The 218,958-nt window shown below is 71.9% G+C and carries 211 protein-coding genes, 1 tRNA gene and 7 pseudogenes; 114 read left to right on the plus strand and 105 right to left on the minus strand.

Going from position 1 to position 218,958, the window contains the following annotated elements:
• Positions 1-736: 736 nt before the first annotated feature.
• From H5397_RS01930 to H5397_RS01970, 9 genes are all read right to left on the minus strand, one after another.
• Positions 737-1,030: a HigA family addiction module antitoxin gene (locus H5397_RS01930; RefSeq protein ID WP_182814637.1), complete on the minus strand. Its 294-nt coding sequence runs from the start codon at positions 1,028-1,030 to the stop codon at positions 737-739.
• Between the two features lie 12 nt (positions 1,031-1,042).
• Positions 1,043-1,324 (minus strand): type II toxin-antitoxin system RelE/ParE family toxin, encoded by a 282-nt coding sequence (locus H5397_RS01935; protein WP_182814823.1) that lies wholly within the window; start codon positions 1,322-1,324, stop codon positions 1,043-1,045.
• 636 nt (positions 1,325-1,960) lie between these two features.
• On the minus strand, positions 1,961-3,541 hold the full coding sequence (locus H5397_RS01940) for an ATP-binding cassette domain-containing protein (RefSeq protein ID WP_182814638.1): 1,581 nt from the start codon (positions 3,539-3,541) through the stop codon (positions 1,961-1,963).
• 119 nt (positions 3,542-3,660) lie between these two features.
• The gene (gene rocD / locus H5397_RS01945) at positions 3,661-4,902 is read right to left on the minus strand and encodes an ornithine--oxo-acid transaminase (RefSeq protein WP_182814639.1); all 1,242 of its coding nucleotides are present in this window, start codon (positions 4,900-4,902) and stop codon (positions 3,661-3,663) included.
• Positions 4,903-4,966: 64 nt separating this feature from the next.
• The gene (locus tag H5397_RS01950) at positions 4,967-6,241 is read right to left on the minus strand and encodes an ABC transporter permease (protein WP_182814640.1); all 1,275 of its coding nucleotides are present in this window, start codon (positions 6,239-6,241) and stop codon (positions 4,967-4,969) included.
• Complete coding sequence (locus H5397_RS01955; protein ID WP_220491918.1) at positions 6,238-7,161, minus strand: ABC transporter ATP-binding protein; 924 nt, start codon at positions 7,159-7,161, stop codon at positions 6,238-6,240. The genes H5397_RS01950 and H5397_RS01955 overlap by 4 nt, the downstream gene beginning before the upstream one ends.
• 16 nt (positions 7,162-7,177) lie before the next feature.
• Complete coding sequence (locus tag H5397_RS01960) at positions 7,178-8,005, minus strand: carbohydrate ABC transporter permease (RefSeq protein ID WP_182814642.1); 828 nt, start codon at positions 8,003-8,005, stop codon at positions 7,178-7,180.
• Complete coding sequence (locus H5397_RS01965; protein ID WP_182814643.1) at positions 8,002-8,922, minus strand: carbohydrate ABC transporter permease; 921 nt, start codon at positions 8,920-8,922, stop codon at positions 8,002-8,004. The genes H5397_RS01960 and H5397_RS01965 overlap by 4 nt, the downstream gene beginning before the upstream one ends.
• A gap of 4 nt (positions 8,923-8,926) precedes the next feature.
• Complete coding sequence (locus tag H5397_RS01970; RefSeq protein ID WP_182814644.1) at positions 8,927-10,243, minus strand: ABC transporter substrate-binding protein; 1,317 nt, start codon at positions 10,241-10,243, stop codon at positions 8,927-8,929.
• Between the two features lie 100 nt (positions 10,244-10,343).
• On the opposite strand from H5397_RS01970, the gene H5397_RS01975 reads away from it, so the two are divergent.
• From H5397_RS01975 to H5397_RS01995, 5 genes are all read left to right on the plus strand, one after another.
• Positions 10,344-10,700: a GNAT family N-acetyltransferase gene (locus tag H5397_RS01975; RefSeq protein WP_182814645.1), complete on the plus strand. Its 357-nt coding sequence runs from the start codon at positions 10,344-10,346 to the stop codon at positions 10,698-10,700.
• Positions 10,701-10,773: 73 nt separating this feature from the next.
• On the plus strand, positions 10,774-11,250 hold the full coding sequence (locus H5397_RS01980) for a cupin domain-containing protein (protein WP_182814646.1): 477 nt from the start codon (positions 10,774-10,776) through the stop codon (positions 11,248-11,250).
• Between the two features lie 19 nt (positions 11,251-11,269).
• Positions 11,270-11,749, plus strand: coding sequence for a GNAT family N-acetyltransferase (locus tag H5397_RS01985; RefSeq protein ID WP_182814647.1), 480 nt, complete (start codon positions 11,270-11,272; stop codon positions 11,747-11,749).
• Between the two features lie 190 nt (positions 11,750-11,939).
• On the plus strand, positions 11,940-13,136 hold the full coding sequence (locus H5397_RS01990) for an amino acid aminotransferase (protein WP_182814648.1): 1,197 nt from the start codon (positions 11,940-11,942) through the stop codon (positions 13,134-13,136).
• Between the two features lie 5 nt (positions 13,137-13,141).
• Positions 13,142-13,555, plus strand: a complete 414-nt coding sequence (locus H5397_RS01995; RefSeq protein WP_182814649.1) for a rhodanese-like domain-containing protein — start codon at positions 13,142-13,144, stop codon at positions 13,553-13,555.
• A 71-nt stretch (positions 13,556-13,626) separates the two neighbouring features.
• On the opposite strand, the gene H5397_RS02000 is transcribed toward H5397_RS01995, so the two are convergent.
• The 3 genes from H5397_RS02000 to H5397_RS02010 form a co-directional block, all read right to left on the minus strand.
• The gene (locus H5397_RS02000) at positions 13,627-14,352 is read right to left on the minus strand and encodes a dienelactone hydrolase family protein (RefSeq protein ID WP_220491920.1); all 726 of its coding nucleotides are present in this window, start codon (positions 14,350-14,352) and stop codon (positions 13,627-13,629) included.
• Positions 14,353-14,468: 116 nt separating this feature from the next.
• Complete coding sequence (locus tag H5397_RS02005) at positions 14,469-16,139, minus strand: FAD-binding dehydrogenase (protein ID WP_182814650.1); 1,671 nt, start codon at positions 16,137-16,139, stop codon at positions 14,469-14,471.
• 16 nt (positions 16,140-16,155) lie between these two features.
• Positions 16,156-16,974, minus strand: a complete 819-nt coding sequence (locus H5397_RS02010) for a M15 family metallopeptidase (protein WP_182814651.1) — start codon at positions 16,972-16,974, stop codon at positions 16,156-16,158.
• Positions 16,975-17,096: 122 nt separating this feature from the next.
• Between H5397_RS02010 and H5397_RS02015 the strand changes: the two genes are divergently transcribed.
• Positions 17,097-18,332, plus strand: coding sequence for a TIGR04053 family radical SAM/SPASM domain-containing protein (locus tag H5397_RS02015; RefSeq protein WP_182814652.1), 1,236 nt, complete (start codon positions 17,097-17,099; stop codon positions 18,330-18,332).
• 51 nt (positions 18,333-18,383) lie between these two features.
• Here the strand turns inward: H5397_RS02015 and H5397_RS02020 are convergent, their stop codons facing one another.
• The 3 genes from H5397_RS02020 to H5397_RS02030 are packed head-to-tail and all read right to left on the minus strand — an operon-like array spanning position 18,384 to position 20,419.
• A complete protein-coding gene (locus H5397_RS02020) occupies positions 18,384-19,280 on the minus strand; it encodes a hypothetical protein (protein ID WP_182814653.1) in 897 nt (298 codons plus the stop codon).
• 1 nt (position 19,281) lies between these two features.
• The gene (locus tag H5397_RS02025; RefSeq protein WP_182814654.1) at positions 19,282-19,788 is read right to left on the minus strand and encodes a SigE family RNA polymerase sigma factor; all 507 of its coding nucleotides are present in this window, start codon (positions 19,786-19,788) and stop codon (positions 19,282-19,284) included.
• 52 nt (positions 19,789-19,840) lie between these two features.
• Positions 19,841-20,419 carry a hypothetical protein gene (locus H5397_RS02030; RefSeq protein WP_182814655.1) on the minus strand — a complete coding sequence of 193 codons (579 nt, stop codon included), beginning with the start codon at positions 20,417-20,419 and terminating at the stop codon, positions 19,841-19,843.
• Positions 20,420-20,497: 78 nt separating this feature from the next.
• Here H5397_RS02030 and H5397_RS02035 point away from each other — a divergent pair, with 78 nt between their 5' ends.
• Together H5397_RS02035 and H5397_RS02040 are read left to right on the plus strand one after the other, a co-directional pair.
• A complete protein-coding gene (locus H5397_RS02035; protein WP_182814656.1) occupies positions 20,498-23,881 on the plus strand; it encodes a pyruvate carboxylase in 3,384 nt (1,127 codons plus the stop codon).
• Positions 23,882-23,888: 7 nt separating this feature from the next.
• The gene (locus tag H5397_RS02040) at positions 23,889-24,026 is read left to right on the plus strand and encodes a hypothetical protein (RefSeq protein WP_182814657.1); all 138 of its coding nucleotides are present in this window, start codon (positions 23,889-23,891) and stop codon (positions 24,024-24,026) included.
• 27 nt (positions 24,027-24,053) lie between these two features.
• Here H5397_RS02040 and H5397_RS02045 read toward each other — a convergent pair whose 3' ends face one another.
• Entirely contained in the window at positions 24,054-24,311 is a 258-nt protein-coding gene (locus H5397_RS02045) for a hypothetical protein (protein WP_182814658.1), read from the minus strand.
• 271 nt (positions 24,312-24,582) lie between these two features.
• Between H5397_RS02045 and H5397_RS02050 the strand changes: the two genes are divergently transcribed.
• The 3 genes from H5397_RS02050 to H5397_RS02060 are packed head-to-tail and all read left to right on the plus strand — an operon-like array spanning position 24,583 to position 26,949.
• Positions 24,583-25,047: an SRPBCC domain-containing protein gene (locus tag H5397_RS02050; RefSeq protein WP_077348528.1), complete on the plus strand. Its 465-nt coding sequence runs from the start codon at positions 24,583-24,585 to the stop codon at positions 25,045-25,047.
• The gene (locus H5397_RS02055) at positions 25,044-26,441 is read left to right on the plus strand and encodes an MFS transporter (protein ID WP_182814659.1); all 1,398 of its coding nucleotides are present in this window, start codon (positions 25,044-25,046) and stop codon (positions 26,439-26,441) included. The genes H5397_RS02050 and H5397_RS02055 overlap by 4 nt, the downstream gene beginning before the upstream one ends.
• Positions 26,442-26,451: 10 nt before the next feature.
• Positions 26,452-26,949: a universal stress protein gene (locus H5397_RS02060; protein ID WP_182814660.1), complete on the plus strand. Its 498-nt coding sequence runs from the start codon at positions 26,452-26,454 to the stop codon at positions 26,947-26,949.
• Positions 26,950-26,999: 50 nt separating this feature from the next.
• Here the strand turns inward: H5397_RS02060 and H5397_RS02065 are convergent, their stop codons facing one another.
• Positions 27,000-29,579, minus strand: coding sequence for a sucrose phosphorylase (locus H5397_RS02065; RefSeq protein ID WP_309224253.1), 2,580 nt, complete (start codon positions 29,577-29,579; stop codon positions 27,000-27,002).
• A 130-nt stretch (positions 29,580-29,709) separates the two neighbouring features.
• Between H5397_RS02065 and H5397_RS19015 the strand changes: the two are divergent.
• From H5397_RS19015 to H5397_RS19025, 3 genes and pseudogenes are all read left to right on the plus strand, one after another.
• A pseudogene (locus H5397_RS19015) lies at positions 29,710-30,024 on the plus strand (hypothetical protein); the annotation flags it as partial.
• A pseudogene (locus H5397_RS19020) lies at positions 29,913-30,155 on the plus strand (hypothetical protein); the annotation flags it as partial. The pseudogenes H5397_RS19015 and H5397_RS19020, both read left to right, overlap by 112 nt.
• Positions 30,055-30,585 (plus strand): biotin/lipoyl-containing protein, encoded by a 531-nt coding sequence (locus H5397_RS19025; protein WP_375539401.1) that lies wholly within the window; start codon positions 30,055-30,057, stop codon positions 30,583-30,585. The pseudogene H5397_RS19020 and the gene H5397_RS19025, both read left to right, overlap by 101 nt.
• Before the next feature lie 303 nt (positions 30,586-30,888).
• Here the strand turns inward: H5397_RS19025 and H5397_RS17865 are convergent.
• Positions 30,889-31,929, minus strand: a pseudogene (locus tag H5397_RS17865) (polysaccharide lyase family 1 protein); the annotation flags it as partial.
• A gap of 12 nt (positions 31,930-31,941) precedes the next feature.
• Here H5397_RS17865 and H5397_RS02075 point away from each other — a divergent pair.
• Together H5397_RS02075 and H5397_RS02080 are read left to right on the plus strand one after the other, a co-directional pair.
• The gene (locus H5397_RS02075) at positions 31,942-33,210 is read left to right on the plus strand and encodes an MFS transporter (protein ID WP_182814662.1); all 1,269 of its coding nucleotides are present in this window, start codon (positions 31,942-31,944) and stop codon (positions 33,208-33,210) included.
• A 144-nt stretch (positions 33,211-33,354) separates the two neighbouring features.
• A complete protein-coding gene (locus H5397_RS02080; protein ID WP_182814663.1) occupies positions 33,355-34,431 on the plus strand; it encodes an NADH:flavin oxidoreductase in 1,077 nt (358 codons plus the stop codon).
• Between the two features lie 39 nt (positions 34,432-34,470).
• On the opposite strand, the gene H5397_RS02085 is transcribed toward H5397_RS02080, so the two are convergent.
• Positions 34,471-37,044 (minus strand): PEP/pyruvate-binding domain-containing protein, encoded by a 2,574-nt coding sequence (locus tag H5397_RS02085; protein ID WP_182814664.1) that lies wholly within the window; start codon positions 37,042-37,044, stop codon positions 34,471-34,473.
• Positions 37,045-37,195: 151 nt separating this feature from the next.
• On the opposite strand from H5397_RS02085, the gene pdxH reads away from it, so the two are divergent.
• From pdxH to H5397_RS02100, 3 genes are read left to right on the plus strand one after another with little or no spacing between them, the layout of a single operon-like run.
• Positions 37,196-37,828, plus strand: a complete 633-nt coding sequence (gene pdxH / locus H5397_RS02090) for a pyridoxamine 5'-phosphate oxidase (protein WP_182814665.1) — start codon at positions 37,196-37,198, stop codon at positions 37,826-37,828.
• Between the two features lie 40 nt (positions 37,829-37,868).
• Positions 37,869-39,212: a potassium transporter TrkG gene (locus H5397_RS02095; RefSeq protein WP_309224254.1), complete on the plus strand. Its 1,344-nt coding sequence runs from the start codon at positions 37,869-37,871 to the stop codon at positions 39,210-39,212.
• Entirely contained in the window at positions 39,205-39,879 is a 675-nt protein-coding gene (locus H5397_RS02100; protein WP_255438556.1) for a TrkA family potassium uptake protein, read from the plus strand. The genes H5397_RS02095 and H5397_RS02100 overlap by 8 nt, the downstream gene beginning before the upstream one ends.
• A gap of 64 nt (positions 39,880-39,943) precedes the next feature.
• On the opposite strand, the gene H5397_RS02105 is transcribed toward H5397_RS02100, so the two are convergent.
• Complete coding sequence (locus H5397_RS02105; protein ID WP_182814666.1) at positions 39,944-41,347, minus strand: DUF2252 domain-containing protein; 1,404 nt, start codon at positions 41,345-41,347, stop codon at positions 39,944-39,946.
• Positions 41,348-41,542: 195 nt separating this feature from the next.
• Here H5397_RS02105 and H5397_RS02110 point away from each other — a divergent pair, with 195 nt between their 5' ends.
• The 4 genes from H5397_RS02110 (at position 41,543) to H5397_RS02125 (ending at position 44,095) form a co-directional block, all read left to right on the plus strand.
• Positions 41,543-41,932 (plus strand): hypothetical protein, encoded by a 390-nt coding sequence (locus H5397_RS02110; RefSeq protein WP_182814667.1) that lies wholly within the window; start codon positions 41,543-41,545, stop codon positions 41,930-41,932.
• Positions 41,933-42,004: 72 nt separating this feature from the next.
• On the plus strand, positions 42,005-42,727 hold the full coding sequence (locus H5397_RS02115) for a hydroxyethylthiazole kinase (RefSeq protein ID WP_182814668.1): 723 nt from the start codon (positions 42,005-42,007) through the stop codon (positions 42,725-42,727).
• Positions 42,728-42,775: 48 nt separating this feature from the next.
• Entirely contained in the window at positions 42,776-43,210 is a 435-nt protein-coding gene (locus H5397_RS02120; protein WP_182814669.1) for a hypothetical protein, read from the plus strand.
• Between the two features lie 18 nt (positions 43,211-43,228).
• Positions 43,229-44,095, plus strand: coding sequence for a rhomboid family intramembrane serine protease (locus tag H5397_RS02125; protein ID WP_182814670.1), 867 nt, complete (start codon positions 43,229-43,231; stop codon positions 44,093-44,095).
• Between the two features lie 27 nt (positions 44,096-44,122).
• Here H5397_RS02125 and H5397_RS02130 read toward each other — a convergent pair whose 3' ends face one another.
• Both H5397_RS02130 and ilvD read right to left on the minus strand, forming a co-directional pair.
• Positions 44,123-44,893, minus strand: a complete 771-nt coding sequence (locus H5397_RS02130) for a hypothetical protein (RefSeq protein WP_182814671.1) — start codon at positions 44,891-44,893, stop codon at positions 44,123-44,125.
• 79 nt (positions 44,894-44,972) lie between these two features.
• The gene (gene ilvD / locus H5397_RS02135) at positions 44,973-46,829 is read right to left on the minus strand and encodes a dihydroxy-acid dehydratase (RefSeq protein ID WP_182814672.1); all 1,857 of its coding nucleotides are present in this window, start codon (positions 46,827-46,829) and stop codon (positions 44,973-44,975) included.
• A gap of 171 nt (positions 46,830-47,000) precedes the next feature.
• Between ilvD and H5397_RS02140 the strand changes: the two genes are divergently transcribed.
• The 3 genes from H5397_RS02140 (at position 47,001) to H5397_RS02150 (ending at position 50,934) form a co-directional block, all read left to right on the plus strand.
• Positions 47,001-47,963, plus strand: a complete 963-nt coding sequence (locus H5397_RS02140) for a DUF2207 family protein (RefSeq protein ID WP_182814673.1) — start codon at positions 47,001-47,003, stop codon at positions 47,961-47,963.
• Positions 47,960-49,096, plus strand: coding sequence for a DUF2207 family protein (locus tag H5397_RS02145; RefSeq protein WP_182814674.1), 1,137 nt, complete (start codon positions 47,960-47,962; stop codon positions 49,094-49,096). Before H5397_RS02140 ends, H5397_RS02145 begins: the two co-directional genes overlap by 4 nt.
• A 137-nt stretch (positions 49,097-49,233) precedes the next feature.
• Entirely contained in the window at positions 49,234-50,934 is a 1,701-nt protein-coding gene (locus H5397_RS02150) for a glycoside hydrolase family 3 N-terminal domain-containing protein (protein WP_309224255.1), read from the plus strand.
• Between the two features lie 82 nt (positions 50,935-51,016).
• Here the strand turns inward: H5397_RS02150 and H5397_RS02155 are convergent, their stop codons facing one another.
• The gene (locus H5397_RS02155; protein WP_182814675.1) at positions 51,017-51,760 is read right to left on the minus strand and encodes a hypothetical protein; all 744 of its coding nucleotides are present in this window, start codon (positions 51,758-51,760) and stop codon (positions 51,017-51,019) included.
• A 152-nt stretch (positions 51,761-51,912) separates the two neighbouring features.
• Between H5397_RS02155 and serB the strand changes: the two genes are divergently transcribed.
• Positions 51,913-53,106, plus strand: a complete 1,194-nt coding sequence (serB, locus tag H5397_RS02160; RefSeq protein ID WP_182814676.1) for a phosphoserine phosphatase SerB — start codon at positions 51,913-51,915, stop codon at positions 53,104-53,106.
• A gap of 7 nt (positions 53,107-53,113) precedes the next feature.
• Here serB and H5397_RS02165 read toward each other — a convergent pair whose 3' ends face one another.
• From H5397_RS02165 to H5397_RS02185, 5 genes are all read right to left on the minus strand, one after another.
• Positions 53,114-53,845: a hypothetical protein gene (locus H5397_RS02165; RefSeq protein WP_182814677.1), complete on the minus strand. Its 732-nt coding sequence runs from the start codon at positions 53,843-53,845 to the stop codon at positions 53,114-53,116.
• 2 nt (positions 53,846-53,847) lie between these two features.
• Positions 53,848-54,714, minus strand: coding sequence for an ATP-binding cassette domain-containing protein (locus tag H5397_RS02170; protein ID WP_182814678.1), 867 nt, complete (start codon positions 54,712-54,714; stop codon positions 53,848-53,850).
• Positions 54,707-55,102 (minus strand): GntR family transcriptional regulator, encoded by a 396-nt coding sequence (locus tag H5397_RS02175; protein WP_182814679.1) that lies wholly within the window; start codon positions 55,100-55,102, stop codon positions 54,707-54,709. The genes H5397_RS02170 and H5397_RS02175 overlap by 8 nt, the downstream gene beginning before the upstream one ends.
• Positions 55,103-55,207: 105 nt before the next feature.
• Entirely contained in the window at positions 55,208-56,392 is a 1,185-nt protein-coding gene (locus tag H5397_RS02180) for an MFS transporter (RefSeq protein WP_182814680.1), read from the minus strand.
• Entirely contained in the window at positions 56,389-56,565 is a 177-nt protein-coding gene (locus H5397_RS02185; protein WP_182814681.1) for a hypothetical protein, read from the minus strand. The genes H5397_RS02180 and H5397_RS02185 overlap by 4 nt, the downstream gene beginning before the upstream one ends.
• Positions 56,566-56,598: 33 nt before the next feature.
• Between H5397_RS02185 and H5397_RS02190 the strand changes: the two genes are divergently transcribed.
• Entirely contained in the window at positions 56,599-57,123 is a 525-nt protein-coding gene (locus H5397_RS02190; RefSeq protein ID WP_182814682.1) for a glycine cleavage system protein R, read from the plus strand.
• A 4-nt stretch (positions 57,124-57,127) separates the two neighbouring features.
• On the plus strand, positions 57,128-57,940 hold the full coding sequence (locus tag H5397_RS02195) for a CPBP family intramembrane glutamic endopeptidase (protein WP_182814683.1): 813 nt from the start codon (positions 57,128-57,130) through the stop codon (positions 57,938-57,940).
• 10 nt (positions 57,941-57,950) lie between these two features.
• Here the strand turns inward: H5397_RS02195 and H5397_RS02200 are convergent, their stop codons facing one another.
• Together H5397_RS02200 and H5397_RS02205 are read right to left on the minus strand one after the other, a co-directional pair.
• Positions 57,951-58,691 (minus strand): phosphotransferase enzyme family protein, encoded by a 741-nt coding sequence (locus H5397_RS02200; protein WP_182814684.1) that lies wholly within the window; start codon positions 58,689-58,691, stop codon positions 57,951-57,953.
• Positions 58,692-58,707: 16 nt separating this feature from the next.
• A complete protein-coding gene (locus H5397_RS02205) occupies positions 58,708-59,334 on the minus strand; it encodes a hypothetical protein (RefSeq protein WP_182814685.1) in 627 nt (208 codons plus the stop codon).
• Positions 59,335-59,420: 86 nt separating this feature from the next.
• On the opposite strand from H5397_RS02205, the gene H5397_RS02210 reads away from it, so the two are divergent.
• Together H5397_RS02210 and H5397_RS17870 are read left to right on the plus strand one after the other, a co-directional pair.
• Positions 59,421-60,983, plus strand: coding sequence for a serine/threonine-protein kinase (locus H5397_RS02210; RefSeq protein WP_182814686.1), 1,563 nt, complete (start codon positions 59,421-59,423; stop codon positions 60,981-60,983).
• Between the two features lie 246 nt (positions 60,984-61,229).
• Positions 61,230-62,999: pseudogene (locus H5397_RS17870) on the plus strand (M3 family metallopeptidase).
• On the opposite strand, the gene H5397_RS02220 reads toward H5397_RS17870, so the two are convergent.
• Together H5397_RS02220 and H5397_RS02225 are read right to left on the minus strand one after the other, a co-directional pair.
• A complete protein-coding gene (locus H5397_RS02220; RefSeq protein ID WP_182814687.1) occupies positions 62,996-63,910 on the minus strand; it encodes a hypothetical protein in 915 nt (304 codons plus the stop codon). The pseudogene H5397_RS17870 and the gene H5397_RS02220 sit on opposite strands and share 4 nt — an antisense overlap.
• A 105-nt stretch (positions 63,911-64,015) precedes the next feature.
• Positions 64,016-65,389 (minus strand): L-serine ammonia-lyase, encoded by a 1,374-nt coding sequence (locus H5397_RS02225; RefSeq protein WP_182814688.1) that lies wholly within the window; start codon positions 65,387-65,389, stop codon positions 64,016-64,018.
• Positions 65,390-65,483: 94 nt separating this feature from the next.
• Between H5397_RS02225 and H5397_RS17875 the strand changes: the two genes are divergently transcribed.
• Complete coding sequence (locus tag H5397_RS17875) at positions 65,484-65,606, plus strand: hypothetical protein (RefSeq protein WP_255438557.1); 123 nt, start codon at positions 65,484-65,486, stop codon at positions 65,604-65,606.
• 1 nt (position 65,607) lies between these two features.
• Here the strand turns inward: H5397_RS17875 and H5397_RS02235 are convergent, their stop codons facing one another.
• On the minus strand, positions 65,608-66,357 hold the full coding sequence (locus H5397_RS02235) for a GNAT family N-acetyltransferase (RefSeq protein WP_182814690.1): 750 nt from the start codon (positions 66,355-66,357) through the stop codon (positions 65,608-65,610).
• 146 nt (positions 66,358-66,503) lie between these two features.
• Here H5397_RS02235 and H5397_RS02240 point away from each other — a divergent pair, with 146 nt between their 5' ends.
• A complete protein-coding gene (locus H5397_RS02240; protein WP_182814691.1) occupies positions 66,504-67,826 on the plus strand; it encodes a cyclic 2,3-diphosphoglycerate synthase in 1,323 nt (440 codons plus the stop codon).
• A gap of 3 nt (positions 67,827-67,829) precedes the next feature.
• Here H5397_RS02240 and H5397_RS02245 read toward each other — a convergent pair whose 3' ends face one another.
• The 4 genes from H5397_RS02245 to H5397_RS02260 all read right to left on the minus strand — a co-directional run bounded on the left by H5397_RS02245 (position 67,830) and on the right by H5397_RS02260 (position 74,502).
• The gene (locus tag H5397_RS02245) at positions 67,830-72,503 is read right to left on the minus strand and encodes an ATP-dependent helicase (RefSeq protein ID WP_182814692.1); all 4,674 of its coding nucleotides are present in this window, start codon (positions 72,501-72,503) and stop codon (positions 67,830-67,832) included.
• 114 nt (positions 72,504-72,617) lie between these two features.
• Entirely contained in the window at positions 72,618-73,442 is an 825-nt protein-coding gene (locus tag H5397_RS02250) for an aldo/keto reductase (RefSeq protein WP_182814693.1), read from the minus strand.
• Positions 73,439-73,717: a hypothetical protein gene (locus H5397_RS02255; RefSeq protein WP_182814694.1), complete on the minus strand. Its 279-nt coding sequence runs from the start codon at positions 73,715-73,717 to the stop codon at positions 73,439-73,441. Before H5397_RS02255 ends, H5397_RS02250 begins: the two co-directional genes overlap by 4 nt.
• Positions 73,714-74,502 (minus strand): phosphotransferase family protein, encoded by a 789-nt coding sequence (locus tag H5397_RS02260; protein WP_182814695.1) that lies wholly within the window; start codon positions 74,500-74,502, stop codon positions 73,714-73,716. Before H5397_RS02260 ends, H5397_RS02255 begins: the two co-directional genes overlap by 4 nt.
• Before the next feature lie 170 nt (positions 74,503-74,672).
• Between H5397_RS02260 and H5397_RS02265 the strand changes: the two genes are divergently transcribed.
• The 13 genes from H5397_RS02265 to H5397_RS02325 all read left to right on the plus strand — a co-directional run bounded on the left by H5397_RS02265 (position 74,673) and on the right by H5397_RS02325 (position 87,601).
• Positions 74,673-75,959, plus strand: coding sequence for an NAD(P)/FAD-dependent oxidoreductase (locus H5397_RS02265; RefSeq protein WP_182814696.1), 1,287 nt, complete (start codon positions 74,673-74,675; stop codon positions 75,957-75,959).
• A 16-nt stretch (positions 75,960-75,975) separates the two neighbouring features.
• A complete protein-coding gene (locus H5397_RS02270) occupies positions 75,976-76,293 on the plus strand; it encodes a TusE/DsrC/DsvC family sulfur relay protein (protein ID WP_182814697.1) in 318 nt (105 codons plus the stop codon).
• A gap of 9 nt (positions 76,294-76,302) precedes the next feature.
• Positions 76,303-76,941: a DsrE/DsrF/DrsH-like family protein gene (locus H5397_RS02275; protein WP_243760824.1), complete on the plus strand. Its 639-nt coding sequence runs from the start codon at positions 76,303-76,305 to the stop codon at positions 76,939-76,941.
• Positions 76,942-76,962: 21 nt separating this feature from the next.
• A complete protein-coding gene (locus H5397_RS02280) occupies positions 76,963-77,580 on the plus strand; it encodes a DUF4203 domain-containing protein (RefSeq protein ID WP_182814698.1) in 618 nt (205 codons plus the stop codon).
• Between the two features lie 25 nt (positions 77,581-77,605).
• Positions 77,606-79,765, plus strand: coding sequence for an alpha/beta fold hydrolase (locus H5397_RS02285; RefSeq protein ID WP_182814699.1), 2,160 nt, complete (start codon positions 77,606-77,608; stop codon positions 79,763-79,765).
• Positions 79,766-79,996: 231 nt separating this feature from the next.
• Positions 79,997-80,887, plus strand: a complete 891-nt coding sequence (locus H5397_RS02290; protein WP_182814700.1) for a hypothetical protein — start codon at positions 79,997-79,999, stop codon at positions 80,885-80,887.
• A gap of 2 nt (positions 80,888-80,889) precedes the next feature.
• On the plus strand, positions 80,890-81,807 hold the full coding sequence (locus H5397_RS02295) for a YhjD/YihY/BrkB family envelope integrity protein (protein WP_182814701.1): 918 nt from the start codon (positions 80,890-80,892) through the stop codon (positions 81,805-81,807).
• Between the two features lie 57 nt (positions 81,808-81,864).
• Complete coding sequence (locus H5397_RS02300) at positions 81,865-82,425, plus strand: HdeD family acid-resistance protein (RefSeq protein WP_182814702.1); 561 nt, start codon at positions 81,865-81,867, stop codon at positions 82,423-82,425.
• Between the two features lie 19 nt (positions 82,426-82,444).
• Positions 82,445-82,624: a hypothetical protein gene (locus H5397_RS02305; protein WP_182814703.1), complete on the plus strand. Its 180-nt coding sequence runs from the start codon at positions 82,445-82,447 to the stop codon at positions 82,622-82,624.
• 10 nt (positions 82,625-82,634) lie between these two features.
• Positions 82,635-84,074: a cardiolipin synthase gene (gene cls / locus H5397_RS02310; RefSeq protein ID WP_182814704.1), complete on the plus strand. Its 1,440-nt coding sequence runs from the start codon at positions 82,635-82,637 to the stop codon at positions 84,072-84,074.
• 357 nt (positions 84,075-84,431) lie between these two features.
• Positions 84,432-84,641, plus strand: a complete 210-nt coding sequence (locus tag H5397_RS02315) for a hypothetical protein (protein ID WP_208091025.1) — start codon at positions 84,432-84,434, stop codon at positions 84,639-84,641.
• A gap of 33 nt (positions 84,642-84,674) precedes the next feature.
• On the plus strand, positions 84,675-86,039 hold the full coding sequence (locus tag H5397_RS02320) for a M20/M25/M40 family metallo-hydrolase (protein WP_182814705.1): 1,365 nt from the start codon (positions 84,675-84,677) through the stop codon (positions 86,037-86,039).
• Positions 86,036-87,601, plus strand: a complete 1,566-nt coding sequence (locus tag H5397_RS02325) for a YfcC family protein (protein ID WP_182814706.1) — start codon at positions 86,036-86,038, stop codon at positions 87,599-87,601. Before H5397_RS02320 ends, H5397_RS02325 begins: the two co-directional genes overlap by 4 nt.
• 198 nt (positions 87,602-87,799) lie before the next feature.
• Here H5397_RS02325 and H5397_RS02330 read toward each other — a convergent pair.
• Positions 87,800-88,915, minus strand: a pseudogene (locus H5397_RS02330) (IS110 family transposase); the annotation flags it as partial.
• Positions 88,916-89,215: 300 nt separating this feature from the next.
• Here H5397_RS02330 and H5397_RS02335 point away from each other — a divergent pair.
• Entirely contained in the window at positions 89,216-89,659 is a 444-nt protein-coding gene (locus tag H5397_RS02335) for a hypothetical protein (protein ID WP_182814707.1), read from the plus strand.
• Between the two features lie 50 nt (positions 89,660-89,709).
• A complete protein-coding gene (locus tag H5397_RS02340; RefSeq protein WP_182814708.1) occupies positions 89,710-92,439 on the plus strand; it encodes a LuxR C-terminal-related transcriptional regulator in 2,730 nt (909 codons plus the stop codon).
• Between the two features lie 3 nt (positions 92,440-92,442).
• Here the strand turns inward: H5397_RS02340 and H5397_RS02345 are convergent, their stop codons facing one another.
• A complete protein-coding gene (locus tag H5397_RS02345; RefSeq protein ID WP_182814709.1) occupies positions 92,443-94,005 on the minus strand; it encodes an SLC13 family permease in 1,563 nt (520 codons plus the stop codon).
• A gap of 132 nt (positions 94,006-94,137) precedes the next feature.
• Between H5397_RS02345 and H5397_RS02350 the strand changes: the two genes are divergently transcribed.
• Genes H5397_RS02350 through H5397_RS02365 form a run of 4 tightly spaced genes read left to right on the plus strand, consistent with a single transcriptional unit; the run spans position 94,138 to position 99,184 of the window.
• Positions 94,138-95,631: a M17 family metallopeptidase gene (locus H5397_RS02350; RefSeq protein ID WP_182814710.1), complete on the plus strand. Its 1,494-nt coding sequence runs from the start codon at positions 94,138-94,140 to the stop codon at positions 95,629-95,631.
• A complete protein-coding gene (locus tag H5397_RS02355; protein WP_182814711.1) occupies positions 95,628-97,283 on the plus strand; it encodes an AbgT family transporter in 1,656 nt (551 codons plus the stop codon). The genes H5397_RS02350 and H5397_RS02355 overlap by 4 nt, the downstream gene beginning before the upstream one ends.
• Before the next feature lie 3 nt (positions 97,284-97,286).
• Positions 97,287-98,321 carry a S1C family serine protease gene (locus H5397_RS02360; RefSeq protein WP_182814712.1) on the plus strand — a complete coding sequence of 345 codons (1,035 nt, stop codon included), beginning with the start codon at positions 97,287-97,289 and terminating at the stop codon, positions 98,319-98,321.
• 53 nt (positions 98,322-98,374) lie between these two features.
• On the plus strand, positions 98,375-99,184 hold the full coding sequence (locus tag H5397_RS02365; RefSeq protein ID WP_182814713.1) for an META domain-containing protein: 810 nt from the start codon (positions 98,375-98,377) through the stop codon (positions 99,182-99,184).
• Positions 99,185-99,285: 101 nt separating this feature from the next.
• Here the strand turns inward: H5397_RS02365 and H5397_RS02370 are convergent, their stop codons facing one another.
• Genes H5397_RS02370 through H5397_RS02380 form a run of 3 tightly spaced genes read right to left on the minus strand, consistent with a single transcriptional unit; the run spans position 99,286 to position 103,162 of the window.
• A complete protein-coding gene (locus H5397_RS02370; RefSeq protein WP_182814714.1) occupies positions 99,286-101,682 on the minus strand; it encodes a hypothetical protein in 2,397 nt (798 codons plus the stop codon).
• Positions 101,683-101,695: 13 nt separating this feature from the next.
• On the minus strand, positions 101,696-102,640 hold the full coding sequence (glsA, locus tag H5397_RS02375) for a glutaminase A (RefSeq protein WP_182814830.1): 945 nt from the start codon (positions 102,638-102,640) through the stop codon (positions 101,696-101,698).
• A gap of 39 nt (positions 102,641-102,679) precedes the next feature.
• Positions 102,680-103,162: a DUF1269 domain-containing protein gene (locus tag H5397_RS02380; RefSeq protein ID WP_182814715.1), complete on the minus strand. Its 483-nt coding sequence runs from the start codon at positions 103,160-103,162 to the stop codon at positions 102,680-102,682.
• A gap of 168 nt (positions 103,163-103,330) precedes the next feature.
• Here H5397_RS02380 and H5397_RS02385 point away from each other — a divergent pair, with 168 nt between their 5' ends.
• On the plus strand, positions 103,331-103,561 hold the full coding sequence (locus tag H5397_RS02385; protein ID WP_182814716.1) for a hypothetical protein: 231 nt from the start codon (positions 103,331-103,333) through the stop codon (positions 103,559-103,561).
• Between the two features lie 12 nt (positions 103,562-103,573).
• Here the strand turns inward: H5397_RS02385 and H5397_RS02390 are convergent, their stop codons facing one another.
• Genes H5397_RS02390 through H5397_RS02400 form a run of 3 tightly spaced genes read right to left on the minus strand, consistent with a single transcriptional unit; the run spans position 103,574 to position 104,456 of the window.
• Positions 103,574-103,912: an SHOCT domain-containing protein gene (locus tag H5397_RS02390; protein WP_182814717.1), complete on the minus strand. Its 339-nt coding sequence runs from the start codon at positions 103,910-103,912 to the stop codon at positions 103,574-103,576.
• Positions 103,909-104,055: a hypothetical protein gene (locus tag H5397_RS02395; RefSeq protein ID WP_182814718.1), complete on the minus strand. Its 147-nt coding sequence runs from the start codon at positions 104,053-104,055 to the stop codon at positions 103,909-103,911. Before H5397_RS02395 ends, H5397_RS02390 begins: the two co-directional genes overlap by 4 nt.
• 38 nt (positions 104,056-104,093) lie before the next feature.
• Complete coding sequence (locus H5397_RS02400) at positions 104,094-104,456, minus strand: hypothetical protein (protein ID WP_220491924.1); 363 nt, start codon at positions 104,454-104,456, stop codon at positions 104,094-104,096.
• Between H5397_RS02400 and H5397_RS02405 the strand changes: the two genes are divergently transcribed.
• The 7 genes from H5397_RS02405 (at position 104,455) to H5397_RS02435 (ending at position 110,971) form a co-directional block, all read left to right on the plus strand.
• Positions 104,455-105,099: a hypothetical protein gene (locus H5397_RS02405; RefSeq protein WP_182814840.1), complete on the plus strand. Its 645-nt coding sequence runs from the start codon at positions 104,455-104,457 to the stop codon at positions 105,097-105,099. The genes H5397_RS02400 and H5397_RS02405 overlap by 2 nt on opposite strands.
• A gap of 108 nt (positions 105,100-105,207) precedes the next feature.
• Positions 105,208-105,606: a hypothetical protein gene (locus tag H5397_RS02410; RefSeq protein ID WP_182814719.1), complete on the plus strand. Its 399-nt coding sequence runs from the start codon at positions 105,208-105,210 to the stop codon at positions 105,604-105,606.
• A complete protein-coding gene (locus H5397_RS02415; RefSeq protein ID WP_182814720.1) occupies positions 105,603-106,922 on the plus strand; it encodes a glycosyltransferase 87 family protein in 1,320 nt (439 codons plus the stop codon). The genes H5397_RS02410 and H5397_RS02415 overlap by 4 nt, the downstream gene beginning before the upstream one ends.
• Before the next feature lie 79 nt (positions 106,923-107,001).
• On the plus strand, positions 107,002-107,847 hold the full coding sequence (locus H5397_RS02420) for a sugar phosphate isomerase/epimerase (RefSeq protein ID WP_182814721.1): 846 nt from the start codon (positions 107,002-107,004) through the stop codon (positions 107,845-107,847).
• A complete protein-coding gene (locus H5397_RS02425; RefSeq protein ID WP_182814722.1) occupies positions 107,838-108,851 on the plus strand; it encodes a Gfo/Idh/MocA family protein in 1,014 nt (337 codons plus the stop codon). Before H5397_RS02420 ends, H5397_RS02425 begins: the two co-directional genes overlap by 10 nt.
• A gap of 101 nt (positions 108,852-108,952) precedes the next feature.
• A complete protein-coding gene (locus H5397_RS02430; protein ID WP_182814723.1) occupies positions 108,953-110,119 on the plus strand; it encodes a Gfo/Idh/MocA family protein in 1,167 nt (388 codons plus the stop codon).
• A gap of 3 nt (positions 110,120-110,122) precedes the next feature.
• The gene (locus H5397_RS02435; protein ID WP_182814724.1) at positions 110,123-110,971 is read left to right on the plus strand and encodes a sugar phosphate isomerase/epimerase; all 849 of its coding nucleotides are present in this window, start codon (positions 110,123-110,125) and stop codon (positions 110,969-110,971) included.
• A gap of 70 nt (positions 110,972-111,041) precedes the next feature.
• Here the strand turns inward: H5397_RS02435 and H5397_RS02440 are convergent, their stop codons facing one another.
• From H5397_RS02440 to H5397_RS17880, 5 genes are read right to left on the minus strand one after another with little or no spacing between them, the layout of a single operon-like run.
• The gene (locus tag H5397_RS02440) at positions 111,042-111,866 is read right to left on the minus strand and encodes a hypothetical protein (RefSeq protein WP_182814725.1); all 825 of its coding nucleotides are present in this window, start codon (positions 111,864-111,866) and stop codon (positions 111,042-111,044) included.
• Positions 111,867-111,922: 56 nt separating this feature from the next.
• Positions 111,923-112,921 (minus strand): hypothetical protein, encoded by a 999-nt coding sequence (locus H5397_RS02445; RefSeq protein WP_182814726.1) that lies wholly within the window; start codon positions 112,919-112,921, stop codon positions 111,923-111,925.
• Positions 112,918-113,436, minus strand: a complete 519-nt coding sequence (locus tag H5397_RS02450) for a SigE family RNA polymerase sigma factor (RefSeq protein WP_182814727.1) — start codon at positions 113,434-113,436, stop codon at positions 112,918-112,920. Before H5397_RS02450 ends, H5397_RS02445 begins: the two co-directional genes overlap by 4 nt.
• A 42-nt stretch (positions 113,437-113,478) precedes the next feature.
• Positions 113,479-114,489, minus strand: a complete 1,011-nt coding sequence (locus H5397_RS02455; protein ID WP_182814728.1) for an aldo/keto reductase family protein — start codon at positions 114,487-114,489, stop codon at positions 113,479-113,481.
• A gap of 53 nt (positions 114,490-114,542) precedes the next feature.
• The gene (locus H5397_RS17880) at positions 114,543-114,989 is read right to left on the minus strand and encodes a GNAT family N-acetyltransferase (protein ID WP_182814729.1); all 447 of its coding nucleotides are present in this window, start codon (positions 114,987-114,989) and stop codon (positions 114,543-114,545) included.
• A 96-nt stretch (positions 114,990-115,085) separates the two neighbouring features.
• Here H5397_RS17880 and folP point away from each other — a divergent pair, with 96 nt between their 5' ends.
• The 3 genes from folP to H5397_RS02475 all read left to right on the plus strand — a co-directional run bounded on the left by folP (position 115,086) and on the right by H5397_RS02475 (position 117,139).
• Entirely contained in the window at positions 115,086-116,009 is a 924-nt protein-coding gene (gene folP, locus H5397_RS02465) for a dihydropteroate synthase (protein WP_243760823.1), read from the plus strand.
• On the plus strand, positions 116,009-116,380 hold the full coding sequence (locus H5397_RS02470; protein ID WP_182814730.1) for a DUF1992 domain-containing protein: 372 nt from the start codon (positions 116,009-116,011) through the stop codon (positions 116,378-116,380). Before folP ends, H5397_RS02470 begins: the two co-directional genes overlap by 1 nt.
• 96 nt (positions 116,381-116,476) lie before the next feature.
• On the plus strand, positions 116,477-117,139 hold the full coding sequence (locus H5397_RS02475) for a hypothetical protein (protein ID WP_182814731.1): 663 nt from the start codon (positions 116,477-116,479) through the stop codon (positions 117,137-117,139).
• A gap of 1 nt (position 117,140) precedes the next feature.
• Here H5397_RS02475 and H5397_RS02480 read toward each other — a convergent pair whose 3' ends face one another.
• A complete protein-coding gene (locus tag H5397_RS02480; protein WP_182814732.1) occupies positions 117,141-117,542 on the minus strand; it encodes a globin in 402 nt (133 codons plus the stop codon).
• 395 nt (positions 117,543-117,937) lie between these two features.
• On the opposite strand from H5397_RS02480, the gene H5397_RS02485 reads away from it, so the two are divergent.
• From H5397_RS02485 to H5397_RS02495, 3 genes are read left to right on the plus strand one after another with little or no spacing between them, the layout of a single operon-like run.
• The gene (locus H5397_RS02485) at positions 117,938-119,146 is read left to right on the plus strand and encodes an RtcB family protein (RefSeq protein WP_182814733.1); all 1,209 of its coding nucleotides are present in this window, start codon (positions 117,938-117,940) and stop codon (positions 119,144-119,146) included.
• Between the two features lie 53 nt (positions 119,147-119,199).
• On the plus strand, positions 119,200-119,751 hold the full coding sequence (locus tag H5397_RS02490; RefSeq protein ID WP_182814734.1) for a hypothetical protein: 552 nt from the start codon (positions 119,200-119,202) through the stop codon (positions 119,749-119,751).
• Positions 119,720-120,112, plus strand: a complete 393-nt coding sequence (locus H5397_RS02495) for an S-layer homology domain-containing protein (protein ID WP_220491925.1) — start codon at positions 119,720-119,722, stop codon at positions 120,110-120,112. The genes H5397_RS02490 and H5397_RS02495 overlap by 32 nt, the downstream gene beginning before the upstream one ends.
• A gap of 72 nt (positions 120,113-120,184) precedes the next feature.
• On the opposite strand, the gene H5397_RS02500 is transcribed toward H5397_RS02495, so the two are convergent.
• Positions 120,185-121,282, minus strand: a complete 1,098-nt coding sequence (locus tag H5397_RS02500; protein WP_182814736.1) for a GNAT family N-acetyltransferase — start codon at positions 121,280-121,282, stop codon at positions 120,185-120,187.
• A complete protein-coding gene (locus tag H5397_RS02505) occupies positions 121,279-122,100 on the minus strand; it encodes an NAD-dependent protein deacetylase (protein WP_182814737.1) in 822 nt (273 codons plus the stop codon). The genes H5397_RS02500 and H5397_RS02505 overlap by 4 nt, the downstream gene beginning before the upstream one ends.
• 50 nt (positions 122,101-122,150) lie before the next feature.
• Here H5397_RS02505 and H5397_RS02510 point away from each other — a divergent pair, with 50 nt between their 5' ends.
• Positions 122,151-123,095 (plus strand): hypothetical protein, encoded by a 945-nt coding sequence (locus H5397_RS02510; protein WP_182814738.1) that lies wholly within the window; start codon positions 122,151-122,153, stop codon positions 123,093-123,095.
• Between the two features lie 10 nt (positions 123,096-123,105).
• On the opposite strand, the gene H5397_RS02515 is transcribed toward H5397_RS02510, so the two are convergent.
• Complete coding sequence (locus H5397_RS02515) at positions 123,106-124,431, minus strand: HNH endonuclease signature motif containing protein (protein WP_182814739.1); 1,326 nt, start codon at positions 124,429-124,431, stop codon at positions 123,106-123,108.
• A 273-nt stretch (positions 124,432-124,704) separates the two neighbouring features.
• Between H5397_RS02515 and tdh the strand changes: the two genes are divergently transcribed.
• Together tdh and H5397_RS02525 are read left to right on the plus strand one after the other, a co-directional pair.
• The gene (tdh, locus tag H5397_RS02520) at positions 124,705-125,742 is read left to right on the plus strand and encodes an L-threonine 3-dehydrogenase (RefSeq protein ID WP_182814740.1); all 1,038 of its coding nucleotides are present in this window, start codon (positions 124,705-124,707) and stop codon (positions 125,740-125,742) included.
• 10 nt (positions 125,743-125,752) lie between these two features.
• Positions 125,753-126,994: a glycine C-acetyltransferase gene (locus H5397_RS02525; protein ID WP_182814741.1), complete on the plus strand. Its 1,242-nt coding sequence runs from the start codon at positions 125,753-125,755 to the stop codon at positions 126,992-126,994.
• On the opposite strand, the gene H5397_RS02530 is transcribed toward H5397_RS02525, so the two are convergent.
• Together H5397_RS02530 and H5397_RS02535 are read right to left on the minus strand one after the other, a co-directional pair.
• Positions 126,986-128,866 carry a cell wall-binding repeat-containing protein gene (locus H5397_RS02530; protein ID WP_182814742.1) on the minus strand — a complete coding sequence of 627 codons (1,881 nt, stop codon included), beginning with the start codon at positions 128,864-128,866 and terminating at the stop codon, positions 126,986-126,988. The genes H5397_RS02525 and H5397_RS02530 overlap by 9 nt on opposite strands.
• A gap of 32 nt (positions 128,867-128,898) precedes the next feature.
• Positions 128,899-131,016 (minus strand): cell wall-binding repeat-containing protein, encoded by a 2,118-nt coding sequence (locus H5397_RS02535; RefSeq protein WP_182814743.1) that lies wholly within the window; start codon positions 131,014-131,016, stop codon positions 128,899-128,901.
• Positions 131,017-131,192: 176 nt separating this feature from the next.
• Between H5397_RS02535 and H5397_RS02540 the strand changes: the two genes are divergently transcribed.
• Complete coding sequence (locus H5397_RS02540) at positions 131,193-132,164, plus strand: ABC transporter ATP-binding protein (RefSeq protein ID WP_182814744.1); 972 nt, start codon at positions 131,193-131,195, stop codon at positions 132,162-132,164.
• Positions 132,161-133,141 carry an ABC transporter permease subunit gene (locus H5397_RS02545; protein WP_182814745.1) on the plus strand — a complete coding sequence of 327 codons (981 nt, stop codon included), beginning with the start codon at positions 132,161-132,163 and terminating at the stop codon, positions 133,139-133,141. Before H5397_RS02540 ends, H5397_RS02545 begins: the two co-directional genes overlap by 4 nt.
• A gap of 3 nt (positions 133,142-133,144) precedes the next feature.
• Here the strand turns inward: H5397_RS02545 and H5397_RS02550 are convergent, their stop codons facing one another.
• Genes H5397_RS02550 through H5397_RS18710 form a run of 4 tightly spaced genes read right to left on the minus strand, consistent with a single transcriptional unit; the run spans position 133,145 to position 137,358 of the window.
• Entirely contained in the window at positions 133,145-133,558 is a 414-nt protein-coding gene (locus H5397_RS02550; protein WP_182814746.1) for an SRPBCC domain-containing protein, read from the minus strand.
• On the minus strand, positions 133,555-136,068 hold the full coding sequence (locus H5397_RS02555; protein ID WP_182814747.1) for an alpha-amylase family glycosyl hydrolase: 2,514 nt from the start codon (positions 136,066-136,068) through the stop codon (positions 133,555-133,557). Before H5397_RS02555 ends, H5397_RS02550 begins: the two co-directional genes overlap by 4 nt.
• A 58-nt stretch (positions 136,069-136,126) precedes the next feature.
• Positions 136,127-137,002: a DUF4031 domain-containing protein gene (locus H5397_RS02560; protein WP_182814748.1), complete on the minus strand. Its 876-nt coding sequence runs from the start codon at positions 137,000-137,002 to the stop codon at positions 136,127-136,129.
• A gap of 2 nt (positions 137,003-137,004) precedes the next feature.
• Positions 137,005-137,358 carry a LysM peptidoglycan-binding domain-containing protein gene (locus H5397_RS18710; protein WP_208091018.1) on the minus strand — a complete coding sequence of 118 codons (354 nt, stop codon included), beginning with the start codon at positions 137,356-137,358 and terminating at the stop codon, positions 137,005-137,007.
• Between the two features lie 218 nt (positions 137,359-137,576).
• On the opposite strand from H5397_RS18710, the gene H5397_RS02570 reads away from it, so the two are divergent.
• Positions 137,577-138,110: a helix-turn-helix domain-containing protein gene (locus H5397_RS02570; protein ID WP_182814749.1), complete on the plus strand. Its 534-nt coding sequence runs from the start codon at positions 137,577-137,579 to the stop codon at positions 138,108-138,110.
• Positions 138,111-138,137: 27 nt separating this feature from the next.
• On the opposite strand, the gene H5397_RS02575 is transcribed toward H5397_RS02570, so the two are convergent.
• Both H5397_RS02575 and H5397_RS02580 read right to left on the minus strand, forming a co-directional pair.
• The gene (locus tag H5397_RS02575; protein WP_243760822.1) at positions 138,138-139,076 is read right to left on the minus strand and encodes a rhomboid family intramembrane serine protease; all 939 of its coding nucleotides are present in this window, start codon (positions 139,074-139,076) and stop codon (positions 138,138-138,140) included.
• 28 nt (positions 139,077-139,104) lie between these two features.
• Positions 139,105-139,815: a hypothetical protein gene (locus tag H5397_RS02580; RefSeq protein WP_220491926.1), complete on the minus strand. Its 711-nt coding sequence runs from the start codon at positions 139,813-139,815 to the stop codon at positions 139,105-139,107.
• Between the two features lie 96 nt (positions 139,816-139,911).
• On the opposite strand from H5397_RS02580, the gene H5397_RS02585 reads away from it, so the two are divergent.
• Positions 139,912-140,856: an asparaginase gene (locus H5397_RS02585; RefSeq protein WP_182814751.1), complete on the plus strand. Its 945-nt coding sequence runs from the start codon at positions 139,912-139,914 to the stop codon at positions 140,854-140,856.
• A gap of 74 nt (positions 140,857-140,930) precedes the next feature.
• A complete protein-coding gene (locus tag H5397_RS02590) occupies positions 140,931-142,172 on the plus strand; it encodes an LCP family protein (protein ID WP_309224256.1) in 1,242 nt (413 codons plus the stop codon).
• Between the two features lie 3 nt (positions 142,173-142,175).
• On the opposite strand, the gene H5397_RS02595 is transcribed toward H5397_RS02590, so the two are convergent.
• Both H5397_RS02595 and H5397_RS02600 read right to left on the minus strand, forming a co-directional pair.
• Positions 142,176-143,234: an ATP-dependent DNA ligase gene (locus tag H5397_RS02595; RefSeq protein WP_182814752.1), complete on the minus strand. Its 1,059-nt coding sequence runs from the start codon at positions 143,232-143,234 to the stop codon at positions 142,176-142,178.
• Between the two features lie 174 nt (positions 143,235-143,408).
• The gene (locus H5397_RS02600; protein WP_182814753.1) at positions 143,409-143,846 is read right to left on the minus strand and encodes a YdeI/OmpD-associated family protein; all 438 of its coding nucleotides are present in this window, start codon (positions 143,844-143,846) and stop codon (positions 143,409-143,411) included.
• 84 nt (positions 143,847-143,930) lie between these two features.
• Between H5397_RS02600 and H5397_RS02605 the strand changes: the two genes are divergently transcribed.
• A complete protein-coding gene (locus H5397_RS02605) occupies positions 143,931-144,479 on the plus strand; it encodes a type 1 glutamine amidotransferase domain-containing protein (RefSeq protein WP_182814754.1) in 549 nt (182 codons plus the stop codon).
• A 29-nt stretch (positions 144,480-144,508) separates the two neighbouring features.
• Entirely contained in the window at positions 144,509-145,462 is a 954-nt protein-coding gene (locus H5397_RS02610) for a phosphotransferase (RefSeq protein ID WP_182814755.1), read from the plus strand.
• Positions 145,463-145,468: 6 nt separating this feature from the next.
• Here H5397_RS02610 and H5397_RS02615 read toward each other — a convergent pair whose 3' ends face one another.
• Both H5397_RS02615 and cysE read right to left on the minus strand, forming a co-directional pair.
• Entirely contained in the window at positions 145,469-146,026 is a 558-nt protein-coding gene (locus tag H5397_RS02615; RefSeq protein WP_220491927.1) for a DinB family protein, read from the minus strand.
• Positions 146,023-146,826, minus strand: a complete 804-nt coding sequence (gene cysE / locus H5397_RS02620) for a serine O-acetyltransferase (protein ID WP_182814756.1) — start codon at positions 146,824-146,826, stop codon at positions 146,023-146,025. The genes H5397_RS02615 and cysE overlap by 4 nt, the downstream gene beginning before the upstream one ends.
• Before the next feature lie 49 nt (positions 146,827-146,875).
• Here cysE and H5397_RS02625 point away from each other — a divergent pair, with 49 nt between their 5' ends.
• Together H5397_RS02625 and H5397_RS02630 are read left to right on the plus strand one after the other, a co-directional pair.
• Positions 146,876-147,784 carry a DUF2332 domain-containing protein gene (locus tag H5397_RS02625; RefSeq protein WP_220491928.1) on the plus strand — a complete coding sequence of 303 codons (909 nt, stop codon included), beginning with the start codon at positions 146,876-146,878 and terminating at the stop codon, positions 147,782-147,784.
• Between the two features lie 5 nt (positions 147,785-147,789).
• Positions 147,790-148,440 (plus strand): HAD family hydrolase, encoded by a 651-nt coding sequence (locus H5397_RS02630; protein WP_182814757.1) that lies wholly within the window; start codon positions 147,790-147,792, stop codon positions 148,438-148,440.
• Position 148,441: 1 nt separating this feature from the next.
• On the opposite strand, the gene H5397_RS02635 is transcribed toward H5397_RS02630, so the two are convergent.
• The 6 genes from H5397_RS02635 to H5397_RS02660 are packed head-to-tail and all read right to left on the minus strand — an operon-like array spanning position 148,442 to position 154,042.
• Positions 148,442-150,013 carry a gamma-glutamyltransferase family protein gene (locus tag H5397_RS02635; RefSeq protein WP_182814758.1) on the minus strand — a complete coding sequence of 524 codons (1,572 nt, stop codon included), beginning with the start codon at positions 150,011-150,013 and terminating at the stop codon, positions 148,442-148,444.
• Positions 150,014-150,023: 10 nt separating this feature from the next.
• Complete coding sequence (locus tag H5397_RS02640) at positions 150,024-150,875, minus strand: hypothetical protein (protein WP_182814759.1); 852 nt, start codon at positions 150,873-150,875, stop codon at positions 150,024-150,026.
• Entirely contained in the window at positions 150,824-151,714 is an 891-nt protein-coding gene (locus tag H5397_RS02645; protein ID WP_182814760.1) for a hypothetical protein, read from the minus strand. Before H5397_RS02645 ends, H5397_RS02640 begins: the two co-directional genes overlap by 52 nt.
• Positions 151,711-152,193, minus strand: a complete 483-nt coding sequence (locus H5397_RS02650) for an FABP family protein (RefSeq protein ID WP_182814761.1) — start codon at positions 152,191-152,193, stop codon at positions 151,711-151,713. Before H5397_RS02650 ends, H5397_RS02645 begins: the two co-directional genes overlap by 4 nt.
• 20 nt (positions 152,194-152,213) lie before the next feature.
• Entirely contained in the window at positions 152,214-152,867 is a 654-nt protein-coding gene (locus H5397_RS02655; protein WP_182814762.1) for a response regulator transcription factor, read from the minus strand.
• 8 nt (positions 152,868-152,875) lie between these two features.
• Entirely contained in the window at positions 152,876-154,042 is a 1,167-nt protein-coding gene (locus H5397_RS02660; protein WP_182814763.1) for a sensor histidine kinase, read from the minus strand.
• 149 nt (positions 154,043-154,191) lie between these two features.
• Between H5397_RS02660 and H5397_RS02665 the strand changes: the two genes are divergently transcribed.
• Positions 154,192-154,398 carry a hypothetical protein gene (locus H5397_RS02665; RefSeq protein WP_182814764.1) on the plus strand — a complete coding sequence of 69 codons (207 nt, stop codon included), beginning with the start codon at positions 154,192-154,194 and terminating at the stop codon, positions 154,396-154,398.
• A gap of 168 nt (positions 154,399-154,566) precedes the next feature.
• Here the strand turns inward: H5397_RS02665 and H5397_RS17890 are convergent, their stop codons facing one another.
• The 12 genes from H5397_RS17890 to arfB form a co-directional block, all read right to left on the minus strand.
• On the minus strand, positions 154,567-154,698 hold the full coding sequence (locus tag H5397_RS17890) for a hypothetical protein (RefSeq protein WP_255438561.1): 132 nt from the start codon (positions 154,696-154,698) through the stop codon (positions 154,567-154,569).
• 122 nt (positions 154,699-154,820) lie between these two features.
• Complete coding sequence (locus H5397_RS02670) at positions 154,821-155,333, minus strand: FBP domain-containing protein (protein ID WP_182814765.1); 513 nt, start codon at positions 155,331-155,333, stop codon at positions 154,821-154,823.
• Between the two features lie 25 nt (positions 155,334-155,358).
• Positions 155,359-155,979 (minus strand): response regulator transcription factor, encoded by a 621-nt coding sequence (locus H5397_RS02675; RefSeq protein WP_182814766.1) that lies wholly within the window; start codon positions 155,977-155,979, stop codon positions 155,359-155,361.
• Positions 155,976-157,106, minus strand: a complete 1,131-nt coding sequence (locus H5397_RS18715; protein ID WP_182814767.1) for a sensor histidine kinase — start codon at positions 157,104-157,106, stop codon at positions 155,976-155,978. Before H5397_RS18715 ends, H5397_RS02675 begins: the two co-directional genes overlap by 4 nt.
• Before the next feature lie 15 nt (positions 157,107-157,121).
• A complete protein-coding gene (locus tag H5397_RS02685; RefSeq protein ID WP_182814768.1) occupies positions 157,122-157,937 on the minus strand; it encodes an ABC transporter permease in 816 nt (271 codons plus the stop codon).
• A gap of 35 nt (positions 157,938-157,972) precedes the next feature.
• The gene (locus tag H5397_RS02690) at positions 157,973-158,848 is read right to left on the minus strand and encodes an ABC transporter ATP-binding protein (RefSeq protein ID WP_182814769.1); all 876 of its coding nucleotides are present in this window, start codon (positions 158,846-158,848) and stop codon (positions 157,973-157,975) included.
• 83 nt (positions 158,849-158,931) lie between these two features.
• Positions 158,932-159,585 (minus strand): hypothetical protein, encoded by a 654-nt coding sequence (locus H5397_RS02695; RefSeq protein WP_182814770.1) that lies wholly within the window; start codon positions 159,583-159,585, stop codon positions 158,932-158,934.
• 94 nt (positions 159,586-159,679) lie between these two features.
• Positions 159,680-161,131 carry an ammonia-forming cytochrome c nitrite reductase subunit c552 gene (locus H5397_RS02700; protein ID WP_208091015.1) on the minus strand — a complete coding sequence of 484 codons (1,452 nt, stop codon included), beginning with the start codon at positions 161,129-161,131 and terminating at the stop codon, positions 159,680-159,682.
• Between the two features lie 5 nt (positions 161,132-161,136).
• Entirely contained in the window at positions 161,137-161,652 is a 516-nt protein-coding gene (gene nrfH / locus H5397_RS02705; RefSeq protein WP_182814772.1) for a cytochrome c nitrite reductase small subunit, read from the minus strand.
• 174 nt (positions 161,653-161,826) lie between these two features.
• Positions 161,827-162,495, minus strand: coding sequence for a response regulator transcription factor (locus H5397_RS02710; RefSeq protein WP_182814773.1), 669 nt, complete (start codon positions 162,493-162,495; stop codon positions 161,827-161,829).
• A complete protein-coding gene (locus tag H5397_RS02715) occupies positions 162,492-163,412 on the minus strand; it encodes a sensor histidine kinase (protein WP_182814774.1) in 921 nt (306 codons plus the stop codon). Before H5397_RS02715 ends, H5397_RS02710 begins: the two co-directional genes overlap by 4 nt.
• A gap of 54 nt (positions 163,413-163,466) precedes the next feature.
• Positions 163,467-163,907 carry an alternative ribosome rescue aminoacyl-tRNA hydrolase ArfB gene (arfB, locus tag H5397_RS02720; RefSeq protein WP_182814775.1) on the minus strand — a complete coding sequence of 147 codons (441 nt, stop codon included), beginning with the start codon at positions 163,905-163,907 and terminating at the stop codon, positions 163,467-163,469.
• Positions 163,908-163,984: 77 nt separating this feature from the next.
• On the opposite strand from arfB, the gene H5397_RS02725 reads away from it, so the two are divergent.
• The 4 genes and pseudogenes from H5397_RS02725 to H5397_RS02740 all read left to right on the plus strand — a co-directional run bounded on the left by H5397_RS02725 (position 163,985) and on the right by H5397_RS02740 (position 167,241).
• Positions 163,985-165,910, plus strand: coding sequence for a cation-translocating P-type ATPase (locus tag H5397_RS02725; RefSeq protein ID WP_182814776.1), 1,926 nt, complete (start codon positions 163,985-163,987; stop codon positions 165,908-165,910).
• A 68-nt stretch (positions 165,911-165,978) separates the two neighbouring features.
• Positions 165,979-166,218 carry a heavy-metal-associated domain-containing protein gene (locus H5397_RS02730; protein ID WP_182814777.1) on the plus strand — a complete coding sequence of 80 codons (240 nt, stop codon included), beginning with the start codon at positions 165,979-165,981 and terminating at the stop codon, positions 166,216-166,218.
• Between the two features lie 260 nt (positions 166,219-166,478).
• Positions 166,479-166,721, plus strand: a pseudogene (locus H5397_RS19030) (YibE/F family protein); the annotation flags it as partial.
• A gap of 70 nt (positions 166,722-166,791) precedes the next feature.
• Positions 166,792-167,241 carry a YibE/F family protein gene (locus H5397_RS02740; RefSeq protein ID WP_182814778.1) on the plus strand — a complete coding sequence of 150 codons (450 nt, stop codon included), beginning with the start codon at positions 166,792-166,794 and terminating at the stop codon, positions 167,239-167,241.
• Between the two features lie 19 nt (positions 167,242-167,260).
• On the opposite strand, the gene H5397_RS02745 is transcribed toward H5397_RS02740, so the two are convergent.
• Both H5397_RS02745 and H5397_RS02750 read right to left on the minus strand, forming a co-directional pair.
• A complete protein-coding gene (locus H5397_RS02745; protein WP_182814779.1) occupies positions 167,261-167,806 on the minus strand; it encodes a pyridoxamine 5'-phosphate oxidase family protein in 546 nt (181 codons plus the stop codon).
• Complete coding sequence (locus H5397_RS02750) at positions 167,806-167,997, minus strand: hypothetical protein (protein ID WP_182814780.1); 192 nt, start codon at positions 167,995-167,997, stop codon at positions 167,806-167,808. Before H5397_RS02750 ends, H5397_RS02745 begins: the two co-directional genes overlap by 1 nt.
• A gap of 195 nt (positions 167,998-168,192) precedes the next feature.
• Between H5397_RS02750 and H5397_RS18720 the strand changes: the two genes are divergently transcribed.
• Complete coding sequence (locus H5397_RS18720; RefSeq protein WP_182814781.1) at positions 168,193-173,733, plus strand: carboxyl transferase domain-containing protein; 5,541 nt, start codon at positions 168,193-168,195, stop codon at positions 173,731-173,733.
• A 27-nt stretch (positions 173,734-173,760) separates the two neighbouring features.
• Here H5397_RS18720 and H5397_RS02760 read toward each other — a convergent pair whose 3' ends face one another.
• Together H5397_RS02760 and H5397_RS02765 are read right to left on the minus strand one after the other, a co-directional pair.
• Complete coding sequence (locus H5397_RS02760) at positions 173,761-174,267, minus strand: hypothetical protein (protein ID WP_182814782.1); 507 nt, start codon at positions 174,265-174,267, stop codon at positions 173,761-173,763.
• Between the two features lie 74 nt (positions 174,268-174,341).
• The gene (locus H5397_RS02765) at positions 174,342-174,941 is read right to left on the minus strand and encodes a CueP family metal-binding protein (protein ID WP_182814783.1); all 600 of its coding nucleotides are present in this window, start codon (positions 174,939-174,941) and stop codon (positions 174,342-174,344) included.
• 130 nt (positions 174,942-175,071) lie between these two features.
• Between H5397_RS02765 and H5397_RS02770 the strand changes: the two genes are divergently transcribed.
• Positions 175,072-176,640 carry an aspartate:alanine exchanger family transporter gene (locus tag H5397_RS02770; protein WP_182814784.1) on the plus strand — a complete coding sequence of 523 codons (1,569 nt, stop codon included), beginning with the start codon at positions 175,072-175,074 and terminating at the stop codon, positions 176,638-176,640.
• A 5-nt stretch (positions 176,641-176,645) separates the two neighbouring features.
• On the opposite strand, the gene H5397_RS02775 is transcribed toward H5397_RS02770, so the two are convergent.
• Positions 176,646-177,539, minus strand: coding sequence for a LysR substrate-binding domain-containing protein (locus tag H5397_RS02775; protein ID WP_182814785.1), 894 nt, complete (start codon positions 177,537-177,539; stop codon positions 176,646-176,648).
• A 151-nt stretch (positions 177,540-177,690) separates the two neighbouring features.
• Between H5397_RS02775 and H5397_RS02780 the strand changes: the two genes are divergently transcribed.
• From H5397_RS02780 to H5397_RS02805, 6 genes are all read left to right on the plus strand, one after another.
• Positions 177,691-178,863 carry a nucleotide sugar dehydrogenase gene (locus H5397_RS02780; protein ID WP_182814786.1) on the plus strand — a complete coding sequence of 391 codons (1,173 nt, stop codon included), beginning with the start codon at positions 177,691-177,693 and terminating at the stop codon, positions 178,861-178,863.
• A gap of 109 nt (positions 178,864-178,972) precedes the next feature.
• Positions 178,973-179,836: a hypothetical protein gene (locus tag H5397_RS02785; protein ID WP_182814787.1), complete on the plus strand. Its 864-nt coding sequence runs from the start codon at positions 178,973-178,975 to the stop codon at positions 179,834-179,836.
• Positions 179,823-180,188, plus strand: coding sequence for a GntR family transcriptional regulator (locus H5397_RS02790; RefSeq protein WP_182814788.1), 366 nt, complete (start codon positions 179,823-179,825; stop codon positions 180,186-180,188). Before H5397_RS02785 ends, H5397_RS02790 begins: the two co-directional genes overlap by 14 nt.
• A 16-nt stretch (positions 180,189-180,204) precedes the next feature.
• On the plus strand, positions 180,205-181,536 hold the full coding sequence (locus H5397_RS02795) for a cytochrome P450 (protein WP_182814789.1): 1,332 nt from the start codon (positions 180,205-180,207) through the stop codon (positions 181,534-181,536).
• A 10-nt stretch (positions 181,537-181,546) separates the two neighbouring features.
• Positions 181,547-182,281 carry a PIG-L family deacetylase gene (locus H5397_RS02800; protein ID WP_182814790.1) on the plus strand — a complete coding sequence of 245 codons (735 nt, stop codon included), beginning with the start codon at positions 181,547-181,549 and terminating at the stop codon, positions 182,279-182,281.
• A complete protein-coding gene (locus H5397_RS02805) occupies positions 182,278-182,457 on the plus strand; it encodes a hypothetical protein (protein WP_182814791.1) in 180 nt (59 codons plus the stop codon). Before H5397_RS02800 ends, H5397_RS02805 begins: the two co-directional genes overlap by 4 nt.
• A 401-nt stretch (positions 182,458-182,858) precedes the next feature.
• Here H5397_RS02805 and H5397_RS02810 read toward each other — a convergent pair whose 3' ends face one another.
• Positions 182,859-184,541 (minus strand): DUF885 domain-containing protein, encoded by a 1,683-nt coding sequence (locus tag H5397_RS02810; RefSeq protein WP_309224257.1) that lies wholly within the window; start codon positions 184,539-184,541, stop codon positions 182,859-182,861.
• Positions 184,542-184,684: 143 nt separating this feature from the next.
• Here H5397_RS02810 and H5397_RS02815 point away from each other — a divergent pair, with 143 nt between their 5' ends.
• Both H5397_RS02815 and H5397_RS02820 read left to right on the plus strand, forming a co-directional pair.
• Positions 184,685-185,401: a glycerophosphodiester phosphodiesterase gene (locus H5397_RS02815; protein ID WP_182814792.1), complete on the plus strand. Its 717-nt coding sequence runs from the start codon at positions 184,685-184,687 to the stop codon at positions 185,399-185,401.
• Between the two features lie 39 nt (positions 185,402-185,440).
• Positions 185,441-186,718, plus strand: a complete 1,278-nt coding sequence (locus H5397_RS02820; RefSeq protein ID WP_309224258.1) for an MFS transporter — start codon at positions 185,441-185,443, stop codon at positions 186,716-186,718.
• Between the two features lie 37 nt (positions 186,719-186,755).
• Here the strand turns inward: H5397_RS02820 and H5397_RS02825 are convergent, their stop codons facing one another.
• Positions 186,756-187,406, minus strand: coding sequence for a GNAT family N-acetyltransferase (locus H5397_RS02825; RefSeq protein ID WP_182814793.1), 651 nt, complete (start codon positions 187,404-187,406; stop codon positions 186,756-186,758).
• A gap of 57 nt (positions 187,407-187,463) precedes the next feature.
• Positions 187,464-187,715, minus strand: coding sequence for a hypothetical protein (locus H5397_RS02830; RefSeq protein WP_182814794.1), 252 nt, complete (start codon positions 187,713-187,715; stop codon positions 187,464-187,466).
• Between the two features lie 117 nt (positions 187,716-187,832).
• Between H5397_RS02830 and H5397_RS02835 the strand changes: the two genes are divergently transcribed.
• Positions 187,833-188,165 carry a PadR family transcriptional regulator gene (locus H5397_RS02835; protein ID WP_182814795.1) on the plus strand — a complete coding sequence of 111 codons (333 nt, stop codon included), beginning with the start codon at positions 187,833-187,835 and terminating at the stop codon, positions 188,163-188,165.
• A 492-nt stretch (positions 188,166-188,657) separates the two neighbouring features.
• Positions 188,658-189,053: a DUF1648 domain-containing protein gene (locus tag H5397_RS02840; protein ID WP_182814796.1), complete on the plus strand. Its 396-nt coding sequence runs from the start codon at positions 188,658-188,660 to the stop codon at positions 189,051-189,053.
• 73 nt (positions 189,054-189,126) lie between these two features.
• Here H5397_RS02840 and upp read toward each other — a convergent pair whose 3' ends face one another.
• Positions 189,127-189,768: a uracil phosphoribosyltransferase gene (gene upp, locus H5397_RS02845; RefSeq protein ID WP_182814797.1), complete on the minus strand. Its 642-nt coding sequence runs from the start codon at positions 189,766-189,768 to the stop codon at positions 189,127-189,129.
• A gap of 194 nt (positions 189,769-189,962) precedes the next feature.
• Between upp and H5397_RS02850 the strand changes: the two genes are divergently transcribed.
• The 3 genes from H5397_RS02850 to H5397_RS02860 all read left to right on the plus strand — a co-directional run bounded on the left by H5397_RS02850 (position 189,963) and on the right by H5397_RS02860 (position 191,225).
• Positions 189,963-190,625, plus strand: coding sequence for a tRNA adenosine deaminase-associated protein (locus H5397_RS02850; protein WP_220491944.1), 663 nt, complete (start codon positions 189,963-189,965; stop codon positions 190,623-190,625).
• Positions 190,626-190,662: 37 nt separating this feature from the next.
• Positions 190,663-191,094, plus strand: coding sequence for a tRNA adenosine(34) deaminase TadA (gene tadA, locus H5397_RS02855; protein ID WP_182814799.1), 432 nt, complete (start codon positions 190,663-190,665; stop codon positions 191,092-191,094).
• A 42-nt stretch (positions 191,095-191,136) separates the two neighbouring features.
• Positions 191,137-191,225, plus strand: a tRNA-Ser gene (locus H5397_RS02860).
• A 57-nt stretch (positions 191,226-191,282) separates the two neighbouring features.
• Here the strand turns inward: H5397_RS02860 and H5397_RS02865 are convergent.
• The 4 genes from H5397_RS02865 to H5397_RS02880 are packed head-to-tail and all read right to left on the minus strand — an operon-like array spanning position 191,283 to position 194,204.
• Complete coding sequence (locus H5397_RS02865; protein WP_182814800.1) at positions 191,283-191,558, minus strand: DUF2853 family protein; 276 nt, start codon at positions 191,556-191,558, stop codon at positions 191,283-191,285.
• Positions 191,559-191,591: 33 nt separating this feature from the next.
• On the minus strand, positions 191,592-193,319 hold the full coding sequence (locus H5397_RS02870; protein ID WP_182814801.1) for a glycerol-3-phosphate dehydrogenase/oxidase: 1,728 nt from the start codon (positions 193,317-193,319) through the stop codon (positions 191,592-191,594).
• A gap of 35 nt (positions 193,320-193,354) precedes the next feature.
• Complete coding sequence (locus tag H5397_RS02875; RefSeq protein ID WP_182814802.1) at positions 193,355-193,879, minus strand: LytR C-terminal domain-containing protein; 525 nt, start codon at positions 193,877-193,879, stop codon at positions 193,355-193,357.
• A gap of 31 nt (positions 193,880-193,910) precedes the next feature.
• Positions 193,911-194,204: a type II toxin-antitoxin system VapB family antitoxin gene (locus tag H5397_RS02880; RefSeq protein ID WP_182814803.1), complete on the minus strand. Its 294-nt coding sequence runs from the start codon at positions 194,202-194,204 to the stop codon at positions 193,911-193,913.
• A gap of 54 nt (positions 194,205-194,258) precedes the next feature.
• Between H5397_RS02880 and H5397_RS02885 the strand changes: the two genes are divergently transcribed.
• From H5397_RS02885 to H5397_RS02920, 8 genes are all read left to right on the plus strand, one after another.
• A complete protein-coding gene (locus tag H5397_RS02885) occupies positions 194,259-195,830 on the plus strand; it encodes a helicase HerA-like domain-containing protein (RefSeq protein WP_182814804.1) in 1,572 nt (523 codons plus the stop codon).
• 251 nt (positions 195,831-196,081) lie between these two features.
• Entirely contained in the window at positions 196,082-197,998 is a 1,917-nt protein-coding gene (locus H5397_RS02890) for an ABC transporter ATP-binding protein (RefSeq protein WP_182814805.1), read from the plus strand.
• Complete coding sequence (locus H5397_RS02895) at positions 197,991-199,928, plus strand: ABC transporter ATP-binding protein (RefSeq protein WP_182814806.1); 1,938 nt, start codon at positions 197,991-197,993, stop codon at positions 199,926-199,928. Before H5397_RS02890 ends, H5397_RS02895 begins: the two co-directional genes overlap by 8 nt.
• Before the next feature lie 103 nt (positions 199,929-200,031).
• Positions 200,032-200,439, plus strand: coding sequence for a molybdopterin-binding protein (locus H5397_RS02900; RefSeq protein ID WP_182814807.1), 408 nt, complete (start codon positions 200,032-200,034; stop codon positions 200,437-200,439).
• Position 200,440: 1 nt separating this feature from the next.
• Complete coding sequence (gene modA, locus H5397_RS02905; protein ID WP_255438565.1) at positions 200,441-201,301, plus strand: molybdate ABC transporter substrate-binding protein; 861 nt, start codon at positions 200,441-200,443, stop codon at positions 201,299-201,301.
• Positions 201,298-202,116 (plus strand): ABC transporter permease, encoded by an 819-nt coding sequence (locus H5397_RS02910; protein WP_182814808.1) that lies wholly within the window; start codon positions 201,298-201,300, stop codon positions 202,114-202,116. Before modA ends, H5397_RS02910 begins: the two co-directional genes overlap by 4 nt.
• The gene (locus H5397_RS02915) at positions 202,113-203,177 is read left to right on the plus strand and encodes an ABC transporter ATP-binding protein (RefSeq protein ID WP_182814809.1); all 1,065 of its coding nucleotides are present in this window, start codon (positions 202,113-202,115) and stop codon (positions 203,175-203,177) included. Before H5397_RS02910 ends, H5397_RS02915 begins: the two co-directional genes overlap by 4 nt.
• A gap of 36 nt (positions 203,178-203,213) precedes the next feature.
• A complete protein-coding gene (locus H5397_RS02920) occupies positions 203,214-204,284 on the plus strand; it encodes a hypothetical protein (RefSeq protein ID WP_182814810.1) in 1,071 nt (356 codons plus the stop codon).
• Here H5397_RS02920 and H5397_RS02925 read toward each other — a convergent pair.
• Entirely contained in the window at positions 204,281-204,829 is a 549-nt protein-coding gene (locus H5397_RS02925) for a DUF1697 domain-containing protein (RefSeq protein ID WP_131169095.1), read from the minus strand. The two genes, H5397_RS02920 and H5397_RS02925, sit on opposite strands and share 4 nt — an antisense overlap.
• A gap of 221 nt (positions 204,830-205,050) precedes the next feature.
• Between H5397_RS02925 and H5397_RS02930 the strand changes: the two genes are divergently transcribed.
• Positions 205,051-206,304 carry an Nramp family divalent metal transporter gene (locus H5397_RS02930; RefSeq protein WP_182814811.1) on the plus strand — a complete coding sequence of 418 codons (1,254 nt, stop codon included), beginning with the start codon at positions 205,051-205,053 and terminating at the stop codon, positions 206,302-206,304.
• A complete protein-coding gene (locus H5397_RS02935) occupies positions 206,304-207,362 on the plus strand; it encodes an iron dependent repressor, metal binding and dimerization domain protein (RefSeq protein WP_182814812.1) in 1,059 nt (352 codons plus the stop codon). The genes H5397_RS02930 and H5397_RS02935 overlap by 1 nt, the downstream gene beginning before the upstream one ends.
• 3 nt (positions 207,363-207,365) lie before the next feature.
• On the opposite strand, the gene H5397_RS02940 is transcribed toward H5397_RS02935, so the two are convergent.
• The gene (locus tag H5397_RS02940; protein WP_182814813.1) at positions 207,366-207,770 is read right to left on the minus strand and encodes a hypothetical protein; all 405 of its coding nucleotides are present in this window, start codon (positions 207,768-207,770) and stop codon (positions 207,366-207,368) included.
• A gap of 131 nt (positions 207,771-207,901) precedes the next feature.
• Between H5397_RS02940 and H5397_RS02945 the strand changes: the two genes are divergently transcribed.
• Positions 207,902-209,083: an aminoglycoside phosphotransferase family protein gene (locus H5397_RS02945; protein WP_182814814.1), complete on the plus strand. Its 1,182-nt coding sequence runs from the start codon at positions 207,902-207,904 to the stop codon at positions 209,081-209,083.
• A 49-nt stretch (positions 209,084-209,132) separates the two neighbouring features.
• On the opposite strand, the gene H5397_RS02950 is transcribed toward H5397_RS02945, so the two are convergent.
• From H5397_RS02950 to H5397_RS02970, 5 genes are all read right to left on the minus strand, one after another.
• A complete protein-coding gene (locus H5397_RS02950; protein WP_182814815.1) occupies positions 209,133-210,320 on the minus strand; it encodes a thiolase family protein in 1,188 nt (395 codons plus the stop codon).
• A gap of 55 nt (positions 210,321-210,375) precedes the next feature.
• Positions 210,376-211,029 (minus strand): SDR family oxidoreductase, encoded by a 654-nt coding sequence (locus H5397_RS02955; protein WP_309224259.1) that lies wholly within the window; start codon positions 211,027-211,029, stop codon positions 210,376-210,378.
• Between the two features lie 104 nt (positions 211,030-211,133).
• The gene (locus H5397_RS02960) at positions 211,134-211,781 is read right to left on the minus strand and encodes a CoA transferase subunit B (RefSeq protein ID WP_182814816.1); all 648 of its coding nucleotides are present in this window, start codon (positions 211,779-211,781) and stop codon (positions 211,134-211,136) included.
• Position 211,782: 1 nt separating this feature from the next.
• On the minus strand, positions 211,783-212,505 hold the full coding sequence (locus H5397_RS02965) for a CoA transferase subunit A (protein WP_182814817.1): 723 nt from the start codon (positions 212,503-212,505) through the stop codon (positions 211,783-211,785).
• Positions 212,506-212,583: 78 nt separating this feature from the next.
• Complete coding sequence (locus H5397_RS02970) at positions 212,584-213,726, minus strand: CdaR family transcriptional regulator (protein WP_182814818.1); 1,143 nt, start codon at positions 213,724-213,726, stop codon at positions 212,584-212,586.
• 42 nt (positions 213,727-213,768) lie between these two features.
• Here H5397_RS02970 and H5397_RS17910 point away from each other — a divergent pair.
• A pseudogene (locus H5397_RS17910) lies at positions 213,769-213,925 on the plus strand (DUF664 domain-containing protein); the annotation flags it as partial.
• Between the two features lie 60 nt (positions 213,926-213,985).
• Positions 213,986-214,156, plus strand: a complete 171-nt coding sequence (locus H5397_RS17915) for a hypothetical protein (protein ID WP_309224260.1) — start codon at positions 213,986-213,988, stop codon at positions 214,154-214,156.
• On the opposite strand, the gene H5397_RS02980 is transcribed toward H5397_RS17915, so the two are convergent.
• Positions 214,143-215,858, minus strand: a complete 1,716-nt coding sequence (locus H5397_RS02980; protein ID WP_182814819.1) for a PQQ-binding-like beta-propeller repeat protein — start codon at positions 215,856-215,858, stop codon at positions 214,143-214,145. The two genes, H5397_RS17915 and H5397_RS02980, sit on opposite strands and share 14 nt — an antisense overlap.
• 476 nt (positions 215,859-216,334) lie before the next feature.
• On the opposite strand from H5397_RS02980, the gene H5397_RS02985 reads away from it, so the two are divergent.
• The 3 genes from H5397_RS02985 to cysK all read left to right on the plus strand — a co-directional run bounded on the left by H5397_RS02985 (position 216,335) and on the right by cysK (position 218,804).
• Positions 216,335-217,396: a YeeE/YedE family protein gene (locus tag H5397_RS02985; protein ID WP_182814820.1), complete on the plus strand. Its 1,062-nt coding sequence runs from the start codon at positions 216,335-216,337 to the stop codon at positions 217,394-217,396.
• 14 nt (positions 217,397-217,410) lie between these two features.
• Positions 217,411-217,740: a sulfurtransferase TusA family protein gene (locus H5397_RS02990; protein WP_182814821.1), complete on the plus strand. Its 330-nt coding sequence runs from the start codon at positions 217,411-217,413 to the stop codon at positions 217,738-217,740.
• Between the two features lie 128 nt (positions 217,741-217,868).
• Positions 217,869-218,804 carry a cysteine synthase A gene (gene cysK, locus H5397_RS02995; protein WP_182814822.1) on the plus strand — a complete coding sequence of 312 codons (936 nt, stop codon included), beginning with the start codon at positions 217,869-217,871 and terminating at the stop codon, positions 218,802-218,804.
• Positions 218,805-218,958 lie beyond the last annotated feature (154 nt).

Genomic DNA, 218,958 nt, shown 5'->3' on the forward strand with positions numbered 1-218,958 from the left:
ACAGGCGCAACCAAGGACCCCGAAGTGGAAGGGCCGGGCAGACCGGCGGACCCGACACGCCCACCCCCGAGTGAAGCGTCAAAACGGAGGAAAGTCACCACCAAGAATCACGGCCGGTGGATCAGGGCTGAGTGTGGCAGACACCACAACGGTGGTTGGCAGTACGATTATCTGGCACTGGTCCCCCTCACGTGGCTTTCAGTTGCCAGCCCCGGTGCCTTGGGCCCGCTCACCTGCTCGAAGCACTCTTCTGCCGCGGACCGCGCGGTCGCGCGTGGCGACCTACTCGCAGTTTGGCGGGCGCTCGGTACTCGCAGAATCGCTGGCGTGAGCGGGAGATGATTCGCACTTTCGGCCCGCCCGGACATCAGCTGTTGTCCGGGCGCGGCGAAACTGCGAAACGTGACGTGATTCTGCGAAACGATGAGAAGCCGAGCCGTCCGGGAGCGGATTCTGCGAAAGGCGTGAGCCGAGAGACGCGCGCTGCCTCATGCTGACAGCCCCCTGAACGCGGTGGATGTCCCTTACCGGATCTGCCGATGAGTGCACCCCTGTTTCGATCCGCTGGCGGGATGGTGCACGTGTCCTGGGCTGCATCGCCCCGGTTGCGATCGGTCGAAGCCATCCGGTGGGGATGGGTTCGGTACGTGATCACCCCGACGAGCGAGTCAAAGCCATCCCACTCGGATGGGTTCGACCGCGGCAGTTCGCCCATCTGCCGCGCGGCGTGCGTTGGTCAGACAGCTTGGAGCGGCTCGATCTGGTCGAGGGTGTTCCCGAGATGGCCCTTCTCGATCTCGAGGTCGAAGCGAGTCTGGAGGTTGAGCCAGAACCGGTCGGTGGTCCCGAAGTAGCGGGCCAACCGGAGTGCCGTGTCGGCGGTGATGCGCCGCTTGCCGTGCACGATCTCGTTGATCCGGCGCGGGGGGACGCCGATCGCCACCGCGAGACGGTTCTGGCTGATCTGCAGGGGCTCCAGGAACTCCTCCATCAGGATCTCGCCCGGGTGGATGGGTGTGATGGTCGTCATGGGGTTCCCTCCTCAGTGGTAGTCGACGATCTCGACATCGGTAGGTCCGGCGTCGGTCCAGGTGAAGCAGATACGCCACTGCTGGTTGATCCGAATGCTGTGTTGTCCAGCTCGGTCGCCGCGGAGTGCCTCAAGGCGGTTACCGGGAGGCACCCGGAGATCCTCCAAGACCTCAGCAGCGTCCAGCATCACCAGCTTCCGCAGGGCGACCCGCTCAATGCGTGGATCAATGCTCTTCACTTGTTGTCGTGACCAGAGCCGTTCGGTTGCTGAGCCCCGGAAGGATCTGATCACCCACCCACTATAACGCATCGCGTCATATCCGCCCATGCCGCACACGGCGCAGAACTTGGTCACTCGCTTTGCTCGAGCAACTGCGCCAATTCGGATGATTCGACTACGACCGCCACGAACCCGACCTCGGTCGTGTGGTGATCTTCTCCCACGTTGAACAAAGCGGATCGGCCCACCGTGAGTTCGGCGACCTGTTCGCAGAGGCGACCTTCGGTGCCGGCCGGTAGCGGTCCTCGGTTTCGGGGGCGCACGATCTTGTATGACCAGTAACCAGCCTGTCCTGTTCCCCGTCCTCATCGATGCAACGACCGGTCCTGTGGTGAGAGCGGTCGCTGCCTATCTGGCTCGCTATCGGGGCCAGACCCGCGTCCACACAGAATCGGATCTGGGGGCCTTCCTCGTCTGAAGCACTTGGCCGACACGGCGCTGGGAGCTGCGGGACAACCTCACCGTCTATGACGCGGCCTATGTCGCTCTGGCTGAAGCACTGGGAGCCACCCTGCGGACCGGCGACGAGCGGTTGTCGAAAGCGTCAGGGCCCCGCTGTGCGATCGAAGTACTCAAGACGCGCTGAATGCGCCGACCTTGCTCGCTGAGCCGGAGCAATCACATCCGCGTCGGCTCGACGCCTCCTGATCAACCGGACGGTCGGGGCTCCTCGACCAGACCTTCGGCGTCCAACCGCAACAGCCGGGTGACGCCGAGCCGGGCGAGCACGTCGTCGTCGTGGCTGACCACCAACACGCCGCCGCGATAGGCGGACAGCGCATCGACGAGTGCGTCGACGGTGGTCAGGTCGAGGTTGTTGGTCGGCTCGTCGAGCACCAGCAACTGGGGCGGTGGGTCGGCCAGCAGCAGCCGGGCCAGCGCCACCCGGAAGCGCTCCCCGCCCGACAGCGTCCCCACCGGCCGGAACACGTCGTCGCCCCGCAGGTTGAACCGCGCCAGGCGCTGGCGCACCTCCGGCACCGGCACGCTCGGCGCCCCGGCCGCCACCCAGTCCAGAGCAGCCACGTGCGGATCCAGGTCCAGGCGTTGGGGCAGGTAGCCGACGCGTTCGGTCTCCAACCGTGCCTCCACCCCGCCCGCCGACCCCCCGGCCAGCAGCGCCCCCAACAGCCGTGTCTTCCCGACACCGTTGCCCCCGACGAGGCCGACCCGCTCGGGTCCGGCGATCACGTGGGTCGCGGCGTCGGTGGTGAAGGACGCCAACCGTCGGCCCGCGCCCACCCCCACATCGGGCAGGTCGATCCGGATCGCCTCGTCATCGCGCACGCGGGCCTCGGCGGCGTCGAGCGCGGTGCGGGCGTCCGACACCCGACCGGACGCCTCGGCCTTCAGCCGACCCGTGTTCTTCTCGGCTCGGTTGCGGTAGAAGTCCTGGGCGCCCTTGCTCATGTTCCCGGTCGCCCGCAACGCCCGGCCGGCACGGGCCCGCCGCGCTGCGCGTGCCTCGGCCTCGAGCGCCTGGCGCTTCTGGATCCGCAGCTCCGAGGCGGCGTCCCGCACGGCCCGACGCGCCGCGTCCTGCTCGGCCTCGACCTGGTCGCGCCACGCGTCGAAGTCACCGCCGTACAGCCGAACCTCGCCGTCGCGGACCTCGGCGATCGCGTCCATGCGCCGCAGGAGGCCGGGGTCGTGGGAGATGACGAGGAGCGTGCCGGGCCAGTGGTCGACCAGCCCGTACAGCCGCTCCCGGGTCGCGCCGTCGAGGTTGTTGGTGGGCTCGTCGAGCACGACGACCGGCGTCCGGGCCAGGCGCAGCCCGACGAGTGCGGCGAGCACGACCTCGCCGCCCGACATGGCCGAGACCGGACGCCCCAGCTCGATGGCCAGCCCGGCTTCCGCCAGCAGCGCGGCCGTCCGTTCGTGGATGTCCCAGGAATCCCCGATGGCGTCGAAGTGGGCCGGGTCGGCGTCGCCCGACTCGACGGCGGCGAGGGCGTCCATGATCGAGCGGACGCCGAGCAGGTCGGCCAGCGTGGCACCCGGCAGCGTCGTGACGGACTGCGGGAGGTGGCCCACCTCGCCGTCCACGCGGACGGTTCCCGAGGTGGGCCGGAGATCACCCAGCACGAGCCGGGCGAGGGTGGACTTGCCGGACCCGTTGTCGCCGACGATCCCGGTGCGTCCGGGGCCGAACGCGACGGTGACGTCGGCGAACTGGGTGCGACCGTCGGGCCAGGACAGGCCGACGTGGGAGAGGACAACAGGCATGACGGTTCCGTTCAGCAGCGGGGGAGCGCTGAACGCCAAGGAGGCGGGATCAGCGCGGGGTCAGCGGCTGATGCGGTCCGTCATTTCATTCCTCACGTCGACGACAGGTCGGTGTGAGTCTAACGGACCTGCGTGGCGGCCTGTTCGAACGCGGTGATGGTGTGGGCGACGACCTGGTCGATCTGGTCCTCGGTGATCACCAGCGGGGGAGCGAAGCGGATCGTGTGGCCGTGGGTGTCCTTGGCGAGCACCTCGCGCTCCATGAGCCGGTAGCAGATCTCCTTCGCCGTGCCGAGGTCGGGGTTGACGTCGACGCCCAGCCACAGGCCGGCCTGGCGGACCTCGGTGGCCCACCCGGCGTCCAGCAGCGGCTGCAGGCCGGCGCGGAACCGCTCGCCCAGCACGCGCGAGCGCTCCTGCAACTCACCGGAGCCCAGCAGCTCGATGACGGCCGAGCCGATCGCGCAGGCGAGCGGGTTGCCGCCGAACGTCGACCCGTGCTGGCCCGGCTGGAACAACCCGAGGACGTCACGATCGGCGACGACCGCCGACAGGGGCATGATGCCGCCGCCCAACGCCTTGCCGAGGATGTAGACGTCGGGCACCACGCCCTCGCGGTCGCAGGCGAACGTCGCGCCCGAGCGGCCCAGCCCGGCCTGGATCTCGTCGGCGATCATCAGCACGCCACGACGTCGGGTGATCTCGCGCACCTTCGTCAGGAAGCCCTCCGGGGGCACGATCACGCCGGCCTCGCCCTGGATCGGCTCGAACAGCACCGCCACCGTGTCGTCGTCGATGGCGTCCTCGATCGCGTCGGCGTCCCCGAACGGCACCTGGACGAAGCCCGGCGTGTACGGCGCATAGGACTTGCGCGCCTCGGGGTCGTTGCTGAACGAGATCACGGTCGTGGTGCGGCCGTGGAAGTTGCCCTCCATCACGATGATCTTCGCCCGGCCCTCGGCCACGCCCTTGGACTCATAGCCCCACTTGCGCGCGGCCTTGATCGCGGTCTCGACGGCCTCGACGCCGGTGTTCATCGGCAGGACCATCTCCTTGCCGCACAGCGCGGCGAGCGCCTTGACGAACGGCCCGAACGGCTCGGAGTAGAACGCCCGCGACGTCAGCGTCACCCGCGCGAGCTGGGCCTCGGCGGCCGCGAGCAGGGCCGGGTGGCCGTGGCCGAAGTTGACCGCCGAGTAGGCCGACAGGCAGTCGATGTAGGTCGTGCCATCGAGGTCGGTGACATGGACGCCCTTGGCCGCGGAGATGACCACCGGCAGCGGGGAGTAGTTGTGCGCGCCGTACGTCTCGACTTCCTCGATCGCGGCCTTCTGCCGCTCGGTGCGGGGCTCCAGGGCCATGTCGCATCCCCTTTCATGGGCGAGGCCTCATCCTAGCGCTTGCGGAGATTTCCGCCGAAGGCGCTCAAATCTTCTGAGATTTACCAGAAGTGCGAAAGGCTTTAGCGATGTTGAGCCGCTTGTCGTAGGAGATCGACCCTTGGCGGAACAGCCGCACGCCCGCCCACAGCAACCCCAGCGCACACGCGAGCAGCAGCGCGATCACCCCGAGGGCCGCCGGGACCGACAGGAGCCCCAGCGCGTTGAGCAGCAGGGCGGTCACGGGTGCGGTCAGCGGGAACCATGTCAGGAACAGGGCGACGGGCCCGCCCGGGTCGTTGATGACCATCGCCGCGGTGTACAGCGGCAGGAACATGCCGATGATGATGACGCCGAAGGCCGACCCCGCATCCTTGGCCGTCGGCATGATCGAGCCGATCGCGACGAGCAGGCCCACGAACAGCAGGAAGCCGCCCACGAACAGGCCGGCGGCGAGCAGGATCCGCACCGGGTCGACGGTGAAGTCACCCAGACCGGCCGCCTGGATCGCCGTCAGGTCGGGGTCCTGGGCCGCGCTCGCGGCGCCGCCGCCGATCAGCCCGGGGAAGGCCAACGCCGCCACCAGGGCCGGCACGAGCAGGACGAGCCCCTGCACGATGCCCACGATGAGCGCGGCGATGACCTTGCCGACGATGAGGACCCGCGGGTCGATCGTGGTCAGGATCATCTCGGTGACGCGATTCTCCTTCTCCTCGACCGTGATGTTGAGCATCTGTTGGCCGAGCATGATCACGCCCATGTAGAGCAGCACCAGGAACAGGCCGGGGAGGATCGCCGCGCCGATGCCGGGGCTGCGCACCCCGTCCTTCCAGAGCTCAGCCGTGGTCGGCACGCTCAGCAACACCGAGGTCACCATCGGGTCGCCCACCTGCTCGGACGCCGAGCGTTGCAGCAGGTCGCGGGCGACGGCGTGCCACTTGCCCGAGCCGATGAGGCCCTGGTCGGCGCCCACGATGTGCACCATCTCGTGGGACGGGTCGGCGGGGATGTCGAGGTGGAGCTGGGCCCGGCCCTCGCGCACCGCCTGGGCCGCGGCCGCGGCGTCCGGGGCCGGTGTGCCACCCATCTCGGTCGCGACCTCGGGGGAGACCAGGCCCGAGGCGTCGGAGTAGGTGAAGGCGACGGGTTCGTCGCGCTGGGCGTCGAGGGACGCCGCGGTGCTTGCGTTGCTGAACCACATGAGCGCGAAGATGACGAGCATCAGCAGCGGCACGCTCAGGGACGTCAGCCAGAATGTCGGCTTGGTCAGCGTGCGGCGCACCTCGAAGCCGATGACGGGCCCGATGTTGTGGAGCCTCATGCCGCCACCGCCTCGCCCGGCGCGTGGCCGTACACCTTGAGGAACACCTGTTCCATCGACAGGCGTGACGCGTCGAAGGAGCGGACCTCGACGTCGGCGTCCACGAGCTGGCGCAGCACGGCCTGCGGGTGGGTGCCCTCGAGGAGTTCGAGCTCGGCGTAGTTGCGTTCGAGGGTGAGCGGACGCCACCCCTGCTCCTGGGGCAGCCTTCCGGAGAAGTGGAGGCGGACGATGCCCGCGCCGTAGGCGTCCTGGACGTCGGCGACGGTGCCGTAGGCCTCCGCGCGCCCGTCCTTGAGCAGCAGGATGCGGTCGCAGAGGCGCTCGACCTCCTCCATCTGGTGGGTGATGATCACCACGGTCGCGCCGGCCGCGCGCTGCGCCTCGACCAGGTCGAGCAGGAGGCGCCGGTTGACCGGATCGAAGCCCTTGGTCGGCTCGTCGAGGATGAGCAGGCTCGGGTTGTCCATGATCGTGACGCCGAGCTGCACCTTCTGCTGCTGGCCGCCCGACAGCGTGGTCAGCTTGGCGTTGGCCTTGTCGCCCAACCCGATCTGCTGCAGGAACTGCTGGCTCCACAGCGCCGCGTGGGAGCGCTCCATGCCCTTGAGCTGGCCGAAGTAGGTCATCACGTCGAGCACCCGCTCCTTGCGGTACAGCCCCCGCTCCTCGGGCAGGTAGCCCAGCGAGTAGTCACCGGCCGGGTCGAAGGGGCGCCCGTGCACCAGCAGTTCGCCGGCGGTGGGGGTGTAGATGCCGAGCAGGGCACGGACGGTGGTCGTCTTGCCGGAGCCGTTCGCGCCCAGGAGGCCGAACGTCTCACCGGGGCGGACCTCGAAGCTCACGTCGTCGACGACGACCTTGTCGCCGAACCTCATCGTGAAGTTGCGGACCTCGATCACGGGGGTGGAGTCGCTCATGCCCCCCATGGTTCCACTACTTCAAACCCGAGCGGGCGACCCCCTGCACGAGCCAGCGCTGGAGGAACAGGAACACCACCAGCGCGGGGGCGACCGCAATGAGGGCGCCGGTGAACATCTCGGGGTAGCGGATGCCCTGCGACGTCATGAACTGGCTCAGCACGACCTGGATGGTGCGCATCTGCGGGTCCTGGGCGATGAGGAGCGGCCACAGGAAGGCGTTCCAGGCGCCGATGAACGTGATCGTGCCCACCGCGGCGACGGTGCCCATGGCGTTGGGCACGACGATGCGCCAGAAGGTGGTCCAGGTGTTGGCGCCGTCGAGGGCGGCCGATTCCTCGAGCTCGCGGGGGAACTCCAGGAACTGCTGCCGGAACAGGAACGTCGCGAACGCCGAGAAGATCACCGGGATGACCAGGCCCCGGTAGGTCGAGATCCAGCCCAGGGTGCTGACCATCACGAAGGTCGGCACGAACGTGACCATCGCCGGCACCATCAGGGTGAACACGGTCATGCCGAGGATGATCCTCGAGGCACGCGTTCGCCACCGCGACAGCCCGTAGCCGGCCATCATCGCGATCACGACGGTCGCCACGGTCTGCGCGACGGCCACCACGACCGAGACCCCCAGCGCGCTCAGGACGCCGTAGTTGGCGTTGCCGAGCACCGCCTGCAGCGTGGTCGTGTCGAGCTGGTTGGGCCACCAGTTCCACCGCGGGGCGATGATGTGCTGCTGGGTCGAGAACGCGTTGCGCCAGATCACGTAGAACGGCAGCAGGAAGAACACCGCCAGCCCGGACGCCGCGACGTACGCCAGCGTCGTGCCCCAGCTCGAGGCCCTCACTTGTCGGCCCCGATCGAGAGCAGCCGGTTCTGCAGGAACGAGAACACCAGGATCACCAGCGTGAGGATCATCGTGCCGGCCGAGCCGATGCCGAGGTCCTGGGCGCCGCCACCGAAGGAGATCAGGTAGAGGTAGACCAGCGGCGGTCGGGCGTACGGCGGGTAGCCCCCGACGGTGTTGAGCGTGTTGTAGAACTCGTCGAACGCCTGGAAGGCGTTGAACAACAGCAGCATCGCGACGGCGACCGAGGTGGGCCGCAGCAGCGGGAACGTCACGTGCCGGAACCGCCGCCACGCGCTCGCCCCGTCGAGGGCGGCCGCCTCGTACAGCTGCGGGTCGATCTGGTTGAGCCCGGCGATGAACAGGATCATGTAGAACCCGACCTGCAGCCACAGGCGCAGGCTGACCAGCACGAGCCAGTACCAGGAGTTCTCACCGCCCAGCCAGTTGATCGTGTCGAGGCCGAGCGAGGACAGCACGGTATTGGTCAGGCCGAAGCGGGCGCCGTGGAAGAACGACATCCGCCAGACCATCGACGCGATCACGTAGCTCACCGCGGTCGGCAGGAAGAACGCCGAGCGGAAGAACGCGCGCAGCACCGTGATGCGTTGCAGCAGCAGCGCCAGGCCCAGCGAGCAGGCGAACGTCAACGGGACGATGAACAGCGCGAACGCGATGAACGTCACCATCGAGTCGACGAACAGCCGGTCCTGCAGCAGGTAGGCGTAGTTGCCGAGGCCGACGAAGCTGGTGGGCGTGACGGTGTTCCGGGCGTCGAAGAACGACAGGTAGAGGCTCCACAGCAGGGGCACGTAGACGAACACCACGAGCCCCGCCAGGAAGGGGGTCACGAACGTCCAGAACCACCGGCGGTTGCTCCGGGCGAGCGTGGTCCCCGAACGGGAACCGTCGGCCACGACGTCAGGCGACGCGCGCCAGCTCGGCGGTGACCTTCTCGGCGGCCGCACCGAACTCGGTCGCGGCGTCCGCACCGTTCTTCACCACGTTCGACAGGGCCGTGGAGTAGGCCTCCCCGGAGGCCGGTGTCCAGAACAGCGCGTTCGAGCGGCCGTGGTCGGTGACGAACTTCGCGGCGTCCGCACCCGGGCCCTCGGCGACCTGCTTGGCCTGGCCGAACAGCTTCGGCTTGGCCGGGATGTGGGTGCCGAACGCGTCGGAGAACTCGACCTGCTTGTCCTCGGCGTCGATCCACAGCCACTTCACGAAGTTCTTCGCCGCGGTGACGTTGGCGGACTTCGCCGACACGCAGGCGCTGAACGCCCCGAACGGCACGACCTGGCGGCCGGAGCCACCGATCGCCGGGAACGGCAGCACGCCGAAGTTCTCGCCGTGCGCGGCGATGACCTTGGGCAGGTCCCACATGCCGCCCCACTGCAGGGCCGCCTCGCCGTTGATGAACGGCGACGCGTCGGACCAGTCGGCGCTGGCCGACTTCACCATGCCGGGGGAGTCGAACAGCTGCTTGAACTGGGCGATGCCCGCGTGGAAGTCGCCGGTGTTGAACGCGGCCTCGGTGCGCGCCTCGTTCATCTCGTCGGCGCCGGCCGCCCACATGAGCAGCAGGCCGAGGACGCCGATGCCGCCGTCGTTGCCCGCGAAGAAGCCGCCGATGTCGCCGCCCTCGGCCAGCGTGGTGGCGACGTGGGTCAGCTGTTCCAGCGTCGTGGGGGCGGTGAGGTTCTTCGCCTCGAGGAGGTCCTTGCGGTAGTAGAGCAGCTGCATGTCGACCGTCTGCGGCACGGCCCAGACCTTGTCCTGGTAGGTCAGGCGGTCGAGCACCGACGGGGTGAAGTCACCGCGCGAACTGCCGATGGTGTCGGTCAGGTCGGCGACCTGGCCGGCTTTGATCATGTCGAGCGTCGGGCCGTTGGCGTACTCGAACACGTCGGGCGCCGTCGGGGTCAGGAGGGCGGCCGCGAGGGTCTTCTCGTAGTCGGCCAGCACCCAGTTCACGTTCACCTCGGCGCCGGGGTACTCGGCGGCCCACTTCTTGACCGCGGCCTCGACGCCGTCCTCGCCGTACTTGTGGTACCACTGCGACAGCGCCGGACGCCCCGCGTCGGGGTCGGGCGTGCCCGAGGGGGTCGCGGCCGGGGTGCCGGCCGGCGAGGCGGAGGGGGCGGCGGTACGGCCGGTGTTCGAGCCGCAGGCGGCCAGGGCGGTCGTGGCCGCGAGGCCACCGCCGAGCGTGAGGAGGGTGCGCCGTGTGAGAGCCATGGGGCGGAGCTTAGTTGAAAGTGACGACAACATGCGGGCTGCCCACGTCACGTTCGGGTACCACTTTCGGCCGCATTGGGGGGCCGACTAGGTTGGCTCCATGGCAGAGGTCACCAAGAACACCGACGAGAACCGCTTCGAGATCCACGTCGACGGCGAACTGGCCGGCTGGCTCGACTACATGGTGGACGAGGGCGTCGTCGCGCTCCCCCACACGACCGTCGAGGACCGGTTCTCCGGGCAGGGCCTCGCGGGCGAGCTCGTCCGGGCCGGGCTGGACGACATCCGCACCGAGGGCTACCGGGTCGACCCGCAGTGCCCCTACGTGCAGGGCTGGATCAAGAAGAACCCCACCTACGCCGACCTGGTGGCCACCGACGACGCCGACGTCGAGGATGTCGCCGACGACATGGAGGACGTGACCGGCGTCGACCCGAGCTCCGACCCGCGCATCTGAGCTCGTTCCGGGAGTGCCGGGGGAAGGGTCGCCTCGCTGGCCGGCCGGCCCCCGGCTGGCTACCGTGGGGTCCATGGACATCATCGACAACGGACCCAACCCCAACGCGTTCGACATCGAGGGCGCGACCGTCGAGAACGAGAACTACCGCACGGTCGCGTGGACCGGGAAGTACCTCCAGGTCACCCTCATGTCCATCCCCGTCGGCAGCTCGATCGGCCTCGAGGTGCACCCCGAGACCGACCAGTTCCTGCGCGTCGACGCGGGCACCGGCCGCTGCGTCATGGGCCCCGCCAAGGACGAGGTGACCTTCGAGCAGGCCGTCGAGGACGGCTGGTCGATCCAGGTGCCCGCCGGCATGTGGCACGACGTCATCAACACCGGCGACGAGCCGCTGCAGCTGTACGCGGTCTACGCCCCCGTGCACCACGCGCAGGGCATCGTGCAGGCGACGGCCGAGGATGCCGAGGCCGACGAGGAGGCGGGCCGCGACGAGCCCCCGAGCTGGACCGTCCAGCCCGGCACCGGTGCCGCTGACGAGACCGCCTGATCCCGGCACACTGGGGCGGGTGATCAGACCCGCCGAGCCCCGCGACGTCGAGGCCATCCACCAGTTCATCGTCGACCTGGCCGTCTACGAACGAGAGCCGGACGCCGTGACCGCCACGGCGTCCGACCTCGATCGCGCCCTCTTCGGGCAGAACCCGGCGTTGTTCGCCGACGTGGCCGAGGTCGACGGACGCGTGGTCGGGATGGCGATCTGGTTCCTGAACTACTCCACGTGGGACGGCCGCCACGGCATCTACCTCGAGGACCTCTATGTCGACCCCGCCCACCGCGGGTCGGGGCTGGGCCGCGACCTGCTGGTCACGCTGGCCCGGCGGTGCGTGGAGCGCGGCTACAGCCGGTTCCAGTGGTGGGTGCTCGACTGGAACGAGCCCTCGATCGACTTCTACAAGGCCATGGGCGCGGTCGCGATGGACGAGTGGACCGTCTACCGCACCTCGGGCGAGGCGCTGGAGGCCATGGCCGCGCTGCCGTTGCGGTAGACCGACACCAACGGCTGGAGCCGCAACTCCGTGGCGCAGCGGGGCGCCCTGTTGCGCGAGCAGGCCGGGCCCGGGCGTCCGGGGGCCGCCACCACCGTCGACGTGGGCCACCAGCCCGCCGTTGCGGACGGCCGGTGTGTCGGGGGGACCCCAGCACTAGGCTGGATCCCGCTCACGAAAGGTGGACCCCATGTCCTTGTTCTCCGATGTCCAGCAGGCACCCCCGGACGCCATCCTCGGCCTCACCGAGCAGTTCAAGGCCGACACCAACCCGCAGAAGGTGAACCTCGGCGTGGGCGTCTACCAGGACGCCTCCGGCAAGCTCCCGCTGCTGCGCTGCGTCGAGGCCGCCGAGAAGAAGCTCGCCGAGGCCGCCGCCGCGAAGGGCTACCTGCCCATCGACGGACTGGCCACCTACGACGCCGACGTGAAGGACCTCGTCTTCGGCGAGGGCTCCGGCGTGCACGACCGCGTCGTCACCGTGCAGGCACTGGGCGGCACCGGTGCCCTGAAGGTGGGTGCCGACTTCCTGCGCCAGGTCAACCCTGAGGCCAAGGTGCTCATCTCGAACCCGAGCTGGGAGAACCACCAGGCGCTGTTCACCCGCGCCGGGTTCACCGTCGAGAAGTACGCCTACTACGACGCCGAGGCCAAGGGCGTCGACTTCGAGGGCATGCTCGCCGACCTGCGCGCCGCGGCCCCCGGCACGGTCGTCGTGCTGCACGCCTGCTGCCACAACCCGACCGGCTACGACCTGACCGCCGACCAGTGGGACCAGGTCATCGAGACCGTCCTCGCCGGCGACCTCGTCGCGTTCCTCGACATGGCCTACCAGGGCTTCAGCGAGGGCCTCGAGGAGGACGGCGCGACCGTCCGCAAGTTCGCCGAGCGCGTCCCGTCGTTCTTCGTGTCGACCTCGTTCTCCAAGAGCCTGTCGCTCTACGGCGAGCGCGTCGGCGCCCTGTCGATCGTGTGCGCCGACGCCGAGGAGGCCAAGCGCGTCCTGTCGCAGGTCAAGATCGTGATCCGCACCAACTACTCCAACCCGCCGACCCACGGCGCCCAGCTCGCCGCGACCGTGCTGTCGGACGCCGACCTGCGCGCCCAGTGGGTGGACGAGCTCGGCGAGATGCGCGACCGCATCAAGGCGATGCGCGGTGCGCTGGTCGAGGGGCTGAAGGCTGCCGGCGTCGAGGGCGACTACAGCTACATCACCGACCAGGTCGGCATGTTCTCCTTCTCGGGCCTGACCAAGGACCAGATGGTGCGCCTGCGCAACGAGTTCGGCGTCTACGGCACCGACACCGGCCGCATCTGCGTGGCCGCCCTGAACGACGACAACGTCGGCTACGTCAGCGAGTCCATCGCTGCGGTCCTGAAGGGATGAGGCCCATGACCCGCGAACCCGGTACCCCGCTGGCCCGCCCGTCGGCGTCCCTCGTCGAGGCCGCGCGCGCCGAGATCCGCAACATCACCGTCGAGGAGGCCGTCGGCCTGCTCGACGACCCGACCTACCAGTTCGTCGACATCCGTGACCCGCGCGAGCTCGTGCGGGAGGGGATGGTGCCCGGGGCGTCCAAGGCGCCGCGCGGCATGCTCGAGTTCTGGGTCGACCCCGAGAGCCCGTACTACAAGGCCTCGCTCGACGACGGGCGGACCCTGGTGCTCTACTGCGGCTCCGGCTGGCGTTCGGCGCTGACCGCCAAGACGCTGCAGGACATGGGCTTCGACACCGTCGCCCACCTCGACGGCGGTTTCACCGCCTGGAAGGCCTCCGGTCAGGAGATCGCCCAGGTCGAGCGCTGACAGACGCGCCCGCTCCCCGTCAGATGCACCGGCTGCAACCGGCGCACCTGACGGGGAGCGGCGTTTCTGCCTCAGGCCGGGTGGTGCTCGGCCAGCCAGTCGAGGGTGACCTCCCACGCCTCGCGGGAGGCGCGCGGGTCGTGCAGGCCCAGCTCGGGGGTCGGGTTGTCGAAGGCGTGGTTGGCGTCGTCCCACAGGTGGAACTCGGCGCCGTCGGCCTCGACGACCTCGCGGATGTGGTCGATCGCCTCGCGCGGGATGAACGCGTCGGCGTCGCCGAAGTGGTGCAGGCTCGCGGCGTGCACGGTGGGTCCGTCGACCAGGTCCGGCAGCGCCGAGCCGTAGTAGCTGACCAGCGCGTCGGCGTGCTCGGGACCGCGCACCCCCTGCAGCGCCGCGTAGGCGAGGCCGCCGCCGAAGCAGAAGCCCACCAGCGCGACCGCGTGCTCGCTCTCGGGGTCGGCGCGCAGCCAGGTGGTCGCGGTGCGGATGTCGGCGACCGCCTGGTCCCAGTCGACCGCCTGCGAGTGGCCGACCGCGACCATGAGCGCGTCGGGGGAGTCCTCGGGGATGTCGTCGATGCCGATCCGCCAGTACACCTGCGGCAGGACCACGGTGTACCCGTTCTCGGCCAGGTCCATCGCACGCTTGCGCATGTAGGCGGTGCGGCCGAAGATCTCCTGCACCAGCACGATGCCCGCGCCCATGGGGGAGTCGGGCCGCACGAGCGTCGCCGGCATGCCGGCCCCGTCGGGCCCGTTCGGTACGGGGATGGTGATCTCGGTGGACTTCGGCATCGTCGCCCCTCTCACGTCGGTCCGGCCATCGTAACCAGATGCATTTCCGGGTGGCAGGACCCCAAGGATCCTTGGGGTTCCTCCACCCGGAAATGCATCAGCGTGCGTGTGGCACTTCACCGGACGCCGCGGGCTGCGGCCCGGCCGGCGGCCCGGCCGGAGAACAGGCAGCCGCCCAGGAAGGTGCCCTCGAGCGCGTTGTAGCCGTGCATCCCGCCGCCGCCGAAGCCGGCGACCTCGCCCGCGGCGTACAGGCCGTCGATGGGCTCGCGCTCGGCGGAGGCGGCCCCGGCGCGGAGCACGCGCCCGTCGAGGTCGGTCTCGATGCCGCCCAGGGTCTTGCGGGTCAGGATCGACAGCCGCACCGCGATGAGCGGGCCGGCCTTCGGGTCGAGGAACCGGTGCGGGGACGCCGCGCGGATCAGCTTGTCGCCGAGGTAGTTCCGGGCGCCGCGCAGGGCGGTGACCTGGGCGTCCTTGCCGAACGGGTTGGCGATCTCGCGGTCGCGGGCCTCGACGATGTGGCGCACGGCGGCGGCGTCGACGAGGTCCTCGCCGACGAGCGCGTTCATGCCTGCGACCAGCTGGTCGACGGAGGTGGCCTGCACGAAGTCGGCGCCGTGGTCGAGGAAGGCCTGGACCGGCCCGGGCGGGCCGGGCTTGACCCGCTGGGCGACCAGCTTCAGGTCGCGCCCGGTCAGGTCGGGGTTCTGCTCGCTGCCCGAGAGCGCGAACTCCTTCTCGATCACCTTTGCCGTCAGGATGAACCACGACCAGTCGCGCCCGGTCGTCCGCAGGTGGCGCAGCGTCCCGAGGGTGTCGAAGCCGGGGTAGCAGGGGGCCGGGAGTCGGCGTCCGAACGCGTCGAGCCACAGCGAGCTGGGCCCGGGCAGGATGCGGATGCCGTGGTTGGCCCACACCGGGTCCCAGTTGTGCAGGCCCTCGGTGTAGTGCCACATGCGGTCGCGGTTGACCAGACTCGCGCCCGCTGCCTCGGTGATGCCGAGCATGCGACCGTCGACGTGCGCGGGGACGCCCGCGACCATCTGCTCGGGCGGGGTGCCGAGGCGTTCGGGCCAGAACCGCCGGACCAGGTCCAGGTCGCCGCCGATCCCGCCGCTGGTCACGATCGTCGCCCCGGCGCGGACCTCGAAGTCGCCGACCACCTCGCGGGTGGACGCCGTGCCGCGGGCGGTGGCGTCGGGCGCCAGCACCGCACCCCGGACGCCGACCGCGCGGCCGTCCTCGACGACGACCTCGTCGACGCGGTGGCGGAAGCCGAAGCTGAGGCGTCCGGACGCCTCGTGCGCGCGGGCGCGGCGGAGGAACGGCTCGAGGACCCCGGGGCCGGTGCCCCACGTCAGGTGGAAGCGCGGGACGGAGTTGCCGTGGCCGTCGGCGCGCCCGTCGCCGCGCTCGGCCCAGCCGACCACGGGGAAGAGCTTGAGGCCCTGCGCCGCGAGCCACGCGCGCTTCTCGCCGGCGGCGAAGTGCACGTACGCCTCGGCCCAGCGCTGTGGCCACAGGTCGTCGTCGCGGTCGAACTGCGCCGAGCCCAGCCAGTCGGACCACGCGAGGTCGAACGAGTCGCGCACGCGGAGCCGGCGTTGCTCGGGGGAGTCGACGAGGAACAGCCCGCCGAGGCTCCAGTGGGCCTGCCCGCCCAGGGACTGCTCGGGTTCCTGGTCGAGCACGAGGACGCGCGCGCCGGCGTCCGCGGCTTCACAGGCGGCGACGAGCCCGGCGAGCCCGGCGCCCACGACGACGATGTCGGTGGTGGTGGCCATGCGGCAGTCTGGCACGTCAGGCCAGCCCGAGGTACTCCTCGAGAGTCAGGCCCGAGCCGGGGGTGAAGTGCTGGGACACCTCGGTGCCGACCCAGCGCAGGTGCCAGGACTCCCACCCGTAACCGGTGATGTGCGTCTTGTCCTGCGGGTAGCGCACGATGAAGCCGAACTCGTGGGCGTGCTCGGCGAGCCACTTGGCGTGGGGGGTGCGGGTGAAGGCGGTGCCGCGGTTCTTGCCGTCCCAGGCGTCGAGCGCGAGGCCGAGTTGGTGCTCGGACGCCCCGGCCTCGGCGAAGTAGAGCCGCGCGGTCTTCTCGTTGTACTGCTTGCGCGCGTTGGCGAAGCTCGCCTTCTGGGTGGCGTGGCTCCGGTAGCCGGACCGGATGGTGAGGCGCAGCCCGTCCGCCTTCGCGGCGGCCTGGAGCGCCTTGAAGCCGGCCGTCGCGTCAGGGTGCAGGCCGTTCGGCTCGCCCGCCCACGGCGGCACGTAGGACGCCGAGAGGCGGTGGTCCTTGCTCACGACCGGGATCCCGTCGACCTCGAACGGGGTGTCGGTGATCGGGCCGGTGGCCTTCCCGGCCTTGGGGGAGTCCGTCGGGTGCGTGGACGGGGTGGGTGCCGGCGTTCGGGTGGGGGAAGGGCTGGGGCTCGGGGTCGCCACCGGGCTGGGGGATGCGGACACCTCCGGGCGGGGGGTCTCGGCCGCGCGACCCACGGGTGCAGCCACCGGGGAGGGGGTGCTGGACGCCGGCGTCCCGGCACCGGGCGCGCTGCAGCCCGTGACCACCACGGCGGCGGCCACGACGCCCACCAGGCCGCGGATCACGTGCTTCATCACGCACCAGCGTAAGCCGAGCGGCCCGAATCGCCCTGATCGGGGGCACCGGTTGCCGGTCCCGGGAGGGGTCGGCCGACCCGATGGCATCTCCTACGTCACGTCGTAGTAATCTCTCGCCCATGACTGACCTCGCAGCAACGCCGCGTCACCCGGGCGGTCACCCCGGACACCCGGGAGGGCATCCCGGCGGGCATCCGGGGGGCCACCCCGGCGGGCACCCGCACAGCGCACCGTCGCGCCGGAACCTCGACTTCGACTCGGCGCCGTTCATCGCGATCTGGGAGACCACCCAGGCCTGCGACCTCGCCTGCCAGCACTGCCGCGCGATGGCGCAGCCCCTGCGCGACAAGGGTGAACTCACCACCGACGAGGCGAAGGCGATGATGCGCCGCCTGCGCGAGTTCGGCCCGATCGTGTTCGTGTTCTCGGGCGGCGACTGCTTCAAGCGCCCCGACATCGTCGAGCTCGTCGAGTACGGCGCCAACCTCGGCATGCGCATGGGCATCACGCCGGCGACGACGTCGCTCGCCACGAAGGACCTCCTGCAGCAGCTCAAGGACGTCGGCCTCACCCGCTTGGCGATCTCGCTCGACGGATCGAACGCCGAGATCCACGACGAGTTCCGCCGGGTGAAGGGCAGCTTCGACCACGGCCTGCGCATCCTGCGCGAGGCGCAGGAGGTCGGGCTGTCGACGCAGGTCAACACGGTGATCCGCAAGGCCAACATCGACGACATGGACGCCATGACCGAGCTCATGACGACCCTCGGCGTCGTGTTCTGGGAGGTCTTCTTCCTGGTGCCCATGGGCCGGGCGAAGGCCGACGACGTGGCGTCCGCGGAGGAGTTCGAGTCGGTCTTCCACCAGCTCTACGACCTGAGCAAGACGGCCCCGTTCGACATCAAGGCGACCGCCGCCCCGCAGTACTCGCGCGTCGTCATGCAGCGCAAGCGCGCCGAGGTGCGCGCGGGCGCCGACGAGGACGTCCACGAGGTGATGACCCGCGGCATGCACTACTCGCAGAGCGACGGCATCGGGCGCGCCCGCAACGTCAACGACGGCGACGGGTTCATCTTCATCAGCCACACCGGCGACGTCATGCCGTCGGGGTTCCTGCCGATCAAGGCGGGCAACATCCGCGACGACGACATCATCGAGATCTACCGCAACGCGCCCGTGTTCAAGGAGCTGCGCGACCGCACCCTGCTCAAGGGCAAGTGCGGCGTCTGCGGCTACCGCGACGCGTGCGGCGGGTCCCGGGCCCGTGCCTACGCGATGACCGGCGACCACCTCGCGGAGGAGCCGTTCTGCGCGCACGAGCCGCCGCAGCTGCGCGCGCACCCGGTGCACGCCTGACCGACACGACGAAGGCCCCCGCAACCGCGGGGGCCTTCGCCGTCCGGGAGGTCAGCGGCGGCATTCGTAGCCGGCGCCCATGGACTTCACGTTCTTGTCGGCGTCCAGGGCGAAGCTCGCGCCCATGGTGTCGCCCACGAAGATGTCGAAGGTGTCGCCGGTCATGCCGACGTAGTCCCACTCGTCGGTGGTGAAGCGCTGCTCCAGCGTGGCGAGCGTGTCGCCGATCTGGGTGCCCTCGGGCCCGGTCATCGGGAACGACAGGCCGGGCTCGCCGTCGAGCGTCGGGTCGATGAGCCAGCCCGCGACCTCGTTCTCGGGGAACGAGAAGCCGTACTCGTACTCCTTGTCGATCTCGTTGAGCACCAGCACCTGCAGGTCGCCCCAGCGGTAGGTCGTGTTCTTCAGGGGGCGGTTCCCGCAGGTGGGCCACTCGGTGGTCTCGTCGGGGGTGCCCATCAGCGCCAGGAAGTCGGCGGTGGGCAGGGCGTTGCCGTCGGCGATGCGGCCGACCTGGCCACCGTCCACGAGCATCACGCCTCCCGGCAGGCCCTGGATGGTCGGCCGGTCCTGCGGCGCGGCCGGGGTGTCGGACGCCGCGGGCGTGGGTGAATCGCTGGGCGTCGGCGACCCGGACGGCGACGGCGTCGGGCTCGGCGTGGAACTCGGCGTCTCGCTGGGGTCGGGGGTGGGCGATGCGCTGGGCGTCGGCTCCGTGGACGGGGTCTGCAGCGGGGCCGGCACGGCGTCGCGGGTCGGACCGTCCCAGAACTGGGCGACGCCGATCCCGATCGCGGCGACCGCGATCACGGTCGCGGCGGTGCCCGCGAGGGCGGCGTTGCGGTTGCGGCGGCGTCCGGTCGCGATGATCGACGCGACGTCGGGGTGGTTCCCGGGTGCGACGCCCTGCAGGCGGGCGCGGGCCTCGTTCTCGTCAAGAGGGGTCATGTCAGGCTCCCGTCGTGGTGGGCTCGGCGGCGGAGCGCAGCCGCTGGAGGGCCCGGTGGCAGGTGGACTTCACGGTGCCCAGGGGCAGGCCGAGCTCGGCGGCCACGTCGGCCTCGGACAGGTCGGAGTAGAACCGCATCACCACGATCGCCCGCTCCCGGGGGTTCAGCAGGGCGAGCTGGCGGGCGATGTCGTCGCGGTCCTCGACGCCGGCGTAGTCGGCGGCCGACCGGCTGGCGGTGTGGGCGTCCGGGTCGGTGAGGTTGGGGGCCTCGAACCGCTTGCGCCGCCACCGGTCGGTGGTCAGGTTGAGCATGGTCCGGCGGCAGTAGGCGCGCGCCATGCCGGGCTGGACCCTGCGCCAGTTCCGGTAGGTGCGGACCAGTGCCTCCTGCAGCAGGTCCTCGGCGACCGACCGGTCGCCGACCATGAGGTACGCCGCCCGCGACAGGTAGGAGTGATCGGCGTCGACGAATTCGGTGAACTCGGCGTCGGTCGTGGTGCTCATACCCCCATCAACGAACGAGGGAGCCGTCAGGTTCCAGCCGCCACGCCGATTCTCAGGGGATGGTGACCCGGTCGGTGGGCGCGGAGAACGGGAAGGGAGCCGTCTTGGGGAAGCGGGCGCGGGCGTCCTGCAGGTAACCGACGAGGTTCGGGTGGGCGGCCAGGGCGTCGGAGAGGACCTTCCACTTGCGGTCCTGGACGCCGAGCGTCGGGATGCCCATGAGCGCGAGCGCGACCCCCACGCCGAGCAGGCCCCAGGCGAAGGCCGAGACCGTGCCGTCGCCGAACCCGGTGACCGCGGCCAGCACGCCGCCGAACAACGCCAGGGCCAGGGCGAGGCCGAAGACGGTGCCGGGCGTGACGAGGCCGCGGTCGGGGGCCGGCTCGAAGGCGAGGTCGAGCGGGTTCTGGCGAGCCTCGCGCGTGACGACCACCACGTCGCGGGCCAGCACCAGCGACCCCACCAGCAGCACCGCGCCGATGATCAGCGCGGCCGGGTGCCCGCCGGAGACGATGATGAGGAGCACGCCGCCGACCAGCGTCGCCACCAGCAGCAGCTTCGTCATCGTCGCGATCACCGCGCGCATCGCGGTGCGGTTGGCGATGTTCTCGAGGTAGCTGCGGGCCTCCATGTCGCCTCACACTACCGGCGGGGGTCGCGCTGGGACGGGCACTGGGCAGCTGTTGCCACGGCTCACTAATGTGACGCCATGTTCACCAAGATCCTGGTCGCCAACCGTGGCGAGATCGCCGTCCGGGCGTTCCGCGCCGCGACCGAGCTCGGCATCAAGACCGTCGCCGTCTTCCCCTACGAGGACCGCCTCGCCGAGTACCGGCTGAAGGCCGACGAGAGCTACGAGATCGGTGAACGCGGCCACCCGGTGCGCGCCTACCTCGACGTCGAGGGGATCATCCGCGCCGCCAAGGAGGCCCACGCCGACGCGATCTACCCCGGCTACGGGTTCCTCAGCGAGAACGCCGGCCTGGCCCGGCGCTGCCGCGAGGAGGGGATCACCTTCATCGGCCCCTCGGCCGAGGTGCTCGACCTCACCGGCAACAAGGCCACCGCCATCGCGGCCGCCCGCGAGGCCGGCCTGCCGGTCCTGCGCGGCGCCGAGCCGTCGGAGGACGTCGCCCAGCTGCAGGCCGCGGCGTCCGAGATCGGCTACCCCGTGTTCGTCAAGGCCGTCGCCGGCGGCGGTGGCCGAGGCATGCGCCGGGTCGACGACCCGTCCAGGCTGCCCGCCGCGCTCGAGGAGGCGATGCGCGAGGCCGACGCCGCCTTCGGCGACGCGCGGGTCTACCTCGAGGAGGCCGTCGACCAGCCCCGCCACATCGAGGTCCAGGTGCTCGCGGACGCCACCGGCGAGGTCATCCACCTCTACGAGCGCGACTGCTCGGTGCAGCGCCGCCACCAGAAGGTCATCGAGCTGGCGCCGGCCCCCAACCTCGACCCCGCGCTGCGCGACCAGATCTGCGCCGACGCCGTGCGCTTCGCCCGCCACATCGGCTACGTCAACGCCGGCACGGTGGAGTTCCTGCTCGGCCAGGACGGCCGCTACGTGTTCATCGAGATGAACCCGCGCATCCAGGTCGAACACACGGTCACCGAGGAGGTCACCGACGTCGACCTGGTCTCCTCCCAGATGCGCATCGCCGCCGGCCGAACCCTCGCCGAGCTCGGCCTGAGCCAGGACGCCATCCACCTGCGCGGCGCCGCCCTGCAGTGCCGCGTCACCACCGAGGACCCGGCCAACGGGTTCCGCCCCGACACGGGCAAGGTGTCGGTGTACCGGACGCCGGGCGGCGCGGGCATCCGCCTCGACGGCGGCACGGTGTTCGCCGGCGCCGAGATCGGCGCCCACTTCGACTCGATGATGGTCAAGCTCACCTGCCGCGGCCGCGACTTCGCCACCGCGGTGCGCCGGGCGCAGCGGGCGCTGGCCGAGTTCCGCATCCGCGGGGTCAGCACCAACATCGGCTTCCTGCGCGGCGTGCTCGCCGACCCCGACTTCCTCGCCGGCCGGGCCACCACGTCGTTCATCGACCAGCGCCCCGAGCTGCTGCGCCCGCACGAGTCGGCCGACCGTGCGACCAAGCTGCTGCAGTTCCTGGCCGAGCGCACGATCAACAAGCCCTACGGCGAGCCCCGGACGCCCGTCGTCGCCCGCACCAAGCTGCCGCCGATCGACCTCAAGGCCACCCCGCCGGACGGCTCGCGGCAGAAGCTGCTCGAGCTGGGCCCGGTCGGGTTCGCGCGGGCGCTGCGCGAGCAGACGGCCGTGGCGGTCACCGACACCACCTTCCGGGACGCCCACCAGTCGCTGCTCGCCACCCGAGTACGCACCCGCGACCTGATGAACGTCGCTCCGTGGATCGCGCGCACCCTGCCCGAGCTGTTCTCGGTCGAGGCGTGGGGCGGGGCCACCTACGACGTGGCGCTGCGGTTCCTCAAGGAGGACCCGTGGGCCCGCCTGGCCACCCTGCACGAGGCGCTGCCGAACCTGCCGATCCAGATGCTCCTGCGCGGCCGCAACACCGTCGGCTACACGCCCTACCCGCTGGCGGTCACCGACGCCTTCGTCGCCGAGGCCGCCGCCACCGGCGTCGACATCTTCCGGATCTTCGACGCCCTCAACAACGTCGACCAGATCCGCCCCGCGATCGAGGCCGTGCTCAAGACCGACCACGCCGTCGCCGAGGCCGCCCTCTGCTACACGGGCAACATGACCTCGCCCGGCGAGAAGCTCTACACGCTCGACTACTACCTGCGCCTGGCCGAGCAGTTCGTCGAGGCCGGCGCGCACATCCTGGCGATCAAGGACATGGCGGGGCTGCTGCGCGCGCCCGCGGCGTCCAAGCTGGTGACCGCGCTGCGGGAGAACTTCGACCTGCCGGTCCACCTGCACACCCACGACACCGCCGGCGGCCAGCTGGGCACCCTGCTCGCCGCGATCGACGCGGGCGTGGACGCCGTCGACGTCGCCAACGCCGCCTGGGCCGGCACGACGAGCCAGGTGTCGATGTCGGCGCTGATCGCCGCCACCGACGACACCGAGCGGGCGACCGGGCTGTCGCTGGCCGCCGCCGAGGACCTCGAGCCCTACTTCGAGGCGGTGCGCGTCCTCTACGGGGAGTTCGAGTCGGGCCTTCCCGGGCCGACGGGCCGCGTGTACACCCACGAGATCCCCGGCGGGCAGCTGTCGAACCTGCGCCAGCAGGCGATGGCGCTCGGCCTGGGCGACCGCTTCGAGGCCATCGAGGACATGTACGCCGCCGCCAACAAGATCCTCGGCAACATCGTCAAGGTGACGCCGTCGTCGAAGGTCGTCGGCGACCTCGCGCTGGCGCTGGTGGGCCAGAACATCGACCCGGTGGCGTTCGAGGCCGACCCGCAGAAGTACGACATCCCCGACTCGGTGATCGGCTTCCTCAACGGCGACCTCGGTGACCCGCCCGGCGGGTGGCCCGAGCCGTTCCGCACCAAGGCCCTCGAGGGCCGCCGGGTGCGCCCGGTCGAGACGGAGTTGTCGGAGGAGGACACCGCGGCGCTGGCGTCCGAGCCCCGGCGCACGCTGAACCGGCTGCTGTTCCCCGGCCCGACGAAGGACTACGAGGAGGCCACGGAGGAGTACTCCGACCTGTCGGTGCTGACCACCCGCCAGTTCCTGCACGGGCTCGAGCCGGGGCGCGAGCACGACGTGCCGATCGAGCGGGGCAAGACGCTGCTGATGAGCCTGCAGGCCATCGGCGAGCCCGACGAGCGCGGGCTGCGCCCGGTGCTGGCCACGATCAACGGCCAGATGCGCCAGGTCATGGTGCGCGACGAGGCGGTGGAGAGCAACGTCGTGGCGGCCGAGCGGGCGAACCCGTCGGTGCCGGGCGAGGTGCCGGCGCCGTTCTCGGGCGTGGTCACGCTGACCGTTGCCCCGGGTGATGCGATCGAGGTGGGCGACCAGGTCGCGACGATCGAGGCGATGAAGATGGAGGCGTCCATCACCTCGCCCGTCGCGGGCACGGTGCAGCGGGTGGCGCTGCAGCACTCCCAGACGGTGGAAGGTGGCGACCTGCTGCTGGTGGTCACGCCGGCGTGATGACCTGATGGCGTCCGAACTGGAGTCGGCGTCGGTGGATCAGCTGTCCGGACTCGGCTGCACGGTGACGATCGTGAACGGCCAGTACGACCAGAGGCGGCTGGACGCCGTGGCCGAGGCGAGCCAGATGCACCTCGAAACGTGATTCGCACCTGCTGGAGGGGGCGCAGATTCATTTTCGAGGAGCGTTTGCGGGGCGCGTCCCGACGCCGCCAGCCAAGCCGAACACGGTGCCGGGGGAGAGGAGCCCGCGGCTGGGGGCGGGCTCGAACGCGAAGTCCAGCGGCTCACGGCGCAGATCGCGGCCTAGCACGACGGCGTCCCGAATGAGGACGAGGGAGGCGACCACGAGGACGCTGCCGACGATGAGCGCCGCCGGATAAGCCGCTGACGCGAGCCAGCGTGACCCCACCCACCAGGGTGGCTCCACCCAAGAGGCGCGTCATGGTGACGACCACCCGGCGGGTCGCCGTCCGGTTGGCGATGTTCTCACGGTAGCTGCCGGCCTCCATGAATGCCGAGCCCAGGTGATGAGCGACTCTCGACGCCCTGGTGAGAATTGTCGTTCCTGACCGTTGCACAGGCTCCGGATGGGGTGCCATGATGCGGAACGGGATACCCCGGTGCTGGCAGCCAACGCGGGTTGCGCAACCGCCTCGGGTGGCCCCAAGAGCCAAGTCAACCCCCCACTTGGAGGACGCATGTCAGCAAATGTCATCGTCGTGGTCGAGCAGGAGTTCGCCCACCCGCGGCCCCGCGTGTTTCGCGCCTGGACCGCACCCGAGGAGATGTCCCAGTGGCGGGGCAGCCCTGGGTGGCACGTCGAACGGGAGAGCGTCACGTCGGACCTGCGGACCGGCGGCAAGCACCATCACGTGAAGGTGCGCGACGACGACCCGAGTGTGCGCGTGACCACGGACGCCGTCTTCACCGAGTACTTCGACCCGGACGTGTTCGTCGCGCGTCAGCGCATCACGGGCGACTCCGGCATCGACCCGAACGAGTCCCTCGAACTGCGCGTCGAGTTCACCGCCATGGGCGGCGACAGCACGCTCGTGCGCATCGTCCAGGGGCCGTACGACCCGGCCGTGGCGCAGTATCACGCCGCCGGCTGGGAGAAGGAATTGGCCCGCTTGGGCACCTACCTGGATGGAGGACAGGCATGAATACCGCAGGAGCCCCCACGACGTCGGCGGTCGTCCGCACGAAGCCCATCATGACCATGCCGCAGATCCTCCTGATGAACCTCGGGTTCTTCGGCATCCAGTACAGCTTCGGCATGCAGCAGACGGCCATCAATCCGATCTACACGTTCCTGGGCGCGTCACACGACCAATTGCCGCTGCTCAACCTGGCCGGTCCGGTCACGGGCCTGCTCATCCAACCCATCATCGGGGCCCTCTCAGACCGAACATGGGTGGAGAAGGGCTTCTTCCGCGGGCGCCGACGCCCCTTCTTCCTCATCGGTGCCATCGGCTGCGCGATCTGCCTGGCGCTGTTCCCGTTCGTGTGGGCGGTCTGGATGGCGGTTCTCCTGCTGTGGCTCCTGGACGCCTCCAACAACACCGCGATGGAGCCCTACCGCGCGTTCATCGCCGACCGGCTCCCCCCGGCCCAACTCGGCAAGGGCTTCCTCGCCCAGTCGTTCTTCACCGGCCTGGGGATCACGCTGGCCAACTTGAGCCTGATGTTCTTCCAGGGCGTCTTCGGCCTGGGTCAGTCCGTCGGCATCCCGCTGTGGGTCTACCCGGCGTTCCTCCTCGGCTCGGTCTGCTCGATCGCCACGGTGCTCATCTCGGTGCTGTCAACGCCCGAGCTCGAGCCGACGGAGAAAGAACTCGCCGAGCTCCGCGCCAGCAAGGGTGGCCCCGGCCACTTCATCGCCGAGATCAAGGACGCCATCATCGACATGCCGATCGAGATGCGGAAGCTGGCGTTGGTGTACCTCTTCCAGTGGTACGCCATGAACATCTATTGGCAATACGTGTCGCTGTCGGTGTCCCAGTCGCTGTACGGCACGACGGACGCCCACTCCGAGGGCTACCAGCTCGCCGTCGCGAACACAGGCGTCATCAACGGTGCCTACAACATCGTGACCTTCTGTGTCGCGTTCGGGCTGGTTGCCCTGGCCCGCCGCCTGGGCGCGAAGTGGGTGCACGCCATCGCCCTGTGGTGCGCCACGGTGGGTCTGGTCTTGTTCCCGCAAATGCCGACCCTGCCGCTCAAGGTCGTCGCGATCGTGGGCCTGGGCATCGCGTGGGCGTCCATCATGGGCGTGCCCTACATCATGATCGTGCGCATGGTTCCCTCGACCCGCTACGGCGTCTACATGGGCATCGTCAACATGATGATCGTCATCCCGATGCTCATCCAGACGCTCACGTTCGGCGCGATCTACAAGAACCTGCTGGGGGACAACCCCAACAACGCGATCATGGCCGCCGGCATCCTGCTGGGCATCGCCGGCTTGGCCATGCTCTGGGTCAAGGAGCCCCCGATCGTGCGCGACATCGAGCCGGTCGGCTCTGGCGACGAGACCGTCACCACGAAGGGAGCCTGAGATGGCACGCATGACTCCGTACGGATGCATCGTCGTCGGCACCGACGGCTCTGCCTTGTCCGACCCGACCGTCGCGAGGGCCTCGTTCTTGGCCGCTGCCGAGGAGGCCGACCTCGTCATCGTCTGCGCCTATTCGGGCATGACGATGCGCGAGGGTGCGAAGGCGACCGCCACCCTCGGTGACACCCGGACCTCCGTTGTGTTGGGACGCGAAGCGGCCAGCGACGCGTTGGCGACCGCGACATCCACGGCGTCCGGCCTGGGCGCGCAGGTCAAGGCGTCGCTGCTGGTGGAGGGCGAGGCTGCCTCCGCCCTCCTGAGGGCCGCACAGCAGCACGAGGCGGACCTCATCGTGATCGGGGCGATCCGAGACACCAGTCTCGCCGGACGCCTGCTCGGCACGGTCGCGTCCGCCGTCGTGCGTGAAGCCCCGTGCGAGGTCCTGGTGGTGCGTCCCCCGGCGGCGTGGGGTGACGTGACCGAGATCGAGGTGCCCGAGGACGTCTGAGCGCTGCGACGGCGCCCCCTGCCCGCCGGCCGGGGGCGCCGAACGCAGGGTCAGCCTTGGCTGTCGAGGTCCGTGCCGTCCGCGGTGATGCGGAACGCCCGGGTCGCGAGGTCGGCCTCCAACCGTGCGGTGTGGCCCTCGCGCGACCACTCCAAGGTCAACATCGAGCCTTCTCCGGACGCCGTCAGCTCGGCATCCCACCCGAACGCCGGGTGGGTGTTGCGGAACCGCAGCAGGTCGATCTGGCGCTGCACAACGGGCCTCGCGAGGCCGGCTTCGAGGTCGTCGGCCGACAGGTTGGTGCGGTTGATCTCCTTGTGCCCGCCCGACCCCGCACGCTCGACGGCGGCCAGGTTGTTCTCGCCGGCGAAGAGGTCGAGGTACCACACCTGCGGCTTGCCCGGCATGAACAGGTGGATCGCCCGGGCCAGCAGCATCGATGCGTCGTCGCAGCCCAGAGCGCTGTAGTACGTGGCGTTGACCTGATAGTAGGTCGCCTTCTGGCCGTGGAGATCCTTCACGTAGCCGCCGCGTCCGCGCACCGTGGCGATCACCGACTCGATCTCGTCGTCGCTGAGCAGGCCCTTGAGGTCGAGCAGCGGGATGCCGTCGTGGCAGCCCAGCATCGACACCGTCTTGATGCCCTTGGCCTGGATGTCGCCGATCCACGCGAGCAGGCGCTCGGCGGAGTGCGTCTCGAACGCGTGGATCAGCAGCCCGGGCAGGAAGAAGTCGTAGGTGAGGAACCCCTTGGCCGCAATCGTCTCGTGGATGCCCTCCTCGTAGCGGGCGTGGATCTCGGGCAGCAGCTTCACCCCGTGCCGGTCGGCCAACGCCTTCACCTGGTCGAGCAGATCCCACGTACCGGGGTCGTTCAGGAAGTTCTTCTCGCCGGGCTCCTTGGGGGCGTAGGCGAAAGCGTCCAGCCGGACGATCTCGGCGCCGTAGCCCGCGAGCCTGGCCAAGGTGTCGGCGTAGAACGTCCACACCAGGTGCGACTTGATGTTGAGGTCCATCTGGCCCAGGTAGGTGCGCCGCGACTCCACCAGGTCGACCACGGCGTCCCGCCACGCCTCGAAGCCGGTGAAGTCCGCATCCCCGGGTCGTCCGCCGTCCGCGATGGTGGCGTTGACCCGGGTGGCCAACTCGTCCGCCGAGGCGTACTGCAGGCCGGCCGCCATCAGGTCCTGGGCGTCCACGCGGGGGTAGCGGACCTCCTGGTAGAAGGTGTTCCAGAACGGCTTCTCCGACCCGTCGGGCAGACGCACCATCAACAGCGGCAGGCCCGGCTTGCGGAAGAACATGTGCTCGATCAGGTCCGCGCGTGGCTGGATGTAGCCCTCCGGCGTCATCTCGCCGTGACCGGCCCAGAAGGCGTTCCAGTCGATGAAGAAGTCGTTGTAGGGCGACCTCTCGCCGCGGGCCAGGATGTCTTGGAACTGGGGCGACAGCACCGAGGCGTGGTTGAGGATGAAGTCGAACTTCAGGTCGAGCCCCGCAGCGGCCAGCGCCTCGAGGTCGGCGGGCTTCGCCAGAAGGTCGTTCAGCCCGTAGTCGATCACGCTGAAGCCGCGGTCGAGGTCGCTGTTGAACACGCTGGGGAGCAGGTACAGCGACCTGAACGCGCCGGCGACCTCGGGACGCTGCACGAACGCCGCCAGGCCTGCCAGGGTGCCGTCGAGGCTGTCGGGGTAGGCGTTCAGCATGACGCCATCGCGGGGGAGGTGGCGCCCCATCGCCTGCAGGTAGGCGTCGTAGGTGAGCAGTTCGCCCTCTTTCGACAGGATCAGGGACGCCTTGGGTGCCTGCGCGTCCAGCTTGGCCTGCTCCAATCCCAAGACGAGCGTCGTGAAGGGACTGTCGACCGCCCCGTCACGAGCGCGAGCGCGGCGGTGCGCCAGCGTCTGCGCCGGGGTGCTGTTGAGCAGGATGGGCACGTCCACGCCCTCGACGAAGTCGCTGTTGCCGTGGGTCCACTCGATGACGAGCACGCGGGTGCCCGAGACGTCGACCTGGTCATACCACTGGTCGGCCTCGGTGCGCCCCATGCGCTTGAGGGTCAGGGTGTCGGCGCCGCCCTTGAAGGCGGCGATGATCGCATTCACCTCGGCGAAGTCGATCTCGTTCGGTGTCCCGAGGTACGCGGCGAGCGCCCTGGAGCCCGCGCCGAGGTAGGTCGGGAGCCAAGGGTGCTCGGCTGCGGCCGCCGGGTCGGCGTCCGTCCCCGCAGCCTGGAGGGAGGAGAGGGCGTCCCGGACGGACGCGTCGTAGGCCCCGGCGTCCACCAGCCCGCGGACGCCCGCGTGGCGGAAGACGCGCAGGCGTTCGGCGTCGTTGACGGAGGGGATCCGGCGCGGGTAGTTGTCGCCCGACAGGATGTAGGCGCCGATGCCGTCCGCGTTGAGCGCGTGGCCGAGCAGCGATCCCAGCTCGGATTTGCCCACGCCCGAGCCGCCGTAGACGGCCACCACGGCGCGTCCCGCGGCCAGGACGGGGTCGAGCTGCTCGCGCAGGGCGGGGTACAGCGTGGCCGCAGCCGCCAGATGCCAATCGGTGATGTGCACCTTGTCCCCCGGCATGTCGCCGGTGGGGATCGAGCTGGGATCGGTGAGCGCGGGGAACAAGGGCACGGGGACTCCTTCGTCTGGGGAACCGCGCCCATTATCCCACCGGGGGTGTCACGGTGGGTACAGGACCCGTACGAACGGCTTGCGTTCCCACACGGGCATTGTCGAGGGTTCACGGGCGATGCGTAGCGCCATGTGGACTACCAAGGAGATCGCCCGTCGGCACCCCAAAGCCTCTGACAAGGCCTTTCGTCTCACACCCCGCGAAGCGACCCGGAGATTGGTAGTCCAACGGGCGCTACGTCGCACAGAATCCACGACTTGTGGTTCCACCTCGGGCACCGGCACATCGTCGTCTGGCGGCGCCGACCATCGCCGCGGGCAGTCAAGGGGAACCTGCACCCAGCTCGGCATCAAGACCGTCGCCGTCTTCCCCTACGAGGATCGCTTGGCCGAGTATCGCCTGAAGGCCGACGAGAGCTACGAGATCGGCGAGCGCGGCCACCCGGTGCGCGCCTACCTCGACATCGAGGGGATCGTGCGCGCGGCCAAGGAGGCCCACGCGCGGTACGCCGGGCGCAGCGGGCGCTGGCGGAGTTCCGCATCCGCGGCGTCAGCACCAACATCGGCTTCCTGCGCGGCGTGCTCGCCGACACGGACTTCCTCGCGGGGCGGGCCACGACGTCGTTCATCGACGAGCGTCCCGAACTGCTGCGCCCGCACGAGTCGGCCGACCGGGCGACCAAGCTGTTGCAGTTCCTCGCCGAGCGCACGATTAACAAGCCGTGGCCAGGTCATGGTGCGGGACGCCTCGGTCGAGAGCAACGTCGTCGCCGCCGATCTGGCCAACCCGGCGAACCCGGGCGAGGTGCCCGCGCCGTTCTCGGGCGTGGTCACGCTGACCGTCGCGGCGGGTGACACCGTTGCGGTCGGCGACCAGGTGGCGACCATCGAGGCGATGAAGATGGAGGCGTCCATCACCTCGCCCGTCGCGGGCACGGTGCAGCGGGTGGCGCTGCAGCACTCCCAGACGGTGGAAGGTGGCGACCTGCTGCTGGTGGTCGGTTAGCTGGTGGGGGGCCGCCCGGTCGGGGACCGGGCGGCCCCCGCCGTCAGCGGAGCGTTCCCGCGCCCGCGCGCAGCTCGACCTGCGCCGGGACCGACATCGTCGGGTCGACCTTGAGGCGGTACTGTGGCACCCACCCGGCGCGTCGCCGATCGTGTCGGTGGGGTTGGCGGCGTTGTACGCCCCCAGCGCGGACACCTTCTTGCCGTTGACCCGGGTCCCGATCTCGGTCATGGCCACACCACCCCACTTGGCGATGATGGTGGAGGCGTCGTTGGCCGGGTCGAGCTGGATGTAGTTGTTCTCGGCGTACAGGGCCGACTCACGTCCGACGCCCCAGTAGTAGGAGTACCAGTCGTACGGGCCGGTCTGCACGTAGTAGTTGTTGTACAGGTCGACCTGGCCGTACCGGACGCGCGGGGCGCGCTGGCCGATGTCGGTCCACTTGTTGTGGTGCAGGGTCACGCGCAGGGTGCCGCGGTCGGCGGTCCGGCCGTCCGAGGAGCCGATCAGCATCGTCTTGTCGTGCGGCTCGAAGCGGTTGTACGACACCGTCACGAGGTCGGAGCGGTGCGTGATGTCGAGCAGCCCGTCGTGCACCTCGTAGGGGCGGCCGTACACGGACGCCAGGGCGTCGGGCGGCAGGTCGCCGGAGTCGAGCGTGTTGTGGTCGATCCACACGTGGGTGGAGGTCCACACCGAGATGTTGTCGTAGCGGCTGTTCCAGTTCCCGGACGCCGTGTCGCCGGGATCCCACTCCGGGAAGCAGTCGGTGGAGTCGGAGACGGTGAGGTCGCGCACGATGACGTTGTCGGCGTCCCGGATGCGCAGGTTCGCGCCCACGATGCGCGCGTCGTCGCCGACCCCGATGATCGTCTTGTTGGAGCCGATGTGCTGCTGCGTCTGCAGGGCCTGGGCGTTGGCCGCCGCGGCCTGGAGGTCGACGAGCTCGCCCTCCGGGTCCTTCCAGCCCCACGGGCCGTCGGGGTCGAACGCCTCGATGTAGGCGGCCTGGCTGAAGCCGGTCTCCTCCTCGAACGTCGCGCAGGTGGTCATCGTGCCGTCCGCGGCCTCGAAGGCGTTCAGCTCGCCGTGGACGTAGATGATCCGCGGCTCGGTGTTGGTGCGGGCCGCGTTGCCCCCGCCACCCAGCGCCGTGCGGAACTCCTGCCAGGTGCTGACGTGGAACACGTTGTCGGCCGTCGCGGCCGCCCCACCGGTCGTGCCACCCTCGGCCGACGCCCAGCCGTCGTTGTCGGCCAGCACCTGCCCCGGGTTGCACCAAACCCTTGTGCTTGTCACGCCCGATTTGCGATGATGGCAGACGGACCACAGGCAACCGCGCATCAGGGTGGGGGGATGCGCACGTTTCGTGCACTCCCCGGAGACCTGATGGAGACCCTGACCACACCCACACCCACGCACGCCCCGGCCGAGCCGCGCCTGCGCCCCTTCCCGCTGCTCAGCGACGCGGCCGGCCTGCCCCACCTGGTGGCGTCCTTCGCCGCCCGCCTCCCCGCCGCGATGTTGCCGCTGGCGGTGCTGCTGCTCGGCCAGCAGCTCACCGGCTCGTTCGCCGTCGCCGGCCTCATGCTCGCCGCGATGAGCCTCGGCGCCGCGCTGGGCGCCCCGCTCGTCGGCGCCCTCGCCGACCGCTGGGGACCCCGCCGCACCGTCGCCACCATGACCGTCGTCGCCGCGCTCACGATCAGCGCGCTGGCGTCCTTCGCGTGGCTGCCCGCCCTGCCGGTCCCCGTGCTCGTGGGCACCGCGCTGCTGGTGGGGGCGTCCAACGCGCAGGTGGGCGCGATCGCTCGCTCGGGCTGGTCGACGCGCTTCTCCTCCCAGCCGCACGGCGCCCGCAAGGTCGAGGTGGCGATGGGCTACGAGACGGTCGTCGACGAGGTGTCCTTCGTGGTCGGACCGGTGATCGGCGCCACCCTCGCCACCGTCGTCAGCCCGGTCGCCGCGATCGGCGCCGCCCTCGCCGTGCTGGTGCTCGCCCAGGTCAGCTTGGCGGTGCTGCTGGGCCGCCACTCCCTGGCGTCCGGACGCCGCGGTCGCGGCCCCGTCTCCCCCCGGCTCGCCGTGTGGGTCGCCCTGTCGTTCCTGGTCGGCGGGGTGTTCGGCACCGTGCAGACCAGCCTGACCGCGGCCCTGGCCCCGACCGAGCACGCCCCGCTGACGGGCGTCGTCTACGCGTTCGTCGGGCTGGGGTCGGCCGTGTCGGGCATGCTCACCCACCTGCTGCACCGCTGGCCGTTGCCGCGTCGGGCCGTCGTGTTCGGGCTGGCGCTCGCCGTGATGGCCGTCGGCCTGCTCGGCGCCGGTCAGCTCGCGCTGCTCATGGCGGCGTGCGCCGGCATCGGCCTGTGCGTCGCCCCGCTGCTGGTGGCCGCGTTCACCGGCGCGGAGCGCCTCGCGTCCGCCGGGAACACCCTCGTCCTCACCCTGCTCAGCGCCGCGAACGTCGCCGGCGTGGGCGCGGGTGCTGCGGCCGCCGGGTTCGTGGTCGACGGCTTCGGGGCCCCGGTGGCCTTGGGCCTGCCCATCGCCCTCGGTGTCGCCTGCGCGGTAGCCGGCGCCATCGCGGCCATGCTGCGCGCGGACGTCCCGGTCGCCCGCTGAGCCCCGGGGGCGCGACACTCACCTTCGTCACCTTCGAGTGGGGTGGCGAACCCCCTCACGAGTGACAAGGGTGAGTGTCGGCCCACCTCGGGTGTTCCGGGTCAACCCGTCGGCCGTGATGCACGCGGTGGTATCAATCAAGGCGTGACCTCTCTCCACGAACCGCTCGCCCTGCGCCGCGGGCCCGCCCTGCGCAACCGCCTCGCGCTGGCGCCCCTGACCAACACCCAGAGCCACGCCGACGGCACGCTCTCCGACGACGAGATCGGCTGGCTGACCGCCCGCGCCCGCGGCGGCTTCGGCCTGGTCGTCACCGCGGCGGCCTACGTGCAGCGCTCGGGGCTGGCCTGGGCCGGCCAGCTCGGGGTGGCGTCCGACGACCACCTGCCCGGCCTGACCCGCCTGGCCGACGGCCTGCGCGCCGGCGGGGCGGTCTCGGCGGTACAGCTGCACCACGGCGGCATCCGGGCGGACGCCGCGGCCTCGGGTGAGCCGGCGGTCGCCCCGTTCGACGACGCCCGCTCGGGTGCGCGCGCCCTCACCACCGGCGAGGTCGAACAGCTGGTCGCCGACTTCGCCGCGGCGGCGGCGCGGTGCGAGCGGGCGGGTTTCGACGGCGTCCAGGTGCACGGGGCGCACGGGTACGTACTCGGGCAGTTCCTCGACGTGGTGCGCAACGACCGCACCGACCGCTACGGCGGGGACGCCGCCGGCCGCGCCCGCGTGCTGCACGAGGTGGTCGAGGCCATCCGCGCGGTGACCGGGCCCGACTTCCAGGTGGGCCTGCGGCTCTCCGTGGAGCGTTTCGGGCTCGACCGGGCCGAGGCCGTGACACTTGCCGGCGACCTCCTGGCCTCCGGACGCCTCGACCACCTCGACCTCCCCCTGTGGCAGATCGGCAAGTCCCCCGAGGACGACCCGTCCGGGCCGCCACTGGTCGACGCCTTCCTCGACCTGCCCCGCCATGGCACCGCCCTCGCGCTCAGCGGTGGGGTGCGCACGGCCGCCGACGCCCAGGGCGCCCTCGACCGCGGCGGCGACCTCGTCTGCGTCGGGCGCGCCGCCGTCGTCGACCACGCCTTCGCGGGCCACGCGCTGGCCGACCCGGCCTACGCGGGGCCGCAGTTCCCGGTCACCCGCGACCACCTGCGCGCCGAGCACGTCGGCGAGGCGTTCGTGACCTACTTCGCGAAGGGGTGGCCCGACCTGGTCGCCGACTGAGCGCGGCGGGGCCCGTCGAAGCCCGACGAGCGTCCGGGGTCAGCCCAGCAGCTCGATCGCGCCCGAGCTGCCGTCGATGCGGACCCGCTGCCCGTCGACCAGCCGGCGGGTGGCGTCGTGCACGCCCACGACGGCGGGGATCCCGTACTCGCGGGCGACCACCGACCCGTGCGTCATCAGCCCGCCCACCTCGGTCACGAGCCCTGCGGCGGCGATGAACAGGGGTGTCCAAGCGGGGTCGGTGCCGCGGCAGACCAGGATCTCGCCGGCCCGCAGCTGTTGGGCCGCCGGGTCGTGCACCACCCGCACGACACCCTCGGCCACGCCCGGTGAGACACCGGCGCCGGACAGGTCGGCCGCGTCGGCGGACAGGCCCTCGTAGAACGTGCGGCCGTCCTCGACCAGCACCCGAGGCACCTGCCCGCGGCGGGCCTCGGCGTCGAACACCGCGCGCCGCTGCGCGACGACGTCCTGCCACTCCGCGCTGAAGGCGCGGCGCAGCTCGTCGGTCCGCAGGAACGCCAGGTCGGCCACGGCCCCCAGCCGACCCTGCTCCACGAGCTCGGCGGCCGAGGCGTCCAGCCCGGAGCGGATCGACCCGAGGCACTGCACCAGCGTGAACTTGGGGGTCTCGCGGGCGCCCGCCATCCCGCGGATCAGCTTGGCCGCCTTGCGCACCTTGGCCGCGCGGGCGGGGGTCGAGGCGTCCATCAACGCCCGGATCGAGCGGCCGGCCTCGTGCTGGCCGGCCTTGTGCAGCGCGCGCGGCTGCGTGTGCGTGGGCATGCCGAGGTAGGCCTTGATCGTGTGCATGACCGGCGTCGGGTCGTCGCGCCAGCGCGGTGCGCCCAGGTCGATCTCGGCGACCCCGCGCATGCCGTAGCGCTCGAGGAACGTGCCGATCACCGTCTGGGCCACGCGCGGCAGCCGCCCGGCCAGGAACTGGCGGGCGAGGTCGGACGCCGGCGTCTCGGCCACCCAGCCCCACGCGGTCGCGTCGCCGCGGATCGTCAGCGCCACGTCGGACAGCGCGAGGTCCATCTCGGTGGTGACGTTGCCGGGCAGGGCCCGCATGACGTTGAGCGCGAGCGCGTCGGCGTCGGGCAGCTTGGTCTGGAGCGCGAGCTCGCGCAGCTGCTTCAGCGTCAGCATCGTGGGGCCCATGACCGGCGCGAAGGCGGGCAGCAGGGTCGGGAACGCGCGGCGTCCGAGGTCGTCGATCACGTCGACGCGGGCGGTCAGGCGCTCCTGGGGCGTGGACCACCTGGCCGCCCGGACCATCGCCTGCTCGACGTGGCGGACCAGCCCGTCCGCCGCACGGTCGAGGGCCTTCCGCGTGCCGGCGGGGTTCGTCGAGGCCGCCCGGATGCGCGGCCCGATCCGCGGCAGCAGCGCGAGGAACCCCGCGGCCACGCCGGGGTTCGGCGCGGTGCGGGTGGCGCGCAGGCCGGGCTCGGTGCCGAGGTCGCGCAGGATGGCCGCCGTGCCCGGCTCGACCATCGGCAGGAACTCCAGGACCAGCTTGCGCGTCGCCCGGATACGCAGGAGGTCGTCGAAGCGCAGCCACAGCCGCTCGCCAGCGGGCTGGACGAAGCGGTTCGTGCGCCAGTCGACGCGGCGGCCGACGAGCCGGGCCGCGCCGGCGAGCGCGATGCGGATCGTCTCCTGGCCCAGCGGGGTCAGCGGGCCGAGGACGCCCTGGAAGGCGCCGAAGCTGAACCACACCTCGGGCTGGGCGTGCGCGCCCGGGTTGGGCGCCGGCAGCGGGAACAGAGACGTGATCGGGCGGGCCTGCACGACGAACAGCTCGCCGCCGGCGCGCGCCCACTCGATGTCCATCGGCTCGCCGTAGAGCTCGCCGATGCGGCGGCCGAGGGCGGCCAGGTCGCGCAGCTGCCCGACCGTCACGGACGCCGTGGGCCCGGCCAGCTGCTGGGACCGCACGTCGCCGGTGGCGGCGTCGAGGGTGAACGAGTCGGGCGTGACGCGCCCGGAGACCAGGTCCTCGCCGAGGCCCGGCGCGGCGTCGACGACCATCTCGTCGCGGCGTCCGGTGCGCGGGTTGACGGTGAACAGCACCCCTGACGCCTCGGCCGGCACCATCCTCTGCACGACGACCGCGATCGAGACGAGGTCGTGGTCGACGTGGTTGCGGTCGCGGTAGGTGATGGCCCGTTCGGTCCACAGCGAGGCCCAGCAGTCGACGACGCGGCGCAGCACGTCGTCGAGGGTGGCCACGTCGAGGAACGTGTCCTGCTGGCCGGCGAACGACAGGCCCGGCAGGTCCTCGGCCGTGGCCGACGAGCGCACCGCGACCGGGGCGGCCAGCTCGCCGCCGGTGAGCAGCGGGGCCAGTTCGGCGATGATGCGCGCCGCCAGGTCGCCGGTGAGGCCCGCCGAGAGGAACGCGGCCCGGATCAACTTCGACGCCTCGGCCGCGGGCTGCTGCCACGCGGCCTCGAGCACCGGACGCAGCTGGGACTGGGCCAGGAAGTCCTCGTACAGGGCGGGGGCGAGCACCACGAAGGGGGGCACGGGCAGGCCGGCCTCGCGCAGCCGCACGAGGTTGGCTCCCTTGCCGCCGAGGGCGCCCAGTTCCGCTTCCGTGGTCACCGGCCCAGTATCCCACCGGGCGCCGACGGATCGCGTGCCGCGGCGTCCGTCGTACAGTCCCGTACGAGGCACCGTCCTCCGGCCCCGGACGGCTAGTTCGCCACCTGCGAGCGAGGGGCCCGTTGGGTTCCCGAGGATTAGGGTGGATCGCATGGACCTCCACGGACTCCGCAAGAGCTACGAGCAGGGCGAACTGGACGAGGAAGCCGCCACCAACAAGCCGCTGGAGCAGTTCGCGGCCTGGTTCGCCGACGCACGCCGCATCAAGGGGCTCGAGCCGAATGCGATGACCCTGGCCACGGCGTCGGCCGACGGGCGGCCGTCGGCCCGGGTGGTGCTGCTGAAGGAGTTCGATGCGTCCGGGCTGGTCTGGTACACGAACTACGACTCGCGCAAGGGCGCCGAATTGGACGCCAACCCCGTCGCCTCCCTGCTGTTCTTCTGGGCGCCGCTGGAGCGCCAGGTGCGCGTGGAGGGGCGCGTGGAGAAGGTCACGCCCGAGGAGTCGGACGCCTACTACGCGGTGCGCCCGCTCGACAGCCGCATCGGCGCGTGGGCCTCGCCCCAGTCGCAGGTGATCGCCAACCGGGGCGTGCTGGTCGCCAACGCGGCCAAGGCCGCGGCAGAGCACGGGCTGCACCCGCGGCGTCCGGACCACTGGGGCGGCTACCGCCTCGTGCCCGAGGTCTGGGAGTTCTGGCATGGCCGCACCTCGCGCCTGCACGACCGGCTGCGCTACCGCCTCGAGGGCGGCGACTGGGTGCGGGAGCGGCTGGCGCCGTAGCGCCCACCGGACCCACGGTGGGGGGAGTAGCATTCTCCGCGTGCTCGGCTTTGCGCGGTGGCTGTCCCACCCCGGACGCATCGCCCCGGTCGCGTACCTGTTCGGGTGGGTGGTCGGGACGCTCGTGCTGATGTCTCCCGCCGCCACCGAGTCCGGCGAGTCCAGCGCGTTCTGGGTGGCTGCGTTCACGGCCATGTCGGCGCTGTGCATCACCGGTCTGGCGGTGGTCGACACCCCGAGCCACTGGAGCACCTTCGGTGAGCTCACCATCATGACCCTCATCCAGGTCGGTGGGCTGGGGATCATGACCCTGACCAGCCTGATCATCTTCTCGGTCACCCGACGTGCTTCGCAGGCCCAACTGCACATCGCCCAGTCGGAGACGCGGGCGCGCACCAGACGGGGGCTGCGGTCGATCCCAGCCCGGATCCTGATGCTGTCACTGGCGTTCGAGCTCGTGTTCGCGGTCGTGCTGACGCTCCGGTTCCGGTCCTACCTCCCGGACTGGGGAGCGGCGGCCTACCACGGCATGTTCCACGCGGTGTCTGCGTTCAACAACGCCGGATTCGCGCTCTACCCCGACAATCTGGTGCGGTTCAACGCCGACCCCTTCGTCATGGTGCCGATCTGCTTGGCCATCGTGCTGGGTGGCCTCGGCTTCCCGGTCTACCTCGAGGTCGTCGAGCGCGTGCGCGGGCACCTGCCCCCCTTCTGGTCGGTGCACCTGCGCCTGACCCTGTACGGCACGGTGATCCTCCTCGTGCTCGGGTTCGCGACCTTCGCCGCTTTCGAGTGGACCAACCCGGCCACCCTCGGCGGTCAAGGTCCGATGGGGAAGTTCCTGGGTGCGCTGGGTGGGTCGGTGTTCCCGCGCACGGCTGGGTTCAACTCGGTCGACTATGCCTTGGTCACCGACGAGACCCTCGCGGTCAACTTCGGCCTGATGATGATCGGTGGGGGTTCCGGCGGCACGGCGGGCGGCCTGAAGGTCACCACGGTCGCCGTGCTCCTGCTCGCCGTCATCACCGAGGTGCGCGGCCATGAGAAGACGGTCCTCGGCAGCCGCAAGATCTCCTCTGCTGTGTCCCGTCAAGCGCTGGCAGTCGTCGTGCTGGGCACAGCGGCGGTGTTCGTCGGCATCCTCGCGATCTCCGCGGTCAGCGACGCGCCCCTGCGCGAGGACACGTTCGAGGCGATCTCGGCGTTCGGCACCGTCGGCCTGTCCATGAACCTGACCCCCACCCTGCCCCCCGCGGCGTGGGGCGTCCTGATGGGACTGATGTACTTGGGTCGCGTCGGACCGGTGTCCGTCGCGGCCGCCCTGGCGATGACCGCCCGGCACCGCCACTACGAATTGCCGAGGGAGGACCCCCTTGTTGGATAAGTTGTTCCGGCCCCGCCCCGCCGACGGCATGGTGCTCGTGCTCGGCCTGGGGCGTTTCGGCATCGCCTGCGCGCGCCGCCTCCAGGAACTCGGCATGGACGTGCTCGGCGTGGACGCCGACCTCGACCTGGTCAACCGCTACGCCGACACGCTGCGGCACGTCGTCCGGATGGACTCCACCGACGCGGACGCCCTGCGCCAGCTTGGCCTGGAGAACGTCGGGATCGCGATCGTGTCGATGGCGCACCTGGAGTCGTCCATCATCACGCTCTTGACCCTGAAGGAGGAGGGTGTCCCCGAGGTCTGGGCCAAGGCGTCCTCCCGCAAGCACGGGGAGCTCCTGAAGCGGATCGGCGCCGACCACATCGTCTACCCCGAGAGGTCGGCGGGGGAGCGCGTGGCACACACCGTCGCCGGCCACATGATCGACTACTTCGAGTTCGAGGACGGCTTCGCCATGGCCCGGACGCTGGCGCCTTCCTTCGCGTGGGGCCGTTCCCTGGCCGAGTCGGCGATCCGCACTCGCCACGACGTCACGGTCGTCGGCCTCAAGCGGCCCGGGGAGGACTTCATCTACGCCATGCCCGAGACCGTCGTCCTTGAGGGCGACCAATTGATCGTGTCCGGCAGCAAGCGCGACGTCGAACGGTTCGCCCGCATCAGTTGACGCAACCCCGAATGGGAATCTGGGAACGTCTGCCCCAACACGGTGCACCCACTACCACGAGAGCTCACACCCCCGGCTCGTAGGGCAGGCGTCCGGCCTTGACCGCCGCCACCAGCACGGCGTGGTCGGCCTCGGTCTGGTCGGCGTAGGCGCGGGCCCAGTGCACGAAGGCCTCGACGGCCGACTCCTTCTTGCCCAGGTACCCCGAGATGATCGACGCCCCCGACGTGCGCGCGTGCCCCTTGGCGAGCAGGTGGCCGACGATGCCGGAGTAGTCGACCAGCGCGCCCGGCGTCATCGCGTCGAGCGGGACGCCGCCCTTCATGTTGCGGTACTGGCGCACGTAGTACTGGTGCTCCCCGACCGTCGTGTACCCGAGGAGGGGGTCGGACACGGTCTGGAGCTGCTGCTGGTACTCGACCACCCGCTGGCCCTGGTGGGCGTGCCAGGCGGTCTCGCCGTGCACGAACGGGGCCAGCACCGAGCGCTGTGCCTGCTTCAGCTGCAGGAACAGCACGTCGTCGGGCCGCGAGCCGACCAGCAACGCCACCCACGCGCGCATGCCGACCGACCCCACGCCGACGACCTTGTGGGCGATGTCGACCAGCGAGTAGCCGCCGACGATGCGGCGCCACTGGGGGGTCAGCGTGGGCAGGTAGGCGTCCAGTCCGGCGGCGAGCGCCTCGTACTCGGCGTCGGAGGGGTGCGTGACGAGCGGCGGGTCGTCGACGATGCGCGCCGCGTCGGTGGAGCCGCCGGCCAACTTGGGCAGCTTGCGGTCGGACGTCCGCTTGCGGGCCGCCTTGGCCGCCCGGTGGATCTCGTCGCGCAGGCTCGACTCGGTCGCCGTCTCGTGGAGGGCGTTCACGTCGAGGTGGTTGTACGCGCGCCACAGCAGCGGCGTCTTGGACAGGAAGCTGACCTCGTCGCGGTACGCGGCCACGCACGCGCGGATCGCGTCGGCACACTGCCCCTCGGAGGTGCCGTTGTCGCGGCCCAGCACCCAGATGGACGCCGTGAGCCGGCGCAGGTCCCACTCCCAGGCGCCGGTGTGGGCCTCGTCGAAGTCGTTGAGGTCGATCACGAGCTGGCCCTCGGGCGAGCGGTAGAAGCCGATGTTGCCGATGTGGGCGTCCCCGCACGCCGTCGTCTGGACCCCCGTCGCCGGCAGGTGCGCCACGTCGTGTGCCATCAGGTTGGCGGTGCCGCGGAGGAAGCCGAAGGGGGACGCCGCCATGCGTGCGGTGCGGACGCCCAGCAGCCAGTCCAGCCGGCCCTCGTGCGAGCGCTCGATGATGTCCACGACGCCGGGGCGGTCGTCGGTGGGGGACCACGCGCCCAGCGCCTCGTGCGGGACGCCCGCGCGCAGCGACTTGCCGTGGTTGACCCGCTCGAGGCGGTCGGTCGCGGGGATGCGGAAGGAGGTGAAGGCGTCCGCGAAGTGCGTGTGCTGGCCCTCGGTGGTCATGCGCCCATCTTCGTGGGCGGGCCCTCGACGGACCAAACACGGGCTGTCGACGCACGGAAGGCGGGCTGTCTGCGCCGGGAACACGGGCTGTCGGCGCGGGGAGCACGGGCTGTCGGCGCGGGGAGCACGGGCTGTGGGCGCAGGTCGCGCGACGTCGAGAAGTTTAGTCCTTGAATAGTGGCTATGCTGTCGGGCGTGACGAACACTGCAACGACCTCGAACGGCAAGCTCACCTTCCTGCGCGTCGCGGCCCTCCTGGCCGCGATCGGCTCGATCATCTCCCCGCTCCTGGCCACCGGCCCCCTCAGCGGCACCGGCCCGCTGAACGCCCTGCACGGCATGGTCGGCAACATGAACTTCGTGTTCGCGATCCTCGCGGGCGTCGGCGGCGTCCTGTGGGGCCGCGCGAGCGGCAACAAGGGCCTGATGTTCCACGCGCTCTCCCTGCCCGTGCTGGCCGTCATCCAGATCGCCCTGGGCGAGATGCACCTCACGATGGTGCACATCGTCCTCGGCTTCGCCTACCTGCTGGCCGCCGTCGCGCTGTTCACGCTGGCGCTGCGCAAGCCCGGCACCGCCGCCTGACCGACCGCCGAACCACCCGAACCCGGGGCGTCCTCACCAGCGAGGACGCCCCGGGTTCGTCATACTGAACCCATGCCCCGTTCCGGACTCGCCCTGACCGTCGGTTTCGCCGCCGAAGCCGTTCGCGAGAGCGCACCCCTCGTCCACTGCGTGGCGCCCCGCGCCGCGACCTCGTTCGTCGCCGACGTGCTGCACGGCGCCGGCGCCCGCTCGGTCGTCACCGGCACGAGCCCCGACGCGCTCGCCGCGGCCCAGACTGCCGACGCCGTCATGCTCGACCTGGGCACCCTGGTCGCCGAGTGGTCCGACGCCGTGAACCCGGTCGTCGCCCAGCTCCGCTCGGCCGGGACGCCGTGGGTCCTGGACGCCACCCCCCTGGGTCGCGCCCCGCTCCGCGTCGACCGCGTCCGCGCCCTCCTCGGCCACCGGCCCACGGTCGTGCGCGCCTCCAGCTCCGAGCTCGACGGCGTCCGCCTCGACGCCGCCGAGGGCGCGCTGGCCCTGGGTGAGTCGGCCGAGCACGTCGTCCACAACGGCCGCGAGGTCGCCGTCCTGACCGGCTCGTCGATGCTGGCCCAGGTGGCCGGCGTCCGGGCCGCGGTGTCGGCGCTGATGGCCGCCTGCTCCGCCGTCACGGGCCCGCTCGAGGCCGCGCTGGCCGGTGCCGCCTGGCTCGCCCTGGCGTCCGAACGTGCCGAGGAGCACGGCCGCGGGCCGGCGTCCTTCCGGGTCGCCCTGATCGACGCGCTGTGGACCGTCCGCGGCGACGAGATCGCCGAGTACCTCGAGCTCTGAGCCGCGCTGCGCCTTTACCTGCCCGACGCCCCGCCCTAGGGTGGCGCCGTGGCAACCTCGCGACTCGAACCGCTGCTGTCCCAGAAGGTGTTCCGCGGGGCGTCGGGCGTCAACGCGCTGATCGCGCTCGCCCTCGGCGTCCTCGGCACCCTGTTGGGCGGCAACCCAGACCTGCGCGCCGTGCACGCGGTGCTGGCGATCGTCTTCCTGGGCACCTCGCTGGTGTCGGCGCTGTCGGGCATGCGCTACGGCAAGCAGTCCAACACCAAGGGCCTGGCGCTGCTGGGCTTCGTCGTCTTCGGCCTCGGCGTCGTGCAGTACGGCCTGGGCGAGATGGCGGTCACGTGGCCGCACATGCTGCTCGGCTTCCTGATCGTGCTGGCCGCGGGCATGCTCTTCGTCCGCTCGCTCTCCCAGCCGGTGGTCTACACGGGCCGGCGGGCGGCGTCCGTGTCCCGACCCGACGTCGACCCGCAGGGCTGATCTGGCACCCTTGGAGTCGTGCCGCCTTTCAACGTGTCCCGCGACCACTCCGGTGACGCCTGGTTCCGCCTCGGGAAGCTGGACGTCACCAGCACCGTTCTGGTCGTCCTCATCGGCGCCGTGGGCGTCGTCGCCTCGGCGTTCGCGCCCGTGCTGTACCAGGTCGGGCGGTTCGTGCCGGCCGAGGTCCTGCAGGGGCAGGTCTGGCGCGCGGTCACCTGGCCGTTCGTCGACGGCATCTCGCTGTGGAGCATCCTGACCCTCGTCCTGCTCTGGTACTTCGGCCGCGACCTGGAGAACCAGGTCGGCCGGCGGCCGATGATGTCGCTCTATGTCGCGCTGTGGGCGATCCTCACCGTCGTCGCCTTCGTCGTCGGGCTGGCCATGGGCGGCGGCGCGATGGCGGGCCTGCGCAGCATCCAGTTCATCGTCCTGCTGCTGTGGATCGCCGAGAACCCGCGGCGCCCGTTCTTCTTCGGCATCCCCGCCTGGATCGTCGGCGCGGTGCTCGTGGCCCTGCAGGTGCTCAGCTACATCGCCATCCGTGACCTGGCCGGCCTGGCCAGCCTCGTCGTGACCTTCTTCGTGGCCGCGGTCGTGGCCCGTCGCTTCGGCCTGCTGTCCGACCTGTTCTGGCTGCCCGGACGCCGCGGGTCCGCCCCGCGCATCCGCCAGGGTGGGGGCGTCCGCGCACCCCAGGCTGCTGCGCCCCGCACGCCCCGCGCCGCGCGCGCGGAGCAGAAGGCGGCCGCCCGGCAGGCGTCCGACCACGAACGCATGGACGCCCTGCTGGAGAAGATCTCCGAGCAGGGCATCCACAGCCTGACCCCCGCCGAGCGCAAGGAGCTCGAGGCGCTGCGCGAGCGGCGGCGCAAGGGGCGCTGACCTGACCCCAGGGTTGGGGTCGGAGGATCAGAGGAGGTTCTGCACGATGCTGGCACCCAGTACGCAGAACAGCAGGAACGACCACCCGCCGGTGAGGCGTCCGGCCTTCGTGTAGGGCTGCTCGATCGCGCCCGTCCGCGGCACCCCGAACAGCAGGAACAGCGGGATCGTCACGGGTGACAGCGGGCTCGAGATCGCCCAGAACCACGCCCAGCGGGTCGCGCGCAGGGTCTGGGGACCCGAGACGAGCAGGCCGAGGGTCAGCAGCGCGCCGAGCAGCGCGCCGAGCAGCCCGCCGATGCCGACCCACGCCGGGACCTTCCAGCCGTACAGCCACCACGTGGTGTTGCGGTAGTCCTGGATGTGGGTCACGTCGAGCGGCTGGCCGGCGTACTCCTGCAGGCGGTCCTCGATACGTCCCGTGATCGGGTAGGAGGGGCTCGTGGTGTTGATCACGACCTGACCGGCGGGCTCGTCACCGGGGATCTCCTGCCGGACGGTGGTGAACCGGGGCAGGAAGCCGTCGTGCCAGCGGATCTCGGCGCTCGCCGTGCCGGTGGCGTTCTCGGGGAGGGCGTTGGCGATGACCACCTGGGTGACCCGGCCGGCGTTGATCGCCCGGCCGAGCTCGTTGAAGTCGGCCGGACGGGTGCCGAAGGCCAGCATGCCGATGCCCACCGTGGCGCAGAGGGCGAGCAAGCCGTAGCGGAACCACGCCACGGACCGGGGGACGGTCCACCCTGTCGGGCGGGCGGTCGCTGTGGGGGCGGAGGAGGTGGTGCTCATGTCGTCGAGCATGGCCCCACGTTACGCCGCCGGGGATCGGCTCGCGGGTGGTTGCCGCTCAGCACCGGGGATGATTCGTGCGGGTGCGGTCTCAGTCCAGCTCGCGGCGCGCGGCCCCCTTGTCGGCCGACAGCGCCAGCGACGCGTAGATCTTCAGCGCGTTGCTGACCTGGCGCTTCCGGGCGACCGGACGCCAGCCGCGCTCGTCCTGCTCGGCGCGGCGGGTGGCCAGCTCCTCGTCGGACAGCTCGACGTCGATCGACCGCTCGGGGATGTTGATCGAGATGATGTCGCCGTCGCGGATCAGCCCGATCGGCCCACCGGACGCCGCCTCGGGGGAGATGTGCCCCAGCGACAGCCCGGACGAGCCGCCCGAGAAGCGGCCGTCGGTGATCAGCGCGCACTTGGGCCCCAGGCCGATGCCCTTGAGGTAGGAGGTCGGGTACAGCATCTCCTGCATGCCGGGGCCACCCTTCGGGCCCTCGTAGCGCACGACCACGACGTCGCCCTCGACGATCTTCCCGCCGAGGATCATCTCGACCGCCTCCTCCTGCGATTCGGCGACCTTCGCCGGGCCGGAGAACACCCACTGGTGCTCGGGGACGCCCGCGGTCTTCACGATCGCGCCGTCGGGGGCGATGTTGCCCTTCAGGACGCCCAGGCCGCCGTCGGCGGTGTAGGCGTGCTCGACCGAGCGGATGCAGCCGTTCTCGGCGTCGGTGTCGAGGTCCACCCAGCGCTTGGTGGAGGAGAACGCCTCGGTGGTGCGCACCCCGCCCGGCGCGGCGTACCAGAGCTCGAGTGCCTCGGCCGACACCTTGCCGCCGCGGATGTCCCACTCGTCCAGCCACGCCTGCAGGCTGGGGGAGTGCACGGCGTGCACGTTGGCGTCCAGCAGCCCGCCGCGGTGCAGCTCGCCGAGGATGGCCGGCATGCCGCCGGCCCGGTGCACGTCCTCCATGTAGTAGTCGGTCGTGTTCGGGGCGACCTTGCTCAGGCAGGGCGTGGCCCGGGAGAGGGCGTCGATGTCGTCCATGGTGAAGTCGACGCCGGCCTCGATCGCGGCGGCCAGGATGTGCAGCACGGTGTTGGTCGAACCGCCCATGGCGATGTCCAGGCGCATGGCGTTGCTGAACGCCTCGCGTGTCGCGATGTTGCGCGGCAGCACCGAGTCGTCGTCGCCCCCGTAGTAGCGGTTGGCCAGCTCGACCGCGAGGCGTCCGGCCCGCAGGAACAGGTCGCGGCGCGCGGACGCCGTGGCCAGCGTCGAGCCGTTGCCCGGCAGCGAGAGCCCGAGCGCCTCGGTGAGGCAGTTCATGGAGTTGGCGGTGAACATGCCCGAGCACGAGCCGCACGTCGGGCACGCGCTCTGCTCGATGGCGAGCAGCTGGTCGTCGGAGACGTTCTCGTCGACCGCCTTGTACATGGCGTCGATGAGGTCGTAGCGGTCCTGCTCGTCGGGTGCCCCGGAGACCACGCGGTCGCCGAGGATGCGCCCGGCCTCCATCGGGCCGCCCGACACGAACACGGTCGGGATGTTCAGCCGCAGCGCCGCCAGCAGCATGCCCGGGGTGATCTTGTCGCAGTTGCTGATGCAGACCAGCGCGTCGGCCTGGTGGGCGTTGACCATGTACTCGACCGCGTCGGCGATGACCTCGCGGCTGGGCAGGCTGTAGAGCATGCCCGAGTGGCCCATCGCGATGCCGTCGTCGACGGCGATGGTGTTGAACTCGCGGCCCACGCCGCCCGCCTCGGCCACGGCGCCGGCGACGAGCTGGCCCATGTCCTTGAGGTGCACGTGCCCCGGCACGAACTGCGTGAAGGAGTTCGCGATCGCCACGATCGGCTTGCCGAAGTCGCTGTCGGTCATGCCGGTCGCGCGCCACAGCGCGCGGGCGCCGGCCATGTTGCGGCCGTGGGTGGTCGTGCGGGAGCGGAGCTGAGGCATGGGTCCTCCTGGTGCGGCTTTCCCGCCCAGACTAGTGCTGGACGCCGCGGGCGTGGCCGGGCGTCCGCCCACCCGCCCCGCTCGGTCCTCCGCAGGAGGGTTCCGGGCGGATGTCGTCCTTTCGGATGAGGGCTTGGGCCCTTGTCGAGGAGGCCCGCTAGGGTCGGGCGCATGCTGTGGCCCACCCTCCTCGCCGTGGCGGCCACCGTGTACCTCGTCGTGCGGGTCGTGATGACCCTGAGGGCCCGGGACGCGCCGCGCGTGCGACCGATCCGACCGACCTACACGCCACCCCCGGAGCTGACGCCGGGCGTCGCGGCGAGGCTGCTGCGGGACGTCAACGACTCCGAGGGCGTCGTCGCGGAGGTGCTCGACCTGGCCGTGAAGGGCGCCTGGCAGCTGGGCGTCCGCGAGGTCGACGGGGCGGGGACGTGGGTCCTGCTCCGGCCCAGCCCCTACGGCCCGATCCTCGACCAGGTGCCCGAGGCGGTCTACCGCGGGGTCTTCAACCGGGCGGACATGACCGTGGCCCGCACCCTGGTCCCCAGCGACACCCGTGCCGCCCACGCCAAGGAGGCCCGCACCCGCGCCGAGGACCTCGTCGTGGCGAAGGGGTGGGTGCGTCGCCACCGCGGGCACCACCTCGTCCTCAACCTGGTCGGGCAGGCGCTGCTCGCAGGGTCGCTGGCGATCCCGATCGCGGCGGCGATGAACAAGGCCGGCAGCCTGGTCGACCCGGGTGGGCCGGAGGGCCTGCCGCTGATCATCTACGGCGGCTCGGTCGGCTTCTTCACCCAGTTCCTCGGCGTGAAGCCCTGGACCCTCACCCCCGAGGGTCGCCGTCTGGTCGACGAGGTCGAGGGGCTGCGCGCCTACATGACGCTGCCCGACGAGGAGCGCAGCCGCGTCCTCGACACCGACGCCGTCTCCCGCGTGAAGGCACACGAGCGCCTGCTGCCCTACGCCGCCCTGTTCGGGATCATGCCGGACTGGGTCGAGGTGCTCCGCGCCGACCACGCCCGCGCCGGGACGACCCCGGCGTGGGTCGAGGGTGGGGGGCAGGACGCCGCGGCCACGGCGTCCGTCTACGCCAGCCTGGCGGGGGTTGGGGGCCTCCGTAGGCTGGGTGCATGATCTGGGCCGCCCTCCTCGCCATCGCGACGGTCGTCGCCGTCGTCGCGCGCGTCGTGCTCGCCCGGCGCGAGCGGGACGCCATCGGCAACCAGACCGTCGCCGTCGCCTTCGCCCCGCCGCGCGTCGTCACGCCCGGCCTGTCCGCGGCCCTGCGCCGTGAGGTGTCGGGCTCGACGATCATCCCGGCCGAGATCCTCGACCTCGCGGTGCGCGGCGTCTGGCAGGTCGGGGTCGTCGGCGAGGGCCGCGACAAGGTGTGGTTCGTCCAGCGCGACGACATCCGCGAGCCGGAGCTGCCCGAGGTGCCGCTCGCGGTGTACCGAGCGATCTTCCCGTCCGGGTCGGGCCTGACCCGGGTCGAGCTGCGGCCCGACCCCGAGCGCACGCGCCTGCTGCGGCAGGCGATCCCCATCGCCCACGACACGGTCGTGCGACGCGGCTGGGTGCGCCACGGCGTCCCGGCGCCCTTCCTGTGGGCGGGGTGGGCCGGCATCGGGCTGGCCCTGCTCGGCTTCATCACGCTGGCCTGGGGGGCTCCCGCGGGGGCGGTCCCGCTGCTCGGGTTCACCGTCGTCGGCGGCATGGCGACGATGTTCATCAAGCCCAAGCCGTGGCGGCTGACCCCCGAGGGCCGGCGCATCAACGACGAGCTCGACGGGCTCAAGCTCTACATGACCATGGCCGAGGCCGACCGCCTCAAGGTGCTGCAGGCGCCCGACACGGCCGAGCGCGTGCCCGCCCTGGCCGGCCCCGACGGCACCGACAAGGGCGAGATCGCCAAGCTCCACGAGCGTCTGCTGCCGTACGCGGTGCTGTTCGGGATCCTGCCGCAGTGGTCGGAGGTCGTGAAGCACAGCTACGCCGAGGCCGAGTACGCGCCCGGCTGGCTCGCGCTCGACGTGGCGACCGACATCATCCTGTGGTCGACGTTCCTCAACATGGGCGGCTTCGACGCCCTGGGCGAACTCGGTGACTTCGGCAGCGACGTGGGGGACGCCACGGGCCTGGGCGAGCTGGGCTCCGGCGACGCCCCCGGTGACTTCGGGGACGGCGGCGGGGCCGACTTCGGCGGCGGCGGGGACTTCGGTGGGGGCGACTTCGGCGGCGGTGACTTCGGGGGCTTCGACTTCTGAAGCCGCGCCCGGGACCGGGTGCCAACTTCGGTGGCAACTACGGTGAATCCCCGGTGGGCCGCGCGGATCGCCGTTAGATTCGAGGCGTCCAACCACCTTTCCGGCGGCCCAGGGCCCCGGGGACGAAGGGAGCCAACGTGGGCGAATTCGTTGACCTCAAGGCCAAGCCGTACAACCTCTCCGACGAGGACGTCGCGTGGGTCGAAGACACCATCACCGGCATGTCGATCGAGGAGAAGATCGGCCAGCTGTTCATCAGCCACAACCGCAACCTCGACGTCGACGAGGCGCAGGAGAAGATCTCGAAGTACCACTACGGCGGCCAGCGCTACAAGGACGCCGGCTCCGCCGCGCGTGACGTGTTCGACTTCACCACCGGACTGCGCGAGGTCGCCAAGATCCCGATGCTCGTCGCGGCCAACTGCGACAACGGCGGCGACGGCGCCTGCGAGGAGGGCGTCTACGTGGCGTCCGGGGCCGCGTGCGAGGCGTCCGGTGACGAGAACGTGAGCTACGGCGCCGGGCTGGTCGCGGGCGAGACCTGTCGCGCCATCGGCGTGAACTGGAACTTCGATCCCTGCGTCGACATCCTCTACAACTGGCGCAACACGATCGTGAACACGCGCGCCTACGGCACCGACGCCGACACCGTCCTCAAGCACACGCGCGCCTACCTGCGCGGCATCACCGAGAACGGCCTGGCCACCTGCGTGAAGCACTTCCCCGGTGACGGCACCGAGGAGCGCGACCAGCACCTGATCCTGGGCGTCAACGAGCTCTCGGTCGAGGAGTGGGAGGAGTCCTTCGGCAAGGTCTACCGGACGCTGATCGACGACGGCCTGCACTCGATCATGGTCGGCCACATCGCGCTGCCGGAGTACTCCAAGAAGCTGCGGCCCGAGTTCACCGACGACGACATCATGCCGGCGACCCTGGCGCCCGAGCTGCTCACCGACCTGCTGAAGGGCCAGCTGGGCTGGAACGGCCTCACGATCACGGACGCCTCGCACATGATCGGCTTCGCTGCCGCCATGAAGCGCAAGGACGCCGTGCCAGGCTGCATCGCGGCCGGTTGCGACATGCTCCTGTTCTTCCGCGACGAGGACGAGGACTACGAGTCGATGATGGAGGGCTACCGCTCGGGCGTCATCACCGACGAGCGGTTGACCGACGCGCTGCGGCGCATCCTGGGCGTCAAGGCGTCCATCGGGCTGCACCGCGGCGAGCAGCAGCCGACCGAGGAGGGACTGGCGGTCGTGGGGTCGCAGAAGCACCTCGACATCGCCGCCGACGCGGCCGACAAGGCGATCACCCTGGTCAAGAACACCAAGGACCAACTGCCGATCCGCCCCGACACCCACCCGCGCATCGAGCTGCGCTACCTGAGCTCGAACGAGGCAGGCGCGATCTACGAGGGCGGCGGCGCGCTCGACATGATCAAGGAGGAGTTGGAGGCAGTCGGCTTCCAGGTCACCGTGGCGCGCGGCGATGAGCGCATCGGCGGCAAGGTGTCGGACTACGTGCGTGACTTCGACGCCACGTTCACCTTCTGCGACCAGCGCGGCTACGCGTCGGAGAACGCCTACCGCATCCGCTGGGCGAACCCGATGTCGGCCGACATCCCGTGGCAGGTCTGGGAGAAGCCGGTCGTGTTCATCGGCATGAACTGGACGACGCACCTCTACGACGTTCCGATGGTGAAGACCTTCATCAACTCCTACAAGAACACCCGCGAGGTGGTCCGCCAGACGATTCAGAAGATCATGGGCGAGTCGGAGTTCAAGGGCACGCCCAACGAGCTCGTCTGGTGCGGCGGACTCTGGGAGGCCAAGCGCTGACGCGCATTGCGCCGAGGGCTTGAGTTTTCAGCGCCGAGGGCTTGGGTTCCACCAGGGAACTCAAGCCCTCGACCCTTGAAACTCAAGCCCTCGGCGCTTGTGGTGCGGCCGCGGTCGCGATGGCGGTCACGTCGGGTGGTAGGTCCTTGCCGGTGCGCGGGGCGTCCAGATGCGGGTGGGTGCCGAGGGGCCAGTAGCGCGCGGGGCCGTCGAGCGGGCAGACCAGCAGGTCGGGCTCGCGGGCCCCGCCACGGTGCACCGTCAGCACCCGTGCTCGCACGTGCTCGATGTCGGCATCGAAGAGCGCGGACGCCTCGACGGCCCGGGTCGTCCGCCCGTCGAGCGCGATGTGCCACGAGTTCACGGACAGGTCGGGCCACGGGTGCTCGGTGTTGGGCGGGAGCAGTTGCGCGACATCGGACGACATCGCGACGACCTCGTCCCCCAAGACGGCGTGGTCGGCGGAGAGCGCCGAGGCCACGGCGTCCACGATGCCGAGGGTGGTGGCTTCGAGGAACGGCTGCCCGGTGGGGCTCGGCAGCGGCAGGTCGCGGGGCAGCCATACGTCCGCGAGCAGGTCATCGTCCTGGTCGAACCGGATCTGGGTGATCGTCACGCGCGCCTGGTCGCCGTCGGGCTGGATAAGGATCTGCGGATCGGCGTGCCCGCGCCGGACGGGCACGGTGATGCCGGTCGCCGGGTCGAACCAGGCGTGGATGGTCCGGAAGCTCGAGGTTTCCACGACGGCGACCGAGATTAATCCTGCCGCGAGCAGTTGGCCGGATGCACCGGGGACCATCGGCCACGGGGTGAACTGGGTTGACACCGCTTCTGCGTGGGGGTGGGTCCTCACGGGGCCAATATCCATCCAGTGCGGCGAACAGGCTTCATGGTGCAATCTCCGAGCTGGGGGGGCTCGTAAGGTAGCTGAATTGGAGGACGCAGTCAAGGGTCGAGTAGGGATGAAAAGATGACGGCATGGCAGACCTGCAGACACTCGCCGCCACCCTCTCTGGTCCCGACCGGCCCGGCATCACGCACGCCCTCATGAGCGCCGTCGCCGGGCTGGGGACCGAGGTGCTCGACCTCGAGCAGGTCGTCGTGCGCGGCCAAGTGACGATCGCGCTGTTGCTGGGCTCGCTGCCTGATGATCTCGACCGGCTCGAGGACCGCCTCGCCGGCACCGCCGCCCGCCTGGGCTACCGGCTCACCATCGAGGAGGGCCTGGGCGACAACCCGCCCCGGCCGCGCCGCGTGGTCGTGACCATCCTCGGACGCCCCCTCAGGGCCACCCACCTCGCTGCAGTCGGGCGGGTGGTCAGCGAGCACGGCGGGAACATCGACCGCGTCCGACGTCTCTCGCGCACCCCGATGACGACGCTGGAGTTCATGGTGTCGAACGCCGAGGTCGCTGCCCTGCGCCCGGCACTGGCCGCGACCGCCGCCGAGACCGGGTTCGACGTGTCGGTGTCGCCGGCCGGTCTGGCCCGTCAGGGTCGGCGGTTGGTGGTCATGGACGTCGACTCCACCCTGATCCGCGATGAGGTGATCGAACTGCTCGCCCGCCACGCCGGGCGGGAGGCCGAGGTGGCCGCAGTCACCGAGCGGGCCATGCGTGGGGAACTCGACTTCGCCGAGTCGCTCCACGCCCGCGTGGCGACCCTGTCCGGGTTGCCGGTGTCGGTGTTCGACGACGTGATCGAGGCGGTGCGTCTTACCCCCGGCGCCCGCACCCTTGTCGCCACGCTGCAGGACCTCGGCTTCGCCGTCGCCTTGGTGTCGGGTGGTTTCGTCGAGGTCGTGAAGCCGCTGGCGAAGTCGCTCGGCATCAAGCACGTCGCCGCGAACCGCTTGGAGGTGAGCGACGGCGTCCTGACCGGAAAGGTGAAGGGCGAGGTCGTCGACCGGGCGATGAAGGCCACCATGCTGAAGAAGTTCGCCGCCGCCGAGGGCTTGCCCCTGTCGCGCACGGTCGCGGTGGGCGACGGCGCCAACGACCTCGACATGCTCGCCGCCGCCGGGCTGGGCATCGCGTTCAACGCCAAGCCGGCGGTGCGGGCCTCGGCCGACACGGCGCTGAACTTCCCCTACCTGGACGCCGTGCTCTACCTGCTCGGCTTCAGCCGCGAAGAGGTCGAGGACGCCGCGGCCAACCGCCCGCCGCGCCCCTGACGGGCCGTCAGAGGGCCACGCACCGGAACATCGCCCAAGCGCCGGCGATCGAACCCGCCAACACCCCCAAGTAGAGCAGCACCCCGAACCAGGTGAACCCGGTGTCGACCAGCACCGTGACGAAGGCCGCCCCGATGAGCACGGCCGGGATGGCCAGGACCAGCAACAGCCCGAGAGGTCCCCAACGCAGGAACCCCACGCTGGTGAGCAACACGGTGAGGATCACGGGCGTCAGGTACCACAGCGCGAACACCCAGGAGCCGTTCCACAGGCCGTCGTGCGTGCCCATGATGTTCGACGTCTCCAGCGCGAACACGTGGATCCCACCCGTGCCCAGCGCCCGCAGCTCGAGCAGACCGGCGGCCAGCGACACCACGTGCAACGCCGCCTGCAGCAACACGCTCGCAGCGGTCGTCACGGCGAAGACGACCCCGCGGTCGTGGCCCAGCCCGGCGGCGTAGCGCGCGCCCCAGACCCACAGAACCGGGATCGCCGCGAAGCCCGCCAGCAGCAGGATCCCCGAGGGCAGCGTGCTCCAACGGCCGAACGTATCGACGTGCCCGCCGTCGTAGGGGTTGCGGCCGGCCAGCGAGACCCACGCCACCCCGGCGGCCACCAACCAGACGGCCAGCGGCCACAGCAACCGCCAGGCCAACGGCCCGGCGACGGCGGCGAGGACCGCGGGCACCTGACTCCAGCGTGAACGGGTCGGGACGGGGAGTTCGAGAACAGCAGACATGGCTACTCCTTCGATGCCAGCGGCAGCACGCCCGCGAGCGCCTGCAGCGTGAGGGGGTGGGTGCGTCCGGCGAATCCCGCAGGCACGTCGGACGCGGCGACGATCGCGCTCCCGCGACCGCCCAGGCGCTCGAGCTCGCCCAGGCGGGGCAGGGCTTCGAGCACGGCAGGATCCGCCTCGACGCGGACCCAGCGGGTCAGGAGTTCGTCGACGTCGGCGTCGGTGACGAGCCGGCCGGCGTCCAGCACGAGCACGCGCTCGAAGAGCGGCGCGGTCTCGTCGATCAGGTGGGTCGAGATCACCCACGTGCGCGGGCGGAGCGCCTGTTCCTCGATGATCGCCCGCGTGAGCAGGTCGCGGGAGGGGGCGTCCAACCCCGTTTGCGGCTCGTCGAGCAGGGTGAGTGGCGCACGGCTCGCCAACGCGAGGGACGCCTGCGCTGCGGTCTGCTTCCCCGCGCTGAGGCGCCGGGGGTGGGCGGACGGGTGGATGCCGAACCCCTCCAGCAGGGCGAGCGCGCGGGTGCGGTCGAAGTGGGGCCGCGCTCGTCCCAGCCCGGCGATGAGGGACGCCAGCGTGCGGTCCCCAGCCCCCGGCCAACCTGCGCCGGCGAGGTGGACCAACCCCGGCGTCCGGCCGAGGTCGGCGAGGGGGACGCGGTGGACGTGGGCGTCGCCGGTGAACCGGGGTTCGCGCCCGGCCAGGACCCGCAGCAGGGTGGTCTTGCCGGCGCCGTTGCGGCCGACGAGCCCGACGATGCTGGCGGCGGGGATGATCGCGTGGAGGTCGGCCAGCGCGGCGACGTCGCGGCCCGGGGACCGGTAGGTGACCGAGAGTCCGGTGAGGGCGATGGCGGGGCTGTCAGCCATGGTGGGCCTCCTGGATCAGGGCGATGACGTCGGCGTCGGTGAGCCCGAGGCGGCGGGCCTCGGCGAGCGCGGGGGCGAGGAAGCGGGCGGCGAAGTCGGTGCGGCGGCGTCCGAGCAGGGCGTCGCGGGCGCCGGTGGCCACGAACATGCCGATGCCGCGCTTCTTGTACAGGACGCCCCCGGCGACCAGCTCGTTGATGCCCTTCAGCGCAGTGGCCGGGTTGATGCGGTGGAACGCGGCGATCTCGTTGGTCGAGGGGGCCTGGTCCTCCTCGGCGAGGAGGCCGTCGACGATGTCGTTCTCGATCGCGCGGGCGATCTGCAGGAACAGCGGCAGCTCCACGCCATCGGCCTGCCCGATGGGTGCATTAGTGGAGTAACTAACCATGCAACCAGTGTGCGCCCGGCGTCAGGGAGAAGTCAAGCCCTCGACACAGGCAAGGCAGGCTGTCGGCGGCAGGAAGGCGGGCTGTCGGCGCAGTCACCGCGGCGGTCAGGCGGCGGCGGTGCGGCCGACGCGCCACCAGGGGAACAGGGCGACCAGCAGCATGCAGCCGGTGAGGAAGAAGGCCCAGCCGAAGCCGAAGACGTCGGCGATCAGTCCGGCGAGCAGGGTGCCGGCGATGGAACCCAGGTCGGTCGACATCGAGAACGTCGACAGGGCCTGGCCGCCGTTGCGGTCGGCCCCGATGATGTCGGCGAGCATGGCCTGCGACGCCGGCTGGATCATCGACGCCCCCACGCCGGTCAGGACCGACAACCCCAGGAACACCGGCAGCGACTCAGACCAGCCGAACACCAGCGTGGTCACGCCCGTCACGAGCAACCCGACCATCAGCACCGGACGCCGGCCCAGCGCGTCCACCATCCGCCCGGTGAACTGCTGCGCGATCACGTTGCCGACGGCCATCAGGGTCAGCGCGATGCCGGCCATGGGCGCGCCGATCGTGGGCACGTGCGCGGCCAGCAGCGGCACCAGCGCGATCCGCACCCCGAAGGTGGCCCAGCCGTTCGCGAACCCCGACACCAGCAGAGCCCGGTAGTGGGGCAGCGCCATGGCCTCGGCGAGCTTCATGCGGGGGCGGGCGTCCTCGACGGCGGCGTCGCGGGGCGCCTCGCGCAGGAACAGCAGCACCACCAGCAGCGCGAGCACGACCGTGCCGCCGTAGATCGCGAAGGCGACGCGGTAGCCCAGCACGGCCAGGAAGGTGCCCAGGATCGGCCCGATGATGTTGCCCAGCAGGAACGCCGACCCGTACAGCGCCGACGTGCGGCCGCGCGCGGTCGGCGGCGCCAGCCGCACGATCAGGCCCATCGACGAGACGGTGAACGTCACCGAACCGATGCCGCCCAGGCCGCGCCACAGCAGCAGGTCCCAGTAGCCGACGGCGACCGCGCACAGGAACGAGCTCGCCGCCACCACGGCCAGGCCCGCGATGTACATCCAGCGCTCGCCGAACCGCGAGATCAGGACGCCGGCCCCCGGCGCGAACACCATCCGGGTGAGCGCGAACACCGTCACGATCGCGGACGCCGCGGCCACCCCCACGTCGAAGCTCGCCGCGTACTGGGGCAGGATCGGCGCGATGATGCCGAAGCCGAGGGCGATCACGAACGCGGCGACGACCAGGACCCAGATCTCCCGGGGGACCGGCACGCGGGCGGGGGCCTGGCTCATGCGGCCTTGACCACCTCGGTGGGCACCCGGGGCCGCAGGCGCCCGGTGCTGCGGAGCACCCAGAGCACCACGTTGACCGAGCACATCAGCCCGATGACGGTGGCGCAGATCAGCACGGAGAGGTCGCCGACGGCCCACGCCCAGACCCAACCCCACAGCACCACGAGATCCACCCGTGCAGCTTACGGCCACGGTAGCGTGGCGGCATGACCACCCTCGTGCTCACCGTCATCGGTGATGACCGTTCCGGCATCGTCAACACGCTCGCCGAGGTCGTGGCGTCCCACGACGGCAACTGGGAGCGCAGCTCGATGTCCGAGCTGGCCGGCGCCTTCGCGGGCATCGTCGTCGTCACGCTCCCCGAGGGCCGGGCCGCCGACTTCACCGCGGCCGTCCAGGCGCTGCCCGACCTCACGATCGTCGTGCACGACGTGGACGCCGCGGAGGCCGAGGAGCCCGACTCCCGCATCACCGTCGAACTGCTCGGCAACGACCGGCCCGGGCTCGTCCGCGAGCTCACCGCCGTGTTCGCCGAGCACGGCCTGTCGATCGAGGAGATCGAGACCGGCTCCTACGAGGCCCCCATGGCCGGCGGACGCCTGTTCGAGGCGCTGCTCGTGGTCCCGGTCCCGAAGGGCACCGACGCGGACGCCCTCCGCGCCGACCTCGAGAAGCTCGCCATGGAGCTGATGGTGGACATCACCGTGGGCGACCTCGGCGACGAGAACTGAGCGCATGGCGTCCGAGGTCGACCAGGTCTTCGACTCCCGGGCCGGTTTGCCCGCCGCCATCGGCGTCTCACTGAGTGCCTTCTTCCTGTTCGGGCTGATGTGGACGCCCGTCGGTCTGGCCGTGCTGGTGGCGTCCATCGCCTACGCGTGGGTGGTGAGCAAGCCGCTGGCGCAGGACCTGATCCTGATCGGCATCGGCCTGTGCGCCGTCGCGACCACCTCGGTGAAGGCCGACATCAGCTGGCCGCGCTTCTTCGCGATCGGGTTCGCCCTCGCCGCGGCTGTCGCGCTGCCCTTCCTCATGGACCGCTTCGTCTACCAGCGCGAGGTGATCCGGTTCCCGTGGCGGGGCGGACGGAAGTGGACCAACCTGCAGAAGTTCTACCTGTTCCTGGTGCCGTTCCTCGCCTGGCTGATCCTGCCGTTCTACTTCATCACCTCGGGCGCCTACGAGAACTGGCCCGCCATCCACGAGCCCAGCGAGTACGCGCGCTTCTTCGTCGGCGTCAACGCCGTCGGCACGTGGGACGAGCTGTTCTTCATCTGCACCTGCTTCGTGCTGCTGCGCCGGCACTTCCCGATGTGGCAGGCCAACTTGCTGCAGGCGGTGATCTTCGTCTCGTTCCTGTGGGAGCTCGGCTACCAGCGCTGGGGGCCGCTCCTGACGTTCCCGTTCGCGCTGCTGCAGGGCTACATCTTCACCAAGACGCGGTCGCTCACCTACGTCGTGATCGTGCACCTGCTGTTCGACGCGATCGTGTTCCTCGCGATCGTGCACGCGCACGACCGCTCGTTCTTCCCGTTCTTCCTCTACTGAGGGCGCGGGCTCAGCGCAGCAGGCCCGCCAGGAACGCCGCGTCCTTGGAGTAGTTCTCGGCGTCCAGCAGCAGCTTGTCGTTCTTGCGCGCCAGGCCGTGGCTGTGGGTGAAGGACGCCAGGTCCTCCAGGCGCTCGACGATCACCTCGAGCAGCTGGGGCACCGTGGCGTCGGAGCCGTAGGCGCGCAGCGCCAGTTCCAGGCGCGCGGAGAGGTCGATCGGCAGGTCGGGTGCGTCGGGGTTGGAGGGCCGCATCAGGGGGACCATCCGGTAGCAGAGGTAGCCGAGGTCCCACAGGCGCGGGCCGGGGGCCGCGAAGTCCCAGTCGATGACGCCGACGAGCTCGTGGTCGCGGAACACCATGTTGTAGGGCGCGAAGTCGTTGTGGCAGATCACCTCGGCGGGCTTGCGGGGGGCCGAGCGCCAGTGCGGGTCAGGGTCGGTGTACCCGACGGTCGCGTCGTGCAGCTGCCGCAGCCACTTCGCCGCGCGCTTGAGGGCCGCGTCGTCGTAGACCCACTCGGGCAGCGGGTAGGTCGGCACCTTGCCCTTGAGGTAGGTGAGGGCCTCGCGGCCGTCCTTCGTCCACCCCTGCGGCTCGGGCACCCACTCCAGGCCCTGCTCGGACAGGTGGGCCAGCAGCCGCTGGATGGTCGGCGTCCACGGGCCGGCCTCGCGGAGCACCTGGTCGCCGAGGCGGGCCACTTCGGTCATGTGACCGCCCTCGAGCGGCTTCTCCGGCTTGACCATGCGGCCAGCCTAACAATTACGGGTCGGGGACGCCGACGCATGCGGCAGGTGTGCGGCCGCGCTCGTCGACCGCACGGAGCAGCCACGTGATGTCCTGCCGCGCCATCAGGAAGCACGCCGGCGAAGCGCCGGCCACCTCGGTCACCACCGTGTCGACCGGCAACCCGCTCGAGGTGCCGTCGGGCCAGGGCTTCGGGACCACCGCCTGCCCGCCGCCGCTGATGTCGATGATGTCGCACCGGATCGTGACCACCGCGGGCCCAGGGGTGAGGGGGCGGTAGGTCTCCTGCATCTGGTACTCCTGCCCGTTCGCCACGACGACCGGGAACCAGTCGGCCTGGACGTGCACGCCCAGCTCGACCAGCGGCTTCGGGCAGCCGTCGGGCACCGGGGGCAGCACCAGTTCGGGGTACTCCTCCGGCGGGTAGAACGACTCCTCGGGCAGCGGGACGGCCTCGACCGACGGCCCACCCGGCACGCCGGCACCGGCCGGCACCGGCGGGCGCAGCAGGTGCGGGACGATCGTGGCGAGCAGGGTCAGCACCACGATCACGGACCCCACGAGCAGGGCCACGCGGCGCGTCCGGGCGCGCTCCTCGGCGGGCCCGGGGGCTCCGGGGGGAGGTCCCGACGGCGACGACATGGCCGCAGCCTGCCACACCCGGAGCATGACGAACCTCCACCCGTCGTCTCATCTGTTCCTCATGGGCCCTATCTACGATGGATCGCATGAGAGTGGGCGAGCTGGTCGGCGGGCGCTACCGACTCGGCGCCCCGCTGGGACGCGGGGCGATGGGGCAGGTGTTCCGCGCGACCGACGAGAGGCTGCGGCGCGAGGTCGCGGTCAAGGCCGTCGACCTCACGAGCACCACCGACCGGTCCGTGGCCGAGCGCTTCCACCGCGAGGCCATCGCCACCGCCCAGCTCAACCACCCCAACATCGTCACGATCTTCGACTCCGGCAGCGACGGCCAGACGGCCTGGCTCGTCATGGAGCTGCTGTCCGGACGCCCGGTCTCCCAGGTCCTGCGCGAGGAGGGCCCGATGTCGGAGACCCGCGCCATCGCGGTGGCCCGGGAGGTCGCGCAGGCGCTGGTCGCGACCCACGCCATCGGCGTGGTGCACCGCGACATCAAGCCGGCCAACATCATGGTCAGCGGCCCCACCGTCACCCTCCTCGACTTCGGCATCGCGCAGGTCACCCTCGACGCCGAGCAGCACCTCACCGCCCCGGCGACCACCCTCGGCACTGCGGCCTACATGTCGCCCGAACAGGCGCAGGGGCGCCGGGCCACCGCGGCGTCCGACGTCTATGCCCTCGGTGGAGTGCTGGTCGCCATGCTGACCGGGCAGCCGCCCTACCCGGGCGACAACGCGATCCAGGTCGCCGGCCGCCACATCAGCGAGCCGCCGGTCTCGGTGCGCTCGCGCCGGCCCACCGTCTCGGCGACGCTCGACGACCTCGTGCTGCGCATGATGGCCAAGGACCCCCTCGCGCGGCCCACCGCCGCCATCGTCGCCCAGGCCCTGACGCACCTGGCCGACAACCCCGGTGCCGCCCGCACCGAGGCGATCCTCCCCGCCGCCGCGGCCGCGGTCGTCGCGCCCCCGGCGACCGCCATCCTCCCCGCGGTCACCGCCGACCTGCCGCCCGCCACCACCCCGATGCCGGGCGTCACGGCCCGCCTGCCCGTGTCCCCGGCCGAACCCCCCGCCTCCGCCGCGCGGCTCAGCACGCGGCCCGACGTGCAGGGCTCGCGGCGCCCGGTGGACGCCGCGCGCTTCCGCACCGCGGCCATATGGCTGGGCGTGATCGCCGCGGCGATCCTGGTCTTCATGGTGTCCTGGGCGATCGGCTCGTCGGTGTTCCGGGCCGCCCCGGCGGCGTCCGTCTCGCCCGTGACCACCCCCGTGGACACGGCGCCGGACGAACCCGCCACCCCGGCGACCGGGCCGACGCGCCCAGGCCCCGGCCTGCCATCGATCAACCTCCCGTCCCCCGAGGACGTCGCCCGCGAGGCCGCCCTGCGCGCCGGCATCGCGGGCGTGGACGCCGCCCTCGCGACCCTGCCCACCGACACCCCCGACGGCGAGCGCACGTCTGCTGCGTTGAAGAAGGCGTGGGCGGCCGCGAGCGAGGACCTGCTCGCCGACAAGAAGCCGCGGCAGGCCCTGGAGAAGTTCCGCGACCAGGTCGACAAGCAGCGCGACGACGGCAACCTGCGGCTGTGGGAGGCCGAGGCGGTCAAGCTGGCCCTCAGCGCGGTCGAGGCGCTCGTCCCGGCGGCCTGACGGGGCCTTGTCGCCCCCACTAGGTTGGGGCGCATGACGAACCCGCTGCTCGAACGCTCGCACCTGCCCTACCAGCTGCCCGACTTCGCGGCGCTGACCCCCGAGCACTACCGCGAGGCCTTCGAGACCGGCACCGCGCAGCAGCTCGCGGCGCTGGACGCCCTCGCCACCGACCCCGAGCCGGCCACCGTCGAGAACGTCCTCCACGTCTGGGACACCTCCGGCGACCTGCTCGCCCGCACCTCGATGGTGTTCTACGCGGTGAAGGCCGCCGACACCACGCCCGAGCTCGACGCCCTCTACGAGGAGCTCGCCCCCCGCCTGGCACAGCACAACGACGCCATCTGGCTCGACCGCCGCCTCTTCGACCGCTTCACCGAGCTCGCCACGCGCGCCCAGGCCGGCGAGGTCGCCCTCGACGCCGAGGACGCCTGGCTGCTCGAGGACACCATCCGCCGCTTCACCCGCGCCGGCGTCGCCCTCGACGAGGAGGGGCAGGCCCGGCTCCGGGAGCTGAACACCCGCCTGGCCGAGCTGCAGGCGTCCTTCGTCAAGGCCAACCGCGAGGCCCGCGTGGCCGGCAAGGTCGTGGTCACAGACCGCGCCGAGCTCGACGGCCTGACCGACGCCGAGGTCGAGGCGCTGGCCACCGGCGACGGCGAGTGGACCATCGAGCTGGTCAACACCACCCAGCAGCCGATCCTGACCCGGCTCCACGACCGGGGCCTGCGCCGACGCGTGTTCGAGGCGTCCGTCGCCCGCGGGCTGGGCGGCGAGAACGACACCCGCCAGACCATCGTCGACATCGCCCGCGCCCGCGCCGAGCGCGCGAACCTGCTCGGCCACGAGCACCACGCCGCACTGTCGGCCGAGTCGGGCTGCGCGAAGACCACCGAGGCCGTCAACAACCTCATGGGCCCGCTCGGCCGGGCGGCCCTCAAGCAGGCCGAGACGGACGCCGCGGCCTTCGCCGAGCGGTTCGCCCAGCTGGGCTAGGGCGAGGACTTCGCCGCCTGGGACTGGGAGTACGTGGCCGAGATCGTCCGCACCGAGACGTTCGCGTTCTCCGACGCCGACGTCGAGCCGCACCTCGACGTCGCCAAGGTGCTCGACGCGACCTACGCCGCCGCGCACGACCTGTACGGCATCACCTTCACCCGCCGCGAGGACCTCGTCGGGCACACCGCCGAGGCGGACGTGTACGAGATCCACAACGCCGACGGCTCGCCGCTGGGGCTGTTCCTGATGGACTTCTGGGCGCGCCCCACCAAGGACGGCGGCGCCTGGATGACCTCGATCGTGCGGCAGAACCACCTCACCAAGCAGCTGCCCGTGGTCACCAACAACTGCAACTACACCAAGGGCAGCTCGGCGATCAGCTGGGACGGCGTGATCACGATGTTCCACGAGTTCGGCCACGCGCTGCACGCGCTGTTCGCCGACTCGAAGTACCCCTCGCGGTCGGGCACGGCCACGCCGCGGGACTTCGTCGAGTTCCCCAGCCAGGTCAACGAGCACTGGGCCTGGCAGCCCGACCGCGTGCTGCCGGCCGAGCTGCTCGACAAGCTCAAGGACGCCCGGTCGTTCAACCAGGGCTTCGGCTCCCTCGAGATCATGGCCGCCACCCTGCTCGACCAGGCGTGGCACCAGACCCCGCTGGACGCCCTGCCCCGCTCGGGCGACGAGGTCGAGGACTTCGAGCGCCGCGCGCTGGAGTTCTGGGGCGTCGCCTCCGACCTCGTGCCCCCGCGCTACCGCTCGACCTACTTCAGCCACATCTTCGGCGGCGGCTACGCGGCCGGGTACTACGGCTACAAGTGGGCCGAGGTCATGGACGCCGACGCCGTGGCCTGGTTCGAGGAGAACGGCGGCGGCACCCGCGAGAACGGCGACCACTTCCGGCGCACGCTGCTGGCGCCCGGCGGGTCGGTGGACGCGCTGGACACCTACCGCAGCTTCCGAGGACGCGACCCCCACGTCGAGCCGCTGCTGGAGCGGCTCGGCCTGGAGATCTAGGGGCCGTCGGGCAGCGCGAGCGGCCGGACGGGGAGGCGGTTCATCAGGTCGACCGCGTCCAGCCGCTCGCCCTCCTCGGTCATGCCCGCGCCGGCGATGAGCACCATGATCGTCCAGCCGGTCAGCGACCAGTCCTGGCCGTCGGTGGTCGTGTAGGTGGTGTTCTGGCCGGCGAGGTGCTCGAGCGCCTCGCGGGCGTGGAGCGCGTTGAACGCCCAGCCCAGGTGCTTGAGGTCCGAACCCGGGCGGGCGGTGAGGCCGTAGGCGTGCATGGCGGCCTGGTAGAGCGGGACGTACCGCTCCATGACGTGCGCCCGGTACTGGCCCATCGCGTTGCGGACCGGGGGGTAGTCCGGCCACAGCGCCTGCAGGGCCTCGGCGACGCGGATGACCTTGGTGCTGTCGGCGTAGGTGAACGCCTCGTAGGCGAACGTGCGGACGAACTCGCCCAGCGTGCCCGTCGAGGCCTTGATGGCGTTCGCCAGCAGGCGGTCGTACTTGGGTTCGAAGCGGGCGGGCCGCATGGCGTAGTTGATGACGTCGTTGTACCAGTCGGTCGCCAGCGGCCAGCGGCGCAGCATCTGGTGCTGGCTCATCTCCAGCACGGACTCGACGAAGGGTTGGTGCCCCAGCGAGCTGGACAGGATGCGCGGCACCGAGTCGCGCCCGTCCCGGCCGGGCGGGGCGTCGTCGATCAGCCGGTCGGCCAGGTGGTTCGCGGCCCGCGCCAGCATGTACTGGGTGACCGGGTTCAGGGGGCCGTTCGCCCCGCTGCGCGACGAGATCGACGTCAGGACGCCGTCCAGGTCCTCGATCATGATGTGCCCACGCAGGCGGAGGGGACCTCCGCCACGGTCCTGCACCCAGACGGCCGCCTCCTCGCCGGGGGTGCCCTCGATCAGCCGTTCCACAAGTCCATGTTGCCGTACTTTCACACTTTCGGGGACGCCCAGTCCCCCCTGACCCGGGGGAGACCTCCCCCGAGGGCGTCCGGGAAGGGCCGGGGCGGGCCGGCGTCAGCACTCGATGACGTTCACCGCGAGACCGCCGAGGGCGGTCTCCTTGTACTTCGCCTTCATGTCGGCGCCCGTGTCGCGCATGGTCTTGATCACGCTGTCGAGGCTGACGATGTGCGTCCCGTCGCCGCGCAGGGCGGTGCGTGCGGCGGCCACGGCCTTGACCGACGCGATCGCGTTCCGCTCGATGCACGGCACCTGGACGAGCCCGCCGACGGGGTCGCAGGTGAGCCCGAGGTTGTGCTCCATCCCGATCTCGGCGGCGTTCTCGACCTGCTCCGGCGTCCCGCCCAGCACGGCGGCCAGGCCGGCCGCCGCCATCGAGCAGGCCGAACCGACCTCGCCCTGGCAGCCCACCTCGGCCCCCGAGATGGACGCCGTGTTCTTGAAGATCATCCCGATCGCGCCCGCGGTGAGCAGGAACTTCACCACGCCCGCCTTGTTCGCGCCCGGCACGAAGTCCCAGTAGTAGTGCAGCACCGCCGGGATGATGCCGGCCGCCCCGTTGGTGGGGGCGGTCACGACCCGGCCGCCGGCAGCGTTCTCCTCGTTGACGGCCAGGGCGTAGAAGGTGATCCAGTCCATGCCGCGCAGCGGGTCCTCCGAGGCACCCTCGGTGACCAGCTTGGTGTGCAGGGCGGGCGCCCGCCGCAGGACGCGCAGGCCGCCGGGGAGGCGTCCCTCGGTCTCGGCGCCGTGGGCCACGCACTCCTGCATGACCGCCCAGATCTCGAGCAGGCCGTGCTCGACCTGCTCCTTGGTGCGGCCCATGGCGACCTCGTTCTCCAGCGCGATGCTGGCGATGGAGAGTCCGGTGTGCTCGCTGATCTCCATCAGCTCGGCCGCGGTGTGGAACTTGTAGGGGATCGCGGGCCCCGCCTCGGGCACGACGGGGTCGGAGGCGTCGGCGTCCCCCCGTACGACGAAGCCGCCGCCGATCGAGTAGTAGGTCGCCTCGTGGACGACCTCGCCGGCGGCGTCGCGCGCGGTGAGGACCATGCCGTTGGGGTGGGTCGGCAGTTCGACCGAGCCGTCGAGGACGAGGTCGGCGGCCGGGTCGAACGCGATGGTGTGGCGGCCGCCGAGGGTGAGTTCGTGGGCGTCCCAGGCGCCGCGGACCTTGCCGGCCACCGCCCGCGGGTCGACCGACTCGGGCCGCTCGCCCAGCAGGCCGAGGATGACCGCGTTGTCGGTGCCGTGGCCACGGCCGGTGGCGCCCAGCGAGCCGTAGAGGTCGCAGTGCACGCGGGCCACGTCCCCCAGCCGGTCGCCGACCTCGTCGAGGAACATCGCCGCAGCACGCATCGGCCCCACCGTGTGGGACGACGAGGGCCCGATCCCGATGGAGAACAGGTCGAACACGCTCAGAGCCATGGTGGCGACAGTACTGGGCCGCCTCCACCCGGGGCACCCCCTCGGGGTCAAACCCCTAGACCGCTGGTCGGAGGCCGAACCGAACGGCCGACCGATGTGGAATGTCGCTGCCCGCGGGCAGGCTGGAGCCATGATCTTCCTCGCTCACACCGCCGTCCTGCTCGTCGCCCTCGTCTTCATCGCCATGACCTTCACGCCGATCTTCGCCGACGCCTGAGTCACCCCGCGCAGTAGGTGTAGCGGTGGTGCTCGGCGTACCCGAGCTTCCGGTACAGGGCCACCGCACCCTTGTTGGCCACCTCCACCTGCAGCGCGACCCGGCTCGCCCCCGCCGCCGCACCCCGCGCCGTCAGCGCCTCGGTGGTGAGGGCCCCCAGACCCCCGCGCCGGTGACCCGGCGCCACCTCGATCGCACTCAGCACCACCCAGCCCTCCACCGGCGCGGCCCGACCGCACGCCACCGGTTCACCGTCGACCCGGACCGTCAGGTACCACGCCGGCGCCGCCGCCAGGATCGCCCGCCCGTGCTCGGGCAGCGACCCGCCCCGCACCAGCGACACCCAGTCGTCGCCCGGGGCGTCGTCCCACTCCAGTTCCAGCCCGGACGCCGCGGGCCCCGGCCGGTCCGCCGGCCCGGCGCCCACGTCCCGGGTCATCACCCACGTCCACGGACCGGCGGCCCAACCGAGCGCCGCGCAGGCGGCCAGCAGGGCCTCGCCCGCGGCGTCCGAACCGCTGAGGGGGAGCGGGACGTGCACCCTCGGCGGCAAGCCCCGCGCCGCGTACCAGGCGGCGACCCGGTCGAGGGCCTCCTCCCGGGATAGTCCCGGGTCGCCCACCGCGAGCGCCGAGTTGGCCCGGCCGGTCCAGCCGTGGCCGGCGCGCAGCAGCCATTCGCCGAGGTGATCCTGCTCGAGGCCGGGCCACGTACGCGCCAGCAGCCGTTCGAGGGTGTCGATGCCGTGCATGGGTGCATGCTGCCACCGCTGGGCGCCCGCTGTTGAACTGAAGCCAGAAGCGATCCGGCGCACCCGTCGCGGACGAGGCGGGCGCTGGCTAGCGTGGAGGTGACCGGGGGCAGCGACGCCGCCCGGACCGACCACGGGGGGACCTCATGAGTGATGTGCGCAGGACCGTGATCCTGGGCGCGGCGGGCCGCGACTTCCACAACTTCAACGTGCTGTACCGCGACGACGCGACCCGCGAGGTGGTGGCGTTCACCGCCACCCAGATCCCCGACATCGCCGGGCGCCGCTACCCGGCCGAGCTGGCCGGCGAGCGGTACCCGGGCGGCATCCCGATCGTGGACGAGGCCGACCTCGAGGACCTGATCGCCCGCGAGAACGTCGACGAGTGCGTGTTCTCCTACTCCGACATCGCGCACGCCGACGTCATGCACCTCGCCAGCCGCTGTATCGCCGCCGGCGCCGACTTCGTGCTGCCCGGCGGGGCGCCGTCCATGATCGCCTCGACCAAGCCGGTCATCAGCGTCTGCGCGGTGCGCACCGGCGTGGGCAAGTCGCAGACCTCGCGCTACCTGGTGAGGATCCTGCAGGAGCTGGGCAAGAAGGTCGTCTCGGTGCGGCACCCGATGCCCTACGGAGACCTCGCCAAGCAGGCCGTGCAGCGCTTCGCGTCGTACGCCGACCTCGACGCGCACGAGTGCACCATCGAGGAGCGCGAGGAGTACGAGCCGCACATCGACGCCGGCTTCGTCATCTACGCGGGCGTCGACTACGAGGCGATCCTGCGCCGGGCCGAGGAGGAGGCCGACGTCATCATGTGGGACGGCGGCAACAACGACCTGCCGTTCTACCGCCCCGACCTGCACATCGTGCTCGCCGACCCGCTGCGCCCCGGCGACGAGGCCGGCTACCACCCCGGCGAGGCGAACGTGCGCATGGCCGACCTGGTCATCATCAACAAGTGCGACGTGGCGTCGGAGGACGCGATCGCCCAGGTCGAGGCGTCCGTGCTCGGGCTGAACCCCGACGCGACCGTGATCCGCTGCGACTCGCCCGTCACCGTCGAGGACCCCGAGCTGGTCCGCGGCAAGCGCGCCCTCGTGATCGAGGACGGACCCACGCTCACCCACGGGTCGATGTCGTTCGGCGCGGGCGTGGTCGGGGCGAAGGCGGCCGGGGTCGCCGAGATCGTGGACCCGAGCCCGTACGCCGTGGCGTCGCTGGCGGCGACCTACGCGAAGTACCCCAACGCCCGCGGGATCCTGCCCGCGATGGGCTACGGCGACGCGCAGATCCGCGACCTGGAGGCGACCATCGACGCGGCCGACGCCGACGTGGTCGTCTCGGGCACGCCCATCGACCTCACCCGCGTGCTGTCGGTGAACAAGCCCATGACCCGGGCGCGCTACGAGCTGCGCGAGCAGCAGCCGGGCGTGTTGGCCGAGGCGGTTCGCAAGGCGATCGGCGGGTAGCGCTCAGCGGCGCAGCCGGACGCCCTTGGGCGTCTGGTGGAACCCCGCCGCCAGCAGCGCGTGCACGAACGGGTGGTCGGCGCCGAGTGAGGCGGCGCCGTCGACCTTCTCGACCGTGAGCGCGGCGACCCGGCCGCCGTGGATGAGGCCGGCGAGTGCCTCGGCGGTCCGGCGCAGCTGGTCGGGGTTGGTCGACCACGTGAGGGCCGTGCGCCCGCCGCGCTCGAGCCAGGCGACGAGCTGCCCGTCGTCGAGGACCACCAGCGCCCCCGCCTTCCGGCTCGGCCGGTGGTCGCCCGAGCCGGGCCAGGGCAGGGCCGCGCCGAACGGGTTCGCCGGGTCGGACGCCGCGAGCACCAGCGCGCCCCCTGCCGCGCCCCGACCGACGCCGCGGAGCCGGTCGATCGCGCCGGTGGTGGCGAACTGGGCCGCACCCAGACCCTCGACGAAGTAGCCGCGCCGGAGGCGTCCGGCGTCCTCGGCGGCGGAGTACACCTTGTAGACCCCCGCGAAGCCGCCCTCGATGCCCTCCGATTGCACCGCTCCGCGCGTGACCACCCCGTACCGGTCGAGCAGCAGTTCCGCCGTGAGCACCACCCGCTCGCCGGCGGCCCGCCCGTCGCCGACGGCCTGTGTTCCGGCCGCCCAAAGCCCGGGTTCCACCAGCGACCAGCGCCCGCCCACCGAGGGCGGGGCCGCGGCGCGGGGCAGCCGCAGCCGGGGGCGTCCGTACCGGGTGCGGGGAGCGGCGGCGCGGGCGCGGTGGGTGCTCGACCCGCCGCCGAGCCGCGCGCGCACCGGGGCGAGCGTGTCGTTGGTGACCAAGCCCTTCCAGACCAGCGACCACAGGGCATCGGACGCCGCCATCCCGCCCGGGTCGCCCACCGCGTCGGCCAGCGGGCCGAAGAAGGACGCCCCGCCGGCGGCGAGCGCGTCGACCAGGCCGCGCTCGAGGTCGCCCTCGGGCTCGGCGAGGACCGTGCCCAGCGGCCCGAGGTCGGTCGGCCACAGGGTGACCCAGCCGTCGGCGGCCGCCAGACCGCCCTGCCCGCGCCAGCCGACCTCGCCGGCGGCGCACAGCTCGTCGAGCATCGCCGGCGCGTAGTCGCGCACGCGCGCGGGCAGGATCAGGGTCTCGACCGCGGACGCGGGCAAGGCGACCCCGGCCAACTGCTCGACCACCCGCAGCACGCCGTCGACGCCGCGGTAGCCCCCGCCGACGCCCTGCCAGGCAGGGAGGAAGCGGGCGTAGTCCTCGGCGGGGACCGGCTCGACCTCGGCGCGCAGCGCCGCCACCGAGCGGCGCCGGATCAGGCGCAGCACCCCCGGGTCGACGAACTCCCGGTCGCTGGCACTGCGGGCACCCTGCCCGAAGTTGATCATGGTGGGGGTGAACTCGCCCTCCACGAGGCGTCCGTCGGCCACCAGCCGCCGCAGGCCCTGGACCGCGTGGGCCAGCGCCCAGCCGAACCGGACCGCGATCTCGTCGGCCGTGAACGGCAGGTGCGTGCGCGCGTAGCGCACCAGCAGGTCGCCGATCGGGTCGGGAACCGGGTCGGTGAAGGCCGCCGGCAGCCCCGGGGGCAGGGCCACGCCGAGGGCGTCGCGGAGGCGTCCGGCGTCCTCGGCAGCCGCCCAGCGACCCTCGTCGCCGGGCAGCCCGGCGGGCACCACCCGGCGCGCGGACTCCAGGTCGGCGAGCCAGCCCGGCACGGCGTCGGGGTCGGCCGATCGGGCCGCCAGCTCGGCCGTCGACAGCGGGCCGAGCACGCGCAGCAGGTCGGTGAGCTCGTCGGGGTCGCGCGCGCGGCGTCCGTCGGCGAGGTGCTGCAGCTCGGCGTACGTGCGGGACAGCGCGTCGGGGTCGAGCAGGTCGCGCAGGCTCAGGCCGTCGGACGTGCCGAGCAGCTCGGCGAGCAGGTCAGGGTCGAGCGACAGCGCGGCCGCGCGACGCTCGGCCAGCGGGGAGTCCCCCTCGTAGAGGAACTGGGCCACGTACCCGAACAGCAACGACTGCGCGAACGGGCTCGGGCGCCCGGTGGTGACCTCGACGACCTGCACCCGCCGGTCGCGGATGCGCCCCATCAGGTCGACCAGGGCGGGCAGGTCGAAGACGTCCTGCAGGCACTCGCGCACGGCCTCGAGCACGATCGGGAACGCCGGGTAGTTCGACGCCACCTCCAGCAGGGCTGCCGACCTTTGCCGCTGCTGCCACAAGGCCTGCCGGTGGCCGGGGCGCCGGTTGGGCAGCAGCAGCGCGCGGCCCGCGCACTCCCGGAACCGCGACGCGAACAGCGCCGAGCCGCCCACCAGCTCGGTGACGAGCGCGGTCACCTCCTCGGGGTCGAGGACGATGTGCTCCATGAGGTCGGGCGGCGCGGACGGGGCGCCCCACGCGTCGGCGTCGCCGGGGTCGGCGGTCGGGTCGGCGTAGCCCATGTCGGGCAGCCGCAGCACGATGCCGTCGTCGGCGTGCATCGCCTGCACGTCGACCCCATAGCGCTCGCGCAGCCGGGCGGCGATGGCCAGCGACCACGGCGCGTGCACCCGCGCACCCCACGGCGAGTGGATCACGATGCGCCAGTCGCCCAGCTCGTCGGTGAACCGCTCGACCACGATCGTGCGGTCGGTGGGTACCTGACCGGTCTGCTCGCGCTGCTCGGCCACGTACGTGAGCAGGTTGGACGCCGCGAGCTCGTCGAGCCCCGAGGCGACCAGCCGTTCGGCCGCACCCACGGCGTCCGAGGTGGACAGCTCGCGCACGAACGAACCGAGCGCCTCGCCCAGCTCGGCGGGGCGCCCGATGGTGTCGCCCTTCCAGAACGGCAGGCGGCCCGGCTGCCCCGGCGCGGGCGAGACGAGGACCTGATCGTGGGTGATGTCCTCGATGCGCCAGGTGCTGGTGCCCAGCGTGATGACGTCGCCGACGCGCGACTCGTAGACCATCTCCTCGTCGAGCTCGCCGACGCGGCGGCCGGGACCGTCGCCGGCGATGAACACGCCGAACAGCCCCCGGTCGGGGATGGTGCCGCCGTTGGTGACCGCGATGCGTTGTGCGCCGCGACGGCCGGTGAGGGTGTCCGTGACGCGGTCCCAGACGAGGCGGGGGCGCAGCTCGGCGAACTCCTCGGCCGGGTAGCGGCCGGCCAGCATGTCGAGCACCGCGTCGAGGACGCCGCGGGTCAGGGTCGCGAACGGGGCGGCCCTCCGCACGAGCTCGAGGAGGTCGGGGACGGACCACTCGTCGAGGGCCACCATCGCCACGACCTGCTGGGCGAGCACGTCGAGCGGGTTCGCCGGCACGTGCAGCTGCTCGATCGCCCCGGCGCGCATGCGGTCGACGATCACGCTCGTGGCGACGAGGTCGCCGCGGTACTTCGGGAAGAACACCCCCCGGCTGACTGCCCCGACCTGGTGGCCGGCGCGACCCACGCGTTGCAGGCCTGAGGCCACCGACGGGGGCGCCTCCACCTGGACGACGAGGTCGACCGCGCCCATGTCGATGCCCAGCTCGAGGCTGGAGGTGGCGACCACGGCGGGCAGGTGGCCTGCCTTGAGCGCCTCCTCGGTCTGCTTGCGCTGGTCGTGGGACACCGAGCCGTGGTGGGCCCGGGCAATCACCGGCACCGCTCCCGCGGACGCCCCGGCCTGGCCCATCACCTGCGCGGGCGCCTGCGCCGAGGGCTTGGGTTTCGCCTGCCCAAGGCTTGGGTTCTGGGTGCCCAGGGCTTGGGTCTCGGCGCGTTCGGCGGCGATCTCGTTCAGCCGGCCGGTGAGCCGCTCGGCCAGCCGGCGCGAGTTGGCGAAGACCAGCGTCGACCGGTGGGCTTCGACCAGGTCGACGATGCGTTCCTCCACGTGCGGCCAGATCGACGGCACCTGGCGCGGCCCGTCCTTGTCCTCGGGGGGCGGGGCGGCCAGCGAGGCCATGTCCTCGACCGGGACGACGACCCGCAGGTCCCACTGCTTCTCCGACGGCGGCTGCACCACCGACACCGGATGTCCCCCGGCCAGGAACCGCGCCACCTCCTCGATCGGGCGTACGGTCGCCGACAGCCCGATGCGCTGCGCGGGGGTGGGCAGGAGGGCGTCGAGGCGTTCGAGGGTGAGCGCGAGGTGGGCGCCGCGCTTGGTGCCAGCGACCGCGTGCACCTCGTCGATGATCACGGTCTCGACGCCGCGCAGCGCCTCGCGCGCCTGCGAGGTGAGCAGCAGGTACAGCGACTCGGGCGTGGTGATGAGGATGTCGTCGGGGTTGCGGGCGAACCGGCGGCGCTGGTCGGCCGGAGTGTCGCCCGAGCGGACGCCCACGGTCACCTCGGGCCGCGGCAGCCCCAGCCGATCGGCCGCGTGCCCGATGCCGACCAAGGGCGAGCGGAGGTTGCGCTCGACGTCGACCGCCAGCGCCTTCAGCGGCGAGATGTAGACGACGCGCGTGCCGGGCGGCCGCTCGGCCTCACCTCCCTGCCCCCGGGACAGCCGGTCGATCGCCCACAGGAACGCCGCCAGGGTCTTGCCCGAGCCGGTCGGGGCGACGACCAGCGTGTGCTCGCCGGCGCTGATGGCCGACCACGCCCCGGCCTGGGCGGCCGTGGGCGCGGTGAAGCTGCTGGAGAACCACGCCCGCGTGGCGGGCGAGAAGCGCTCCAGGACGTCGGCGCCGGGCTCGGTCGTCATGGTGGGGCCACTGTGCCACGCCGAACTGACGGTTTCTCTCCACAGGATCGGCGTCGTGGCCCCCGGCTGAGCGGTGCGATGGGGGGCGCCTTGCGATCCCGTGGAGGAAAACCGTCAGAAGCCGGCGGTGTCCGGGTTCGAGCCGACGCGGTTGCCGGCGTCGAGGCCGTCGATGCGGGCCATCGTGTCGGCGTCGAGTTCGAAGTCGAACACGGCGAAGTTCTCCTCGATGCGGGCCGGGGTCACCGACTTGGGCAGCACGATCAGGCCGTGCTGGAGGTGCCAGCGGATGATCACCTGCGCCACGGACCTGCCGAACGACGCGGCGATGTCCGCGAGCTCGCCGTTGCCGAGGTCGGCGCCGGAGCCGAGCGGGCTCCACGACTCGACCTTGATGCCCTTCTCCTCGCACAGCGTGCGCAGCGGGACCTGCGTGAACGTCGGGTGCACCTCGACCTGGTTGACCACGGGCACCTCGCCCGAGATCGCGTCGAGGTGGTGGGCGTGGAAGTTGCTCACGCCGATGCTGGTGGCCAGGCCCTCGGCCTTGAACTCCTGCAGGGCGTCCCAAGCCTCGATGTAGGCGTCGCCGTACTTGACGGTCGACGGCCAGTGGATGAGGTAGAGGTCCACGTGGTCGAGGCCGAGCTTCTCGAGGCTGGTCTCGATGGCGCGGCGGGCGTCGGCCTTCTGGTGGGCGTCGTTCCACAGCTTGGTGGTGACGTAGAGGTCCTCGCGGGCGACGCCGCCCTGCGCGATGGCACGGCCCACGCCCGCCTCGTTGCCGTAGATGGCGGCGGTGTCGATGTGCCGGTAGCCGGTCTCGAGCGCGTGCAGGACGGCGGGCGTGACGTCGGCGTCGGGCACCTGCCACGTGCCGAAGGCGAGCTGCGGGATCGTCGTGCCGTCGTGGAGCGTGATCTCGGGGACCAGGGTCATCCTGCTTCCTCTTCTCTCGTGAAGGAATTCATCATGCCGCGCAGCAGACCGTGCGCGTCGGGGTCGGACGCCGTGGGCCCGGCCAGCCAGCCGGGCGCGAACGGGGGCTGGGCGCGGCCGGACACGTGGCCCGCAGCCTCCTGCGGGTGGTGCTCGGCGTACCCGGGCTCGCGCGGGGGGATCGGCCCGGGGGCGGAAGGAGGGGTCCAGCCCGGGAGCGGGTGCTGGCAGTGGGGGCACGCGGGCGCGGGCACCGGGGGGTCGGGGTCGGTCACCAGCGGCGTCCGTTCGCCTTGACGCACGCGGCGAGCAGGGCCTCGGCGGCGGGGCTGAGCTCGGGCTGCGGGTAGCCGGGACAGCGACGCAGCTCGGCGACCGTGGCCATGAGCAGCGCGCACCGGGCGGGGTGGTCGAGGCCGGGCCAGGGCTGGCCCTCCGTGGGCGTGCGCCCACCGGCCGCCGCATAGCCGCCGACGAAGGCGAACCAGCTGGCGTCATCGAGCAGGCCTGTGCCCCAGAGTGCGGCCGGGCCGGCGAGGTCCCAGGCCGGGTCGCCGAGCCCGAGCGTGTGGGCTCCGGTGAGCAGCCAGGTCTCGGTGCCGGGGAGGCGGCCGAGCCGGCCGAGGTCGAAGGTGCCGTGCACGACGGCCACCCGGGTGGGTACGGGCCAGGACTGCAGCAGGTGCAGCCCCAGTTCGCGCAGGATGTCGGTGGAACCGCCCGGGTGGAGCGCGTCGGCCTCGGCGACGGCGGCCTCGAACTGAAGGCGTCCGCCGTGCTCGGGAAGGTCGTCGGGGACCGCCACCGCGTGCAGGCGGGCCAGGAGCGCGCCGGCCTCGTGCCAGGGCGCGGGCTGGTCCTCGGGCAGGGGGTCGGTGACGGGGGAGAGCGTGATGAGGCGGCCGTCGGGCGCCGGCACGGGGGTGGCGCTCAGCGGGGGAGCGTAGAGGTGCCGGATCGGGTCGGTGGACGCCGCGGCGAGCCGTGCGGCGAGGTCGGCGGCGACGGTGCCGGCGGGGTGCTTGCTGACGAGGACGTCGTCGACCACCTGCTGGCGCATGACCTCCACCCTAGGGCGTCGGCCGCTGTCAGGCGCCTGTTCGGGAGGAGCGCTGTCCACAGGATTGTGCACAGCTGGGGAAAACTACATGCGTGTGATTTACCACTTGTAGTGGAAGTACCCCTGGGGGTATATTCGAATCACCGAAAACTCGCACCCGAGGAGCCTCGATGAGGAGAATCGTCATCCTGGGTGGCGGTACCGCCGGCACGATGGTCGCCAACAAGCTGCGTGCCACCGAAACGCCCTCCGCCCTGCAGATCACCGTCGTCGACCGCGACGACGAGCACCACTACCAGCCGGGGTACCTGTTCATCCCGTTCGGCACCTACACCCGCGACCAGGTGGTGAAGCCGCGGCGCCGGTTCCTGCGCCCGGGAATCGACCTCGTCCTGGCCGAGATCGAGAAGGTGGACGCCGACGCCAAGGCCGTCCACCTCGCCGGCGAGCGCACGCTGGAGTACGACACGCTGATCATCGCGACCGGCGTCCAGCCGCGCCCCGACCAGACGCCGGGGGCCGACGGCCCGGGCGTCCACCACTTCTACGACCTCGAGGCGTCGCTGCGCCTGAAGGAGGCGCTGCGGGAGTTCCCGGGCGGGCGCCTGGTGGTCCACATCACCGAGATGCCGATCAAGTGCCCGGTCGCGCCGCTGGAGTTCACGTTCCTGGCCGACGCGTGGTTCCGCGAGCGCGGCACCCGGCGCAAGGTCGAGATCGTCTACGTCACCCCGCTGGACGGCGCGTTCACCAAGCCCGTGGCGTCCCGCGAACTGGGCGGCATGTTCGGCAAGCGCGACATCCACATGGAGACCGACTTCGCCGTCGAGAGCGTCGACACCGAGAACCAGGAGCTGGTCTCCTACGACGAGCGGCGCATCCCGTACGACCTGCTGGTGTCGATCCCGCTGAACATGGGCCCCGACTACATCGCGCGCTCGGGCCTCGGCGACGAGATGAACCTCGTGCCGTGCAACCAGCAGACCATGCAGAGCCTCGCGCACCCCGACGTCTTCGTCCTGGGCGACGGCGGCACGCTGCAGACGTCGAAGGCGGGCTCGGTGGCCCACTTCGCGGTCGACATCTTCATGGAGAACTGGCCGCACTACCTCGCCGGCGAGCCCCTGACGCACTCGTTCGACGGGCACGCGAACTGCTTCATCGAGACGGGCCACGGCAAGGGACTGCTGCTCGACTTCAACTACAAGACCCAGCCGTACACGGGGTCGTTCCCGTTGCCGGGCGTGGGGCCGATGGCGCTGCTGAAGGAGAACCGCGCCAACCACCTCGCGAAGCTCGCCTTCCGGGGCATCTACTGGGAGTTCCTGCTCAAGGGTCGCCCGCTGCCGTTCACCACCGACATGTACCTCATGGGCAAGAACGTCGAGGACGAGGCGTCCGGCACCTCCACCCCCGACCTCATCAAGGGCCTGGTCGGCCTGCGCCGTTCGCACTGAGACAAGGAGTACAACCATGCCCACCTGCCGCATCGGAGGGCGTCCGATCGACGTCAACGACGAGGGCTTCCTCACGGTCTACGACCAATGGGACGAGGAGCTCGCCCCCGTCCTGGCCGGATACGCCGGCATCGACGAGCTGACCGACGAGCACTGGAAGGTGCTCCGCTTCCTGCGCGAGGACTACCCCGCCCGCAAGGAGACCGCCACCCTGCGCCGCGTCACGGCCGTCGGTGGCTTCGACATGAAGGAGCTGTTCCGGCTGTTCCCCGGGAAGCCCGCCAAGAAGATGAGCTACATCGCCGGGCTGCCCAAGCCCAAGGGCTGTGTCTAGGAGACCACCGTGACCGAGATCCTCGAAACCCCGATCATCCCCGACTTCGGGGACAACAGGCCCGCCCAGGGCGCCACCCGCACCAAGGGGCGCGACGGCGACAGGACCGAGTGCCCGGTCGACGAGCCCCAGGAGCAGGCCGCGCCCGCGGCGTCCGGCTACAGCGGACCGCGCAAGATCTGCTTCATCGCCTCCAAGGGCAACCTCGACATGGCCTACCCGGCCCTGATCATGGCCAACGCCGCCCTCGGCGAGGGCATCGAAACCCACATCTTCTTCACGTTCTGGGGCTTCGACCTCGTCACGGAACGGACGATGGACGACCTGAAGTTCACCATGGTGGGCAACACGGCGATGCACCTGCCCCAGGCGCCCGGGATGTCGATGCCGCAGGTCATGGGCCTGCTCCCCGGCATGACGGGCATGGCCACGAAGATGATGAAGAAGCAGATGGACGACCTCGACATCCCGGGTGTCCGCGAGTTCCTCGACATCATCGTCGCCTCGGGGGGGCACCTGTGGGGCTGCAAGCTGACGTTCGACATGAACGGACTGGCCCGCACCGACCTCTACGATGGTGTCGAGGACGTCATCAGCGCGGCCGATTTCATCGAGCTGAGCGAGGGCGCCCAGGTCATATTCGTGTGAGTCCTCGGATCGGAGCGTCGGATGTCGCAGACCGTGCTGGGCATCCTGGCCATCGTGGCCGGGGCCGTGTTCTGCTTCCGCGGCTACCTGGCGCTCCGTTCCGTGATCGGCGTCTGGGGAGCGTTCGTCGGCTTCGGCCTGGGCGCCGCCCTCGTCGCTTTGCTCACCGGGGAACCGCCCCTGGCCGGGCTGCTCGGCTGGGCGGGGGCCATCGTGGGCGCCCTGCTGCTGGGCGGGTTGGCGTACACCTTCTACGCGGTGGCGGTCATCCTCACCATGGGGTCGGTCGGGTACGCGCTGGGCAGCGGCGCCGCGGCCCTGTTCACGGCCACGCCGTGGGTGGTCGTCGTGGCCGGCCTCGTCGGGGCGGCGATCCTGGTGGTCATCGCCCTGGCCGCCAACATGCCGGCGCTCCTGTTGATCCTGGTGGCGGCGGTCGGCGGGGCCTCGGCGATCGTGGCCGGCATCGCCCTGCTGATGGGCGTGCTGCCGTTGTCGGGCGCCGAACCGGACACCCTGGCCCAGGCCCTCTCCGAGCACTGGTGGCTGAACGTGGCCTACCTCGTCCTGCTGGTCGTCGGCATCGTGACCCAACTCCGGCACCGGTCCACCGCCGACCTGCGCGCCAGCTACCGGTGAGCGCAGCACGGAGGGTCACCCGGCGATGACGACGATCGACGACCTGCGCCTGTACGTGCGCCACGACGAGGGCGAGGGCCCCGTCATCGTGCTGCTGCACGGCATCAACAGCAACGCGGCTTGCTGGCGGACCGTGATCGACACCATCGGCCCTGAGTACCGGGTCATCGCGCCCGACCTGCTGGGGTTCGGTGAGTCGCCCAAGCCCGACATCGAGTACACGGCCGACCAGCACACGGCCGTGCTGGACGCCACGCTGCGCGACCTCGGCGTCACCGAGCGGTTCGTCCTGGTCGGCTACTCGATGGGCGGCAACGTCGCGATCCGGTACGCCGCCACGCACCCCGACCGACTGCGCCGGCTGTTCCTGTTGGCGGCACCCTTCTACCCGCCGCCGGAGGTGTACTCGCGGGCGTCGTTCGGCTGGCACTACGTCCAGGCGAGCTTCTACCAGTGGCTGTGGCGCTTCATCGGCCGGCAGAAGGAGCGGGACACGCTCCTGTTCGGGGCGGCGTCCGGGCCGCTGCAGGCACAGATGGGCGGGTTCCTCAAGACCGACGACGTCTCGGCGCACTGGGATCGCATGCGGCGCAACCTCGACAACACCATCGCCCGGGCCACGTTCGTCGACGACCTGCCGCGGCTGACCATGCCGACGGTGTTCGCGCTGGGCGTCCGCGACCCGATCGTCCGCCCCGACCAGACCCTGGCGCTCAAGCGCATCAAGCCCGCCCTCGAGATCCGCCGCATCGTCGGGCTCACGGCTGACCACATGCTCCTCGACAAGGCGCCCGACACGGTGGCCCGCGAGATCCTCGCCGACGAGGTGCGCCGCCTGCACGTGCGCTTCCACGAGGGTTCGGGCGACCCGGTCGTGCTGCTGCCCGGCCTCGAGGACGGACGCCCCTGGCTGCCCGTCGCCAAGCGTCTCGCCGGGCGGCGCGAGGTCGTCGTGCTGGACGCCCTGGGCTTCGGCGATTCGCCCCGCCCGTTGTCGGGGCACTACACCCTCGAGGACCACGCCGCGGCCGTCCTGGCCACCGTCTCCGGGCTGTTCGGCGCCACCCCGGTCACGCTCGTGGGCCAAGGGTTCGGCGGCAGCGTCGCGCTGGCCTGCGCGGCGTCCGCCCCGGCCCACGTGCGCGAGGTCGTGGCGTTCTCTCCGGCGCTGGTGGATCCGCGGACGGCGGGGGCCGACCAGCGCGCCGACCCGGCCGTCGCCCGGCTGCTCGCGGCCCGGGAGACCTACGCCGACCTGGCCCGCGACGAGCGCGCCCAGCGCCGGTCGAGCGAGCGGCTCGAGGCCGAGGTCGTGCCGGCGTTGCGCGGCATGGACGCCGTGCTGACGACGGACGCCGAGGCACTCCTCGCCCGCCAGACCGGCCCCGTCACGCTGGTCCTGCCGGCGGCGGACGCCATCACCCCCCGGGATTGGCTCCTCGAGCGTGCCCACGCGGAGCCGGGGGCGACCATCGTCGAGGTCGACGGCGCCGAGCGCTTCCCCTACCGGGCCCCGGACGCTGCCGCGGCGATCGTCCTGGGCGAGCCCGTCCCCGCGGCCCCGACCGAACGGGACGTCGCGCCGATCGCCCCCTCGGACGGGACGATCGGCCTGGCCCGCCGCCTGCTCGGCGGCGCGAACGCGCAGCTGGTGCGCCACGGCGTCCTGGCCCTGGTCGGCGGGCTCTTGCTCCTGCTGCTGCCGGTGACCCTCCCGGTGCGGGTGGTCGTGTGGGGCTTCGCGGTGTGGCTGCTCATCGAGGCCATCCAGACGATCGTGGGGGCCGTCGGCCTGCGGCGCGGGGGCGCCGGGTGGCTGGCCTGGCTGCTGATCGGCGCGGTGAGCCTGCTTTTCGCCGGCCTGCTGGTCGTGCAGGACGCCCTCGCCGTCGGCGTGCTGACCTGGGCGTTGGCGGGCTGGGCGCTGGTACGCGGGGCGTCCGCGCTGTTCGCCGCGTGGAAGGCGCCGCGCGTGCCGGGGCATCGCGCCTGGCTCGTCGCCGAGGGGATCCTCGCCCTCGCCGTCGGCGTCCTGCTGCCGACCGTGCCGGGGTTCGGCGCTCGGCTACTGCGCTGGGTGCTGGGGGCTTACCTGACGGCGTCCGGAGTGGCGACGCTGGCGATCGCCTGGTCGGTGCACCGCGCCACGGTGCGCCGGGTGCGAACCTACCTGGACGACACCTGACCGCCGCGCCCCGGGTGGGCGGTACCCCGCGACACCCGGATGGCGTCGCGCCTGCTCTCCACGCCGAGCTCGGCACGCCCTCGCGCAACGGTTCGGCGAGCCGGGGAGCCACCCTCCGCGGGTGATGCCCCCGGGGCCCGATGGTGGAAAAGTCATGCGGCACGGCTGGTACGGCCGCGCCACCGGCTCGGCCGGTTCGTGTCGTCGTTGGTGTCGTCGGAGGAACGCCTCATGCCCCAGAACATCCCCCTTGCCGTCGCGCTGATGGTGGTCTCTTCCCTGCTCATCGCGATCGCGGCCACCGTGCAGCACAGTGAGGTGGGCCAACAGGGCGGGTCCGGTGCGAAGACGGAGCTCAGCGGCGACCAGTTCCGGTCGCTCATCCGCTCGCCGCGCTGGTGGTTGGGCCTGGCCGCGAACGGCGCCGGCGCCCTCGTCGCCATCGGAGCCCTCATGCTGGCCCCGGTCACGATCACCCAGCCGCTGGCCGTGTTGGCCGTGCCGTGGACGGTGCTGCTGACGAGCCGGCTGAGCCGGCAGCCGGTCTCGCCGGTCACCTGGCGTGCCGTGGCGATCACCATCGCCGGGACCGTCGGTTTCGCGTTGCTGGCCATCTGGCAGGGGCCCGACCGCGAGGAGTTCGTCGAGACCGGACTCATCGCCGGCACCATCATCGGGTATGCGGTGGCGGCAGGCATCGCCCTGCTGGGGCGCTTCGGCCCCACCCGCCTGCGCAGCCTGGCCTGGGCGTCCGCCGGCGCGGCCATCTTCGGGTTCGAGGCCGGCGTCGTCAAGGCGCTCGGGGAGTACGTGGGCCGGGGGGAGTGGCGCGGGTCGGTGGTCTTCTGGGTTCTCGCCGCCCTGGTCCTCATCGGCGCCCTCATCGGCACCGCGTTCGTCCAGCAGGGCTACGCCACCGGCGCAGCGGAGTCGGTCGTCGGGGCCGTGAACGTCGTCGGGCCACTCGCCTCGGTCGTCTTCGGCGTCGCGGTGCTCGGCGAGGGCGTCAACTACACCGCCCTCGGCGTGGCCCTCATGCTGGTCAGCGCGGCTGTGTCCATGAGCGGCGTCGCCCTGCTCTCCCGCCACACGAGCGCGGCGCCGGTCAGCGCGGCGTCCTGACCGTGAAGGTGGTCGAGGCCGTCCTGGCGTGGCCGTTCGTCGCCCACGGCGTCCGGGCGGTGCAGCGGTTCCTCGGCCGGTTCGGCATCCAGTTCGCCGCGGCGATCACGTACTTCTCGGTGTTGTCGATGGTGCCGATCCTGATGGTCGCGTTCGCGGCGTTGGGCCTGACGGCGACCATCCTGAGGCCCAACCTCGCCGACCTCGTCCGCGCCTGGCTCGTCGCGAACCTCGACGTGGACGCCGGCGGCGTGCTCGGCGACCAGGTGGCCACCGTCATCGACCAGGCCTTCCACAGCTGGCAGGCCGTCGGCCTCGTCGGCCTCGCCGGTGCCGCCTGGGCGGGCGCCAAGTGGGTGATGCACCTGCAGGTCGGCGTCCGCGTGCAGCTCCGGCCGGCCTTCGAGGTTCAGCCGGACGAGGCGGACCTCGACGTCGGCCAGGGTGCGGTGGGGTTCCTGCGGCAGATGGCGCGCGAACTCGGCATCCTGTTCGGGCTGTTCCTCCTCGTCCTGCTCACCATGCTGGCCAGCAGCATGGCGACGTCGCTCCGTTCCTTCGTCGGTCGGCTCCTGGCCGTGGCCGGTGTGCCGGTCCCCGAGGTCGGGTCGGCCCTGGCGTCGTTGGTCGTCACGGCGGGCGGTGGGTTCGCCCTGTTCTGGTTCCTGTTCACCGTGATGCCCGAGGAGCGGGTTCCGGTGCGCGTGCGCGCGCAGGGCGCGGCCATCGGGTCGCTCGGCCTGGTGGCGCTCGAGTACGCCGCCACCTTCCTGCTGGGATCGTTCGCCGACAGCGCGGCCGTGGCCGTCTTCGGCAGCGTCATCGTGCTGATGCTGTTCCTCAACCTCTTCGCCAGCCTCGTCCTGGTCGTCGCCGCGTGGATCGCCACCCATCCTGGACAGATCACCCCGTGCGGGTGATTCCCCAGCGACGACGGGCACCCAGACTGAGACCATCGCGTCGCAGAAAGGACTCCCATGTCGACGACCACCAGCACCACCACCCCGGTCGCCAAGCGCACCGCGTGGGACGTCATCCTCGGCCTGCTGCTCGTCGCGGCCGGCATCGTCCTCCTCGGGAACGCCGTCTGGGCCACGGCCTTCCAGGTGCTTGTCATCGGCTGGACCAACCTGATCTCGGGCGTCGTGCTGCTCATCGGCTCCCTGTTCCGGATCCGCTCGGGCGGGTTCTTCTCGGCCGTCCTCGGCGGGGCCTTCCTGACCGTGATGGGCCTGTTCATCCTGCGCAACCCGGTGGTCGGTGCCCTGGCGCTGACCTTGGCGGCCGGCATGGCGTTCTTCGCCGCCGGCCTGACGCGCATGGTGTGGGCGTTCCGGGAGAGCGAGGGCAAGGTGGTGCTCTTCATCAGCGGGCTGGTCTCGCTGGGCCTGGGGTTCTACGTACTGTTCAACCTCGGAACCGCCACCCTCATGCTGCTCGGAACGCTGTTGGCCGTCCAGACGCTGCTCGAGGGACTCACGCTCATCGCCGTCGGCAGGGTCCGCCCGGGCAAGCCCGGCGCGGACCCCACTGCCTGACCCCCGAAGGATCCCCGCCGTGCAAAGGATCAGCGCCGCCGACGTGGTCGACGTCTTCGTGTATGTGCTGGCCTTCGGGGACAGCGTCCGCCTGGGTAGCTTCTTCGCCGTGACCGGGCTCATCCTGGTCCTGCTGCTGGCCCGATCGGCCGTTCGACGCCTGCTCATGCCCGAGGCGTCCACGGACGTGCTGGTCTGAAGCGGAAACGATGGACCTGACACTCTGGTTGCTGATCGACGCCGTGCTGCTGGCCTACTGGGTCGCCGTGGTCGTGTTCATCGTCAGCGAGGACCGCAACCCCACGGCGGCCCTGGCGTGGCTGCTCGTCCTGATCGCGCTGCCCGTGCTCGGCCTGGTCGTCTACTTCTTCTTCGGGCGCAACTGGCCCGAGATCACGCAGCGGTCACCCGAGACCCGGCGCGTCCGGGAGGCGGTGGGGCGGTTCATGCCCACCGTGTACCGACCCCACCGGTCGCGGGCCCGCGCCCTCGCGTCGGACGAGGACCGGCCCTGGGTGCGGCGGAACATCCATCTCGTCGAGCACAAGCTGGCGACCCCTCCGCTGCCGGTGCGCACGTGCGACTTCCACGGCAACGGCGAGGAATACTTCGACGTCCTCCTCGCCGACCTGGCCGGGGCGCAGCGCTTCATTCACATGAGCTACTTCATCTGGAAGCAGGACGCGCTCACCGCACGCATCACCGAGGTGTTGCTCGACCGGCTCGCGGCCGGCGTCGAGGTGCGCATCCTCAACGACTTCTTGGGCTGCCTGAGACACCCCAAGGACGAGATGAAGCGCCTGGCCGAGGCCGGGGCCATCGTGAAGGCGGACGTGACGGGCCTCGCCCGGCTGAACTACCGCAACCACCGCAAGATCACGGTCGTGGACGCCGAGATCGGCCACACCGGCGGCTTCAACGTCGCGCAGGAGTACATCGACGGCGGCAAGCGGTTCCCGGGGTGGCGCGACACCGGCATGCGGATCACCGGCCCCGGCGTGGCGGACCTGGAGAAGCTCTTCGACATCCGGTGGCTGGAGGCGCACGGGGAGGACCTGTTCGACGCGCGCTACTACCCCGACCCGTCGCTGCCCAGCGGGGACATCATGGTGCACACCGTCCACCACGGCTACGACGACCCCTGGCACACGCTGACCCGCTCCTACCAGCTCGCCATCTCGGGCGCGCGGGACCGCGTCCTGCTCCAGTCCCCTTACTTCGTCCCCGACCAGAGCACGCTGGACGCCCTCGTCAACGCCGCGGCGGGGGGCGTCCGGGTCGACCTGATGACGACGTCCTGGATCGACAAGAAGATCCCGTGGTGGGCCGCGGAGTCCTTCTTCGAACCGTTCCTGGCCGCCGGCGGCCGCATCTGGCAATGGGAGAAGGGGTTCTTCCACGCAAAGTCGCTGACCATCGACGGCACGGCGTGCGCGGTCGGCACGCTCAACCTCGACATCCGCAGCCTGCGTATCAACAAGGAGCTGATGGTCTGGGTCTACGACCCCGAGGTCGCGGCCCGACACGAGCAGTTGTTCCTCGACGACCTGCGCGACTGCCGGGAACTCACCCTCGACGAGGTCCGGTCGTGGGGTCGCGGACGCCGCCTGCGCAATTCGGCGTCCCGGCTCTTCTCGAACCTGCTGTGAAGGGGGGGTGTCCCTATGTTTCTCGTCAAGCTGCGAGGGGTTGTGGCGTCGGGTTGGGGGCCCGGTAGGGCTCGCGGTTTCTGAGCATGGCGAACAGGACATCGACTCGGCGCCGGGAGAGGCTTCTAGTTTCATTGACGGTAGATCGGGTCTTGGCCGAGGCTCGGTTCAGGTGTCCGGGGTGGTCGCTCTCGTTTGCGGCTGTCCACGATGAAGGCGCGTGTGACTCTCATTTGGACTGCGCTGCCCCGGTCACCGACGACGGGCGGGAGAGGCTCAAGAAGGGAATGCTCTGCTCGTAGAAGCGGTGCCCTCCCATGCCCGAAACCTCATTGGACAAGGGGAAGGGGGCACATCATGAGTCAGGACATGCCACGGGTCGTGATCGGGATGGATCCGCACAAGCGGACGGCCACCATCGAGGTGATGACCGCCGACGAGATCATCGTTGGTGGAGGCCAGTTCACCACCGACACCGACGGCTACACCGCGATGCGGGACTACGGCCGGCAATGGCCCGAGAGGGTGTGCCAGGTTCGACCATTCCTCACCCCCTTCGGGGGATGATCAGCGCGCACGCAGCGTGGGACCCTGAGCGGCATGACAATACCGTCCAACCTCACCGAAGCGGTCGCCGCGCTCATGCCGGGGTTGAAGGATGATCTTGCCCGGCTGGTCGCCATCCCGTCCGTTTCCGAGTGGGGTTACCCCCCACACACCCGGCCCGCGATCCTGGCAGCACACGACGCCGTGGTGGACCTGCTCCGCGACGCCGGTGTCAGGGACATCCGGGATCTCGAGCTCCCCGGAACCGCGCCCATCATCACCGGAACCATCCCCGGCCCGGAAGGGTCTCCCACCGTCCTGCTCTACAGCCACTACGACATCGTCGGGGCCGGTGACGAGGCGGAGTGGACCTCGCCGCCGTTCGAGGCTACCGAGCGTGACGGCGCCATCTTCGGAAGGGGGGCGGCCGACACCAAGGCCAACGTCCTGGTTCATGTCGGCGCACTGCGTGCCTGGGGTGGCAGACCGCCGGTGACCATCAAGGTGCTGATCGAGGGCCAGGAGGAGGTCGGCAGTCCGCTCGAGGAGGGATTCCCGTCGCGGCATCCCGAGCACTTCCGCGCCGATGCCATCCTCATCGCCGACGGTGGCAGTATCCGGGCAGGGCAGCCGTCGCTGACCGTGTCCCTGCGCGGCGACGCCCGCATCACCGTCGAGGTTCGCACCTTGGCCGGTGGCAAGCACTCCGGGCAATACGGTGGCGCCGCCCCGGACGCCCTGATCGTGTTGCTGCGAGCCCTGACGACGCTCTGGGACGACCACGGCAACGTCGCCGTGGCAGGCCTGCGCCGCGAAGAGTGGCCTGGCGAGACGTACACCGACGAGGAGTTCCGGGCGCTGGCCGAGATCGAGCCCGGCCTGTCGATCGTGGGGACCGGCGGTCTCGGCTCGAAGATCTGGAGCGGACCCGCCATCACCGTCCTGGGGATCGACGCTCCCGCAGTAGACGGCGCACCGGCGTCGGTCCAGGCGCAGGCGCGGGCGCTCCTCAACGTGCGCGTCCACCCGGAGCAACCCGCTGCGGAGGCGCAGGCCGCCGTGGTCGCTCACCTGGCGGCTCAGCGACCCTTCGGGGTCCCCCTCACCATCACCGCCGGGGCGACGGGTGACGGCTTTCGCACGTCGCCGACCGGGGCGGCCGGGGACGCCATGGTGGCAGCCATGGACGCCGCGTGGTCGGGCACGACCGTACAGACCGCCACGGGAGGGGCGATCCCGCTGGTCAAGGCCATCGCCGACGCCATCCCCGAAGCAGCGATCTTCGTCTTCGGTGCTACCGACAGCTTCGCCAATATCCACGGGCCCGACGAGCGTGTGCTCATCGACGAGTGGCGCAGGGCCACCCTCGCCGAGGCCCTGTTCTTCCACGAGATTGCAGAGAGGTGGGCAGTGCGATGACCCCCGATGAGATGACCATCGACCAAAAGGCAGCGGATCCCTCAGTCGAGCCGGCTGAGGAGAAGAAGAGTGCCTTCCCTTCAGCATTGAGCATTCTGGTCGGGGTGATCGTGGCGGTCTGGCTCGCCGCCTTCTTCATCCCTTCGGGCGAGTATGAGTTCGACGTCGACGGGCGTCCCGTGCCGGGCTCCTACCATGAGGTGCCGTCCCCGCTCGACACAGCCGAACGGATCCAGGACCTGCTGCTGTCGCCGATCAACGGTCTGTACGGCATCCAGAATGCGGCCGGACACGTGGGGCCGTTCAACAGCGGCGTGCTGTTCGGCTCGGCGCAGGTTTTCCTGTTCATCCTCGCCATCGGCGGTTTCATGACGGTGGTGTTCGCCACCGGAGCCATGGACCGCGGAATCTCGCTGCTCGCCTTCCGGCTGCGTGCCCGCGGGGACGTGCTCATCATCGTGCTGAGCATCCTGTTCGCTCTGCTGGGCTCGGTGATGACCTGGTCCGACGAACAACTCGGGTTCTACGCATTGGTGGTCCCACTGATGCTCGCGTTGCGCTATGACCGGTTGGTGGCGGTCGCGGTCCTGGGGGTGGCACCCTCGATGGGGGTGATCGGCTCCACGGTCACCCCCTTCCGCATCGGCATCGGTTCCGACGCCGCCGGGATCTCCATCGGCGACGGCATCGTCTTGCGCTTGGTGACGCTCGTGGTTGTCACCACCGTGATGATTGTCTACACGCTGCGCTACGCCCGGCGGGTGAAGGCCGATCCGGAGGCGTCCCTCGTCGGCATTTCTGCGATCGACGCCGAGGTGGCGCGCAGCGCCGACTCCGCCGTCATCGAACCCCTCACGACGCGGCAGAAGATCGTCCTGGCCTTGACAGCCTTCGCCTTCCTGCTGCTCGCCTTCTCGATCGTGCCCTGGGGTTCGATCCTGAACAACACCGCCGTCGACCCGGTCACGCACGAGACCCTGGTCAACCCGTTCCCGTGGGAGCTGGGCTGGTGGCTGCCGGAGCTGACCGCGATGTTCATGGTGATGGCGCTCATCGCCGGCCTCGTGGGTGGGCTGGGCGAGGCGGGGATCAGCAAGCACTTCATGAAGGGGATTGTGGACTTCACCGGTCCCGCGTTCCTGGTGGCGTTCGCGCGCGCGGTGGCGGTGATCCTGACCAACACCCAGACCCTCGACACAGTGCTCAACGCCATGGAGGGTTTCGTGGCGGGCCGCAGCGAGATCGTCTTCACCCTGTTGCTTGCGGTGATCTCCCTACCGCTGGGATTCCTCGTCGGGGCCGGTTCAGCCGGCATGGCGTTGGTGATGCCGATCCTCGCACCACTGGCGGACTTCGCTGGCGTGGACCGTTCCCTCGTGGTGACGATCTACAGTTCTTTCGGCGGCTGGCTGTCGATGATGATGCCCACCAATGCAATCCTGATGGCCTCCCTGGTCCTGGCGAAAGTGCGCTTCGACACCTACCTCAAGTGGCTGCTGCCCTTGGCCGGGATCATCCTGGGGATTCTGATTGTCTTCAGCGTGATCGGTGCGTTGCTCTGATCTGAGCCAGCGGCGCGGCATTCAGGCTGGACGTTGCCGCGTCCCCCAAGAGGAGCCTTTCGTGGGGCTTGCTTGCTGCTGTTGTCCGGGCGGGCCGAAAGTGAGAACCGGCGACGCCCACGCCGGCGATTCTGCGAGCACCGTCGGCGGGACAAACCGCGAGTAGCACTTCCGGGCCAGGTCGCGCGGATCGCGGCAGATGAGTGCGGCGTTGTGTTTCTTGCCTTGGGCTCGTTTCCGGTCGTAGTAGGCCCTGCTGACGGGATCGGATCTGAGCGCGGCGAACGATGACAGGAACAGGGCCCGTTTGAGGTGCTTGTTTCCCGATCTGGCTGGGAACTCGCCCCGGATGCTGGTTCCGGAGCGGTGCGTGACGGGTGCGAGGCCGGCGTAGGCGGCCAGGTGTCCGGCGGTCGGGAACAAGGAGGCGTCGCCAACGTCGAGCAGGATCCGTGCTGCGGTCCTGACCCCGACGCCTGGCATCGAGGTCAGGACCTCGGCAAGAGGGTGAGCATCAACGACCTTCTCGACCTGCGCAGCCAACTCGGAGCGCTGGTCCAACGGCTGGCGCAGGGAAGCGGCGAGCTTCGGCAGAACCTGTTCGGCCGCGGCAGTCCCGGCAACAACAACGGTCTGCTCGGACAGGGCCTGGGTGATGGCGTCGGCGAAGTTCTGGGCGTGACGCGGGTTGGCTTTGGTGATGACCCGCAGCAGCTTGGACTTCGATGCTGCGGTCATGCCTTGGGGTCCGCCGAGCTGCTCGATCACAGCGAGGCCTTGCCTGGTGGCCAATCGGGGTCCGACAACGCGTTCCAGCGCGGGATGGATCTGCGTGAGCAGTCCCCGGATCCGGTTCGACAACCGAGTCGCTTCCGCAGCCAGGTCCTCATCGAACCCGACCAGAACCTTCAACTCCGCCAAGGTCTCTTCGCCCAGGTCGACCCGGCGAAGGGTGTGCGGCATCGTTCGAGCGGCGTCGGCGATGACGAACGCGTCGCGCGCGTCGGTCTTCGCGTTGCCCGGATAGAGATCGGCGGCCCTTCGCATCGCGAGGCCTGGCAGGTAGGCGACCTGGATGCCCATCGACCGGGCGACGGCGATGGGCAGCGCGCCGATCGTGTTGGGCTGGTCGACGATCACCAACACCCGACCGTGCTCGGACAGCCTCGTGAACAAGTCTTCGAGCTTGAACTGGTCCTGCGGCAAGGGCTTGTCGAACACCTTCTTGCCGGCGGCGTCGAGGGCGCAGGCATGGTGGGCTTGCTTGCCCACGTCGAGCCCGCACCAGATGTCGAAGCCGAGGTCGTTGTGCATGACGGCCACCATCCTTCCATCGAAACGACGGTCGTCGGAGTGGTGATGCGTCAGCTGCCGGCACCCACGTTACGAAGAGACCTGTGTTGAGGCCGTGTCCCTATCAGCGGTCATCTGGCGCCACCAGGCCCGGTGACAACACCCCCGGATCATGCGTGAGACAGGGGCAGTAAGTCATGCCGGGCCCGGCGACCGTAACCCCGCCCTACGGGGTCACCAGAAAGGTAACGGGGAGGTCGCTCTCCGAATGACCCGACAAGGGGGATGCGGCCGGACAGGACCTCCGTGACGATGGGGACCGTGACCGCCCTCCATGTCCGGATCGGTGTCCGAGGCGAACTGCCCTCTGCCGTGCGCGAGGAACTCGATGGTTTCGTCGAGAGCCCGGCCGCCGGCGCCCGGTTGCTGTGGGGGACCGTGCCCGACATGGCCTCGCTCCTCGGCTTCCTCGAACGACTCCACATGGCGGGGGTGGCCGTCGAGGACGTCGAACGCCTGCTGCCACGCCAGCCGAACGGCGCCCCCTCCGCGACCGCGCGCATCCAGGTCGAGGGCTACGTGGCCGACTACCTCGCCCCCGAGTTCGGCGCCGCGTCGCTTGATGAGGCGGTGTGCACGACGCTCGAGGTGGCAGTGGCGGACCAGGACGCCCTCTTCGCCGTGCTCGCGCGGCTGGAGGAGCTGGCCCTCGAGGTGAGGGAGGTCCACTTGCGACCGGATGCGTGGTGCCCCACCAAGGACTGAACGATAACCTGTCCATGACAGCGTTCGCACGATCGAGGGATGTCCCACCCATGCAGCGTTTCGAGGCTCCGGTCGGCCTGAGCATCGCCAGGCTCTCGGCGCCACAGCCGTCCCCGTTCCACGTGGCTCGCCCACGCCTCATCCACCTGCTCGATGACGCTGCGACGCTCCCGCTCACCCTGGTCACCGGGGGCCCGGGTACGGGCAAGACGAACGCCGTCACCGCCTGGATCCGTGGGGGTCAGGTTCCGGGCCCGGTGGCCTGGGTCACCCTCGACAAGACGCTGGACACCCCGTCCCGACTCTGGTCGGCGATCATCGCTGCCCTCGCATCGTCCCTGGGCGCGCTCACGTTGGGTGAACTGCAGCCGCCGGGGACGATCGAGCCGGCGTTCATCGATGTGCTGCGCGACCGCGTCGGCGGTCACGAGGTCGTCCTCGTACTGGACGACGTCCACGAGCTGGGGGCGGACGCGCTGGCCGGCCTCGACCACTTCCTGCGGATCCCTCCCGCAGGCATGCACACCGTGCTCATCTCCCGGCACGTGCCCGTCCTCGCGCTCCATCGTCACCGGTTGGCCGGACGCCTGGGCGAGGTGCGCGCCGCGGACCTGGAGTTCCGCCGGGAGGAGATCGGCGACCTCGTCGAGGCACACGGCCTGATGGCCGACGACGTGCTCGTGGACGAGTTGCTGAGGGTGAGTGGGGGCTGGGTGGCCGGCCTGCGTCTGGCGTTGCTCACCATGTCGGGCGCGCCGGACCCCCGGAAGGCGCTGGCCGGCTTCCGGGGCGAGCAGCCAATGGTCGCGGGCTACCTGACCGAAGAACTGGAGCACAGCCTCGGGGCCGAGCTGTTCGATGTGCTGACCCGCACCTGCGTCGCTGATCGCATCTGTGGGCCCCTCGCGGTCGCGCTGACCGGCGATTCCTCACTGGTCGACACGCTGCGGGAGCGGCTCGGGGAGGCGCCGCTCGTGGCGGAGCTCTCCGGCACGGGCTGGTTCCGGTACCACCCCCTGCTGCTGCAGATGCTCCGGGCGCGGCTGCGGCGGATCGATCCGGCCCTGATGCGTGAGTTGCACGCCCGCGCTAGCGACTGGTTCGAGGGACAGGGGGAGTGGCTGACCGCGTTGGATCATGCCATCGCCAGCGGCGACTGGTCCTTGGCCATCCGGGTGGCCCTGCGTTCGGGCACGGTCGAACTCCTCCACGCGAGCACGGACCTCCTCGGGCTGACGCTGGACCGGATCCCCGACCTGGGGCCCGCCCAGCACGGCCCGGTCCTCCTGATCCGTGCAGCGGCTGCACTGGGCCGCCACGAGTACGCGGCGGCGACGTCGCTGGTCGAACGCGCCGCCCCGCTGCTCGGCGGCCTCGACGAACCGGACCGCTCGGTCGCCCTGCTGAACACGCGCATGATGGAGTCCTTGCTCGCCCGCGCCGCCGGGGACGCCGCGGCGATGACGCGGGCTGCGCTCGACGCCGTGGACCTGCTCGCGGGTCTCGACGCCGAGGATGCGCCGGGGTGGGCGTGCCACCGGGGGGCGCCGCTCAGCATGGTCGGCCTGGGGCACCTGTGGTTCGGCCGGCCGTTGGCGGCGGTGGCCGCGCTGCGGGAGGCAGACAGGGCCGACACGAGGAGTCCGCTCAGCGGCTACGACGACGTGTGGCGGACGGGGAACATGGCCCTGGCGTTGGCCATCAGCGGAGACATCACCGACGCGCAGACGCTGGCGCAGGCTGCCCGGGCGCTCGCGACCGAACTCGGGGGCCCGACCGCGTCCGAGACGCAGACCGCCTGGCTAGCGTCGGCCATCCTGGCCCTGCAGAGGGGCGACACCGCCGACCTGATGCGGTACCTCAAGGCGGGCCAGGAGGCGGCGGCCCGCGGACACGACCCGTTCACGACGGCTGTCCTGATGCTGCTCCGGTGCCGCGCGGCCCAGCACGTCGGCGACCCGGCCGGTGCCGCGCGCGAACTCGCGCGGGCCGCCGACCACCTGGCCGCGTACCCCGGACTGATCTACGCGGTGCGGCTGTGGGCGTCGGTCGCGGCCCTCGCTGAGCTGCAGGTCAACCGGTCGGTCGAGGGTGCGCAACGAATCCTCGCCGAGCACGACCGCCGGGAAGCAGTCTGGGCAGAAGCGGCCCGCGCCGCCGGGGCCACCGGTGCAGCCGCGCCGTCCGAGGCCACGGCGCTGGAGGTGGACCCGCTGCGGATCGTCCGTGCCCACGTGCTGCTGGCCTCCGGCCAGCCGGAGCGGGTCCGGGAGGTCCTCGCCGACGTCGTGCGGCGTCCGGCCACCATCAGCGTGCTGGCCTGGATCGCGATCGCGTTCGCCGAGGACCAGATGCGCCACGACGCGCTCGCCACCGAGGCGATCGGCGAGGCCATCGAGCTGGCGCACGGTGCGGGGCTCACAACCCCGTTCAGGAATCCCAGCCCGCGCCTGCAGGCGATCCTCGTGCGCCACCGCGAGGTCGACGGGAGGCACGCGGACTTCGTCGACGCCCTGCTCGAGGCGCGCGACGCCCAGGGCACACCGGCCGCCCCGGCGCGGCCCGTCGAGGCGCTGACCGAGCGGGAGCTGGCGGTCCTGGCCTACCTGCCCACCATGCGATCCAACGCCGAGATCGCCGACGCGCTCGACATCTCGGTCAACACGGTCAAGCAGCACCTCAAGTCGGTGCACCGCAAGCTCGAGGTGGGCTCCCGCCGCGAGGCGGTGCGCAAGGCTCGCCAGGTCGGCCTGCTGCCCGAGCCGGCGGCCGCCGAGTAGGGGTCAGAACGGCCAGAGGATCGGCACCAGGAAGATGCCGACCAGGCCGTACAGCACGATGAGCACGAGGCCGAGCTTCCAGTAGTCGCCGAAGCGGTAGCCGGCGGCCTCCATCACGACGAGGTTCGCGGGCGTGGCCACGGGGGTGAGCAGGGCGGCGGCGGCGAACACGGCGATGGCCATCAGGACGGGCGCCGGCGAGATCCCCATCTCGGCGGCTGCGGCCAGCCCGACCGGGACGACGATGAAGGCCGTGGCCATGTTGCTGATCAGCTGCCCCAGCACAGCGGTGACCACGAACAGGCCCGCCAGCAGGGCGTAGGGCCCCGCCTCACCGACCATCGTGACGAGCCCGTCGGCCAGTTGCTCGGCGGCGCCGCTCTTCACCATGGCCGTCGAGAGGGACATCAGCCCCCCGACGAGGATCACGGTCGTCCAGCCGATGCCGGCGTAGACCTGGCGGACGGTGAGGACGCGCGTGACGATGACGGCCAGCGCGGCGAGCAGCCCGGCGATGGCGGCGGGCACGATGTTGGTGGCGAGCAGCACGATCATCGCCAGGAGGATCACCAGCGTCCGCTTGGCGCCGGTGCCGAGCGGCACGGCCTGCCGGCGCACCAGTTCGGGGTCGTCCACGATCAGGATGTCGGGATCCTGCGCCGCCTCGGCCAGGTCCTCCCACGCGCCCTGGAGCAGCAGGGTGTCCCCGGCGTGCAGGGTGTGCTTGGCCCCCACGTCCTCGCCCCTGTGCTGCACGGCGCGCACGACGAGGCGTCCGCTCTCGGTGGGCATGCCCGGGTAGGCGGTGTCCCCGACGAACGTCGACCGTGGCGGGATGACGGCCTCGATGACGCCGACGCCGCGGCTGAGGCGGACGGGCTGGTCGTCGCCCAGCGCGTAGTGCTCGGAGAGGACGGTGGCCTGGCCGCCCAGGTCGCGCAGCGAGCGCCCCGGCGTCCGGTGGGGGACAAGGCGGGGGCCGAGCAGCACCACGACGATGATCGTCGCCAGCACGAGGGGGACGCCGGCGGCCGCGAACGCGAACAGCCCGAACGGGCCGACGCCGGCCGCCTCGGCGTAGTCGGCGATCACGAGGTTCACCGGCGAGCCGGTCAGCATGAGCAGCGAGCCCGCGTGCGCACCGAACGCGAGCGGCATGAGCAGCTCCGACGGCGAGCGCTTGGCGCGGATCGCCAGCACCACCACGACGGGGGTCAGCGCCGCGACCGACCCGTTGGGCGTGATGACCGCGGTCACCACGGCGACCAGGAGCAGGATGACCACCACGAGGCGGACGCGGCTCTCCCCGGCCAGCCGGAGCGCGACGCCCCCCACCCACGTGGTGACGCCCGCGGCGTCCAGCGCCTCACTGACGACGAACAGCGACGCGATGAAGATGATCGTCGGGTCACCGAACCCGGCGAAGGCCTCGCCGAGGTCGAGAACGCCGGTGGCCCACAGGGCCACCGGCACGCAGAGGGCCACCACCATCACCGGGAGGCGGTCCCACACGAAGAACGCGACCGTGGCGCCCAGCACGATCAGGGTGATCACGGCAGCGCTCACGGTTCTCAGGCCTTTCGTCGTCCGGCCGCGGTCGCCCCGCCGGCCACCGGTGAGCCTGCCCGCACCGGCCGGACGGCACATCACCCGCCACGGGTGATGCCCCGCGGGCGCGCGATTCCTAGCATCCGAACCATGACACACAGCGCGCCGTACCCGCCGTTCACCCTCCCCCAGCGCCAGCTCGGGCTGTCCGTCAGCGACGCCGCCCCGTCCGGGGGAGCCGTCGGCCACCTCGTGTTCACCGGGGAGGAGCCGCCCGCGGCGTCCGGCCTGGATGCGGCCCGGGTGGCCGCACTCGGCTTCGCACCGGAGCCGGGGAAGACCCTCGTGCTGCCCGGCGCGGAGTCGGTGGTCGTCCTGGTCGGCGCCGGTGACCGGGCGAACGCCGACGCCGCGGTGTTGCGGGACGCGGCCTCCCATTTCGCTCGAGCGGTCCCCGGCCAGGTCGACCTGGCCCTGGTGCTGCCCGAGACGGCGGTGCCGGATGCCGACGCCGCGGCGGCCGCCGTCGAGGGCGCGGCGCTCGCCCGCTACGTGCACCGGATCGGCGCCGAGGGCCCCGAAGCACGGCTGGACTCGTTCACGCTGGTGGCCGGCGCCGACCGCGCCGAGTCCCTGAGTGCGGGCCTGGCCCGTGGCGAGGTCCTCGTCCGGGCGACGAAGCTGACCCGCGACGTGGCCGGGCTGCCCGGCGGGATGCTGACCGCCACGCGGCTCGGCGAGGTGGCGGCCGACCTCGGCGCCAAGGCCGGCCTGAGCGTTGAGCTGTTCGACGAGGATGCTCTCGTCGAACTCGGCTGCGGCGGTCTGCTGGGCGTCAACCTCGGCAGCGTGGAGCCGCCGATGATGATCAAGCTGGTCTACCGCCCCGAGGGCGAGCCGACGGGGCGCCTCGCCCTGGTCGGCAAGGGCATCATGTACGACGCCGGCGGCCTGGCCCTCAAGCCGGGTGACGAGGTGCACGCCACCATGAAGAACGACATGACCGGTGCCGGGGCGATCCTCGGCGCGATGACCGCCCTGCGCGACCTTGGGTGCACGGCCCAGGTCACCGGCTACCTGATGTGCACCGACAACATGCCCAGTGGATCGGCGCTCCGCATGGGCGACATCATCGTCATGCGGGGTGGCAAGACCGTCGAGGTGATCAACACCGACGCCGAGGGACGGCTCGTCATGGCTGATGCGCTGGTGCTCGCCACCGAGGAGCCTGTGGACGCCATCGTCGACATCGCCACCCTCACGGGTGCGTGCCTGCGCACGTTCGGCACGGAGATCGCCGGCGTCATGGGCAACGACGCGGGCCTGGTCGACCAGGTCAAGGCGTCTGCCGAGCGGGTCGACGAGCCGGTGTGGGAGCTGCCCCTGGCGCAGCGCTACCGCGGAGAGCTGGATTCCGGCATCGCCGACCTGCGCAACATGGGCGGCCCGAACGCCGGGTCGATCACGGCCGCGCTGTTCCTCAACGAGTTCGTGGGCGGCGTGCCCTGGGCGCACATCGACATCGCCGGTACCGCCCAATCGGGCTCCGCGGTGAAGTGGCGCAACAAGGGCACGACGGGGTTCGGGGCCCGCCTGCTGGTCGACCTCGCCCTCAACTTCCGGGTGCCCCGAGGCGAGCCATGAGCACCGCCGAGCCGACGGTCGAGGCGTCCGGCCCGCCCGAGAAGGGGATGCTCGCCGCGATCGAGCGGCTGGGCAACAAGGTGCCGCCCCCGGCGCTGATGTTCGGGTACCTCATCCTGCTGATCATCGCGCTGTCGTGGGGGCTCGCCCTGGCCGGGGTCTCCATCACCGAGCAGATCGCCGTCCCGGTGGAGCAGGGGGCCCCGCAGTACGACTACTACGAGGACACCACCCAGCCGGGCATGATCGCGCCCGAGGGGCCCTACCAGGCGGACTGGACGATCGTCGAGGAGACGATCCCGATCAAGAGCCTGCTCTCGACTGAGGGCGTCCGGTTCATCTTCTCGTCGTTCGTGAACAACTTCGCCGGCTTCGGCGTCGTCGCGGTGGTCTTCATCGCGATGATGGGCGCCGGGGTGGCGGAGGAGTCGGGCCTGCTCGGATCCCTGATCCGCAAGCTGGTCGGTGCCCTGCCGCCGTGGGCCCTGAGCTTCGGGCTGATCCTGGTGGGCGTCCTGTCGTCGGTCGCCTCCGACGCCGGCTACCTCATCTTGATCCCGCTGTCGGCGGCCGCGTTCGCCAGTGTCGGCCGGCACCCGCTGGCCGGGTTGGCGTCCGGCTTCGCCGGCGTGGCGGCGATCTTCATGGTCAACATCTCGCTCACGCCCACGGACGCGATGATCACGGAGATCGCCAACGAAGCGATCGCCCTGGCTGGCGGCGAGCCGATCACGATCGTGGCCAACTGGTACTACATGGTCGCCATGTCGCTGATCCTCGCGTTCGCGGCGGCCGTGGTCACCGAGAAGATCGTGGAGCCCCGGTTGGGCACATGGGACCCGTCCGAGGGCACGGCCGGGCACACGGACGCCGCCGACATCGCCCCCGAGGCCGACAAGCGCGGCTCCCGGTTCGCGCTCATCGGGTTCGGCCTGGTGGTGGCGATCGTGGCGCTGGCCACCTTCCCGCCGGGCGCGCCCCTGCGTGACCCCGAGACGGGCAACATCATCGGCAATTCGCCGTTCATGGACAGCCTGCTGTTCATCATCATGCTGATGTTCCTGGTGTCGGGCATCTGCTACGGCGTGGGCGCACGCACCATGACGAGCAGCGGCGACGTGCTCGGGGCCATCACCAAGACCTTCTCGGGTCTGGGGGGCATGGTGCTGATGCTGCTGATGATCGCCCAGTTCATCGCGTTCTTCAACTGGACGAACATGCCGCGCGTGCTCGCCGGAGCGCTGGCGGAGTTGCTCGAGACGGCCAACATCGGCGCGGTGCCGCTGCTGCTGGGCTTCATCGTGGTGATCGTGCTGCTCGACTTCATCATGCCGGGCGCGCTGCCGAAGTGGGCGATCTTCGCGCCCATCTTCGTCCCGCTGTTCATGAGGCTGGGCGTGGCGCCGCAGACCCTGCTGGCGGCCTACCGGCTCGCCGACTCCCCGGTGAACGCGCTGACGCCCCTGATGGTGTACCTGCCGTTCATCGCCACGATCGCGGCGCGCTACCAGCGGAAGGCTGGCATCGGCACCGTGGTGGCGCTGATGCTGCCGTACTCGGTGACGATCTTCGTGGTCTGGACCGTCCTGTTCCTCGCGTGGTTCCTGCTCGGCATCCCGCTCGGCCCGGGCTACCTGCCGGTCGTGGGCTGAGCCATGGCCACGAACGCCCCGCGAAGCCCGGTGGCGGGTCTGGTCGCCATCGGCCTCGCCGCCGGGCTGGTCGCCGGCGGGGCCGCCGGCTTCTTCGTCGCGCGGGTCACGCCGGTGGCCGGCTCCTGCAACACGGCGGCCGTGGCCGCGGACGCCGCGGGTGCGGTCGTCACGGTGTTCGCGGAGTCCACGGGCGGCTCGGGCAGCGGTGCCGTCCTGACGCCGACGGGCCGGATCGTCACCAACGACCACGTCATCGCCGGGTCGGCGCGCCTCAGCGTCCTGCTGGCGACGGGCGAGCGGAAGCCCGCGACGCTGGTCGGGACGGACCCGAAGACCGACGTCGCCGTGCTCCAGGTCGAGGCGTCCGACCTGGCCACGCTCGCCATCGGCGACACGATCCCGCGCGTGGGCGAGCAGGTCCTCGCGCTCGGCGCACCCCTGGGGCTGTCCGGCACGGTCACGACGGGCATCGTCAGCGCCCTGCACCGCGACGTGCTGGCGCCGGTGGCCGGCGGCGGCACCACGGTGCTGGCCGGCACGGTCCAGACCGACGCGTCGATCAACCCCGGCAACTCGGGCGGCCCGCTCGTCGACTGCGCGGGGCGGGTGGTCGGCATCAACACGGTCATCTCGACGGTGCCGGACGCCTCGGGCGTGGCCGGCGGCGGCAGCGTCGGGCTGGGCTTCGCCGTCCCGGCGAGCACCGTGCGCCGCGTCACGGACCAACTGGTGGCGGACGGGCGGGCGACCCACCCCTGGCTCGGCCTGTCCTACGCCCCGGTACCGCCCGCGGCCGCCCGGCCGCTCGGGGTGCCGTCGGCCCTGTTCGTCCAGTCGGTGCTCGCGGGCGGCCCGTCCGCGGCGGCGGGCGTCCGGGCCGGCGACCTCGTCGTGGGCATCAACGGGAGCGCGGCTGATTCCTTCACGATCGGCCGCCTGCTGGCGACCGCAGCCGTGGGCGACCGGGCGGAGCTGGACCTGCTGCGGGAGGGCAGCCGGTCGACGGTGACCGTCACCCTGGCAGAAGCACCCTGACACAAGCACGACGATGCGGCCCGCGCGCGGGCCCGGAAGATTGGGAGGTCGACATGACAAGAGGACGGATCCGCCGGGTGGGCGCCCTCGCGCTGCTGGTGGCGCTGGCCACCACGGCCTGTGCCGGTGGGGTGGCCTCGCCCGAGCCGGCCCGGACGCCGGAGCCGACCACGCCCGCGTCGCCCCTGGCGGACACGCGGTGGGAGGTGGCGGACCTCGACGGTGCGCCGCCCGCCGCCGACAGCACGCTGACGGCCGCGTTCGGCGCGGATGGCGCGCTGACGGGTTCGGGCGGCTGCAACCGCTTCACCACCCGGTACTCCACGACGGGCACCGAGATCCGCATCGACGCGGCCGTCGCGTCCACGATGATCGCGTGCGACGAGGCCGTCATGGCGCAGGAGGCGGCGTTCCTGACCTCCTTGGGCGCCGCGCGCACCTTCGCGCTGGCGGCCGACCGGCTGACCCTGAGCGACGAGGCGGGCAAGGCGCTGGTCGCGTTCTCCGCGCAGTCGGAGGAACTGGCCGGCACGTGGCAGGTGCTCGGCTACCACGACGGCGCCTCCGCCGTGGTGAGCCCGATCGAGGGCACGACGCCGACGTTCGAGTTCACCGACGACTCGGTGAGCGGCACCGCGGGCTGCAACCGGCTGAACAGCGGCTACACGCTCGACGGGACCGCGATCAAGCTCGGGCCCTTCATGTCGACGCGGATGGCGTGCGCCGAGCCGGCCGGCGTCATGGAGCAGGAGGCCGCCCTGGTCGCCGCCCTGGAGTCGGCGGCCACCGTCAGCGTCGAGGGGGACAACCTTGAGTTGCGGCGCGCGGACGGGGCGACGGCCGCCCGCCTCAAGCGCGGCTGAGGCAGCCCAACGGCCCTGGCGGCCGACGTTGACCACCCGATGGTGCGGACGTGCCCCGCCTCGGGTGGTCAACGTTCGCCGCCAAGGGGCTCCGAGCGCGGTCAGTCGACGCGCGGGAAGGCGCGCCAGACGAGGTGGAGCACGAGCGCCCAGCCAGCGACCGCCCCGAGCACGATGAGGTAGTCGGTCGGGTGCGGCAGGAAGTCGATCCGGTACTGGCGGCGGGCAAGCGGCACCAGGGGCACCAGCGTGCCCACCAGCGCCAGGGTCGCCGCCAGCACGGTGGCCCGCCAGTCGCGGGCCGGGGCGGCGCCGGCCCGCACGGGGCGGCGGAGCCGCGGCGGCTGGACCAGCACCGACAACGCCAGCCCCGCGTAGAGCAGCGTGTAGGTGACGGCGAGTTGGGCCAGCCGCACGTCGGACGTGCGTGACACGAACACGAGGTAGACGCCGAACGTGGCCAGGCTGAGCAGCACCCCCGCCGGGACGACGAACCGGGCCAGGACCAGCGGGTACCGCCGGCTCGAGACCGGCCCCGGTCGCGCCCACAGCGGCAGCAGCACCGACGGGATCGTGACCGCGAGGATCGAGATGATCGACCCCTGCCCCGCCACATAGGGGAACCCCACGCCGAACAGGCGCACGAACCCGATCAGCAACGCCGAGCAGACCACCATGGAGAGGTTGAGCTTCATCACGTCGAGCAGGCCGCGCACGATCGCCTGACCGCGGTGGAGCACCGACAGCAGCACGCCGGGGGAGTCGTTCAGCAGCACGATGTCGGCCAGGCCCAGCGCGGCCTGCGAGCTCGCCTGCTGGGCCACCGACAGGTGGGCCTCCTGCATCGCGGGCAGGTCGCTCAGGCCGTCACCCACCACGGTCACGCGGTCACCGCCGGCGCGCAGCAGGGCCACGAGTTCGCCCACCTGGTCGGGGGTCAGCCCGCCGAAGAGGCGGTGGTCGCGCGCGGCGGCCGCCCACTGCTCGCGCGGGATAGCCTCGAGCCCGGAGCGGGAGAGCCCGCCGCCGGGCAGCAGGTCACGCTCGTCGGACGCCGTGAGCCCGGCCTCGCGCAGCGTGACGAGCACCGCGTCGGGATCCTCGGTGGAGAACACCTTGAGCCGGACGCCGGAGGCCACGAAGTCGCGCACCACGGCCGGGGCGTCCGGGTGGAGGTGGCGGCGGCGTTCGACCACGCAGAGCGGCACGAGCCCGGCGGGCAGGTGAGGTCGGCCGTCGGCGTCCGCGAGGGGGGCGTCGACCGGACCCCGCGCCAGGACCAGCGCCTCGTCGGCGGCCGACGGGACGCCGAAGACGCGGGGCTCGCCGATCACGTACAGGTGGGGGTCGTCGGGGTCGTCGAAGGCCAGGCCCGTCCAGCCAAGGGTGGCCAGGTGGGGTGCCTCCACGACGAGGGCCCGCCCCTCGCCCTCGAACGACCGGGCGACGATCGCGGAGACGGGCGTGCTCTGGGACGTGCTGCGCCCTATGTCCCCCAGGATGCGGTGCAACTCGGCGGGGTCCGGCCAGGCCTCGTCCCCGGCGTCCTCGGGCCGCGGCAGCGGCTCGACGCGCATCGACGTGCCCGACAGCAGGCCGACGTCGGTGACGCACAGCACGGTCGACTCGGCGAGGAGCTCCACCGACCGGGCGCTCTGCACCACCGCCCCGATCCGGGCCAGGTCGGCGGTGCCGATGGCGTAGGAGACGATGATCATGAGGTACAGGCCGGTGGGGGCCAGCGAGAAGATGACCGGGGCGGCGTCCACGAAGGCGTCGCCCGGCTCGCCCACGTCGAGGCGGAAGTACTTGGCCAGGAGGATGGTCGCGTACACCACGACGACGACGAGCAGGGCCGTGAGGATCTTCGCCACGAGGCGTTCCAGCGGGGTGGGTCGCGACGCCAGCGCCGTCCGCTGGGCCAGGCGCGCGTGGATCGTCCGGTCCGGACCGACGCGCGTGGCCACGTAGCGGCCCTTGCCCGACAGGCAGACGCTGCCCGCGAACACCTCGTCGCCGGCCTGGCAGCGGGTCCAGCCGCGGCGTCCGGTGACGACTGAGGCGTCGACCAGCACGCTGCCGGCGGCCACGACGCCGTCGACCTGGAACTGGTCGCCCGGGGAGACGACCAGCAGGTCCCCGGGCACGATGTGGTCGCTGTCGACCAGCCGGGGGCGTCCGTCGCGGATGACGGTGGCGCGGACGTGCGCGGCGTCCCGCACAGCCGCGATGCGTCTCGCGGCGAGCGACTCCTGCAGCGTGCGCAGCGACAGCGAGATCGCGAACAGCAGGATCGTCAGGGCCGCGCCGATCCACTCCGACAACAGCACCAGGATCAGGGCGAGGCCCACGAAGTTCAGGTTGAACACCGTGAAGATGCTCTCCCGGCGGGCCTGGTGCAGGGTGCGCAGCGGCTTGAGGTTCGTGGTGTTGTCCTGGCCGGCTGCGAGCCGGACCCGTGCCTCGGACTCGGTCAGGCCGGTGAACGTGCCCGCCATGCCAGCCCCCTCGTCACGGCGCCGGGGCGGACGCCAGCAGGTCCAGCCCCAGCCCGGCGGACAGGTGGCGTGCCACGAGCTGCCCGCGGACGCTGTTGCCGGCGGCGTCCAGCGGTGGGGAGTACGTGCCGAGGCCGCCCTTGCCGGGGGACACGGTGACGATGCCGCCGCCGATGCCGCTCTTGGCGGGCAACCCGACGCGGTAGAACCAGTCGCCGGAGCTCTCGTACAGCCCGGCGACCACCATGACCGCCAGCACGTGGTGGCACAGCTCGGCGGGCAGCACCTGCTCCTTCGTCAGCGGGTTCACCCCTCCGTCGGCGAGCGTGGCCCCCATCACCGCCAGGTCGCGCGCGGTCACCGCCAGGGCGCTCTGCCGCGTGTACAGGTCGAGCGCCACGTCCGGGTCCCCCGTCATCCTGCCGCGGACGTTCAGCAGCCAGGCGAGCGCCCGGTTGACGTCGTTGGTGGCGGACGCCGACGCGTACACTTCGGCGTCCAGCTCGAGGGGGCGTCCGGCGAAGGCGGAGAGTCCGTCGGAGATGGCGGCCCACCGCTCGTCGGGCGTCGCGCCCGGGACGAGGGCCGTCGTCTGGATCGCCCCCGCGTTCACCATCGGGTTGGTGCGGCCGTCCGGGCTGCCCTCCACGGCCGCGACCGAGTTGAAGGGCAGGCCGGTCGCGTCGACGCCGACCAGCTCACGCACGCGCTCCGCACCCCGGGCGCGGCAGGCGAGCGCGAAGACGAACGGCTTCGCGACGCTCATGATCGTGAAGGGCGTGTCCACGGCCCCGGCAGCGTGGGACTCCCCGTCCACGTCGACGAGGCAGATGCCGAAGGCGTCCGGGTCGGCGCGGCCCAGCGCCGGGTAGACCGTCGACGGGCTGCCGTCTGAGGTGCCCCGGAACCGCGCGTGGGCCTCCCGCACCGCCGCCGCCACGGACGCGGCGGCGGGCAGGTGTCCGGTCGAGACGAACCCCGGTGGCTGGCATGGGACTCAGGCGAGTTCCTCGGCCAGGGCCTTCTCGTCCTCGTCAGACAGCGACGTCTTCAGCACGGTGCCGCCGAACTCGCCCATGCTGGCGGCGAACTTGTCCTCGGTCAGCTTGGTGGCGAGCACGACCACGGCCGCCTTGCCGGGCTCCAGGAGTCCCTCGACTCGGTCGCGGAACGCGTCGTCGATGCCCGCCTTGCCCAGGCGGCCCATGAGCGCGCCCCAGAGGCCACCCAGGACCAGGCCGACGCCGGGCACGAGGAAGAGCAGCCCGATGAGCATGCCCCACAGGGCGCCGGACGCCGCGCCGGTCCCCACGAGGCCCTTGGCCGGGGTGTCGACGTGCTTCTTGCCGTCGTCGTCCACGCGGACGACCGCGAGGCCGGCGAGCTTCACGATGTGGTCGCGCTGCAGCTCGAGGACGCGGTCGTGCGCCTTCTCAGCCTGCAGGTGGTCGTCGTAACCGATGATGATGAGTTCCGACATGTGTTGCCTCTCTTCCCAGCCCCGCGGGTCTGAGCGGGGGTGTCTGTGTCCATCGTGTCCACGGATGCCCGGCCTGTCACCACCCGGTGCGGGTGATTCGCCGCGCCGGCGTCCGCTGGCATCATGGCCTCATCCGCCTCCGGGCGGAGCACACCACAGGAGGAAGCCATGGGCGCTCAAGAGGGCGGGGACTTCTGGCGCGGACTGGCGACGAACCCGCGGGTCTGGCTGGGCGTGGTGATCGCGGTGCTCGCGATCGCCTTCATCCTGCAGAACCGCGCACCGGCGCAGGTCGACCTGTTGACCTTCACGTTCACGGCACCGCAGTGGACGACCCTGACGATCATGTTCCTGGCCGGTTTGGCGACCGGGCTCCTGCTGCGACGCAAGAAGGGCTGACGCCCTCTCGGCTCAGAGTCCGAGCAGCTTCGCCTTCGCGGCAGAGAACTCCACGTCGGTCAGCGCGCCCTGCTGGTGCAGGGCGGCCAGCCGCTCCAGGCCGTCCAGGACGTCCCCGGACGCCGGCGGGACCGGTGTGGCCGGCGCGGGCGGCGCGGGCGGCTGCGTGGCGGCGACCTGCTGGGCGACGGCCTGCTGGATCCTCGCCTGCTCGGCCAGGGCGGCCTGTTCGGCCTGAGCCGACTGCTTGGCGGCGACATTCCCGGAGACCTTGGTGGCGGTGCCGGCGATGACGGCGGTGCGGGCGGCTGCCCCGATGAGGCCGGGACCCCGGCGGCGTTGACGAATCATGCTGGCTCCTGGCTGGTCGGTGCATCGGTGGGGGAGAGGTGGGTGGACAGGGCGGCTTCGGCGACCTCGGCCGGGGCGACTTCGCCGGTCACGCTGGTGCCGTCGAACGCGATCACCGCGTACTCCACGGGAGCCAGTGGCATGGGGTTTCCTTTCCGAGGGCGTGGTGGGGCAGGCAGCGTCAGGAGCCGATGCGGCTTGCGATGATGCCGGTGACGATGACGGACGTGATGGTGACGGTCGAGAAGCCCGCGACGATCATCTTGGGCAGGATCTCGCCCTCGATCGCGGCGACCTCTTCCGGAGTCTCGCCGGCGCCCCGCGCGGCCTCCTGCGACAGGATCATCGTGCCTGGGAAGCCGTAGAGGGAGGTGAGCCCGATCGCGATCGACATCGGGACGCTGTAGCCCAGCAGCTTGCCGGTGAGGCCGGCGAACAGCGCGATGCCGACGATCCCGAAGAGGAAGGCGATGAGAAGCGGGAACGCCAACTCGGCGACGTCGGCGGGCTTGACGGACGCCAGCGGGCCGAAGACCAGGATCATGAATGCCGCCCGCCTTGGCGCTGGGGACGCCGGGGTCGGCGGCATCGTCGGGCTCGGGTTCGGGCTCGGGGCCGCCCTCGACGACGCGTTCGCCCGCGTGGACGCGGATGAGCGCGTCCTTGAGCTGGTCGGCGGTGAGCTGCTTCGAGACGAAACCGGCGGCCCCCACGGCGAGGGCCTCTTCCACGCGCTCGGGCTCGGACGTCCAGGAGTAGACGACGACGCGTCCGACCTCGGGCAGCTCCACGAGCGTGCGCAGTTTCTCGGTGTCGTCCTCGTCGGCGAAGGTGTCGTAGAGGGCGATCTCGACGGGGCGGTCCGGCAACCCGCCGGCCTCGAGCTCGAGCACGCGGAAGCGCTCGTCCCCCTCGAAGAGCTGGTTGAGCCCCTGTACGACGACGTCGTAGTCGTTGACCAGGGCAATGGTGATCGGGTCCCCGGATTGCATGGTGACGATGCTAGTGGGCAGGCAGTTGGGATGGGGCGCCCCGGGTGGGTGACACCCCCGCCGCGGGGTCCGACCGTGGTTCGGGGAGGGGGAGGGGACGCCCCGGACGCCTTCGCCAGCTCCGACCACGACCCGATCGTCGTCGGCCTGGACACCGGCAACCGGGGCAACGCCAAGGGCAAGGGCAAGAACTGACGCCCTGACCGACACACGAGCCCGGGCCGGGCGCACCCTGCGCGGGGGCGCCCGGCCCACACCGTCGGCGGTCGGTAGGCTGGGGCCAATCGGAAAGGAACGTCGCACATGGCTGCTCCCACGTTGTTGCTGATCTTCGGGGTCGGCCTGCTCATCGCTCTCGCGGTGCTCGTCGTTCTCGTCTTGGTGTCGACCCGCCGCAACACCCAGCTGCACCCGCCGTCCACCCCCGACCGGACGCCGCCGGCCCCGCCCCGCCCGGCCGTCGAACCCGAGCGCGACCCGTGGGAGGAGGCGATGCTCGCGAACACGCCCGAGCCGCCGCCCGCCCCGTGGCTGCCCCCGCAGCAGCAGGCCGCCCCCTCGACCCCCTCGTTCGGCCCCGGGCCCGAGGTCCTCGATCGGGACGCCCTCGGCCGCGGCCGCCGCGCCTTCGACCCCACCGGCTGGGACGACCGCCCCGACGGCTACGAGGGCACCGACTTCGGGATGGTCGGCAAGGAGTGACGCTGGTCGCCGACCGCCGTCCGCGCTGGGGCGCCGACGCGCCCGCCGAGGCCGCGCTCGTGCTCACCCTCGTGGTGGTGTGGGGGGCGGCGAAGCTGCTGTCGGTGTGGGCCTGGGTCGTGGTCCCGGCCCAGTACGGCGACACCTACTACTACTTCCTCACCGCCCAGGAGCTCGCCCGCACGGGCGGCGGGGTGGCCGGCGTCCTGCTCGAGTACCCGACCCCCGCGGCGCTGCTCCTGCTCCTGCCCTGGGAACTGGGCGCCACCGACTACGAGGCCTACCGCCAGGCGGTGGTCGTGATGACCGCCCTGGCCGACGCCGCCTTCGCCCTCCTCCTCGGACGCCGGCTCGGCCCCGTCGCCGTGCTCGCCTGGGTGGGCCTCACGTCCGCCCTCGGGCCGCTCGTGCTGCTCCGCTTCGACCTCCTCCCCGCGGTGGTGGCCGGGGCGGCGGTCCTGCTGGCCATGGAGGGCCGACGCGTGGCGGCGTCCGTCCTGGTGGGCCTGGGCACGGGCCTGAAGGTGTGGCCGATCGTGCTGTTCCCGCTCACGCTGGGCCGCCGCGACACTCACCTTCCTGACGCGCGAGACACCTCCGGAGCCCGTTCCCGTGTCAGGAGGGTGAGTGTCGCGGCACCCGCGCTCGGCCTGGCCGCCACCGGCATCGCGCTCGTCGCGGTCAGCCTCGCCGTCGCGGGGTGGGACCGCCTGCTCAGCCCGCTGGCCTACCAGCGCGACCGGGGGCTGCAGATCGAGGCCGTCCCGGCGACGCTGCCGATGCAGGCCTGGGCCGACGACCCGGCGTACCGGGTCTGGTACTCGACGTTCAAGGCCTACGAGCTGGTTGGCCCGTCGGTCGCCGGCTGGATCGGGGTCGCCCAGGTCGCCGCGCTCGCCGGGGCCGTAGCGTGCGTGGCCCTGCTCGCGTGGTGGTTCTGGCGCGGGGCCGACCCGCGGACGATCGCCTGGCTCGCGCTCGTGCTCGTCGGCACGTTCGTGGTCACCTCGCGCGCGCTCAGCCCCCAGTACCTGGTCTGGCTCGCCGCACCCTTGGCGGTGCTGGTCGGGTTCGCGTTCCGCGGCGGCCCGGACGCCCCGCCGCTGGGTCCATCGCTGGTCACCTTCGCCCTCGGGCTGGGCCTGTGCACCCTGACGACCGCCGTGTACCCCGTGTACTACGACCACCTCCTCCAGCGGAGCCCGCTGACCGACCGGGCACTGCTGTTCCTCACCCTGCGCAACATCGGACTGCTGGCGCTCGTCGCGTGGGCGGCGGCCTGCGCGCTCACGGTGGTGCGGCGTCGAGGCCACTGACGGCAACCCCGCTCCGGGAACGTGGGACGTGGTTAGAGTGAATCCAGAGCCCACCGCATCGACGCTGAGGAGCACGCCCATGTGGACATTGACCGGATTCGCCGACGAGATCTCCCGGGACCTCGACGAACAGATCGCCCTGCTGACCAAGCTCGGCATCAAGCACGTCGAGTTCCGCAGTGCCTGGGGCACCAAGGTCCTCGACCTGACCCCCGAGCAGCTCGACGAGGCCAAGGCGAAGCTGGACGCCGCGGGCATCCGCCTGAGCTCGGTCGGCTCCGACATCGGCAAGATCGTCATCACCGACCCGTTCGAGGAGCACCTCAAGCGCTCCGCCCACGCCGTGGAGGTCGCGAAGTTCTTCGGCTGTGGCTACATCCGGATGTTCAGCTTCTTCATCCCCGAGGGCGAGGACCCGGAGCAGTACCGCGACGAGGTCATGGACCGCACGCGCGCGTTCGTCCGCCTCGCCGAGGCCGGCGGCGTCACGATGCTGCACGAGAACGAGAAGGACATCTACGGGGACACCCCCGAGCGCGTGGTCGAGCTGGTCACGGCGATGGACTCCCCGAACTACCGCGCGATCTTCGACCCGGCCAACTACGTGCAGTGCGGCGTGAAGCCGTTCGACGAGGCCTACCCGCAGGTGCGCGAGTACACCGACTACATCCACGTCAAGGACGCCTCGGGCACCGAGTTCGATGCCAACGGGCACAACAAGGTGCTGCCGGCCGGCGAGGGCGACGGCCAGGTCCGCGAGCTCGTGGCCGCGCTCGCCGCCGACGGCTACGACGGGTTCTTCTCCATCGAGCCCCACCTGGGCGACTTCGACGCGTTCGGCGGCCTGTGCGGCCCCGACCTGTGGACGACGGCGTACGACGCCATCACCGGCATCTTCCGCGAGCAGGGCATCTCATGGCGGTGAGCCGTGCGGCCATCGTCGGGTGGGGCGACGTCGCGATCATCCACCACGAGGCGATCGTGTGCATCGAGGGCGTCGACCTGGTCGGCGTGGTCGACACGGACGCCGAGCGCCGCGAGGCGGCGACCGCAGCCCTGGGCGTCCCGGCGTTCGCGTCGGTCGCCGAGCTCGTGGACGCCGTCGCACCCGACGTCGTGCACATCACCACCCCGCACCACCAGCACATCACCCCGACGCTGGAGGCCCTCGAGCGGGGCGTCCACGTCATCCAGGAGAAGCCGCTGGCGGCGTCCATCGAGGACGGCCAGCGGTTGGTCGACGTGATGGCCCGGCGCGAGGCGCAGGGCCTGACCTCGCCGAAGGTCGGTATCTGCTTCCAGAACCGGTACAACGTCTCGAGCCAGGAGCTCCGCCGGCTGCTCGACTCGGGCGAGCTCGGCGCGGTGCACGGCGCCTACGCCTCCGTGGTGTGGACGCGCACCGCCGACTACTACAAGGCCAAGCCGTGGCGCGGCTCCCGGGAGGAGTCGGGCGGCGGCCTGCTGATCAACCAGGCGATCCACACCCTCGACCTGGTGCAGTGGTTCATGGGCGACGTCGTCGACGTGGCCGGCCACGTGGCGACCCACCGGTTCGGCGACGTCAGCGAGGTCGAGGACACCGCCGAGATGCTGCTGACGCACGCCTCGGGGCTCAAGACCGCGTTCTACGCGACGTTGACCGCGCCGCAGCACCGGCCGGTCGAGCTCGAGCTGGACTGCGACAACGCCTACGTGTCGCTGCGCAACGGGCTGAGCGTCACCTGGAAGGACGGCCGGGGCACCGACCGCTACGAGGAGCGCCAGGCGCCGTCGGGCGGTCGCTCGTACTGGGGGGTCTCCCACGAACTCCTCGTGCGCGACTTCTACGCGAAGGTGGACGACCCGGAACCCTTCTGGATCAGTCCCGCCGAGGCGATGAAGTCCCTGCAGATCCTCAAGGCGACCTACCAGGTCTCCGGTTTCTGACGGCGCCTCGAGCAACCTGCGGCAACTTTCCGGGGCCTCGCCCCCGGGAGGTCGTGCCGACCTAGTCTGAATTCCACAACCACATGACAAGGAGCTGTGCAATGGCGGAGGACAAGGTCCGGTTGGGCATCATCGGCCTGGGTGCTGAGGGCGGCATGTACGCCAAGTTCCTGGACGCCGAGATGGTCCCGAACATGCGCATCGGTGCGATCTGCGACATCCTGCCCGAGAAGAAGGAGCAGGCCGACGCCTACGGCGTCCCGTTCTACGCCGACTACAAGGAGATGATCGACTCCGGCGAGGTCGACGCCGTGGTCACGACCGTCCCGCACTACCTGCACCCCGAGATGGGCATCTACGCCCTCCAACAGGGCATCCACGCCCTGGTCGAGAAGCCGGTCGGCGTCTACACCAAGCAGGCCAACGAGCTGATCGAGTACGCGGCGTCCAAGCCCGAGCTCAAGTTCGGCGTGTTCTTCAACCAGCGCACCAACCCGCTGTACAAGGACCTCAAGGCCCTCATGGACTCCGGCGAGCTGGGCAAGCTGCGCCACACCTCGTGGATCATCACCACCTGGTGGCGCCCGCAGCCGTACTACGCGCAGTCCGAGTGGCGGGCGACGTGGGGCGGCGAGGGCGGCGGCGTCCTGGTCAACCAGGCCCCCCACCAGCTCGACCTGTGGCAGTGGATCTGTGGCGTGCCCAAGAGCGTCTTCGCCAAGGTCGCCTACGGCTTCAGGCGTGACATCGAGGTCGAGGACGAGGTCAACGCGCTCGTCGACTTCGGCGACGGCGCGACCGGCACGTTCATCACCTGCGTGCACGACATCGACGGCACCGACCGCCTCGAGATCCTGTGCGACAAGGGCAAGATCGTCGTCGACGGCTCGAACACCGTGAAGATCACCCGTCTGAAGGAGGACGAGGAGGTCATGAGCCAGAACATGGGCATGGACGCCGTCGCGAAGCTCTTCACGGGCCAGCTCGACCGCTCCGAGCTCATGAGCGAGGAGACCAAGGAGTACGGCAACGTCTGGGGTGCCCAGCACTGCGAGGTCATGCGGAACTTCGCCGCCGCGATCCACGGCGAGGAGGAGCTGCTGGCCCCGGGTGCCGACGGCATCCACGGCGTCCGCCTCGCCAACGCGATCCACCTCTCCAGCTGGACCGGTCAGGAGGTCTCCCTCGAGGACTTCGACGAGGACGCCTACCTCGCCCAGCTGAACGAGCGCATCTCCGCCGAGGGCAAGTTCGAGACGAGGAGCTGAACCATGGCCGTGCTGGGTGTCCAGATGATGATGCTGCGCGAGCAGGTCGCCGAGCAGGGCATGTACCCCGTGCTCGAGCGCCTCGCCGCCATGGACCTGAAGGCCGTCGAGGTCAGCCAGATCCCCATGGACGAGACGAACACCGCCGCCCTCGAGCGCGGTCGCGACGAGCTCGGCATCGAGGTCGGCGCGCTGTCGGTCGCCCTCAAGCCGGGCCCGACGGCGACGGGCGACAACCTCGAGGAGCACTACGACAAGATCGTCGCCGACTGCCGTCGCCTCGGGACGCGGTTCGTCCGCATCGGCATGATGCCGTTCACCGCGATGGTGTCGAAGGAGGCCTGCGAGGCGTGGGCCGCCGAGGTCGAGCCCGCGGCGTCCCGGCTGGCCGCCGACGGGATCACGCTGTGCTACCACAACCACCACGTCGACCTGGCCCAGTTCGACGGGGAGCGGATGTTCGACATCGTCCGCCGGGTCGCGCCCAGCGTGAAGTTCGAGGTCGACCTGCACTGGGTGCAGCGCGGCGGCATGGCGCCGCTGGACATGCTCGAGGAGTACTCGGGCGTGTGCAAGCTGATCCACGTGAAGGACTTCCGCGTGGTGGCGGTGCCGCAGGAGGCCGTCGACAAGATGATGTCGGGTGACGTGGCGGGGGGCTTCCAGGGCTTCCTGAACATCGCCCAGTTCGCCGAGGTCGGCCAGGGCAACATGAACTGGCCCAAGCTGCTGCCGGCCGCGATCGACGCGGGCGCGGAGTACTTCTTCATCGAGCAGGACGACACCTACGGGCGCGACCCGTTCGACTGCATCGCCGACTCCCGCGCCTACCTGAAGTCCATCGGCTACTGACGTACCTGCTCGCCGTCACCCGACGGCGAGCAGGGCCTGGCCCCTGCCGTGCCGAATCGCGCCCCGGGGGTCAGCCCAGCTGGTCCAGCATCACGGTGATGCGGGTCTCGGCGTCGGTGACGACGTCGGGGAGGTCGGCGGTGTCGCCCAGGTACTCGCCGCCCTCGTAGGTGAGCGCGACGTAGCGGCCCTCGCGGGCGAGGTACTCCAGGGACGCCCCGGGGGCGACCACCCAGCCCTCGCCGGTGTCCCACTCCGACCACTGCCGCACCTGCAGGCCCTCCTCACCGAGGTCGGCCAGGGGGTCGGTGGCCTGGACCGTGCGCCAGTTGTCGGTGTCGGGGCCCTCCGTGGCGCACGAGGCCAGCTGGGTGCCCAGCTCGGCCATGAACGCCTGGGCGGCCGCGGCGTCCGCGAACACGAACAGGCCGTTGCCCACGACGTGCTCGGGGCCGACCGACTCCTTCACGCGGGTGGCCGTGATCCCGGACGCCGACGCGAGGGTCAGCACCCGGTCGGGGCAGGAGGCACGCCAGACGGCGGTCGTGAACGCCGAGACCTCCTCGTCGCCGGGGCGGTCCTCCTCGGGGAGGGAGAAGCCCTCGGGCAGGGTGCCCAGGGCGCCGGGGATCTCGTTGTCTGCGGTCGGGGTGGGCCGCGGGGTGTGCGGGGCGGCGGTGCGCTTCGGCGGCGTCGCGCTCGGGGCGGCGCTGGGTGTGGTCGTCGTGCCCGACTCCACCGGCTGCGGCGTGAGTGACGGGGTGGCCGTCGACGTGGGCAGCGCGGTGGGGGTCACCACGGGCGTCGGGCTCGGCGTCGCCGCCCCCGACTGGCCGGTGCAGGCCGTCAGGGCGAGCACCGCCAGGGTCGTGGCTGCCAGGGCACTGCGCTTCATCGGTCACCTCTCGTCGCGGACGCCCCCAGTCTCTCACCCGGGGGCGCCGCGATCGGTCACGCCATCGCCAGCAGGTCGGCCAGGACCTGGGCGGGGGGCAGGTCGGCCGCAGCCTCCTCGTGGGGGTCGCCCACGTACTCGCCCGAGGTCGAGTGGATCGCGACCAGGCGCCCGGAGCGTCCCCAGAGGTAGAGGGTGCCGCCGGGGGCCTCGTGCCAGGTCCCGTCGAGTTCGCGCTCGGTCCAGTAGCGCACCGTGAACGTGTCGGCGACGAGGCCCGGCTCGGTGGAGCTCGCCATCATCGTCCGCTCGATGATCGGGTCCTCCGGCGTCCCGATGTTCGGGCCCGGCTCGCCGACCGGCGCGCAGGCGCCGATCTTCTGCTGCAGCTCGGCCATGAAGGCCACGGCCTCCGCCTCGGACCGGAACAGCAGGACGCCGTCGAGCGCGGACGCGTCGCCCGCCTCGATCCGGCCGCGCAGGCGCGAGGCCTCCAGACCGCCCAACGACGGCAGGTCGATCTCGGTGCTGCTCGCGCACACGATGGGCAGGCTCTGGGGCTCGAACGGGCCGAGCTCGTCGGTACCCGTCTCGTTCTCCCGCGGCAGCGGCCGGTCGGCCAGGGCGGTGCCGAAGTCGGCCGGGATGACGCCCGTGTGGGGCGCACCCGGCCGTTCGCTCGTGCTCGGGCCGGGGCTGGGCGTGCCGCTCGGGGTGGCGCTCGGCCGCGGCGAGGGGGTGCCGCTCGGGCGGGAGGTCGCGCTGGGGCTGGGCGTGACCGCGGTGGGGCTCGGGGTCGGGTCGACCGACGGGGACGCCGGGGCGGTCTGGGCGGGGACCGCGGTCTGGCCGGTGCCCGGCAGCAGGTTCACGATCCCGACGCCGGCGAGGGCGACCACGGCGACCGTCGCCGCCGACGCGAGGGCGACCCGGCGCCGGCGGACGGCGCGGCCACGGGACAGGACGGCCGCACCGAGGGCGTCCGGGTCGGGGCCGGAGGCCGGTTCGGCGAACCACAGCTCGTCGCGGAGCTCGTTCTCGTCGATGGGGGTCATGACAGGCTCCTCGTGGCCGGCGCGGCCCCTCCGCGAGAACGGAGGCGGGCGAGCGCACGCGAACAGGTGGACTTGACGGTGCCGACCGAGACGCCGAGCTGCTCTGCCACGTCGGCCTCGGAGAGGTCGGCGTAGTAGCGCAGCACCACCATCGCGCGCTCGTGGGGCGTGAGCCCCGCGAGCTGGCGGACGATGAACGCCCGGTCCTCGACGCCCTCGAACCCCGCCTCGCCGCCCGGATCACGGCGGCGGTCGTCGATGTCGATCGTGATCGCCTCGTAGCGGCGCCGGCGCCAGCGGTCGGTGGTGAGGTTCACCATCACCTTCCGCGTGTACGCCCACGCCGCGCGCTGGTCGATCTTCCGCCAGGCGAGCCACGTCTTCAGCAGGGCGTCCTGCAGGAGGTCGTCGGCGGCCTGACGGTTGCCGGTGAGCAGGTAGGCCGTGTGGTGCAGGGACCCGGTGTGGGCCTGCACGAACGCGGTGAACCCCGCATCCTGGTCGGTGGCCGTCATGCCGAGGAGGACGAGTCAGCGTGCGTTTCGGTTGAGTCCCCCTCAGGCGGGCCGGGACGCCGGGGCGTTCTTCGCGGTCATCCCCGGGTCGGCCTGTACGACGTCGCCCAGGGCCTCGTCGATCGCGGCCCGGACGCCGGCGTCCAGCACCACGCCGCTCGCCTTGACGTTCTCGACGACCTGCTCGGGACGGGAGGCGCCGATGATCGCGCCGGCCACGTTGTCGTTGCCGAGCACCCACGCGACGGCGAGCTGGGCCATGGAGATGCCCAGGTCGTCGGCGATCGGCTTCAGCTCCTGGACGCGGCCGAGCACGTCGTCGTTCATGAAGCGGGCGATCATGTTCGCCCCGCCCTTCGTGTCGGTGGCGCGCGAGCCCTCGGGCAGCGGCTGGCCGGGCAGGTACTTGCCGGTCAGGACGCCCTGCGCGATCGGCGACCACACGATCTGGCTGACCCCGAGCTCGCGGCAGGTCGGCACGACCTCGCCCTCGATCACGCGCCACAGCATCGAGTACTGCGGCTGGCTCGAGATGAGCTGGACGCCGAGGTCCTTGGCCAGCGCGTGCCCGGCCCGGATCTGGTCGGCGGTCCACTCGCTGACGCCGATGTAGAGCACCTTGCCTTGCCGGACCACGTCGGCGAAGGCCTGCATGGTCTCCTCGAGCGGGGTCTCGTGGTCGTAGCGGTGGGCCTGGTAGAGGTCGACGTAGTCGGTGCGCAGGCGCTTCAGCGAGCCGTTGATCGACTCCATGATGTGCTTGCGGGACAGCCCGACGTCGTTGTGGCCCTTGGGGCCGGTCGGCCAGTAGACCTTCGTGAAGATCTCGAGGCTCTCGCGGCGCTCGCCGGCCAGGGCGTCACCCAGAACCGACTCGGCGACGGTGTTGGCGTACACGTCGGCGGTGTCGAAGCTGGTGATCCCGGCGTCCAGCGCCGCGCGGACGCACGCGGTGGCGGCGTCGTTCTCGACCTGCGACCCGTGGGTCAGCCAGTTGCCGTAGATGATTTCCGAGATCTTGAGACCGGAGTTGCCGAGGTGACGAAATTCCATGCCCTCATCTTCGCCGATCCCGACCGCGGCGCGGCGGCACCGGCCCGAACGTCTCACTGCACGCGCGTGAAGCCGTGCTTCTCGTAGAAGCGGATCGCCGGCTTGCGGTGTTCCTCGACCGCGAGGCGCAGCTCGTCGAGGTCCGCCTCGGCGAAGAGGGCGGTGAGGGTGGCGGCGAGCAGCACGCGCCCGTCCCCGACCCCGCGCGCGTCGGGCGCGACGGCCATGTGGTCGAGCTGGCCCACGCCGTCGGCGGTGACGTGCCCCGAGGCGTACCCGATGGGGGTGCCGTCGGCCTCGACCACGAAGGTGAGCAGGTCGGGGTCGTGCACGAGGTCGTGTGCGGTGGCGTAGGTGGTGGGGAACTCCAGGGCGTGGAGGTCGGCCACGAAGTCCAGGTCCGACTCCAGCGCGCGACGGGCGCGGTGGGTGTCGATCGATGCGAGCCACTCGGCCGCGGCGCTGCGGGAGAGGGCGTACACACGGGATGGGGCGCTCACACCACTCCTTCACTCGTTCGGGCAACCGTAGGGGTGGGCCGCCGCGGACGGCAAGGGGTTGCCGGGTCTGGTTCCCGGGTGCAGCACAATGGGGGCGTGCCCGCGCTGATCCCGGTCGACCTGCCCACCACCCCGGCCCTCGTGCTGCGGGGGCGCCGCTTCGACGCGGGGCGTCCGGCCGTGATGGCGATCGTGAACCGCACCCGGGACTCCTTCTTCGTCACCGCGGGCGCCGACGCCCTCGAACCCGCACTGGACGCACTCGCTGCGGCCGTGGCGTCCGGTGCCGACATCGTCGACGTGGGCGGCGTCCGGGCGGGCCAGGAGGGGGAGTGGGTGGACGTGCCCACCGAGGTGGCGCGGGTCCGGCCGTTCCTGGAGGCCGCGCGCGAGCGCTTCCCCGACCTGGTCCTGAGCCTGGACACGTGGCGCACCGAGGTCGTGGACGCCTGCCGTGACGCCGGCGTCGACCTGGTCAACGACACCTGGGCCGGGGCCGACCCCGACCTGGTGCACGCGGCCGCCGAGCTGGGCGCGGGCTATGTCGTCTCGCACACGGGTGGGTTGCCGCCGCGCACCGACCCGGTGGACGTGAGCTACGGCGACGACCCTGACGACGTCGTCCGCTCGGTGCTGGACGGGCTCGCCGTGGGCGCGGCGCGGGCGGTGGCTGCGGGCGTCCGGCCCGAGGGTGTGCTGGTCGACCCGACCCTCGACTTCGGCAAGACGACCCGTAACTCGCTGCGGGTGCTGCGGGCCACGGCGTCGGTGGCGTCGCTGGGGTACCCCGTGCTGCAGGCCATCTCGCGCAAGGACTTCGTGGGCGAGACCCTCGACCTGCCCGCCGACGAGCGCCTCGAGGGGTCGCTCGCCGCGACCGCGGTGGCGGCCTGGCTGGGGGCGACGGTGTTCCGCACGCACGACGTGCGGGCGACGCGGCGGGTGCTCGACATGGTGGCGTCCGTGCGCGGCGACCGCCCGCCCGCGGTGGCGGTGCGCGGCGAGCCGCGGGGGGCCTGATGCAGTTCGAGAACTGGATCGACCGGCAGATCCGCGAGGCCATGGAGCGTGGCGAGTTCGACAACCTCCCCGGCGCCGGCAAGCCGCTCGAGCTCGACTCCTCCGAGGACTGGTGGATCAAGGCCAAGATCAAGGCCGAGAACCTCGACGCGGTCCTGCCGGGGCCGCTCGCGCTGCGCCGCGAGGTCGAGGGCATCGCGGACGCCGTGGCCGACTGCCGCTCGGAGGCGGAGGTCCGCGAGCGGTGCGAGGCGCTGAACGAGCGGATCCGTGACTACTACCGCCGCCCCGAGACCGGCCGGCGCATCATCGTGCGGCTGGTCGACGTGGACGCGGTCGTGGCGGGGTGGCGCCAACGCGGAATTGGTTAGTACGACCACAGTCGTAGCGGCGCGCCCGGATCGGGGACCACGGGCCGAGGAAACCGCGCGACAACCCGGCGGGGGCCGACTTACCGTGGAAGGACCATGAGCAGCACCATCCCTGACACCCCCGACGAACCCACGATCGAGAAGCCGGTCCTGACGCTGTCGGTGACCGCCCTTGCGGCCGGCGCGCTGGCCGCGGTGACCTCGGCCGTGATCGGTTCGCACCTCGGCACGGCCGGCACCCTGACCGGCGCCGCGCTCGGCTCGATCATCGGCGCCTTCTCGACCGCGCTGTACACCTTCGGGCTGCAGCGCACCTGGCACGCGTTGGGCGCGCTGACCCCGCGGCGGGCGAAGCTGGTCGCCGGCGTCCTGCTGACGGCGCTGGTGGCGTTCGTCGTCGCGCTGGGCGCCATCACCGGCTTGGAGAAGGCCACCGGCACCTCCTTGGCCGGCGAGCCCGGCACGACCGTCGAGCGCGTGCGGGTCGTCACGGTCCAGCGTCCGGCCGCCGCGGGGGCCGAGGTGGCCGACGAGGCCGCACCCGCGGCGTCTGAGAGCGCCACGCAGGACCCGGTCACGGCCGACCCGATGCTCGCCACCCCCAGCCCCGCTGAGCCGCAGCCCGGGGCGTCCGCGGAACCGACCCCGAGCGAGACGCCGGCGCCGACGGAACCGACCACCCCGACCGACAGCCCGACCGCCGGGACCCCGGTCCCGAGCACGCCGAGCGCCCCGGCCGAGCCGGGCACGGGGGCGTGAGTCACTCGTCGGCGTTGATCAGGTAGCGGCAGCCGCGCTCGACGTAGTCGCGCAGGAGGCGGGCGTCCTCCTCGGCGAGGGCGAGGGTGTCGATCGCTTGGTCCATGCAGTCGGCCCAGCGCTGGGCCATGCGCGCCGTGACCTTGTACGGCATGTGCCGCATCTTCAGCATGGGCGCCCCGCGGGTGCGTGAGTAGGTCATCGGTCCGCCCCAGTACTGCTCGAAGAACATCAGCAGGCGGTTCTCGGCGCCGTCCCAGTCGTCCTGGGGGTAGAGGGCGGCGAGTTCGGGGTCCTTCCGCACCTCGCGGAAGAACTCCCCGATGAGCCGACGGAACGCCGGCGCGCCCCCGATCCGGTCGTAGAAGGTCTCCTCCTCGACCAGATCAGGTGCGGCGCTCATGTCCCTCATTCTCACCCCGTTCCCCGTGGTCCGGGCCGTTTTCGGGAACTCTGGCAGCGGTCCGGGGGAGGGTAGGTCCCCCGGGTGGACGTCCTCCCTTCTTGCGGCCGGCGGGGGCCTTCTGGCAAGCTGGAGGGCTGTCCGAACGCGGGTGGCCCGCCCGGGGAGCCGGGCCCACCGCAGGAAGAGTCACACGATGATGGCCACCCGACCGCTCCGTCGCGCACGCGCGACGATGCAGCGTCGTGGGTGTGGCCTGCCCGAGTTCGGCCAGGCTCAGCGCTGACCGAGGGCCTGGATCGCGACTCTCTCCTGCGGCACCACCGTGCCACCACCCCGGCGTGAGCCGGATCCATGCCCTGTTGCACGCACACCACCACCAACAGGAGGACGACATGAACCGTTTCCCGGTGCCGCTGACCGGCACCGACAACACCTTGATGTGGGCCGAGGAGGCCGGCATCGAGGAGTCCGCACGCGCCCAGCTGCGCAACGTCGCCGAGCTGCCCTGGACGCACGGCGTCCGCGTGATGCCGGACGTGCACTACGGCAAGGGGGCCACGGTCGGCTCCGTCATCGCCATGAACCAGGCCGTCGCGCCGGCGGCCGTGGGCGTCGACATCGGCTGCGGCATGACCGCCGTGCGCACCAACCTGCGCCCGGACCAGCTGCCCGACGACCTGGGCGTGCTGCGCCGCGGGATCGAGCGGGGCGTCCCGGTCGGGTTCGGCGCGCACAAGGGCGAGCCGCGCGCGGTCGGTCTGCACGACGACCTCGGCCGGCGCTACGCGACCATCCTCGACCGGTTCGAGGGGCTCAAGGCCCACGAGCTGGTGCGCGGGAAGTGGGCGCCCGCGGCGTCCAAGGCCTCGACGCAGGTCGGCACGCTGGGTGGAGGCAACCACTTCATCGAGCTGTGCGCCGGCGACGACGACCGGGTGTGGGTGACCCTGCACTCCGGCTCGCGCGGCACGGGCAACCAGCTCGCGCAGGTGCACATGGAGCGGGCGCAGGGCCTGGCCCACAACCAGGGCCTGGTCGACCGCGACCTGTCGGTGTTCCTGTCCGGGACGCCGCAGATGGACGCCTACCTCCACGACCTGTGGTGGGCGCAGGACTACGCGCTGCTCAACCGCGACGTGATCCTGCGGTCGGTCACCGACGAGCTGCGGCACCGCATTGACGGCATCGCGTTCGACGAGCCGATCCGCTGCCACCACAACTACGTGGCGGTGGAGACGTACGACGACACCGAGCTGGTCGTGACCCGCAAGGGCGCGATCCGGGCCGGCAAGGGCAACCTGGGCGTCATCCCGGGCTCGATGGGGACGGGGTCCTACATCGTGCGCGGGCTGGGCAACCCGGCGTCGTACGAGTCGGCGTCCCACGGCGCCGGACGCCGGATGTCGCGGAACGCCGCGCGCCGGCAGTTCACCGCGGACGACCTCGCGGCCCAGACCGCGGGCATCGAGTGCCGCAAGGACGCCGGCGTGGTCGACGAGATCCCGGCGGCGTACAAGGACATCGACTCGGTCATCGACGACCAGCGTGACCTCGTCGACGTCGTGGCGCGCCTGCGGACGCTGCTCTGCGTGAAGGGCTGACCGGTCGGGCGGGGCCTCCGCGGCTCCGCCCGACCCGCGACTAGGATCGGCGCGTGACCTCCAGGAAGTTCGTCGACGTCGTGCTCGCGCTGCTGGCCCACTTCGCGGTGGGCATCAGCTGGGTCGCGGTGGCCGCGTCGGTGATGGGCTCGCTCGACGTGCTGCGGCGCATGCTGATGAACTCCGAGTTCGCGTGGGACACCGGCCGGCTGCCCCAGCCCTGGGCGATCCCGCTCGCGCTCGTCGCGGCCTGGATCAGCCACCGCTTCTTCCTGTGGTCGATGCGCCGCGCGGGCAACGGGAAGCTCGCGTGGGGGGCGCGCACGATCGCGTGGTCCGGAGCCCTCCTCGGCGTGCTGCTGGGGGCGTACCTGTGGACGCCGGCCCTGCTCGTGGGCGCCCAGGTGGGTCCTGAGGCGGGGCAGTCCCGGCCGTGGGGCCCGCTGGCGTGGGCCGCCCACCACGCCCGGCTGGCCCTCCCGGCGGCCATCGGGCTTGTCACCGCCGGTTACCTGCTCCTCTCGCGGCACTCGCCCATCGTTGTGATTGTCAAAACCCTCCTGCGCCGGATTCGTGGACGACGCGGCGCCGCTGTGGCAAGGTGACGTCAAGCCGACCGATCCCTACCACAAGGAGATCACCTGGCTGGCCGACACCGGCATTTCGACCGGTTGGGACGACGGGACCTTCCGCCCGTGGGAGCCGATCAACCGTGACGCCATGGCGGCCTTCCTCTACCGCATGGCGGGGGAGCCCACCTGGGACGCCCCGGCGGCCTCCCCGTTCGTCGACGTCACCACGAAGACGGCGTTCTACGACGAGATCACCTGGCTCGCCGACGCCGGCATCTCGAAGGGTTGGAACGACAAGACCTACCGTCCGCTGGACGCCATCAACCGTGACGCGATGGCTGCCTTCCTGTACCGCTTCGTCGACAACCTGGGCGTCCCCCAGGTCGTCGGCTGACGGTCGCCGACACACCGGACGCCCCGTCCCCCGTGCGTGGGGGGCGGGGCGTCCGCCGTTGGTGGGTGTCGCTCAGAGCCTCTTCTGCCAGCACCCCTCGACGCCGACGGGCACGAATCCCAGCGCGTCGTTGATGGCGAGCATCGGGCGGTTCTCGACGGCGTTCCACGTGTGCACGCGGCGCGCCTCGGGGTTGGCCTCGACCAGGCGGGCGAGGTTGGCGAGCTTCGTCCACATCCCGAGGCCGTGGCCGCGGTGGTGCGGCAGCACGAGGGTCTCCTCCTGCCAGACGCCCGCGGGGTTCTCCTCGGGCCAGGCCAGGTGCGTGTAGGCGGCGACTTCCCCGGTCCCCGCGTGCAGGGCGACCGTCACGACGGACCGCTGCCCGGCCACCACCTGGCGGTGCTCGACGTCGATGAGCCGCTCCGGCGTCCAGACGCTGGGGTCGTACTCCATGCCGCCGGCGGGCGGGTCGGTCGACATGCGCTCCATCACCCGGCACACGCCCTCGCGGTGCTCGGGCGGGGTCGAGTCGCCCCACGACGCCAGCACGTAGCCGTCGCTGCCCGCCCCCTCCTCGAGCACGGACGCCGCGCGCTGCAACAGGTCGGGGGTCAGGTCGAGGCGGCTGGGGGTCTCGCAGAGCTCGAGGGTCCAGCCGTCGGCGACGAGCCAGCGCGCGGCGGGGCTGTCGGGGTCGACGGCGCCGGCCCCGCTGGTGGGGACGATCGCGTCGGGGCGTCCGGTCGCGTCGGCGGAGTCGGCGTAGGCCTGCCACACCGTGCGGCCGTGGGCGATCCCCTCGGCGAGGGCGGCCTCGAACAGCGCGCGCCCGATGCCGCGGCTGCGTGCGCTGGGGCGGACGCCGACCCAGACCTGGGCGGTCTGGAGGTCCTGCTTGAGCATGAGGACCATCGAGGCGAAGCCCAGTGCGTCGGCGGGGGTGCACGTCTCGGGGTCGGTGCCGTCGGCGAGGGCCACCCAGTGGGGTTGGTCGGCGTAGTCGGACCCGAAGAGCCGCGCGGTGCGCGCCCGGGCGGACTCGGCGAAGTCGTCGTGGCCCACGAGGTCGCGGAGCACCTCGGCCTCGACGTCGGCGAGGGCGTGCACGACGGGGTGGGGCTCGGCGTCCCGGGCGGGCGGCGTCGGGACGCGGTGGATCTGGATCACAGCGCAGACGCTAGCGCCACCAGGGTGGGCGAGGTGCCCGCATCGACGCGGACGTCGGCGATCTCGTCGGCCCGGGTCGGGCCGTGGTTGACGATGACCAGCGGCTTGCCCTGCTTGGCCACGTGCCGGGCGAACCGCAGGCCGGACATCACGGTCAGGCTCGAGCCCGCGACGAGGAGCGCCTCGGCCGCGTCGACCAGCGCGTAGGCCGCCTCGACGCGCGGCTTGGGCACGTTCTCGCCGAAGAACACGACGTCGGGCTTGAGCATCCCGCCGCACACGGAGCAGGGCGGCACCACGAAGTCGTCGGGGTCGGCGATGTCGGCGTCCCCGTCGGGGCGCAGCTCGGCCGACCCGGCCGGGATCACGCCCGTCACGCCCGGGTTGGCGGCCTCGAGGCGCGTCTGCAGGGTGGCCCGCGAGGACAGGTCGCCGCAGTCGAGGCAGATCACCCGGTTGATCAGCCCGTGCAGGTCGACCACCTCGCGCGACCCGGCCTCGGAGTGCAGGCGGTCGACGTTCTGGGTGATCACCGGGACACCCAGCGCGGCCAGCGCCTGGTGGCCCCGGTTGGGGTGCGCGGCGCCGAAGGAGCGGAACCCCATCATCGACCGGAACCAGTACCGGCGCCGGGCCTCGGGGCGGCCGATGAAGTCGCGGTACTGGATCGGGTTGGTGGGCCGGCTCTCGGGCCCGCGGTAGTCGGGGATGCCGGAGTCGGTCGAGATGCCCGCCCCCGTGAGCGCGACCCAGCGCCGGCCGCGCAGTGCGGACGCCACGGCCTCCACCTGGGCGGGGGGCGGTTCGGGGATCGGCACGTCGTCGAGCCTACGCGACCGCTCAGTCCGGCATCTGGAAGGATCGGGGCATGCCCCCCGCACCCCTGCGCCGCCTCGGGGAGGCCGCGCTGCGCAGCAAGGATGTCGACCGCCTCCTCCGACCGGCCTTGGTGCGTGTCCGTGCAGCCGGCTGGCAGGCCACCCAGATGGCCGAGACGGCCGCCGAGGCGGCGCGACGACGCCGGACCGGATCCGCCGTGACCACGGTGGCGGGGGACGCCGCCCTCATCGCTGCGGGGGAGCGGGTCGCGGTGCTCGCGGAGTTCAGCCGGGGGGCGGAGGTCCGTCCGTGGGCCGTGCGGATGGCGGGTGCGCTGGCCGCGGCGGGCTACCCGTGCATCATCGTGGCCGCGCGGTCGCGGGCCGCCCGCGTCGAGGCACCGGCGGAGCTGCCCGCCGGAGTGGCCGTCGTGTCCCGCGGCAACGCCCGGCTCGACTTCGGGTCGTGGGCGGCTGCGCTCGAGGCCTTCCCGACCCTGCTGGAGGCGCGGCACGTCCTGCTCACGAACGACTCGATCATCGGGCCGTTGGGGGAGGAGGGGCAGGTCGCTGCACTCCTGTCCCGGGGCGAGGCCAGCGGGGCCGACGTGTTCGGTGCCACCCGGGGCCTCACCGGTTCGGACCACCTCCAGTCCTTCTGGCTCCAGTTCAACGGCAGCCTCGGCCACCCCGCCGTCGCCGGGTTCCTGGCGGACCTGCCCGCCACCACGGACCGTTCCGATCTCAACGTGCGTTACGAGATCGGCCTCTCGACCCTCATGCGCGAGCAGGGGCTGACGCTCGGCTGGGCCTGGGATGCCTCGTCGTTCGGCCTGCCGCCCCACTACAACCCCTCGCTGTGCTGGCGGGATCTGCTGGCGGCCGGCTTTCCCTTCGTCAAGCGCAAGCTGCTCAGTGACCACCCACGGTTCAGGGAGGCGCGCCGTGAGGTGCTGGAGCACGCGCGGGCCCACTTCGGGGCCGACCTGGCGTAGGCCCTCGACCTCAGGCCACCGTCCCGAACCGGACGTGGCGTCGAGGCGCGCGGGCAGGGTCCACCCGCGTTGGTGGCAGCACCTCGGGGAGCCCGTCGGGCCCGAGCCGGATCTCCCACCGGCTGCCCGGCGGCGCGTTGGGATGGGGTTCGACCAGGTTGTGGTGGTGTCGGCAGACCAGCACGCAGTTGGCCAGGGACGTCTCGCCACCGGCGACCCACGGCACGATGTGGTGGGCGTCGCCGTGGGTGGGTGGTCGGTCGCAGCCGGGGAAGACGCACCCACGATCCCTCTGCACGAGGGCCACGCGCAGGTCGGGTGGCACGAGCCGCTTCGTGCGCCCCACGTCGAGCGGGACCCCCTCGCCGTCGAGCACGGCGGGCAGGATGTCGGCGTCGCAGGCCAGCAGGCGCAGCTGTTCGGCGGTGATGCCGACGCCCCGCTCGACGAGCCCGGCGCCGACGCAGTCGGAGAGCAGGCTGTCGTAGTCGATGACCACGCTGATGCGGGGGCGGTCGCCGCCGTGGGCCGGGGCGTCCTGGTGCAGGGCGGCCAGTCGGGCCAGTTCGACGAGCGCGTCGGCCCGCCGCTGGGTGGGCGTCAGGATCGAGGCGAGCGGGTCGCGCATCTCGAGCGCAGACCGGTGCCGGTGCCGCGCGATCGCCTCGACCTGGACGCGCAGCAGCTCGGCGTCGGCGGTGGGCAGGTGGCCCTTGACCAGGGTCGAGCCGTGCCCGTCGTCGGTGAAGGTGAGGCCGCGCCCCTTGCGGGCCATCTCGAGCTCGCGTTCGAGGCGTTTGGCCTCGGCGGCCTCGCCGACCTCAGGGGCGATGCAGTCGAGCAGGTGGCGGCCCAGCCGGCCGAGCTCGACCGAGTGGAACGTCGCCGCCTGCACCACCATCTCGACCTCGGCGGCCGCGACCTGCGCGTGCGAGAAGTCGTCGGGCAAGGTGTCGAGCACACGCGTGATCGCACTCGCCTGCTGCGGGCGCACCTCGCCGTCGAGCGCCGCCTCGCGCAACAACGGGAACCGCTGCAGCCGCCCCGCCTGCTTCACCAGCCCGCTCGCCTCGGCGGGGGACAGGCGGTGCGTGTCGGTCAGCCACCCCCGCGTCGTGACGCCCACCTCGACCACGCTCGCCTCGGCGGCCTCGGCCTCGCCCACCAGCGACACGAGCAGGGACTGCAGCCGACCGGCCTCGACCACCGCCATGCCCAGCACCGCCAACCGCTGCGCGGGGGACAGCAGCGACCGGTCGTCGGCGACCGCGGCATCGAGCGCGCGGCCGACCGCGGCGAGGGCCTCGCCGGTCTGGGTCGCGAACTCGATCTCCATACCGCACACGCTACGAGGCGCCTCCGACATTTCTTGCGCATTCGCTGACCATTCGAGTTCACCGACAAACTCGTTACCAACCCGTGACTGTGTGGCATTTCGATGTGGCACTCAATCCGCCTTTGACTAGTAAGAACGCAAGCAAGAGATGAATGTCAAGGGGGTTCCCCGAAATTGTGGAAAACAATTCCAGACTCCGGGAGGAGTGGCGCGCGGCAGGGCTCAGGATCGCGACAAGGCGGCATCGGCCCTTGTCGTGCCATGATGGGCGGCATGCGAGCGCTGGCGAAGATGCAAGCGGGCCCGGGTCTGGAACTCGTGGACCGCCCCGAACCCACCTGCGGCGACTGGGACGTGAAGATCCGCGTCCTGCGCGCGGGCCTGTGCGGCACCGACCTGCACCTGCAGCAGTGGGACGACTGGGCCGCCAGCATGGTGAACGCTCCCCAGACGATCGGGCACGAGTTCTACGGCGAGATCGTCGAGGTGGGCCAGGACGTCAAGGAGCTCCAGCCCGGTGACAAGGTGAGCGGCGAGGGCCACATCGTGTGCGGCTACTGCCGCAACTGTCGGGCCGGACGCCGCCACCAGTGCATCCGGACCGTCGGCCTCGGCGTCAACACCGACGGCGCTTTCGCCGACTACGTCGTCCTGCCGGTCGAGAACGTGTGGAAGCACCCCGACTGGGTCGACCCCGACCTCGGCGCGGTCTTCGACCCGCTCGGCAACGCCACCCACACCGCGCTGCAGTGGAACATGGCCGGGGAGGACGTCCTCGTCACCGGCGCCGGCCCGATCGGCGTCATGGCCGCGGCCATCGCCCGGCACGCGGGCGCGCGCAACATCGTGGTCACCGACCTCTCCGACTACCGGCTCGAGCTCGCGAACGCCGCCGGCGCCGACCTCGTCGTGAACTCCGGCACCACCCGCCTGCGCGACGTGCAGCTGGGGCTGGGCATGAAGGAGGGCTTCGACATCGGCCTGGAGATGTCGGGTGCCCCCCAGGCCGTCGCCGAGATGATCGACAACATGAACCACGGCGGCAAGATCGCCATGCTGGGCCTGCCGGCGTCCGACTACGCCATCAACTGGGGCAAGGTCATCACCCACATGCTGACGATCAAGGGCATCTACGGTCGCGAGATGTTCGAGACCTGGTACCTGATGACCTCGATGCTGTCGACGTCGGACGGCCTCAAGGACGCCGTGCGCTCGGTCATCACGCACCGCTTCGCCGCCGAGGACTGGGAGGAGGCCTTCGCCACCGCCCGCGCCGGGCAGTGCGGCAAGGTCATCCTCGACTGGAGCTGAAGGGACAACCATGTACGGAGCATTCGAGGGCCACCTCAAGGCCACCCTGGCCGAGATCGAGTCGGCCGGCCTGACCAAGCGTGAGCGGGTGATCACGACGCCCCAGTCGGCCTCCATCGGGGTCACGAGCTCCGACGCCCCCGTGCTCAACTTCTGCGCCAACAACTATCTCGGGCTGGCCGACAACGACCGGATCATCGCGGCCGCGCACGCCGGCCTGGACGCCTTCGGCTTCGGGATGGCGTCGGTCCGCTTCATCTGCGGCACCCAGACCCCGCACCGCGAGCTGGAGCAGCGCATCTCGGCGTTCCTGGGCACCGACGACACGATCCTGTTCAGCTCCTGCTTCGACGCCAACGGCGGCGTCTTCGAGGCCCTCTTCGGGCCCGAGGACGCCATCATCTCCGACGAGCTGAACCACGCCTCGATCATCGACGGCGTCCGCCTGTGCAAGGCCCAGCGGTACCGCTACCGCAACGCCGACATGGCCGACCTCGCCGCCCAGCTCGAGGCGGCGTCCGGTGCCCGGTTCAAGGTCATCGTCACCGACGGCGTCTTCTCCATGGACGGCGCCTACGCGCCGCTGCGCGAGATCTGCGACCTGGCCGAGGCCCACGACGCGCTGGTGCTGGTCGACGACTCCCACGCCGTGGGCTTCGTCGGCGAGGGCGGCCGCGGCACCCCCGAGCTCTTCGGCGTGATGGATCGCGTCGACATCATCACCGGCACCCTCGGCAAGGCGCTGGGTGGGGCGTCCGGCGGCTACGTGAGCGCGCACGCCGACATCGTCGAGCTGCTGCGCCAGCGCGCCCGGCCCTACCTGTTCTCCAACTCGGTGGCCCCCACGGTCGTCGCCGGCTCGACGGCCGCGCTCGAGCTCATCGAGGGCAGCGCCGAAGGGCGGGCCCGCCTGATCGAGAACACGCTCCTGTTCCGCGAGCTGATGACGGAGTCGGGCTTCGACCTTGACCCGTTCGCGGGCGTGGAGTCCCAGGCCGTGCGCCCCGACGACGTGCCGCCGCACCCGATCACGCCGGTGATGTTCCCCGGCGAGGACGGCGCGCGCCTGGCCGGCACGATCGCCGACCACATGCTGCGCGAGAGCGGGGTCTACGTGATCCCGTTCAGCTTCCCGGTCGTGCCGCGCGGCAAGGCCCGCATCCGGGTGCAGCTGTCCGCGGCGCACAGCACCGAGGATGTCCGCGCCTGTGTGGACGCCTTCGTCGCAGCTCGCGACGCGTGCTCAGCCTGAACAGGCAATCAGTGCTGCGACTTCGTCGCCGAGCGCACCCGTCCCGCCGATGAGCGTGATCCTTGCGTCGGACCGCTTGCGCAGGAACGCGGCAGTGTCAGACGGCAGACACTCGCGCCTGCTCAGCAGCAGCGTCCCGGGGGCCGTAACCTGCAATCCGGTCGAGACCAGGGCGTCCGGGTAGCTCTCACCGCTAGCGACGTAGGCGACACCACCCGCAGCGGATCCAGATCGGGCGGCGACCAAGGCGGCCGTTTCGTAGCGGTCCTGGCCCGCGATGCGCTCAGTGGGGGCCACTGATCCCAGTGCTGATTCCATGGTCGCAGTGATGCGCGCGGTGCCGCCAAGAACGAGGATGCGATCGACCTGCAGGCGTCGGAGTTCCTCCACCGTGTCGGTCGAGGGAGCGCCCTCACCCGGAACCAAGAGGATCGGCCCTGCCCCGCCCGACAGGGGACCGCCAACCAGGGCGTCGGCGAAGTCGCGACCGCTGGCCACGTGGGCCACGGTTGCCTGCCGGAACGCCGTCCGCGAGATCTCCAGCGCGGTGTCGTATCGCGTTGAACCGTGGACACGTTCCACCAGGGCGCCGGTTGCGGCCTTCCCGATCGCGGCCATCACGCTGTCGGACACTGCCGACGTGCCGCCGATCACGACGACACGTTTGGGGCGCAGCCGACGCAGTTCGTCATGCACGGCCGAGGGCAGCACCGCGGGGGGGCTGAGCAGGATGGGGGAACCTTCACGGAGTGCCCACGGACCCGCAGCCAACGCATCGGCGTAGTTCGACCCCGTGGCGACGAAGACCGTCGAGGCGCCCGCAGGAAAACCCACCCGCGAGGCGGCGACCGCCGTGTCGAATCGGGTCGCCCCGCTGATGCGCGACGAACGACCGCTCACCACCACGCCGTCCTTGGCCGTCCAGGTCAACGTTGCCTTCGCATACTGCTTGGTGCACGTGCCGTCCTTGCACGTGATCGCACTGGTCGCACCGCCGAGAGCGCCGAAGCCCAACTCCGCGGCTCGGCTGTAGATGGCCGTCATTTCCGGCCGCAGCGTGGAGCCGGGCTTGGCCTGCACCGGGGCCGCGTCGGAGGTCGACACCGACCCGGGGAACCACGTCTTCATGTAGCGGTAGAAGTTGCGGTTGCCGTACGCCGAGCAGAGGTCACCCTCGGCCGTGACCGCTGCCAGCGCCGCTGCGTTCGGAACGTACGGGGTGTAGTTGTAGAGCCCCGCCGTCGCCTGATTCTTGATGACGAACTGGGCAGTGCCGCAGAGCGGCTCGGGATTGAAGGCGACGGTGTTGACCGCCTCCTTCTTGTGGCGGTAGTTGTCCGGATGCTGCCGGTAGATCTGGAACCGCTCAGCGGCCCCGTACACTTGCCCGAAGAAGGTCGCCCGGGCGGGGTCGCACCGCTGGAAGTCCGGGCACCCCAGACCGGTCGCTTTCGCGTAGCGGTCGGCGTAGAGGAGGTCACCGGAACCGGTCACCAGGGCCTGTTCCTTCTGCAGCAGCACCAGCAGCACCTGGGGATTGATCTCGCACGCCTGTGCGGCGGCGATGACCACCTCAGCCGCTGTGGCCCCTGCCTTGGCCGCAACCGGCTCGCAGTAGGACGTCTTGGGGCGCTCGGGGATGTCGCTGAGGTGATCCTTGAGGCAGGGGGTCCCGTCGGGACCGGGCACGCACCCGGCGCCCATCGTGGCGATGAAGGCCGAGACCTCGTCAGTGGTCATGGTCGACGGGTTGAAGAACGACCCGTCGGAGATGATGTTGCCGGGGTCGAAACCCTCCAGTCCAGTGGCGGCCTGGGCGGCCGGGGAGGTCAGCCCCGCGAGGAGCAGGGACGCGGTGGTGGCGAGGGCCAAGGCGCCACGGCGCCAAGTGGTGAGGGCGGACATCAACGGCACGCCGGCAGCAGGGTCTCGTGGATGGGGAGCGATTGCGACCCGCCGATCGGAATCACCTTGGCCCCGGGCTTGGCCTTCAAGTAGTCGATGACGCCCTCCGGGAGGCAGGTTCCCGGCGACAACAGCAACGGGCCGGGTGCAGCCGTCTGCAGGCCCACCGTGACCAACGCGTCAGGGTAGTTCGTGCCAGTGGCGAGGTAGACCTGCTTCACGGACCCGGGAAAGCCCTGCTTGGCCACCGCGACGGCGGTGTCGTACCGGTTGGGACCCGCGACTCGTGTCACTCTGTAGCCGCGCTGGCTGAGGTCGGTCACGATGGCCTCGCTGACGCTGCTCGTTCCTCCGAGCACGGTGACGTGGGTGGCGCGCAGACGCTTCAGCTCGGCGTGGACGGCCGGGTGGAGACCGCCCGATGCCGGTGCGAGCAGCAGCGGCCCACGTCCCTTCGCCAGCGGTCCCCCCACCAGGCCGTCAGGGAAGAGTTCCCCGCTGGCCAGGAAGACGTCCCCTGTCGGGTTCACGTCCGGGGGAGCCGCGCCCGCGCCCGAGCCGGTCTCGTCGAGGGCCGGCGGATCGACCGGCACGATCGGGTCCACCGGTGTCGGCGGGGCGGCAGGGGTCGGGAAGCCCGCCGCCGAGATGGCGGTGGCCGTGAGGTAGGCGTTCTCGCCCGCGACACGATTCACGTCGGCAGCGGGGAGTGCCTTGCGGACCGCCTCCTCCACCGACGGTTGCAGCGCCGCCGTTCCGCCGACGAGAACGACGCGGCTGGGCTGGAGCCGGCGCAGTTCAGTCAGGGTGGGCTCCGGGAGGGCGGCTGGTGCCGACAGGAGGACCGGGCCACCGACCGCATTCGCCCACGGTCCGACAGCCAGCGCATCCTTGAAGTTGCGGCCCGTGGCCAAGAACACCGTAGTCGCGCCCTGCGGGAACCCCAGTTCCGAGACGCGCGCGGCTGTGCTGTACCTGTCGTCGCCGGCGATACGGTTCGAGACGACAGGGAGAGGCGCGACGTCCTTGAACTCGGTGTCCATCGCCTTGCGGACACCCGCGCGGATGCTCGTCATCTTCGCGTAGACCTTGTCACCGGGGCACGAGGTCGCATTCTCGTCGCGGTGGCCCGAGATCGCGGCCAGGTGCGGACTGCCGCCGTCCTGGCCCGAGCTGCCCCAGGTGCGGCCGGCCGGGTCGACCCCGTGCAGGCGGAACTTCCACGCGATCACGCGCTGCAGGGTGTCGAGTGTCTTGGCCGAGGGCTCGACCTGCGAGTAGTCGCCCATCAGCGAGATGCCGAACGTCCGGTAGTTGGTCGCGCCGAACGCATGCCCGCCCGTCGTGGCCGTGGTGACGCCGCCGCCCCGGCCCTCCCAAGCCCGACCGAACCGGTCGACGAGCACGTTGTAGGCGATGTCGTTCCACCCACGCCCCTTGATGTGGTACGCCTGAATCGACCGTAGGATGCCGGGGACATCGGCCTCGGCGTAGTCATTCTTGCCGGCCGTGTGGTGGATCATCGCCCCCGTCACAACGCCCGGGGTGTAGGAGCGACGCACCAGGGTCTCATCGGCGTTCCAGGCGGCTCGCGACAGGATGTCGGGCGACTTGTGGGCGTACTCGGACGCCGTCGCATCAGTCTGCGTCACGGCGGTGCTGTACACCTGTAGGGACGCCGCGACCGGCTCGTCGGCCACGACCGCCGCCTCGACCTTCGCCGCCGCCGAGACGACGAGCGGTGCCGTGCCGACCCGTCCGCCGGCCTGCTCCTCATCCACGTGCACCTCGACCCAGTCGCCGGGGACCTCATCCACGACCGGGCGCAGGAATACTTGTGCGGCCTCGGCTTCTGCCGGCAGGGTGACCGCCGCGATGGCGACCTCACCATCGACCTTGGCCGACGCCGTGGTGACCCCGACGGGGGCGGGCACGTCGGCCTCGGCGGGCAGTGCTTCGGCCAGCTCTGCGGCCTCTCCCTTCGATGCACGCGTGGTGATCACCACCTCGCGGGTCACCTCAGCAGACGCCGTGGGCGCCGCGTGGCCCTCGACGACCGTCAGCGGTGACGCGGCAAGGGTGAGAGCTGTGATGAGCGTGAGGGCGCGTAGACGCATGGAGAGCTCCGGGATGAGACGACGAAGACGGTGAACACCCTAGGGCCCGGAGGCGGCGTTGTCTCCACCATCCAAGAACCCTTTACGTGGGGCTCAGCCTGTGGGTGGAGTTTTCCCTGAGGACACCCCGTCCCGGGGATGTTCCCGCGCCGAGGTGGGCGCGGTTGGATGGGCCCATGACCGACACCACTCATGCCTGGGCCGTACGCACCCAGGGCCTGCGCAAGACCTTCCGTGGCGGGGCCAGCGTCGCTGTCGCTGGGCTCGACCTCGCGGTCCCGCGCGGCGGCGTCCACGCCCTCCTCGGCCCCAACGGCTCGGGCAAGACCACCGCCCTGCGCATGCTGCTGGGGCTGCTGCGCCCCGACTCCGGGACGATGGAGGTGCTCGGCCACACGGTCCCCGACGAGCTGCCGCAGGTCATCGACCGCGTCGGCGCGATCGTCGAGTCGCCCAAGTTCTTCCCCACCATGTCGGCCCACACGAACCTGGCCCTGCTGGCCCGGGCGGTCGGCGTCCCCGTGGCGCGCGTCGGCGAGGTGCTCGAGCAGGTCGGCCTGGCGGCCCGGGCCCGCGACGACGTGGGTCGCTACTCCCTCGGCATGAAGCAGCGGCTGGCGATCGCCTCCACCCTGCTCAAGGACCCCGAGCTGCTCATCTTCGACGAGCCCACCAACGGCCTCGACCCCGCCGGCATCCACGAGGTGCGCACCACGATGCGCTCCCTGGCCGACGCCGGGCGCACCGTGGTCGTCAGCTCCCACCTCCTCGCCGAGGTGCAGCAGGTCGCCGACACCGTCAGCATCATCGGCCGCGGGCGCCTGCTGCGCTCGGGCCACGTCAGCGAGCTCCTCGGCGGTGGCGGCCGCGTGCGCGTCGTCGTGAAGCCGACCGACGCCGCGGCCCGCGTCCTCATGGACGCCTCCTACGAGGTCAGCCCCGCCGCCGACGGTGCCCTCGTCGTCGGACGCCCCGGCGGCTCGGTCGACCCGACCGCCGTCGCCCGCCTGCTCGGGTCGGCCGACCTGTGGCCCTCCGAGCTCACCGTGGCCGTCGACTCCCTCGAGCAGGTGTTCCTGTCGCTCACCGAGCGCGAGCACCTCACCGCCACCCAGCACAACCACACCGCCCTGGAGGTGGCGTCATGATCCGCCTGATCGGTGCCGAGACCCACCGCTGGGTCGCCCGCCGCGGCCTGTGGGTGGCCCTGCTGGGCCTCCTCGCCATCCTCGCCACGATGTGCTGGTCGATCGTCGTGGCCACCCGCCCGCCCGAGGCCGCCGTCGTCGCGCAGGGAAAGATCGCCTACGCCGAGCAGCACGCCCACTGGGTCGAGAACCACGAGCAGGAGGAGGCCTTCTGCCGGGCCAGCGCCCCCGCCGACGCGCCCGCCGACGTCTGCGACCAGCCCGAGCCCCTGCCCGAGTGGTTCTACCCCCAGCCGATGACGTGGGAGGCCGCGACCAGCACCGCCACCGTCGGTGCCAGCGCCACCGCGGGGCTGTTCCTCATCCTGATGGCCGCCTCCTTCTGGGGCGCCGAGTTCCGCAGCGGCTCCCTGGCCACGTGGCTCACCTTCGTCCCGTCGCGGCCGCGCGTGTGGGCGTCCAAGATGGTCGTCGTCGCGCTCGCCGGGGCGGTGGTCAGCGCCGTCGTGCTGCTGGTCGGCCTGCTCACCGCGTGGGGCGCCGTGGCCGCCCACCAGGGCGCGGACGCCGTGGGCAGCTGGGTCGGACCGCTGCAGGCCGCCGGCCGGGGCGTCCTGTTCGGGGCCATGATGGCGCTGGTCGGGGCGGGCCTGGCGGTCGTGTTCCGCAGCACCGTGGCCGCCGTGGCGGTGCCGCTGGCCTACCTGTTCGCCCAGGGCATGTTGGGCATCCTGATGGCCATCCCCGGGTTCGACCGGCTGACCGGCCTGCTGCCCGAGAACAACGTGCAGGCCTTCCTGCTGGGCAGCTACACCTACTCGGTGCCGGTGCAGCGCATGACGCCGCAGGGCATGGAGACCGAGTGGCTCGAGAGGACGATCTCGCTGGGGCAGGGCACGGTCTACCTGCTCGTCGCCGTCGCCCTGGCGTGCGTGGTGTCGCTGGCGGTGTTCCGGCGCCGCGACGTCACCGAGTGAGGATCAGCCCGCCAGCAGCTGGGCCAGCCGGTCGAGGCTGAGCTCCCAGCCCTGGCGGGTGCCCTCGGCGTCGGCCTCGTCGGTGAAGTCGGAGTGCACGAGCACCAGGTCGGTGCCGCCCTCGTCGTTCGGGTCCAGCTCGATGCACAGCAGCGTGGTGAGCGTCTCGTGCTCCCACTGCCAGGTGCACTGCAGCACGGCCGGCTCCTCGAGCCGGGTGTAGCTGCCCGAGACGATGTACTCCCCGCCCATGTTCACCCGGTAGGCCCCGCCCTCGCGGGCGTCGGCGTGCGACGACAGGCGCAGGTCGGGGTTGGGGCAGAACCAGCGGTCCATGAGGTCGGGCTTGGTCCAGGCGTCCCAGACGCGGGCAGGCTCGCAGTCGTAGCTGCGCTCGACGCGGATCGTGGTGGTCATCGAGCCTCCTGGGTCGTCGCATCAAGGCTAGTCGGTGCGGGGTCGCGCCGCAGCCGCGGCAGGTAGCGGTCGACGAGGCCGCGCAGGTACGGGCGCCCCGTCCGGCCGACCTGGACGCCGCCGCGGCGGCCCCACAGGACGTGCGGCTCGGCGTCGGGCTCGGTCGGACGCGCCTGGAGCACGACGATCGACCACGGCTCGACGGTGTACTCGCCGGTCACGTGGAGCGCGTCGTCCATCGTCCAGCAGTTGCCCTCGGCCTCGGCCCAGGGCGCGGTGTCGATGATGCGGTGCCAGTCGTGGTTGCGGGTGGCGTGCTGCTCCTCCCACTCGCCGAGGTCGAAGGTGGCCGGCCCGTCGAACATGTTGACGAGGATCCAGAAGTCGTCGCCGTCGGTGCTGCCCGAGTCGATGGCCACCGCCACCTGGCGGTCGCCCGGCCGGGGCGGGTCGTCCAGGGACGTGCCGAAGTAGACGTAGCTGACGGCCTCGCCGCCGAGGGAGACGTCGCCCCACGTGCGCTGCCGGAACGTCACCTGCCGTGCCCGCAGGTGGGCCACGTAGCGCGCGAACTGCAGCAGCGGGTTCACGCCCGGGGGGGCGTCCGTCTGCCCGACGACGTCGTGGTAGCCCGGCAGGTCGGGCTGCTCGGGGTCCACCGGCAGCTGCGTGGGCGCGTTGGAGCCGGCCTGGGCCCAGTTGTTCCAGATGCCGACCGTGTTCAGCGACCACGGGTTGTTGTTGCCGTTCTGCGTGCGGCCGTACTCGTCGCCCGACACGACCATCGGGACGCCCCGGGCCAGGAAGGTGACCAGCCAGAAGTTCCGCCAGCGCGTGCGGCGCAGCGCCTGGTCGCCGCCGGAGTCCCAGCTGATGTTGTTGTCGGAGCCGCCGTCGGACGGACCGAACGGGTACGGCTGGCCGTTGTCCTTGGTGTTGTACGAGACGAGGTCGAACATCGTGAAGCCGTCGTGGGCGGTCACGAAGTTCACCGACTTCTGCGGGCCGCCGGAGTCGTTGAAGTGCAGCCAGTCGCCGTTGAGGAACGCCATGAAGTCGTCGGTGTTGCCGTCGCCCTTGAGGTAGCCGCGCATCGCGTCGCGGAACCGGCCGTTCCACTCGCCCCAGCCCGAGGGGAAGTTGCCCACCTCGTAGCCCCACAGGTCCCACGCCTCGGCGATGACCTCGACGTGGTGCTCGGCCGCCCACGTGCGCGCGTCGCGCAGCAGCGGGTGCTCGGGGAAGAACCGGCGCTGCGCCTCCCAGTCCTCGGCCTCGGCGTCGAGTGGCCGCCGGCCCAGGACCGGGGCGAGGTCGAAGCGGAAACCGTCCACGCCCATCGTGTCGTGCCAGTGCTTGAGCGAGTCGAGCACCAGTGCGCAGGTGATGTCGGAGGAGAAGTTCATCTGGTTGGACGTGCCCGTCGCCCCGTCGATGAGGCCGCCCTCGGCCGTCAGCACGTAGTACTCGGTGGTGGCGAAGCCGCCGAGCGTGGTGAAGCCCGCCGAGTCGAGGTCACCGCCCCAGTTGCCGCCCTCGGAGGAGTGGTTGTACACCACGTCGAGGAACACCTCGAGCCCCGCGTCGTGGAACGCCTTCACCATCTGCTTGAACTCGCGCGTGGGGCCGCCGAGGCTCTTGTCGAACGCGTAGTCGCGGTTCGGGGCGAAGAACGCCAGCGTCTGGTAGCCCCAGTGGTTGGTGGTGCCGGCCGTCGCGCCCACCTGGTCGGAGTCGGTCTCGTGCACCGGCAGCAACTCGATGACGGTGACGCCCAGCGCGGTCAGGTAGGGGGCCATCAGCGCCGCGCCGGCGTACGTGCCGCGCAGCTCGTCGGGGATGTTCGGCAGGCCCTCGAACCCCGGGACGCCCGCCAGCAGGTCGCCCAGGCGGACCGAACTCGGGTGCAGCGTGAGGTTCTTCACGTGCGCCTCGTAGATCGCGTTGTCCTCCTCCGGGTGGCGCGGGTGCGTGCCGTAGGAGGTGTCGTCCTCGACCACGACGCCCTTGGGTGCGATGTGGGCGGTGTCGATGGTGCGGCCGGGGCGTCCGTCGACGTCGACCGGGCCCGAGCCGAACCACGCGCGCTGCGGGCCGACGCTCATGGGGTTGTGCGTGACCTCGCGGGCGTACGGGTCGAACAGCACCTTGTTCGGGTTGAAGTGGTTGAGCTGCTCGTCGCGGTCGGCCAGCCAGCCGACGGTCGAGCCGGGTGTCCAGCCGTCCTGGTACGGCCAGTTCTCGCCCCAGACGCGGAACCCGTAGAGCGTGCCGTGGCGGGCCCCCTCCACGCGGGCACGCCAGACGCCGTCGGCGCCCGCCGCCATGGGCACGGACAACTCGTCGTCCGCCCCGCGCGCGGCCGGGAAGAACTCGAGGGTCACCCACGTGGCCCGTGGGGCGGCGACCGCGAAGGTGGTCTGCCCGGAGGCCGGGTCGATGTGGGCACCGAGAGGCCAGTCGGCCTGTGCCCAGGTGCCCTCGTCGACGGGAGTCAGCGACAACGTCATGGTTCCCACCGTCTCACCTTGGCCCATCGCGATGCCAATCACCGGGCACCACCCCTGCTCAGGCCGAGAGCGCGGCCAGTTCGGCGGTCATGTTGGCGTGGGCCTGCCGGGCCCACAGTTGGGCGCCGGTCGGCGTCTGGTACAGGGGGTCGAGTGCGAGCAGGTGCCGCAGCACGGCGGCCCGGCCGGCCGCGAAGGCGTCGTCGTCGACGTGGTCGTACTCGAGCCGGACGTCGCGGGTGTACACGTGGTAGCGACCGGGCAGCGCGCCGAGGATCGCGAGGTCGGCGTCGACCAGCTGGGCGCCGCGGGCATCGCCCGGCGCGGGGTCGTGGGACGCCGTGAGCCGGACCAGGCGGGCCACCTCGGCCGTCTCGTGGTCGGGCAGGACGTCGGCGAGGGCTTCCTCCGCGAGCCGGGCCGAGCGCTCCTCGTCCTGGCCGGGGACGCCGTCGTACACCGCGTCGTGGAACCAGGCCGCGAGGTGGACGAGGTGGTCGTCGCAGGCCAGCGCCGCCAGCGCCGCGAGGCAGGAGGCGAGGTGGCGCTGGTCGTGGTAGCGCCGGTGGGGCTCGCCCCAGCGGGCGAGCAGGTCGTCCCGGAGGGCGTCGTGGCCGGGCAGCAGGGCGTTCCAGGCGGCGCGGAGCCGCTCGCCGGCCACCGCCCTGCTCGGGGTCTTCTGCGCAGGCCGCACCCGCAGGCCGGCGGCGGTGAGCCGGCGCATCAGGAGGGTGGAGTCCACGAGCACCGCGCCCGCCGCGACGAGGTCGTCGCGACGGGCGCGGGGGTAGTCGTAGTGGTCGTGGTCGAAGCCGCGGGCCGGCAGGCCGGCCACGCGGGCGAACGCGTGCAGCTCCTCGAGCGAGCGGTCCGACACGACATGGCCCCACAGGGTGCCGTGCGCCGGCCAGACCGGCTCGTCGATGAGGATCAACGTCAGGCGTTCGGGATCTTGAACACCTGGCCCGGGAAGATCAGGTCGGGGTTCTTGATGTCGTTCAGCTCGGCGATGTCGCGCCACTTCACGCCGAAGCGCTTGCCGATCGCCGAGAGGGTGTCGCCCTTGACGACGGTGTACTCCCGCAGCGTGGTCGCGGCCAGCTGCTCGGCCTCGGCAGCCTGGGCGGCCGCGGCGTCGGCGTCCGCCTTCGCCTGGGCGGCAGCGGCGGCCTCGGCGTCCGCCTTGGCCTTCGCGTCGGCCTCGGCCTCGGCGAGCCTCTTCTCGGCCTTCCCGTAGCGCTCGGCGTCGTCGGTGGTCAGGGCGTCCTTGATGGAGTCGAAGAGTCCCACGGTGTCCTTTCGGTGTGGTCCTGCGGCCGTGGGGGTCGCAGGCCGTGCGGGTCCACCCTGCCAGAGCGGCCGGGGCTGGGGAACCCTCCGGGGTGGCCCGCTGCGAAAGGACTGGGGTGTCACCCCTTGATGTGGCAGGATTGCTGCGGCTGTCCGGCGGGTGCCCAGGAGCGCACGGCCGGGGCCGGCTGGGCTTTTCGATCAGAACCGAGGGTGACATGACCGAGCGAGAGGGCGCCGCCCCGAAGGGCGGAGCCGCCCACCTCGACGACGAGACCATCTCGGCGCGTGCGCGCGCCCTGTCGTCGCCCGTGCGTTGGCGCGTCCTGCGGGCCTGCCTGGACGAGGCCCTGACCAACAAGGAACTGGCCGACCTGCTGGGGGTCAACCCCGGTTCGATGCTGCACCACGTGCGCACGCTGGTCGGCACCGGGTTCCTCGCCCCGGGCGAGACCCGTCGCGGGGCGCGCAACGCCATCGAGATCCCGTACCGCACGACCGACCTCGTCTGGGCGGCGGGCCGCAGTTCGGCGGGCTTCGGTGACTTCCTGCTCGAGGAGGTCGAGGTCGCCGAGACCCAGGGCGAGGCGAGGGCGTGGCGCACGTTCATCCCGGCCGACGAGGCCCTGTCGAGCGAGCTTCAGGAGCGCCTGGAGTCGCTGCTCGCCGAGTTCCGCGACCGCGGCGAGGCCCTCGAGAGCGCCCCCCGCACCCTGTCGGTCGTCGTCAGCCTCCGGCCGCAGTCCTCCTGACGGTCCCTGGCGCCGGAGTCTGCGGCGTCAGCCCGCCAGCACGCGGGCGGCCATCGCGACGAGCGCGAGCGCGCCGACGCTGCCGACGGCCATCCACTGCCAGGGCCGCGCCTTGCGCAGCCACACCAGCAGCAGCGTGACGGCGATGCCGCCGAGGAAGCCGCCGAGGTGGCCCTGCCACGAGATGCCCGCGCTGCCGAGCACCGTGATGACCACGTTGATGCCGATCCACGTCAGGACGGTGCGCGCGTCACCCTTGTGGCGGAGCACCAGCACCAGCAGCGCGCCCATCAGGCCCGAGATCGCCCCGGACGCCCCGAGCGTGGTCGTCGTCGGCGGCGCGAGCCACATCACGAGGGCGGACGCCGTCAGCGCCGACACGACGTACACCGCGAGGAAGCGCGCCCGGCCCAGCACCCGCTCGATGGCGGGGCCCAGCACCCACAGCGCCAGCATGTTCATCGCGATGTGCAGCACGCTGATGTGGGTGAAGGCCGAGGTCAGGATCTGCCACCAGCCACCGTTGAGGGGGCCGGGCACGAAGCTGCCGCCCTCGGCCGCGCAGCCGGCGGGGGAGACCCCCACGTAGGTGTCGGCGCCCAGTTCGCACAGGCCGCCGGGGGTCAGGGCGAACAGGTTGCTCAGGGTGCCGGCGAACCCGCCCGAGGCGAGGATCGCCACCCACACGGCCACATTGACGCCGATCAGGACCAGCGAGGTGAGCGCGGGGTTCGTGCTGCGCCGGCCGCCGTAGGGGCCCTCGGCCTGGCGCGTCATGGCCATGCCCTGGGCCAGGCAGCGGCGGCAGTGGTGGCCGACGGGCGCCTCGACCATGCAGTCCCCACAGATCGGGTTTCCGCAGCGCTGGCAGCGGACGCCGGCGGGGCGTCCGGGGTGGTACGCGCAGGTGGCGGGCGCACCGGCCGGGGGCTGCATCTGCGGGGGCCAGGACGGGTGGTCGGTCACCCCGCCACACTACCCGCGGGGCGGGGACTCAGTACCAGCCGTTGGCGCGCTTGAACGACCAGGCCCGGCACGGGGTGCCGTAGCGCTCCTTGACGTACTTCAGGCCCCACTTGATCTGGGTCGCCGGGTTGGTGCGCCAGTCGGCGCCCTCGGAGGCCATCCGCTTGCCGGGCAGGGCCTGGGGGATGCCGTAGGCGCTCGAGTTGGGGTTGTCGGCGTACTGGTCCCACAGGGACTCGCGCATGATGATGTTGTCGTAGCACTTGAACTGGTCGCCGCCCCAGCCGTACAGCTGCAGGGCCAGCTGGCGGCCGAGCTCCTTGTTCTGGGCGCGGGTGCCGCCCTTGGGCGTGGCGGCGGCCTTCTTGGCCTCCTCGGCCTTCCTCGCCTCTTCGGCCTTGCGGGCCTCTTCCGCCTTCCGGGCCTCCTCGGCCAGCCGCTCGGCCTCGGCCTTCTCGGCGGCGAGCCGCTCCTGGACGGCCTTCTCGGTCGCGTCGATCTTCGAGCCCGTCTCGGCGAGGGCCGCGGTGCGCTGCTGGGCGAGCTGCTGCACGGACGCGGCGAGCTCCTCGCGCTCCTGCGCGCGGCTGGTGATCAGCGCCTGGCGCTGCTCGGCCTCGAGCACGGCGAGGGCCGCGGCGTCGACCTGCGCGGGCACGGCGTAGGACGGGGCGGGCGTCTCGGCCAGCACCACACCGGTGGTCGTCGCGACGGCCAGGGCCAGCGCAGACGCGGCCACCGCGCGGAGGGGAGACAGGAAGGGCACGAGAGCATCATCACATACTGAGAGCCTTCAGGAAAATCTCAGGGAGGAAGTGCCCTAGTGTTGCCAGCCATGAGCCTGCAGGAAGCGCCGGTGGCCGCGCACGTCGTCCGTGGTGGTTTCGTCGAGTCGGTGCACCGCGGGCTGGCCGTGGTCACCGCGCCCTCGGGCGAGGTCGAGCAGGCGTGGGGCGACCCCGCGACCCCGATCCTCCCGCGCTCGTCCCTGAAGCCGTTGCAGGCCGTGGCGATGCTCCGGGCCGGTGCCCCGCTGGCGGGGGAGGCGCTCGCGCTCGCCTGCGCCTCGCACTCCGGCGAGCAGGGCCACCTGGACGGCGTGCTGGCCTCGCTCGCGGCGTCCGGCCTCGGCGTCGACGACCTGCGCAACACCGCCGGACGCCCCATCGGCGACGCCGCCCTCGTCGCGTGGCTGCGCGCCGGGCACGACGACGAGCGGCTGGCCCACAACTGCTCGGGCAAGCACGCCGGCATGCTGGCCGCCTGCCGCGCGGCGGGCTGGGACACCGACACCTACCTCGACCGCGGGCACCCCCTCCAGGTGCTGGTCGCCCAGGTCGTCGAGGAGCTGGGTGGGGAGCCGATCGTGGCCACCGTCACCGACGGGTGCGGCGCGCCCGTGCACGCGTTCGCGCTGGCGGGCCTGGCCCGCGCCTTCGCGCGGATCGCGGTCGCCACCTCCGGGGCCGAGGCGCGGGTCGCCGAGGCCATGCGCGCCCACCCGTGGTTCGTGGGCGGCACGGGCCGCCCTGACAGCGTGCTCATGGCCGACGTCCCCGGCGTGATCGCCAAGGCCGGCGCGGAGTCGGTCATCGCGATCGGCCTGCCCGACGGCCGAGGCGTCGCGGTGAAGACCGCCGACGGGGCCCGGGCGGCCGAGGTCGTGGCGGCGTCCGTGCTGGCGGGGCTCGGGGTCGACCCGGATGCCACCGCCCGGCTCGGTGATGTGCCGGTGCTCGGCCACGGCGAACGCGTGGGGTCGGTCGTCGCAGTCCTCTGACCCCTCGGGGTCGCGGACGGGTTTCGGACCCTGGGACGATGTGGCTGCCCGCCCGGGCGACTAGCGTGGGACGGGTGACCCGCACCGACGACGAGAACTGGCTCTACCGCCGCGGCCGTTATGCCGACGGCTCCGGCGAGCGACGGCAGGACGGCGTCCCGCCGCCGATGCCACCGCCCCCTCCTCCGGCGTCCGCCGACACCACGCGCTACGGCGCTCCCACCCCGGTCGGCCACTACGGGGCGCCGCGCTCCGCGCCCCCGCCCGGCGCTCCGCGGACCCCGCACCCGCAGGGACCGCCGCAGGCCCCGCCGCCCCAGGCCCGTCCGCCGCAGCGCCCCGTGCCGCCCCCGCCCGCCCCCGTGGCCCGGCCGCGCCGGCGGCGTCCGGTCGTGCGGTGGCTGGTGGCGCTCGTCCTGGCCTACCTGCTCGGCATCCCGCTGCTGACGTGGCCGTTCATGCCGCGCGTCGACGCCACGCCCTCCGGCGACCGGCCGGCCGACACGCCCGGGTACGTGTTCGTGCTCGCCGGGTCGGACTCGCGCGAGGGTCTCTCCAAGGAGGAGCAGGACCGCCTCGGCACGGGCAGCGACGCGGGTCGGCGCACCGACACGATCATGCTGCTGTACGTGCCCCCCACGGGCCGGGCGGCGCTCATCTCGGTGCCCCGTGACAGCTACGTCGCGATCCCGGGGCACGGCAAGAACAAGATCAACGCCTCCTACGCGCTCGGCGGGCCCGAACTCCTGGTCGAGACGGTCGAGCAGAACACCGGTCTGCACGTCGACGGCTTCGCCGAAATCGGCTTCGGCGGCTTCGCTGGGGTCGTGGACGCCGTGGGCGGCATCGAGATGTGCCCCGAGAAGGCGATCAAGGACCCGCAGGCCAACCTGGACATCCAGGGCGGCTGCCAGCTCATGGACGGGCCCACCGCGCTGGGCTACGTGCGCATGCGCAAGCAGGACCCGCGCGGCGACATCGGCCGCGCCGAGCGCCAGCGCGAGATGGTCGGCGCCCTGGCCAAGAAGGCCCTGTCGCCGATGACGATCCTGCTGCCCCCGCGCTGGTTCGGGCTGAACTGGTCGCTCTCACGCGGCATCACCGTCGGCGAGGGCACGGGCCCGGGGGAGTTCTTCGGCCTCGCCCAGGGCGGGCTGCGCATCGCAACCGGCCGCGGTGACACGCTGGTCGTCCCCGTCGGCGACACCGGCGCCCAGACGGCTGCCGGCTCGTCGGTGCTCTGGGACACCAAGAAGGCCGAGGCGATGTTCGCCGCCATGGCCCGTGGCGAGGGGGACCTCAGCGCGTACGCGTGAGCCTCAGGGCCGCAGGACCCCGTCGAGGTCGTAGGCGGGCGCCCGCTCGACCTGGTCGAGCGTGCACGACGTCGGCTCCCGGTCCGGACGCCAGCGCACGAACTGCGCCGCGTGCCGGAACCGCTTGCCCTCGAGCTGGTCGAAGGCCACCTCCACCACCAGGTCGGGGCGCACGGGCACGAACTCCCGGACGCCGGTGCGGGTCATGTCCTTCGGGCGCGGTGCCCGCTCGGCCTCGGCCCCCATGAGGACGAGCGGCTCGAGGATCGCGGCGAGCTGCGTGCGGACCGCGTCGGACCACGCGCCGATGCCGCCCACCGGGATCAGCTCGCCGTCGTCGTAGAGGCCCAGGTGGATCGACCCGACGCTGTTCGCCGAGGCCGACGCGCCCTTCGACCAGCCGTAGCCGATCACCACCGCCTCGGCGGTGCGGGCGTGCTTGACCTTCATCATCGTGCGCTGCCCGGGCGCGTACGGGGCGTCGGTGCGCTTGGCGACCACCCCGTCGAGTCCGGCCCCCTCGAACGCGTCGAACCAGGCGAGGGCCTCGTCGGGATCCTCGGTGGCCCGGGTCACGTGGAGCGGGGCGTCGTCGGGCAGGTCGGCCAGCAGCTGGACGAGCGCCGCCCGGCGCTCACGCTGGGGGAGGGGGGTCAGGTCGAGGTCGGCGATCGCGAGCAGGTCGAAGCACACCAGCTCGGCCGGGGTCTGCTCGGCCAGCGCGGCCACCCGCTTCGCGCTGGGGTGGATCCTCACGCTGAGCGCCTCCCAGTCGAGGCGCTGCGCGCCGGGCTCGCCGCTGCGGACCACCAGTTCGGCGTCCAGCACCACCTGCTCGGGGAGGTGGCGGCGGCACGCGGCGACCACCTCGGGGAAGTAGCCGGTCAACGCCTTGCGGGAGCGGCTCCACAGCTCGACCCGGTCGCCGTCGCGGGCGACGATGCAGCGGTAGCCGTCCCACTTGGGCTCGTAGCTCAGCTCGCCGGGGCGTCCGGGGCAGGGCACCTCGGGCACCGCGCGCGCCAGCATCGGCTCGACGGGGAGCGCGATCGGCAGCGGCATTGCGGCAGCCTATCCCGGGCTCGGCCCCGGGGGCGGGCGTGCGTGAGGCGCCCCGCGCACGTCGATGGTGTCCGTCCGGGCGTTTGCGGTTGTCCAACCGAGATGCGTCAAACCAGGGGCCCGATCTTTGACGCTCCTGCGCGTCCGTCCGGTGAACGCCGGGGCCGACACGCCTCAGCCGCGCAGCGTGTCCAGCGCCGTCGCCACCCGGCGCGCCCGTGTCTCGGGCCGCTTCGCGCCGGTGATCCCCTCGGCCAGCTCGCGCCGTCGGGTGAAGCTCAGGCCGTCCCACGCGGTCCCCAGGGCGGGATCACCGTCGAACGCCGCGGCCAGCTCGGTGGGAACCTCCACCGTCCGCTCGGCGTCGTCGAGGGTCACCTCGATCGCGTACTCGACGCCGGGCTCCAGCCCCAGCAGCGCCCGGTTGGCCTTGGTGATGCCGATCAGGTTGCACCCGCCCATCGGGGCGACCCGCACCCGCACCGACCGGCCGTTGACCGCCAGCACCACAGGTGGTCGTTTGCCCGCCCCCAGAGTGGCCACCTCGGCGTCCGTCAGCTCGAACCCCAGGTTCGAGGCCGTGATCTGGTCGGCGGTGCGGGTCAGCTGCATGGCGTCCCAGCGTAGGGGTCCCTGGGGGTGATTCGGCCCATCCTGCCGATGACTACGGTGGACGAACCGACGAAGGAGATGACCATGCCTGACCTGACCGGAAAAACGGTGGCGTTCCTGCTCACCGACGGGTACGAGGACTCCGAGCTGACCAGCCCGTGGGAGGCGGTCGAGAAGGCCGGCGCCGCCGCGGAACTCATCGCCCCGAAGGTGGGCGAGGTCGAGGGCAAGAAGGGCCACACTCAGTCCGTCGACCGCACCTCGGCCGACGCGGACGCCGGCTCGTACGACGCCCTCGTGCTGCCCGGCGGCGTGGTCAACGCCGACGACCTGCGCGTCGACGAGGCCGCCGTCGCGTTCACCCGCGCGTTCTTCGACGCGGGCAAGCCCGTCGCGGTGATCTGCCACGGCGGCTGGATCCTCACCGACGCCGACGTGCTGCGCGGCCGCACGATGACCTCGTACAAGAGCCTGAAGACCGACCTCACCAACGCGGGCGCCACCTGGGTCGACGAGGAGGTCGTGGTCGACGACGGCCTCGTCTCCAGCCGGACGCCCGACGACCTGCCCGCCTTCAACGCCAAGCTGGTCGAGGAGATCGCCGAGGGAACGCACGCGGGCCAGAAGCCTTGACAGCGTGGGCCCGGTGGTTGACTGGGAACATGCCCCGCATCACCTGGCCCGACCTGCCCGACGCCGTGCGCGCCGAGGTCGAGACGATCCTCGGCGCGCCCGTCGTGGCCCACGCCTCACACCCCGGCGGCTTCTCCCCGGGCACGGCCGACCGCGTCACGTGCGCCGACGGCGCCGCGGCGTTCGTGAAGGCCGTCCACCCCTACCTGAACCCCGACAGCCCCGACATCCACCGCGCCGAGCTGCGGGTCATGCGCGCGCTGCCGGCCGGCCTGCCCGTCCCGGCGCTGCTGGGTGGCTTCGAGCGCGACGGCTGGGTGGTGCTGGTGATGGAGTACGTCGAGGCCGACCACCCCACCCTGCCGTGGACCCGCGAGTCCTTCACCCCCGTCGTGGACGCCGTGCTGGGCCTGTCCGACCGGCTCACGCCGAGCCCACTGGAGCTCCAGCCCGCTTCCGGACACTGCGCCGGCATGTGGGCCGGCTACGCGCGTTGCCTGGTCCAGCCACCCGACGACCTCGACCCGTGGGTCCGCGAGCGGCTCCCTGCCCTGGCCGAGCGCGCCGACGTGAGCCTCGCCGTGCTCGACGGCGACACCTTGACGCACTTCGACCTGCGCGCCGACAACCTGCTGCTCCGCCGCGGGGACGCCCCGCCGGCGGACCGGGTCGTCGTCATCGACTGGCCTTGGGCGATGGCCGGCGCGCGCTGGGCGGACGCCACCACGATGACCCTCGAGCTGGCGGCCCAGGGCGACCCGGAGAGCATCCGGGCGACCGACGATGTCCTCGAGCGCATCGCCGCCCACTGCGGCGTCACCACCGAGCCGTTGGTGGACACGACCGTGGGCCTGGCCGGCTTCTTCACGTGGCAGTGCCGAACGCCCGACCCGCCGGGCCTGCCCACCCTGCGCGCGTTCCAGCGCTCGCTGGCCGAGGGCCTCACGGCCTGGCTGAAGGGGACGCGCCTGGCGACCTGGTGAGGAGGCTCAGGCCCCCACGTCGTGGAGGTGGTGGACCAGGTCGTGCACGAGGTAGGTGCCCAGCGTGCGGGCGGTGAAGCGCGACCCGTTGCTGCGCACACCCGGCCAGTCCCACTGCTCGCCCTCGGGCTCGCTCCACGCCTCGGCGGCGGCCGCGGCGCGCTCCTTGACGAGGATCGCGGTCACGTGGGTGTTGGCGCGCCAGTACTCCTTCTCGGTGGCGGCGGCGTCCTGGTCCCAGTCGTCGAAGCGGGCCTCCCCGCCCTCCTCGGCGAGGATGGCCTCGAGCCGGTCCGTCATGACCTCGAGCACGTCGGCGACGTGCTGGCCGTACTCCACGGTCGACCAGACGCCCTCGCGGGTGCGCACCCCGGCGTCCGCCTGCTGGAGCGCGAGCGCGAACCGGCCCGCGGCGTCCGTGATGAGGGCCGGGATGCGCTCGACCGACACCTTCGCCGGGTCGAAGCCGCACTCGGGGCAGGGGCGCTCGAGCACCCACGTCCAGTCCTTGGTGTCGCCGGCGACCGGTTCGGGGGGCGACGTGGGGCTCAGGGGCTCGGTCACGACTCCACCTCGCAGTCGAAGCGCTGGTCCATCTCCAGGGCGGGGAACGGCTCGCGCGTCCTGCTGATCGGCTTGGCCGGGACGCCGGCCACCGACGTGTGCGGCGGCACGTCGTCGAGCACGACCGAACCGGCGCCGATCTTTGCCCCCTCGCCCACGCGGATGTTGCCGAGCACCTTCGCGCCGGCGCCGATCATGACGCCGCGCCCGATCTTCGGGTGGCGGTCACCGCCGACCTTGCCGGTACCGCCGAGGGTGACCTCGTGCAGCATCGAGAAGTCGTCCTCGATGACGGCGGTCTCGCCGATGACCACCGAGGTGGCGTGGTCGAACATGATGCCGCGGCCAATGCGCGCGCCGGGGTGGATGTCGACCGCGAACACCTCCGAGATGCGCGACTGCAGCCACAGGGCCAGCGCGACGCGGTTCGACACCCAGAAGTGGTGCGCGATCCGGAAGCTCTGGATCGCGTGGAAGCCCTTGAAGTACAGCAGCGGCTGGCTGTAGCCGCGCGTCGCCGGGTCGCGGGTGACGACGGCCTGCAGGTCGGCCAGCACCGACTCCTCGATGAAGTGGTCGCCCGCGAAGGCCTCCTCGACGAGGTCGAGCAGGGTCAGCGGCGACATCACCGGGTTGGAGAGCTTGTGCGACAGCAGGCTGCCCAGCGCCTCCATCAGCGAGGTGTGGCGCAGGATCGACTCGTGCAGGAACCCGCCCAGGCAGGGCTCGGCCCGCAGGTCCCGCTCCGCCTCGGCGCGGATGGTGGCCCAGATGTCGTGGTCAGCAACAGGCTCGGTCATGGCGTCAGCGTAGTGGTCGCGTCCAGCACTGCCCCTAGGGTGTCGACCCATGAAGGGTGCGCACGCCTACGCCTCGATGCCGATCGACGAGCTGTACCGCTGGTTCGCGGGCGAGGCCGACCCCACGTCGCCCACCTGGGGTGACCTCTGCCGCTGGGTGGCCGACACCCCGGAGCTCCTCGCGCGCCTCGACGCCCTGCCCGACACCAAGCGCCAGCCCAACCTCTTCCTCGGGGCGATCCGGTACCTGGACGGGCCGCTCGTCGGCGGGCCCGGGTTCCTCGCGTGGGTCGAGCAGAACTGGGACGCCGTCGAGCGGCTCATCCTCTCCCGGTCCACCCAGACCAACGAACCCGGCCGCTGTGCCGTCCTCGCGCCGGTCCTGGCCTCGCTGCCGCAACCGGTCGTGCTGGGCGAGCTCGGGGCGTCCGCGGGGTTGTGCCTGCTGCCCGACCGCTACCCGTGGCTGGACGCCCCGGGCCTGGTCGTCGCCGCCCGGTGGGGGCTGGACGCCAACCCGCTCGATGCGTCCGACCCCGACGACGCGCGGTGGTTGCGCGCGCTGGTCTGGCCGGGCGAGGACGCCCGCGAGGCCCGGCTGGTCGCGGCCCTCGCCGTCGCCGCCGAGGACGCGCCCGAGGTGGTGCGGGGGGTGCTCCCCGACGACCTGGGGTGGTTCCTGGCCGAGACAGTCCGCCGCGCCGAGGCCGCCGGCGCCACCCCGGTCGTGTTCCACTCCGCGACGCTGGCCTACCTCGCCCGGGCCGACCGGGACGCCGTGGTGGCAGAGATCCGGGCCAGCGGCGTGCGGTGGGTCAGCTTCGAGGGCCCGACCGTGGTGACCGAGCTGCGCGGGCGGGTGCCCGACGACGGCCGGCCCCACTTCGTGCTCGCGCTCGACGGCGAGCCCGTCGCCCGGTGCAGCCCGCACGGCGCCTGGGTCGACTGGCTAGGGTGACCGGCGTGACCGATCTCCGCTGGCCGACCGTGCTGTTCGACTTCGACGGGACGCTGGGCAACACGATCCCGCTGATCCTGGCGTCGTACCGCCACACCATCGAGCGGTTCGGGCTGGCGCCGGCCGACGACGCCACGATCCTGTCCTGGATCGGGCGCACCCTGCCCGACATGTTCACCGAGCTCGCCGGCGCCGAGCGCGCGCCCGAGCTCATGGACGCGTACTCGGCCTGGCAGGCCGACAACGTGGCCGCGCACCTCGTCGCCTATCCCGGGGTCGACGAGCTGCTGGTCGACCTCGCCGCCGCAGGTGCCCGGCTGGGCATCGCCACGTCGCGGCGCCGGCCGAGCGCCGAGGCGCTCCTGGCCGCGCTGGGGCTGCACGAGCACCTGCCGCTGCTGGTCGCCATGGAGGACACCCCGCACCACAAGCCGCACGCGGCCCCGCTGCTGATGGCCGCCGAGCGCATCGGCGCCGATCCGGCCGACTGCGTCTACGTCGGCGACGCCGTGGTCGACCTTGGCGCCGCCCACAACGCGGGTATGGCCGGCATCGGCGTCACGTGGGGCGCCGGGCTGCCCGACGCCCTCGCCGCCCAGCCCTCGGCGGGCGTGGTCGACACGGTCGACCAGCTGCGCGCGCTGCTGCTGGCCTGACTCACCAGCCCATCGGGACGCCGTCGGCCCGGGACTCGCTCCCGGCCACGTAGCCGCCGGCGGTGCGCCAGATCGCCTGCCCGCGCCCGAAGACGGCGGGGTGTTCGGCGATGGCGACGTCGTGGCCCCGCTCGCGCAGGGAGGCGACCACCGCCGGGTCGGCCGTGTCCTCGACGAGCACGCGGCCGGTGGCGGCGTCCCAGAACCAGCGGGGCCGGTCGAGGGCGGCCTGGGGGTCGAGGCGTCCGTCGACGGTGTGCAGCGCGACCTGCACGTGCCCCTGGGCCTGCATGTGCCCGCCCATCACGCCGTACGGGCCGACCGCCTCGCCGCCGCGGGCGAGAAACCCCGGGATGATCGTGTGGAACGGCCGCTTTCCGCCGGCGAGCTCGTTGGGGTGGCCCGGGACGAGCGAGAAGCCCGAGCCCCGGTTCTGCAGCGAGATGCCCGTGTCGGGCACGACCACCTGCGACCCGAACCCGTGGAAGTTCGACTGGATGAAGCTCACCATCATCCCGTCGTCGTCGGTGGCGCAGAGGTAGACCGTGTCGGACGCCCGCGGGTCGACCGGGTCGGGGGCCACCGCGACGTCACCGATGAGGGCGCGCCGCCGGTCGGCGTGGGCGGCCGAGAGCAGCTCGGCGGCCGGCACGTCGACGACGTCGGGGTCGGCGACCACCGCGTGCGTGTCGGCCAGGGCGAGCTTCACGGCCTCGACCTGCACGTGCCAGTCTGCGACCTGTTCGGCCGGCAACCCGTCGAGGATGGTCAGGGCCAGCAGCGCGGCGATGCCCTGCCCGTTCGGCGGGATCTCCCACACCTCGTGGTCCCGGTAGCGCGCGCTGATCGGCTCGACCCACTGGCTGCGGTGGTCGGCGAGGTCGGACGCCGCCAACAGCCCGCCGGTCTGCTCGGCGAACGTGACGATCCGGGTGGCGAGGTCGCCGGAGTAGAAGTCCTCGCCGTGGCTGTCGGCGATGGCGCGGAGGGTGGCCGCCATCGCGGGGAAGGCGCGCAGCTCGCCGACCTCGGGCGCCGGGCCGAACAACGCCGCGAAGTGGGCGCAGGCCGGGTCGGGCTGGGCGGCCAGCCGGTCCTCGGCCGCCCGGACGCCGCGGCCCCAGCCCCACGCCACCATGGGCGGGACGGGCGCGCCCTGCTCGGCGTACTCGATGGCCGGGGCCAGGACGTCGGCGAACGGGAGACGGCCGAAGCGGGCGTGCACGTCGGCCCAGGCCCGGACCATGCCGGGAACGGTGACGGCGTCCCAGCCGAACAGCGGTACCTCGGTGAGCCCGCGCTCGCGCAGGGCGTCCGCGGACGCCGCGGCAGGTGCGCGCCCCGACCCGTTGAGCCCGTGCAGGGTGGTGCCGTCCCAGATCAGCGCGAACGCGTCGGAGCCCAGCCCGTTGGAGCACGGTTCGAGCACCGGCAGGCAGGCGGCGGTGGCGATCGCGGCGTCGGCGGCGTTGCCGCCGGCCTGGAGGATCCGGAGCCCCGCGGACGCAGCCAGCGGGTGGGAGGTGCAGACGACGCCGCGGCGGGCGTACACGGAGGGACGCGTCGGAGCCATGGGGCCCAGACTAGGGCGTCTGCTCCGCGAGGGTCCGCTCGGCGGCGGTCAGTGCGGCCTTCGCGTCGCGCAGTTCCTGCTTCGCCTCCCGCAGCTCGCGCTGGGCCACGGCCAGGGCGGCCTCGGCGCGCGCGACGGCGTCGTCGGCCCGGTCGCGTCGCTCCCGGGCCTCGTCGACGGCGGCCACGAGGGCGGGGTCGGGTTCCGGCTCCGGCTCGGGTTCCGGTTCCTGCTCCGGTTCGGGTTCCGGGTGGTCGGGTTCGCGTTCCGGCTCGGCGTCGTCCTCCCCGGCCGCCGCCCGCGCCTGGGCCATCGCCGCCAGCGCGGCGGAGAGGTCCACCTCGCCGAAGCCGCCGTAGGACAACGCGCGCTCGAGGCGTCCGGACGCGACGAGCTCGGCCGCGGCCGCGTCGGCCAGGGCGGCGCGCAGGGTGCCGCGCACCTCGTCCAGGGCCGGCGCGCTGACGGACGCCCCCAGCGTGCGCAGGTGGGCGGTCAGGTCGCGGATGACGCGGTTCTCGAGCGCGGCGCGGCCCGCCGACAGCGAGCGCACGGCGGCCATGTCGAGCCCGGCCTGCGCCTCGCGCATGGACGCCCCGAGCGCCAGCCACTCGCGCAGCGACACCAGCGAGGCGCGGGCGGCGATGTTGACGTACCAGGCGGCCACGGACGGGCGGCGCAGGGCCTTGACCCGGGCGGCGGCCTCGCGGTCACCGCCGGCGCGGAGCTCCTTGGCGAGCGCGTCGCGGGCCGCCACGAAGGCGGCGGGGTCGCCCGCGTAGAGCGCGTCGACGCGGGCGTCGGGGCCGGTCAGTCCCAGTCCCAGAACAGCGAGTAGACGCCGGGGCGGGCGTCGGTCCACACGTATTGCGCCTCGTTGCGGGCCAGTTCGACCGGCACGGTGTCGGCCGGCTCCTCCTCCTCCAGCGAGGGCTGGACGCCGGCGCGCACGTTGGTCGGGACCGCCGAGGGGTCGAAGCGCACCGCGAGCGACAGCGCCTTCACGGGATCGGAGATCGCGCGCAGCATGCGGAACGACGGCTGGTTCGACGGGCCGAAGGTCAGCCGGTACTCGGAGGTGAACAGGTCGCCGCGCTGCATGGGCCGGGGCGCGAGCATCTCGGCGACCAGGAGCTTGCGGTCGGGGGCCTCGACGACCTCGCCCAGCACGCAGCCGAACAGCGGCTCGATTGACTGCTCGCCGTCGGTGTCGGTGTCCTGCTCGTTGACGACGGCCCAGCGGTGCAGGCCCTGCCGCTCGGCGCGCCAGACGACGCGCACCTCGAGGGAGGACTCCTTGCGGTCGGCGTCCACCTCGAGCAGGTCGTGCATGGTCACGCGGGTGAGCTGGCCCTGCATGTCGATGCCCAGGTCCTCGATGATCTGGGTCGCGAGGTCGCGCGAGGGCATGACGTTCTGCCACTCGAAGAGCTCCCGGCGGGTGCGGCCGTCGGCGGTGTGGGTGTGCTGGGTGAGGTGCCCCGGCTCGAGGTTGAGGATGCGCTCCAGCTCCACCAGCGTGTGGTAGCTGCGCGAGCGGGTGGGCAGCGAGCGGCCGGACTGCCAGTAGCTCAGCGTCGCGATGCTGACGGGCACGCCGGCGGCGTCGAGGCGGGCGCGGATGCGTTCCAACGACAGCCCGCGGCCCTGGATGGCCGCGGTCAGTACCTCCGCGAAGCTCTCGGGCTGGTCGGGGTTCACCCTTGCATTGTGTCACGCGTCAGGCGTGAGGCGAGGTGGTGCCCGAGCTCCTGCCCCACCGCGGCCATCGCCAGGTCGATCGTCAGGGCGTCCCCTTCGACCCGGAACGTGCGCGTGATCCGCTCCACGGTCTTGGCCGTGGGGGTGTTCGACACGCCGGCGTCCGTCGCCACGGTCAGGACGCCGTCGGCCGCCTCGGCGGTCCCGCCGCCGAGCTCCACCTGCCCGGTCGGGAGCGCGGCGACGATCTCGACGACGCCGGGAGCGGGGCAGCGCAGGTAGCCCGACTCGGTGTGCATCGGCTGCCCGGTGGGCGACTTCGTGCGCTGCACGAACGCGACGAAGGGCTTGCCGGAGTGCGAGAAGACCCACTCGTCGGCGTAGCCGAACGACGTGATCGTGGGGTACTCGCCGCGGCCCTCGCCGCGCCACGTTCCCAGCAGGGCTTCCAACGGGACGACGTTCGGGTGCAGGTCCATGCCCCCCATCCTGCCCGAGGTCAGGAGTGCTCGACGAGGCCCAGCTCGTAGGCGCGCACCACGGCCTTGAGCCGGGAGGGCACCTGCATCTTGGTCATGATCGCCGACACGTGCGTCTTCACCGTGGACTCGGAGACGAACAGCTCCTCGGCGATCTCGGTGTTGCTGTACGCGGCGCAGAGCAGGCGCAGGATCTGGAGTTCGCGGGGGCTCAGGCCCAGCTCGGGCGCGGGCACCGGGCGGGCGCGTCGCTTGTCCTGCAGCAGGAGGCTGGTGATGGGGCCGGGGGAGACCACGGAGGTGCCCTGCATGACAGCGCGGATGGCGTCGACCAGGCCGGTCGGCGAGGTGTCCTTCAGCAGGAAGCCGTTGGCGCCTGCGCTCAGCGCGTCGCGCACCGCCCCGTCCTCGTCGAAGGACGTGATGACGAGGATCTTGATGTTCGGGACCGTGGAGCGCAGCGCTTGGGTCGCCTGGATGCCATCGAGCTTGGGCATCCGCACGTCCATGACCACCACGTCCACCGGGTCGCGGGTGATGACCGAGACGGCCTCGGCGCCGTTGGTCAGCTCGTGGCGCACCTCGAAGCCCTCGGCGCTGGTGAGGTACGCCACCAACGCGGCGCGCACGATCGCGTCGTCATCGACGATCGCGACGGTCACCGGCCTGCCCATGCCCACCATTATTCTCCGATCGGGAGTTGCGCGCGAAGGATCCACGTCCCCGAGGCCGCCGTCGCCTCCAGTTCGCCGCCGATGGCCCGGACCCGTTCGGCCGCCCCGACCAGCCCGAGGCCCAGCCGCCCCCCGTCCTGGCGATGACCGGCCCGCAGACGGTTGGTGAAGACCGCCTCGAGCGTGTCGTCCTGGACCTCGACGATCAACCGGCACGGACCCTTGCCCGCGTGCTTGACCATGTTCGAGGTCGCCTCGACGACGAGCTTGGCCAGGGTCTCGCGCACCGAGCTGGGCAGCGAGTCCAGGTCGGCGTCGGACGTCACCTGCAGCGTGAGGCCGTGGGCGGCGAGCTCGGCCTGCCGCTCGGCGATGACGTCGGTGACGGTGAGGAGGCGCCACGGCGTGTTCTGCTCGAGGTCCAGCTCGGGGTCGTTGCGGCGCAGGGTCTCCATCATGCCGCGCAGGTCGCGGACCGACCGTCGGCCGGTGGCGATGATGAAGTCGAGGTCCTCGGTGAGTTGGGGGTCGTCCCCGACCCGCAGCTTGATCTGCTCGGCGCGCATGATCATGGTCGTGGTGGCGTGGGAGACCGTGTCGTGCAGGTCGCGGGCGATGCTGCGGCGCTGGCTGCGCAGCGCCGCCGTGCGCAGTTCGGCCTGCTCCTGCCCCTCGCGCCGCAGGCGGTGGATCGTGCGCCCCGTGCCCCAGGCCAGGCCCACCAAGACCGCCCAGATGATCACCGTCTGCAGCTGGTCGCCGAGCGTGTCGTTCAGCGGCATCGTCTTGACGATGGCCAGCGCGAAGTACAGGGGAGCTGCGATGTCGCGCAGCACGGTCCGGCCGTGGGCCCCGTTCGACACGATGGGGACGAACATCGCGAAGACGGTCACCGACAGCTTGTCGGAGACCAAGACCTGCGCGATCAGGGTCGCGGCCACCCCGAGGGTCCCGACGCGGGGCCAGCGCCCGGTGAGCGCCGCGAAGAAGCAGAGCAGGAAGTCGACGATCGCCTCCGCGAGGGTGCGGTTCCCGTCGATGCTGGGGAACGCCTCGTTGTACATGTAGGCGAACAGGCCGACGATCGCCTCGGGGACACCGCTGCGACCCAGCCGCGCGACCCAGCGGGGGAAGCGCCGGGCGGGGCGGGGCGTCGCGGGGGCGGGCTCCGTCATGGCGTCAGTGTCCCACGTCGCCGGGTGCCGGTGGGTTCGTACTTTCGTGCGAGGTGGTCGGCACTTTCCCCCGATTCCCCCCGCTGGTGGGCGGGCTAGCGTGGTGTCGCACCCACAGCCCCGTGGCCAGCCAGGAGAAAACCCCCACCATGACACTGCGATCCGATCTCGTCGTCGTCGCCGCCATCGCGGCCGGCGGGGTGCTCGGGCTGCTGGTAGGCCTCCTGGTTGGCGACGCCCGGACCTCCGGGGCCGTGGGAGCAATGATGGGGCTCGTCGTGGGCTGTTCGTTGACCGTCCTCCCCCCGTGGGCGAAGAGAACACCCCCGAGCCCGCGCCGTCAGTTCAAGGACTGACGGCCCAAGGGAGCGGGGCCCCCTGTGCGAGTCGGGGTGGCCCCGCTTCCGCATGTCAGGGCTGGGTCACACCAGGCCGGGGGTGTTGGTGCCGGCCTCGGACGGGAATGCACGGAGGCCCCGACTCGATGAGTCAGGGCCTCGGTGGTCAGGGGTGGGTGACGGGTCTCAGTTGCGCGAGCAGAGCGGCGGAAGGAGCTTGCAGAACCACGGCGGCAGTGCCTGCTGCTGCACGGCGAGGACGGGCACACCGGCGGCGAGGACGACCCCGGCGATGATCGATGCGAGTGCGGACTTCATGGTGGACTCCCCACGTAAGGCGCCCGACTTCTCGGGCGTCCATCTTGACCCTACGCCGCGACCCCTGCCCACAGATCGGCTGAAGGTGCCATCCGGCTGGTACGAAAGTTGGAGATTCCTGCTCAAACCGGTCGTGGGGCGTCGCTGTCCACGACGCGTGCGAGGAAGTCCTCGACGTTCTCGGTGAGCCGCCGCACCCGGGCGTCCTCGTCCAGGGTCTCGGGCATCCGGCCACCACCGACCGCGCGGCGCAGCCCGCGCAGGTACAACGAGCACGCCAGGTCGGCGCAGATGTAGGTGCCGACCGTGTTGTGATTCAGGCCCGCCCGCCCGGCCCGGCGGGCGACCATCAGCAGGGCCCCCTGACCGGGGTGCTGGGTCCAGCACAGGTTGCACAGTGCCCGGCGGCCCCGCGGGCGGTTCTTGGGCAGGCGCAGCATGACGCCCACGACGCCGAAGGAGGTCTCGGCGACCAGGTGGCCGCGTTCGGGGGTGGCCGGGTCGACCCACCCGAGGTAGTCGAGGGTGTCCCACAGGGTCGCGTCGAACCACCACGGCAGCTCCAGCCGCTCGAGCTCGGGCTCGGTCGCGTTGACGAAGCTGCCGCGGACCTCGTCCGCGGTGAGGGCCCTCATGGGCCGTTTCTACCCCACGCGGGGCTCAGACCCAGCCATTCTCCGTGGCGAGCCGCAGGGCTTCGGCCCGGTTGCGGGCCCCGAGCTTGCCGATCGCGGAGCTCAGGTAGTTGCGGACGGTGCCCTCCGACAGGTGCACCGACTGCGCGATCGCGTGGGTCGAGGCGCCGCCCGCCGAGGCGGCCAGGACCAGCGCCTCCTTCTCCGCGAGCGGGGACGCCCCGATCGACAGGGAGGCGGCCGCGAGGTCGGGGTCGACCACCCGCAGGCCCGTCGCGGCCCGCCGGATGCTCTCGAGGAGGCGGTCGATGGGGGCGTCCTTGACCATGAATCCGACGGCGCCCGCCTCCATCGCGCGGCGCAGGTAGCCGGGGCGTCCGAACGTGGTGAGCACGACGACGTGGGCGTCCGGCGCACCGGCCCGGAGCGCGGGGATCGCGTCGATGCAGTCCTCGACCCCCAACCCGCCGTCGGGCATCTGCACGTCCAAGAGCACCACGTCGGGCCGGGACGCCGCGCAGGCCTCCACCGCCTCGGCGCAGGTGCCCGCCTGGCCCACGACCTCCAGGTCGTCCTCGAGGTCGAGGGTGGTGGCCAGCGCGGAGCGGATGAGGGCCTGGTCGTCGGCGACGACGATCCGGATCACGGTTCCTCCCGGGGTTCGAGGGCGGCGTGGACGGTGGTGCCGGCGTCCGAGGAGGTGACGTCGAGGCGTCCCCCGGCGGCGTCGAGACGCTCGGCCAGCCCGCGGAGGCCGGTGCGGCCGGAGCGCGTGTCGAAGCCGCGCCCGTCGTCGGTGATCGTGATCGCGGCGTCGTCGACGGTGATCCTGCAGACCGAGGCGCCCGCGTGGCGGACGACGTTGGTGACGGCCTCGCGCACCACGTAGCCGAACAGCTCGGAGCGGGCGTCGTCGAGCACGGGGAGCGCGGACGGCGTCCGGCACTCGATCCCGGCGGCGTCCAGCACCGAGCGCGCGGCGGCGACCTCGGCAGCGAGGCGCACCTCGCGCATGCCGGACGCCGTGGCCCGGACGTCGGCCAGCGCCTGGCGGGCGACGTCGGCCATTGACGCGATCTCGGCTCGGGCGGCATCGTCGGAGCGGCCCACGAGCCGCTGGGCGAGGTCGGCCTTGACGGCGATCGTGGTGAGCGAGTGGCCGAGGATGTCGTGGAGGTCGCGCCCGATGCGCTCCCGTTCGGCGGCGACGGCGAGCACGGCGGTGCGCTCCTCGGCGCGGCGCAGGGCGACCTTGGTGCGCTCGGCGTCGATGGAGGAGCCGATCCCCCAGCCGATCCCGAACGCCATCATCCCCATGACGACGCCGAACGCGTCCCCGCGGACCAGCGACCAGCCCAGCGCCAGCAGGGACAGGGCGGGGATGACGATCCGGGCGTGCCGCCACGCGATGAGCACCGCGGCGGACGCCGTGGCGAAAGCCGCGAAGTAGGCCGGGCGGGCGTCGCCGTCCGTCACCCACCCCAGCACGGCGATGGCGCCCAGCAGGCCGGCGAACCAGAGCCAGCGCCGGGTCTCCGACCAGTGCAGCACCACCGTCGTGCCGAGGAAGAAGACCAGCAGCGCCACGGCGGCGAGGATCGCCAGGGCCCACGTCCGGGGTGTCCAGCCCTCGGAGAAGAGGAACGGGACGAGCACGAACGCCCCGCTGGGCAGGAAGTAGCCGGCGCCCTGGGCCAGGCCGCGCCGCCACCAGGGCAGGCCGTCGGCCCCCGCGTCGTGCGCGGGGGCCGAGAGGTCGGGCTGGGTGGTCACCGGGTGCTCCTGGGGTCAGCGGCGCGAGGTGCGCACGGCCCGACCGTAGCCCAGCGCCCCGAGGCCGACCAGAACCACAGCCCACGTGCCGATCACGAGGACGCCCTGGGTGGGGAAGTCGCCGCCGACCAGCGGCCAGGTGCCGATGCGTCCGGCCCAGTAGGAGGGGAGCAGCTTGCCGACGGTCTGCATGGCCTCGGGCATCATCTCCAGCGGGAACCACAGGCCGCCCAGCATCGACAGCGCCAGCATCACGAGCGTGGTGGCGGCGCCCGCCGCGGCGGGCTTGAGCCACAGGCCGAGCGTCAGGCCGAGGATCACCATGGGCAGCAGCGACAGCAGCACGAGGGAACCGGAGGCCAGCCAGGTCTCCACGGGCATCCGGACGCCACGGACGGCGCCGGCGAGGAACACGACCACGATCGCGGGGATGACCACGCCGATCGCCACGAGCACCTTGGCGACGATGAACTGGGTGGGGCTCAGCGCGGTGACCATCAGCTGGCGGAACCAGCCGGTCGAGCGCTCGTTGGTGATCTGGTTGCCGGCGCTCATCGCGGCGCCGAGCGCGCCGTAGGTCGCCATCGTGACCATCATGATCGCGGCCACCTCGACGCCGCCCTGGCTGAGTTGGTCGCCGTAGATGCCGGCGAAGAACAGGTAGATCGTCACCGGCATGGCCATGATGAACGCGAGGAACGACCAGTCGCGCAACGTCATCAGCCAGCTGTGCAGCAGGTAGTGGGCGAAGTGCCGGACGCCGGCGCCGCGGCGCGTGCGCGTGGGGGTGGTCGTCCGGGCCTCGGTGGCGGGGAGGGCGATGGCGGTCATGGTGGGTTCTCCTGGGTCTGGTGGGGGTGGGTGGGTCAGGCGACGAGTTCGAGGAAGGCGTCCTCGAGGCGGGGGGCGGTGACCTCGACGTCGCGGACGGAGGGGTCGACGAGCAGGGCGCGCAGGGCGGCGTCGGAGTCGGAGCAGGCGAGCTGCCACGTCGCGCCGTCGCGGTGGGCGGTGACGACGCCGGGCAGGGCCGTCCAGTCACGGTCGGGGCCGGCGAACCGGACGTGGCGCCCGCCCACCGCGGCCTTGATCTGCGCCCCGGTGCCGTCGGCGACGACCCTGCCGGAGTTCAGGACGACGATGCGGTCGGCGAACTCGTCGGCCTCGTCGAGGTAGTGGGTGGCGAACACGACGGTGCGGCCGCCGGCGGTGAGGTCGGCCATCGTGGCCCAGAAGCGGCGGCGGGCGTCCACGTCGAAGCCGACGGTGGGCTCGTCGAGGATCAGGAGCCGCGGGTCGCCCATGATCGCCAGCGCGAACCGGACGCGCTGGGCCTGGCCGCCGGACAGCTTGCCCACGTTGCTGCGCAGCAGGCCGGCGACGTCGGTGCGCTCGATGACCTCGCCCAGCGGCAGCGGGTGGGCGTGGAGCCCGTGAACCAGCTTGAGCATGGCCCCGACCGAGGTCTCGGCCAGCAGGGCGCCGTTCTGCAGCATGGCGCCGACGTCGCCGCCCCGGACCGCCTCGGAGGGGGTGGCGCCGAACACGCGGGCGGTGCCGGCGTCCGGTTTGGTCAGCCCGAGGACCATCTCCGTCGTGGTCGACTTGCCGGCGCCGTTGGGGCCGAGCAGGGCCAGGATCTGGCCGGCGGGCACCTCGAGGTCGAGGGCGTCCACGGCGGTGAGGGAACCGAAGCGCTTGGTCAGTCCCGTGAGGCTGATGGCGGGGGTGCTGTTCGTCATGGCTCAAGCCTCGCCGGATCGGCCGCTGCCGATCAGGGGGCGTCGTCATGACTTCCGGGTGACAGTTGTCACCCGGCCCCCGGTCAGCCGCCCGGCGTCGGGCTCGGGGAGGCGGTGGGCAGGCTGGTGTCGAGGCGGTCGAGAAGCTGCTGGGCGGTGGCGGCCATGCTGGTCCCGGGCACGAGCTCGACGACCTTGCCCCACGCCTGCTCGGCCCTGTCGGCGTCCGGCGGGTCGAGGCTCAGGTAGAGGAAGCCGAGGTTGTACCAAGGCCCCGGGTCCTCGGGGGCGAGTCGGGTGACCTCGAGCCACTGCTCCTCGGCGGCCTCGAACTGGCCGTCGCCGAAGAGGGCCACCCCGTAGGCCAGCCGGTCGTCCTTGTTCGTCGGGTCGGCGTCCACCTTCGCCTTGAGGTCGGCGAGTTGCTCGGGGGTGACCGGCGTCGGGGTGGCGGCCGCGGCGTCCACGGCAGGGTGGTCGGGCGGCATCTGGCTGGCCTGGCCCTGGTTGAAGATGACCCACGCGATCCCCAGACCGATCAGCACGCCCAGCAGCGCGTACAGCCACGGGCGGCGCAGCTTCGGCGCGGCGGCGGGGGCGGTGAGGTCGTCGTCGAGGAGGTCGGACGCCGAGGGCTCGGCCCCGGCCCCGCGCGCCGCCGTCGGGGCGGGACGGGCGGGTTCGGCCGGGAACTCCTCCCGGTCGAAGATGTCGACCGGCTCCTCGCGTGGGGTCATGGGGCATCCTCTCATGGGGCTGGATGGGGGTACTCAGCGAGACGGGGGATGGGGTCACCCTCCCCATCCCCCGTCCGCTGCCGAACGGCCGGGCTCAGCCCTGCTTGTTCGGAGCCAGCGGCACCGGGAACGTCCCGTCGGGGACGGACTCGGCCGGTCCAGCGGGCGCGTAGGTCACGCCGCGGAGCGCCATCTGGCCGCGCCGCGAGGCGTCCGTCACGTCGTTGAGGAGCCGGTTGGTGTAGGCCGGGGCGTGGAAGCCGCGGCTGTTCTCGGAGACCACGTAGTCCAGGAAGAACTGCGCCTTGCGCTGGAAGCCGTAGGCGGCCTCGATGCGGTCGGTCGCCGTCCCGTCGTTCTTCGCCGCCTCGATGTCGTAGATCAGGGCGGTGAGGGCGTCGAACGCGACGTTCTTCGTCTGCTCGTACGTGTCGTGGATGCCGGCGACGCGGTCACGCATGGCCTGCTCGGTGGTGCTGTGGCACGTGAGGCAGGAGGAGTTGATCGTCGCGTCGCTGCGCATCGGGCTGGCGATCTGGTGGTTCGACACCTTGGCGGCACCCTCGCGCTGGTACGGCATGTGGCAGTCGGCACAGGTCACGCCGGACTTCGCGTGGACGCCCTGGCTGAACGTCTCGAAGTCGGGGTGCTGGGCCTTGACGACCGGGGCGCCGGTCAGCTTGTGGGTGAAGTCGCTGAAGCCGACCTCGTCGTAGTAGGCGAGCGCGTCGTCGGCGGTGAGGCCCTTGTCCCACGGGAAGGTGAGGGTCTTCTCGTCGCCCTTGAAGTAGTACTCGACGTGGCACTGGGCGCACACGAAGTTCCGCATCTCCTGCGGGGTGGCCATCGTGTTGACGTCGTAGTTGGCGACGCCCTGGCCGGCCTTGTACTCCTTGATGCCCTCCTCGAAGGCGGGGCGGGTGACGCGGAGCTTCATCGTCTGCGGGTCGTGGCAGTCGATGCAGCCGACCGGGTGCTTGGCGAACTCGGTGGCCTCGGCGTACGGCATCTTGTTCATGGCCGCCCAGCCGGCGTCCCTGTCTCCGTTTCCGAGCGTGTCGACGACCTCGGGCAGCGAGGTGTGGCAGTTGAGGCAGGCGCCGGGCTGCTTGAACGGGTCCTGGACGCGCTTGACCAGCCGCTGGTCCTCGAGCATGTAGGCGTGGCCGCGCGGCTCGTTGTACTCGACCGCGAAGGCGTAGCCCTGCCACATGGTGACCAGGCGCGGGTCGTGGGCCAGCTTGCTCTTGGCCTTGACCGTGCGCGGGTCGGTGGCGGTGGGCGTCTGCGCCACCTGCTCGTCGGCCGGCATCTTGGAGGTCAACCGCCAGCCCTCGTACTGCAGCGGGAAGTTCTGGCCCCACACCGCCGAGTCGTAGGTCGTCTCGCTGAGCTCGGCGATGCGGAAGTACGGGTTCTCACCCTCCGCCCGCCGCTCGAAGACGCTCATCAGCATCGAGGCGATGCCGACGGTGACCAGGGCCCCTGCGACGAGGAACACCCCGGCCATCAGGAGCCGGCGGTCCTTCTTCTTCTCGGTTTGCATATCGATCACCTCATGTGTCCGACTTCGGCGTGGCATTGGAGACAGTCGATCCGGGTGCTGTGGGCACCGACGGTCGTGGCGAACTTGCGCGGCTCGGAGATGTCGTCGACCAGGTTGCCGTGGCAGTAGAGGCAGGCCTCCTGGGTGATCTCGCGGTTCATCTCGCGGATCTTGATGTTCTCGGGGTAGTCGCGGGTGGTGAACTTCAGCGCGTGCCAGAAGCCGTTGTCGGCCTTGTTCACGTACTTGTGGATGATGTTGTCGTGCGGGGAGTGGCAGTCGTTGCACGTGGCGGCGTTCTTGTGGCTGCCCTTGAGCCAGCCGTTGTACTGCTCGTTCATCGCGTGGCACTGGTTGCAGGTCTGCGGGTCGTTGCCCAGGTAGGCCCACCCGCCCGCGTAGCCGAACGTGAAGACCGCGATGCCGAGCAGGATGCCGACCAGGCCGCCGGCGATGGTGATCGCGATGCCGCTGAAGCTGGTCAGGATGCCCATGATCCCGGGCTTGCGCTGCTTGGCCATCGGGCCTCCCTCCTCTCGCGCACGTCAGTGCACCCGTTGTCTCCTACATCGTGTCGTGAACGCGCGTCGGTGCCCATCCGTCAGGGGGTACATAGTGGGCACAGCGCAGGCATGTACCGGGCGCCATCCGGGGGTTGACAGGCACGGACGCCCTCCGGCCGGGTGGTCCGGGGCTCAGGCCCGGGGCGTCCCGAGACCGGCGCGGACGATGTACGCGGCCGCCTGGATCCGGTTGTCCATGCCGAGCTTGGTGAGGGCGTTGTGGACGTGGTTCTTCACCGTGCCCTCGGTGATCGACAGGGTCACCCCGATCTCCTTGTTGGACAGCCCGTCCGACACCAGGCGAAGCACCTCGAGCTCGCGCACGGACAGGGCCGCCTCCTCGGCGACGGGCGCCGGGGTGGGGGTCGTGGTGTCGCGCAGCGCGCCGAGCAGCTTGCCGACCAGGCTGGGCGCCACCGGGGACTCGTCGCGCATCGCGGCGCGGATCATCGCGAACAGCTCGTCGGGGTGCAGGTCCTTGAGGAGGTAGCCGTGCACGCCGAGGCGCACCGCCCCGAGCAGGTGCTCGTCGTCGTCGACCACCGTGAGCATGATGATCTTCGCGCCCGGCACCACGTCGCGCAGCCGCCCGGCGGCGGTGACGCCGTCCATGACCGGCATCTCGACGTCGAGCAGGATGATGTCGGGCCTCACCACCTGGGCCAGCTCGACGGCCTCCACGCCGTTGTCGGCCTCGCCGACGACCTCCATGTCGTCCTGCTCGTCGATGAGCGCGGCGATCGCGCGCCGGAACAGCGGCAGGTCGTCGGCCAGCAGGATGCGGGAACGGGCCTCGCTCATGCGACGGCCTCCCCGACGCGCGCGGGAGCCGGGGCGTTCGGCCTGGCCGGGGCGGCGTCCGGGAGCGTGACGACCACGCGGGTGCCGCGCCCCGGTGCGGCGTCGAGGTGCAGGGTGCCGCCGGCCGACTCGGTGCGCTCGCGCATCGTGACCAGGCCGAACCCGTCGGACCCGCGCGGGTGCCCGGGGTCGAAGCCGACGCCGTCGTCCTCGACGACGAACTCGGTGTGGCCGTCGCGGGTGGTGACCCGCACGGCCGCGTGGGTGGCCCCGGCGTGCTTGCGGATGTTGGCCAGCGCCTCCTGCGCCACACGGATGACCTGCACCTCGGCGGCGGGGGAGAGGTTGAGCTCGGCCGCGGTGTCGGCGTGGAGGGTGGTCCGGATGCCGCTCGTGCGCGAGAACACGGACACGAACGCGTCGAGGTGCTCCAGGAGGGACCGCTCGGGGTGGTGGGCGTCCTTGAGCCCGACGATCGCCTCGCGCACGTCGCGCTGGGCCTCGCGGCACAGGGTGGCCAGGTCGTCGATGTCGGCGCGTACGCGCTCGTCGCCGGCCACGGACGGCCGGGTCTCGAGCGCCCGCAGCCGCAGGTGCGCCACCGCGAGGACCTGGGCCAGGCTGTCGTGCATCTCGCGGGCGATCCGGTCCCGCTCGACGAGCGCGGCGGACTGCCGCTCGGCCTCGACCACCGCCTGGTGGGTGCGGTCGATGAGGCGGTACATGCCCCAGCCGAAGACGAGCACGCTGGTGAGCAGGACGGTGCCCAGCACGAGGTGGCCGGTGCGCAGGCCGAGCGTCTCGATCACCCAGGGGCGCAGGCTGAGCAGGGTGATGACGAAGACGAGGGGGGCGACGAGCCCGAGCAGGCGCAACTGCCGCAGGGGCACGGTCCGTGCGGGGGTGTCGTGGGTCACGGGTCCTCCTGTGGGTGATCCAGGATGGGTCCTCTTACACACAGTAGTAGAGAATCACCCGTCGTGGTACCGGCGTTGCTGCTTCTTCTCCGCCTGGATGCGCTTGGCGGCCAGGCGCCGCTCGTTGCTCGCCCTTGAGGGCCTCGTCGGACGCCGGGGCGGGGGTGGGGGTTGCAGCGCGGTCCGCAGGATGGCGGCCATCCGCTCCCGGGCCGCGCGGCGGTTGCTGAACTGCGAGCGGCGCTCCGAGGCGTCCACGGTGAGGGTGGTGCCGACCAGCTGGTGGGCCAGGCGCACCAGGAGCCGCGTGCGCTGGGACGCCGTCAGGGTGGTGCTGGCGGCGATGTCGAACCCGAGCTGCACCCGGGAGTCGGTCGTGTTCACGCCCTGCCCGCCCGGCCCGGAGGACCGGGCGAACCGCTCGGTGAGCTCGCCGGCGGGGATCCGCAGGCCGTCGGGGAGGCCCGGACCCGGGTCGACCACGAGCTCGTTCACGGTGCCAGCGTAGGGGTGGAACGGGGACTTGACGGGCGTCAAGGATGGGCGGCGCGGATCTTCGTACGGTCAGGGACATGAACAAGATCCACGCATGGCTCCACGGTCGGTGGGGCGTCCCGGCCGTCTCGGGCGGCCTGATCCTGGCCTCCCTGGCCACCGAGAACCTCGTCGGCAACCAGCCCGTCGCCGACGTCCTCATGCTCGCTGCCGGCGTGGTCGCGGGCCTGCCGATCGCGATCAAGGCGATCCGCGCGCTGCTCGCCAAGCTGGTCAGCATCGACCTGCTCGTCACGGTCGCCGCCGTGGGCGCCATCATCGTGGGCGACTTCTGGGAGGCCGCCGCGGTGACCTTCCTGTTCGCGATCGGCGGGGCGCTCGAGAACGCCACCCTGAACCGCACCCGCTCGGCGCTGGCCGAGCTGGTCGCCGTGGCCCCCGACACCGCGGTCGTGCTGCGCGACGGCGTCCAGGTCGAGGTCGGGGCCGCAGCCGTCGAGCCCGGCGAGACCGTGCTCGTGAAGAACGGCGCCAAGGTCCCGGTCGACGGCGTGGTCATCGGCGGTACGGGCGCGATCGACGAGGCGTCGATCACGGGCGAGTCGATCCCCGCCGAGAAGACCGAGGGCGACCAGGTGTTCGCCGGCACGGTCTCGGCGAGCGGCTTCCTGCAGGTGCGCGCCACCGGCGTGGGCGCCGACACGACGCTGGCTCGGATCATCCACCGCGTGGAGGAGGCTCAGGACGCCAAGGCGCGGACGCAGACGTTCATGGAGAAGTTCGCCCGCTGGTACACCCCCGGCATCATGCTGCTGGCGCTCGTCGTCGGCCTGATCACCCGCGACACCCACCTCGCCCTGACCCTGCTCGTGATCGGCTGCCCCGGCGCGCTGGTCATCTCGATCCCGGTCTCGATCGTGGCCGGCATCGGCCGCGGCGCCCGCGACGGCATCCTGATCAAGGGCGGGGAGTTCCTCGAGACGTCGGCCCGCATCTCGGCCGTCGCGCTCGACAAGACCGGCACCCTGACCGAGGGCCGCCCGCAGCTCACCGACGTGGTCGCACTCGACCCCCGCTTCACCGAGGACGAGGTGCTCGCCCTGGCCGCCCGCGCCGAGGCCGGCTCCGAGCACCCGCTCGCCCGCCCGATCGTCGACGCCGCCGCCGAGCGCGGCCTGGCGATCGCCGGCCTGCCCGAGCACACCGAGCCGGTGCCCGGGAAGGGCATCGTCGCCACCCTCGACGGCGTCACCGTCCACGTCGGCAACCCCGCCCTGCTGGACGCCACGGGCATCGACACCGCCCCCGCCGCGGCCCTCGTCGACGAGCTGTCGGTGGCCGGCCGGACCGCGATGCTGGTCGCGGTCGACGGCACCCTGGCCGGCGTGGTCGCCGTGGCGGACCGGATCCGCGACGACGCAGCCGAGATGGTGCGCCGCCTGCACGCCAACGGCGTGCGGAAGGTCGTCATGCTCACCGGCGACAACCGGCGCGTGGCCGAGGCCGTCGCCGCCCGGGTCGGCGTCGACGAGGTGCACGCCGGGCTGCTGCCCGAGGACAAGCTCGACATCGTCGCCCGCCTCCAGGCCGAGGGCCACGTGGTCGCCATGGTCGGCGACGGCGTCAACGACGCCCCCGCCCTGGCCACCGCCGACATCGGCGTCGCCATGGGCGCGGCCGGCACCGGCGTCGCCATCGAGACCGCCGACATCGCCCTCATGCGGGACGACCTGCTCAAGCTGCCGCAAGCCGTGCGCCTCGCCCGGCGCACCGTCTCCACCATGCGCCAGAACATCGTGATCGCCCTCGTCGTGGTGGGCACGCTGCTGGCCGGCGTCCTCTTCGGCGGCGTGACCATGGCGGTCGGGATGCTGGTGCACGAGGCGTCCGTGCTGGTCGTCATCGTCAACGCCATGCGCCTGCTGCGCCGCGAGCCCGAGCGCCGCACGGCGGCCCCCGCCACCACCCGCGCCCCCGAGCGCGAGCCCGCCCGGGTCGCTTGACATCCGTCAAGGCGTCCGAGCCCGCGGCGTCCGAGAATCGAACCGAACCCGAACACAGGAGAGACAACATGACCACCCAGGTGCAGAACCCCACCCACACCGTCCTGCGCGCCGAGGGCTTCGCGTGCCCGTCGTGCGTGTCGAAGATCGAGAAGCAGGTCGGACGCCTCGACGGCGTGTCGAACGTGAAGGTGCACTTCGCGAGTTCGCGGATCGAGGTCGACCACGATCCGTCCCGCCAGAGCGTCGATGACCTGGTCGCGGCGGTCGCGAAGGCCGGCTACAAGGCGAAGGCGTCCGCCTTCTGACCCCGTGACGGCACCCCACCCGAGGCCCCGGCAGATCCAAGCTGTCCGGGGTCTCGGCGCGTCCCCTGCAAGACTGTCCCGCATGGGAGCAGGACACAGCCACGGCCCGGCGGCCGACCTCGACCTCTCGCGCGCGGCCCGGCTGGGCAGCATCGGCCTACGTCGGCGAGGGCGGCACTCCCTACTACGCGCTGGTCACCATCGACCGTCTGCTGCCCCTGGCCCTGTTCACGCTCGCCTTCGTGGTGGTCGTCATCGCGGTGGCGGGCTGGAAGGGCGTCCGCGGCCTGATCGGGCTCGGCGTCGCCGGGGCGATCTTCTTCGGCTTCATGCTGCCCGCCCTCGCCACCGGACGCCCCGCGGTGGCGGTCGCGCTCGTGGGCGGTTCGGCGATCATGTTCGCCGTCCTCTACCTCGCGCACGGGATCTCCATGCGCACCACCTCGGCGTTCGTGGGCACGCTGGTCAGCCTGCTCGCCACCGCCGGGCTGGGCGCGCTGGGGGTCTGGGCCGCCCGCCTGAGCGGCCTGTCCACCGACGAGACGATCGCGTTGGCGGGCCAGTCCGAGGGGTTTGTCGTTCACGGCCTTGCTGACCTGCTCGCTGGTGATCGCGGGCCTGGGCGTCCTGAACGACACGACGATCACGCAGGCCTCGGCGGTCTGGGAGCTGCGCGCCGCCGGCCCGCACCTCTCGCGCTGGGACCTGTTCACCGCCGGCATGCGCATCGGTCGCGACCACATCGCCTCGACCATCTACACGATCGTGTTCGCCTACGCCGGCGCGGCCCTGTCGACGCTGGTGCTGCTCTCGCTCTACAGCCAGCCGCTGGACCTGCTGCTGTCCACCGAACCCTTCGCCGAGGAGATCGTCCGCACACTCGGGTCCGGCATCGGCCTGGTGCTCAGCGTGCCGCTGACCACGGGCGTGGCGGCCCTGACCGTGGGCAGCGCGGTGGCCGCGGCGTCCGCCTCGTCGACCCCGCGTCGCGCCAAGCCGGCCCACGACCACGCCCACGGGTGAGCGGTCGTCGGCAGCCTGTTCAGGCCTGGCGCAGGTCGGTGTCGAAGCCGTCGAGCGAGCGGCGGTTCTTGTCGCGCTGGTACTTCGCGATGCCGTCCGGTCCCTTGTTCGCCGCCCACTGCGGCATGAGGTCGCGCTGACCGACGTGGTCGTAGAGCGGGACGCCGAACCCGCACGACGTCTGGCACGAGTCGACGTCGACGACGAACACCTGGCGCGCGCCGTCCAGCGGCGGGAAGAGGGAGACGACCTCGTCCCACTCGGCGTCGGGCGGCTGGACCATGCGGGCGGTGCCGTAGAGGCGCAGGATCCAGGGCTTGCCCTCGAAGGCGCAGAACATGATCGTCATGCGCGGGTCGAGCCCGATGTGCGCGGCGGTCTCTTTGCCCGAGCCGGTGCCGTTCAGCCACGCGACCCGGTTCGGCCCCAGCACGCGGAACGAGTCGAGCCCCTTCGGGCTGACGTTCACGCGGCCGGTGGGTGCCGCGGTCGCGACGAAGAACATCTGCTGGCGGCCGATGAACTCGACCAGCTTCGGCTCGATGGTGTCGTAGAGGGTGCCCATCACGTCTCCTCGGGAGTCGAGGCGGGCTTCGGCTCGTCGGCCGGTTCGGTGCGCTCGGCGAGCTCGATCCACTCCGAATCGCAGCCGGGGCACCGGTACACGGGCGCTCCCTCGAGGGTGCGGTCGGTGGTGATGGTCCCGCAGGCGTCCTCGCAGGGATTCGAGACCAGGTAGCGCGCGCGTGGTGGCATGCGCCCATTGTTGCCGACGGCCGGGAGGGCCTCTTTGTGGGGTCTCCACAACATTCGGGGGGCGGGGTTGGGCGTGCGCCGGTTGAATTGGGCAACTTCCGCTGAAACCGCCTGTCCGATGTGCGTGGGGCCAACGTTCGGTGACACATTCGGAACCATCCCCACCCCGGGGAGTGTTCGTCGTGAGGAGAATCTGTGTTCAAGCGCATCGCCATCGTCAACCGGGGCGAGGCCGCCATGCGGCTCATCCACGCGGTCCGGGAGATGAACGCCGAGTGGCGGGACGCGGAGCCCATCACGACGATCGCGCTGTACACCGACGGCGAGACCTCGGCCATGTTCGCCCGCGAGGCCGACGAGGCCTACCCGCTGGGCCCGGCGTCCGAGCGCCCGTACCTCAACCACGACCTCCTGGCGAAGGTGCTCACCGAGGTCCGCGCCGACGCCGTGTGGGTCGGCTGGGGCTTCGTCGCCGAGGACGCCGCCTTCGCCGACCGCATGGCCGAGCTGGGCATCACCTTCATCGGCCCCAGCGGCGACGCGATGCGCTCCCTGGGCGACAAGATCGGCTCCAAGCTGCTCGCCGAGGAGGCCGGCGTCCCGGTCGCCCCGTGGAGCAACGGCGGCGTGCACACCCTCGACGAGGCCCTCGAGGCCGCCCAGCGCATCGGCTACCCCCTCATGCTCAAGGCCACCGCGGGCGGCGGCGGGCGCGGGATCCGCCGCGTCGACACCCCCGAGGACCTGACCGACGCCTACCAGCGCACCTCCGACGAGGCCCTCCGCGCCTTCGGCAGCGGCGTGCTGTTCCTCGAGAAGCTCGTCACCGGCGCCCGCCACGTCGAGGTGCAGCTCATCTCCGACGGGGATACTGCGTGGGCCCTCGGCGTCCGCGACTGCACCGTGCAGCGCCGCAACCAGAAGATCATCGAGGAGTCGCGCTCGCCGCTGCTCACGCCCGGTCAGGTCGCGACGGTCGCCCGCAGCGCCGAGCGCCTCGCCCGCCTCGTCGGCTACCAGGGCGCCGCGACCGTGGAGTTCCTCTACCAGCCGCAGCGCCACGAGTTCGCCTTCCTCGAGGTGAACACCCGCCTCCAGGTCGAGCACCCGATCACCGAGGTCGCGACCGGCTTCGACCTGGTGAAGGCGCAGATCCGCATCGCGGCCGGCGAGAAGCTGCCGCCCACGCGCCCGACAGAGGAGGGCCACGCGATCGAGGCCCGCCTCAACGCCGAGGACCCCGACCGCGACTTCGCCCCCGCCCCCGGCCGCATCACCCGCCTCGACCTGCCGGCGGGCCCCGGCATCCGCGTCGACACCGGTTTCGCCGAGGGCGACACCATCCCGGCCGACTTCGACTCGATGGTCGCCAAGGTCATCGCCTACGGACGCCGCCGCTCGGTCGCGCTCGCCCGCCTCCGTCGCGCGCTCGCCGAGACCACCGTCGTCATCGAGGGCGGCGCGACCAACAAGAGCTTCATCCTCGAGTTGCTCGAGCAGCCCGAGGTCATCGGCCCCGACGCCGGCGAGGAGGAGTACCGCTGGTCGCCGACCCCCCAGGCCCACGAGACGGTGCCGAGCGCGACCGGCTGGGCCGACACCGGCTGGATCGACCGCACCCGCGCCGAGGGCGGCCTGATCGCCGACGCCCACGCCGGCGTCGCCCTGGTCGCCGCCGCGATCGAGGCCTACGAGGAGGCCACCGAGGTCGAGACCGAGCGCCTGCTCGAGACCGCGCACGGCGGCCGCCCGCAGACGCAGCACAGGTCCGGCCTCACGGTCGACCTGAAGCTGCGCGGCGTCGTGCACACGGTCACCGCGTACGCGACCGCCCCGAACCGGTTCCGCGTCGACGTCGGCGGGCAGGCCTGCGACGCCGAGATGCAGCGCCTCGACGACGTGCACGCCCGTCTGGTCGTGAACGGCGTCCGCTACCGGCTGGTCACCGCGACGCACGGCCCGGTCCACCTGATCGAGGTCAACGACGTCACCCACCGCATCGCCCGCGACGAGGGCGGCGTGCTGCGCTCCCCGGCGCCCGCGCTCGTCGTCGCGACCCCGGCCGCCGTCGGCGACGTCGTCGAGGCCGGTGCCCCGGTCGTGGTGCTGGAGTCGATGAAGATGGAGACCGTCATCCCGGCGCCGTTCACCGCGCGCGTCAAGGAGCTCCACGTCATGACCGGCTCCCAGGTCGAGACGATGGCCCCGCTCGTCCGGCTCGAGCCCGTCAGCGAGGGCCAGGAGGAGGCGCAGGCCGAGCCCGCGGCGTCCGTCGACCTGCCCCCGACCCCGACCAACGGCAGCGCGACCGCCCGCGCCGACCGCCTGCGCGCCGACCTGTCGGCCACCCTGATGGGCTACGACGTCGACCCGTCGGCCCGCACGCTCGCCCAGTACCTCGCCGCCCGCGACGAGGCGCTGGCCGAGGGCGGCGACGTGCTCACCGGCGAGATCGCCCTCGTCGCGCTGTTCGCCGACCTCGCGGTGCTCAACCGCAACCGGCCGGTCAACGAGCAGGTCAACACCGAGCTGCGCGTGCACTCCGACCGCGAGCACTTCCACCGCTACCTGACCACCCTCGACGCCGCGCGCGCCGGCCTGCCCGAGACCTTCGTCGCGCGCCTGTCGACCGTGCTGGGCCACTACGGGGTCGACTCCCTCGACCGGACGCCCCAGCTCGCCGAGGCCGTCTTCCGCATCTTCCTGGCCCAGAAGCGCGTCGCCAGCGACGTGCCGATCGTGCTCGGCATCCTCGACCGCTGGATCGGCGAGCCCGCCCCGGACGCCGACCGCGCGGCCTCAGCGCGCGCCCACCTGGAGCGGCTGGTCCGCGCCACGCAGCTGCGCTTCCCGGCCGTCGGTGACCTCGCCCGCTCGGTGCGGTTCCGCTGGTTCGACCAGCCGCAGGTGGACGCCGAGCGCGCCAGCGTGCTCGCCGGCATCGCGACCGAGGTGGACGCCCTCGCCGCCGACCTCGACGCCCCCGACCACGACGAGCGCGTGCAGCGCCTCGCCGCGATCCCTGAGTGGACCGTCAACAACCTCGCCCTGCGCCTGGGCCGCGGCATCGCCGAGCGCGAGCCGATGCTCGAGGTGATGCTGCGCAAGTACTACGGCGACTACGACCTCGACGACGTGTCGGCGTTCGCGGTCGACGGCCGCGCGGTCGTCGTGGGCGACTACCGCATCGCGTCGCGCCCGACCCGGTTCATCGGCACGATCGGCACCGCCGACGAGATGGGCACCGACGGGCCCCTCGCCCGGCTCGTGGCCGGCGAGCTCGGCCGCCGCGAGCCCGGCTCCCAGGCCGTCGTCGAGCTGTACGTGCTGTTCGACGAGGTCCCGTCCGACGTCGGCGAGCAGCTGCGCGCCGCGCTGTCGACCTGGAGCTGGGACGCCGACGTGCACCGCGTCGCGGTGGGCATCTCCACCGCCGGCGGCGAGGTCGAGTACCGCTCGTTCCGGTTCGACGACGAGGGCGTGCTCTCCGAGGACGAGCGCATCCGCGGCCTGCACCCGATGGCCGGGCGCCAGCTCGACCTGTGGCGCCTGCGCGAATTCGACGTCACCCGCCTGCCCGCGCCCCGCGACGTGCTGCTGTTCGAGTGCGTGGCGAAGTCGAACCCAGACGACCGCCGCCTCGTCGCGATGGCGCAGGTGCGCCAGCTCGCCGCGGTGCGCGACGACCAGGGCAAGCTGATCGGCCTGCCCCACGCCGAGCGTGCGGTCGAGAACTGCCTCGAGTCGATCCGCCGCACGCGGTCGGCCCGGGGCTCGGCCGGCTCGAAGCTCGACATGAACCACGTCTGGGTGCACGTGTGGCCCGAGATCGACCTCGCCCTCGAGGACATCGCCGCGCTGCGCCACAAGATCACGCCGCTGTCGGACGGCGCGGGCATCGAGGAGGTCCTGTGCCAGGGCCGCTTCTCCCGGCCCGACGGGCAGGGTGCGGTCGCGATGGCGATCCGGTTCCACGCGGCCCCGGGCGCCGGTGTCCAGGCCTCGGTCAGCGAGCCGCCGACCGAGCCGCTGCAGCCGCTGGACGACTACGCGACCAAGGTGCAGCGCGCCAAGCGCCGCGGGCTGGTCTACCCCTACGAGCTGTCGGCCACGCTTGCCGGCAAGGGCGGCAGCGTCGTCGAGCTCGACCTCGACGCGTCCGGCCGCCTCGTGGAGGTGGACCGTGAGCCGGGCCGCAACAAGGCCGGGATCATCGTGGTGAAGGTGACCACGCCGACCGCCCTGCACCCCGAGGGCGTCACCCGCATCGCCATGGCCGGCGACCCGACCAAGGGCCTGGGCGCGGTCGCCGAGGCCGAGTGCTCGCGGGTCATCGCCGCCATCGACCTCGCCGAGGAGATGGGCGTGCCGGTGGAGTGGTTCACGCTCTCCTCGGGCGCGCGGATCTCGATGGACTCCGGCACCGAGAACATGGACTGGGTCGGCGCCGCCCTGCGCCGCATCATCGAGTTCACCCAGGCCGGCGGCGAGATCAACATCGTGGTCGCGGGCATCAACGTGGGTGCCCAGCCGTACTGGAACGCCGAGGCGACCATGCTCATGCACACCAAGGGCATCCTGGTCATGACGCCCGACTCGGCCATGGTGCTCACCGGCAAGCAGTCGCTGGACTTCTCCGGCGGCGTGTCCGCCGAAGACAACTTCGGCATCGGCGGCTACGACCGCGTCATGGGCCCGAACGGCCAGGCGCAGTACTGGGCGCCGAACCTGGTGGCCGCCTTCGGCATCCTGATGTCCCACTACGACGCGACCTACGTCGCGGCGGGGGAGTCGGGCCCGCGCCGGGCCGCGACGTCCGACCCCGTCGACCGGGACGTGTCGGACTTCCCCCACACGGTGGGCACCGACTTCGCCACCGTCGGCGAGATCTTCTCGCCGCTGCACAACCCCGACCGCAAGAAGGCCTTCGACATCCGCACCGTCATCGCGGCGGTCTGCGACCAGGACCACCCCCGCGTCGAGCGGTGGGCGGGCATGGCGGACGCCGAAACGGCCGTGGTCATGGACGCCCGGGTGGGCGGCCACTCGGCCTGCGTGATCGGGATCGAGTCGCAGCCGGTCGTGCGCGCGGGCTTCCCGCCCACCGACGGCCCCGACACGTTCACCTCGGGCACGCTGTTCCCGCGGTCGAGCAAGAAGGTCGCGCGCGCCATCAACGCGGCCTCCGGCAACCGGCCGCTGGTCGTGCTGGCGAACCTGTCGGGCTTCGACGGGTCGCCCGAGTCGATGCGCAACCTGCAGCTGGAGTACGGCGCCGAGATCGGCCGGGCCATCGTGAACTTCGACGGTCCCATCGTCTTCGTCGTGATCTCCCGCTACCACGGCGGTGCGTTCGTGGTCTTCTCCAAGACCCTGAACGAGAAGATGACCGTGCTCGCGATCGAGGGCTCCTACGCCTCGGTCATCGGCGGCGCCCCCGCTGCCGCGGTCGTGTTCGCGGGAGACGTGGGCAAGCGGACGGCGTCCGACGCCCGGGTCTCGGGGCTGGAGGCCGCGCTGCGGGACGCCGCGCCCGAGGACAAGGCGGCCCTACAGCTGGAGCTCGCCGACGTCCGCGCGGCGGTGCGGGCCGAGAAGATCTCCGAGGTCGCGGCCGAGTTCGATGGGGTGCACAACATCCACCGCGCCGTCGAGGTCGGGTCGGTCGACCGCGTGATCTCCCCGGCCGAGCTGCGGCCCTCGATCATCGCGACCATCGAGTCCCACCTCGCCTGAACCACACCCACCCCCACGCGTGTGGCATCAGCGCGGTGCGGAAGGTACCCCTGCGGCGCCTTCTGCACCGCGCCTCGGCCACACGGCCAGCGTGACGAGCGCGACCAGCGCCAGCGCGCTCGCGATGTACAGCGGCAGCGCCCACGGCGCGTGGTCACCCCCCGAGATGCCGAACGAGTCGGCCAGCGCCATGCCGGCGCCGAAGCTCGCGACGAAGTAGGCCGGGGCGCCCAGCACGAGCATGGCGAGGTAGCCGAGCGCGTAGTCCCAAGGGGCGGGGTCCTTGTCGAGCCACGCGGTCACGAGGAGCCCGACAGCCAGGGCGACACCGAACCCGAGCAGGCCCAGGACCCGCGGCGTCCCGAGGCTCTCGCCCCAGCGCGCCATCTCGGCCTCGATCTGGGGCAGGGTCCTGCCCGGCACCGCCGCGAGCGGGTTGAGCACGAGGATCTGCACCGCGGCCAGGGCCGCGTAGGCGACCATGGCCAGCGTGCCCAGGGCCGCGATGCGGCGGGTCAGGGAGCGGTCGGCCATGGCCCCACCCTGCCAGCGACCACGCGCGAGGGGCTCCACCCCCGGTCGGAGGTGGAGCCCCTCGGTGGTCTCGATCAGGCGACCTGCAGCGTGGTCAGGCAGGTGGCGTCCTCGGGACCGGTGGCGAACGGCACCGTGCCGGCCTTCCCGTCGGCGGTCACGGTGACCTGCCCGGTGATGTCCTTGGGCAGCCAGAAGCCGACGAAGCCGTTGGCGTAGGTGGTGGCGTCCTCGTCGACGAGCACGGTGCCGGCGGAGTCGACGATCTTCACGTGGACGTCGGCCGACTGCATCTCGCCCATGCACGTCGCGAGGGAGTGGTAGAAGCACTCGTGCGTCTGCGAGGCGTACGGGGCGATCGACAGGTAGAACTGGTCGCCCTCGATCGGAACCTTGGTCTCGTTCGTGCCGTCGCCCACCAGCACGTGGTCGTAGCGCACCGACGCGCGCAGCGGCAGCGGTCGGGCGTCGGGGGCCTGGTCGAGTTCGTCGACGATCTGCTTGCCGGTCTTGCCGGCGAGGCCGACGGCGGCCAGCACGTCACCTGCCTGCCCCGCAGCCGGCGCGGACGCCGCGGGCGCGGCTTGGTTGCCTGCCGGGGCGGGCGCGGGGGCCGAGCAGCCGGAGAGGGCCACCAGCGCGGCCAACGACAGGGCGACAAGGGACTTCTTCACGGGTGCTCCTCGGGGATGCGGCTACGACACTGTGTAGTGTACATACGGGTGGGGGGTATCAGAAAAGGCGACAGGAGATCAACAAGGCATACTGTCGTCCCGCGGGGCGCTGGGCCCCACGGAGGTCGCCATGGAACTACTCGTCAGCTCGCCGCTGCTGGCCATCATGCTCGTGGTCGCGCTCGGTGCCGCGGTCGGGATGATCCCGTTCGGACCGATCCGCTTCGGTGCCGCGGGCGCCCTGTTCGTCGGCCTCGCTGTCGGCGCGCTGGTCCCCGACGCGGGCCTGGGGCTCGGGCTCGTGCAGCAGCTCGGCCTCGGGCTGTTCGTCTACATGGTCGGACTCGCCGCGGGGGAAACCTTCTTCGCCGACCTCCGCCGCCAGTTGCCCCTGATGATGCTCGGGCTCGGCACGGCCGCGCTCGCCTTCGGGGTCGCGGTGCTGGTCGGGCTCGGTCTCGGACTCGACGCCGGCTTCATCACCGGCACCTTCGCCGGCGCACTCACGTCCACGCCCGCCCTGGCGGCGGCCACCGCGGCCACCGGCTCGCCGAACGCTGCGGTGGGCTACTCGATCGGCTACCCGCTGGGCGTCGTCCTCGCGATCGTGGCGGTCGGCCTCGTCGTCGGACGCCGCTGGCCCGACGCCCGCGACCCCCGCAGCGCCGCCGCCGAGGGGATCGTCGCCACCAGCACCCACGTCGAACGGGACGCCGCCCTGCGCGAGGTGCCCGGCTGGGCCGACGAGACCATCAAGATGAGCTACCTGGTCCGCGACGGCCGCACCCGCGTCCTCGCTCCCGGCGAGCACCTGCAGCCCGACGACCGCGTGCTCGTCGTCGGCGCCCCCGCCGCGGTCGAGGCGGCGGTCGCCTTCATCGGGCACGCCTCCCAGGGCGAACTCACCGACGACCGCCAGGCCGTGGACTTCCGCCGCTTCGTCGTCTCCAACCCCGCCGTCGCCGGCCGCTCCGTCGCGCAGCTGAACCTGCCCGGCCGCTTCGGCGGCGTCATCACCCGCGTCCTGCGCGGGGACGCCGACCTCCTCGCCCGCGACGACCTCGTCCTCCAGCCCGGCGACCGCGTGCTCGCGGTCGTCCCCCGGTCCGAGATGGATGCCGTCGCCCGCCACCTGGGCGACTCCGAACGCAAGGTCTCCGAGGTGGACGCGCTGGCCCTCGGCCTCGGGCTGTCGCTCGGCCTCCTGGTCGGCGCGGTCACGGTGCCCCTGGGTGGGGGAGCGTCCTTCTCGTTGGGTGCCGCGGCCGGACCGCTGGTCGTGGGCATGGTGCTCGGTGCGCTGCACCGCACCGGACCCCTCACGTGGGACGTGCCGCTGCCCGCGAACCTGACCATCCGCCAGCTGGGCCTGCTGCTGTTCCTCGCCGCGGTCGGGCTGGCGTCCGGGCCGGCCTTCGCGGCGTCCGCCTTCACCGGGACGGGAGTGCGCGTCGGCGTCCTCGCCCTGGCCGTGCTCGCGACGAGCGCCCTCGTGTTCGGGGTCGGCGGGCGCCTGCTCGGCCTCTCCGCGCCCCGCACCGCTGGCGGCCTCGCCGGGTTCGTCGGCCAGCCCGCCGTGCTCAGCTTCGCCACGCAGCGCCTGTCCGACGACCGCATCGAGGCCGGCTACGCCGCCCTGTTCGCGCTGGGCATCATCGTGAAGATCCTGCTCGTCCAGGTGTTCGGCGCGCTGCTGTAGGGAATTTAGATGCCGGCGGGGTTGGCCAGCTCGACGAGGCGGTCGACGACGCGCTCGACCGTCGCCGGAGCATCCGTCCGCCAGGCCGCGATGAGGTCGATCGTGACCTCGTCGGCCAGAGGGACGTACTCCACCCCGGGGATCTGGAGGTGGGCCACGCCCTGGGGCACCAGGGCCACGCCCTGACCGGAGGCGACGAAGGCGACCAGGGTCGCCGTCTCGCGCACCTCGGTGCGGATCATGGGGGTGAACCCGGCGGCGCGACAGGCGGCCACCAGCGCGGACGCCATCGCGCTCGCGCGGGCCTGATAACTGATGAAGGGCTCGTCGGCGAGATCGCCGAGGACGACCGGACCGGACGCTGCGGGGTGACCGGTGGGCAGGGCGGCGACCAGTGGCTCCGACCGGAGGACCCTGCTGCTCACGCCCGGCGCAAGGTCGAACGGCCTCAGGACCCCCACGTCGAGCGACCCGTCGGCCAGGCGTGCCGCGACCTCGGGGCTGAGCAGGTCGCCGGTGAGGTCGAGCTGGAGCAGCGGCAAGGCGTCCCCGACAGCTCGGGCCAGGGCCGGCATGAGGCCGAAGCTGGCCGAGCCGATGAACCCCAGGCGCAGCGAGCCCTGCTCGCCGGCGTCGATGCGGCGGGCCTCCGCCACGGCGTCATCGATCGCGTCGAGGATGCCGTGCGCCCGCTCGAGCAGCCGGGCGCCGGCCGGGGTCAGGTCCACCCGCCGGGTGGAACGGTCGAGCAGCTGCACCCCGATCTGGGCCTCGAGCGCCTTGATCGTCGGGGACAGGGCGGGCTGGGCGACGAAGAGCCGCTCGGCGGCCCGGCCGAAGTGCCGCTCCTCCGCGACGTACACGAAGGCGCGAAGCTTGCGCAGGTCGAGGGTGGTCACGACGAGCAGTCTGGGCGGTCATTCACAAGGGGACCGTACGGAATCGTCGTGGAGCCGGGCAAGGGTCGTCTTGATGTCCACCCACAGGACCGTGATGCGTCCTCATGAGCCGTTCATCAACTGCTCACTCGGAGTCCCTAATGTGGACACCATGGAACGCACCCGCATCACCGTCGTCGGGCTCGGTTACGTCGGCATGGCCTCGGCCGTGCTGCTCGCCCAGCGCCACGACGTCGTCGCCCTCGAGATCGACCCCGAGCGCGCCGCCCTGGTCAACGACGGCCGCTCCCCGATCGAGGACCCCGACATCTCCGAGTTCCTCGGACGCGGCGGGCTCAGCCTGCGCGCGACGACGGACCCGGCCGAGGCCTATGCGGGCGCGGAGTTCGTCATCATCGCCACCCCGACGAACTATGACCCCGAGCTGGACTACTTCGACACCTCCACCGTCGAGTCGGTGATCAAGGCCGCCGGGTCCAACCCCGACGCCGTCGTCGTCATCAAGTCCACGATCCCCGTGGGCTTCACCCAGCGCATGCGGGAGGAGCACCCGGGCCGCCGCATCCTGTTCAGCCCCGAGTTCCTCCGCGAGGGCCGGGCGCTGTACGACAACCTGCACCCCAGCCGCATCATCGTCGCCGACCCGGGCCCGGACGCCGAGTGCTTCGCCGGCCTGCTGGTCGAGGGATCGCTCGACCCGGACGTCCCCGTGCTCTTCACCGGGGCGCCCGAGGCCGAGGCCATCAAGCTGTTCTCCAACACCTACCTGGCCCTGCGCGTGGCCTACTTCAACGAGCTCGACACCTACGCCGTGCAGCACGGGCTCGACACCCGCCAGATCGTCGAGGGCGTCGGCCTCGACCCGCGCATCGGCACGCACTACAACAACCCGTCGTTCGGGTACGGCGGCTACTGCCTGCCCAAGGACACCCAACAGCTCCTGGCCAACTACCGGTTCGTGCCGCAGAACCTGATCCGCGCGGTGGTCGACTCGAACTCGACCCGCAAGGACTTCATCGCCTTCGACATCATCAAGCGCAACCCCAAGGTCGTCGGCATCCACCGCCTCGCGATGAAGGCGGGGTCGGACAACTTCCGGGAGTCCTCCATCCAGGGGATCATGAAGCGCATCAAGGCCAAGGGCATCCCCGTCGTGCTGTACGAGCCGCTGCTCGAGGTCGACGAGTTCTTCCGCTCCGAGGTCGTCAAGGACCTCGACGAGTTCAAGTCCCGCTGCGACCTGATCGTCGCCAACCGCATGCACCCCGAACTCGCCGACGTGGCCGACAAGGTCTACACGCGCGACCTCTACGGTCACGACTGACGGACGCCGCGGGTCCGGGTCCCCGCCCCAGGATTGACTCTTGGCGGACTCGCTTTGTGCTGGCACAATCAGTACAACGATCAGCACAAAGAGTGGGCGAGGAGCGGCCATGGGCGACGACGCGGTGTGGGTGGTCGCGTTCGCGTCCCTGTTCGTCGCGGTCCACCTGGCTCCCGACCTGCGCCCGGCCAGGTGGGCGCTGCCGGGGATCGCGCGCGAGTGGCGCAAGGGCGCCGGGGTCCAGACAGCGAGCGAGGGTGACCCGTCGTTCGACGTGATCGACCGCGAGTTCCGCCTCCGGCGGACCAGCGCGCTCGGCGCGATCCTCGTCCTGGTCGCCTGCCTGCCGTGGCTCGCCGACCTGGGCTGGGCGAGGCGTCCCATCGGCGTCCTGCTTCCCTTCGCGATCGTGCTGGTCGCCCAGCTCGCGATCCGGGTCGTGCTGGCCGGGGGAGAGGCGCTGCGCGAGCGGGCCGACGGACGCCCCCGCCTGTCCATCGTCACACCGGGTCGGCTCACCCACCACCTCCCGGCCTGGTGGCTGGCCCTCATCGGAGCGGTCCCGGTCGCCGCCATCGTGCTCGCGTGGCGCGACGTCCACGCCCTGATGGGTGCCGGCGCGACCCCACTCCTCGCCGGGGGCCTGCTCGCCACGGCAGCCGGCCTCGCCGCCGCGGCCTGGCTCGTCCGCCGGCCCCAGGTCGCGCACGAGCCGTCCGACCTGCGCTGGAACGCCTTCCGTCGCTCGCGCGACGTGGCCCAGCTGGTCTCCCTCGGCGCGTACCTCGCCCTGGCGGCCGTGTGGTTCCCGCGCCCGTTCCTCGACCCCGACGGTCCCGTGCCGTGGTGGGCGTGGCCCCTGCCGCTGCTCGCGTTCGCCATGCCGTGGGTCTCCCAGGTGCTGGCCCAGCGCCGGCACCGCGCGGTCTTCGCGGTGGCCGGTCAGGAGGAGCAGGTCGATGCTCACCGTTGACCCGTCCCTGCCCACGCCGCCGTTCGAGCAGGTCAAGGAGCAACTCACCGAGCTCCGCGCCACCGGCGCCCTCCCGGCCAGCCACCGGCTGCCGACCGTCCGCCACCTCGCCGCCGAGCTCGGGCTCGCCCCCTCCACGGTGGCCCGGGCCTACCGCGAGCTCGAGGCGTCCGGGGTCATCGAGACCCGCGGCAGGCACGGCTCCTTCATCACGCCCACGAGCCCCCAGACCCGGACCGAGGGCGTCCGACTGGCCCACGACTACGTGCGACGCCTGCGTGCGCTGGGGGTGGCCGATGCGGACGCCGTGCGCTTGGTCCGGGACGCGATCGGTGGGCTGCCGGCCTCCTGACGCCTACCATCGGGTCATGAGCACCACGATTCCGGGACCGCACCCGATCGCGGCGCTGAGGGGCATCGCCCGACGGGGTTTCCTCGCCGAGACGGGTCGGCTCTGGCGCACCCACGGGGACACCTTCGCCCTCAGGCTGGGCGTCGGGGACATGGTGGTGGCCGTCCACCCCGACAGCGTCCGGGACGTGCAGCTGACGCAGCGGCGCAGCTTCGACAAGCGCGCCAGCTACGACGGCGTGCGGCGCTACCTCACCGGTGAGGGCCTCATCGCCAGCACCGGCGAGCTCTGGAAGCGCCAGCGCAAGCTCATGGCCCCGTTCTTCACGCCCAAGGGGGTGCTCGCCTACGCGCAGATCATCCTCGACGACGCCGACCGGGTCGTGGACCGCTGGGCCGGGCTCGCGGCGTCCGGCCAGGTCGTCGACATGGGCGAGGAGATGATGGAGCTGACCGCCTCGATCATCCTGCGCGCGCTGTTCAGCACGGCGGCGGACGCCGACATCGTGCGCCTGAAGGGCCACGTCGAGACGATGATCGGGTACACCACCCGGCGGATGGGCCCGCACCTGCCCGACTGGCTGCCGACCCCCTCCCAACGCGCCTACGAGCACGCCCGCGACGAGGTGCGCGGTTACATCGCCGGCCTCATCGCCGAGCGCCGGGCCAGCGGCACCACCCCGAACGACCTACTGACCAGGCTGATGGATGCCCGCGACGACGACGGCGCCCCCATGAGCGAGTCGCTGCTGCGCGACGAGTCGATCACGATGTTCTTCGCCGGCCACGAGACCACGGCGCGCACCATGGCGGCCGCCTGGGCGGCGCTCGCCGCGAACCCCCGCGTCGCCGCGCGGCTGCATGCTGAGCTCGACGGCGTCCTCGGCGACCGGATGCCCACCGTCGAGGACCTGCGCTCCCTGCCGTACAGCCTCCAGGTGGTCAAGGAGGTGCTGCGGCTGTGGCCGGCCGCCCCCTTCTACGTGCGGGACGCCGTGGCCGACGCCACCGTCAACGGCTTCGCCGTGTCCGAGGGCACGCCGGTCATGCTGGCGCCCTACTGGACCCACCGCCACCCCGACTTCTGGGACGACCCCGAGGTCTTCGACCCCGACCGGTTCACCCCCGAGGCCGAGAAGGGGCGCCACCCGCAGGCCTACCACCCCTTCGCCACCGGCGAGCGGGTCTGCATCGGCAACCACTTCTCGCTGCTGGAGTCGCACCTGCTGCTCGCCGTGCTGGCCCGACGGTTCGCCCCGCGGATGGCCGGCGCCCAGCCGACGTGGACCATGGAGGGCACCCTCAGCCCGGCCGGCGGCCTGCCGATGCGGATCCGCGAACGCACCTAGGGTGGGCCGCATGACCGACCTGTTCGACCGCTCGCGGGTGCTGTTCGTGCACGCCCACCCCGACGACGAGACCCTCGCCACGGGCGGGCTGATCGCCGAGCTCGCCGCCCGCGGCGTCGAGGTGGCCGTCCTGACCGCCACCCGCGGCGAGCAGGGCGAGGTCGTCGACGGCCCGCTGGCCCACCTCGCCGGGACGCCCGAGCTCACCGCCCACCGCGAGGGCGAGGTCGCCGCCGCCTGCGCCACGCTCGGTGTGCGACACCACGCCTTCCTCGGCGGTCCGGACGCCCGCGCCGCCGGTCTGCCTCCCCGCCGCTACACCGACTCGGGGATGGCCTGGCTCGACGAGTCCGAGACCGTCGCCGGCCCCGGGGACGCCGCGGGCCCCGACTCCCTGACCTCCGCCGACCCGGCCGAGGTGGCCGCCGACATCGCCGCGTACGCCCGCGCGTTCGGGGCCGACGCGATCGTCAGCTACGACGCCCACGGCGGGTACGGGCACCCCGACCACGTGGCCCTGCATGCGCCGAGCCGGGCGGCGGCGTCCGAGGTGGGCGTGCCGTTCCGGGAGGTGGCCTCGGTCGCCGACCCCGACGACGCGCTCGACACCCCGCAGCACCTGCCGCTGCTGCAGGAGGCCCTGCGCCACTACGCCAGCCAGCTCACCGTCGACGGCGCCGACGTCGTGCACGTGGGCGGGCAGCGCCAGCCGATCCTGACCCGGTTCACCCTGCGGACGCCGTGACCCTCGCCCTGCTCGCCATCCTCCTCGGTGCCGCCACGCAGCGCCTCACCGGGATGGGGTTCGCGCTGGTGTCGGCACCCCTGCTGGTGGCGGTGCTGGGCCCGCTGACGGGCGTGCAGTTGCTGCAGGTGTTCGGCATCTTCGCCTCCGCGCTGGTGCTGGCCCAGGTGTGTTGACGCCGAGGTCCGCACAGCGTCCTGCTCATGCTGCCGGTGATCGTCGGCATCTTCCCGGCGCCTGGCTCGCCCGCACGCTGCCCTCCCCGGTGCTGGCCGTCGTGATCGGGGGCATGGTGATCGGCGCCGCACCCCAGGCGCGCACGCTGTTCTACTGCCCCCCGTGCCAAGGGCCCGGGGCGTGATGGTCGCCTGCCCGGTTCCAGAATTTGATGGCGGGTTCAACTCATCAGTCGCACTGAGGTTTCTGGGGCCACCCGAACAACGGGAACCGGATCAGCGACAATCCGTCAGCGCGCGAAGCCATCGAGCAGGGCGGTCGCAGCGGGTAGTTCTCGTACATGTTCAGCACGCGCGGGATGCCGATCGCGCCCCGGCGCCCGCCCCCCGCGGCCGCAGGCTCAGCCGACCAGGGCGTCCCGCAGCACGTCGAGCGGCAGCGAGCCCAGGTTGAGCGCGCGGGTGTGGAAGTCCTTGAGCGAGAACTCCTCGCCGCGCGCCTGGGCCGCAGCCGCGGCGTCCGCCCGGATCTGCTCCCAGATGCGCTGGCCCACCTTGTAGCTCGGCGCCTGGCCGGGCCACCCGAGGTAGCGGTTCAGCTCGAAGCGCAGGAACCCGTCGTCCATGTTGACGTTGTCCTTCATGAGCTGCCACGCCTTGTCGGCGTCCCAGGTGCCCCCGCCGTAGCGGTCGAAGGCGGGCTTGCCGAGGTGCACGCCCAGGTCGAGCACGACGCGCGTCGCGCGCAGGCGCTGCGAGTCGAGCATGCCGAAGCGGTCGCCGGGATCGGTGAGGAACCCGAACTCCTCCATCAGGCGCTCGGCGTAGAGGGCCCAGCCCTCGCCGTGGCCCGACAGCCAACACAGCTGGCGGCGCCACCAGTTCAGCTCGGCGGCGTTGTACACGGCCTGGCCGACCTGCAGGTGGTGGCCCGGGACGCCCTCGTGGTAGACGGTCGTCTTCTCCCGCCACGTGGTGAAGCCGGTCACGCCCTGCGGGACGCTCCACCACATCCGGCCGGGGCGGCTGAAGTCGTCGGTGGGGCCGGTGTAGTAGATCGCCCCGTTCTGGGTGGGCGCGATCATGCACTCGAGCCGGTGCAGCGGCTCGGGGATGTCGAAGTGCACCCCGCCCAGGGCCGCGATCGCGGCGTCGGAGGTCTCCTGCATCCACGCCTTGAGGGCCTCGGTGCCGTGCAGCTGGCGGGCCGGGTCCCCGTCGAGCGCGGCCACGGCGTCGGCGACGGACGCCCCGGGCCCGGCGATCTCGCGGGCCAGGGCCTCCTGCTCGGCGGTCACGCGGGCCAGCTCCTCGACGCCCCACTCGTAGGTCTCGTCGAGGTCGATCGTGGCGCCGATGAACTGCCGCGACATGCGCTGGTAGAACTCGCGCCCGGCGGCGTCCTCGGGGCGGGCGGCCGGGGCCAGTTCGTCGCGCAGGAACGCGGCCAGGCGCCCGTAGGCCTCACGCGCGGACGCCGCACCGCGGGCCAGGTCGTCGGCCAGGCCGCCGTCGGGGGCAGCGCCGTCGGGGCGGGCGCCCGCGGCGAAGGCCGTGAAGAAGGACGCCTCGGCGTCGGCCAGACCGGTGGCCTCGGCGATGCCGAGCTCGACCTGGCGGATCGCCGGGGTGTTGCGCGTCGCGATGCCCTCGCGCAGGGTCTCGACGTAGCCGTCGAGGGCGGCGGGGATCGCGCCGAGACGCCCCGCGATGTTCGCCCACTGCTCGGCGGTGTCGGTCGGCATCAGGTCGAAGACGTCGCGCAGCGCCTGCAGCGGCGAGGCGAGGTTGTTCAGCTGGCGGCGGTGGTCGCCGGCCTCGGCGGACTCCAGCTCCAGGCCGAGCCGGTCGCGCATCGCGGCCAGGGTCACCTCGTCGGTGGCGTCGACCGGGGTCGCGGCGTCCAGCTTCGCGAGCGTGGCGCGGACGAGGTCGACCCCGGCCTGCGTGCCGGCGGGGGAGAGGTCGTCGAGCAGGTGGTCGCGCCCCGGGACGCCCAGGCTGGTCGCGGTCATGGGGCTCAGGTCGACCACCGCGCGGGTGTACTCCTCGGCGATGGCGTCGATCGGTGTGGCTTCTCTCACCTGCCAGAAACTAGCCGGTGGGGGGCGGCGCGGGGCAGGGGGCGTCCGGGTGTCCGGTCGTTCAGTGTTCAGAGCCGCCGTCCGGGGTCGGGAACCCGCGGACGTTCACCCACCCGTTCACCCGGCGGTGCCAGCATGGGGCCATGACGTCTGTGTGGGCCCACCGCGGCGCGAGCGGTTATGCACCCGAGAACACGCTGCCGGCGTTCGAGCTGGCCCTCGAGCAGGGGGCCGACGGGTTCGAGCTCGACGTGCAGCTGACCCGCGACGACGAGGTGGTGGTGATCCACGACGAGACGCTCGAGCGCACCACCGACGGCAACGGGTGGGTCGCCGACCATAGCCTCGAGGACCTGCGGAAGCTCGACGCCAGCTACGGCCACGAGAAGTACGCGGGCACGCGGATCCCGACGCTGGGGGAGGTGTTCGACCTCGTCCGCAACACCGGGACAATGGTCAACGTCGAGCTCAAGAACTCGCGCATGGCCTACAAGGGGCTCGAGGAGCGGGTGCTGGCGATCGTGGAGGCCCACGGCATGGCCCACCGCGTGGTGCTCTCGTCGTTCAACCACTACTCGCTGCGGCACCTCGTCGGGCTCGGCAGCGCGCTGCCGTTGGGCGCCCTGTACTCCGAACCGCTGTGGAAGCCGTGGCAGTACGCCGCCCGCCTGGGGGCCACCGCCCTGCACCCGTCGCTGGCCGCGACCCGGCGCAAGATCGTCGAGAAGAGCCACGAGCACGACCTCGCCGTCCACGTGTGGACCGTCAACGAGCCCGAGGACGTCCAGCGCATGGTGGGCCTCGGCGTCGACGCCCTGATCACCAACTACCCCGACGTGGCGCGTTCGCTGGTCGGTTGACCCGCCGGCCGGGTGCGCGCCCGGCGGTACGGTGCCCGGGTGGGAATCCGGTCCGGGCTGCGCAGCGTGCTCGCGGACACCCGACCCCTGCGCCAGCCCGACTTCCGGCGGCTGTGGACGGCGAACATCATCACGGTCATCGGCGCCCAGCTCACCGTGGTCGCGGTGCCGGCCCAGATCTACGCGATCACGGGCTCGTCCGGCATGGTCGGGCTGACCGGCCTGTTCGGTCTGGTCCCCCTGGTCATCTTCGGCCTGTGGGGCGGCGCGCTGGCCGACCACCTCGACCGGCGCACCCTGCTCGTGATCACCACGATCGGGCTGGTCGTCACGTCCGGACTGTTCGCGCTGCAGGCCTTCCTGCGCTGGGACAACGTCTGGGTGCTGCTGGGCCTGTTCGCCCTCCAGCAGGCGTTCTTCGCGGTCAACCAGCCCACCCGGACGGCGGTCCTGCCCAAGTTGTTGCCGGTGGCGCAGCTCCCGGCGGCGAACGCCCTGAACATGACCGTGTTCTCGGCCGGCGCGATCGCGGGCCCGCTCGTCGGTGGCGCGCTCATCCCGGTGCTGGGCTACGCGTGGCTGTACCTCGTCGACACGATCACCCTGTTCGCCACCCTGTACGCCGTCTACCGCCTCCCGCGAATGCCGGTCGACAACCCGCAGGGCAGCCCCGGGCTGCGCGCGGTCTGGGACGGCCTGGTCTACCTCAGCGCCCACAAGATCCTGCTGATGAGCTTCGTCGTCGACATCATCGCCATGGTGTTCGGCATGCCGCGCGCGCTGTTCCCGCAGCTGGCGCACGAGTCGTTCGGCGGACCCGCCGAGGGTGGGCTCGCCTTCGCGCTGCTGTTCGCGGGCATCCCGGCCGGCGCGGTGCTCGGGGGCGTGCTGAGCGGCTGGGTGTCGCGGGTGAGGCGCGAGGGGCTGGCGATCATGTGGGCCATCGCCGTGTGGGGCGTCGCGATGACCGTGATGGGGGTCGCGGTCTGGTTCGCCCCGCTCGCCACCGGGGCCATGCTCGGGCTGGCCGTCGCCATGCTCGTCGTGGGCGGCGCGGCCGACATGTCCTCGGCGGCCTTCCGGCAGTCGCTGCTGCTCGGCGCCACCGACGACGCCGTCCGCGGGCGCCTGCAGGGCGTGTTCATCGTCGTGGTCGCCGGTGGGCCCCGCATCGCCGACATCCTCCACGGCGGCGCGGCCGAGGTCGTCGGCCCGGCCGTGGCGACCGCGGGCGGGGGCGTCCTCGTGCTCGTGGGGATCGCGGTGGTCGCCCTGCTCTACCCCCGCTTCCACCGCTTCCGCCTGGCCGACCGCTGAGCCGGGCCCCGGGGCCGGGTGGGGTCGGGCCGCAGCCTCAGGCGTCCAGGCCGATGAACCGGCGCAGGGGTTCGATGCCCTCGACGGTGATGGGCTCGCCGCGCACGAAGTCCTCGGGCAGGAGCAACAGCCGGCGCGTCACCGCGCGCGTGCCCCGCGGCTTGGACCAGCTGATGCCGTTGTCGCGGTAGCCGAGCTTCTCGCTGACGCGCAGCGAGGCGGGGTTGTCGGTGAACGCCGCCGAGGTGATGAACTCGAAGTCGAGGTGGTCGAACAGCAGCGCGCACAGCGCCTGCCGCGCCGCCGTGCCGATGCCGCGCCCCTGGAACCGCCGGCCGAGCCACGAGCCGGTCTCGCCGTAGCGGAAGGTCAGGAAGTCCTGTGTCGCCACGCCCTGCACGCCCACGACCTCGCCCTCCCAGAGCGCGCACAGGTCGAGCGACCAGGCCTCGCGCGACCACGTGGCCAGACCGCGCGTCCACCACTGCAGGTAGCTGAGGGGCATCTCGGACGCCGGCGCGTCGGTCCACGGGAAGAAGAAGGGCATCCGGTCGGGGTCGTGGATGCCGTCCTGGACGACGTCGAGCAGGGCGAGCATCTCGGTGTCGCCGATGCCGCGCAGCTCGAGGGGCCCGCAGGTGACGCGGACCCCGAGTGGGGGGAAGATCTCGGCGACGCGTGGGTCCATGCCGCGATCATCCCACCGTGCGGGCGGCCGTCACCAGTCGCCCGCACGGCTGGGGGTTCACCAGCCGCCGCCCCCGCCGCCACCGGCGGCGTCGGGCCGACCCTGCTCGTCGGCGTCCTCGACCTCGACCGTGCCGTCGGAGTCGACCGCGAACACCGACTCGGTCGGGATCTCGATCTCCTCGGTCACGTCGTCGTGGTTGCCTCCGTGCAGCATCTGCTCGGCCTTCTCGTCGGAGACGGGGCCGTCCACCTTCGGGTCGCCGAAGCCGGAGCTGATGTCTCCGCCGTCCTTCTTCTCCTCGGACATGGGTCCCTCCTCCTGTGTCGTGGTTGCGTCAAGGCTAGTCAGGCGGTTTGCGGGCGGTCGATGCCCGGTCGCACCTAGATGCTTGCGAAACAAGATACTGGGTGTTACCATGAGGTCATGGCTGAAGATCGCACCGCACAGATCCGCCGGGGGGTCGTGGAACTCGCCGTGCTCGGGCTGCTCGCCCAGGGGGAGCGCTACGGCTCGCAGGTCGTCGACGAGCTGGCCTCGCAGCCGGCCCTCGCGCTGACCGCGGGCACCGTCTACCCGCTGCTGTCCCGCCTGCTCAAGGCGGGGCTGATCGAGTCGACCTGGCAGGAGTCGCCGGTCGGCCCGCCCCGCAAGTACTACCGTCTGACCGGGGCCGGCCGGGCGGCCCACAGCGCGCAGCACGACGCGTGGGTCGCCGTCCGTGACGGCCTCGACGCACTGCTGAAGGAGTCCCGATGATCACCTCGCTCGACCAGCTCACCCCCGACACCCGGGCGGCGGCCCGGGCCTGGCTCGACGCGTCCGTGGCCGTGGTGGGCCACGACCTGCGTGACGACGTCCGCGACGAGCTGACCACCGCGCTCTGCGAGGGCCTCGACGCCGGTTCCACGCCCGAGGACCTCGCCCACCTCGTGACCCGGCTGGGCCCGGTCACGGCTGAGTTCGCCGACGCCGACCCCGACGGGGCCGACTCCGGTGACCCGCGGGTGGGCCGTTGGTTCGGCATCCCGTTCGACGTGCGCCCGCCGACGGCGGAGCGGACCAAGGACACCCTCTGGGACCCGGCCGACCCGCGCCTGCTCCGGCCGCGCGCGTTCGGCGCCGGTTGGGACCTCAACTTCGGCGCCGCCGCCGTGAAGCTCGGCCTCATCGAGCCTGACGCCGAGGACGAGCCCTTCGCCAACACCCCCCCACGAGGCGTTCTCGCTCGGTGCGCTCTTCCCCGCGGCCATGGCCGCGGCGGTGGTCGCCCACTACGCGGTGCGCGGGCGTTCGCTGCCCGACCGGCTCCCCAACCACTGGGACGCCGCGGGCCGCCCCGATGGCTGGGTCAGCAAGGGCACCGCCGCCGCGTGGGACATCGGGCTCTCCGTGGCCGCGGCAGGGCTGGGGGCCGCGTCGTCGGCGTCCCGGACGAACGGGGCCGGCCGCGCCGGCCGCCTCGCCATCGCCGCCGGGATCGCCGGCGGGGTCGCGAAGCTGACCGTCATTCGCCCCATGAAGGGCGGCTGGTGGGTCGGCCCGGTGCTGCTCGGCGGCGTCATCGCGCCGCCGGCGCTCACGCTGCTCGGGCTCGCCCTGGCCGGCCGTGACGCCGAGCGCCGCCGCGACCTGGGCCGCGCCTGATGGACGTCGCCGGGGTGCTGGAGCGGCGGTTGGCCGCCCAGCACCTCACCCCGCTAAGGCAGGCTGTCGGCGGTTACTCGGCCAGGCCGTAGAGGCGGTCGCCGGCGTCGCCGAGGCCCGGGACGATGTAGCCGTGGTCGTTGAGCTTCTCGTCGACGGCCGCGACCACCAGGGTGCAGGGCACGCCGACCGGGTCGACGAGCGCGCGCATGTTCTCGATGCCCTCCGGGGCGGCGAGCAGGCAGATGCAGGTGATGTGGTCGGCGCCGCGGTCGACCAGGAACTTCACCGTGCCGCCCAGCGAGCCGCCGGTGGCGAGCATCGGGTCGAGCACGTAGCACTGGCGCCCGGACAGGTCGTGCGGCAGCCGCTCGGCGTAGGTGAAGGGCTGCAGCGTCTCCTCGTCGCGCACCATGCCGACGAAGCCCACCTCGGCGGTCGGCATGACGCGCATCATGCCGTCGAGCATGCCCAGGCCGGCGCGCAGGATGGGCACGACCAGCGGCAGCGGCTTGCTCAGGTGGGTACCGCGCGTGGTCGTGATGGGGGTGGTCACGTCGACCTCGTCGACGCGCACCTCGCGGGTGGCCTCGTAGGCCAGCAGGGTCACCAGCTCGTCGACGAGCCGGCGGAAGGTCGGCGAGTCGGTCTCGACGGCCCGCAGCAGGCGGACCTTGTGGGCGACGAGCGGGTGGTCAACGGCGATGAGTTCCACGCCGCCATTCTTGCAGGCCGGACGCCGCGCGTGCGGCCCGGCCGCCCCCGGGCGCCCGGGCGGGGCAACGGCGTGCCGAAAGCCCGGGAGTCTGACACGATGGAGGCCGACGGAGGGAGCCCATCATGGCCGACAGCCACGACGAGCAGGAGTACGACGCCGAGCTCGCCGACCAGGGCGACGACCGGCCCGGCATGGACGAGGTGGAGGGCAACGACTACTCCGCCCTGCTGGGTGGTGCCGATGACTCCGACGACGACTACGACGATGACGACGACTCCGAGGACGACGACGACCTCGCCGACGAGGACGACTCGGACGACGACGACGACGATGATGATGATGACGACGAGGACGACGACGACTACCCCGAGGACGCGACCGAGGACGACATCGACCTCGTGGCCGCGCTCTACCGCGAGGACGGCGTCCCGGCGGCCATGGCGCTGGACAAGGAACTCGCCAACGACCTCGACGGCCTGATCGAGGTCCTGCGTCGGGTCCCCGGCGACGCGGGCGCGGTCGGCGTGGTCAGCATCGACTCCGACTTCTTCGTGGTCGTGCGCGTGCGCGGCAAGAAGGTCGAGCTGCTGTTGTCCGACGTGGGCGCGGCCCTCGACTGGCCGATCGCGCGCGACGCCGCCGACTTCCTGGGCGTCGACCTGCCCGACGACGAGGACGATTCCGAGCCCGTCGGCGACTTCGACCTCTTCGCCGACGCCGGCCTGTCCGAGCTCGAGCTCGAGGCGATCACCTCCGACGAGGAGGCCGACCCGGTCGAGTCCATCGAGGCCATCGTCGAGAAGCTCGGCTTCGCGAGCGTCTACGACAAGGTGGCCAGCGGCTTCGGCCTGTGAGCCACCCGTGAGCGGGGGGACGCGCTGGGTCCCGGCCATGCAGCGTGCCCTGGCCCTCGCCCAGGACGCCGCGGCGCACGGTGACGTGCCCATCGGCGCGGTGCTCCTGGGCCCGGACGGGCAGGTGCTCGCCGAGGCCGGGAACGAACGCGAGCTCACCGGCGATCCGACCGCGCACGCCGAGGTGCTCGCGCTGCGCCGCGCCGTGGAGCACGGCGGGGAGTGGCGCCTGGAGGACACCACGCTGGTCGTCACCCTCGAACCGTGCGCGATGTGCGCGGGTGCGATCGTCAACGCCCGCGTGGGGCGGCTGGTCTTCGGCGCCCTCGACGCCAAGGCCGGGGCGGTGGCGTCCGTGTTCGACATCGTGCGCGACCCGCGCCTCAACCACCGCGTCGAGGTGGTCTCCGGCGTGCACGCCGACGAGTGTGCCGCCGTGCTGCGGGAGTTCTTCGCCGGGCACCGGTGACCGATTGGCGAAGCCCCCGCCGAAATTGGTACGCTCCTCGGCGGTGGCGTGTCCGAGCGGCCGAAGGAGCGCGCCTCGAAAGCGCGTGATGGGTCTCCCATCCGTGGGTTCAAATCCCACCGCCACCGCCAGCCAAGAGCCCGGATCCGAAGCGGATCCGGGCTCTGCTGTTGGTCGGTCGCGGAGGCCTACTTGAACTGGCCCAGCTTCCCGAAGTGCTCGGCGAGCAGGTAGTAGACGGTCAGGCGCGACTTGCGGTTCACGCCCTTGAGCTTGGCGCCCACCGCCTCGATGCCGGCGTCCAGGCCGTCGGCCTCGGTCAGGCCGAGCTTCTTGACGAGGAAGTTCCTCTTGACGGTCTCGAGCTCCTCGGGGTCGCTCCACGCCACGAGCGCGGTGTCGGACCGGCTCAGGACCAGCCGGTAGGTCTTCTCCATGCCCGCGTGATCGGACACCTCCATCATGGCCCCGATCGCCGGCGTTGGGCAGGGGAAGGCTCACATCGGCCGCAGGTCGTCCGCCTCCAGTCGCGCCCGGGACGCCGCCGCGTCGTCGGACGTGCCCTGGGCGGCCAGCTCGGCGGCCACGCGGGCCCGGTAGCTGGCCTTCTCCTCGGCGGTCTGGACCTCGCTCCAGCCCAGCAGCTCCGCCATCAGCTCGGCCACCTCGTCGACCACCGACAGCCCGCGGTCGGCGGTCTCGGCGTTGACCCGCACGCGGTTCACGAGCATGTCCTCCAGGTGCATGGCGCCCTCGTGCACGACGCCCCACGCGACCTCGCCGCGCAGGTAGGCGGGGTTGCCCGCCAGCGGCCTGTCGAGCTCGGGCTCGCGGGTCAGGGCGGCGCAGAAGTCGTGCAGGCCGGATCCGTAGCGCTCGAGCAGCTCGGCGACCTTGGCGTCGGTCCAGCCGTGGCGCTGGCCGAACGTGCCGGCCCGCGCCAGCGCGGCCGAGTAGCCGTCGGCGCCGAGCAGCGGCACCTCGTGGGTGATGCTCGGGCGGGCCTTGGCCCCGGCCTTGCCGAGGGCGAAGTCCACGGCGTCCTTGGCCATCACCCGGTAGGTGGTCAGCTTGCCGCCGGCGATCATCGTCAGGCCCGGCGCGGCCTCGGTCACGGTGTGCTCGCGGGACACCTTGGTCGACTGGGTGCCGTCGCCCAGCGTGCCCGGCTGCAGCAGCGGACGCAGTCCGGCGAAGGTGCCGATCACGTCGTCGGTGGTCAGCTTGTCGCCGAGCACGCGGTTGGCCTGGTCGAGCAGGTAGGCGATGTCCTCCTGGGTCGGGACCGGGTGGCGCAGCTGCTCGTGCCAGGCGGTGTCGGTGGTGCCGATCAGCCAGTAGCGCGGCCACGGGATGATGAACAGCACCGACTTCTCGGTGCGCAGGAACATGCCGGTCGCCGACCGGATCCGCTCCCGCGGCACCAGCACGTGGATGCCCTTGGACGCCAGCACCTTCAGCCCGCCGGACGCCTCGGCGAGGTTCTGCGTCTCCTCGGTCCACACACCGGTGGCGCCGATGACGTGGCGCGCCCTGATCGTCGACTCCGCGCCGCTCTCGTTGTCGCGCACGACGGCGCCGGTGACGCGACCCGAGGCGTCCTTCGTCAGCCGGACCACCGACACCCGCGACGCCGCGAGCGCGCCGTTGGCCACCGCGGTGCGGACGAGGGTGATGACCAGGCGGGCGTCGTCGACGCGGGCGTCGTGGTAGACCATCGCGCCCACCAGCGAGTCCGGGTCGAGCGACGGCGAGTTGGCCAGCGCCGCCTTCTTCGACAGGTGCCGCTGGATCGGCACCGCCGCGTTGAACTTCGAGCCCACCACGGCCATGGCGTCGTACAGCCCCACGCCCAGCGTGGAGTAACCGCGCTCGATCACCGGCTGCCGGAACGGCCACAGCAGCGGCTGCGCCTTGACCAGGTGGGGGGCCAGCTTGGTCAGCAGCAGGCCGCGCTCGTGGAGCGCCTCGGCGACGAGCTTGAAGTCGAGGTTGTACAGGTAGCGCAGGCCGCCGTGCACGAGGCGCGAGCTGCGCGAGGACGTCCCGGAGGCCCAGTCCTGGGCCTCGACGATGGCGGTGGTCAGGCCGCGGGTCGCGGCGTCCAGGGCGATGCCCGCACCCGTCACCCCGCCGCCGATGACGAGGACGTCCACCCCCCGCGGGTCGGCCATCGAAGCCAGGTGGTCTGCTCGTTGGGCTGCATGGAGGGACGCGGTACTCATGGGTCCATCACATCACGGGCACGGACGCCGTGGGCTCACTCCGAGGGTTCGGACACCAAGGGGTCGGGGAGGCACGCCTTGCCGTCGGGCAGCGGGACGCCGAACTCGGGGTTCTCGGCCGCCACGGGCTGGACCTCGCCGATGATCACGTCGACGAAGCGGCTCTCACGGCCGTCGGCGCGGAACGGGATGTCCTGGAAGGCCTGGCGGACGAGGACGACCTCGGGGGCGTCCTCGGAGTGGCCCACGATCTCGGAGGTCGGGTAGTCGTCGCGGTCGGCGTTCACCCGGCTGTACACCTTGAAGCCGTCGGCGGACAGGATCTGTCCCAGGCGCTTGGCGACGCCGTTCGTCTTCGAGCCGTTCAGCACGTTCACCCACACGTGCTCGGGCTGCAGCACGGGGCCGATCTCCTTCACCACGCAGGGCTCGGGCGGGCGCGGCGGGATGGGCTCGCGGGCCTTGTCCCACCCCCACCGGGCGGCAAAGTACACGAGCGCGACGAGTATCAGCAGCGTGACGGGCGTCTTCAGCACCCGTGCCACCTGTCGTGCGTCCATGGTCGATCCCCTGCTCGGCGTCCGGGTCAGACTACTTCAGCTCGAGCACGCGGGCGTGCACCGAGTGGCGTTGCTGGAGCGCGGCGCGCAGCGTGCGGTGCAGCCCGTCCTCGAGGTAGAGGTCGCCGCGCCAGGACACCACGTGGGCGAACAAGTCGCCGTAGAAGGTCGAGTCGTCCTCCAGGAGGGCCTCGAGGTCGAGCCAGCGGCGGGTCGTCACGAGCTGGTCCAGCCGCACCTGCTGGGGTGCGATCTGGGCCCACTGGCGCTGGGTGTGCCCGTGCTCGGGGTAGGGGCGCTCCTCGCCGACACGCTTGAAGATCACCCGGCCAGTCTAGCCCTCGGCCTCGTGGCGGCCCCGACGCTAGCCTTGGCGACCATGAGCGACGCCATCTCCACGATCCGCGACGGATACACCTTCGACCAGCCCTCCATCGAGCTGGGTGTCCTGGTCGACGAGGGCACCCCGGTGCCCGACGTGAAGGTGCGCATCTCGCTGTCCATGCTGAACCGCCACGGCCTCGTGGCCGGGGCGACCGGCACCGGCAAGACCAAGACCCTGCAGCTGATGGCCGAGCAGATCAGCCGGGCCGGCGTCCCGGTGTTCGCGGCCGACATCAAGGGTGACCTGTCCGGCCTGGCGATCCCGGGTGAGGCCAACCCGAAGCTACTCGAGCGCACCGCCGCCATCGGGCAGGACTTCACGCCCGGCGGCTGCCCCGTGGAGTTCTACGCGCTGGGCGGGGAGGGGGTGGGCGTCCCGCTGCGCGCCACGGTGCACTCGTTCGGGCCGATCCTGCTGAGCAAGGTCCTGGGCCTGAACGCGACGCAGGAGAGCTCGCTGTCGCTGGTGTTCCACTACGCCGACACCAACAACCTGCTGCTGCTCGACCTCAAGGACCTCACCGAGCTGCTGAAGTACCTCGTCAGCGACGAGGGCAAGGCCGCCCTGGCCGACATCGGCGGCCTGTCCAAGGCGACGGTGGGCGTGATCCAGCGCCAGGTGACCGCGCTCGCGGTGCAGGGCGGCGACCAGTTCTTCGGCGAGCCCGAGTTCGACACGGCCGACCTGCTCAAGGTGACCGCCGACGGGCAGGGCCTCATCTCCCTGCTCGAGCTGCCCAACCTGCAGGACCGGCCGGCCCTGTTCTCGACCTTCTTGATGTGGTTGCTCGCCGACCTCTACCAGGACCTCCCCGAGGCCGGCGACCTCGACAAGCCCAAGCTGGTCTTCTTCTTCGACGAGGCCCACCTGCTGTTCGCCGACGCGTCGAAGGCGTTCCTGCAGGCGATCGAGCAGACGGTGCGGCTGATCCGGTCGAAGGGCATCGGTGTGTTCTTCGTCACCCAGACCCCCAAGGACGTGCCCGAGTCGGTGCTCGCCCAGCTGGGCTCGCGGGTGCAGCACCAGCTGCGCGCGCACACGCCCAACGACGCCAAGGCGCTCAAGGCGACGGTCGCGACCTACCCGAAGACCGACTACGACCTGGCCGAGCGGCTGCAGCAGCTGGGCATCGGTGAGGCCGTCGTGACGGTCCTGAACCCGAAGGGCGCCCCGACCCCGGTGGCCTGGACGCGCATGCGCGCGCCGCAGGCGTCCATGGACCCGCTCGACCCCGGGGCCATGGCGAACGGCGTGGCGGCCTCGATCATGCAGTCGAAGTACGGCACCGCGGTCGACCGCGAGTCGGCCTACGAGCTGCTCAACGCCAAGCTGCAGGCGGGCGCCGAGGCGGCCGCCGCCGAGGCCGCGGCCGAGGAGCAGGCCAAGGCCGAGGCCGCCGCGGCCCGCGAGGCCGAGCGCGAGGCGAAGGCGTCCCGCGCGCGGACGCCGCGGCACGAGAAGTCGTTCTTCGAGAAACTCACCGAGAACACGATGGTGCGCCAGATGGCCCGCTCCGCGGCCCGCGAGATCACCCGCTCGATCTTCGGGACGGGGCGCCGCCGCTGAGGGTGCCAGGGGTTGCGGGATCCGATTGACCCTGCGGGGCGCCCGGGCGTAACGTGGGCGCCGGTTCTGGAGTCGATCGGAAGGGGGCCGTCATGACCAGCATGTTCACGTACGGCATCGGTCGGCCGCGCACTGCAGCAGGCACGCCTGTCGCAGCCACCGCCGCCTGACCCGACCCCACGCCGCCCCGGCACCCGCGGGCCCCGTTGCCCGCCCCGGCACCACTCCCCCCAGAACGCTTGAGGAAACCCATGTTCGGCCCTGTCGACGCGTCGACTCCACGCCCGCACGACCGCGACCCCGGCCTGCGCTGGGAGCGTCGCCACGACTTCCCGCCGCTCGTGGGCGGCTTCGGCGCCGAGCCCGGTGCCCCCGACGTCCGGTCGCCGAGCCGGTTCCTGTTCTGGCTGATGCGGTCGATGGGCTGGGTCGTGCCCGCCATGACCCTGGCCGCGCTGTCCTGGCTCGTGCCCGGCTCGCTGACGCCGTGGCTCCTGGGCCGCGCCATCGACGCGGGCATCCTCGGCCGCGACCCCATGGCCACCCTCGGTTGGGTCGCGCTGCTGCTCGGCGTCATCGCGTTCGGCGTGGTGGGCGGCATCCTCTTCCACACCATCGCCGTGCGGATGTGGGTGATCTCCATCCACGGCACGCAGCGCCGCGTCGGCCGCAAGGCGGCCGACCTGGGCCACATCCTCGGACGCCGCGTGCCGACCGGCGAGGCGCTCAGCATCGCGAACTCAGACTCGGACCAGTTCGGGGCCACGATCGACTCCTTCGGCCACGTGATCGCCTCCGCGCTGAGCTTCCTGTTCGTGTGCGTGCTGATGTTCAGCACGTCGCCCACCCTGGGGCTCGTCGTGCTGGTCGCGACGCCGCTGCTGCTCGCGGCGTCCCTGCCGGTGATGCGTCCGCTGACGGCGGCGCAGACCGCCGAGCGCACCGAGAGCTCGAACCTGACCTCGCTGGCCACCGACATCGTCGCCGGCCTGCGCATCCTGCGCGGCATCGGGGGCGAGCAGACCTTCGCCCGCAACTACGAGCGCCAGTCGCAGAAGGTGCGCGGCCTGGGCATCACCCTCGGCACGTGGCAGGGGGTCGTCGAGGCGATCAGCGTCCTGCTGTCGGGCATCCTGCTCGTGGTGCTGGTGTACCTCGGCGCCCAGCACATGCTGGCGGGCGAACTGACGGTCGGCGAACTGATCAGCTTCTTCGGCTACGCCGTGTTCCTGGTCACCCCGATGCGGACGTTCTTCGACTTCGCGCAGCGGTGGGTCCAGGGCCTCGTGGCGGCGCGCAAGACGATCGCCCTGTTCGGCGCCGACGTGCCGTGGGCGCCCCGCGACCGGCAGGTCGGCGAGCGCCCGGTGCTGCGCGACGAGTCCTCGGGGGTCGAGGTGCACCCGGGCGAGTTCCTGGCCGTCGTCTCGGCCGACCCTGAGGCGTCCGCGGCCCTGGCCGACCGGCTGGGGCGGTACCTGCCCTCGGTCACCGGTGAGGAGCCCGAGCTTGAGGACCTGAAGGGCCGCAAGCTGCGGCTCGCCCGCAAGGAACGCGCGAAGGCTCGCGCCCGGCAGGCCCTCGCGGACGCCGAGCGCGCCGCCCAGCTGTGGGGCGTGACCGCCGACGGCGTCGACTACGCGGAGTACGACCTCGCCAGCCTGCGGGAGCGGGTCGTGGTGTCCGACACGGGGGCGTCCCTGTTCGCGGGCACCCTCCAGGACGCGGTCGACCCGTGGGGGACCCACACCCGCGGGGAGGCCGAGCGTGCGCTGCGCACCGCGTCGGCCGAGGACGTGTACGACGGGCTGCCCGGTGGCTGGCAGGGCCGGATCGACGAGAAGGGGCGCGGGCTGTCCGGCGGGCAGCGCCAGCGCATCGTGCTGGCGCGCGCCCTCGTGCGTGACCCCGAGGTGCTCGTGCTGGTGGAGCCCACCTCCGCGGTGGACGCCCACACCGAGTCCCGGATCGCCGAGCGCCTCGTGGAGCACCGCCGCGGGCGGACGACGGTGGTGACCACGGCGTCCCCGCTGCTGCTGCACCGCGCCGACGTGGTGGCGCTGCTGGTCGACGGCCGGGAGGTCGCCCGCGGCACCCACGTCGAGCTGCAGGCCCACCCCGACTACCGCCGCGTCATCGCGCGCGGCATGGAGGACGACAATGAGTGAGCTGACGACCGAGGCGTTGGCGACCTCGGCGGAGACCTGGCGCGAGGGGCCGCCGCCCCCGCGCATGCCCGAGGGCCTGCGCCGCCCCCCGCGCGGCCGGGGCTGGGGCACGCGCCTGCGTGACTATGCCGCCCTGCAGCGCGTCCGTGAGGAGATGGCCTCGCGGACGATGACCGAGGCCCGCAACCCCGAGCGCGGGTTCCCGGTGTCGTCGGGCCGGACGGCCGTGTCCTTCATCGGCGGGTTGCTGCGCTCGCGCCGTGCGGTGCTCGCGTGGGCCGTCGTCATCAACCTGCTCGCGAGCGGGGCGGCCCTGGTCGCGCCGTTCCTGCTCGGCGACCTGGTCGACGGCGTGGCCGGCGGGACCATCGGCGCGGGCACCCTCGACGCGACCGTGACGGTCATCATCGTGGCGATCGTCGTGCAGGCCGTGCTGGTGCTGCTCGCCCGCCGCGCCTCGGCCGTGCTCGGCTACGACACGCTGGCCGCGGCCCGCGAGGAGGTCGTCCGCATCGTGCTGCGCCTGCCGCTGGGGCAGGTGGAGTCGTCGAGCTCCGGCGACCTGCTGACGCGCATCACCTCCGACGTGTCGAAGATGGCCGCCGCGGTCCGCTGGGCGTTGCCGCACTTCATCATCTCGATGGTGACCATCGTCGCGACCCTGGCGGCGATGCTGGCCAACTCGTGGCTGCTGGCCCTGCCCCTGGTCGTGACCGCGCTCATGATGTGGTTCGGGGGCCGGCACTACCTGCGCCGGGCGCCCGCGGGCTACATCACCGAGTCGCGTTCGTACTCGGTGATCAGCGCGACGCTGACCGAGTCGATCGAGGGCGCGCGGACGGTCGAGGCCCTCGGCCTCGGCTCCCGCCGGCGCGACCAGCTCGACGAGGACACCGAGCTCTCCGGCCAGGCCGAGCGCTACACCCTCGCCCTGCGCAACGTGCTCTTCTCGATGGTGGACGCCTCGTTCCAGCTGCCGCTCGTCGGCATCGTGCTCGTCGGCACGTGGGGCTTCAACGCCGACCTGGTCACCATCGGCCAGATCACGACCGCCGCCCTGTACGTGCAGCAGCTGCAGGGTCCGCTGGACCGCGTGATCATGGTGCTCGACCACCTCCAGATCGGCCTGGTCTCGACGACCCGCCTCATCGGCGTCGCCGAGGTCGAGGACGATCGGACGCCCCAGGACGTGGTGCCGGCGGGCACCGACCTCGAGGGGCGCGACCTGCGGTTCGCCTACCGCGAGGGCCACGACGTCCTGCACGGCGTGACGCTGGAGCTGGCGCCGGGCGAACGGGTGGCCGTGGTCGGCCCGTCCGGCTCGGGCAAGTCGACCCTCGGACGCCTCGTGGCCGGCATCAACCGCCCCCGCACGGGATCGGTCGAGGTCGGCGGCGTCGACGTCATGGACCTGCCGCTGGACCGGCTGCGCACCGAGGTCGCGCTCGTCACCCAGGAGCACCACGTGTTCGTCGGGTCGCTGCGCGACAACGTGGTGCTGGCCCGCGAGACCACGGCGAGCGACGCCGAGGTCGAGCAGGCCCTGCGCGTGGTGGACGCATGGGGCTGGGTCGGCAAGCTCCGCGACGGGCTCGACACGCAGCTGGGCCATGGGCACCTGCAGCTCACGCCCGCCCAGGCGCAGCAGGTGGCGCTCGCCCGCCTGGTGGTGGCCGACCCGCACACCCTGGTGCTGGACGAGGCGACGTCGCTGATCGACCCGACCTCGGCCCGCCACCTGGAGGGCTCGATGCACGCACTGCTCGACGGGCGCGCCGTGATCGCGATCGCGCACCGCCTGCACACCGCCCACGACGCCGACCGGATCGCGGTCGTCATCGACGGGCGCATCGCCGAGCTGGGTTCGCACGACGAGCTCATCGACGCCGACGGCGAGTACGCCCGCCTGTGGCGGACCTGGCGTTCCTGACCGGCGCGGGCCGACTGCATTTCCGGGTGGCGTGACCCCAAGGATCCTTGGGGTCACGCCACCCGGAAATGTTTTGCGGACATGCGGTGATACCCTCACTCTCATGTCGCATCTGCGGATCTCTGAGGCTGCCTCCCTGCTGGGGGTCAGCGACGACACGGTGCGTCGGTGGGTGGACGGTGGGCGCTTGGCGTCCACGCTGGATGGCTCGGGGCGCAAGGTCGTGCCCGGCGCCGACCTGGCCCGCCTGGCCGAGGAGCTCGCCGCCGACGCGGCCGCCGACCCCGACTCCGGCCACCGCTCGGCGCGCAACCACTTCACGGGGCTGGTGACCGGCGTGGTTTCCGACGCCGTGATGTCGCAGGTGACGCTGCAGTGCGGGCCGTTCCGGGTGGTCTCGCTGATCTCGACCGAGGCCGTGCGTGAGCTCGGCCTCGAGGTGGGGTCGGTGGCCTCGGCCGTGGTCAAGGCGACGAACGTGCACGTCGAGACGCCGCGGGGGAGGTCCTGACATGGACGGCACGGCCAGCACGCGGCAGACGCGCCGGTCCCCGTCAGACGCGCCGGGTGCAACCGGCGCGGGTGACGGTATCCGGTGCAAGTGGGCCTCGGTCGTCACCGCGATGGTGGCCGGAACCCTCGTTCTGGGCGGCTGCGCGGCCGCACCCGCGGCGTCCGGACCGGCAACCGCGCCCACGCCCCCCGCCGGCCAGCCCCAGCAGGTCACGGTGTTCGCCGCTGCGTCGCTGACGGCCGCGTTCACCGAGATCGCCGAGCTCGACCCGAACCTCGACGTCACCCTCAACTTCGATGGCTCGCCGACCCTGGTCGACCAGATCAAGGGCGGAGCACCGGCCGACGTGCTGGCGACCGCAGACGAGGCGAACATGGCCAAGGCCACCGAGGCCGGCATGGTGGCACCCGCCCCGACGATCTTCGCCACCAACTCGGGCGTGCTGATCGTGCCGAAGGGCAACCCCGCCCAGGTCACCGGCGTCGACCCCTCCCTGGACGGCACCAGGCTGGTCGTCTGCGCCCCCGCCGTGCCGTGTGGCGCCACCGCCCTGGAGATCGCCGAGGCCGCCGGGGTCACCCTGAAGCCCGTGTCGGAGGAGCAGAAGGTCACCGACGTGCGGGGCAAGGTGTCCTCGGGTGAGGCCGACGCGGGCATCGTGTTCGCCACCGACGCCAAGGCCGCCGGCGACGCCGTGGAGACCATCGCGGTCGACCCCGAGAAAAAGCTCGCCACCCGGTACCCCATGGCGATCGTGACCGATGCCCCGCATGCCGAGGCGGCGCGGGCGTTCATCGACCTCGTGCTCAGCGACCGAGGTCAGGCCGTGCTGGCCTCCTACGGCTTCGGCACCCCATGACCCTGCCCACCCCCACCCGCGGCGGGCCCGGACTGCCGGGATGGCTGTACGTCCCCGCCGTGCTGGCGGTGCTGTTCCTGACGGTGCCGCTGCTCGGCATCGCGGTCCGGGTGCCCTGGGCCGAGGTGCCCGCCCTCCTGACCACCCGCTCGTCGCTGGACGCCCTCGGCCTCAGCCTCCTCACCTGCATCGTCGCCACGGCCATCGCCCTGGTGATCGGGCTGCCGCTCGCGCTCGTGCTCGCCCGCTCCGACGGGCGCCTGGCCGGGGTCGTGCGCACGCTGGTGACCATCCCCATGGTGCTGCCCCCGGTCGTGTCGGGCCTCGCCCTGCTCATCACGTTCGGACGCCGCGGCGTGCTGGGTGCCCCCCTCTCGGTCCTCGGCATCGAGCTCGGCTTCTCGACCGTCGCCGTCGTCATGGCCCAGGTGTTCGTGGCGATGCCCTTCCTGGTCACCTCCGTCGAGGGCGCGCTACGCGCCTCGGGCAGCGGCGTCGAGGGGGCGGCGGCCACGCTGGGGGCGTCCCCCACCTACACGCTCCGCCGCGTGACGCTGCCCCTGCTCGCGCCGTCGATCGCCTCCGGCGGCGCGCTCACCTTCGCCCGCGCGCTGGGCGAGTTCGGGGCCACGATCACCTTCGCCGGGTCGCTGCAGGGCGTCACCCGCACCCTGCCGCTGGAGATCTACATGCTGCGCGAGCTCGACACCGACGCCGCCCTGGCCCTCGCGCTGGTGCTCATCGTCGTCGCCGCGCTGACCGTCGCCGTCACCGGCTGGTTCTCCCGCCGCACCGTCCGCCGGAGGGCGTCGTGAGCGCCGTCGAGGTCCGCGCGCGGGTCGCGGCGCGCGGACTCGACGCCGACCTGGCCGTCGCGCCCGGCACGGTCGTCGCCCTCGTCGGGCCCAACGGTGCGGGCAAGTCGTCCATCCTCCAGCTCGTCGGCGGGCAGCTCCGCCCCGACGCGGGCACCGTCACGATCGACGGCACGATCGTCTCGGGCCCCGGGACGCACGTGCCCGTCCACCGGCGCCGCATCGCGGTGCTCGAGCAGCGCCCCCTGCTCTTCGAGCACCTGAGCGTGCTCGAGAACGCGGCCTTCGGGCTGCGGGCCCGCGGCGTCCGGGCCGGTGAGGCGCACGAGCGCGCCCAGGCCGAACTGGACGCCGTCGGCTGCGGCCACCTCGCCCCGGCCCGCGCCTGGGAGGTCTCGGGCGGCCAGGCCCAGCGCATCGCGATCGCCCGGGCCCTGGCCCCCGACCCGCGCCTGGTCCTGCTCGACGAACCCCTCGCGGCACTCGACGTGTCGGTGGCGCCGGCGATCCGGTCGCTGCTCCGGCAGCGGATCCGCGACGAGGGGCGCACGGCCCTGCTGGTCACCCACGACGCCGTCGACGCCCTGGCCCTGGCCGACGAGCTCGCCGTCGTCCAGGGCGGGCGCGTGGCCGACACCGGGCCCGTCGCCGACCTGCTCGCCCGGCCGCGGTCGCCGTTCGTCGCCGACCTGGTCGGGGTGAACCTGCTGGCCGGGGTGGCCTCCGGCGCCGACGCGATCCTGTTGCCCGGCAGAGAGCGCGTGGTCGGGGTCGCCCAGGACGGCCTCGTCGAGGGTCGCGCCGCCATCGCCTCCTTCGTGCCCGCGGCCGTCGCCGTGCACACGACCGAGCCGTCGGGCAGCCCGCGCAACCACCTGCGGGCCACCGTGGCCGGCATCGAGCCCCGGGGTTCCCTGGTCCGCCTGACCGCCCACCTGGCCGACGGCAGCCCGGTGGCGGCCGACCTGACGCTCGCGGCGTCCGTCGACGAGGGGATCGTGCCCGGCCGGTCGGTGTGGCTGGTGGTCAAGGCCGCCCAGGTGGTGCTCTACCCCCGCTGAGCCGCGGCCCGGCAGCACCGCTGGGATGATGGCCCCATGCTGACCACCCCCGACCTGCTGGCCGGCCCGCGCGGACGCCGTGTGCTGCTGGCGTTCGCCGTGGCGTCCGAGCACGCCCGGCTGCGTGAGGGCGAGGCGAGCGCGCTCGTCCAGTCCGTGTTCGACGTGTCCTTCCGCCTCGCCGAGGCCGACGGCCAGGCCATCACGCGCTTCGGCTGGGGCGGCCCGACCCCCGAGTACACGGTCGCCGACGTCGTCGCGGCGCTCGGCGCCGTCGACCTGGCCGAGGTGACCGCCGACGCCGCCCGGGACGCGCTCAACACGTCCGTCGACGCCGCCATGTACTGGCAGGGCCCCGACGGCGACGACCTGCTCTGCGCCCTCCCCGAGGTGCGGGACGCATTGGCCCGGGTCGCCGACCACCTCGTGGCGTCGCCCCACGTCCAGGCCTGGGACGCCCCGCTCGACGCGTCCGACCAGTGGCACCTGGTCTGGGACGGACGGGTGCTGCCGCGCCCCGACCTGTCCCGGTGGCGCGCCGCGGTGCGCGCCGGCGACGAGCAGGCCGCGCGCGAGCGTCCCGCCGATCCGACCGCCTCGTGGTCGGGGGAGTGGTGGTCGACCCCGCCCCACGGGCTGGTCGTGACGACCGGCACGTTCGGCGACGCCGGCCCGGTCGGGTTGTGGCTGGGTGAGGACTTCAGTGGGGCGCGGGTCGTCGAGGCCCAACGCGTGGCCATCGACCCCGCAGCCCGGGTGTTCGAGGTGGCCGGCCCTGAGGACTGGGCGGAGCTGTGTCGGCGGTTCCCCCTCGAGGTGACGGCCGAGAAGCGCCACGACTGGTACCGGGTGACCGGCCGGGACGGACGCTGGGTCATCCCCGAATGGAGCGCGGTCGCGGACCGGTTCGACGGGGTGCGCCTCGGCATCGGCGGCTACCTGAGGGCCGCGACCATGGCGATCCCGGTCGACGACGACACCGCCAGCGTCATCGCGGGGTGGGGTCCCGGCAGCACGTACTTGCTCACCGACGTGGCGCACCCGCACGGCGAGGGCGTCCGGTGGCGGTTCTCGCCGAGCGACCCGCGCTGGGTGCGCGAACGCTAGGCCAGCTTGGCCACGATCCGCTGCACGGTCAGCCACGTGCGGGTCGTGATGTCCCGACCGTGGGTCTTCTCGAGCCACGCCATCCAGTTGCCGGTCGTGCCGGGCACGCTGTTGTCCGTCACCGCCAGCACCGCGCGGGCCGCGGCGTCGTAGCCGATGATCCGCGTCAGCGGGTGGGGGTCGGTGGGCGGCTCCACGTCGAGCGGTGCCTTCAGGAACGTCGCCGTCAGGTAGGTCCCCGGCCCGTGGGTGAGCCCGGCGAAGGGGTCCCGGTCGAGCAGCCCCTGCATTTCGCCGAGGGTGCGGATGATCGTCCCGCCGCCGATCCCCAGCCGGCTGCGCAGCGCCTCCTCGATGGACGCCTCGAGCCCCGGCACGTCCTGCGCCGGCGCCCGGAACAGGATGTTCCCGCTCGCCAGCACGGAAGAGACCCGCTCGAATCCGAGCCCCTCGAACACCCCGCGCAGGTGCGCGTTGGACATGTTCTTCCCGCTCGGGGCGATCCCGCGCAGCAGGGCGGCGTACGCCTCGTCGGGTGGGGTCATGGCCCCACGATGGCACACGGTGGCAACCCGGGAACACCCCCGGCCTGGCCGCCGTTGACCGGGCATGCGTGAGGTGGAGCCTCGGCCAGCACGATCGGCGCCACCCGTGCGGGTCGGGTCGCAGCGCTCTCGGTGCGCGACCAACTGAAGGCCCTCGAGCTCGTCAGCTGAGGGGCAGCCGGGCATGCGCCCGGAGAAAAGTTCGGGTAGCTTAACTTTGCATGGAGCCCGCGGCGACGCCGACCGTTGAACGGGCCGGATCGCCGAAGCCGGTCCGGCCGCTCGCGTGGCTGTGGGGCCCCGCCTTCGTCGCGGCCATCGCCTACGTCGACCCGGGCAACGTGGCGGCCAACCTGACCGCGGGCGCACGCTTCGGCTACCTGCTGGTGTGGGTGCTCGTCGCGGCCAACGTCATGGCGATGCTGGTGCAGTACCTGAGCGCCAAGTCGGGCCTGGTCACGGGCCGCAGCCTGCCGGGCCTGCTCGGTGACCGACTCCCGCGCGGCCGACGCATCGCCTACTGGGCCCAGGCCGAGGCCGTCGCCCTGGCCACCGACCTCGCCGAGGTGCTCGGCGGGGCGATCGCGCTGAAGATCCTGTTCGGGATCCCGCTCGTCTGGGGCGGGCTGATCGTCGGCGTGGTGTCGATGCTGATCCTGGCCGTCCAGACCCGCAGCGGCCAGCGCCCCTTCGAGCTCACCGTGATGGGCCTCCTCCTCGTCATCACCATCGGGTTCAGCGCCGGCCTGTTCGTCAGCGACGTCTCTTGGCCCGAGACGGCCAACGGCCTCGTGCCGCGCTTCGACGGATCGGAGTCGGTGCTGCTCGCGGCGTCCATGCTCGGTGCCACCGTGATGCCGCACGCCATCTACGTGCACTCGGCCCTGGCCCGCGACCGCCACGGCCACCGGCCCGACGAGCTGCCGCGCATCCTGCAGGCCACGCGTTGGGACGTGGGGCTGTCGATGCTCGTCGCCGGGGCGGTCAACATCGCCATGCTCCTGCTCGCCGCCGCCAGCCTCCAGGGCATCGCGGGCACCGACTCGATCGAGGGTGCCCACGCGGCGATCACCGACGCGCTCGGGCCGGCCTTCGGCGTCCTGTTCGGCATCGGGTTGCTCGCCTCCGGCCTCGCATCGACCTCGGTCGGCTGCTACGCGGGCGCCACGATCATGAACGGCCTCCTCCGCATCAAGGTCCCGCTCGTGGTCCGGCGCGCCGTCACGCTGGTCCCCGCGCTCGCGATCCTCGCCGCGGGGGTCAACCCGACGACCGCGCTGGTGTTCAGCCAGGTGTTCCTCAGCCTCGGCATCCCGTTCGCGCTCATCCCGCTGGTGCGGATCACCAGCGACCGCACCCTGATGGGCCGCCACGTCAACGGCCGCCTCCTTCAGGTCACGGCGTGGGTCGTGATCGCGCTCGTCATCGCCCTGAACCTTGCCCTCGTGGGGCTCACCGTGCTGGGCTGGGGTTGATGCCACACGTCGACGACCTCACCCCGATCGCCCAGGACTACCTCAAGGTCATCTGGTCCGCGGTCGAGTGGGGCGACCCGCCGATCACCACGAAGGGCATCGCCGCGCGGCTCGGCACCACGCAGGCCAACGTCTCCGACACCGTGAAGCGGCTGGCCGCGCAGGGACTGATCACCTACGCGCCCTACAAGCCGGTCGCGCTCACAGAGCTCGGAGAGGAGCTCGCCCGCGCGATGGTGCGCCGCCACCGGCTCATCGAGACCTTCCTCACCGAGGTGCTGGGCTACGGCTGGGAGGAGGTCCACGACGACGCCGAGCTCCTCGAGCACGCGTCCTCCGAGGGCTTCCTCGCCCGGGTCGACGTCCACCTCGGGCACCCGCGGCGTGATCCGCACGGCGACGCGATCCCCGGGCCCGACGGGTCCTGGACCCGCCTCGTCGCCCCCCTCCTCGCCGACGCCGGGCCCGGCACGCACACCGTCGCACGCGTGGCCGACACCGACCCCGAACAGCTGGCCCGCCTCAGCGACCTGGGGGTCGTCCCCGGGGTAGCGCTCACGGTCGACGACGAGGGTGCCGTCCGTTCGGGCGGCGGCGTGCTCGCGCTCGACGCCGACGACCACGCGGCCATCCGGGTCCTGCCCGAGGGGCCGCGGTTCGCGTGGGGCGAGGCCGATGCCGCCACCCTGCTGGCCGACCTGGCGGGTGAGCCGGTCGCCCTCGAGCACCTGTGCCCGGCCTGCGGTTCCGACCAGCACGGACGCCCCGTGCTGCGGTTGGCCGACGGGTCACGTCCGGCCGTGTCGATCGCCCACGCGGGCGAGCTGACCCTCGTGGGTCTCGCGCAGTCCGGGCGGCTGGGCGTCGACCTCGAGGAGGCCGGCTCCGCACCGCCGCCGGGGACGGCGTCCCTCGTCGACTGGGTGCGCGCCGAGGCCTACCTCAAGGCGTCCGGGGAGGGACTGCGCGGAGACGCAGCCAGCGCGCCCCGAGGGACGCGCTGGCATGGTCTGGACCTGGGCCCCGGCCTGGTGGCCGCCTGGTGCTGGTTGGCCTGAACCTCAGCTGTCGGCCGAGGGGGCGCTGGCCGGGCTGTCGTAGCTGGCCGGGCTGTCGGCCACGACCTTCTTGACCGGGGGCTTGACCACGGTCTTGGCGGTCGTCGTGGTCTGCTTCTTCGCGACCGGCTTGGCCGGGGTGTTCGCCGACGGTGCGGAGGCGGGCGAGTTCGCCGAGACCGTCGAGGCGACGGACGCCACCGAGGCGGTGGTCGGGGCGGACTGGGCGCTCAGGGTCAGGGTGCCCTGGAGCGGGGCTGCAGCGGCGCGGGGCTCGACCGTGATGGCCGGCCGGTTCATCGGCTGCTGCATCTGCTGGTCAGCGTTCGCGAGGGCGAATCCGCCGAACATGGCCGCCCCGAGCACGCCGCCGATGGTGAAGGTGGTGAGCGTCTTACCCATGGTCATTCTCCGATCCCCCAGCAATTCTTCGTTTCGTTGACAACATCAATACTCAGGGCCGTTCGTGAGGGGAGCCCTTGCCTGAGCATGAGAATTCCCTCATCTTCGGTAACAGTGTTTCCCCTAGAGTTCGGGGCATGCCCCGGCTCGACCTCGAAGCGCACCGACGCCACCTCCTCGACCACGGCGACGAGCTGGTCCGGCAGGTGCTGACCGGCACCCCCGACGCCGACCTGCCCGGGCTCGAGGTGCACACCGACGCCATCCACTACCGGGCCGGCCGCGACGTCACCGTCGGCTACCAGGTGGTCCTGGAGCAGGACGCCGTCCGCCAGGAGGAGTACCTCCTCGCCACCACCGCCGACGTCACCGGCGAAGTTGCCACGCTCGACAGCGAGCAGTTCGGGTTCCGCGTCTGGCGACACCCCCACGACCCGGTCCTCGCCTCCGCCCCCGAGGCGTTCTCCCCGGACGCCGTGGCGGGTTGGCTGGCCACGGCCGGGTTGGCGTCCGGTGAGGTGGCGCTGACCGCGGTCGCGTACCGGCCGATGCGGCGCGCCGTGCTGCGCGCGGACGTCGACGGCGGGCGCTGGTTCGTGAAGCTGCAGCGGCCCAAGCGGCACCTGGAGTACCTGGAACGGATGGCGCTGCTCGCCCCGGCCGGGGTGACCCCGCCGGTGGTCGCCGTGCCCGCCGAGGGGGTCACGATCACCGCGGCGGCCGAGGGTGTCTCGCTCGCTCAGGCGCTGGCGGCGTGGTCGATGCAGGGGGCGGTGGAGCCGGACCCGGCCTCGCTGTTGGAACTCCTCGGACGCCTGCCCGGCGGGGTGCGCACCCTGCCGCCGCAGCGGGGGCACGATGTGCGCCTCCGGATGGCGCTGGAGACCGCGGCGGTCGAGCTGCCGGGGCGGGCGTCCGAGATCGCCGACCTGGGGGAGCGGCTGCTGGCCGCCGACGCGCGTGCCGAGCTCGGCCCCGTCGTCGCCACCCACGGAGACTTCTACGAGGCCAACATCTTCACCGTCGACGGGCGGGCGACCTCGGTGATCGACATCGAGTCGGCCGGGCCGGGCCACCTCGTCGACGACCTGGCCACGCTCATGGCGCACCTGGTCGTGCTGCCCGACCTGTCGGCGGTGCACTACGCGCAGCTGCCCGGGCTCATCGACCGCTGGTACGCCGCGTTCTGCGACGTCGTCGACGGCCCCACCCTGCGTGCTCGCACAGCCGGGCTCATCCTCGGCCTGATGTCCGGCGCGGGCGAGGCCCAGGCGTCCGCACGCCTGGACCGCGCCCTGGCCTGGGCGCCGAGGGCTTGAGTTTTCAGCGCCGAGGGCTTGGGTTACCAGCGCCGAGGGCTTGGGTTCCTCAGAGGCGTCGCCACAGCGACGCCACGGCCTGGCCGCCGCCGATGCACATGGACGCCAGCCCCCACTCGAGGTCGGTCTTCCGGATGTTCTCGATCGTGCGCATCGAGATGATCGCGCCGGTCGCGCCGATCGGATGGCCCCACGCGATGGCGCCGCCAAGCGGGTTGACCTTGGCGGGGTCGAGGTCGAGGTCGCGGGACACCGGGAGGGCCTGCGCCGCGAAGGCCTCGTTGATCTCGTACCAGCCGATGTCGTCCTTGGACAGGCCGTTGCGCTCCAGGATCTTCTCGATGGCCGGCTTCGGGGCGTAGCCCATGATCCCGGGCTCGATGCCGACCTTGGTGAAGTCGACGAGCTCGGCGAGCGGGGTCAGCCCGCGCTCCTTGGCCACCGACAGCCGCGTCAGCACTAGCATGGCCGCGCCGTCGTTGATGCCGGACGCGTTGCCCGCTGTCACCGTGCCGTCCTTCTTGAAGACCGGCCGCATCCCGGCCAGCTTCTCCAGGGTCAGGCCTGCGCGGGGGTGCTCGTCGGCGTCCACGACCACATCGCCGCGGCGCGACGAGATCGTGACGGGGGTGATCTCGGCGGCCACCGCCCCGGACGCCAGCGCCTCCTGCGCGCGGCGCTGCGACTCGAGCGCGAACTCGTCCTGCGCCTCGCGGGACACGTCGAACCGCTCGGCCACGTTCTCGGCGGTGATGCCCATGGCCTCGCCCGAGAAGGGGTCGGTGATGAGCACGTTGGTGCCGTCCACGACGGTGCGGTTGCCCAGCGTCACGCCCGAGCGGGCCGAGAAGTCCATGAACGGCTGCGCCGACATGTTCTCGGTGCCGCCGGCCACGACGATGTCGGCTTCGCCGACCATCAGCTCCTGGGCGGCCAGGCCGATCGCCTGCATCGCCGAGCCGCAGAGGCGGTTGACGGTCATCGCCGTCGACTCCTCGGGGGCGCCGGCCTCGATCGAGACGCGGCGGCTGATGTAGGCGTCCGTGCCGGTCGAGCCGACACAGCCGATGATCCACTCCTGGGCGTCCTCCGGGGTGAGGCCGGCGCGCTCGAGCGCGGCCTTGGCCGCGGTTGCGCCCAGCACGTGCGCGGGCACCGACGCCAGCGCCTTGCCGAAGCTGCCCACCGGCGTGCGGGCGTAGCCCACCACCACGATCGGGTCGTCGGTCTTCTTCATGTCTTCTCCTCGTGAAACTCAAGCCCTGGGCGCTGAAAACTCAAGCCCTCGGCGGTCAGTAGGCCGTCCAGGCCCCATCGATCGGGTACGACGTGCCGCTCATGGACGCCGAGGCCGGGCCGGTCAGGAACAGCACCAGTTCGGCCACCTCCTCGGGCTCGATGAGCCGCTTCACGTGCGAGCGGGTGAGCATGATCTTCTCGATGACCTTGTCCTCGGAGATGCCATGAGTGCGGGCCTGGTCGGCGATCTGCTTCTCGACCAGCGGCGTCCGGACGTAGGCGGGGTTGACGGTCACCGACGTGACGCCGTGCGGAGCCCCCTCCAGCGCGACCACCTTCGAGAGCCCCTCGAGGCCGTGCTTGGCGGTGACGTAGGCGGACTTGTACTCCGAGGCGCGCAGGCCGTGAGCCGACGACACATTCACGATGCGGCCCCAGCCGTTGGCGTACATGTGGGGCACCGACTGCCGGATCAGGTACCACGGCGCGTGCAGCATGACGCGCATGATGAACTCGAACTTCTCGACCGGGAACTCGTGGATCGGGCTCACGGTCTGGATGCCCGCCACGTTGACCAGGATGTCGACGTCGGTCGGCAGTTCGGCGATGGCGTCGTAGTCGGACAGGTCGCACGGGACCGGCTCGATGCCGTCCACCTCGGCGGCCAGAGCGGCCAGGCCGTCGGCGTTGATGTCCACGGCGAGCACGTGCGCGCCGGCCTAGGCGAACTTGATCGCGGCCTCGCGGCCGATGCCGGACGCCGCGCCCGTGACGAGCGCACGGCGTCCGTCGTGGTAGTTCGGATAGGTGCTCATGCTGACTCCTGCAGGTCGACGGTGAAGCTCGGTTCGGTCTTGTCCCGAACCTCATCCTCGCTCACGCCCGGTGCCAGCTGCCGCAGCACCAGCGCGCCGTCGACCACGTCGAACACGGCCAGGTCGGTGATGATGCGGTCGACCACGCCGACGCCGGTGAGCGGCAGGGTGCACCGCTCGACGATCTTCGGCTTGCCGTACTTGTCGACGTGCTCGGTCATCACGATGACGCGGCGGGTGCCGGCGACCAGGTCCATCGCGCCGCCCATGCCCTTCACGAGCTTGCCGGGGATCTGCCAGTTCGCCAGGTCGCCGTTGCCGGCCACCTGCATCGCGCCCAGGATCGCCGCGGCCATCTTGCCGCCGCGGATCATCCCGAACGACGTCGCTGAGTCGAAGATCGCCGCACCCGGCAGCAGCGTCACCGTCTGCTTGCCGGCGTTGATCAGGTCGGGGTCCTCGTCGCCCTCGTACGGGAACGGCCCCATGCCCAGGATGCCGTTCTCGCTCTGCAGGTGCACGGTCACGCCCGCGGGCAGGTTGTTCGCGACCAGGGTCGGCATGCCGATGCCCAGGTTCACGTAGTCGCCGTCGGCGAGCTCGGAGGCCGCGATGGCGGCCATCTCGTCGCGGGTCCAGCCCATGTCAGGCCTCCTTCTGGTCGGCGGAGCCGGGGCGCGGGCGCACGGTCCGCTGCTCGATGTCGGTGGGGGAGACCGCGCGGGTCACGTGGGTGACGTGCACGCCCGGGGTGTGCACGGCGTCCGGGTCGATCGCGCCCGGCTCGACGATGTTCTCGGCCTGCACGAACGTGAGCTCGCCGCACATGGCGACGACCGGGTTGAAGTTGCGCGCCGTGCGGCGGTAGACGAGGTTGCCGGTGGTGTCGGCGGTGTGGGCGTGCACGAGCGCGATGTCGGCGACGATGCCCCGCTCGAGCACGTAGGTGCGGCCGTCGAAGTCGGCGGTCGGCTTGCCCTCGGCGACCTCGGTGCCGACACCGGTGGCGGTGTAGAACGCCGGGATGCCGGACCCGCCCGCGCGCATGCGCTCGGCCAGCGTGCCCTGCGGCACGAACTCCACGTCCAGCTCGCCGCTGATGAACTGCTGCATGAACAGGTTGTTCTCGCCGACGTAGCTCGCCAGCACCTTGCTGATCTGGTTGTTCTCCAGCAGCAGGCCCAGCCCCTTGCCGTCGATGCCCAGGTTGTTGGAGACGATCGTGAGGTCCTTGACCCCGGAGTCGCGCACGACCTTGATCAGGTCGGTGGGGATCCCGCACAGCCCGAAGCCGCCGACGGCGAGGGTCATCCCGTCGCGGAGCTTCTCGGTGAGCGCGGGAGCGATGTCCTCGATGACTTTGCTCATGCGTCCAACCGTAGGGTCGGGCGCCACGGGTGTGCCACGGTCAGGCGTCCAGTCTGACAGTCAGCACATTGTGTAGTTCTACAATCCGGACGCCGCGGGTTCGGGTGCGCCCAACTCGGCCACCCAGAGCGCGCCCACCAGGTCGTCGGGATCATCGAGGTCGGCGCCCGTCAGCTCGCCGAACCGGCCGAGACGGTGCCGGACGGTGTTGACGTGCACGTGCAGCGCCTCCGCCGCGCGCGGGATGCTGCGCCCCGCCGCGAACCACGCCCGCAGTGTGCCGAGGATCTCGGCGGCGTAGGCCGGTTCCGACTCCAACGGCGTCAGGAACCGCTCCGCGTAGTGGCGCCAGACATCCGGGCGGGACGCGGCGGCGAGGCGCCAGCCCAGGTCGTCGACCCCCTGCGCGCCCGTGCGGTCCAGGCGCCGGGCAAGCGCGAGGGCCTGTTGCGCCACCCGGTCCGAGCGGGGCAGGTCGTCGAGGCGTCCGAACGGGCCGATGCCGACCGGCACGTCGTCGACGGAGGGGGTGGTGGCCACCAACCCCAGGCACTGTCCGCCGTCGACCACGACCACCGCGCGGGCCGTGGGGGTCGACCCGGACGCCTCGAGCCGGCGGCGCAGGGACTCCGAACCCGCGGCGTCCGGGATGTCGGCCCGGATGGCTGCGTAGGCGGCGGTCGGGTTCAGCGTGCTGTGCGCCTCGGCCGGCGCCTCGCCGGCGAGCAGGGAACGCACGGTGGCGGCCCGCCGGTGGACGTCGCGCAGGGCCGCGTCGACCTCGAGCGCGTGGTACTCGGTGATGATGCGGGTGGTGAACGCGTCGGCGACGCCCCACATGAGCCGGACGCCGCCGACGGTCGCCTCGGCGGGCAGGCCCAGCGTGACGGCGAGGTCGACGAACCGCTCGTGGATGAGCGCGATCGAGATCCGGAACCCGCGGACGATCTCCTCGACCGGCACGCCCGCCTCGAAGCGCTCCCGGGCGGTCTGGGCGGCCCCGTCCAGCTGGGCCGGGTGGGGGACCGTGCCGGAGCGCAGGGCGTCCATGGCCGTGTCGAGGTTGCGGCGCACGGCCGCGGTCAGCGCCTCGTGCGAGATCGAGGCGTAGGAGTCGAGTTCGGCGTAGATCTGCGCGCAGGTGGCCTCGGCGAGTTCGGGCAGGGACGCCCCGAGCGGGGCCAGCACGGCGCCCAGGTCGGGGTGCTCGGGCGCGCTCATGGGGCCATCGTAAATGTCGGCGGCGTTGGCCATGCTGGGGGCATGGACGAGAAGGACATCCTGGCCCGCTACCTCCGGGCTGCCCGCGAGGGGCTGGTCTGGAAGACCGAGGGGCTGTCGGAGCGTGACCTGCGGCTGCCGCGCACGTCCACCGGCACCAGCCTGCTGGGCCTGGTCAAGCACTGCGCCGGGGTCGAGGCGGAGTACTTCGGGGCGTGCCTGGGCCGCGAGCACGGCATTCCGGCGGCTGCTGGTCCACGTGCTGTACGACGTCTCCCGCCACGCCGGCCAGGCCGACATCCTGCGCGAGGCGATCGACGGCGCGACGGGCATGACGCCGAGCCTCAGCAACGTGTGGGAGCCCGAGGGTGGCTGGCCCGCCCATGTCGCGAAGCTCCAAGGCATCGCGGACGCGTTCAGCGAATCCTGATGCCGTAGATGTTGCGGTCGTAGGACGCCACGACGAGCATGTCACCGAACACCGACGGGGTGGCCTCGACGTTCTTGCCCAGGCTGACGGTCGAGATGTCCTCGCCGGTCTCGGGGTCGAACAGGTGCATCACGCCCTCGGAGTCGGCCAGCACGCCGTAGAGGCGGCCGTCGGTCGAGGTGACCAGCGTCGGCGAGCTCCACGAGTAGTTGCCCAGGTGGCGGCGCCACACGACCTCGCCGGTGGCCTTGTCCAGCGCCACGAGGTCGCCCTCGCGCGGGGCGGTGGTGCGGGAGATGTTGAAGATCATCAGGTCGGCGATCGGCCCCTTGCCGAGCACGGGCGTCGCCAGCACGCCGCCGTTGATGCCGGTGTAGTAGGCCGGGATGTCGTACTGCCACAGCTGCTTGCCGGTCATCGCGTCGATCTTGCGGATGTTCGTGACCAGGTCGCCCGTGGCCTGCTTGCGGGCGTCGACCTCATTGCCGGTGTAGAGGTACACGCCCTGCGGGGTTTCCTCGAGCACGAGCGAGGCGTCGGTGTCGTCCTCGACCTCGCGCATCCACAGCATCTCGAGGGTGGTGGCGTCCCAGGCGAAGAGCTTGCCCTCGTTGTCGGCGGCGAACATCAGGTTGCGGTAGGCCACGGCCGAGTTCTCGATGCCGTACTTCTCGTTGCCGGACGCCGTGTACCGCAGCCGCGTCACCTCGGGGTCGACGGTGACCTTCTTCGCCTCCGGGTCATAGGAGCTGTTCAGCTTGACCTTGTAGATGAGCCCGTTCTCGGCCGGGGCCATCAGCGTGTCGGTCTGGGCGTCCACCAGCGCGGAGGAGTCGAACGCCCCCCAGTCCTGGCGCGGGGCGGCGGGGTCGAGGCCGGCGATGTGCCAGACCTCCTTGTTCTGGATCAGGTCGAACACCCGGTACCGCCACGGGCCGATCGTGCCGTTGGTGTCGTTGAGGCCCTGTCCGGCGTACAGCAGCGGGTAGCCACGGGGGTCGACGGACGCCGTGCCCTTGAATCCCCAGCCCACCTCGATGGCCGGCTTGGTCGGCTCGCCGGTCTTGAGGTCGAGCCGGTGGATCTTGCCCTCGAAGACGGGGTAGATCACCTCGACGAAGTTGTCGTCGTCGACGTACTTCGCGTCCAGCCCCATGGCCACCTTGGTCTCGCGCGGCCACTGGACGAGCAGCGGCTGGCCGGTCCAGCCGGCGCCGGGCCAGTAGGAGCCCTCGCCGCGGATCTCGCCGATCTGCCTGGTCCACGCCACCTCGAGCTGCTGCTCGGTCACCTGCGCGGTGCCCCAAGCGCCCCCGGTGCGGTGGTTGTTCCCCCGGAACGTCAGCACGCCCGGGATCTGGTTGTAGGTCTCGGGGTCGCCGAAGACGACCTGCTCGCGGCTGGAGTAGCCGGTCGGCTCGCCGTGCTCGTCGACGACCGACCACGAGAAGGTGCCGGCGGAGTCGGTCATGTTGCGCTCGAAGACGTTGGCCTCGCCCGTCCCGCGCGGCGGGAGGTAGCCCGGCAGCTCGGAGAGCCGGATGGCTGCCGGGTCGGCGTTCGGCGTCCGGGCCTGCGTGGCGGCCGCGGTCGGCTTGTTGGGCCGCTCGCCGGTGCGGACGGTCTCGGTGGAGCACGCGGCGACGCCGACGAGGGTGGCCAGGGCGAGCCCCGCGGCTGCCAGCCGTCGCGCGTGCACCATTCTCGTCTCCATCCGTGTCCTGGGGTCGGGCCGCACCCAGCCTACTCGCGCTTTCCCCGCCGTCGGTGGAGGGGCGCGGTACCGAAATGTGAGACGTCATTTGTCATGAAGTGAATTCTTGATCTACGGTTCAACCATCTGTTCCAGGGCTTCGGCCCACCAGGCAAGGAAATCTCCCTCGATGACCGGACACGCGGACGCCCGCCAGCCCCACACCGCACGCCTCGCGTGCGGCATGTGTGTTGCTGCCTGTCCGTGTTGTTGTCGCGCCTGACGCCTGCCGTCGTGAGCCGTCGCTGACGGCCCCGGCACCCGGGACGCCCCGCGTCCCACTCCCGCGCTGACCCGCAATCACCCGTCGCCGCCTTTTCGGCACCCGTGAATTGTCGGCCATTTCCCCATGCCCTTTTCCGTGGCATTCCTGCACCTTCGTGCGCCCATTTCCCGACCCCATTCACACCCGCCAGGAGAACACCATGATCCTCACCGGACTCGCGCTGGGCATCGCGCTCGGCTTCGTCTTCCAACGGGGGCGCTTCTGCGTCACCGGCGCCTTCCGCGACGTGTGGCTCTCGGGCTCGACCCGTTGGCTCACCGCCTTCGGCCTCGCCATCGCCGTGCAGGCCGTCATCGTCCAGTTCCTGCTCGGCGCGGGCCTCATCCAGGCCAACGTCCCGCAGGTCGCCTGGCTCGGCGTCGCCGGTGGCTCGTTCCTGTTCGGCATCGGCATCGTGCTCGCCGGCGGCTGCGCCACCGGCACCTACTACCGCTCCGGCGAGGGCCTCATCGGCTCGTGGATCGCGCTCATCTTCTACGCCCTGCTCGCGCAGGTCATGAAGTACGGCGCCCTGAAGCCGGTCAACGACGCGGCGCGCGCCGACAAGTCGGAGCTGACCACGATCCACGGCTCGCTGGGCATCAGCCCGTGGTTCCTCGTCGCGATCCTCGTGGCCGTCGTGGCCTGGGCGATCACCCGCCAGCGCCAGCAGCGCGTCGCCACCCTCGCCTCCACCGGCAAGCGCACCGGCCTGGCCCACCTGCTGTTCGAGAAGCCGTGGAGCCCCTACGCCAGCGCCATCGCCGTCGGCTCCCTGGCCGCCCTGGCCTACCCGCTGAGCAACGCCACCGGCCGCAACGCCGGCCTGGGCATCACCACCCCGAGCGCCAACATCGTGGACTTCCTCGCCACCGGCAACGTCGAGCGCATCGACTGGGGCGTCCTGTTCGTCCTCGGCCTCATCCCCGGCTCCTACATCGCCGCCAAGCTGTCCGGCGAGTTCCGCCTCCGCGCCCCCGACGCCCGCACCGCGGTCCGCGCCATCGGCGGCGGCTCCCTGATGGGCATCGGCGCGGCGATCGCCGGCGGCTGCACCATCGGCAACGCGCTCGTCCAGACCGCGCTGTTCGGCTACCAGGGCTGGCTCGCGTTCCTGTTCACCTTCCTCGGTGTCGGGGTCGCCGCCCGCTTCTTCATCCAGACCCACCGCCGCGAGGGCGCCGCCCCCGTGCTCGTGCCGCAGCCCGCGGCGTCCCGTTGAGAAAGGAACCTCCCATGGGATTCTTCGACCGCTTCCGCAACCCCGCCACCACCCTCGTGCAGTCGCCCGTCAGCCCCGACCTGGACGCCGTCACCCCCGTCGCTACCCTCGAGGGCGGACGCCGCTACCAGCTCAACACGGTCGGGCAGGTCTGCCCGTTCCCCCTGGTGGAGGCCAAGCAGGCGATCAAGCAGCTCGAGCCCGGTGACCAGCTCGTCATCGACTTCGACTGCACCCAGGCCACCGACTCGATCCCGCACTGGGCCGCCGCCGCCGGCTACCCGGTGACGAACTTCGAGCAGGTGGGCGACGCCTCCTGGACGATCACGGTCCAGAAGGCCTGAACCACGGCGCCGCCACCCACCCCCCGCAGGACCTGGGAGGGGGCGTCGCCCGGGTGCACGCCACGCACACCGGCCGACGTCCCTCCCCGAACGAACACCACTCGCACAACCAGACAAGGAACCCTCCCATGACGAACTACTTCTCCGACGCCACCGCCCTCATCGGCCGCACCCCCCTGGTGCGCATCAACCGCCTCTTCGGCGACTCCAAGGCCGACGTCTACGCCAAGCTCGAGTTCTACAACCCCGCCAACTCGGTCAAGGACCGCATCGGCGTCGCCATCGTGGACGCGGCCGAGGCCTCCGGCGAGCTCAAGCCCGGCGGCACGATCGTCGAGGGCACGTCCGGCAACACCGGCATCGCGCTCGCCTTCGTCGGCGCGGCCCGCGGCTACAAGGTGATCCTCGCGATGCCCGAGACCATGTCCAAGGAGCGCCGCGCCCTGCTGCGCGCCTTCGGCGCCGAGCTCGTCCTGACCCCCGGCCCCGAGGGCATGCGCGGCGCGGTGGCGAAGGCCGAGGAGATCGCCGCCGCCACCGAGGGCGCGGTCCTGGCCCGCCAGTTCGCCAACCCGGCCAACGTGGCGGTGCACAAGGAGACCACCGCCGAGGAGATCTGGGCCGACACCGACGGCCAGGTCGACATCGTCGTGGCCGGCGTGGGCACCGGCGGCACCATCTCCGGCGTCGGCCAGGTGCTCAAGGAGCGCAAGCCCGAGGTGCGCATCGTCGCCGTCGAGCCGAAGGAGTCCGCCATCCTGTCGGGCGGCCAGCCCGGCCCGCACAAGATCCAGGGCATCGGGGCCAACTTCATCCCCGAGATCCTCGACCGCTCGGTGATCGACGAGGTCATCCCGCAGGACTCCGACACCGCGATCGACTTCGCCCGCCGCGCGGCGCGCGAGGAGGGCCTGCTCGTCGGCATCAGCTCGGGTGCGGCGCTGGCCTCGGCCGGTGAGCTCGCCGGCCGCGAGGAGAACGCGGGCAAGACCATCGTGGTGGTCATCCCCAGCTTCGGCGAGCGCTACCTGTCCTCGGTCCTCTACGCGGACCTGCTCGACTGATATGTAGGCCCTTTTGTCAAGGGGGCGTGACGAAGTGGCGTCCTCCTGGTTGGGGGACGCCACTTCGCTTTTGGCACGGTGCTTGGTGACGTTCGGCGTGGTCGTCGACGCGGATGGTCAGACTGACATGCGCGGGTTGGTTACCGCTTGACGG

The sequence above is a fragment of the Propioniciclava sp. MC1683 genome (assembly GCF_014164675.1).
In the GTDB taxonomy this organism is placed as follows: Bacteria; Actinomycetota; Actinomycetes; order Propionibacteriales; family Propionibacteriaceae; genus Propioniciclava.

Coding starts and splice junctions, on each gene's coding strand:
- H5397_RS01930 (WP_182814637.1), bottom strand. CDS start 1,030: ATGACGACCATCACACCCATCCACCCGGGCGAGATCCTGATGGAGGAG.
- H5397_RS01940 (WP_182814638.1), bottom strand. CDS start 3,541: ATGCCTGTTGTCCTCTCCCACGTCGGCCTGTCCTGGCCCGACGGTCGC.
- rocD (WP_182814639.1), bottom strand. CDS start 4,902: ATGGCCCTGGAGCCCCGCACCGAGCGGCAGAAGGCCGCGATCGAGGAA.
- H5397_RS01950 (WP_182814640.1), bottom strand. CDS start 6,241: ATGAGGCTCCACAACATCGGGCCCGTCATCGGCTTCGAGGTGCGCCGC.
- H5397_RS01955 (WP_220491918.1), bottom strand. CDS start 7,161: ATGAGCGACTCCACCCCCGTGATCGAGGTCCGCAACTTCACGATGAGG.
- H5397_RS01970 (WP_182814644.1), bottom strand. CDS start 10,243: ATGGCTCTCACACGGCGCACCCTCCTCACGCTCGGCGGTGGCCTCGCG.
- H5397_RS01975 (WP_182814645.1), top strand. CDS start 10,344: ATGGCAGAGGTCACCAAGAACACCGACGAGAACCGCTTCGAGATCCAC.
- H5397_RS01980 (WP_182814646.1), top strand. CDS start 10,774: ATGGACATCATCGACAACGGACCCAACCCCAACGCGTTCGACATCGAG.
- H5397_RS01990 (WP_182814648.1), top strand. CDS start 11,940: ATGTCCTTGTTCTCCGATGTCCAGCAGGCACCCCCGGACGCCATCCTC.
- H5397_RS01995 (WP_182814649.1), top strand. CDS start 13,142: ATGACCCGCGAACCCGGTACCCCGCTGGCCCGCCCGTCGGCGTCCCTC.
- H5397_RS02000 (WP_220491920.1), bottom strand. CDS start 14,352: ATGCCGAAGTCCACCGAGATCACCATCCCCGTACCGAACGGGCCCGAC.
- H5397_RS02005 (WP_182814650.1), bottom strand. CDS start 16,139: ATGGCCACCACCACCGACATCGTCGTCGTGGGCGCCGGGCTCGCCGGG.
- H5397_RS02010 (WP_182814651.1), bottom strand. CDS start 16,974: ATGAAGCACGTGATCCGCGGCCTGGTGGGCGTCGTGGCCGCCGCCGTG.
- H5397_RS02015 (WP_182814652.1), top strand. CDS start 17,097: ATGACTGACCTCGCAGCAACGCCGCGTCACCCGGGCGGTCACCCCGGA.
- H5397_RS02020 (WP_182814653.1), bottom strand. CDS start 19,280: ATGACCCCTCTTGACGAGAACGAGGCCCGCGCCCGCCTGCAGGGCGTC.
- H5397_RS02025 (WP_182814654.1), bottom strand. CDS start 19,788: ATGAGCACCACGACCGACGCCGAGTTCACCGAATTCGTCGACGCCGAT.
- H5397_RS02030 (WP_182814655.1), bottom strand. CDS start 20,419: ATGGAGGCCCGCAGCTACCTCGAGAACATCGCCAACCGCACCGCGATG.
- H5397_RS02035 (WP_182814656.1), top strand. CDS start 20,498: ATGTTCACCAAGATCCTGGTCGCCAACCGTGGCGAGATCGCCGTCCGG.
- H5397_RS02040 (WP_182814657.1), top strand. CDS start 23,889: ATGGCGTCCGAACTGGAGTCGGCGTCGGTGGATCAGCTGTCCGGACTC.
- H5397_RS02050 (WP_077348528.1), top strand. CDS start 24,583: ATGTCAGCAAATGTCATCGTCGTGGTCGAGCAGGAGTTCGCCCACCCG.
- H5397_RS02055 (WP_182814659.1), top strand. CDS start 25,044: ATGAATACCGCAGGAGCCCCCACGACGTCGGCGGTCGTCCGCACGAAG.
- H5397_RS02060 (WP_182814660.1), top strand. CDS start 26,452: ATGACTCCGTACGGATGCATCGTCGTCGGCACCGACGGCTCTGCCTTG.
- H5397_RS02075 (WP_182814662.1), top strand. CDS start 31,942: ATGCGCACGTTTCGTGCACTCCCCGGAGACCTGATGGAGACCCTGACC.
- pdxH (WP_182814665.1), top strand. CDS start 37,196: ATGGACCTCCACGGACTCCGCAAGAGCTACGAGCAGGGCGAACTGGAC.
- H5397_RS02105 (WP_182814666.1), bottom strand. CDS start 41,347: ATGACCACCGAGGGCCAGCACACGCACTTCGCGGACGCCTTCACCTCC.
- H5397_RS02115 (WP_182814668.1), top strand. CDS start 42,005: ATGCCCCGTTCCGGACTCGCCCTGACCGTCGGTTTCGCCGCCGAAGCC.
- H5397_RS02130 (WP_182814671.1), bottom strand. CDS start 44,893: ATGCTCGACGACATGAGCACCACCTCCTCCGCCCCCACAGCGACCGCC.
- ilvD (WP_182814672.1), bottom strand. CDS start 46,829: ATGCCTCAGCTCCGCTCCCGCACGACCACCCACGGCCGCAACATGGCC.
- H5397_RS02140 (WP_182814673.1), top strand. CDS start 47,001: ATGCTGTGGCCCACCCTCCTCGCCGTGGCGGCCACCGTGTACCTCGTC.
- H5397_RS02145 (WP_182814674.1), top strand. CDS start 47,960: ATGATCTGGGCCGCCCTCCTCGCCATCGCGACGGTCGTCGCCGTCGTC.
- serB (WP_182814676.1), top strand. CDS start 51,913: ATGGCAGACCTGCAGACACTCGCCGCCACCCTCTCTGGTCCCGACCGG.
- H5397_RS02165 (WP_182814677.1), bottom strand. CDS start 53,845: ATGTCTGCTGTTCTCGAACTCCCCGTCCCGACCCGTTCACGCTGGAGT.
- H5397_RS02170 (WP_182814678.1), bottom strand. CDS start 54,714: ATGGCTGACAGCCCCGCCATCGCCCTCACCGGACTCTCGGTCACCTAC.
- H5397_RS02175 (WP_182814679.1), bottom strand. CDS start 55,102: ATGGTTAGTTACTCCACTAATGCACCCATCGGGCAGGCCGATGGCGTG.
- H5397_RS02180 (WP_182814680.1), bottom strand. CDS start 56,392: ATGAGCCAGGCCCCCGCCCGCGTGCCGGTCCCCCGGGAGATCTGGGTC.
- H5397_RS02190 (WP_182814682.1), top strand. CDS start 56,599: ATGACCACCCTCGTGCTCACCGTCATCGGTGATGACCGTTCCGGCATC.
- H5397_RS02195 (WP_182814683.1), top strand. CDS start 57,128: ATGGCGTCCGAGGTCGACCAGGTCTTCGACTCCCGGGCCGGTTTGCCC.
- H5397_RS02200 (WP_182814684.1), bottom strand. CDS start 58,691: ATGGTCAAGCCGGAGAAGCCGCTCGAGGGCGGTCACATGACCGAAGTG.
- H5397_RS02205 (WP_182814685.1), bottom strand. CDS start 59,334: ATGTCGTCGCCGTCGGGACCTCCCCCCGGAGCCCCCGGGCCCGCCGAG.
- H5397_RS02210 (WP_182814686.1), top strand. CDS start 59,421: ATGAGAGTGGGCGAGCTGGTCGGCGGGCGCTACCGACTCGGCGCCCCG.
- H5397_RS02225 (WP_182814688.1), bottom strand. CDS start 65,389: ATGGCTCTGAGCGTGTTCGACCTGTTCTCCATCGGGATCGGGCCCTCG.
- H5397_RS17875 (WP_255438557.1), top strand. CDS start 65,484: ATGTGGAATGTCGCTGCCCGCGGGCAGGCTGGAGCCATGATCTTCCTC.
- H5397_RS02235 (WP_182814690.1), bottom strand. CDS start 66,357: ATGCACGGCATCGACACCCTCGAACGGCTGCTGGCGCGTACGTGGCCC.
- H5397_RS02240 (WP_182814691.1), top strand. CDS start 66,504: ATGAGTGATGTGCGCAGGACCGTGATCCTGGGCGCGGCGGGCCGCGAC.
- H5397_RS02245 (WP_182814692.1), bottom strand. CDS start 72,503: ATGACGACCGAGCCCGGCGCCGACGTCCTGGAGCGCTTCTCGCCCGCC.
- H5397_RS02250 (WP_182814693.1), bottom strand. CDS start 73,442: ATGACCCTGGTCCCCGAGATCACGCTCCACGACGGCACGACGATCCCG.
- H5397_RS02260 (WP_182814695.1), bottom strand. CDS start 74,502: ATGCGCCAGCAGGTGGTCGACGACGTCCTCGTCAGCAAGCACCCCGCC.
- H5397_RS02265 (WP_182814696.1), top strand. CDS start 74,673: ATGAGGAGAATCGTCATCCTGGGTGGCGGTACCGCCGGCACGATGGTC.
- H5397_RS02270 (WP_182814697.1), top strand. CDS start 75,976: ATGCCCACCTGCCGCATCGGAGGGCGTCCGATCGACGTCAACGACGAG.
- H5397_RS02280 (WP_182814698.1), top strand. CDS start 76,963: ATGTCGCAGACCGTGCTGGGCATCCTGGCCATCGTGGCCGGGGCCGTG.
- H5397_RS02285 (WP_182814699.1), top strand. CDS start 77,606: ATGACGACGATCGACGACCTGCGCCTGTACGTGCGCCACGACGAGGGC.
- H5397_RS02290 (WP_182814700.1), top strand. CDS start 79,997: ATGCCCCAGAACATCCCCCTTGCCGTCGCGCTGATGGTGGTCTCTTCC.
- H5397_RS02300 (WP_182814702.1), top strand. CDS start 81,865: ATGTCGACGACCACCAGCACCACCACCCCGGTCGCCAAGCGCACCGCG.
- cls (WP_182814704.1), top strand. CDS start 82,635: ATGGACCTGACACTCTGGTTGCTGATCGACGCCGTGCTGCTGGCCTAC.
- H5397_RS02315 (WP_208091025.1), top strand. CDS start 84,432: ATGAGTCAGGACATGCCACGGGTCGTGATCGGGATGGATCCGCACAAG.
- H5397_RS02320 (WP_182814705.1), top strand. CDS start 84,675: ATGACAATACCGTCCAACCTCACCGAAGCGGTCGCCGCGCTCATGCCG.
- H5397_RS02325 (WP_182814706.1), top strand. CDS start 86,036: ATGACCCCCGATGAGATGACCATCGACCAAAAGGCAGCGGATCCCTCA.
- H5397_RS02340 (WP_182814708.1), top strand. CDS start 89,710: ATGCAGCGTTTCGAGGCTCCGGTCGGCCTGAGCATCGCCAGGCTCTCG.
- H5397_RS02350 (WP_182814710.1), top strand. CDS start 94,138: ATGACACACAGCGCGCCGTACCCGCCGTTCACCCTCCCCCAGCGCCAG.
- H5397_RS02355 (WP_182814711.1), top strand. CDS start 95,628: ATGAGCACCGCCGAGCCGACGGTCGAGGCGTCCGGCCCGCCCGAGAAG.
- H5397_RS02360 (WP_182814712.1), top strand. CDS start 97,287: ATGGCCACGAACGCCCCGCGAAGCCCGGTGGCGGGTCTGGTCGCCATC.
- H5397_RS02365 (WP_182814713.1), top strand. CDS start 98,375: ATGACAAGAGGACGGATCCGCCGGGTGGGCGCCCTCGCGCTGCTGGTG.
- H5397_RS02370 (WP_182814714.1), bottom strand. CDS start 101,682: ATGGCGGGCACGTTCACCGGCCTGACCGAGTCCGAGGCACGGGTCCGG.
- H5397_RS02380 (WP_182814715.1), bottom strand. CDS start 103,162: ATGTCGGAACTCATCATCATCGGTTACGACGACCACCTGCAGGCTGAG.
- H5397_RS02385 (WP_182814716.1), top strand. CDS start 103,331: ATGGGCGCTCAAGAGGGCGGGGACTTCTGGCGCGGACTGGCGACGAAC.
- H5397_RS02390 (WP_182814717.1), bottom strand. CDS start 103,912: ATGATTCGTCAACGCCGCCGGGGTCCCGGCCTCATCGGGGCAGCCGCC.
- H5397_RS02395 (WP_182814718.1), bottom strand. CDS start 104,055: ATGCCACTGGCTCCCGTGGAGTACGCGGTGATCGCGTTCGACGGCACC.
- H5397_RS02405 (WP_182814840.1), top strand. CDS start 104,455: ATGAATGCCGCCCGCCTTGGCGCTGGGGACGCCGGGGTCGGCGGCATC.
- H5397_RS02400 (WP_220491924.1), bottom strand. CDS start 104,456: ATGATCCTGGTCTTCGGCCCGCTGGCGTCCGTCAAGCCCGCCGACGTC.
- H5397_RS02410 (WP_182814719.1), top strand. CDS start 105,208: ATGGCTGCTCCCACGTTGTTGCTGATCTTCGGGGTCGGCCTGCTCATC.
- H5397_RS02420 (WP_182814721.1), top strand. CDS start 107,002: ATGTGGACATTGACCGGATTCGCCGACGAGATCTCCCGGGACCTCGAC.
- H5397_RS02425 (WP_182814722.1), top strand. CDS start 107,838: ATGGCGGTGAGCCGTGCGGCCATCGTCGGGTGGGGCGACGTCGCGATC.
- H5397_RS02430 (WP_182814723.1), top strand. CDS start 108,953: ATGGCGGAGGACAAGGTCCGGTTGGGCATCATCGGCCTGGGTGCTGAG.
- H5397_RS02435 (WP_182814724.1), top strand. CDS start 110,123: ATGGCCGTGCTGGGTGTCCAGATGATGATGCTGCGCGAGCAGGTCGCC.
- H5397_RS02440 (WP_182814725.1), bottom strand. CDS start 111,866: ATGAAGCGCAGTGCCCTGGCAGCCACGACCCTGGCGGTGCTCGCCCTG.
- H5397_RS02445 (WP_182814726.1), bottom strand. CDS start 112,921: ATGACCCCCATCGACGAGAACGAGCTCCGCGACGAGCTGTGGTTCGCC.
- H5397_RS02450 (WP_182814727.1), bottom strand. CDS start 113,436: ATGACGGCCACCGACCAGGATGCGGGGTTCACCGCGTTCGTGCAGGCC.
- H5397_RS02455 (WP_182814728.1), bottom strand. CDS start 114,489: ATGGAATTTCGTCACCTCGGCAACTCCGGTCTCAAGATCTCGGAAATC.
- H5397_RS02470 (WP_182814730.1), top strand. CDS start 116,009: ATGCAGTTCGAGAACTGGATCGACCGGCAGATCCGCGAGGCCATGGAG.
- H5397_RS02475 (WP_182814731.1), top strand. CDS start 116,477: ATGAGCAGCACCATCCCTGACACCCCCGACGAACCCACGATCGAGAAG.
- H5397_RS02480 (WP_182814732.1), bottom strand. CDS start 117,542: ATGAGCGCCGCACCTGATCTGGTCGAGGAGGAGACCTTCTACGACCGG.
- H5397_RS02485 (WP_182814733.1), top strand. CDS start 117,938: ATGAACCGTTTCCCGGTGCCGCTGACCGGCACCGACAACACCTTGATG.
- H5397_RS02510 (WP_182814738.1), top strand. CDS start 122,151: ATGCCCCCCGCACCCCTGCGCCGCCTCGGGGAGGCCGCGCTGCGCAGC.
- H5397_RS02515 (WP_182814739.1), bottom strand. CDS start 124,431: ATGGAGATCGAGTTCGCGACCCAGACCGGCGAGGCCCTCGCCGCGGTC.
- tdh (WP_182814740.1), top strand. CDS start 124,705: ATGCGAGCGCTGGCGAAGATGCAAGCGGGCCCGGGTCTGGAACTCGTG.
- H5397_RS02525 (WP_182814741.1), top strand. CDS start 125,753: ATGTACGGAGCATTCGAGGGCCACCTCAAGGCCACCCTGGCCGAGATC.
- H5397_RS02535 (WP_182814743.1), bottom strand. CDS start 131,016: ATGCGTCTACGCGCCCTCACGCTCATCACAGCTCTCACCCTTGCCGCG.
- H5397_RS02540 (WP_182814744.1), top strand. CDS start 131,193: ATGACCGACACCACTCATGCCTGGGCCGTACGCACCCAGGGCCTGCGC.
- H5397_RS02545 (WP_182814745.1), top strand. CDS start 132,161: ATGATCCGCCTGATCGGTGCCGAGACCCACCGCTGGGTCGCCCGCCGC.
- H5397_RS02550 (WP_182814746.1), bottom strand. CDS start 133,558: ATGACCACCACGATCCGCGTCGAGCGCAGCTACGACTGCGAGCCTGCC.
- H5397_RS02555 (WP_182814747.1), bottom strand. CDS start 136,068: ATGACGTTGTCGCTGACTCCCGTCGACGAGGGCACCTGGGCACAGGCC.
- H5397_RS02570 (WP_182814749.1), top strand. CDS start 137,577: ATGACCGAGCGAGAGGGCGCCGCCCCGAAGGGCGGAGCCGCCCACCTC.
- H5397_RS02585 (WP_182814751.1), top strand. CDS start 139,912: ATGAGCCTGCAGGAAGCGCCGGTGGCCGCGCACGTCGTCCGTGGTGGT.
- H5397_RS02595 (WP_182814752.1), bottom strand. CDS start 143,234: ATGCCGCTGCCGATCGCGCTCCCCGTCGAGCCGATGCTGGCGCGCGCG.
- H5397_RS02600 (WP_182814753.1), bottom strand. CDS start 143,846: ATGCAGCTGACCCGCACCGCCGACCAGATCACGGCCTCGAACCTGGGG.
- H5397_RS02605 (WP_182814754.1), top strand. CDS start 143,931: ATGCCTGACCTGACCGGAAAAACGGTGGCGTTCCTGCTCACCGACGGG.
- H5397_RS02610 (WP_182814755.1), top strand. CDS start 144,509: ATGCCCCGCATCACCTGGCCCGACCTGCCCGACGCCGTGCGCGCCGAG.
- cysE (WP_182814756.1), bottom strand. CDS start 146,826: ATGACCGAGCCTGTTGCTGACCACGACATCTGGGCCACCATCCGCGCC.
- H5397_RS02625 (WP_220491928.1), top strand. CDS start 146,876: ATGAAGGGTGCGCACGCCTACGCCTCGATGCCGATCGACGAGCTGTAC.
- H5397_RS02635 (WP_182814758.1), bottom strand. CDS start 150,013: ATGGCTCCGACGCGTCCCTCCGTGTACGCCCGCCGCGGCGTCGTCTGC.
- H5397_RS02650 (WP_182814761.1), bottom strand. CDS start 152,193: ATGGACCTGCACCCGAACGTCGTCCCGTTGGAAGCCCTGCTGGGAACG.
- H5397_RS02655 (WP_182814762.1), bottom strand. CDS start 152,867: ATGGGCAGGCCGGTGACCGTCGCGATCGTCGATGACGACGCGATCGTG.
- H5397_RS02660 (WP_182814763.1), bottom strand. CDS start 154,042: ATGACGGAGCCCGCCCCCGCGACGCCCCGCCCCGCCCGGCGCTTCCCC.
- H5397_RS02665 (WP_182814764.1), top strand. CDS start 154,192: ATGACACTGCGATCCGATCTCGTCGTCGTCGCCGCCATCGCGGCCGGC.
- H5397_RS17890 (WP_255438561.1), bottom strand. CDS start 154,698: ATGAAGTCCGCACTCGCATCGATCATCGCCGGGGTCGTCCTCGCCGCC.
- H5397_RS02670 (WP_182814765.1), bottom strand. CDS start 155,333: ATGAGGGCCCTCACCGCGGACGAGGTCCGCGGCAGCTTCGTCAACGCG.
- H5397_RS02685 (WP_182814768.1), bottom strand. CDS start 157,937: ATGACCGCCATCGCCCTCCCCGCCACCGAGGCCCGGACGACCACCCCC.
- H5397_RS02690 (WP_182814769.1), bottom strand. CDS start 158,848: ATGACGAACAGCACCCCCGCCATCAGCCTCACGGGACTGACCAAGCGC.
- H5397_RS02695 (WP_182814770.1), bottom strand. CDS start 159,585: ATGACCCCACGCGAGGAGCCGGTCGACATCTTCGACCGGGAGGAGTTC.
- H5397_RS02700 (WP_208091015.1), bottom strand. CDS start 161,131: ATGCAAACCGAGAAGAAGAAGGACCGCCGGCTCCTGATGGCCGGGGTG.
- nrfH (WP_182814772.1), bottom strand. CDS start 161,652: ATGGCCAAGCAGCGCAAGCCCGGGATCATGGGCATCCTGACCAGCTTC.
- H5397_RS02710 (WP_182814773.1), bottom strand. CDS start 162,495: ATGAGCGAGGCCCGTTCCCGCATCCTGCTGGCCGACGACCTGCCGCTG.
- H5397_RS02725 (WP_182814776.1), top strand. CDS start 163,985: ATGAACAAGATCCACGCATGGCTCCACGGTCGGTGGGGCGTCCCGGCC.
- H5397_RS02730 (WP_182814777.1), top strand. CDS start 165,979: ATGACCACCCAGGTGCAGAACCCCACCCACACCGTCCTGCGCGCCGAG.
- H5397_RS02745 (WP_182814779.1), bottom strand. CDS start 167,806: ATGGGCACCCTCTACGACACCATCGAGCCGAAGCTGGTCGAGTTCATC.
- H5397_RS02750 (WP_182814780.1), bottom strand. CDS start 167,997: ATGCCACCACGCGCGCGCTACCTGGTCTCGAATCCCTGCGAGGACGCC.
- H5397_RS02760 (WP_182814782.1), bottom strand. CDS start 174,267: ATGGCCGACCGCTCCCTGACCCGCCGCATCGCGGCCCTGGGCACGCTG.
- H5397_RS02770 (WP_182814784.1), top strand. CDS start 175,072: ATGGAACTACTCGTCAGCTCGCCGCTGCTGGCCATCATGCTCGTGGTC.
- H5397_RS02780 (WP_182814786.1), top strand. CDS start 177,691: ATGGAACGCACCCGCATCACCGTCGTCGGGCTCGGTTACGTCGGCATG.
- H5397_RS02785 (WP_182814787.1), top strand. CDS start 178,973: ATGGGCGACGACGCGGTGTGGGTGGTCGCGTTCGCGTCCCTGTTCGTC.
- H5397_RS02790 (WP_182814788.1), top strand. CDS start 179,823: ATGCTCACCGTTGACCCGTCCCTGCCCACGCCGCCGTTCGAGCAGGTC.
- H5397_RS02795 (WP_182814789.1), top strand. CDS start 180,205: ATGAGCACCACGATTCCGGGACCGCACCCGATCGCGGCGCTGAGGGGC.
- H5397_RS02800 (WP_182814790.1), top strand. CDS start 181,547: ATGACCGACCTGTTCGACCGCTCGCGGGTGCTGTTCGTGCACGCCCAC.
- H5397_RS02815 (WP_182814792.1), top strand. CDS start 184,685: ATGACGTCTGTGTGGGCCCACCGCGGCGCGAGCGGTTATGCACCCGAG.
- H5397_RS02825 (WP_182814793.1), bottom strand. CDS start 187,406: ATGGACCCACGCGTCGCCGAGATCTTCCCCCCACTCGGGGTCCGCGTC.
- H5397_RS02830 (WP_182814794.1), bottom strand. CDS start 187,715: ATGTCCGAGGAGAAGAAGGACGGCGGAGACATCAGCTCCGGCTTCGGC.
- H5397_RS02835 (WP_182814795.1), top strand. CDS start 187,833: ATGGCTGAAGATCGCACCGCACAGATCCGCCGGGGGGTCGTGGAACTC.
- H5397_RS02840 (WP_182814796.1), top strand. CDS start 188,658: ATGGCCGCGGCGGTGGTCGCCCACTACGCGGTGCGCGGGCGTTCGCTG.
- H5397_RS02850 (WP_220491944.1), top strand. CDS start 189,963: ATGGACGAGGTGGAGGGCAACGACTACTCCGCCCTGCTGGGTGGTGCC.
- tadA (WP_182814799.1), top strand. CDS start 190,663: ATGCAGCGTGCCCTGGCCCTCGCCCAGGACGCCGCGGCGCACGGTGAC.
- H5397_RS02865 (WP_182814800.1), bottom strand. CDS start 191,558: ATGATGGAGGTGTCCGATCACGCGGGCATGGAGAAGACCTACCGGCTG.
- H5397_RS02870 (WP_182814801.1), bottom strand. CDS start 193,319: ATGAGTACCGCGTCCCTCCATGCAGCCCAACGAGCAGACCACCTGGCT.
- H5397_RS02875 (WP_182814802.1), bottom strand. CDS start 193,879: ATGGACGCACGACAGGTGGCACGGGTGCTGAAGACGCCCGTCACGCTG.
- H5397_RS02885 (WP_182814804.1), top strand. CDS start 194,259: ATGAGCGACGCCATCTCCACGATCCGCGACGGATACACCTTCGACCAG.
- H5397_RS02890 (WP_182814805.1), top strand. CDS start 196,082: ATGTTCGGCCCTGTCGACGCGTCGACTCCACGCCCGCACGACCGCGAC.
- H5397_RS02895 (WP_182814806.1), top strand. CDS start 197,991: ATGAGTGAGCTGACGACCGAGGCGTTGGCGACCTCGGCGGAGACCTGG.
- H5397_RS02900 (WP_182814807.1), top strand. CDS start 200,032: ATGTCGCATCTGCGGATCTCTGAGGCTGCCTCCCTGCTGGGGGTCAGC.
- modA (WP_255438565.1), top strand. CDS start 200,441: ATGGACGGCACGGCCAGCACGCGGCAGACGCGCCGGTCCCCGTCAGAC.
- H5397_RS02910 (WP_182814808.1), top strand. CDS start 201,298: ATGACCCTGCCCACCCCCACCCGCGGCGGGCCCGGACTGCCGGGATGG.
- H5397_RS02920 (WP_182814810.1), top strand. CDS start 203,214: ATGCTGACCACCCCCGACCTGCTGGCCGGCCCGCGCGGACGCCGTGTG.
- H5397_RS02925 (WP_131169095.1), bottom strand. CDS start 204,829: ATGACCCCACCCGACGAGGCGTACGCCGCCCTGCTGCGCGGGATCGCC.
- H5397_RS02930 (WP_182814811.1), top strand. CDS start 205,051: ATGGAGCCCGCGGCGACGCCGACCGTTGAACGGGCCGGATCGCCGAAG.
- H5397_RS02935 (WP_182814812.1), top strand. CDS start 206,304: ATGCCACACGTCGACGACCTCACCCCGATCGCCCAGGACTACCTCAAG.
- H5397_RS02940 (WP_182814813.1), bottom strand. CDS start 207,770: ATGACCATGGGTAAGACGCTCACCACCTTCACCATCGGCGGCGTGCTC.
- H5397_RS02945 (WP_182814814.1), top strand. CDS start 207,902: ATGCCCCGGCTCGACCTCGAAGCGCACCGACGCCACCTCCTCGACCAC.
- H5397_RS02950 (WP_182814815.1), bottom strand. CDS start 210,320: ATGAAGAAGACCGACGACCCGATCGTGGTGGTGGGCTACGCCCGCACG.
- H5397_RS02960 (WP_182814816.1), bottom strand. CDS start 211,781: ATGGGCTGGACCCGCGACGAGATGGCCGCCATCGCGGCCTCCGAGCTC.
- H5397_RS02965 (WP_182814817.1), bottom strand. CDS start 212,505: ATGAGCAAAGTCATCGAGGACATCGCTCCCGCGCTCACCGAGAAGCTC.
- H5397_RS02970 (WP_182814818.1), bottom strand. CDS start 213,726: ATGAGCGCGCCCGAGCACCCCGACCTGGGCGCCGTGCTGGCCCCGCTC.
- H5397_RS02980 (WP_182814819.1), bottom strand. CDS start 215,858: ATGGTGCACGCGCGACGGCTGGCAGCCGCGGGGCTCGCCCTGGCCACC.
- H5397_RS02985 (WP_182814820.1), top strand. CDS start 216,335: ATGATCCTCACCGGACTCGCGCTGGGCATCGCGCTCGGCTTCGTCTTC.
- H5397_RS02990 (WP_182814821.1), top strand. CDS start 217,411: ATGGGATTCTTCGACCGCTTCCGCAACCCCGCCACCACCCTCGTGCAG.
- cysK (WP_182814822.1), top strand. CDS start 217,869: ATGACGAACTACTTCTCCGACGCCACCGCCCTCATCGGCCGCACCCCC.